The following is a 230,686-nucleotide window of genomic DNA, read 5'->3' as shown; positions in this document are numbered from 1 at the left end:
TATTCCGCCATCTGCGTCCGCAGGTTCGTGGAGCTCACCGCCGTGTACCTTGTCACAAAATCGGAAAAGCTGCTGGAAAACCTATGCTTCTGCAAAATCTCCAATACCGGCACATTTCCATACTGGCGAAATTCCAGCTTCCCCTCCCGGTTGATGCAGAAGAACCCGCCAAGCACCTGCGCCGTAAAGTAAAGCACATCCCGGTAAGTTTCTATATCATTTTCCGGATAGATGGAGAGTAGCTCCGCACCATTTGGCAGAGCCTCGATCTCCGCCTGGGACTGCGCCAGCTCCACCCCGCAGGCCGTACTGCACAGCGCCATCATGCCATAGGCGGTGCCAATGGTTTCAAAACCGTTGAAATCCTTGTCAAACCGGAGCATGGCATCATAGGCTTTCAGTTCCAGCACATGGACCGTCCGGTTTGCTTCACTGACTTCAAAAATTCCCATAGGCACCGCTTCATAAGTGCTATCCGCCAGCCGGAGATGGTAGACCAATTCCACCTTTGCCCCCTCCAAGGTGTACCGGTCAATATCCAGGAACAGGCTAATCCCCATTTCCGCCGCATACACCGCCCCAAGCTCGATCTCCGAATTGCCGCAGCACTGTGCCGTCACATAGCCGCTGCCTTTTACAATGTTCTCCTGGTCGAACAGATACTCCACACCCGCCGCCGTGGTGCTCTTCCCCGTCCAGTAATACCGCCGGGTGTTCCCCTGTACCGCCTGCAGGAACGCCTCACTTACCGGATACATCGAACACCCCTCCTTCCACTTTCAGGCATCAAAAAAGCACCAATCATTTCTGACTGATGCTCTGATTCGGTAAATTGCCTTGCTTTCTATTTTATAAAACACACTGATAAACAGGGATTTGTTTGTAGATTATCTTATGCAGCATTTCAAGTTAAGCAAATACATATTTCTATTGCAATGTTCATCCAAATCTCTGGTTTTCATCAATTTTGCTCCCGTAGCTGTAATTGCTGAATTTGGAAGCAATATTTTCAAAATGGGATACAGCAACTATGTAAACATAATCACAATTTCTTGCTTCCTCAATCAAAATCGCTGAAAGGTGTTTCATAATATCCATGATTTCTACATTCTATCAAAACCATAACACCGTCGAACTCCGCTGCTTTTGCATTTTCCATTCCTAATACTACTCAACCACAGACTTATAATAAATGCCAAAGTCTGCAAGCGCATCTACGATTGGGAGCATTTTTTGTCCGAGCTCCGTCAAACCATATTCAACCTTCAGCGGCTGCTGCTGATAATCGTGGCGGTATACAAGCCCGTCATCCATCATTTGACGCAGGCTATCTGTCAAAACCTTTTGTGAAATACCGTCAATACTCCGCTGCAGTTCATTGAATCTCCACGGGCGTACTTTCAAATTACGTAAGATCAGCAGCTTCCATTTCCCTCCAATAAGGGATACAGCAGTTGCAACCGGGCACTCCGGAAGTTCTTCTTTTCTTCTCATCTTTCCTACCTCCCGTTTCATTGTAACACACTCAAATTTGAATGTACAGTTACAAAAAGGTGCGTACTTGTTTTTGTATGTGTACCCTACTATACTGTTATCAAGCAATCAAAAATTGCAAATCAACAACGGAGGTATTCTATTATGGCAAATTACACAAAAACAACAGTTGATAAAGAAAACAGAATCGAGTTACACGAAAAGCTGTCCTTGACGGGTGCAGAAATCAGTCTGAACGAACTTCCTGCAGGCGCAGGTGTTCCGTTTGTTCACGCCCATAAAGAGAACGAGGAAATCTACGGAATTCTCGCGGGTAATGGCAAGGTTGTAATTGACGGAGAAGAGATCAACCTTACCGCTGGTGACTGGCTGAAAATCGCACCTGTGGCAAAACGGCAATTCTTTGCAGCCAGTGACTCTGGAATCACCTATATCTGTATTCAGGTAAAGGAAAACTCTCTGGAGCATTTTACCGCCGAGGATGCCGTCATTGGCTAATGCGTCAATCTCATTATTTAAGCGCACAGTTCTTCAAAACAAAGGGCTGTGCGCTTTTTCCAAAAATTCAAATCTGTTTCTCTAAGTATAGAACCCTTATCCCAAAAGAAATATTTTTTTAAAACTCCCGCAACGTGAAACTCACCGTCCACAACCCTTTCCGGGAAGTATCCTTCACAAGAGCTGCCTTATACCCATCCACATACATTTCCGTCGTCTTTACCGCCAGCGTCTGGGTATCAAAGTACCCCACCGTGATCTTTTCTTTCTGTTTAAACCCCGTCAAAGTTTTCAGCCAGTTTGCCGATACGGAAAAGGAAACCGGGATGCTGACAACGCCCATACGCACCACGTCCCGCTGCACTGTCCCTGCCTCTGTCTCCCCGCCGGAATCCGCCTCCACATCCTCCATCTGCACCTCATAGGAATCCGGCATGGGGAGGGCGGTTCCATCAAAGGTCAGATACTGTATAAATGCCATAAGCTACCTCCCTCCCGACCGCAGGTTCTGTCTTGCCTGCGCCGTCACAACCAGTTCATCCAAAAGTGTACCGCCCACATACACCGGGATCACGATGTTTCCCTGCTGGCCGGAGAATCCCGCCAGGGCATCCGATACCGCAGAGGAAATCCCGGAGACCAGCTCCGACATATTTCCGCCGGATAACGGGCTTTCCATGACACCATACTCCATCCCGTTTACCTTCGGGGAAATTACCATATTTGAAGCCACATCTCGCACGGCCCGTTCCACAAGTCCCCGGTTCCTTTCAATCCCCTTTGCCAGCCCTTCCATAAAGTCGGGCATCCAGCTTTCATAATCCGCCAGCGGCCCCTCATCCGGCGCTGAAAAATGCAGGAAGGAGCGGATACGCTCCGCCAGGCCGGAGACCGTATTGATCACGCCTTGGATCATACTGGAAATCCCGTTGATCAGCCCCTGGATAAAATCCTGCCCCCATCGGAACGCCTGTCCCGGCAGGCTTTTTTCGCATTTTCCCACAGGGAAGTCACCGTATCCACCACCAGCCGGACAATGGGATTCTGCAAGATCGTATTCCAGGTATCCGAAAAGAAAGAGGATACTAGCGACCACAGGCCGCTCCACCAATACGGGATAGACGAGAAAAAGCCGATGAATTTCTGGAACGCCGCCGGGATCGTCTCCGTAAAAAAGACCACCACGCCGTCCCATAAGCCCATCAGCTTAGAGGCTACCGACTGCCACAAATTTCCGAACCACTCGGTAATGGCTCCCCAATTTTTCACAATGGCGATGATCCCGGCAATGGCGGCAGCCCCCCCCCGCGATAATGCCGATTACCGGAAGCAGGGAAATATTCAGCGCCCCAAAGGATACCGCCGTGATAATGGCCACCAGCGGCGGCAGCACCACATTCGCCAGCTCCACGATCTTTTCCCCCAGGGGAACCAGCGCCTGCTGCAGCTTCCAGGTATTCGCCTCCATCTCCTGCATGGGCGTCTGGGTCTGGTCAAACAGGTTCTGCGCCGAACCGCTGACGCTGTCATAAGCATCCCCCACAGAAGTCAGGGAAGTAATGAATTTCAGGTTCCCATCCTCCGCCATGGTGCCAAAGGCTTTCGCCGCCATGTTCAGCGCCTCCTGCTGGCTGGTACAGTTCCCAATATCCGCCACAATGGAATCAATGACCTGCTTCTGGGTTGCCTCCCCGCTCTGCCATGCCTGGAAAAGGGACTGCGTTTTTTCGGAATACAGGTCGAGGGAATCCCCGATGGTTCCATCTGCCAGCCGGGTGGTTACCTCGTTAATGGCATCGTTGACCTTATCCAGGTTGTAGGCCCCGCCTTCCAGACCATTCTGCAATAATTGGAAATACTCCGAGGCGGAATATCCCGCCTGTTCAAATTTGCCCGCATATTCGGAAAGGTTATCTCCCAGTTCATTGGTCTTATCCAGGCCGTTTTGCGTACCCCGGACAATGTAATCCATAGCCTCCTGCGCTGTCATCCCGTACTGCTTCATCAGGGAATTGACGCCCCGGAGGGCGTCCTGAACCGCGTCCCCCACATCGTTCAAATCATCGATCAGGTTCCGGACAGCCTGCCCGTCATCCACCGTATCCAGGGCATCGGTAAGCTGTTTAATGTCCGCTTTCCCGCCCGTGGCTGACTTCCCAATCTTCTCAATGGCGGTCTTTAACTGGTCAGAGGAAGCCGTCCCGTTCTTGATAGCCGTAACCAGCCTGCTCCCCAGCACATCCGCGTAATCATCCACGTTAGAACCGGTGGCGGCGAACAGCTTATTCAGCCGCCCCGTATTGGAAGAAAGCCGTTCCTGCTCCGACTGCAGGCCGGACAGGTCAGCCTTGTACCGGTTCAGCGTCCCACGGGTTTCCTCTACCTCCCTCTGAAACGCCATGTACTGGTCTTTCCCCAGATCCCCGCGCTCAAAGGCTTTCGCCACATCCTCCTGGGCCTGCTCCAGGGCTTCCAGCTTTTTCTCCGTATCCCCGATAGCCGCCTGCAGAAGCTCCTGCTTCTGCGCCAGAAGAACCGTATTGGACGGATCGAGCTTTAAAAGGTGATTCACCTCCCGTAAAAAGGCATAAAAATACCCGGATCACTCCGGGGAAAAGTTAAAATTATGTTTTAAAAATGGCCAAACAGCCAAAAATAAAGTAATGATAAAGAAATTCTAAATTGTAATACATATAATTGCTATCCGCATACAATAGTGCTATAATAAAAGCAAATAGAACACGAAAGGAGATATTACTATGGCACTTACCACATTAACCGCAAGGGTAGACCAGAAAGACAAAGCTGACTTTGATACCTTCTGCTCCAATGTCGGATTAAATACCTCCACCGCCATCAATCTTTTTGTGAAAGCAGTTTTACGCGAAAAGCGCATCCCCTTTGAGATCGCCCAGGCTCCCGACCCGTTTTTCTCCGAGGCCAACATGGCCTATGTAAAGAAATCCGTCCAGGAGCTCAGAGACGGGAAAGGCACCGCACACGAACTGATCGAGGTGGACGACGAGTGAAAAAATCTGGTCAGACGATGCCTGGGAAGACTACCTCTACTGGCAGACCCAGGATAAAAAAACCATCAAACGCATTAACCAGCTCATAAAGGATATTGAGCGCAACGGCTGCATGGAGGGCATCGGGAAACCCGAACCCTTAACCGGCGACCTGCAGGGGGAATACAGCCGCCGGATCAATGAGAAAGACCGCCTGGTCTATCACATGGAAAATGGCCGTATCTACATCGCCCACTGCCGTGGGCATTACGGAGACAAATAACAGGAGCTGCATCCCGCCCTTTTTCGGGCGGGATTTTTTCTCAGAATCTATCAAAATCCTCCTGCGTAGCCACCACCGCATACTTATGCTCGTCATTGCGGCTCTCCACATACATATCATTGACCATGCCAATGGTTAATAAATCCAGATCCCGGATGGACAGCCCAAGCTGAACACACCGCAGAAGGAACAGCGGCGTGGTCATTTCCCGGTCAGCCCTGCGAAGTTTTTTTTAGCCTCCGCATCCGTCTGGGTATTTAATCCCCAAAGCTCAATGATCTGCGGCAGCACCTGGTAAATGGAGAAGGTATTGAACCCATCCAGCCATTCCTCCGGCGTATCCGGAATAGACGGGTCCGCGTGCTTCGCCATCACATAGGCGATATTCTCAAACATTTCCAGCGAGAACAGATCCAGGTTGGAATTCTCCGGGTCATTCTTATTGATCCCCTTTTCCAGATCCCGCAGATCCTTGTAAATATCCCGATGGAACCGCATCCGGTAAATCCGAGGGATCGCGGCGGAGGCCCGAAAAGGAACCTCCTGCCCATCAATCATGATCTTCCGTTTCATACTCATAAGGTTTCCCCTCCTGTCACATCATCCACAATCTCCTGCTGTCCGTACGGCTGCGTCTGCGGGTCATCCTCCTCCACGGTCGGCATATACACCGAGGTATACCAGCCAGCGTAAACCGTATCCGTCGTGCTGTCCCCGGCACGGGCCTTCACATAACCATTCGCCAGCTGGGCCGCCGTAACCGCCAAACTCAAAGAGCAGGGCAAAGTTCGCCGTCTCCACGTTGGCGCTCTCCACCAGCACGCTGTTGTCGTCCAGGGACTCCTTTAACACATCTGTTCGGAATCCCTCCGGCACCATGGCAAGCTCCAGATCCCCTTCATAGCCCATGTTGTTGGAGATTGTATAATAGGCGTACCCGTCCGCGTAAAAATTGGACGGCTCCCCATTCGGCTCCAGGGACAGGGATACCGCTCCCGGCATAGCCACCGGCGTCCCGAAGGTGACCTCCCCGTCCTCGCTCACCGTAAGCAGCGCATAATGCACGTTGCAGATATTAAATTTTACTTTATTCTTCTTTGCAGACATTTACATTCCCTCCATCTCGAAAGAGGTAGTTTTGACACTACCCAAAAACGAAAGGTGGAAAACATTATGAAGACAGGAAAAATCACAGCGAAACTGAGGGATGCGGTTCCGGTTTGCCTTATGGTAAACGGCGAGGAAGTCAAACGGTATAAGAACATCGAGCTGCCGGATATGCTCAAAGAGGTAGAAATGACCGACTTCCATTTTAACGTACACATGGACGGGAAGATCACCTTTGAAATCCATTATGAAGAAGGTGTATTGCCGGAGGTATTCCCGGGGACTCGTCATATCAATCCTGTATACTCAACCCTCCGCCTATTTTTGCCCTCGATATGTTTCCACAGAATAAGCAGGCATAAAAAATCCGGGAGTCCGAACCGTTGTCCAAACAGTCCAAATTCCCGGAAATTCCTTATTCCCTTTTTCTATCTCAGTTTGGAAAATAACGCGATGCTTTCGCAATGAACCGTCTGACAAAATTGATCGACTGCTGCGGCCCTGATCAGGCGGTAGCCTCTGGCATAGAAGCTCTCCAAATCCCTCACCAGACTTGTCGCCTTACAGGAAACGTAGACGATCCGTTCCACTCCATAATCCAGAATTTTGGGAAGGGCTTTTGGATGAATCCCGTCACGGGGCGGATCCAGTACAATCACATCCGGTTTCTCCTCCAGCTCATCCAGGACCTTCAGCACATCCCCCGCAATAAAACGGCAGTTTTCCAGTCCGTTTAATCCGGCATTTTCTTTTGCAGCCTCCACAGCCTCCGGCACAATTTCCACACCAATGACTTCCCGGGCCACGGTTGCCAGTATCTGGGAAATGGTACCTGTTCCACTGTATAAATCAAAGACTCTCATCTGATTGGTGTCCCCAATATAACGCCTTACAATGGAATACAGAATTTCCGCGGCCTCCGTGTTTGGCTGGAAAAACGAGAAGGAACTGATTTTAAACTGAAGACCCAGAAGATGCTCGTAGAAATAACCACGTCCGTAAAGAATTCTGGTTTCATCACTTTTTACCACATCGGAAAAAGAATCGTTGAGAATATGCAGAATTCCGGCAATAGTTCCCTCTAAATCCAGCTTGAGAAGAAGTTCTTTAAAAGGCGTAAGATCCAGTTCCTCCTGGGTGGTAGTAACCAGATGTACCAGCAGTTCGCCTGTGGTTATGCTTCGTCTGATTAGCAGATGACGCAGATAGCCTGTATGCTGCATTTTTTTATAGTAGCTGGTTCCCCGTTCCTGAAAATAGGCCAGAGTGGCCTTCAGTATTTTTCTCATGTCTTCGTGGACTAATTTACAGTCTTTTGTTGTAAGCACATCATAGGTGCTTCCTTTCTTATGCAGTCCCAGAGACAGGGGGCCGTCCTTGTATTCGTCTCCGAAACTGAATTCCATTTTATTGCGGTATTCGAATTCCCGGGGACTTGCACAGATCCCTTCCCACTCATAATCTGGCTCTCCCGTTTCTGTCACCTGTCCCTGGCTTATAACTGCCCGATCCATGAGTTCATGTATCTGCTGCTCTTTCATTTTAAGCTGCGCATCATAAGGCATGGTCTGGTACATGCAGCCGCCGCAGGCCGGAAATTCTCTGCAGACCGGCTCTCTTGTTTCCAGAGGAGACTTTTCCAGAACCTCAAGCAGCCGTCCTTCCACACGTTCTCCCTTTTTCTTCTGAATCCGAAACTCCACCTTCTGGCCGGGACATCCGTTTTTTACAATTATTTTCTTCCCTTCTATATAGACAATTCCTTTGTTGGGAAATTCTACTTTTTCAATTATTCCCTGGTAAATTTCACCCTTTTTCACTGTATTCTCCTTTTCTATGGAACAAAGTGGCCCTCTCTCGAGGGGGCGCGCACTGCGCTGTTTATGTAACAGGAAATCCGACGGCATTTCCTATTACATAAAATAACTCCGGCAAGGCCCTTGCCGGAGCTATCATATTGGTTTCTATTTTTCTTCCTGGGAGTTATCTCCTTCATCTTCATCTTCGAAATAATCATCAAGATCATCGCCGAAATCTTCTTCAAAATCTTCCAGATAATCCGGTGCGAAGAAACGATATACCGCATAAGCGATACCAGCGACAGCAGCCACAGCCCCGATGATTGCTAAAACCCAAAGAACCGTTGTTTTCTGTTTGTCCTCTTCTTTCTTATTTAATGCTGCTATCAAATCTTCTACTTTGTTCATAACTACACCATCCTCTCAATCAATGATTATTGATATTATACCACTTTCTATGAAATTTTACCAGAGAATCTCAAATCTTTTTCAGTTTTGCAAAACTTGCAAACATCTTTTTTACTCCGACCCTGTCAAAATCCACAGTAACCTCATAATCTCTTCCGCCTTCGGTAATCTCTTTTACAATTCCGACGCCGAATTTCACATGCCGCACCGTATCCCCTGGCTGATAGCTCAGTTTTTCTGCTTTTTTTACCTGAAATGCCTTTGGTTCAAAAGCTTTGGCCCGAAATGCCTGCCGCATTTGCATATAGGCGTTATTAGCCTTCGGCACGGGAATTTCTTTTTTCTGAACCGTGTGGCCTAAATCCACAATATCCCTGGGGATTTCTTTTACAAACCGGGATACCTTATTGTACTGAATCTCGCCTCGTATCATTCTCTGCATTGCGCAGGTCATAGTCAGCCCCTTCATTGCACGGGTGATTCCCACATAGCACAAGCGACGCTCCTCCTCCAGTTCAGAGGGATCGTCTGCTGTAATTGTCATATAGCTGGGGAAAATCCCATCTTCCATTCCTGCCAGATAGACATAGGGAAATTCCAGTCCTTTGGCGCTGTGAAGAGTCATTAGGAGGACATAATCCTGACTGGAATCCACGGAATCAATATCGGCAATCAATGCAATCTCTTCCAGAAAGCCGCTGAGGGTGGGATTCAGGTTCTGCGCTTTTGCCGCTTCTTCATAAGATTCTGTCTTGGAAATCAGCTCGTCAATGTTTTCGATTCTGGCTCTGGCTTCGTCGGTATCTTCCGCCTCCAGCTCCGCCACATATCCCGTACTTTCAATGATTTCTTCCAGAAGCTCTCTTACTGAAAGCACTTCCGCTTTACTTTTCAGAGCTCTGATGAAATTCATAAATCCTGTAATTTTTCCTGTGCTCCGACCCAGTCCCGGAATCTCTTCCGCCTGCTTCATGGCTTCGTAAAAGCTCATCCCGTAATGGTCTGCGAAGGTCTGCACCTTTCCCAGAGTGGCCGCGCCGATCCCTCTCTTTGGCACATTGATAATCCGGCGCACCGCCAGATCATCTCTGGCATTGTCCACTGTTTTCATATAGGCAAGCAGATCTTTAATTTCCTTTCTGGAATAAAAGTTTACGCCGCCTACAATCTTATAGGGAACATTGGCCAGAAGGAATTTCTCCTCAAAAAGACGGGACTGGGCGTTGGTTCGGTATAAGACTGCGCAGTCTCTGAACCTGCATCTTCCTTCCTGATGGTTTTTGATCACTTCCCCTGCCACAAATTCCGCTTCTTCGTAGCCGTTCATAAATTGTCTGAACCGTATGGGATCCCCCTCTTCATTCTCTGTCCAGAGGGTCTTCTCTTTTCTTTCCGTATTATTTCTGATTACTTCATTGGCTGCATTTAAAATATTCTGTGTGGAACGGTAATTCTGCTCCAGACGGATAACGACTGCCTCAGGAAAAACTTTCTCGAATCCCAGGATATTGCCGATATTGGCTCCCCGGAATTTGTAAATGGACTGGTCGTCGTCACCCACCACACACAAGTTGTGATATTTGGCGGCCAGCAGACTGATAAACTTAAACTGAGCCGTATTGGTATCCTGATACTCATCTACCATAAGATACCGGAAACGTTCCTGGTAAGAATCCAGAACTTCCGGACAGCTCTGAAACAGTTCCACGGTTTTCGTCAGAAGATCGTCAAAATCCAGCGCATTATTCTTTTTCAGCTGTTCCTGATACGCCTGATAAACAGACGCAACTTTCTTCTTGCTGTAATCTCCCGCAGCGTTTAATTCAAATTCATCGGGGGTGATTAATTCATCTTTTGCATGGGAAATCTGTGCCATGATTGCCTTTTCTTTATAGATTTTGGTGTCTACATTCAGCCGTTTGCAAATCTCTTTGATTACCGTCTTCTGATCTTCCGTATCGTAAATAGTAAAATTGTTTTCATACCCAATCCGGTCAATATACCGTCTGAGTATCCGCACACAGCAGGAATGGAAAGTTGACACCCAGACACTGTCTGCGTGCATTCCCACAATTTTATCCACTCGCTCTCTCATTTCCCCGGCAGCTTTATTGGTAAAGGTAATGGCCATGATATTCCAGGGATTTACCCCTTTTTCTTCTATTAAATAAGCAATCCGGTGAGTCAGCACCCGGGTCTTTCCGGAACCGGCCCCTGCCAGTATCAGTACCGGACCTTCTGTCTGAAAGACAGCCTGCTGCTGTTGTATATTTAAAGTATCGTAAATACTCATAAGTTCCTCCGTTCATTCTTTCCTCCCCGTCCGGGGCTCTCTCCTATCCGTTACCGCCCATTATAACATGTCTCCTGTATTTGTGCCATACAGAACTGGTACTGTCATGCATCGTTTCTCAAAATATATTTTTGACAGCAGCATACAGATGTGTTATATAAGAATCAAATAATAAACGAAGAAAGTTGGTGCTGCATCATATGAATTACCGTGAACTGGACACTCCTGCCCTTCTGATTGACAGGGAAATTCTGATAAATAACCTGGATTCCATGCAAAAATATGCCGATGAGAACCATGTCCGGCTAAGACCTCATACTAAGACCCATAAATCCCCTTTTCTTGCAGATATGCAGGTCTCCCGCGGCGCTTTGGGGATTGCAGCGGCAAAAGTGGGGGAAGCAGAAGTGATGGCTGAAAACAGATTCAGCGATATATTTATTGCAAACGAAATCGTGGGAAAAAAGAAACTGGAAAGAGTTGCTTCTTTATCACAGAAGATACAGATTTCTTTTGGAGTGGACTGCGCGGAATATATTCCTCAGATTGAACAGGTCTTTGCAGAATCTAACTCCACAGCCAACATCCTTGTGGAGATTGAAGTGGGAGAAAACCGCTCCGGAGTGATTCATGAGGAGGATTTCGTTTCCATTCTCCAGGCTGTCTCCCGGCAGCCGCACGTAGAATTCCGGGGGATTTTTTCCCACGACGGCAACAGTTATGCTGCAGACAATCTGGAAGAGTGCAGGAAAATCGCATATGAAGCCCAGAAAAGAACCCTTCATTTTGCCGAAATCGCAAAGCAGAACCATATGCCCTGCCAGATTGTAAGCTACGGCGCAACGCCCACACTGATGAATCATGTACGAATCCTGGAGGGCATCACAGAACTTCGCCCCGGCACTTATGCCCTGATGGACGCCTCTCAGGCAAACGCTGTGGGGACACTGGACTTTTGCGCTGCCACGGTTCTTGCAACCGTCATCAGTAAACCTACCGATGAAAGAACCATCCTGGATGTGGGAGCCAAGGGCCTCACCATGCAAAAGAGAAGCAGCGGCATATGTTCTTCCCCGGGAATGGGCACTCTCATCGATTTTCCTAATACCTATATTGATTCTATGTTCGATGAACATGCTATCATCTATAACAGAAAATTTCATGACCAGGTTCGGATCGGCGACAAAGTCCGGATTATCCCCGTACATATCTGCCCCGTATGTAATCTTTTCGATACGGCCTACCTCATATCCGGGGATGAAGTGGTCGAAGAATTTCCCGTTTCCTGCAGAGGAAAACTTCAATAAACAGTTACGCAAAAGGAGGACAACGAGATGGAATACATTTGCAGTAAATGCGGTAAAAAAGAATCTGTTTTCACCCATAAACCCTGCTGTGACTGCGGCGGCTTATGGAACTTGGACTTTCGGCCCCCGAAATTTCGTCTGGAGGAGATAGACAGAAACCAATGGAGTCTCTTTCGCTACCGCAGCTATATGGGGCTGACAGATGACAGCTGGAAGGGAATCAGCATGGGGGAAGGGGTAACTCCCATTATTTCTTTGGACGATAAGGTCATGCTGAAAATGGATTATTTCATGCCTACTCTTTCTTATAAAGATCGGGGCGCGGCAGTACTGATTTCCCACTGCAGGGCCATAGGAGTAAAAAATGTGGTGCAGGACAGCAGCGGAAATGCCGGAAATAGTGTGGCCGCTTATGCCGCCCGGGCCGGAATCAAGTGTGAGATATTTGTTCCGGAAGGAACCTCTCCGAAAAAAATTGATATGATCCGCGCACATGGCGCCGTATGTACCGTTGTTCCGGGAAACCGCGATCACTGTGCAGATGTCTGCAGAGACAGGGTATTTTCTGAAGGGGCATATTATGCCAATCATGTATATAATCCGTTTTTCTATGAAGGAACCAAAACCTATATCTATGAAGTTTATGAACAATTACACCGCATCCCTTCTCATCTTGTCATCCCAGTAGGCAACGGCACTTTGTTTTTGGGGACTGTACTGGCCTTAGAGCATCTTCTGGACAGCGGCATCATTTCCCGGATGCCTGTAATTCTTGCGGTTCAGAGCGAGTACTGTGATCCCCTTTTTCAGGCTGCCGAAAGCGGGGCGCGCTCCCCGGTTCCGGTAACTTGTAAACCGACCCTTGCCGAGGGGATCGCTATCGGGAAACCTATGCGGGGAACACAGATTTTAGAGTATGTCCGAAAATATGATATACGATTTATTCATGCGCCGGAAAATGAAATTTTAAATGCACGTATCCAACTGGCAAAGAAAGGCATCTACTGTGAGCATACAACCGCAGCCAATTACGCAGCATATGAAAACTACTGCAGGCAAAATGGGGTTCCTGAGGACTGTCTGATTACCATGTGCGGAGCAGGTTTAAAGTCAGATCATTAAAACTTAAAGCCCTTTACAAATAGTTTTAAAAACTATATAATAAGGAGTGAGGTGAATAAACAGATGACGATTGATACGAAAGACATGATTAACAGCATATTAGAGAGTGTATCCCGCATTGACTATATTAAACCCGAGGATATTCCTGATATTGCTTTATATATGGATCAGGTCACCACTTTCATGGACGCCCAGCTGGAATCTACCAAACGGTATCCGGAAGATAAAATCCTGACCAAAACAATGATTAACAACTATGCCAAGAACAATCTTCTGCCTTCACCGGAAAAGAAGAAATACTCCAAAGAGCATTTACTGTTGTTAATTTTCATCTACTACTTTAAAAATATTCTGTCCATCAATGATATTCAGACACTGCTCTCTCCCATTACAGAACATTATTTTCACGGAGAGGAAGACCTGCATCTGGCAGATATTTACAACGAAGTATTCGGCATGGAGGCAGGACAGATCGAATATTTAAAGAAAGACCTCCTGAAACGCTACCATGTGGCCCAGGATACTTTTCAGGAAGCACCGGAGGAAAGCCGGGAATTCCTGAAACTCTTTTCTTTTATCTGTCTTCTCAGCTTTGACGTCTATGTCAAAAAAATGCTGATTGAACATCTGATTGATGATCTGAAGGCAAAGACTCCGGAAGATCCAAAAGGGAAAAAGAAACCGAAAAATGAACGACCGGCGTAGAATTTTCTGCGCCGGCCTTTTATTTATTCATTTTCCTCTTTTTTTCCCTCTTTCATCCTGGAAAATACCATTTCATAACCGTCATTTCCATAGTTCAAGGAACGGTTTACACGACTGATGGTTGCTGTAGAAGCCCCTGTTTTTTCTGATATATCCAAATACGTCTTCTTATCCATCAGCATCTTTGCCACTTCAAACCGCTGAGATAGGGAAAGCAGCTCATTAATTGTACAAACATCCTCGAAAAACGTGTAACACTCTTCTTTATTCTTCAGACATAAAATGGCTTCAAACAAATGATCGACCGCCTCTGTTCTGATATTCTTGCTCATTTTTGATTCCTCCAAATAATTCGTATTCTTCCAATGCCAATCCTCATAAACAGTTTAGCACAGTAAAATTTTAAATGCAAGAAGTTTCACTCCTGGGGAAAACGATTCAGATAAGGACGCAGCGCTTCTATACTGTAATTTAAAATCAGTTCTTCCGGAAAGTTCACTTCCTTCAAAAACGGATAAATATAAGTAAAATCTCCGATTTTCGTATCCATATGTGCGTCGCTGGATAAAACGACGGGAACTTCCAGTTCCTTACATAAAGAAAGAATTTCCCGGTCGTTTTCTTCTGCCCCTTTCCGAAAGCTCTGTGGGCTTAAAGAGTGGTTATTCATTTCGATCACTTTATGATATTTTTTTGCCCCCTGTATCACCTGCTCATAGTCGGAGGGATACCGGCTGTCATCCGGGTGTCCGATTATGTTCACATAGGGATTTTCCATGACTTTTAAATAAGCTCTGGTATAATCTTCTCTGGTTCCTTTGACAATACAGGGACCATGAATGCTGGCAATTACCACATCCAGATTTTCCAGCTCTCTCTGGCTTAAATCTACATTTCCGTCAAAATCCAGTATATTTAATTCTGCTCCCAGAAGTAACGTAATCCCATACATTTGTCTGGGAACCACTTTCAGATTATGAAAATAATAATTATGGCAAGTCCCCGGCATTTTCGGGGCATGTTCGGTAATCCCCAGTACTTTCAGGCCTTTCTCTGACGCTGCTTTTGCCATCTCCCGCAGAGTACAGTATGCATGTCCACTGGCTACAGTATGGGTATGTAAATCTAAAATCTCTCTTCTTTCCATAGGTCTGCCTCCTTTGCTTCTATAAGTATACGTCTGCCCGTGTTAAATAACAAGAATAGAATTTGCAATTCTTATCTGTTTTCGCTATACTGATAACAACGAAAACAAAGGAGCCGTCTATGAAACAGTGGAATGGGAAACCCTACTACTCTTTTGACTATATGCTGAGAAACCGATTCGGAGAAAAAGTTTATAAAGTAGCGCTCAACGGCAGAATGTCCTGCCCGAACCGGGACGGGACGCTGGGAACGGGCGGCTGCATTTTCTGCAGCGCAGGCGGTTCCGGTGATTTTGCCGCAGATCCCTCTTTTTCTGTCACACAGCAGATTGAGCAGCAGATAGAAGCCCTTTCTCAGAAAAGGCCTATCCGGAAGTACATTGCCTATTTCCAGGCTTTTACTAACACTTATGCTCCCGTTGACTATCTGGAACGTATTTTCTCAGAGGCTTTAAGGCATCCTAAAATATGTGCCCTTTCCATAGGCACACGGCCGGACTGCCTGCCTCCGGAGGTCCTGGATCTGCTGGAAAAACTAAATCAGATAAAACCCGTCTGGGTGGAGCTGGGACTTCAGACCATACACGAAAGAACTGCCCGTTATATCCGCCGGGGGTATCCCCTCTCCTGTTTTCAGGAAGCGGTCCGCCGGCTTCATAAACGGAATCTGGAAGTAATTGTGCATACGATTCTGGGCCTTCCCGGAGAATCTCCCGAAGACATTCTGGAAACCATGGAGTATTTAAACGGGCAGAACATTCAGGGGGTGAAACTGCAGCTTCTACACGTATTAAAAGGAACGGATCTGGCTTCGGATTATGAAAAAGGGCAGTTTCGGACATACACCAGAGAGGAGTATCTCGATATTCTGATTGCCTGCCTGGAACATCTCTCGCCCGACATCGTTATCCACAGAATCACCGGGGACGGCCCGAAAGATCTTCTGATCGCACCCCTCTGGGCCAGCCGAAAACGGGAAGTTCTCAATCTTCTTCACCATGAAATGAAGATACGGGATACCTGGCAGGGAAAATTTTATCATAAATAAGGAGGATTTCTGATATGGCGCAGCCTTTTACTTTATACAAATTAATTGTTTTATATATGCTGGATAACTCACAATCTCCTCTTACCAATTCCCAGATTTCCGATTTTATTCTGGAAAAGGAGTATACCAACTATTTTCATTTACAGCAGACTCTTTCCGAATTGATCGATTCTTCCTTAATCGAGTCGCATACCAGACAGAATGCTTCTTACTATACAATGACGGAAAAGGGAAGAACGACTCTTCACTTTTTCTGTGATGAAATCTCTTCGGAAATCAAGGATGAAATACAGAAATTCCTGAAAAAAATCGGCACGGAACTTCAGATAAAGCCTGTGATTTTAGCCGATTCTTATAAAACCGATCTCTCGGATTACTGTGTCCGCTTACAGCTTAAAGAACGGGGCGCCTCTCTTATCGACATGACTCTTTTAGTTCCCACACAAGAGGCCGCTTCGGAAGCCTGCAGCCACTGGAAAGGAAAAGCGCAGGATCTTTATGCGCAGATTTTAGAGGCCCTTATTTAGAGGGGCCTCTTTTTATTCTCTCCATATGTTCTTTTAATGTTTTTTCGTATCCCATATCGCTCAGTTCATAAAACCTGGCGTTTTGAATTTCCGTGGGAAGGTATTGCTGTTTCACATAGTGGTTGGGATAATTATGGGCATACTGATACCCAATCCCCTTCCCCAGACTGGTATGTCCGCTGTAATGGGCGTCCTGAAGATGAGGCGGAACCGTGGTCTCTGTCTCTTTTACGCTTTTCATTGCCAGATCAATGGCTGTCACTGCCGAATTGCTTTTAGGCGCACAGGCAATATAGGCGGCTGCCTGAGACAGGATAATCTGTGCCTCGGGCATTCCCACCCTTTCTACAGCCAGGGCCGCAGATACTGCTACCGTCAGCGCCTGAGGATCCGCGTTTCCCACGTCTTCTGAAGCACAGATCATCATTCTTCGGGCAATAAATTTAATGTCTTCCCCGGCATACAGCATTTTGGCCAGGTAATAGACAGCAGCGTCCGGGTCAGATCCACGCATGCTCTTGATAAAAGCAGAAATAATGTCATAATGATTATCCCCTTTTTTATCATACCGAATCACCCTCTTCTGAATACACTCTGAGGCCACTTCCAGGGTGATATGAATCCGTCCGTCTTCCCCTCTGGGGGTTGTCAGAACTCCGATTTCCACGGCATTTAAGGCTGACCGGGCGTCTCCGGATGCCATATCTGCCAGAAAATCGGCGGCGTCCTCCTCCATGGAAACCTGGTAGCTGCCCATCCCCTTCTTCTCATCGGTCACTGCCCGGTGAATTAATTCTTTGATATTTTCTTTGCTTAAGGCTTTCAGTTCAAAGATAATGGAACGGGAAAGAAGAGCTCCGTTGACCTCAAAATACGGGTTTTCCGTGGTGGCTCCGATTAAAATCAGGGTTCCGTCTTCCACAAAGGGCAGAAGATAATCCTGCTGCCCTTTATTAAAACGATGAATCTCGTCTATAAAAAGTATCGTCTTTTTTCCGTACATTCCAATGGAAGTCTGCGCCTGTTTCACCACTTCCTCCATATCTTTTTTCCCTGCGGAGGTAGCGTTAATCTGGGTAAATTCCGCGCTTGTGGTATTGGCGATTACTTTCGCCAGAGTGGTCTTTCCGGTTCCCGGTGGTCCGTAAAAAATAATGGAACTTAATTTGTCTGCCTTAATTGCCCGGTATAATAATTTATCTTTTCCCACAATATGTTCCTGTCCCACCACTTCCTCCAGACGGGAAGGACGCAGGCGGGAAGCCAGCGGCGATTCTTTTTCCAGAGACTTACTCTTTGCATACTCAAATAAATCCATAGTCTTTTTCTCCTGTTTAATCAACAATCAGTTTGTCTGCAGTTACCAGTTCATATCCCGCTTTCGTCAAATCGTCCGCAACCTGCAGGGCTGCCTTCACAGAGCTGTCGTAGCAGTCATGAAGCAGTATAATTGAACCGTCCTCGATTTTCCCTTCTATGCTGGATACGATCCCGGCTGTATCACCCCGTCCCCAGTCTAGCGGATCGATATCCCAGAAGATGGGAAGCATTTCCAGAGATTTTTCCATATCTTTTTTCCAGTCTCCGTAGGGTGGTCTTAAATAAACCGGATATTCCCCTGTAATTTCATAAATCTCCTCATTGGTCTTTTCCACTTCTTCTCTGGCCTTTTCCATGGGGAGTCTGGAAAGCTGCACATGGCTGTAAGTGTGGTTTCCTATCAGATGGCCTTCTTCGGCCATTCTTTTTACAATGTCTTCCTTTCCCTGTATATTTTTACCCATCAGAAAAAACGTGGCCTTAATTCCTCTTTCCTTCAGGCCGTCCAGAAGAATGGGCGTATATACGCTGTGGGGACCGTCGTCAAAGGTCAGCGCCACCTGAGGCGGCTCCTGGCTTTTATCTTTCTCTACCTTTTCCAGTACGGTTTCTTCTGCAGACAACCGTACCGTCAGCAGGATTCCCGCCAGCACAATTCCCGAAATAATTCCTTTTAATAATCCCTGGGGAAATTTCACTTCCTTTTCACCGCGCTTTAGACTTTCTTAAAAGTATATGAGCTGCAGAATGAAAAAAGACTGTCTCCGAATAAAGATTACCAAATTCTGAGACAGCCCTCCTGGCTTTTATGTTTGTTATAACTGCGTCAGCAGCTATGACTGTTATATAATTTCCTGCCGGTATTAAGCAATTGCTTTCTTAGCGATTTCAGCTAAAGCTTTGAAACCTTCTGCATCGTTTACTGCCATTTCTGCCAGCATCTTTCTGTTCATATCGATGTTTGCAACTTTCAGTCCGTGCATCAGTTTGCTGTAAGATAAGCCGTTCATTCTGGCTGCAGCGTTAATACGTGCAATCCATAACTGTCTGAACTGACGTTTTTTCTGTTTTCTGCCTGCATAGGAACTAGCCAGAGCTCTCATTACAGACTGTTTTGCAACACGATATTGTTTAGATCTGGCGCCTCTGTAGCCTTTTGCCAGTTTTAATACACGATTATGTTTTTTCTTAGCGTTTAATCCGCCTTTAATTCTTGCCATTTCCTGTTCCTCCTGTTCTCTATCTTATAAATATGGTAATGCTTTCTTCATAACCTTTGCATTTGTTGCGTCTGTAACAGTAGATTTTCTAAGATTTCTCTTTCTTTTCTGAGATTTCTTAGTTAAGATATGGCTTTTATAAGCTTTATTTCTCACTAATTTTCCCGTACCAGTCTTTTTAAAACGCTTTGCTGCTGCTCTACATGTTTTCATTTTCGGCATTGTATTTTCCTCCTTAATCTTTCAATAATTCTATTTTAACGTTTTTCAGTTAAAAACATGGTCATACTTCTCCCCTCAATCTTGGGAGCTTTCTCTACTGTTGCTATATCTTCCAGAAGTGCTGCAAAATCGTCCAGCACATGACGGCTGCTGGCCATATGAGCCATTTCACGTCCGCGGAACCGCAGGGTTACTTTTACTCTGTCTCCTTTGGAAAGGAATTTTCTGGCCGCATTCACCTTGGTTTTTAAATCGTTTGTATCAATATTCGGAGAAAGACGCACTTCTTTAACATCAATTGTCTTCTGTTTCTTTTTAGCTTCTTTTTCTTTCCGCGCCAGCTCGTATTTGTATTTGCCGTAGTCGATAATCTTACATACCGGCGGTTTTGCCTGGGGAGCGATTTTAACCAGATCCAATCCTGCTTCCTGAGCCTTTGCATAAGCTTCCCGGGATGACATAATTCCCAACTGAGCCCCGTCAGTTCCAATTAAACGTACTTCTTTGTCCCGGATTTGTTCATTAATCATTAAATTGCTAATTGTTGTGCACCTCCATACCTGATGATAAATCAATCACTTCTAAATACTGCCCTCAAAAGTATCCGCACATTTCTATGACATAAAAAAGAATCCTGCTCGCAGGATTCTCCGCCTGCGGCGGGGCGCAAAGCGCCTTCTTCCACTCCGGCGCAGTGCGATCCACGCGGAGCGTTTTTTATGTAATAGGAAATCCAACGGAATTTCCTATTATACAAAAAAAGTGCCGATAGTCAGACTATCCACACCACAATTTGACACCGCCTTATACTCTAAGCCGGATTCTCTGTCTCTGCGATATTAACCATTAGTCGCCTCTGCGCTAAGGTGAGAGTGGATACTCTGCTTTCTTTTTTGCTCTATGTAAAAATATCATACCCTTTTTTATATGTCAAGTTTTTTTTCATTATTCTTTGTTTTCTCTTTTTAAGAGGCCCGGCCTCAGCATTTTTATCTGCTGATAACAGCCGGTGTCTCTCATTTTCATTTTTTACTGGCATTTGCACTGGAAGGTGCCGCATTCTGTCTCCTGGCTGCTCTGTGCACTGTTTCCTCCAATATGAACAGAGGCCGCTGTACACTTACACTCATCATTATAGGTACAATGACAGGCACTGCAGTCAATGGCGATCTTTTCACTTCCGCATCCGCAGGCGGCGTTATTGGAAGCTGACTCCATGGCGCGCTCACGGAAACTGGAACAGCTTGTCTCATTTGCATACTGGGCATTTTCTCCGGATACCTGAATTTCTCCTTTGGAACAAAGCTCTTCCTTATTGTAAATACAGGTGAGTGCGGAACATTTTAAAATTGGCATAATTTTACCTCCTTTATCGTCTTTCTGACAACTATAGTATGGTCAGAAAAAGGCTGTTTTATGTATTGTTTTTTCCCACAAAAAATGTCATAATGACTAATAGATTCCCTCTGTAGGGTTTCAACAACTTGGAAGGGAGAGAACTACTATGGATAACAAACGAGGCAGTTTCACCAACAAACTGGGATTTGTTCTGGCAGCTGCCGGTTCTGCCGTAGGACTTGGTAATCTCTGGAGATTTCCATATCTGGCAGCAAAATATGGCGGAGGAATTTTCTTACTGGTCTATCTGATTCTGGCCATTTCTTTCGGCTTTACTTTAATGATTACGGAGATTGCCCTGGGCCGGAAAACACGGCTGAGCGCAGTAGGCGCCTATCAGTCCCTCAATAAAAAATTCAGTTTTCTGGGCTATCTTTCCTGTCTGGTACCTTTTATTATTACCCCCTATTATTGTGTCATCGGCGGATGGGTAATAAAATATTTTGTGGTATTTATCACCAATCAGGTTTCCCAGGCAGCCAACGATACTTTTTTCGCCGCTTATACGGCGCAGACATCGGCTCCCATTATTTATTTTATGATATATGCCCTTCTGACCGTTCTGGTTGTTTTAATGGGCGTAGAAGGAGGCATTGAAAAAGCAAGCCGCTTTATGATGCCTGTTCTGGTGATACTGGCTGTATTTATTTCTGTTTTCAGTATTCTTCAGCCGGGGGCCATAGAAGGTGTGATTTACTATCTGAAACCGGATTTCAGCCGTTTCAGCGCCACTACGGTTCTGGCCGCTATGGGACAGCTTTTCTATTCCATGTCTCTGGCCATGGGAATTATGATTACTTACGGTTCTTATATGAAAAAAGATGCACACCTTGAAAATTCTGTGCATCAGATTGAGATCTTTGACACCGGAATTGCCTTCCTTGCAGGACTGATGATTATCCCTGCTGTTTTCGCCTTTTCCGGCGGAAGTGAGGAGGCGTTGGGAAAGGGGCCCAGCCTGATGTTTGTTACCCTTCCCAAAGTGTTTGACAGTATGCGTTTCGGCACGGTTATCGGCGCTGTTTTCTTCCTGCTGGTACTCTTTGCCGCTTTGACCTCTTCCATCTCCCTGACAGAAACTCTGGTTTCCATTGTCCGGGATAAATTCGGATGGTCCCGCAGGAAATCCTGTGTTATTATCGGCGCTTACCTGGTTATCCTGGGCGTTCCTATTTCCCTGGGATTCGGTCTTTTAGACTTTATTGCTCCTCTGGGCATGAGCCTGCTGGATTTCTTTGACTTCATCAGCAACAGTGTATTAATGCCGATTGTTGCATTTTTAACCTGTATTTTTGTGGGATTTATCATCAAACCGCAGGCTGTCATCGAAGAGGCGGAAGTAAACGGGACATTCCGTTTAAAGAAATTTTACACGCTGATTATCAAATACATCGCTCCTGTCTGTCTGATCGCTATTTTACTGTTTTCTGTCTTTGAAGTATTCGGCATCATTACCGTGTAAAACTCAAACCAAATTTTTAGACAAGATACACAAAAAAATGGAAGGATTTTTTCTCCTTCCATTTTTTTCTTGAAAATTTTTCCTATATTTCAAAAAAACAACTTGCCAAATCTGCAACATCCTCTATAATTTTAAGTGTAAGTATAGAGTTCTATAATAAATCATAGGAGGAGCATTTATTATGACCGAAATGAATTATTCATCTAATGAGTATCTTGACAAAGTGGATGCTTATTGGAGAGCAGCCAACTACTTATCCGCTGCTCAGCTTTACATGTTGGACAATCCTCTTTTACGTGAGCCTTTAACAAGGGATCAGGTGAAAAAGAAAATTGTCGGACACTGGGGAACTGTTCCGGGACAGAACTTCGTGTATGTCCATATGAACCGTGCCATCAAAAAATATGATCTGGATATGATCCTCATCTCCGGACCAGGACACGGCGGAAACTTCTTCGTTGCCAATTCCTATCTGGAAGGTACTTACAGTGAAGTATATCCAAACGTAAGCCAGGATATTGACGGTATGAAGAAGCTCTGCAAGCAGTTCTCATTCCCCGGCGGAATTTCCAGCCACGTAGCTCCAGAAACTCCAGGTTCCATTAACGAAGGCGGTGAGCTTGGTTATTCCATCGCTCATGCTTTTGGTGCTGTATTTGATAACCCTGATTTAATTGCCACTGTAATTGTAGGTGATGGAGAAGCAGAGACAGGACCTCTGGCAACTGCCTGGCATTCCAATAAATTCCTGAACCCTGCAACTGACGGTGCTGTTCTTCCTGTTTTACACCTGAACGGATATAAGATCAGCAACCCGACTGTCTTCTCTCACATTTCCCATGACGAAGTGGAAAGCTTCTTCCACGGCTGCGGATGGAAACCTTACTTCGTAGAAGGCGACGATCCGAAGGAAATGCATAAGAAGATGTCTGAAGCTGTTGATATTTGTATCGAAGAAATCAAGAGAATTCAGAAAGAAGCAAGAGAAAACAACAATGACGAAAGACCATTCTGGCCTATGATCGTTCTTCGCACACCGAAGGGATGGACAGGTCCTAAGGTAGTTGACGGAGAAGTAGTAGAAGGCTCTTTCCGCGCTCACCAGGTTCCGGTTACTATGGAAAAAGAAGAGCATCTGGATTTACTGAAAGAATGGCTGTTAAGCTACCATCCGGAAGAACTGTTTGATGAAAATGCACAGCTGATTCCGGAATTAAAAGAGCTGGCTCCTGTAGGAAACCACAGAATCAGCGCAAACCCACATGCCAACGGCGGTCTGCTGATGCATGATCTCCGTCTGCCGGACTTCAAAGATTATGCTGTAGACGTTACTGCTCCGGGAGCTGTAAAGGCACAGGATATGATTGAACTGGGTGCATTCATCCGTGACATCTTCCGTCTGAACGAAGAACAGAAGAACTTCCGTATTTTCGGACCGGACGAAACCATGTCCAACCGTCTGTACCACGTATTTGAGGCACAGAACCGTGACTGGAATGCAGAAAACCATGAAAATGACGAACATATGGCAAAAGACGGCCGCATCATGGATGCTTACCTGTCCGAGCATATGTGTGAGGGATGGCTGGAAGGCTATCTGCTTACAGGACGTCATGGTTTCTTCGCAAGTTATGAAGCCTTCATCCGTGTAGTAGACTCCATGTGTGCACAGCACGCAAAATGGCTGAAAGTCTGCAACCAGCTTCCATGGAGACAGAAGATTTCTTCTCTGAACCTTCTGCTTACCTCCAACGTATGGCAGCAGGACCACAACGGATTTACTCATCAGGATCCAGGTTTCTTAGACCATATTTCCAATAAAAAAGCAGACGTAGTACGTATGTATTTACCACCAGATGCGAACTGTTTACTGTCCTGCTTTGATCACTGTATCAGAAGCAGAAACTATGTAAACGTTATTATCGCTTCCAAACATCCGAGCCATCAGTGGCTGACCATGGATCAGGCAGTAAAACACTGTACCCAGGGTATCGGTATCTGGGACTGGGCAAGCAACGATCAGGGCGAAGAACCGGATCTGATTATGGCATGCTGCGGCGATACTCCTACACTGGAAGCTCTGGCAGCTGTTACTATCCTTCGTAAGAACCTGCCGGAAATCAAAGTTCGTTTCATCAACGTTGTTGACTTAATGAAACTGGAGCCAAGCTACAAACATCCGCACGGCTTAAGCGATATTGATTACGATGCACTGTTTACAAAAGACAAACCGATCATCTTCGCTTTCCACGGATACCCGACACTGATCCACGAACTTACCTACTTCCGTCATAACCGTAACCTGCATGTTCACGGATACATGGAAGAAGGTACTATCACAACTCCGTTCGATATGCGTGTCCAGAACGAAATTGACAGATACCATCTGGTAGCTGATGCAATTCACCATCTGCCGCAGCTCGGCAACAGAGGAGCATATCTCCTTCAGCAGATGAGAGATACCCTGGTAGAACACAGACACTACATCGCCGAATACGGACAGGATCTTCCGGAAGTACGCGACTGGAAATGGGATCTGTAAAATACAGTCTGAAATAAAATAGCTACATAGCAAACACCGCATGATAATGTGAAGACAACTTCTTCATCATTTCATGCGGTGTTTTTCATATCATAGGAAATCCGACGCAGGCAGTCATAATTCCGTATGCATCTGGTCGCATCCATAGCGGAGCAATTTTTATGTAATAGGAAATCCGACGGAATTTCCTATTACATGAAAACAGGCACAGGATTACTCCTGTGCCTGCTGCATCTCTTGCTGTTTGCTCCTGCCTATCTGTTCTTTAAGAAATCAGGAATCTGAATGTCTTTCTTCGGTACGGTACTTGTGGGCGCCTTCGTCTGGAACGGGGATGTATGCATGTTCGGAAGACTGAAAGTCGGTACTCCTGTTCCTGCGGAAGCATTGTTTGTCTGTGCCTGCTGGGGCTTCTTAGCATGATTGTTAAAGGAAGAAGCAGAAGAAGCACGGTTGTTAAACGGAGAAGACTTGGCTGCCGCATCCGTAAGTCCTGTTGCAATAACTGTGATTCTTGCGTAATCTGCCACAGTATCATCATACATTGCACCAAAGATGATATTTGCATCGTCTCCGGTAAGTTCCTGAACGTAGCTTGCCGCATCGTTTGCATCCATAAGAGAAATATCACCGGATACATTAATAATAACGTGGGTTGCACCCTTGATGGTTGTTTCCAGAAGAGGACTGGATACTGCCTGCTGAACAGCTTCCAGAGCTTTGTCGTCGCCTCTGGCTTCACCGATACCGATATGAGCGATTCCCTTGTCTGTCATTACTGTCTGTACATCGGCAAAGTCAAGGTTGATCAGTGCCGGCAGATTAATCAGGTCTGTGATGCCCTGAACTGCCTGCTGAAGGACTTCATCTGCCTTCTTCAGAGCTTCCGGCATTGTGGTACGGCGATCTACAATTTCCAGCAGTTTATCATTTGGAATTACGATCAGTGTATCCACACTCTTTTTCAGATTTTCAATTCCAGACAGCGCATTGTTCATACGAGTCTTTGCTTCAAAACGGAAAGGCTTTGTTACAACGCCGACGGTAAGAATCCCCATTTCCTTTGCCGCTCCGGCGATCACAGGTGCTGCTCCTGTTCCGGTTCCGCCGCCCATACCGCAGGTAACGAAAACCATATCAGCGCCTTCCATTAACTGTTTTACTTCTTCTATACTTTCCTCGGCGGCTTTCTGGCCAACTTCCGGCTGTGCTCCGGCCCCGAGTCCCTTTGTTATTTTCTCGCCAATTTGAAGTACAGTTGGGGCTTTGCATAGAGTCAGTGCCTGCTTATCAGTATTTACACCTACGAACTCCACACCACCAATGGTCTCTTCCACCATTCTGTTTACTGCGTTATTGCCGGCACCGCCCACACCAATTACTATAATTTTAGCAGATGACTCGGCCTCATTTGTCATAATTTCTAACAACGTACTTCCTCCTTTTTATACCTTTATACCCGATATATAAATCCCCTCAGGTCTTATTATTCTAAGTTACATATAGGTATATCATATATTTTTTTATGAAATTAATCAACCACTATTTTCGATTTTTTATACTTTTTTCAATAATTTTCTACGTAATCTACACTTTCATCCTGGTAGGAACCGTCATATTCTGTCTGTTCTGTGTCTGTTTCGTCACTCCAGGTATCCCCCTCCTGATCACTGCTGTCATAGGTCTGATCCTGATACGTATCCTCGCTGCCGGAATCTTCCCAGCTTTCTTCACTGTTCCAGGTATCCTCCTGACTGTCATCTGTCATCTCTTCCTGGCTGTAGCTGTCCTCATAGTAAGTATCTGTCTCTTCCTGCTCTCCCTGGGAATCCCCTTCCTGCGGTTCTCCATCCTCAGAATTTTCCTGTTCTTCCTGCGCCTTCTTCTCTTCCTCTGTCAGTTCCTTTTCAAAGGTGATGGTCTTTGTATTTTCATCAATTCCCTCCAGATGAAGAATTCCTTTCTGTCCCTGTATCATAGGAAGAATGGCAATCAGACGGGACATTTTATCTTCCAGATATTCATCCTTGCCAAGCTGTACGGTAATCTCTCCATACTCCAGGGTAATGGCGCTTTGTTCATCGAAAATAATATGATCCGGAATGGAATCATTTTTTTCGAAAATCTGAGACAAGGTCACCGCCGTATTTAATAAGGTATCGCTTTCGATAGGCAGTTTCTCATTCATTGCCACATGATTCATCTGCAGACCGTCGAAAAAAGGTACCTTCAGCTCCCGCTCCACAGCCGTCTCAATTACCTTTCCTTCCCGGTCAAAATAAATATAACAGTCCAGAAAACGAATGCAGCCTACCGGCTCTTTTTCTTTCACACTGATACAGATCGTATTCCGGTCTACCTGGCTGACAGAAAATCCTTCCACAAACGGAACGTCTTCCACCTGGTCTTTGGAATACATCAGGGGCGCCAGCACAGAATTTCCCGCAAGAGGCCCTTTCAGAATCATCTCCTGAATTTCCTCCTGGGAATAGCGGCCGCTCCCCAGCACTTCCACTGTATCCACTTTAAAATAAAGAAAGAAGAAAATAATCCCGCCAAGTACAAGAGCCCCTATCACTGCTCCTGCCGCTTTTCTGATTTTTCCCTTCCCTTCTTCTCTCTCAAATGTTTCCCTCATAAATCTTCCTCGTATTCCCTTCAATCTTTCCGCCTAAACCGGCGAGATCCTCACAAATATGTTCATACCCCCGGGTAATATACGAACACCCGCTGATTATCGTTTCTCCAACGGCTCCCAGCCCGGCCAGAACCAACGCGGCTCCTCCCCGCAGTTCTTCCGCCCGTACCTGTGTCCCGGTCAGATAAGGCCGTCCCCTCACCCAGGCGTCCTGTCCCTGAACCTCTATATCGGCTCCCATCTTCCTTAGTTCCCTGGCTGCTTTAAACCGATCCTCGAAAATCGTTTCCCGAATGTGGCTCATCCCTTCTGCAGTAGTCAGAACAGCCAGAACCTGGGACTGAAGATCGGTGGGAAATCCGGGAAAAACATCTGTCTCCAGATAAGGAACCGGTAACCCGACCCGGGAACTATCCGTAGTTAGTTTACCACTGTTTACTTTATATTGTCCACCCATTTTCTGATATACCTTTAAGAATGCTTCTAATTCCTGTAAAGGCGGATTTTTCAGGATAACTTTCCCTCTGGTGGCAGCCCCTGCGCAGATATAAGTCCCGGCTACAATTCTGTCCGGAGGAATCCGGAAAGAAATCCCCTTCAGCTTTTTCCTTCCCTGAATATGAATCACATCCGTCCCTGCCCCGGATACACTGGCGCCCATCTGATTCAGAAATTCTCCCAGCCAGTAGATCTCCGGCTCTTTCGCGCAGTGGTAAAGCCAGGTATCTCCTAAGGCACAGACCCCTGCCAGAATTCCCTGCTCTGTGGCGCCTACACTGGATTTCTCAAAAACGATTTCCGCGCCGCGAAATCCCTTTTTCCCCGTATCTGCGCACAGAACACCGCCTTCTTCCAGAATTTCCGCTCCCAGCCGTTTTAGTACCTCCAGATGCATATCTATGGGCCGCTTTCCGATGACACAGCCGCCAGGATACCCGATACATCCTTTTTCCATTCTTCCGGTCACCGCTCCCAGAAGCATAATGGAGGATCGCATTCTTTTGGTGTACTCTGTGGTCACTGCAAAATTTCTGATATGCGAGCAGTCCAGATACAGATTGTTATCCTCCCAGTATGTCACCGCTCCCAGAGTCTTTAAGATCTCTTCCATACAAAAAACATCTGCAATCCGGGGGCATCCTTTCAGCACGCAGACGCCCTCCTGCAGCAGAGAAGCAGCCATCATTGGTAAAGCCGCATTTTTTGAGCCCTGTATGGTTACTGTACCAGAAAGAGGGCTCCCGCCGATAATCCGAATCTGATCCACAAACTACACTCCCGGTGCGCCTCTTACGTATATTCTATGAAGGATTTTACTTTTGGTGACAGCTGACGCTTAAGGCCAGCCCCATTTCTCCCAACAGAAAGACTACGGAAGTTCCCCCATAACTGACAAAGGGAAGAGTGATTCCTGTATTAGGGATGGTATTTGTCACCACCGCAATATTTAAGATAACCTGGATGGCCATATGGCCCATAATTCCCGCGCTGATAAGACTCCCCATCAAATCCCTGGATTTCATGGAAATCACCGCCAGACGCCAGATTAAGAGCCCGAAAACCAGAATAAGAAGGCTGGCTCCTACTAATCCCAGTTCTTCACAGATAATGGAAAAAATCATATCGTTCTGGGCTTCCGGCACAAACCCCAGCTTCTGAATACTGCTTCCCAGCCCTCTTCCGAAAATCCCGCCGCTTCCTATGGCGTACAGTCCCTGGATCGTCTGGAATCCTTTCTCGTATTTTTCCGGTTCCCTCCAGATGGCCAGCCGTTCCAGCCGGTAACTTTCGGCCGCCAGAAAAACTGCAATAAACCCGATTCCTGCCCCTCCGATGACAAGAAACTGCAGATATTTGGGATTGGATACAAAAATCAGAATCACACCGATTCCCAGAATAATGATGGCCGTACTTAAGTTGTTGGTTCCCACAAGCCCCACAATGGGAAGCAGGCTAAGCAGAATGCGTATCATAAAAAGAAATCCGTCTGTCTTCTTTTTCGTCTTCTCAATCTGCCAGGCCAGAAACAGAATCACTGCCACTTTGGCAAATTCCGAAGGCTGGAAAGAAAGAGGGCCGAAACTCAGCCACCGCTTTGAACCGTTGATTTCCTGCCCCACAAACAGTACTGCCGTGGACAGCCCTATGGCCAGAAGATAACAAAAAGGCGCAAAAAGCGCCATCCACCGATAATCCCATCTGGTAATAAAATACATCCCCGTTAGTCCCAGGGCTGTGGCAAGGAACTGTTTTTTAAAATAATAGGCGGAATCATCAAACTTGACCCGCCCATTGTATGCACTGGTACTATATAACATTACCATTCCGAATACAACCAGTATCAGAACCAGTACCAGTAACGTATGATCGATTTTCGAATCTTTTTCAGGCACCCTGTCACCTCTTCCGCACTTCCTCTACTTCTAGGGTATGAGTTCTTAATCTCCGGATATGCCTGATAATCAAAGTTCCGTGGTTTTACAACGCACGAACGTATTCTTTAAACTTTCTTCCTCTCTGCTCGTAATTATCAAACTGACCCCAGCTTGCACACGCAGGGGAAAGCAGCACCGCATCCCCTGGTTCTGCCTTTTGGGCGCAAATCTTCACAGCCTCTTCCAGACTGTCCGCCAGGATCGTTTTCGTAAATCCCATCTCATGGGCCGTCTTCTGAATTTTCTCCCGGGTCTGTCCGATAAGTACCAGATATTTTACCTTCCCGTTAAAGGCTCCTATCCACTCTTCATAACCGGATTCCTTATCGTATCCGCCGCCAATCAGCAAAGTACGGCGATTCATGGCCTGAATTCCCTTAATGGCCGCATCGGGATTGGTAGCCTTAGAATCGTTATAATAAGCCACTCCATCCTTTTCCAGGACAAATTCAATCCGGTGCTCCACAGCCGTAAATTCGCAGATACTTTTCCGGATGCTCTCCATGGGAATTCCCGCGTAGTAAGCCATTGCGACGGCAGCCATCACATTTTCAAAATTATGCTGTCCCAGAAGCTTTAAGTCTTTGGTCTTTACCACTTCGATTTCCGCCTCATTCTGCGGTTTCAGAAGAATCCGGTCTCCATCCAGATAAATCCCTGATTCCAGCTTTCTTTGGCTGGAAAAATAGACTACCCGGGGCACGGCAGATGCTCCGAACTCCCTTAAAACCTCATCTTCATAGTTAAGCACGCAGACATCTTCCGGCTGCTGATTTTTGGTAATCAGCTCTTTTACCCGGATGTATTCCTCCATGGTATGATGCCGGTTTAAGTGATCTTCTGTAATATTCAGAATAGCCGACACAGCCGGTCGGAACGTCTCCGTGGTCTCCAGCTGAAAGCTGCTGATTTCCGCCACCGTTACGGTATTTTCCTGCATTTTAAGAGCCAGGGAAGTATATGGAGTACCAATGTTTCCCACTACATAGACTGATTTTTCATAATCCCCTGTAATTTTTCCAAGCAAAGCTGTGGTTGTGGTCTTTCCATTGGTTCCGGTAATAGCCAGTACCTTTCCCTTTCCCATCTGATAAGCCAGTTCCACTTCTCCCCATACTTTGATCCCACGCTGATAAAATTCTTTTACCAGGGGAAGATCTGTGGGTACTCCGGGACTTAATACAGCCAAATCCAGGCTGTCCAGAACCTGGCCCGGAAGTTCTCCTGTATAAATCGATACGGGATAATCTCCCTTTGTCTTATGTAAGACCGCCTCTTTATCTACTTCCTGATTGCCGTCATACAGAATCGGGGAAGCTCCTACGGCTCCCAGCAGATCGGCAGCCGCAATTCCGCTGATTCCTGTTCCAAATACCAGTACGTTCTTGTTTTTTAAATCTACACTCATAATTTCTGTTTCATTCTCCTGTTTTTTACAGCGCCATCAGTCCGATCAGACACAGAATTGCTGTAATAATGGTAAATACAGCCACCACCCTTGTCTCAGACCAACCGCATAATTCAAAATGATGATGGATTGGAGCCATCTTAAAAATACGTTTTCCGTGGGTTGCTTTGAAATATCCTACCTGAAGGATAACGGAAATAACTTCAACCAGATAAATCAGACCCACAATCAGAATAAATAACGGCATCTGCAGCATATAGGCTGTCCCTGCCACAAATCCGCCCAGAGCCAGGGAACCTGTATCTCCCATGAAAACTTTCGCCGGATAAACGTTAAATAACAAAAATCCCATCAGACTTCCTACAACTGCGCCTGTAATAGGTTCTACCCCGCTTTGCATTCCTATGGATACCACTGTAAAGAAGACAGCTACCATAATTGTCACACTGGATGCCAGACCATCCAGACCATCTGTGAAATTCACACCGTTTACTGTCCCTATTACAGCAATAAACATTAACGGAATGGCAAGCCAGCCAATATCCAGATAATGTCCGCTCCAGAAGGGAATCTTCATGGTCAGGGAAACATCTGTATAGCGAATCAGATAAAACGCAAAGATTCCGGTAAAAATAAGCTGAAGCAGGAATTTCTGCCAGGCCAGAAGACCGTCTGAACGCTTCAGTACTACCTTCAGATAGTCATCCAGAAATCCGATAATTCCAAATCCCAGAGTCAGAAACAGAACCGGAATTATCTTCGGATAATCTTTCACATAAAACAAAGCGGTTACCACTGTAGAAAGCAGGAAAATAATTCCGCCCATTGTGGGAGTTCCCGCCTTCTTTAAATGAGACTGAACGCCGTCCACTCTTTCCGTCTGGCCTGCTTTTAGCCTCCTTAAAAAGGGAATCACGACAGGACCCAATAACACGCTGACTGCAAACGCAATCAGGACAGGGATTACAATTTGTACTTCCATCCTCACACCTCTTATCACTCTTTCGTTTTCTTCGTATCCTTAATAGTATAAAGCTTTTCTTATGAATTATCAACCGTTTCCTCTTTTTCTGAAGAAGGGGTTTTTTCAATCCCCAGATACGGCAGTACGTTTGCAAAAATGTCCCGGATAACCGGCGCCGCAATGGTCCCTCCATAATAAATCCCCTGGGGATTATGAATAATGCAAAGACCTAAAACCTGTGGAGCGTCTGCGGGAGCAAATCCCAGAAAGGATGATATATAGCGGTTTGCACTTCTTGGCAGTGTCTGGGAAGTTGCCGTCTTTCCGCCGATTCGGTAGCCTTCAATATATGCATTTTTTCCGGATCCTTCAGAAACCACTGTCTCCAGAATTTCCCGGACGGTTTTCGAGGTCTCCTCGGACAGAATCCGCTCCCCTTTTGGATAATTTAATTCTGTAATGTAGCTTCCGTCTTCCTGCTGTACGTTTACCCCCAGATGAGGCGTCACCCGCACCCCGCCGTTTATCAGAGAACTTACCGTTGCCGCCAGCTGAATCGGCGTAATCTGAAAAGACTGGCCAAAGGCAACGGTGGCCAGTTCCACCAGCCCCATATTTTCTTTTTTATGCATAATCGTTCCCGCTTCCCCCGGCAGGTCAATTCCGGTCAGATTCATTAGTCCGAACTGCCGGAAGTAATCATAATAACGGTCAATCCCCAGACGCAGGCCTACGCTGATAAATACAGGATTGCAGGAATTCTGGGCGCCCTGCACGAATGTCTCGGCTCCATGTCCCGTCCTTTTAGCACAGTGAATTCTCCGATCTTCCACCACGATAAAACCCGGACACTGAAACTGGTCGTTTTTATTCACAACTCCTTCTTCCAGTCCTGCCGACATGGTAATAATTTTAAAGGTCGATCCCGGCTCATAAGTATCATTAAGACAGGGATTTCTCCACATTTGATTCAGAAGATCCTGCTTTTCTTCCTCACTTAATCCATCCGTATCCTGCCCGTTATTAAGGGTAAAGGGATCATTTAAGTCAAATTCCGGTACGTTTACCATAGCCAGGATCTCTCCGTTTTGAGGATTCATCAGCAGGATGGATACACGCTCTGCCTCCTTTTCTTCCATCACTTTCCCGGCGGCCTGCTCCACATACTCCTGAATATTGGCGTCCAGACTGATTTGCAGATCGTATCCTTCCCTGGGATCTTTCCGGCTTTCCCCCATTTCATCTATCTCTACTCCTCTGGCGTCTGTGGTAGTCAGAATCTGTCCTGCCTCTCCTTTGAGAACTTCGTCGTATTCCACTTCCAGACCAATAATCCCCTGATTGTCTCCCCCTGTAAATCCCAGCACTTTCGAAGCCAAATCCCCCATGGGATAATACCGTTTGTAGTCTTCATCCACTTTTACTCCGTCCAGTTCATATTTCCGGATAGCTTCTCCTGTCTCTTTTTCCACATTTGTTTTAATCCGTTCGATGGAAGAAACCTTCTCCACCCGTTTTCTTACCGTCTCTTCCTCCATTTCCAGTTCCCTGGATAAAACCTGAATGACTTTTTCCGGCTCCTTTATCTGGCTGTGGATGACAGACACGGTGCAGACGGTTTTATTGGCTGCCAGAACATTTCCTCTGGCATCCAGAATCTCCCCTCTGGCTGCTTTAATGTCCCTCTCTCTTTCATGAAGATCTTCTGCCTTCTCATAATAATAATCAGAGCGAAATGCCATTAAATACACAAGCCTGCCGATAAGCCCGGCCAGAATCACAAAGCATCCCAGGAACACAACGAATACTTTTTTCTTATGAAATGTCTTATTTTTTTTCATAAAAAATCCCCGCAGAATCTGTCACTGTAATATATGAACAGTTTCTGCGGGGATATTCCCTCTTCTTTCTTATTCGATTCCTGCTTCCTCGTTGGTTATGCCCTGGCTTTCCATATCGTTGTTTTCCTGTTCGCCGGTATCTTCTTCCTCCAGAGGCGCCGGCACATTTTCATCGGAAGTTCCGTCCTGTACATAGTCTCCTTCCGGCTGATCCACATAGGTATCTTCCTGGGTGGAATCTTCAGAAGAATCACTGTCCGGCGTATCTTCGTCACCCTGTGCCTCTTCTTTTTCTTCCTGATTAATAAATCTGCTGAACCCTTCCCATAACTCCGTCTCCGGAACGGTTCCGTCAGAAGATTCATCCGGTTCCACGTTCAGATAAGGAAGAAGTTCGTAAAAAATTCCCTGGGCAATATACTGGGCATAGGTACTGCTGGCCTGGTCTTCTGCGTTTGGCTCATCTACAACCACATAAACTACCACTTCCGGATCGTCTACCGGAGCAAATCCAATAAAGGACACCAGATACTTTCCGTTTCCACGGGGGAATTTCTCCGCCGTTCCTGTCTTTCCTCCGGAGCTGTATCCCTGTACTTTACTGTGGCGGCTGGTTCCTCCTTCCACACTGGCCCGCATATATTCCCTTATATCTTTGGAAATATTAGCGGAAATCGTCTGCTTCAGAAGGGTGGGGGTTATATTCTTTATTACGCTTCCATTACTGTCTAAAATCTTATTTACTACATGAGGCTGGTAATAATATCCGCCGTTAATAACAGAACAAAGGGCATTGATTTCCTGAATCATGGTGCAGGTATACCCCTGTCCGAACGCAGAACATGCCAGTTCCACTTCACCCATGCTGTCCATGGTATGAATAATGCCTGTCCCCTCATTGGGAAGATCCAGACCGGTTCTGGTACCGAAGTTAAACAGGCTCTGCGCCTTTACAAACTGTTCTGCGCCCATTTTGGCGCCAATCTGCATCATACCGTCATTACAGGAATTGGCAATTACCTGCTCCAGAGTTTCTTCCCCGTGGCCCTCTGTGACCGCACATTTAATCTGGGTGGTGCCAAACCACTGGCTTCCGTCACAGAGATAGGTATCGGTTTCGCTGATTGCTCCCTTTTCCAGGGCTGAAGCCATTACAATCGGCTTCACAACAGAACCCGGCTCATATGCTTCGGTAACACAGTAATTACTCCACATACCGTTTAAAGCTTCCACCGTTTCCTCGTCGTTCATGGCCTTTATCTCTTCTTCGGAATGCACCATGGACATATCCCGGGGTTCATTTAAATCATAGCGGTCCCCGCCGTCCATGGCCAGAATTTCTCCTGTATTAGGATCTTCCACCACTACAGCCACATTTTTGGCTCCCATGGCTTTCTTAAAATAATTTACATACTTTTCCACAATCTGCTGAGCGCCCACATCAATGGTACTTACAATGCTCTTTCCGTCTGTGGATTCAATAATTGTCTGCTCCACATCGGAATTCTGATTAAAGTATCCGTACTGCCTGCCGTCTACTCCGGTCAGAATGGAATTATAATATCCTTCCAACCCATAATCTGCAGAATCTCTGCTGTAGGTAAAACCGATGGTATCGCAGGCAAGTGTCTCAAATGGATAAGAACGCAGATAGTCCTCTTCAAACCAGACGCCCTTTACATTTTCTTTCTGGGCAATCTCCGCCTCCGTCATCTCATTTTCCTCCGGCACTTCCACATAAGCTTCAAATGCCTTTTTATCATCCATAGATACTTCTTTTTTCAGAATCTGATACTGACTGTTTCTGGTGGATTCCTCTGTCAGGCATTCCCTTATTTTTGCTTCTTCGATTCCCAGAAGGCTGGTCAGCGCCTCCACCGTGGGTTCCACATACTTTTCATCTGAATTAACTGTTTTACAGTCTAAAATTACGTTATAAACTTTACTGCTGGTTGCCATCACATTCCCATTGCGGTCATAAATATTTCCCCTGCGGCTTTGCAGGGTCCTGCTCTCATACTGCTGCTGTGTCTGGCTTAATACCTGTTTTTTATATTTGTCGCCGCTGGTGGCATTAATATACGTAATACGCAGGGTTAAACCTACTAAAGCTAGAAGGATAACTGTAAACAATCCTACTAGCTTTTTTCTCATAGTTGTATTTATTTTTTTTACCGGTCTTTTTTTTCTTCTTTTCTTTACATTCGCCAATCTATCACCTACTTCGCTTCCGGTACATCCTGGTACTGCCTTACATAACTTCCTCTTTTGGTTTCATAGGTCATGATCTGCTCGTCAGATGGATACTTCATCCCCAGACGCTCGATTGCCGTCTTCTTAATTTTGTCCAGATCCGTGGAAGCCGCCACCTGGCTGTAATATGCGTCGTTATCTTCTTTTAACTCGCTTAAATCGGATTCCAGAGCTGCCACCTGATTTGCTTTGGTGGTAATCTGTGCCTTTAACTGAAGATAGTTGACACAGGAAAATAAAATTCCTGCACTGATCACCGCCAGAAAAAGTACAAATCCCCGACTCATGCTGGTAGCTTTCTCCCGGTTTCGCAAAGCTTCTTTGCTTACCTTTCTCGGTTTTGACACCTGCTGCCTCTGAGGGAGCTCCCTCTTTCTCTGCTGAGGCAGATTCTGCATTTTTCTTACTGTACTCCCATCTGTATAATAAGATGAGGTTCTTTTTCTCTCTTTGTACACTGTATTTCCTAATCTTCTGTTCGTCGCTGCCGACATACTCGCCATCTTGATACCTCTACACTATAACACACTTACCTGATTCTTTCAAATACTCTTAATTTTGCACTTTTGGCTCTTGGATTTTCTTCAATTTCTTTTTCACTTGGCAAAACAGGTTTTCTTGTAATCACTTTCCCCTTGGATTTACGGTTGCAGACACAGACCGGAAAATTACTGGGACAGATACAGGGATCCTGATTCGTCTTAAAACTGGTCTTTACTATTCTGTCTTCCAGCGAATGAAAAGTGATAATGGAAATTCTTCCTTTATCATCCAACAGATCGATCATATCGTCCAGAGAATCTCTTAATACTTCCAGCTCCCTGTTCAGTTCAATTCGGATTGCCTGGAAAGTCCTTTTTGCCGGGTGCCCTCCGGTTGCCTGAATCTTCATTGGTATAGCATGGCGAATAATTTCCGTCAATTCTCCTGTTGTTTCAATTGGTTTCTGTTCTCTTGCCTTTACAATGTGCTTTGCTATATTTTTTGCAAACCGGTCTTCTCCGTAATCGCGGATAATCCGGTATAATTCCTGTTCTTCGTATTGATTTACAATATCGCCGGCTGTCTTTTCCTGTCTCTGATCCATCCTCATATCCAGGGGTGCGTCCACCCGGTAGGTAAAACCGCGTTCTGCATGATCCAACTGATAGGAAGATACTCCCAGATCCAGCAAAATTCCATTTACCCGGCTGATGCCCAGTTCTTTCAGTTTCTTTGCCATGTAACAATAATTGCTGCGAATGATTGTTACGCGGTCCTGGTACTTTTCCAGTCGCTCACTCGCAGCAATTATTGCATCCTGGTCCTGATCTATTCCTATAAATCTCCCCTTGGCAGAAAGTTGACTGCATACCAGTTCGGCATGCCCTGCACCTCCTAAAGTACCATCCACATAAACACCATCCGGTTTTACTTTTAAGCTTTCTACGGCTTCTCTCAGCAGTACAGATTTGTGTTGAAATTCCATTTTTTTCTCCTGTTGGATTTGGAACCTGAGCGGACAGTTAAATTACGATTCCCATTTCCTGCATTCCTTCTGCAATGCTGTCCATGTCGTCGTAATTACAGTTCTCGCTCCACTTTTCTTTGCTCCAGACTTCAATCCGGTTCAGATTTCCTGTGAGAACAACATCTTTCTGAAGTCCTGCAAACTCCCGTAACGTTGCAGGCACTAAAATCCTGCCCTGCTTATCCAGCTCGCAGGAAGTCGCTCCCGCCACAAAGAAACGTGAGAAGGTTCTTGCATTTTTATTTGTAAGTGGTAAAGCTTTCAGCTTCTCTTCAAAGGCTTCCCATTCGTCCATAGGATAAATTGATAAACAGCCGTCCAGCCCTTTGGTCAGTACAAACTCTTCCCCTAAGAGTTCTCTGAACTTCGCCGGGATAATCAGCCGCCCCTTCGCATCAATTGTATGATTATACTCTCCCATGAACATGTGAATCACCTACTCTCCGGAAATATGATTCTCCCCTTCATATTTCCCTGGATAGGAATGGACTCTTCTGCCACCTGGTCTCCATTCACTACCACCTTTCTCCACTTTCTACCACTTATGTGTCCATTCTATACTATTTAATATTAAAAAACAAGGGGCAATTCAAGTTTTTCCTAAATTTTCCGGTCTGCTGCCGGCCTCCCCGCGGCCCGGGGAGACATAATTTCCTATTACATAAAAAAGCAGAAAACCGACTGTATTGTCAGATTTCTGCTTTTCTTCCTCTACTTTTTCTGTTCTTCCTGTAATGTATAATAACGTCCGATTAGCTCATCCAGTTCTTCACTGAGCCGGAGGTTCTTCGTCAGATCCTCTCTGCTTTTGATCTTCTGATCCAGAATCTCCCTCTTCTTCTCTATCTCCCTGCGTAACGTCGTTAACTCTTGGCTCCTCATTGGCATTCTCTCCCTCCTGTGGGGTTTCCTTCGTTTTTACACGGTGATCCAGATTCCAGAAATCCGGCATCTCCTCTTTCTCCTGATTCTCCTGATTTTCAATAGCTTCCAGTGTTTCTCTTCGTTTCTTAAGTACTTCCATTCTCTTTCTGGTCATAGTCCTTCTGGTTATAATTACTAAAATGCCAAGGACAACAATTCCCACAGAGAGAACCAGGGAAACCGGAATCTCTGTATTGGGCCAGTACAGCTTATCGGTTCTCAGATATTCAATCCAGGCTCTTCCCACTCCGTAACCGGTCAGGTATATCCAGAACAGTTCTCCTTCGAACCGCTTTCTTCTCCGGTACCAGGACAGAAATCCCAGAAGAAGCAAATTCCACAGGAATTCATAGAAAAAAGCCGGATGTACCAAAATGAATTCCTCCTGCTGAATGGTCACCAGATGGTTTTGCATTGCTTCCGTAATTTCTCCCGGATTTACCACAGAAACAGGAAGACGCATGGAGAGCAGATAATCGCAGAACCCGCCAAATCCGGTCCGGCTGAAGAAATCTCCCCACCTTCCTATTATCTGTCCTAACAGAAGTCCCATACAGGTAGTATCTGCCATCTTGTCAAAAGACATATCCTTTATCCGGCAGTACAGATATAAAACAATAATACCGGCTAACAAACCGCCGTATATGGCAGCTCCGCCGCCCCGCAGATTCCAAATCTGCTCCGTATTTTCCCGGTAGGAGTCCCAGTTGCAGAACACATACAAAAGCCGCGCTCCGATGACTCCAAATACAATTTCCAGAATCATTGCCGCCAGATAGCTGTTCTGGTTCTGATTGGTTCTTTTGGCCATTAAAACCGTAAACCAGACTCCTGCCAGCATTCCCGCTGCAATAAGCAGTCCGGAAAAAGTAATTTCAAATCCGGAAATGCTGATAATCTTTCCCACATTGGAAAGTTCCAGTCCCAGTCGGGGGAACCCAATTGACATCTCCATAGCATCCCTCTTTATACATTAAACCGAAACAATATAACGTCTCCATCCTGCACCACATACTCCTTGCCTTCCATACGCACAAGCCCTTTGTCCCTTGCGCCGGCATAGGAACCGCAGTCCAGAAGATCCCGGTAGTTTACTACTTCCGCCTTAATAAAACCTCTTTCAAAATCTGTGTGGATTTTTCCGGCCGCCTGAGGAGCCTTTGTGCCGATCTTAATGGTCCAGGCTCTGGTTTCATCTTCTCCGGAAGTCAGGAAACTCTGCAGTCCCAGAAGATGGTAACTGGCTTTAATCAGTTTTTCCAGACCGGATTCTTTTAATCCCAAATCTTCCAGGAACATCTTTTTCTCTTCTTCGTCCAGTTCTGCAATCTCCTGTTCAATCTGGGCGCAGATTACAAAGATTTCACTGTTCTGCTTTGCTGCATATTCTCTTACCTTCTGTACGCAGGCATTGGTCTGTCCGTCGTCAGCCAAATCTTCTTCCGCCACATTGGCCGCATAAATCACCGGTTTGGAAGTCAGAAGATTATAAGTTCCCATCAGACTCTCTTCCTCCTCATCCTCCAGTTCCATAGTAATGGCCAGATTTCCGTCTTCCAGATGCGCTTTCACTTTCTTTAAAAGTTCCAGCTCCTTAGCGGCATCTTTATCCATTCTGGCCGTTTTTGTCACCTTGGCAATTCTTCTTTCCAGAATTTCCAGATCGGAAAAAACCAGTTCCAGATTGATGGTTTCAATATCGCGCAGAGGATCGATGGTTCCGTCCACATGCACCACATTGGCGTCTTCAAAACAGCGTACCACATGAACAATCGCATCTACTTCCCGGATATTGGCCAGAAACTGGTTGCCCAGTCCCTCCCCTTTGGAGGCTCCTTTTACAAGTCCTGCAATATCTACAAATTCAATAACCGCCGGTGTCACTTTTTTCGACTGATAAAAATCTCCCAGCAGTTTCAGACGTTCGTCCGGAACAGAAACCACTCCCACATTGGGGTCAATGGTACAAAAAGGATAGTTGGCTGATTCTGCTCCTGCCTTTGTCAATGAATTAAATAACGTACTCTTACCCACATTTGGTAATCCCACAATTCCAAGTTTCATGGTAACTTCCTCTCTTCTGGCATTTTTCTTCAAATATTCATTCTATCATAACTGCTCTTTTGAGGCAACTTAATCTCTGGACATCACCATCAAAAGGCGTCCTTTCGTAAAACTCACCCGGGCAGTCTCTTCTACGATTTCGTTGCTGACAGTCAGCCCTGCATCCTGTATCTGCAGACAGTGGTTGGTGAGCGGGTACTTAAACCCTCTCAGGGTCAGTCCTTCCACCTTTCCCTCCAAAGCAAAAAAGGAGACGTAATCGCCAAACTGTTCTTCTTTCTGAATCACTGTGTTCTTTTTAATAAGAGTAATGTAATTATGACTGTCAATCATACAGATCTGCATCCCCAGATCATCTCCATAATACAAAAGCCCCAGATTTGCCGCCACATGATCCAGACGGTTGCCTGTAGCTCCCAGGATCCACACTTTCCCGGCGCCCTGGTCCGCTGCATATTTAAGAGCGCTTTGGGTATCCGAATCATCTTTCACCGGGTTCAGATAAGTAATCTTCACCTGGGGACAGGTTTCGTAGTAAGACAGAATCTCTTTGTTCCCGCTGTCAAAATCCCCGATGATTTCCCGGGGAATCAGATTGTTTCGATAGCAGAACTCCATTCCCCTGTCCGCGGCGATGATCCGGCTTTCTTTGTGTTTTTTCAAAAAAGAGAGGGCAAAATCAGAATTGATGTTGCCCCCGCTGATAATAATAACTTCTTTCATTTCTTATGCTGTTACTCCCGCCTCTTCATATCTCTGCATATGATACCGGACATTCTGAATATTTCCCGCAATGTCCCCGCTGAAAATATAGGAGCCTGCCACCAGCCAGTTAGCTCCTGCTTCCAGAGCCACCGGCAGCGTTTCCTCATTGATTCCGCCGTCTACTTCAATATCCACAGACAGACCTTCGCGGCTGATAATTTCCCGAAGCTCCCGGATTTTATCGGAACAGTCGTGCATATACTTCTGTCCGCCGAAACCGGGATTCACGGTCATAATCAGTACCATATCCACCTCATCCAGCAAATATGTAATATCACTTACAGCAGTTGCCGGCTTAATTGCCACACCTGCACGTATTCCTGCTTCTTTAATCCGTTGAATCGTACGAAGCACATCTTCACATGCCTCTGCATGAACCGTAATGGAATCCGCCCCGCAGTCTACAAAATCCTGGATATAGCGTTCCGGTTCCATTACCATTAAATGTAAATCAAAAAACATCTTTGATTCTTTCCGAATTGATCGGATCACCGGCATTCCAAAGGAAATGCTCGGCACAAAATCCCCATCCATTACATCAATATGAAGAACTTCAGCCCCGGTGTTTTCCAGGATCTGAATCTGTTCTCCCAGTCGGTTAAAATCCGCCGACAACATTGAAGGACATACCTGATACATATTTAGTACCGCCTCTTTTCTTTTAATTCTTCATATAAATCTATATAGTTTTTGTATCTTACCTCGCTGATCTTCTTCTCCTTCAGCGCTTCTTTCACGCCGCATTCCGGTTCATGGATATGGGCGCACCCCTGAAATTTGCATCGTTCCTCATACTGCCGGAACTCTGCAAAATATTTTTTTAATTCCTCCTTCTCCATATTTTCCAGATAAAGGGAAGTAAATCCCGGCGTATCCACCAAAAAGGTGTCTCTGCACACGGGTATGATTTGTGAATGACGGGTCGTATGCCTTCCCCTTCCCAGCTTTTTGCTGATGTCTCCCGTCTCCATAAATATTTTATCCTGCATCTGGTTGGTCAAAGATGATTTTCCCACTCCGGAAGGGCCTGCGATTACTGTTGTTTTTCCCTTCAAAATCCCCATAATTTCTTCTGCTCCTTCTCCATCCCGGATACTCGCAGGAATAACAGGGTAACCGCATTCTTTATATACCTCACAGAGAGTTTCCAGTTCTTTCTCCTTCGCCAAATCTTTTTTATTAAAGCAGATGACTGACGGAATACCTTCTCTTTCCATCATAACCAGAAAGCGATCTAAAAGCATAAAATTCGGTCTGGGATCTGCTACTGCAAACACTACCATAGCCTGGTCCACGTTTGCAACGGCAGGCCGCACCAGGGAATTCTTTCTCGGAAGAAGTCTTACGATATTCCCCTTTTTTTCTTCTTCAGGGAGAATCTGTATTTCCACATCATCTCCCACCAGCGGTTTCTTCTTGTCTTTTCTGAAAACGCCTTTTGCCTTGCATTCGTATACGCCTTCTCCCTCCACATATACGTAATAAAATCCGGCAATTCCTTTAATAATCTTTCCCTGCATAGACCCTATTCGACCTTTTCAAAAGTAATCGGATAATGTCCAAGCTCCACGTAACTGTCTCCTACCATTTCGGATAAATACAGAGTTCCTTCTGTCACTCCGGGAGAGCCCACAATGTCTAACTGATACGGGAATTCAATGGCTTTTCCGTCAACAACGGTGGTAGCCATAGAGGCTCCGTTTACTGTCTGTACCAGTTCCAGCCGTACGGCTCCTCCCTGGTATCCTGTAGGCGTATCCAGTTTCTGTGTACATTTCCAGGTTCCGGAAGTATCCGTCACCGGAGTCTGTACGGCAGTGTCGGTCGGTGCGGGTGTTGCACTGACTTCTGCTGTTTTATTCACTGTAATAGTAATGGTAGTATCCGGAGAGGTCCAGGAGTATGCTTCCAGACTCTGTGCATAAACTTCTCCTTCTGCCGCTTCCGCATTTGGCTGATACTCTGTCACCACATTGCTGAATTTCGCCAGTTCTCTTCTGGCCTCCTCTTCTGTCATTCCAATCACATCCGGTACTTCTACGCTGTCTCCCTGATCCTCTCCCCGGCTGATTACCAGATTCACGGTATCGCCTGATTTCGCCTGGGTTCCGGCCTCCGGACTTGTGGAAATAACAGATCCTGCCTCAACTTCATAACTGTATTCCTTGGAAGTGGTAACATTAAATCCCATGTCTACCAGAATCTGATGGGCATCGGATTCCGTTCTTCCTACCACATCAGGAATACTTAACTGCTGCGTTCCTTTACTCAGTTTATAATTAATGGTGGTATATAATTCCACCTGAGTACCCGGTTCAATCTCCTGAGAAGAAATAGTGCCCTGGGGCTGTTCCGATTCTTCTTCCCCGGAATATTTCAGACCGATTCCCAGTTCTCTTACGATTTCTGTTGCCTCGTCTTCCGTCTTTCCTACCAGATCCGGAACTTCTACCATATCCGAATCCGTATTGGTTTCCTCTTCCTGCTGTGTACTGCTTTCGCCGCCGCCGATATTAATGATACCTGCAGCCCGTCCGATTAAAACAATCAGGACAATTAAAATAACAGCTCCGATGATCAACGCGCCGATGGTCATGGCTTTTTCCAGGCTCCGGTTGATTCCTCTTTTGGAATCCTCCTCATCCTCGTCGTCATAGTCCTCATCGTAAAGCTCTTCGTCCTCTTCCTCCGCCTTCTGAACCCGGCTGTAGCTTTCCGCCGCCGGTCTTCCCTGGGCGATGGACTGTTTAATCTCTCCCAGATCCGCATCGGAAAGCACCTGGGTTTTCCCCTCATTGGTCAGAGGAGCCAGAGTTACAAAATCTCCGTCCGGATCAATCAGTGAATGCTTTAAGTCTGCAATCACTTCTTCCATATTGGCATATCTGCGGTCAATGCTTTTCTGTGTACATTTAAATATAATCTGTTCCAGACTAAACGGAAGTTCCGGCGCATACTCAGAGGGCGGCACCATTTCTTCCTGCAAATGTTTAATGGCAATAGATACCGTGGTATCCCCTTCAAAAGGAACTCTGCCTGTCACCATTTCATACAGGGTAATTCCCAGGGAATAAATATCACTCTTTTCATTGCTGTATCCGCCCCGGACCTGTTCCGGGGAGCTGTAATGCACCGAACCCATGGCGTTGGAACTGATGGTATTGGAGGATGTCGCCCTCGCGATTCCGAAATCAGCCACCTTTACTTTTCCATCTGTTGAAATAATAATATTCTGGGGTTTTACATCCCGGTGCACAATTCCGTGTTTATGGGCTTCTTCCAGTCCCATGGATACCTGAATGGCAATACTGGTAGCCTCTTTTACGGAAAGTTTTCCTTTTTTGGAGATATACTCTTTCAGAGTAATCCCTTCGATTAATTCCATAACGATGTAGTAAATTCCCTCATCGTCTCCAACGTCAAACACATTGACGATGTTGGGATGGGTCAGCCCTGCCGCAGACTGGGCTTCTGTTCTGAATTTGTTAATAAAGGTTGTGTCTTCCCGAAATTCGGCTTTTAAAACCTTTACTGCCACGAACCGGTTCAGTTTATGGTCTTTGGCCTTATAAACGTCGGCCATCCCGCCGGTTCCTATCCTTCCCACTACTTCATATCGTTCTCCAATTATCATACCCGTCTTTAACATACTTCCACCTCATTCGTAAATGGCTCAACCAAGACGACTGCAATATTGTCTTTTCCGCCATTTTTATTTGCCAGATTTACCAGAGCTTCTCCCTTTTGCGAGAGCCCTTCTTTCGTGCCCGACAGAATTTCTTCCATTTCTTTATCTGTCACCATATTACTCAGTCCGTCTGAGCACATCAGTATTATATTTCCGGGCTCTAGTTTCAAATCAAAAAAGTCGATGTTTACTGTCATTTTTGCTCCTAATGCCCTGGTAATGATGTTTTTATCCGGATGATTCCGGGCTTCCTCTCTTCTCAGCTCTCCCATCCGGACCATCTCTTCTACCAATGAGTGGTCCTTTGTTATCTGTCGAATTCCATCTTTATCTGCCACATATAACCGGCTGTCTCCCACATTGGCAACGTAGGCATAATGTCCCACAATGGTTGAGGCAACGATTGTAGTTCCCATTCCGCTGCGCCGTTCATCCATTGCTGCCTGCTCCAGCAGCTTTTCGTTGGCATCTTCTATGGCATGACGAATGACCTTAATAGGGTTATAATCTGCATCCTGGCAAATATCATCCACTAAGACCGATACTGCATATGAGGATGCAAAGTCTCCCGCATTATGGCCTCCCATTCCGTCTGCGACAACAAATAAATTCGGCAGATTTCCCACCGGCTGTTCGGACGCATAGATGTAGTCCTGATTGACTGTACGCCTCTGTCCGATGTCAGTAACCGAATATACCTTCATTCTCACTTCTCTCTTTCTCTATAAACCGTTTTCTAAGCTGTCCGCAGGCACCGTCTATATCACTGCCCATTTCCCTTCTAATAGTAACATTTATTCCGTATTTTTCAAGTTTTATTTTAAATTTCTCTACCGCTTCTTTTGCAGATTTCACAAAAGAACGCTCTTTTATGGGATTTACCGGGATCAAATTCACATGACAATTCATTCCCTTTATCTGCCCGGCCAGCTCTTTCGCATCCTCCGGGGAGTCGTTGACTCCTTTTACCAGGCTGTATTCAAAGGTAATTCTTCTGTGGGTAATCTGTAAATATTCTCTGCAGGCGTCCAGCAGTTCTTCCATCTGGTATTTTCTGGCAATGGGCATCAGTTCCCTTCGCTTTTCATCATTGGGCGCATGCAGGGAAATTGCCAGAGTGATCTGCAGCTTCTCCCGGGCCAGTTTTCTGATTTCGGGAACCAGGCCGCAGGTGGACACGGTTACGTTTCTCTGGCTGATATGTAAACCGCCCTCCCCCGTCAGGATTTGGATAAAACGCAGAAGATTTTCATAATTATCCAGAGGTTCTCCGGTTCCCATAACCACCACGTTGGAAACTCTCTCTTTACTTAGATTCTGTATACTGTAAACCTGGTCCAGCATTTCCGACGGAAGAAGGCTTCTGGTAAGCCCCCCGATCGTTGAAGCGCAGAAACGGCAGCCCATCCGGCAGCCTGCCTGAGAAGATATACAGACGGAATTGCCGTGTTCATATTTCATAAGAACGCTTTCAATCACATTTCCGTCAGGAAGACAGAACAGATATTTCTGGGTTCCGTCTATTTTAGAGGTCTGTATTTCCAGGGGCTTCAGGCTCACTATGGGATAGTTTTCTTTTAATTTCTGCCTGAGACTCTTAGATAAATTAGTCATCTCCTCATAATCTTCTGCCAGCCTTTTATGGAGCCATTCATAGATCTGGGCGGCCCGAAAGGGCTTCTCTCCCAGGTCTGCCATCAGCTCTTTCAGTTCTTCTATTTCCATGGACTTAATGTCTCTAGTATTCATCATTTCCTACTTTCTGCGAAATCTGGCCAGGAAAAATCCATCGGTTTTATGTACTCCGGGCAGAAGCTGCAGGTATCCTTCTTCTGCAATTTCTCCCTTTAATTCTTCCGGAAGATAGGGCGCCAGGCTTTCTAACTGAAACGGATAATTTTCCTGGAACCACTTAACATTTTCCTGGTTCTCCTCTTTCGCAATGGTGCAGGTGCTGTAAATAAGCACACCCTTACTTTTTACATACTGAGCGGCTCTGTCCAGAATCGTTCTCTGTAAAATCACCAGTTCTTTCTGTTTCTGAGGGGTCATATGATACTTGATGTCCGGTTTCTTTCCGATTACCCCATATCCGGAACAGGGCACATCGGCAAGGACAATATCAGCCGTACATTCCGACTCCGCATCCAGAATGGTAGCGTCTTTCACACTGGCTTTTACATTAATGGTTTTCAGCCGCTGCATATTCTCTAAAATCAAATCCGCCTTAAAAGGCGTCACATCTCTGGCGTCCACCATTCCATAGCCTTCCATTTTATCTGCTACATGAAAGCTCTTTCCTCCCGGAGACGCGCACAGATCAATAACGTAATCTCCTTTCTGAGGATTTGCAGCCTCCGCCACCAGCATGGAACTGACGTCCTGCACCTGAATTCTTCCTTCCCGGAAGGCGTCCAGGGTATAGATATGATCAAATCCCGAAATATAATACGCATAATCAAGATAAGGAGCCGGCATAATTTTTATCCCCTGATTTTTCAGGCTTTCCACCGTCTCTTCCCTTGAAATTTTCTTGGATGTCAGATAGTCCCGGCAGCGAATGGTCACCGGTTTTTCCTGCAGGAAATCCACCAGCATTTTCTCTGTGGTCAGTTCCCCGTATTCTTTTACCCAGCGTTCTGCCAGAACAGGAGGCATAGAATATTCCACAGACAGATATCCGATGGGATCTTCCTCCCTGGACGGATAGGTTACCGAGTCCAGTTCTCTGGCAATGGTTCTGAGTACCCCGTTTACAAATGGCTTCAGGTTGTAAAATCCTTTCTTTTGAGCCAGTTTTACTGCTTCGTTGCAGACTGCGCTGTCGGGCACACTGTCCATATATCCCAGCTGGTAAACACCGCTTCTTAAAATTTCCCGGATAACCGGTTTCATCTTCTCCACCTTTACTTTGGAGAAAAAGTCAATAATATAGTCAATCTGAATCCGGTATTCCAACGTCCCCTCACAGACTCTGGTAATAAAAGCCCTGTCCTGTTTGGGCAGAAACTGGTACTTGGTCAGAACATTTTTCAGCACCAGATGGCTGGGCTTTCCTTCCTCGTTGACCTCCAGCAAAACACCTAAAATCAGTTCTCTCGTATTAACACCTTTAATCACGATCCCGTCCTCCTGCAAGTATCAAAAGACGCAGCAGCTGTAAAATGGAAGCCGCCAGCGCCGCTACATAAGTCATGGCAGCCGCACTCAGAACTTTTCTGGCTCCTCCTGCTTCCGTACTTCCCATGATCCCTGTACTTTCCAGCATCTGCAAAGCCCGGGAAGATGCGTTAAACTCCACGGGAAGAGTTACAAGCTGAAATAAAACCGCCGCGGTAAATAAAAGGATTCCCAGAGTTAAAAGAGGACGAATAGAAAATATAAATCCTGCCAGAAAAATGGGCCAGGAAAGGGACGAACCCAGATTCGCCACCGGAACCAGCGCGCTCCTGATATTCAGAGGCGCATATTCTCTGGCATGCTGAATGGCGTGTCCGCATTCGTGGGCAGCCACACCAATGGCAGCCAGAGAACGGCTTGCATAAACCGGCTCCGACAGGGCAAGCTGCTTCTTTCCGGGATCGTAGTGATCCGTCAGCTGCCCCCGTATGGGAACAATGGTTACATCATAAATTCCCGCCGCATTTAAAATCCTCTGGGCTGTCTGGGCTCCCGTCATCTGACTGGCGCTGGGAATCCGGCTGTATTTCGCAAAGGTACTCTTCATCCGTGCAGATACTGCCAGTGACAGAATCATTCCGGCAAATAACAGTAAGACGGTCCAGTCCAGTCCATAATAACCTAATCCATATCCGTACATGGTATACTCCCTTCTTCTTACTTCACTGTTTTGGTTTTATATTACTCTCTGACAGATGAAAAGCTCTCCCCGTTTTCTATTGCATGTCCCCTTAAAAAAGCGCTTGTTTCCATTCGTTTCTTTCCCTCAAGCTGCAGGATCTGGATGCAGAGAATCCCTTTGCCGCAGGCGGTATAGATTCCCTCTTTATCGGTCCGGATAATGGTGCCCGGCTTTTCCTGCACTGTTTCTTCTGATTCTGTCCGGCTTTTCCAGATTTTCACCGTCTTGCCTTTATAATAAGTATATGCGCTGGGCCATGGGTTCATCCCCCTGACCAGACGCTCAATCTCTTTCGCATCCCGGCTCCAGTCAATGCGTCCCATTTCCTTGGAAATCATCTTCGCATAAGGAGTAGGGCTCTCCTTCGGCTGTTTTTCATAAACGGCTTCCCCTGCCTCCAGGGATTTCAGAGTTTCTGTTAAAAGTCCGGCTCCGGCTTCGCTTAATTTCTCAAACAGACTTCCTCCGGTCTCCTCTTTCTCAAGGGGAACCACTTTTTTCGTTATCATATCTCCTGTATCCAGACCCTCATTCATTTTCATAATTGTGACTCCGGATTCTTTTTCTCCGTCTATGACTGCCCATTGAATAGGAGCAGCTCCCCGGTATTTCGGCAAAAGGGAGGCGTGGATATTCAGACATCCATAAGGGGGAAGCTCCAGAATCTCTCTGGGTATGATCTGTCCGAAGGCCGCCACTACAATGGCCTGAGGCGCCAGTTCTCTTAACCTCTGTATCACTTGCGGATCTTTCACTTTCGGAGGCTGGTATACCTCTAATCCCAGTCTGAGCGCCTCTTCTTTTACCGGCGGATACTGCAGACTCTTGCCCCTGCCTTTGGGCTTGTCCGGCTGGGTGTAGACTGCCAGAATCTCATGTCCTGCGTCATACAGGGCTCTTAATGCCTTCACCGAAAAATCAGGGGTTCCCATAAAAACAAGTTTCATCTGGTTTCCTCCTATTCTTCTTCCTCTTCATATTCTACTCTGTGAAGCTCTCCCTCTACATGCTGGGTATACATAATTCCATCCAGATGATCGCATTCATGACAGATGGCTCTGGCCAGCAGTTCCGTTCCCTCTATTTCCGCTTCTTCCATCTCTTCTGTCAGATAGACTGCTTTCACATAATTGGGACGGGTAACCTGTCCTGCCATTCCCGGAATACTTAAACAGCCCTCGTCTCCGGTCTGCTCTCCTTCTGTTTTTACAATCTGCGGATTAATCATTACAAGGGGGCCTTCCCCTATATCAATGACTACAATTCTTTTTAATATGCCTACCTGGGGCGCTGCAAGTCCCACTCCCATTGCCTCATACATGGTATCCAGCATATCGCCGATCAGTTCCCGGATCCGCGGCGTCATCTCTTCTACCGGTCTGCACTTTTTCTCCAGTACCGGGTCTCCTGCTTCCCGAATCTTTCTTAATGCCATAGTAAATCCTCTTTTCTGCTTATTTTTTCTGCTTTTCTATTTGTTATACATCATTTATCAGCTGAAATCAAACTGAATCCAGATCTTCTGAAATCCTTTGTTCATTTCAATGTATTGTTCCAGTTTATCTTTGATCCAGATCAGCCGTTCTCTGTTTCCGTCTTTGATATAAATCACTTTGCGATACTGATCATTGATTTTTCCAATGGTCTGATCTGCCGGGCCGATAATCGATGTCTGTGCCTTTTTCAGAGGCAGACGGGACAAAAATATGCCGATATATTCCATTGCCTGTTCCAGCAGGCTTTCCTCTCTGCAGCTTCCCAGCACAGCCAGCATCCCGCCTGCCGGCGGATAGCCCATAAGCTGTCGGAAACTGTATTCTTCCTGAAAAAAAGCCTCATAATCCTGGGTAACGGCAGCCTGAATACTGTAATGTTCCGGCTGGTAGGTCTGAATGACCGCTTCTCCCGGCTTTCCTCTTCTTCCCGCCCGGCCCACTGCCTGGGTCAGAAGCTGAAAGGTTTTCTCAGCACACCGGTAATCTTCCGCATAAAGGGACAGATCCGCGGCCAGGACACCCACCAGAGTCACATTGGGAAAATCATGTCCTTTCACAATCATCTGTGTCCCGATTAAAATATCTGCTTCCCCACTGGAAAAAAGGGAAAGAATTCTTTCATAGCTGTCTTTTTTTCTGGTGGTATCCAAATCCATTCTCAGAATCCGGCTTTGGGGAAACTGTTTTTTCACCACTTCTTCTATCTGCTGGGTGCCGGCCTGAAACCGCCCGATATAGGGGGAGCCGCAGGACGGACACTGCCGGGGCTCCTCTGTCTCATAGCCGCAGTAATGACAGATCAGCCGCCCGTTCCTGTGAAGGGATAAAGAGACGTCGCAATGGGGACATTTTATCACCTGCCCGCACATGCGGCAGGAAAGGAAACCCGCGTAACCTCTCCGGTTCAGAAACAGCATGATTTGTTCTTTTCTTTCCAGACAGCCGCCCATGGCTTCCTTAAGCCTTCTGCTTAATATGGAACGGTTTCCCTCTTTCAGTTCCTGCCTCATATCCACAATTTTCACCTGGGGAAGAGTGCTCTCTCCGTAACGGGAAGAAAGCCTAAACAGTCTGTAAATCCCTTCTTTTGCCCTGGAATAGGATTCCAGGGACGGAGTGGCGGAGCCCAGGACCACATGGGCGCCTTCCAGCTCTGCCCTTTTTATGGCCGTCTCTCTTGCATGATACCGGGGGGTGTTTTCACTTTTATAGCTCTGTTCATGTTCTTCATCCATCAGGATTAGCCCCAGGTTCTGAAAAGGCGTAAATAAGGCGGAACGGGGGCCGATGATAATCTGAATTTCTCCCCTTTGAGCCCTCTGAAACTGATCATACCGCTCCGATAAAGATAAACGGGAATTTATCACAGAGATTTTCTCCCCGAACCTCCCGCAGAATCTCTGAACCGTCTGATAAGTTAAAGCAATCTCAGGTATCAGTACGATTACCTGCCTGCCTTCTTCCAGCACCTTTTCAATCAGCTCCATATATACCTGGGTTTTTCCGCTCCCGGTCACTCCGAAAAGCAGACAGGGGCGGTTCTGACCGTCCCATTCCTGCAAAATGCCCTCAGCCGCCTGTTTCTGTTCCCGGGTCAGCGTCAAAGGCTCTTCTCTCTTTCGCTTCTGTACCGGATTTCGATAAACCCGGCAGGAGGAGACTTCCAGAACATTTGCCTCCTGCAGCCCTTTTATCACAGAGGTAGAAATTTTTAACTGTTTAATGGTTTCTGTGTAATCCAGCTCTTCGTTTTTGATCAGGGCTTCCAGCAGACGGACTCTGGCCTTGTGGTTCTTTCGTTTACAGGTTTCCAGAACTTTTTCGGCTTCTTCTTTTGAAAGGCTAAGGAGCAGTTTCTTTTTTTCTTTTTCCCTTGCTTTTTCCTGGATGGGCAGAACGGTCTTCAGAGCCTGAATCATGGTAGAACCATAGGTACGGCTCATCCAGGAAGCCAGAGCGATTAAGTTTCCCTCTGCATTTTCCCTTTCGCGGATAATTTGGGAAATCTCTTTCAGTTTTTCCGAAGCAACTTCCCGGTTTTGGGTTATCTTTACCACATACGCCTTCCTGCTTCGGTTCCCCTGACCGAACGGAACCGATACCACCATTCCGGGAGCCAGTTTCCCCTGAAGTTCTTCCGGAATCTTATACTGAAACGTACGATCCAGACGTTCATGGGAAATATCAATAATCACGTCTGCATACATAAGTTATCTCCCGGCAAGAATGTCTGCAATCAGAACCCTTTCATCCATGGGATACTTCTTCCCTTCAATTTCCTGGTAATCCTCATGGCCTTTTCCGGCCAGTATAATAATATCTCCTGGTTCTCCATGATGAATGGCATAGGCAATGGCTTCTTTTCTGTCTACAATTTCCACATATTTTCCTTCTGTCTTTCCGATGCCGACTTTTATATCGTCTATGATTGCCTGGGGCTCTTCATATCTTGGATTGTCTGACGTAATAATGGTTAAATCCGCTAATTTTCCTGAAACCTCGCCCATCTCATACCGGCGGAGTTTGGAACGGTTGCCTCCGCATCCGAACAGACATACCAGACGATGGGGATGATATTCCCGCAAAGTCGTCAGAAGGCTCTCCAGAGCCATGGCGTTGTGGGCGTAATCGATCATCAGGGTAAAATCATCGGATACTTTTATCATTTCAATTCTGCCTTTTACTTTGGCTTTTTTAAGAGCTTTTACAATGTTTTCCTGAGACACCCGGAAATGGCGGCAGATGGCAATTGCCGTCAGGGAATTATAAATACTGAATTTTCCCGGAATATCAATCTCCACCGGAAAGTCCAGAAGTCCCCGCAAATGGTAGGAAATTCCAAGATACCCCGGACGCGATACCAGTTCGGCGTCTTCTGCCTGTAAGTCTGCCTCTTCGGAAAATCCGAAAGTTTCCAGTTGACAGGTATGCCCTTCTATCATTCTCTCAAAATGTTCATCATCCCGGTTTACAATTCCCACCTTACACTGTTTCAGCAACATAGCCTTGCACTGAAGATAATGTTCAAAATCCCTGTGTTCATTGGGACCGATGTGATCCGGTTCAATATTTGTAAAGATTCCATAATCAAAAATAAATCCTGCCGTACGGTGCAGCATCAGCCCCTGGGAAGAAACTTCCATGACCACACAGTCGCATCCTGCGTCTGCCATCTCGCGGAAATACTTCTGAATCACATAGGATTCCGGTGTGGTATTTGCCGCCGGGATAACCTTTTCTCCCACAATGGCTTCGATGGTTCCTATCAGTCCCACTTTATAACCGGCGTTTTCCAGAATGGATTTTACCATGTAGGTCGTGGTGGTCTTCCCCTTGGTTCCGGTCACTCCAATGGTCTTTAATTCCCGGGCCGGATGTCCGAACCAGGCTGCAGAAATACAGGCCATGGCGTATCTGGTATCTTCTACCTGAACGACGGTTATCCCTTCAGGAACCGTTACTTCCTCTTCCACCACAAGTACGGCAGCTCCTTTATTTACCACATCCGGCACAAACGTATGGCCGTCCGCAACCGCTCCCCGAATGCAGAGAAACAAAGAGCCTTCCTGTACTTTTCTGGAGTCATACTCCACCCCTTTTACTTCTGTATCTGTACTTCCCTGAACAATGGTATATTCTAAAGATTCCAACAAGGTTCCTAATTTCATTTCCTCGCCTCCAATTTTAAAATGTTCCTGCTTTCTTTAATAGATATTCCTTTATAGAATAGCATACCTGTATTTTCTTTTCAATACTGCAACTGCCCCGGAAGAACACAAGAAATCGCCGGTTTCTCATCTTCTTTCGGGGCAGTGTCTACAGCCGCAGTCTTAATTTTTTTTCTTTATCAGCAGGCCAAAGCCGGCTGTCAGACATCCCAGACCGGCTAATAGAAGAGCCGTCTTCCATTCCCGGGTTCTGGTATTGTCTCCTGTTTTTGGCTGGTCGCTGACTCCTTTTGCATAATTGCCCGGAGTCTGGGTCTGGCTTTTGGCCGAAGGTGTGGGCGTTTTAGCTGTTCCCTGCTGAATCTTTACTGTTTCTTCTGCCTCCTTTTTCAGACTTTGATCCTCCGTGGAAACAATGGCCATATTAATCAGCTCCGTGTTTTTAAAATTTTCCGGAATCACCACCGACGCCTCCAGTGTTACCGTTTCCCCTGAAAGAATCTGAGGGATTACCGCCTGATCTTTTTCCTGACTTAACTGTATCCCTTCCTGCTCTCGAAACGCAGCCTTTACTCCCTGGTTTAAAAACTGATCCACTGCAAGCACAGAATGCAGGGTTCTCTCGCCCGTATTCTGAATCCGGATGGTATACACGATTTCTTCTCCCGGCTTCGCCTCCTCTTTATCTGCAGTTTTTTCCACCTCAAAGTCTGTCTTAAGTTCTGTAATTTCTGTCCGGGCCTGAGCCTTTCGTTCCAGGATTTCTCCGGGATTCTGAGGATTTACGGCTTTCGCCTGAGCTGTATTGATTAAGACTTCGCTTTTTTGTTCTTCGGGGATCTGTATATAGGCTGTGAGTACCTTGCTTTCTCCCCTTTCCAGTTTCCCAATAACTGCTTTTGTATCCTCCTCTTCCAGACGTACTCCCTCACAGGCTCCGAATTCTGCTCTCCAGCCGGTACTCTCAAATATGTCTTCCACCTGTATTTCATTCAAAGTCTGCTGAGACAGATTAGTTGCCGTAATTTCATAAGCGGCTTTTTCACCTGCTTTTACCTGTTCCTGTAACGCCTTTTTCTCAATGGTAAAATCCGCTTTTTGGGGATATACATCCAACCTTGGAGTTTCTGCCTCTATTCTCAGTTCCTGCTCTGCAGGCTGGTATACCGCATAGGCCCCGCAGCCGTTCTCTCCTTTTTCAAAAGGTTCATCCTGATTCGTCTCATACCACACAGGAGTTTCCACATTCCGGTATGCTTCCCGCAGGGTTACCGGAATCCGGAAAGTTTCCTGGTCATCTTCTCCCATAGTTCTGGTAACCGGAATGGTCAGTTTCTGAATTATATCTTCTTCGTTTTTCTGATTAGTAATGGGGATCTCTTCCACTTTCCAGTCCAGGGGAAGAGCCTGCACATCGGTCAGCCAGTACTCAGAAATGTAATCTACCACCTTCATTGGTACCGATTTCAGAATCATATCGGAACACACCGCACGGAAGATTTCCATGATATTATCCAGGTTCTGTTCTTTTGTATCAATAAAATACTCTTCACCCGAGCTGATCTGTTCTACGGTATTCTGGCTGTAATGATCCATTTTCATGGAATAGCCGTAGCCCACTCCGTAAACAGGAACTTTTTCCTTCAGAATTGCAGCGTCTTCAATGGCCCATTGGGCAAATGCAGTCTGGTAAGATGCATCATACTCCTCCTGACCGTAACTGTGGGGATCCAGACATCCGGTATCCGGACTGCCTGTCTGATGGCTGTAGCCGCTGGTGGTGCTTCCGTCTGTAAACAGAAGGGCAAATACATTCTGCGTATCTTCCAGACGGTTAATGGCATCCAAAGCTCCTAAAACCGCAGCCTCATGGTTGGTTCCCGTAGGGTTTTGGGGCATTACCGCTTCTGCTTCCAGATATTTCTGTTCGGTCAGAAAAGCCTTTGCCTCTTCCAGAGATTCTGTCCATCCTCCGATGTAATATCCTCCATGAAAGGCCACAGGGCACACTTTTGCCCCCTGGTTCTCAAACAACGTTTCCAAAAAGCGGTTATATCCTTCCACAAGCTGATCCATCCGGCTCTCCTGGCATCCGAAGGCTTCTGTCTTTCTTTCGGTATCCTTCCAGACGGTACGATCGTTTAGAATTTCCATCTCCCCTACAGGAAAGATTCCCTCTTCCCGACGGATACAGTGATACCAGGAAAAGACCGGAGCATCTGCTCTCACCCCGGGAAGCAGGCTCTGATCCTCCGTGGTGTAGACAACTCTCCACCCTCTGGGATTATCCTGGGGATAGGAATTCCCTGTTTCCGTATAACGGCACACCAGCCTGCACCGCTGTTGGGGATCAATTTCTTCCGGAAGTTTCAGAAACAGATTCTCTGTCCCTGCCTCCCCCATCCGGGCATAGGTTTCCTGGTCGGGAAGGGTTTCTTTTATCTTTTCCCACACCTGGGAACTGTTTTCAAAGGCGTCTAAGGTATGAAAGGAAACTTTATGGACATGGCCCTCCGTCTCACATGCCTGCATGGAATCTGTCACATCCAGCATGGCGATAACTCCCACAGAGGGCTGAAGACTGGTAATTTCTTTTATCTTTTTTAAGTTTAACTGAATTTCTGCTTCATAAGAAGCAGCGTCTGTCCATCTGGCGCTTTTTTCCAAAGTCGGCTGCAGATTTTCCTGCGCCATGGCTGCTTTTGGAAGAAATGCGTTCTGGAGCATTAAAACAGCTCCTAAAAAAAGGGCTGCTATTTTCCATTTTTTATTTTTCTTCAATATTACATCTATCCCTTTCTGTTTATTTCTTGTCAGTCTGTGCCTTTTATCCGCAGACAATCATAGGCATCCCTCCTTATGCAGTTTTACTCTTTTTGGAAAAAATCTGCCGAACGGCAAGAATAATTAGAAGTGGCCAGATGTTCTGGCTCTTTCTTACCATATCATGGTTTTTTCTAAAAAACAAGGTGGTATTCTTTTCTTAGAATCTATTTAATCTTTCTTAATTAATTTTCGTTTTCTTTTAGATTCTGTACACACTTTGCACACATTTTACCTATATAATAGGTCTTGGATAGATGAATAACCACTCTCTATCTCCCCCCTCAAAAAGCAAAATGCAGCAGCCCTCGCGAGACAGCGGGGGCTGTTTCGTTGCGTAACAGGAAATTCCCCGGAACAGTCCGTGTTTTGTTCCCTGAAAAGAGACTCTGGTAAGGTATTGCTTTTTTTCCTTAATTTCTCTATAATGAATATATTATTTAGGAAACGGGGTATCTCTTATGAGTGAAAAGATCGTTGTTGTGGCATTGGGCCACAGAGCTTTAGGGACTACGCTCCCGGAACAGAAAGTTGCTGTAAAAGCCGCTGCAAAAGCTGCCGCGGATCTGGTTGCGGAGGGTGCCCGCCTTGTCATTTCCCACAGTAATGCTCCTCAGGTGGGAATGATTCATACCGCAATGAATGAGTTTGGAAAATCTCACCCGGATTATACATTTGCCCCTATGTCTGTCTGCTCTGCCATGAGCCAGGGATACATCGGATATGACCTGCAGAACGCCATTCGGGCGGAACTTCTCTCCCGGGGAATTTATAAAACAGTCAGTACCGTCTTAACACAGGTTGTCATCGATCCTTATGACGATGCTTTTGCAGAACCGGAGAAGATTATCGGACGTGTGCTTTCTGAAGAAGAAGCGGAAGAAGAAGAAAAGAAGGGCAATTTTGTTACGAAGGTTTCTGAAAACGGCTACCGCAGAATCGTAGCCGCTCCCAAACCTCAGTCCATTGTGGAAATCGACGCCATCCGCGCCCTGGTAGACGCCGGACAGATTGTCATCGCCGGAGGCGGCGGCGGAATTCCTGTTATGGAACAGGGCATTGAATTACGAGGAGCCAGCGCTGTAATTGAAAAAGACTTAACCAGCGGCCTGCTGGCTGAAGAATTAGGCGCAGAACAGCTGATTATCCTTACCAGTGTGGAGAAAGTCAGCCTGAACCTGGATACTCCTGAGGAGGTATACCTGGATACCCTTACTCTGGAAGAAGCCAGAAAACATATGGCAGACAACCAGTTTGCACCGGGTTCCATGCTTCCCAAGTTTGAAGCAGGCGTTTCTTTCGTGGAGAAAGGCGCAGGACGCAAAGCTGTCATCACCGATCTGGCCCACGCCAGAGACGGTTACCTGGGAAAAACAGGGACAATTATTCAGTAACAAAGAGGACCGTAGCGGAGCGTTTTTTATGTAATAGGAAATCCAACGGAATTTCCTATTACATAAAGAAACAGCCGTAACTGCAAAAGAGAATCCTCTTTCGCAGCTACGGCTTTCTAATTCATCTGCCTGTTACGGTTCTGCCCATCCCCGGGTACATTTCACCGCTTTTTTCCATCCATTTAAAAGTTTCTCTCTTGCGCCCTCTGAAATCGAAGGCGCGAAGATTCTCTCCCGTTCCCAGAGATTCTGCACTTCTTCTATATTATCCCAAAATCCTGTAGCAAGCCCGGCCAGATACGCCGCCCCCATGGCCGTCGTCTCAATACATTTCGGCCGTACCACCTGAGCGTCCAGCAGATTAGACTGAAACTGCATCAGGAAGTTATTGGCGCTGGCGCCGCCGTCTACCCGCAGAGAATTCAGCCGAATGCCGGAATCCTGCTCCATGGCCTGAATCACATCATTGGTCTGATAAGCCAGAGATTCCACGGTTGCCCGGATAATATGCGCTTTCTGGCTGCCTCTGGTCAGTCCCAGGATAGCCCCTCTGGCATAGGGATCCCAGTAAGGCGCCCCCAACCCTGTGAAAGCGGGAACCACATAAACACCCCCGCTGTCGCTGACAGAGAGACAATACTTCTCTGACTCCGGGGCTTTCTCCAGGATTCCCAGTTCATCTCTGAGCCACTGGAGAGCCGCTCCTGCCACAAATACACTGCCTTCCAGAGCATAACCTGCCGTTCCGTCCCCGTTAACTGCAAGGGTGGTAAGCAGCCCGTTTCTGGATTCTACTGCCTGATTTCCCGTATGCATCAGCAAAAAGCAGCCCGTTCCATATGTATTTTTCACATCCCCTGCAGAGGTGCAGCACTGGCCGAAAAGTGCAGCCTGCTGGTCTCCTGCGGCTCCTCCGATAGGAATTCTTCCCCCTATAATCTTCTCATTGGTATAACCGTAAACACAGCTGGAAGGCTTCACCTGGGGCATCATACAACGGGGAATCTGAAATTTCTCCAGAAGCTCTTCATCCCACTGTTTCTGATGAATATCAAACAGCATGGTACGGGAGGCATTGGTATAATCAGTAACATGTACTTCCCCTTTGGTCAGTTTCCAGATCAGCCAGGTATCAATGGTACCAAACAAAAGCTCTCCCCCCTTCGCCCGTTCCCTGGCTCCTTCCACATGCTCCAGAATCCACTGAATCTTCGTGGCGGAAAAATAGGCATCCGGAATCAGCCCGGTCTTTTCTTTCAGAGTCTCTGTAAACCCTTCCCGTTCCAGACGGTCAATCATGGGAGCTGTTCTCCGGCACTGCCATACAATGGCCGGATAGATGGGTTCTCCCGTCTCTTTCTCCCACACTACTGTCGTTTCCCTCTGGTTGGTAATTCCAATAGCTGCAATATCCTCGGCGTCCACGCCCAGCTTCCCCATAGCCTCGGTAGCCACACTTAACTGGGAAGACCAGATCTCTTTGGGATCGTGCTCCACCCAGCCCGGTCTCGGATAATACTGGTGGAATTCTTTCTGCGCCATACTGCAGATTTTCCCTTTCTTATCAAACAGAATGCAGCGGGAACTGGTGGTTCCCTGATCCAATGCCATCACGTACTTTGCTCCCATATAAAACCCTCTTTTCTCTTATAAGAAATTTCTTCCGATAAAGTAACCAAATACCAAAACGCCCAGGGCGATCCGATACCATCCAAATACTTTAAAATCGTGTTTTTTAATATAATCCATTAAAAATTTAATCGCCAGAATGGAAACTACGAAAGCCGTAACCATTCCCACAAGCAATATGGCAATTTCCATCCCGGTAAATACAAAGCCGAACTTCACCAGTTTCAGCAGGCTGGCCCCAAACATAACCGGGATCGCCAGAAAGAAGGTAAACTCAGCCGCTACCGTTCTGGAAGTTCCCACCAGAATCCCGCCGATAATGGTGGAACCGGAACGGGAAGTCCCCGGAATCACAGAGAGCACCTGGAAAATACCGATAAGAAATGCCGTCTTAAATGAGATTTCTTCCAGACTGTTATACTGTGCCTTCCGTTTTTTATTGTAGTTTTCAATAACAATAAACAAAACACCGTAAATGATCAGGGTGGAGGCAACCACTACATAGTTATTAAATTTCTCTTCAATCAGATCGTTAAAAGGAAGAGCAATAACAATGGTGGGGATGCAGGCCACCAGGATTTTAAACCATAAAATCCATTTCGGCACGTCAATAAATTTCTCAAAAGCTGTCTTTGCCTCTTTCTTATAACAGAAGGGCCACAGTTTGTTCCAGAACAGCACCACCACTGCCAGAATCGCCCCGAGCTGGATGACTACCATAAACATTTGCAAAAAACTGTCGCTGACATTTAATTTAATAAATTCATCTGCCAGTATTAAATGTCCTGTGCTGCTGATGGGAAGCCATTCTGTTATCCCTTCGATAATTCCCAGAACGACTGCCTTAATAATTTCTACAATATTCATACAATCCCCTTTTCTTATTAAATTTTCTGCCCTCTATCTTACCACATCCCCGATCCTTTGCCTACCCGTATACTTTTCCAAATCTTAAAATTTACATAAAAAGATTCTGCCGAACAAGTTTTCTCATTCAACAGAATCTTTTGTTTTTATACGTTATCTATTGTAGCTATATCAATCAGGGTCAGATTATGAAGATCTGTATTTTCCAGACTGGTTACCAGCGCGGCTGCCGTATCCAGAGAAGTTAATACATTCACACCTGTTTCAATGGCGTTTCTCCGGATCAGGAATCCGTCTTTGGAATGTTCCACACCCTGAGGCGGAGTGTCAATAATCAGGTCAATCTTATGGCCCAGGATTAAGTCCATCAGGTTCGGAGACGGCTGTTCCAGTTTATTGGTACGGATAACCTTTACTCCGTTTTCCTTTAAGACTTTCGCCGTGCTTCTTGTGGCATAAATCTTATACCCCAGAGCTTCGAAACGGTGTGCAATCTCTATGACATCCGGTTTATCTTCATCCCTGACGGTGATAATCATATTTTTATGTTTCGGAAGTTTTACTCCCGCTCCTAAGAATGCTTTATAAAGCGCTTCGTTAAAGGTCGTGGCAATACCCAGACACTCTCCGGTGGATTTCATTTCCGGTCCCAGGCTGATGTCTGCTCCGCGAATCTTCTCGAAGGAGAATACCGGCATCTTAATGGCAATGTGTTTTGCCTCCGGCTGAAGTCCCGGGGTATAACCCAGGTCTTTTAACTTATGTCCTAAAATCACCTTCGTTGCCAGCGGTACAATGGGGATTCCCGTCACTTTACTGATATAAGGAACTGTACGGCTGGAACGGGGATTTACTTCAATAACATAAACTTCTTCCCCGCAGACAATAAACTGTATGTTAATCATACCCACAACATGCAGGGCTTTTGCCAGACGGCGGGTATATTCTGCGATTGTTTCCTTGGCAGTGGCGCTGATCGTCTGTGCCGGGTAGACGGAAATACTGTCTCCGGAATGAATACCGGCCCGCTCAATATGCTCCATGATTCCCGGTATGAGAATGTCTTCCCCATCGCATACTGCATCTACTTCAATCTCTTTGCCAACTAGGTATTTATCCACCAGAATCGGGTGTTCCTGGGCAATCTGGTTGATAATTCCAATATATTCTTCCACGTCTTCGTCGTTTACGGCAATCTGCATTCCCTGTCCGCCCAGTACATAGGAGGGACGAACCAGAACCGGATAGCCCAGCTCTGCTGCCGCTTTCTTGGCTTCTTCTGCAGTAAATACCGTATGTCCCTTGGGACGCGGAATCCGGCACTGTTCCAGAATGCCGTCAAACAGCTCTCTGTCCTCTGCCGCATCCACATTTTCTGCGGAGGTTCCCAGAATCTTCACACCCATTTTAATCAGGGCTTCTGTCAGCTTAATGGCTGTCTGCCCGCCGAACTGAACCACTGCTCCGTCCGGTTTTTCTACGTTTACTACGTTTTCCACATCTTCCGGAGTCAGAGGCTCGAAATACAGCTTATCGGCAATGTCAAAGTCTGTACTTACAGTTTCCGGGTTATTGTTAATGATAATGGTTTCATATCCTTCTTTTGAGAAGGCCCAGGTACAGTGTACGGAACAGAAGTCGAACTCGATTCCCTGTCCGATACGGATAGGACCGGAACCCAATACCAGTACTTTTTTCTTGTCTTTCGTCTCTGCTGCCTCATTTTCTCCGCCGTATACAGAATAATAATACGGAGTTTCCGCCGCAAACTCTGCCGCACAGGTATCAACCATTTTGTAAGCGGCTGTAATGTTATATTCTTTCCGCAGGGCTTTTACTTCTTCTTCGGTTTTTCCATTTAAGTTACCGATGATATAATCCGGGAATTCCAGACGTTTCGCCTCGGTCAGCAGTTCTTCTGTCAGTTCCTCATTTCTGAGTTTCTCTTCCATCTCTACCAGAATGGCAATCTTATCAATAAACCAGAGGTCAATCTGTGTAATTTTATGAATCTCTTCCTGAGGGATTCCCTGACGGATAGCTTCTGCAATCTTCCAGATCCGGCGGTCATCCACAATCTTTAATTCTTCCAGCAGTTCTTCGGAAGAAAGGTGGGAGAAATCATAGGACATCAGACTGTCTACATGCTGCTCCAGAGAACGGATGGCCTTCATTAATGCTCCTTCAAAGTTATTGCAGATACTCATAACTTCTCCGGTCGCCTTCATCTGTGTGGTCAGAGTTCTCTTGGCGCTGATAAATTTATCAAAGGGAAGCCGCGGGATTTTTACTACACAGTAATCCAGCATCGGCTCAAAGCTGGCGTAAGTCTTTCCTGTAATGGCGTTTTTGATCTCATCCAGAGTATAACCGAGGGCAATCTTAGCCGCTACTTTCGCAATGGGGTAACCGGTTGCCTTTGACGCCAGGGCAGAAGAACGGCTTACACGGGGATTTACTTCAATAACACAGTATTCAAAGCTCTCCGGGTGCAGCGCATACTGCACGTTACATCCGCCGGTAATTCCAAGCTCTGTAATAATGTTCAGGGCGGAAGTACGCAGCATCTGGTATTCTTTGTCTCCCAGGGTCTGAGACGGAGCCACAACAATACTGTCTCCGGTGTGAACGCCTACCGGGTCGATGTTTTCCATATTACATACAGTGATGCAGTTTCCGGCGCTGTCGCGCATTACTTCGTATTCGATTTCTTTCCATCCTGCAATACACCGTTCTACCAGAACTTCCCCCACACGGGAAAGGCGCAGACCGTTCTCTAGGATTTCTCTTAATTCGTATTCGTTATTGGCAATACCGCCGCCGCTTCCTCCCAGGGTATAGGCGGGACGCAGTACAACCGGATAGCCGATGGTATTGGTAAATTCCACACCGTCCTGTACAGTGGTTACCACCTTGGAAGCTGCCACAGGCTCGCCGATTTTCTCCATGGTATCCTTGAATTCCTGGCGGTCTTCCGCTTTCTTAATGGTTTCTGCAGTGGTACCAATCAGACGTACATTGTTTTCCTTTAAAAAGCCTTTTTCTTCCAGCTCCATGGCCAGGTTTAAGCCTGCCTGTCCTCCCAGGGTGGGAAGTACGCTGTCCGGCTTCTCTTTCAGGATTAACTGCTCTACCACTTCTACTGTCAGGGGTTCAATGTAAACCCGGTCGGCAATATCTTTATCTGTCATGATGGTTGCAGGATTGGAGTTTAAAAGAACAACTTCCATCCCTTCTTCTTTCAGGGAACGGCACGCCTGGGTTCCTGCGTAGTCGAACTCTGCTGCCTGACCGATTACAATAGGACCTGAACCGATCACAAGTACTTTTTTAATCTCCGGATTCTTTGGCATTATTTCGTCCCTCCCATCATTTCCATAAATCTGTCAAATAAGTAACTGGAATCCTGCGGTCCCGGACATGCTTCCGGATGGAACTGCACAGTGAAAATATTCTTTCCCTCATAAGCCAGCCCTTCGTTGGTACCGTCATTTACATTAACGAAAGCCGGTTTCGCAATTTTTTTCGCTTCCAGGGAATCTGCATCCACTACGTATCCGTGGTTCTGAGAAGAAATATAAACTCTTCCTGTCTGCAGATCTTTTACCGGGTGGTTTCCGCCGCGGTGTCCGTACTTCATTTTGTGGGTGTCGCCGCCTGTAGCCAGCGCCATAAGCTGGTGGCCAAGGCAGATGGCGAAAATCGGGACCTGAGAATCATACAGTTTCTTTACTTCCTGTATAATACTTCCGCATTCCTTGGGATCTCCGGGTCCGTTGGAAAGCATAATTCCGTCAGGATTGGTTTTCAGAATTTCTTCCGCGCTTGTATGAGCCGGATAAACTGTTACCTGACAGCCTCTCTCATTGAGTGATTTGGCAATGTTTCTTTTCGCTCCCAGATCCAGCAGAGCCACTTTCGGACCGCTGCCCTTTAAAACTTCTTTTTCCCGGCAGGTGACTTTTTCTACTACCTTGCCTGTTGTATATGCTTTTAAACGGGGGATAATTTCGTCCAGGTCATAATTTTCATTGACTGTGATCATTCCATTCATTGTCCCCTTCTCACGAAGAATCTTAGTCAGGGCTCTGGTATCAATGCCTGCGATGCCCGGAATGTCATGTTTTTCCAGATAATGCCAGATACTGTCCACACTTCGGAAGTTGCTGGGGATTCTGGATAATTCACGCACAATATAACCGTCAATCCATGGTCTGGCAGATTCCTGATCTTCGTAGCAGATTCCATAGTTGCCAATCAGAGGATATGTCATGCAGACTGCCTGTCCCGCATAGGAAGGGTCTGTCATAACTTCCAGATAGCCAGTCATAGAAGTATTAAATACAATTTCACTAATCACTTCTCTCGTGGAACCGATACTGGTTCCCGTAAATACATGCCCGTCTTCTAATATAAGGAATGCTTTCATACAATCTCCCTTTCTTTTGTCCCTATTACTCCACACTAAATCTTCAAAATTTTATCACAAACCTTCTTCTTTTTCAACTATCTTCTATAAGAAACTTAATATTTCTTTTTCGGCTTTTTCGGTTCCCGGTAGACATGGGCTTTTTCTTCTCCCTGCAAAATCCGCAAAGCGCCATAGGCCAGAGACTCTAATTCGTTTTCCCCCGGCAGTATGATGACAGGAGCGATAAATTCCACCCGTTTCTGTATCATGGCCGTCAGACGTTTGGAATAGGCCACTCCTCCCGTAAGAATAACAGCGTCCGGCTTTGACTCAAATACAGGTGCCAGCTCTCCGATTCCCTTCGCAATCTGATAGGCCTGGGCTTCATAAATCAGTTTCGCATTTTCATCTCCGCCGTCGATCATTTTTTCAATCTCCCGGCAGTCGGGCGTTCCCAGTAAAGCCTTCAGACCTCCCATTCCTCTCAGTTTTTTCATAATCTCTCTTTTATTATAAAGACCGCTGTAGCACATATCTACAATATAGATAAGGGGAATACTTCCTGAACGCTCCGGTGAGAAAGGACCTCCGTCATCGGTAATTACATCTACAATTTTTCCTTTTTCATGAGCGCTTACGGAAATCCCGCCTCCTAAATGCGCCACTATGAAATTCATCTCTTCGTAACGTTTCCCCTGAGCTTCTGCTGCTTTCCGGCACATAGCCTTGCTGTTCAGTACATGGCAGAAACTCTGCCGCTTAATCTCCGGTATTCCGATCACTCTCGCCACAGGCTTTAATTCATCGGAAGAAACCGCATCATAGATATAGGCAGGAATCCCCAGGGGCACTGCTATTGCATCCGCCAAAAGAGCTCCCAGATTCGATGCATGAGAAACAATGGGCCCTTCGATAATCCTTCTTTTCATGGTCTGATTCACCAGATAGCCTCCCGATTTTACCGGGGGAAGCTGTCCTCCCCGGCCGACAACGGCTGCCAGCCGCTCTACAGAATAATGATTCTCTTTTAATACCTGTAAGATCGCTTCCTTCCGGAAAGGAAACTGATCGTTAATTCCTTCAAAAACATCCAGTTCTTTGGCCGGATGGTCAATATTCACGGAAAATTTCTCATTTTTATCTTCGTATACTGCAATTTTTGTGGATGTAGATCCTGGATTAATCGCCAGAATTTCATAACTCATATCCGATTTCCTCCTCTCTTCCATTTCCTTTTTGTAATTGGTTTCATTTCTTTGTCTTTCTCCATCTAGTATAACAAAAAAGAGACTGTCTGGGGAGATAAATTTCGGATTTGAAAAGCCCTTGTGGACTGCTGCCTTATTTCCAATACTATTTTTTGCCGTATCCCTATGGAAATGAGAAATCAGGGAGCCGTTTGATATGCTTCACGAACCAGGACAATAATATACTTACCCCGGGAGCCGTTGGGGTGCTATACAGCCGCCGGACATTATACGGAAGGAGGCTGGTGCTTATGGTTACATATAGTGATTTATTTGCTTTTGTAATTACGCTTTGTGCCGTCATAACTCTTGTTCTGACAGTATTAAACCACAAAAAATAGTGCCCTCGCTCTGGTAAAGTAAGGCACTACTTTTTTAACCTATTTTACCGGCGGTCAGGTGTGCGCTGACCAACGGCTCTCTTGTTAAGTATATTATATGTAAATGCAACTGTTTTTTCAACCCTAACCTTTCTCGCTGCAATAAAAAAGTGCAGGAGATGGGACTTGAACCCACACGATCTTGCGACCACAGGCACCTGAAGCCTGCGCGTCTGCCAATTCCGCCACTCCTGCATTTCTTATTTGTTTCAGCCACTTCGTGACTGCTTGATTATAATACCTTTTTTTCCCTCAGATGTCAATAGGTATTTTCAAATTTTTTCAAAAAATTTGTTTTTTTGCATCCTACCAATAAATTTCCCTTTCAAAAACCTCTCCTGTCTCCATATGAACCGCATATCCGCCCAGGATTTCCGCTTCCATCACAGAGGTTTCTTCTTCCGTTTCTTTATAATAATTTTTATACAGGACAAACCACTGGCTTGTACCGTCATCGGATTTTCTGTCATATACAGCCGTAATGTCATAGGGAACCTGCCGCCCTTCGTATTCTGCAGTCCCCTCTTCTAAGACACTGTAGAAGTTTCCTTTTGCATTATATCCGGGACGGGACATGCTGTAGGTTTCAGACAGCACCGTATCATACAGTACCTGATAACTCCCTTCCGGCGTCTCCAGAGGATTGCTTTCCTGCTCTGTTTTCGCCGACTCATTGGCTCCTTCCTCCTCAGATGGAACAGATGTGGGGTTCGGTGTCGGAGATACAGTGATTTCCGGAACATTTTCCGCTTCTTTGGAAGACACTTTTCGCCTGCCTGCCGTCCTGGCGAAAAGACCAGCCGATCTGCATTCATAAACTTCCGTTTCCCGAAATGTTGCATATCGTACTTCCAGCAGTCCGTTATCCAGTTTCTTCTCCTCGGGGAACATCAAAGCCCCAATAAATAAAAGAAGAAAAAATCCCGCCGCAAGGACCAGCACAGCAATCACCAGAACCACCAGAAGGACTTCCCGAAGTCCTGCTTTTAATTTTTCTATTCCCCATATGAGATACCCCAGTAACGTACCGGCGGGAATCAGATATCCCAGGAAAAGGGCCGTCCATTTCACCCAGGAACGAAATTCCAGTCCTTCTTTCTCCATAAAGACCCCTACCGCCAAATACAAAATAATTCCCGCTCCATAAACAGAGAGAATAAGGAGCAGACGCATCCATGGGGTTTTTTTTTCTTTTTTATAGGGCATCCCTCCCCGTTTTTTCGGCTGTCCGTTTACAGACATCCTGCCAGTTGAAGAAGTCTCTCTGCCACAAACACTGCTGCACAGGCACACAGCGCCACTGTAATCATGCTCTTTTCCAGGTAGGCCGTCACAAGAGCAGTAATCAGTCCGGCAACTGCAGAAATCACACTGGACGTGGCCGTCAGAATCGCCGGAAACGTCATGGCCGCCAGACACGCATAGGGTACGTAAAACAAAAAAGATTTCAGGAAGGGACTTGTGATTTCCTTCCTGGCCAGTACCAGCGGAAGCACGCGAATCAGATAGGTGACAACTGCCATCACCGCTATATAAACATAAATATCAGGACTCAACCTTTACTCCCTCCTCTTCCTGTACCGGACGCAGCCATGCAGCGGCTCCTGCCGTTACTAAAGTCACAATAATAATTACAAATCCGGAAGATACTTCCTTTAACACCGGCAGAACAGAGAACAGGCCGCTAAACGCCATAGCTCCTGTCACCACTGCCAGAATTGCCCGGTTTGTCTTTGAAGGCGGTATAATAATCGCCATAAACATTCCGTATATAGCAACGCTGAGGGCGCTCATCATAAAGTCCGGAAGTAAGTTGCCGGAAATGGCTCCCGCCAGAGTCCCCAGGGTCCATCCGGGAATGGCCACACACATCGCTCCATAATTATAATAGGGACTGATTCTTCCCTTCTGACTGGCGCTGATGCCGAAAATCTCATCTGTTACCCCAAAGGCCGTCACGAAGCGATGCCTGTTTTTCATATTCTTTTCAAATTTCTGAGACAGGGAAAAAGACATCAGGCAGTACCTCAGATTAATAATCAGCTGGGTCAGCACCATTTCCCAACAGGATCCTCCCGCCAGAATAATATCCAGACCGGCAAACTGCCCCGCCGATGTCAGATTCGTAAGGGAGATTAAAACTGCCTGGCCGATACTTAAGCCCCCTGCCACTGCCATCATCCCAAAGGTAAAGGAGACGGCAAAATATCCAAGGGCAATAGGAATCCCGTCTTTCGCCCCTCTTTTAAAATTCTCTTTTTTCACAATCTTCGACTCCTCTCGTGCAAAAGAGATTGTAACACCAACACTTCCTTCGTGCAACTATCTTTCAAGAACAGGCAAACAACAAAATTAAAGATATAGATAAAACGAGGGTACCGCTTCATCCGTTGATGTTTACGATACCCTCCGAACACTTTCAGTTTTTTACATAGGTTTTAGTTCTTAAATATATTGCTAAATGTGCATTAAATCTATCTGATTTATTTTAATGTTATGTATTTAGTTGATGATACTACACCGCTGGAAGGAGTTAGCCCTGCTGGTGCTTCAATTATTCCATAGTATGCTACATGATATGTTCCACCAGACTTTAAATTATATCTGATGTTAGCAACTGTAACTTGAGAACTTCCATATCTGGTATTTGCCATTTCACTTACAACGCTGCCGCCGCTATCATACGCAATAGCAGATAAATATAAAGACGGACAAGCTTCTGTCGCACTAATTGTCCCCGAATAAGATAATGTTCCTTTGGAAGGGGATGATTGATCTGTGCTTAACGATGCCCCAAATGTAGGATACCATGATCTTGCATCAGGATCTGATGCTTCAAAAGTACTCTGACCATTTTCTGTTAAATCAATAAAGTTTATAGCATCAAACTGTTCTCTTTGTTCTTCTGAATAATTATAATACGTTTCCGGATCCGTATTCTTCATTACGTCTCCCAATGACGTATTTTCCGTAATTCTAAAATCTTCCGTCCCATTAGATGCTAATACATTTACTGAGCTGCTTAGCATTAATACCGCCATCAAAATTACACCAATTATTTTTTTCATTTTATTCCTCCTTTCTATTGCCCCTCAGACTTAAACACACATTTAGCCCATATATTTTCTCTTTAATACACTTCGTATTATAAACAGAGCTATAATTAAAATAATTAAAACTATCAAACCGCTTATTTGAACTGGAAACATTAAAGGACTGGCAAAAAAGTAAGCCGATGCATCTTGATGTTCATATACAAAACGTAAAATTTTATATTGCTTAACAAACATAGAACCAAATGTTAATATTACAATAACAAACGCTAGAATATTTGCATATTTACATCCATTGTAAACATTTAAAATCATCCGATTTACCAGCAAATTCTTTTCAGACAAATACACATTTATTTCTTCCGCGACCTCTTCCGGTTCACCCATTTCACTGATTATGCTTTCTATATCCATCCCCTCTTCTTTTTTTTCGATAACCAGCTCCAAAAAACTTTTATATAGTTCTTTTTTTCTTTTCCCCCCACACATGACATGTTTAAATACATTCCTAACATACTTTTTTTCTGTCAATATTTTTCATCTCCCCAAAACAGAAGACATATCTTCTACAAACATATCCCATATTTTTAATAATTCTTCCAGTTGGATTTTTCCTTTTTTTGTAATATTATATATTTTTTTTACTTTTGATTTTTTTTCGTCAACCGCTAAATTAAACTCTATACATTCATTATCAAGCAATCGGTATAATCTTGGATACAAAGTCCCTTCTTTTAATGATTCAAAAATTTGTGAACTTCTCTTAATTTCTTGTAGTAATTCATATCCATGACATGGTTTCTGTGTCAGCATATTAAGAATAATAATATCCAGCATCCCCCGCTTAATCTGTTTTTCAAATTCATTAACCATTTCTTCTCCGCTTAGTATTTAGTCTAACTAAATACTAGCACATATGAATCTGCTAGTCAATGTAAAATACATACCAATTTTCATTATTTCTAATTATTTTCTTTTTAAAACAGCCTTGCATTTTGCGATTATATATCAGGCATATAATTTTTGATTCTGATATTTCCAACCATTGCTATAGATGCTGCAAAAAGAAAAATGGCTACCCTCATAAATTAAGGGAATAGCCACTTTTTCTTTTTTTACTATCAAAGATAGAATTTTAGAAAGTTAACATTTATAAATCAACTTCAATTCACAATCCGGTAATAGGTTCTGGCCGTAATCCAGTAAATAATCCCGTACACCAGGGCAAACACCAGTATGGTTCCCAATGTGCAGACAATATACAGGGAGGTCTGGTACAGGTTCATAAGAGCCAACAGCCTCTTTACCAGCGGAAACGCAGCCGCCATATGAAGCACGGCCATTCCCAATGGAAGGAAAAACACCATCCAGACCTGTCTGCGAATGGACTGGTGAACCTCTTTTTTATCCATCCCCACCTTCTGCATAATCTGGAAACGTTCCCGATCCTCATATCCCTCCGAAACCTGTTTATAATAAATAATCAAAGCAGTGGCAAGAAGGAATAAAAGCCCCAGAAAACTTCCTAAAAAGAAAAGCCCTCCATAGATAATGCGAAACAGTTTCTCGCTGTCCTGCCGACATTCTACATAATAATGCCCGTTTCCCTCTGCACTTATCACAGGAGAAATCCTCTCTTTCATCCCTGCAGTTAAAATACGGAAGTCCTGGATTTTCTCCTCATCGGTTCCTTCCAGATCAACTCCCATCTGCAGAGTAATTCCTTCCGCGTACGCCGGATCCTGGCCGTTTACAATCCTGTTAAAATCCGGTTCGGTTACAATCAGAAAATACATATCCATCGTCCCAATCAACACGCCCCGATAGGGAGCCTCTTTCAGCGTTCCCACAATCCGGAAAGTCTGATCTTCTATCGTAACCGATTCTCTCTCCTGTCCCTTGCCATCTGTAAAAAACAGAACCTCACCCTCTTTCAGAGATACCTTTTTCCCGCTGAGATTTTCATACTGTTCTGCAGTCAGCAGATTTAACATCCTGGACCCTGTCAGAGCTTCTTTTCCGTTTTTCTTGTCCGCCCATTCCAGTTTTCCCTCGGTTTCAATCACCACGTTGGTAAAAGTCTGATACTCCTGAACATTTTTATAGGAAATATGGTTTTCCTTCAGCAGGCGGTATACCTCGTTTCGGACAGTTTCCCGTTCCTGAGCAGTCCCGCCATTAAAGGTCATCTGCAGCTCCCTGGCAAATCTGGCGTCTGTTATCTGATTAAGCCCCACATACAGACATACTGTGGCAGACACCATCAGAAGGACCGCTGTGCTTAAAATACAGATGCTTGCCAGCCCCGCCGCATTCTGCTTCATCCGGTAGATGAGTCCGGAAACGCTGGCGAAGTTTCTGGTCTTATAATAGAAGGACTTTCTTTTCTTCAAAAAAGTCAGCAGGGCAATACTTCCGGCCATAAACAGAAAATACGTTCCGACTGTCACCAGCAGAACTGCCAGAAAGAAGACCGCCATGGCCGCCAGAGGGGATTTTGTGGTTATGGCCAGATAATAGCCGCTGCCTGTGCACAGTATCCCCACAACTGCCAAAGCCCAACGGGCTTTCGGCATTTTTTCTCCGGCTCTCTGGCTGTTTAACAGTTCCATGGGACTGGTCATCTGAATTCTTCTGCAGTTGTCCAGCAAAATAAGAAGAAAGACAGCTCCAAACAGACAGAGACAGGAAGTAATCCCCTTTCCGGATATATAAAAACCGAATACCACCGGCAGTCGTAAGATTTTCAGAAATATAAGCAGCATCAGCTTGCTTCCTGCAATTCCCGCCGCACATCCTCCTGCCAGACTGAGCGCTGCTGCAATCAGACTCTCTGAAAACAGTATCCTCCGGATGTGTTTTTTCTCCAGTCCCAGGATATTGTATAAGGCCAGTTCTTTTTTTCTCTGCTTCATCACAAATTGGTTGCTGTATATTAAAAAGATAAAAGAGAAAATCCCGATGACCACACTTCCCAGCGCCAGCAGGCTGCGAATGTCATCGCCCCCTTCCATCTTATCAATCTCTTTGTTCCAGGTAAGAAAATGCATCATGTAAAACATGGCGGCGGCGCAGATACAGGTAAGCAGATAGGGGAGATACACCCTCTTGTTCTTCCAGATATTCCTTATAGCCATCCGGCTGTAAAATCCTCTTCTATTCATGATACTCACCGCCTGTCGCAAGGATGGTCAGGGTATTGGAAATCTGCTGGTACATCTGCTGTCCGCTGCGGTCTCCCCGGTAAATCTGATGGAAGACCTCCCCGTCTTTAATAAACAGAACCCGGCTGGCATGACTGGCCGCCTGGGTACTGTGGGTAACCATTAAGATGGTCTGTCCCTGCCGGTTAATCTCCCCGAACATATCCAGCAGCTGTCCTGCCGAGCGGGAATCCAGGGAACCTGTGGGTTCATCTGCAAGCACCAGCCTGGGACTTGTGATCAGCGCCCTGGCAACCGCCGTTCTCTGCTGCTGTCCTCCGGAAATCTCATAAGGATATTTCTCCAGAATCTCCTGCAGACCAAGCTGTCTGGCAAGAGGACGGATCTTCTGCTCCATTTCCCGGTAATCCTCTCCGGCCAGAACCAGAGGAAGATAAATATTATCCCGGACGCTGAAATTATCCAGCAGATTAAAATCCTGAAAAACGAAACCCAGATTTTTACGGCGGAAGGCGGAAATCTCTTTCTCCTTTAGTCCCATAAGACTTTTTCCCTCCAGCAGGACATTCCCTCCGGTGGGTTTATCCAGGGCTGCCAGAATATTTAAAAGGGTGGTCTTTCCAGAGCCGGATTCCCCCATAATCGCCACATACTCTCCCTCTTCCACAGAAAAGTTCACCTTGGTCAGCGCCTGCACTTTATTTCCGCCGAAACGGGTACTGTAAATCTTTTTTACATTCTGTACTTCCAGTAATGCCATTTTTCAACCTCTTTTCTTCTTTTCTGGTTTCAGTATAAAAAAGAAAAGGCGCCGCTGCCATAATTTCAGCTTACAATTTGCGGGGCATCCTTACATTTTCGTAAGACTCTTCTTTTACCCGGTTCTCAAAATAGATAAACCGCTCAATCCCTTCCAGAATATCCTGAAATTCTTCCCTGGGAGCCAAATCCAGATAGCGGCTTAAAAGCTCCTCCTCTTCCTCCCGGTATCTTCCATAGAAAATATCGAACAGATTATGACCCCGCAGATACTGTTTAATTTCCTCCATATGAGCCTTTACATCTTCTGTGGTTTCCAAATCCCGGCCCAGGACTTCCTGTAAATGCCTCCCACTTCTCAGCTTATGGAGATACTCTTTCCACTTTTCCAGGAAAATTTCATAGAAGGCTTCCTCCTTAGGCAGAATCCCCAGCCTGGCCATAATCTCTGGATTTAGGAAATAATTTTCAAAGGAATAATATTTCAGAATCAGCACGTTTTTCTCCGTTACCCGCACCAGGCCGTCTGCGTCTTCCGCTCTGCGGTCCTCATAATATTTACAGAGCTGTTTTTTCAGTTCCCGGGGATCCTTTCCGTCCCCGTCCCGAATCATCAGGAAACGGTCTTTTAAGTAAATCTGATTCATATACTTCAGATTTGCATAGGTTTTAATATTGGTACAGCTGTTGGTGGAGAGAATCGCCACCCGGAACAGTTTCCCGTCTTCTTTATAAACTTCGGAATAATACTTTCTTAAAAGCAGGGGCAGACGGTTCTTATCCTGTTTCCCTTCCACAATAAATACAAAGTCCACATTCATTAAGTCCCCTGCCGTATATCCCAGATCTCTTAAAATCAGGCTGATGTCCGTTTTTTTGCGAACCTGGGAGTATCCCTCCTCATCCACGTAAATCTGCCGTATCTGCCGGGAATTAAAATCCGGAAGCAGGTTGGGCGAGTGGGTGGAAAATATAACCTGATTCCTTCTGGAAATCCGATAGAGAATTTCTTCAGATACTTTCTGCATCTGAGGATGGAGAAAAATCTCCGGCTCTTCTACCAGCACAATCCCCGGATTGCCGTTTTCCCCCTGGGCATGGGCTTCCAGAAGGGACAGCATATAAATGCTCCGCATTCCCTTCCCCATATGTTCCACCGGTCTTTTCTCTTTTCTTCCCGGTTCCACAAGCTCTGCCCGTACGGAAAGCATCCTTTCCACATCGTGATTCATGGAATAACAGATTTCTCCCGTCCCGCCGTTTCGCCGGAAAATCTCATTGACCTTTTCAGAAAAACCGTCCAGATTCCGCTGATAGAGTTTGTAATCCAGAAGTTTGGCCGCTTCCAGCACATTTAAGTCCTCCGGCTGTTTCCGGTTAATCAGACCGATACAGGAAAAACAATAGCTGCAGTTTCTGGAACGATCAAACATGCAGCAGCCGGAACGCATCTGCTTTAAAAGATCATCTTCCTGTAAAAGCAGCAGATCCTTCTGAAAAGAGGCCAGGTTTCTCTGAATATCAATGTAATATAAAGAAGGAAGTACTTTGGAAATATAAGGATTTTGTTTCTTATAGCCGTCCGACAGGCGGATTCTGCCTTCCCGGTTTGCCACAAATTCATAACAGAGTCTCCCGTTCTGAAAAGAAGGAAGCTTCTTTTTAAAGTCTTTCAGCCAGACTTCATACCTGCGGTAGGAACTGACCTGTCCCATCAGATGAAAACGCCGCAGTTCTTCCTCCGTAATCTCCAGCCACACCTGAATTTCAATATTGGCATAATTTTCATGGAAATCTTCCGCTCTGACTTCCCGGTTTCCCAGGGCAACCCGTATGGCGTCCAGCACTGCCGTCTTCCCTGTATTATTCTTTCCCACCAGGATTAAGGCGTTTTCAATCTGTTCCAGATGCATTTCCTTAATGGATTTGAAATTTCGAATCCACAGCTCTTTTATCTGCATACCTGTTCCCCCTATATCATTTCCAGTTTCTTTTGCCGTAAGTCCAGATAAACTTTTGTTCCCTTGGAGACTTCTGAATCAATCCAGATCCCGTGTCCCAGTTTATCCATAATCTTCTTTACCAGGTACAAGCCGATTCCGGTAGCCTTTTTATCCGTTCTCCCGTTTCTTCCCGTATATCCCTTCTCGAAAATGCGGGGCAGATCTTCTTTCTCAATTCCGATCCCGGTATCCTCTATAACCAGAATTTCATCCTCCAGATAAATGGAGATCTGCCCTTTTCCTGTATACTTTAATCCGTTGGATAAAATCTGCTCCAGAACAAATACCAGCCATTTTTCATCGGTCAGAACCTGAGCGGACACCGGTTCATAGTTCAGAGAAATCTTCTTGCTGATGAACATCTTGGCGTACTTTTTTACTGCCTGGCGGATCATGGAATCCAGATCCTGCTCCTTTAACAGCCAGTCCCCTCCCAGACTTTCTGTTCTTAAATAACCGGTCACCATTTCCACATAAGATTCAATTTTAAACAGTTCCAGAGACAGATCCTGCCTTTGTTTCGGATCTGCGTCCTCCAGCAAAAGCCCCATGGCCGCAATGGGCGTCTTAATCTGATGTACCCACATAGAATAGTAATCATTCAGATCATCGTAACGGTTTCCCTGCTCTTCCTGCAGTTTTTTCCGAATCTGCTCCATCTTTATCAGAATCTCCTGATAACGCTCTTCAATCTTATTTTCCGCTTCCGGAAATTCAGCCAGATACTCATCCAGGGCAGATTTCAGGTATTTTAACTGTTCCGTCTTTCGGCAGAAAGAGGGAAAGCCTGCCAGCAGGATCCCTCCTGTAAACAGAATCCACAGAAAAGTCTGATACAGTACCGTTTCTGCCGCTTCTCCATACAGCCACCCCACGAATGCATAAATAACAACCCCCAAAAAGACAAAAAGGAATATCTGTCTTTTCATCCACAGATATTCCCCCAGCATTTTCCTTTTCATACCAGATAACCGACTCCCTTTTTCGTCTGAATAAATTCCTTCATTCCTATAGTTTCCAGTTTTCTGCGCAGTCTCGTCACATTTACTGTCAGGGTATTGTCATCAATAAAGCTGTCGCTTTCCCATAGTTTTTCCATAATGGTCTCCCTGGAAACCACATTTCCGTGATTTTCCATTAAAAGTTTTAAAATCCGGAATTCGTTTTTTGTCAGTTCCAGATTTTCCCCCTGGTAAAACAACGAACCGTCGCTCAGATTCAGAATCGCGCCTTTATGTTCCACAAGGGACGCCGGATTTCCGAAGGAATATGCCCTTCTCAGCATCGCCTGCACCTTGGCAACCAAAACCTGCATATCAAAGGGCTTAGCCACAAAATCATCCGCTCCCCTGGTCATGGCCATTACCATATTCATCTGGTCAGAGGCCGAAGAAATGAAAATCACTGGTATCTGAGAAATCTTCCGTATCTCTTCGCACCAGTGAAATCCATTATAAAAGGGCAGAGATAAATCCAAAAGGACCAGGTGGGGCTGAAACCGGGCGAAGCAGGTCATAACCTGACGAAAATCGTCGGCACATTCCACCTCTAAGCCCCACGCTGATAATTGTTTCTGAATACTCCGGGCGATGACTGAATCATCTTCCACAATCAATATTTTATACATTGGATTCTCCGCTTATTTACTCTGCTTTTATCCGTTTAATTCTTCTATATCCGTCAGAATATGAAAACCTTTTCTCTTTAAGATACTTTCCGATTCAAAAATATCTTCCGTATACAGGATAACTACCGGTATCTGGTGTTTTCTTCTGAAAGAAGTATAGGTGTAGTTAATGCTGATATTGCTGTCTGCCAGAGTATCTAAAAGTCCGTCCAGGCCTCCCAGTTCATCTTCCAGCTCCACAGCGATTACATCGCAGATTTTCGTCACACAGCCTTTGGCGGTCAGAACGCTTTTTACTTCTTTCGGCTTATCGGCAATCATACGGAAGATGCAGAATTCCGGTGTGTCAAAACATGCAAAGGCATGAATATTCACTTTCTTTTCATGAAGCGCCGCTGTAACGTCACGCAGGCTTCCCGGTTTGTTTTCCACAAATACTGCTACCTGTTTAATCATTGTCTATTTCCTCCATTCTACAGACCGTCTCCTCTTAAATCTGTTACTCGTTTTGCTTTTCCTTCAAATCTCTGCAGACTCATAGGTCCTACAATCTTCAATACCGCATCCAGTCCCAGAAGAGCCTTCAGATTCTTGCGCACCCTGCTTTCCAGCTCCCTTAATTTGGAATAGGAATCCAACAGTCGGTCGTCAACCAGTTCCACCGTAATGGTCATAACATCCAGACGATTCTTTCTTTCTACTACAATTTCATAATGAGGTCCGATTTCCGGAATCTTCAGAAGCACTTCCTCCACCTGTGTCGGGAAGACATTTACTCCTCTGATTACCAGCATATCGTCGGAACGTCCTGAAAGATTTTCCATTCTGCAGGTGGTTCTGCCGCAGGCGCAGGGCTCGTACATCAGGCGGGACAAATCCTTGGTTCTGTACCGGATTAACGGCAGAGCCTCTTTTCCAAGGCAGGTCACTACCAGTTCCCCTTTGCTTCCCGGGGGAAGAACTTCTCCCGTTTCCGGATCAATAATCTCCGGAATAAACCAGTCCTCATTAATATGCATTCCATTTAACTGTTCACATTCTCCGGCTACACCCGGTCCGCACAGTTCGCTCATTCCGTAATTCTGGGTACATAAGAACTGATCGCCCCAGATACGGTGCATTTCATCCCGCATGGGTTCTGTCATGCCTTCGCCGCCGAACAGGCCGATGTGTATCTTCAGATCTTCTTTGGGATCCAGTCCCATAGAACGAATCACTTCCCCCACATGGAGCGCATAGGAAGGAGTCGCTACTAAAAGAGTCGTTCCCAGATCCTGCATGAACATAATCTGCTTCTTGGTATTTCCGGAGGAAGTGGGAATTACCGACGCCCCGATATTTTCCAGCCCCGCATGAAGACCCTGGGCTCCTGTAAAGGTGCCGTATCCGAATGCAATCTGGGCAATGTCCTCGCTGGAGGCCCCTCCCATACAGGCAATACGGGAAACGTTATTGGTCCATACCCGCATATCATTTCTGGTATATCCCACGACTGTAGGCTTTCCGGTGGTTCCGGAAGAAGCGTGGAAACGTACCAGTTCTTTCTTGGGAACTGCGAAAAGTCCCATAGGATAATTATCCCGGAAATCGGATTTATTGGTAAAGGGAAGCTTCTGCAAATCGGACAGCTTCTGAATATCTGCAGGTTTTATTCCAACCGCGTCCATCTTCCTGCGGTAAGGCTCTACTTTTTCATAAATATAGGAAACCGTCTCCTTCAGCTTACGAAGCTGGATACACTCGATTTCCTCTCTGGAATAGGTTTCTTCTTTTGCCCAAATCATCTTTTTACCTCCTTAGGCATCATTTTTTATTATAGCACTAATGTTCCTATATTGAAAGTCAAAATCAAACACGTTATAATGATACGAGCACGAATACATGGAATCCAAATAAAAAACGTGAGGTGTTTCTTATGATCATTGATTTTCATACCCATATATTTCCCGATAAAATTGCACAGGCTGCCATTCATAAACTGGCTTCTCTGATTCAGCTTGAACCGTCCATGAACGGAACGGCCGACGGCCTTCACCGCTCCATGGAAGATGCCGGCGTAGATGTCAGCGTAGTGCTTCCTCCGGTAACGGATCCGCACCAGTATGCTTCCATTACCCGGTTTGCCTGCTTTTTAAACGAACAGGCCCAAAAGGCTTCTCCCGATTCCCCCCGGGTAATCTCCTTTGCAGGAATGCACCCGGACTGTTCGGATTATTCCGAAAAGCTGAAAGAAATCAAATCCCTTGGATTTGCAGGAATTAAAATTCATCCGGACTATCAGGATGCCCTTTTTAACGACATTCGTTATAAAAGAATTCTCTATAAGGCCACAGAGCTGGATCTGGCCTGCGTCACCCATACCGGCTTCGACGTCTACTCCCCTAATCTGATTCACTGTACCGTGGATATGATTCTGGAAGTACTGGAAGACGTCCATCCGTCCAGACTGGTTCTGGCCCATATGGGAAATAATCAACATCTGGATGAAGTGGAAGAAAAGCTCATTGGAAAAGACGTCTATTTTGATACGGCCTTTACCATCACCGATGCAGATCCTGCCCAGCTTACCCGGATGATCCAAAACCATGGGGCCGATAAAATTCTCTTCGGCACAGACGCTCCCTGGACCAGTCAGAAGGAAGCAGTAAAACGGCTTTCCTCTCTTCCCCTTACCGAAGAAGAGAAAGAGAAAATCCTCTGGAAAAACGCCGCTTCCCTGCTTCATCTTTAAACTTATTCTTCGTCCAGTTCCTTTTCCGGAAGAGCGATCTTCAGCTTAACGGATACCGGTTCATCATAGCAGGCAAAGATGGAGTCCATATGCTGCTTTTCCGGCTTCGGAGTCAGAACGCTTACCACAGGTACAATTACCAGTCCCGCCACCATTGCTATGGCTCCCGCATTAATAGGAGAAGCAATAAAATGCAGGAACATATTGGAAACGGTGATGCCTACGCCTGCTGCAAAGCTTGCCCATACAGCTGCTTTCGTCACCCGTTTCCAGAACAGGCCGTATAAGAAAGGCGCCAGGAAGGCTCCCGCTAACGCACCCCAGGAAATTCCCATTAACTGGGCGATAAAAGTTGGCGGATCCAGGGCAAGAATTACGGAAATAATAATGAAAAATACAATCAAAATTCTGGTAATCAGAAGCTGCTTCTTATCACTTAAATCCTTCATCAGATTTCCCTTAATGAAATCCAGAGTTAACGTAGAGCTGGATGTAAGAACCAGGGAAGACAGGGTGGACATGGAAGCGGAAAGTACCAGAATCACCACAATTCCGATTAATACATCGGGAAGGGTAGACAGCATGGAAGGAATAATTCCGTCGTAAATAATGGAGCCGTCTTCTGCATAAATTCCCGGATTATCAAACAGTCTTCCGAATCCGCCCAGGAAATAACAGCCTCCGGAAATAATAACCGCAAAAATGGTGGAAATCACTGTTCCGGTATTGACTGCTTTTTCGTTGCGGATGGTATAAAACTTATGTACCATCTGGGGCAGTCCCCAGGTACCCAGAGAAGTTAAGATAACCACACCCATCAGGTTTACCGGATCGGGACCGAAAAAGGAAGTAAAGGCTCCCTGCTGTCCCAGAGTTACCGGCACGTCGCTGGGAATCTCAGAGAGGCTTCTGACCGCCTGCATAAATCCTCCCTGGCCGTTTAAGACAGCCAGAATCACTGCCACAATTCCTGCCAGCATAATAATTCCCTGAATAAAGTCGTTGATTGCCGTAGCCATATAACCGCCCAGGATCACATATACACCTGTTAAAGTAGCCATTAAAATTACGCAGACTGCGTAAGGCACATCAAAGGCCATCCCGAAAAGCCGGGACAGTCCGTTATACAAAGAAGCCGTATACGGAATCAGAAATATAAATACAATGGCCGAAGCAGCAATTCTGAGAGCATTGCTGTCATATCTTTTACCGAAAAAGTCCGGCATGGTAGCCGCTTTTAAATGATGAGTCATAATTCTTGTCCGCCGTCCCAGAACTACCCAGGCCAGCAAACTGCCCAAAACAGCATTTCCCAGGCCGACCCAGGTGGAAGCTAATCCGTATTTCCATCCAAACTGCCCGGCATATCCTACAAATACCACTGCGGAAAAATAAGACGTACCATAGGCAAAAGCCGTAAGCCAGGGGCCTACCGACCTGCCTCCCAAAACAAAATCATTCATGCTTGTCGCATGCTTTCTGGAATAAATCCCTACTCCCACCATCACACTGAAAAACAGGAGGAGCATTATCAGTTTCACTGCCATTTTCTAATCTCCTTCTTACAATACTTTCGCAGTTTAAAGTGTAACGCTTTTAACTGCTAAAATACAGTATAACAGGAAACCTTAAATTGTCAATTCTTTTATTACAATTTCTTTTGCTCATAAAACAGCAGACAGCCGATTTTCATCAACTGTCTGCAAAATCATGCCCTCGCATCTGTATATTCTTCAAATTTATCAATGATCCCCTTCATAAAATAGTCAAAAAATGTCAGGGCTGCTTCTTCCAGCTTTTGGGGCACCCCATAATACGATCCTGCGATGCTTCCGCAGATGGCGGCAATTGTGTCGCTGTCCCCGCCAATAGAGATTGCATTTCGGACTGCATCCTCAAAATCCAAAGACTCAAAGAAAGCCTCCAGCGCCTGAGGAACAGACCCCTGACACGAAACATCAAATCTGTAATTTTTACGGATACTGTCCAGGGTAAAGTCTATACGGTAATACTCCCTCTCAATCACTTCCCTGATTTCCTCCCGGCTTTTTCCTGCTTTGGCCAGGTAAACCGCTGTTGCTGTAGCTTCTGCCCCTTTGAGGGCCTCGGGATGATTATGGGTAATTTCCGTAACGGTTCTGGAAAAGCTTTTGGCTTCACTGAGGCTTTTTGCTGCCTGTCCGCAGGGCCCCACCCTCATAGCCGCTCCATTCCCATAGCTTCCATAGGGTTGGGGATTATCTGAAAAAATCCAATTGTAAAATCGTCCTCCGTATCCGGCCTCAGGGTACCGGCGGCCCAGCTGCTGCATACTGTTTGCGGCATTTTCAGCAAGACCGGCAAAAGAAGGCGCACTTTCCATAAGCCCTTTGGCCACGGCAACGGACATAACAGAATCATCCGTAAAGAAACACTTTTCTGTTATTAAATGATAGTCTTTCTTCTTTTTATAATTGCGAAACTCAAATCTGGATCCTGCAATATCTCCTATCACTGCCCCAAGAAGAGCTGACTTCTTTCTGTCTTTTTTATCCATTTCCTGTAACTGTTTCCTAATCATATGTTACCCTTTCCATACAACACAAAGAGACAGACCTGCTTTCGCTTTCCCTGCAGCGCAGAATGTTTTTTACAGCATTTTGTTCTCTGAATAACAGGCATATATATAAGACGGATTTTCGTAATACACACTGCTGTTGTAATCGTCAATTTTTTCACTGATGAAAGAGCTGTAAACACTTTGCAGCGCATCTATAACCGGTATTTTTTCCACTTCCGAAACTTTTTTAATTAGCCGTTTATACACTTTTCCAATATCCCAGTGAGTAGGGATTGCATACCTGCATTCTCCCACATTATCAAAATTTCCTGTTGTAATATGCGCTTCGTCAATAAAGTCCTGACTGACCCTGTCGATATTATCGCTATGGTAGACATCTGCTAAGTCGTAAATTTTCTCAATCCGCTGTCTGCCCAGCATTTTTACCACATCTGCTCTTGTATTTTTACTTTTTCGCGCTATATAGTCTATGAGACTGCATGTAAAAAACAAATCATTATCTTTTAAACTTTCCCTTCCTTTTCTTTTCATCTTTTATCTGACCTCCTCATACCCTCTGTATCTAAGACATTTTAGCGCTTCTTCTGTGCAGAAATGCTCTTTAATGATAGTACAATAAAATCCCGTGCCAAAATCTTTCGTATAATGCCCTTTGCGAATCTCCGGGATCTGCACAGGCAGATAACTTCCATGATATACTGTCAACATTCTTACATCCTCCCTTACAAAATATTTCCTCCGGATGAAAGCCGTATCTGTTTCAGCAAATTCTAAGGCCATTATATCAATAGAAAGGATCTCTTACAAGCGTCATCCGTCCTGTTCTCTGTTTTTCTCTCCATTAAGAATTTAATTTCCGAAAATACTCAAAATATTCCTATTGTATTGACACTTTCTTTCATTTTAACTATAATAGTTTTTAAATAAAAGAGAATCTTCAGGGCAGGGTGCAATTCCCTACCGGTGGTACAGCCCACGAGCCGCAAGGCATGATTCGGTGAAACTCCGAAGCCGACAGTAAAGTCTGGATGAAAGAAGATTGGAAAATACGGAATTCGATTTTTGTTTTCTGCCCTGAAATGATTTTCATTTCAGGGTGTTTTTTTATATCTAGGATTAAGGTGTCAAAAGCCTCTTCTGTTTTGCCAAGTATAGAAAAAAAGAGCGGCTTTTGACACCATGTCTAGGAAAATTTGAAAACCCAGGAAAGGATGTGATTATTTGAACGATTCTGATTATATGCAGGAAGCTCTGCACCTGGCCAGAAAGGGCGAAGGATGGGTCAATCCCAATCCCATGGTAGGCGCTGTCCTGGTAAAAAACAAAAAGATCATCGGGAAAGGCTGTCATGAAAAATTCGGCGGACTCCATGCGGAACGAAACGCTCTGGCAAACGCTTCTGAATCCCCCGAAGGCAGCACCCTCTATGTGACTTTAGAACCCTGCTGTCATTACGGAAAAACCCCGCCCTGCACTGAGGCAATTTTGCAAAGCGGTATCCAGAGAGTCGTCATCGGTACTCTGGATCCCAATCCTCTGGTAGCCGGCAAAGGGGCGCAGATTCTCCGTTCTGCAGGCATTCAGGTGGATGTGGGAATTCTGGAGGAAGAATGCCGGGATCTTATCCGCATTTTTTCCCATTTTATAACCACCCAGAAGCCTTACGTAATTATGAAATATGCCATGACCATGGACGGGAAAACAGCCGCATATACCGGACGTTCCCGATGGATTACCGGGGAGGCGGCCCGGGCCCATGTCCATCAGCTCCGTCATAACTGCATGGGCATTATGGTGGGCGTCAACACCGTACTGCAGGATGATCCCCTGCTGACCTGTCGTCTGGAACAGGGGAAAAATCCCATTCGGATTGTTGCCGATACCCATCTGCGCACGCCTCTGTCCTCCCGGATTGTTCAGACGGCCTCACAGGTTCCTGTGATCCTGGCTACCTGCCAGAAGGATCCTTCCCGGCTCTCCCCCTATCGGGACGCCGGATGCACCGTCTTAACCATAAAAGAAGAACAGGGACATCTGAGTATCCCCGATCTTATGGAAGCCCTTGGAAAACAGAAAATTGACAGCATTCTCCTGGAGGGCGGAGGTACTTTAAACTGGGGGATGCTGAAGAACCATGCGGTTCATCGCATCTGCACCTACATTGCCCCCATGCTGCTGGGCGGAAACACCGGCAAAACCCCGGTAGGAGGTCTTGGATTTGAAGCCCCGGATCAGGCAGTCCGCCTGACTTCGCCGAAAATTACTCCGTACGGGGAAGATTTCTTATTTGAAAGTGAGGTAATCTATCCATGTTCACAGGAATCATAGAAGAACTGGGAAGCCTGAAGACCATCCGGCCTCAGAAAAATGCCCTGCGCTTAACCATCGCTGCCAAGAAGATTCTGGAAGATATTCACCTGGGCGACAGCATCGCGGTAAACGGCATCTGCCTGACGGTGGTTGATTTTCACTCTGATAGTTTTTCCGCAGATGTCATGCAGGAGACCCTCTTACGGACTTCCCTCTCCCAACTGAAACCGGGAAGCCCTGTGAATCTGGAGCGGGCCATGGCTCTGGGCGGAAGATTCGGAGGACATATTGTCTCCGGCCATATTGACGGCACAGGCACCATAACCCGGATACACAAAGACGGAATCGCCGTCTGGTATACCATCCAGGCCGCTCCTTCCATTTTAAAATACATTGTGGAGAAAGGATCCGTGGCTCTGGACGGAATCAGCCTGACGGTGGCCTCCGTCTCCCAGGATTCTTTCCAGGTATCGGTTATCCCCCATACTCTGGAAAATACCATACTGCCCCGGAAAAACGTCCGGGATCTCATAAATATCGAAAACGACTGTATAGGAAAATACGTGGAAAAACTGCTGAAGAACGAAGAACAGACCCCAAAGGGCATCACCCGGGAATTCCTGCTTCGTTCCGGCTTTTAACAGGAGGTACTCTAAATGAATTTCGATGCTTTAAAACAGGCCTTTGAAGATCTAAAACAGGGAAAACTGGTTTTAGTCACAGACGATGAGGACCGGGAAAACGAGGGGGATTTAATCTGCGCCTCTCAGTTTGCCACAACCGAAAATGTTAATTTTATGGCAACCCATGCCAAAGGACTGATCTGTATGCCTATGACGGAACAGATTGCCCAAAGGCTTCAGTTCCCCCAGATGGTCTCTCACAATACAGACAATCACGAAACAGCTTTTACGGTCTCCGTGGACCATCAGTCCACTACCACCGGTATTTCTGCCGAGGAACGGGGAGTCACAGCCCGTATGTGTGCCGATGAGACATCCTCCCCTCAGGACTTTCGGCGTCCCGGACATATGTTCCCGCTGATCGCAAAGGAAAACGGCGTCCTGGAGCGAAACGGCCATACCGAGGCCACCGTAGATCTCCTTCGTTTATGCGGTCTGGCTCCCTGCGGTCTTTGCTGTGAAATCATGAAAGAAGACGGAACCATGATGCGAAGGGAAGAGCTGAATACCTTTGCGAAACACTGGAACTTAACCATGATTACTATCCGCCAGATCCAGGAGTACCGTAAGATTCACGATTCTCTGGTGGAATGCGCCGCCACAACAAAAATGCCTACCAGATACGGCGACTTCCGCTCCTACTGCTATGTAAATAAATTAAACGGCGAACACCACATTGCTCTGGTAAAAGGAGAAATTGGAGACGGGGAAAACGTCCTCTGCCGGGTGCACTCCGAATGTCTGACCGGAGACGTTTTCGGTTCCCTTCGCTGCGACTGCGGACAGCAGTTGGAATCCGCCCTGAAACAGATTTCCAGAGAAGGCCGGGGCATCTTGCTGTATATGCGTCAGGAAGGCCGGGGCATCGGTCTGGTCAACAAGTTAAAAGCCTATGAACTTCAGGAACAGGGAATGGATACCCTGCAGGCCAATCTGGCTCTGGGCTTTAAGGGAGATCTCCGGGAATATTATATCGGCGCCCAGATTTTAAGAGATCTGGGAGTGAAAACCCTGCGTCTTCTGACCAACAATCCGGACAAAGTTTACCAGCTGGAAGATTACGGCATTCAGATTCTGCAGAGGGTGCCCATCCAGATGGAAGCAAACTCCCATGACATTTTTTACTTAAGAACAAAACAGAAAAAAATGGGACATATCTTAAATTATAAGGAGGAAACTAAACATGAAACTGTATGAAGGAGCACTTGTATCAGAAAATATTAAAATCGGAATTGTAGCCGCCCGATTTAATGAATTTATTACGTCCAAGCTTCTGGACGGCGCCCTGGACGCTTTAAAGAGAATGGGTGTGGAAGATTCTCAGATTGAGGTAGCCTGGGTTCCGGGAGCCTTTGAAATCCCCCTCATTGCATCAAAAATGGCTGCCAGTAAACGTTATGACGCCGTAATCTGCCTGGGCGCTGTTATCCGCGGCAGCACCAGCCACTACGATTATGTCTGCAATGAGGTTTCCAAGGGAATCGCTCAGACCTCTCTTTCCACCGGCGTTCCCGTTCTGTTCGGCATTCTCACCACAGAAAATATCGAACAGGCCATTGAACGGGCCGGAACAAAAGCAGGAAACAAAGGCTTTGACTGTGCACAAAGCGCGGTAGAGATGGTAAATCTCATCCGCGCTCTGGAACAGTAAACTTATTTAAAAATGTTATTCGGAATACTGGCGGACCCGGAAGGGAACTCCCAGAGAGTCTGCCAGTTTCCGGCATTTCTCAATGGCTTCTTCCCCAATAACGCTGACTACGGTAAAGCGCACGTCATCCAGGTATTTCCGGCAGTCCTGTGCAAACTTCAGCATGGCGTCAAAAGATTTTTCTCCGTAGGCAGGTCTTACCACTTCGTTATAAGATTTGGCGTCCGGCGTATTCATGCTGATAGAGATGCTGTCCACCGCCTCGCAAAGTTCTTTTGCAATGGAACGCTTATGAATCAAGTCTCCCAGTCCGTTGGTGTTTACTCTGACATGAAATCCATATTTTTCTTTTATATAATGGCTAACTGCAATCAAATTATCCAGCGCCATAACCGGCTCTCCGTAGCCGCAGAATACAACCCCTGTACATCCGGTAAAATCATAGGCGTCAATGGCCTGATAAATCTCTTCCAGAGAAGGTTCTTTTGACAGCCAGAGATTCTCTGCATCTCCTATGGCGTCTTCCGTATTCCGGATACAGAAGGTACACCGACACGGACATTTATTGGTAATATTTAAATAGACATTGTCTTTATAACGGTAAATAATATCTGACATCATTTCTCTCCCTTTCCGTCTTATTATCAGTCTCTCAGACTGAATTTGTTTTTAAAAGATAACCGATCCAAAGCCAGACCGAAAATCAGAAATACTACGGCGCTTCCTCCCGACTGTACCACGCTTCCGGCAATAGAAACAAGAAAAGCCGTCTTGAAACCAAACATCAGCCCTTCTGCCAGGAAGTACCCGGTACCGGAAATCAGAAAAGCCAGAAACAGCGCGATCACATTTCTCCTGGTTACAATCCGGTTTCCCTTACTGGAAAACGGCAGTACAATCAACATTTTAATAATCACTGTGGCCGGAGCCCATACCGGAGAGGTGAGAAGATCCGCCAGACCGCCGCCAATGGCTCCTGCCGCCATGGCATAAGGCATGGGTAAAATAGCCGCTGCAATATAAATCATGGCGTCGCCCATGTGGACATATCCGCCGTTTCCCCCCACGGGGATATGGAAAATATAAGCGGTCATTAAGGTAGTCAAAGCCGCCATCAGTCCGGTGACTGCCAGACGCCGGATGGTCAGCGCTTCTCTCTCTGATGCTCTTACTCTTGTGGAAATTTCGCTGGTTTTCATTTTAAGTCCTCCTTTTCCTTCCATAATTTATATAAATAAGGTTCAAAACAGATTCCCTCATTGGGATCCGTCCCTTCCTCCACTGCCTGTTGGATTCCTTCCCTCAGAAACGCCACCGCTTTCTTGGCACAGGTCTCCAGGCTCTCGCCTTTGACCGTTCCTGCGCTGATAACGGAGGCAAACAGATCTCCGGTTCCTGAATATCCGCCGCCGTACATAGGCGAAGACACCAGGGAAAATGTCTCTCCTTCCAGAATCAGATTATGGACTTCTCTTTTTCCCTCTTTTTCTGTGACGATTCCGGTAATCACCAGTCCTTTCAGAGAGAACTTACGGGCCAGACGAACTGCCGCCTGCCGGACTTCCCGGAAATAATCGTCTCTCTCCATAATCTGCATATCTTCATAAAGGCTTCGCATTCCTTCGGATCCTTCCAGAAGGATAAGCGCCTCCGTAAGATTGGGGGTAATCACATCGGCCTTCTCTGCCAGACGCCGCATCTGTTCTGCCAGAGATTCCGTATAGGTCTTATAGGTTTTTCCGTGATCCCCCATCACCGGATCCACAATCAGTTTTGTCTGAGGGCCTGCAAACTTTTCATAAAACTTCAATATAATTTCCACCTGCCTGGTGCTGCCCAGAAATCCTGTATAAATCCCATCAGGACGAAAACCCGCCTTTTTCCACTGCTTTGTATAGGCTTCCATCCGCTCCGTATAGTCGTCCCAGTAGTAGCTGTCAAATCCTGTCTGATTGCTCAAAATAGCCGTAGGCAGGGGGCAGGCCTGCACGCCCATGGCCGAGATAACGGGAATGGCCGCCGTGAGGGAACATTTTCCCAATCCGGATAAATCATTAATTACTGCAATTTTCTTCATTTTTCTCTTCCTGTCATTTCTGCTTGTTATTTTCTTTCTTTTCGGATAGAATAGCATTAAAGTGGATTTGTGAAAATATCCAAAATTAATAAATTTTAAGGGGACAGTTTAAATGCCAAAACTTACATCCGACTCGGAACATCTTTATATGCAGGTTTACCACTATTATCAGAAGCGGATTCTGGACGGTTCCTTTCCGCCTGAAATGAAGATGCCCTCTCTGCGCCGCTGCGCCCAGGAACTGGAATTAAGCCGTACTACGGTGGAATCCGCCTACCTTCAGCTTGCCGCTGACGGCTATATCATCTCCCGCCCTCAGAGCGGCTATTACGTTACGGAGATTGCCCAGAGGCCCGTATCTGCACCCTCCCGTGCCAGCGCGCCTCAGATTCCCGTCCGCTTTGATTTCGCCTCCTCCGGGGTAGACCGGGAGAGCTTTCGTTTCGATCTCTGGCGCCGCTATTTAAAAAGCGCCCTGCGCCAGGACGAGCGGCTTTTAACTTACGGGGAACCTCAGGGGGAACGGGATTTCAGGGAAACTCTGGCCGATTATGTAAAGAAACAGCGGAACATTCTTTGTGAACCGGAAGATATTGTGGTGGGAGCCGGCGTCCAGAGCCTTTTGCATATTCTCTGTCCCCTTCTGCGCACCAAAAAAACCGTTTCCTTTCCTACCAGATCCTTCCTTCAGGGAATATCTGTATTTCAGGATTACGGTTTTGAAGTCTTTTACCGGAATAAAAACTGTGATCTTATTTATGTAACCCCCGCCCATATGACCAAATGGGGGGAAATTATGCCCGTCTCCCGCCGGTTGGAATTGATTCATCATGCCCAGAGACAGGGCAGTCTGATTCTGGAAGACGATTTTGAAAATGAATTTGTCTATCTGCAGAAACCTACTCCCTCCCTGCACAGCCTGGACGGGGGCCGGCATGTGGTTTACATCGGCTCTTTCTCACGGCTTTTGCTGCCTTCCATCCGTATCAGCTTTATGATCCTGCCCCGTCCCCTCTCCCGGGCCTATCAGAAAGTGGCCTTCCACTATAACCAGACGGCGTCCAAGGCAGAGCAGATTGCCCTGACTCAGTTTATCCGGGACGGCCATCTGGCCTCCCAGACCCGCAGACTGCGCCGCCTCTACAGCGCGAAGTTAAAGGGACTTCTGGAGGCGGTAACCGATACCTTCGGCACAGAAGTTCCTCTGCAGATCGGTTCCGCAGGCACCAGCATTGCCCTGAGTCTTCCTAAAAAAGAGGACCCCCAGGGGTCCCCTTCTGACTTCCCGGCCTTTGCCGGGGAACATGGAATCCGGATAGAAACGCTCTCTCAGGATTCGGATTTTATTACCCTGCTTCTTTCCTGCTCCGCCATGCCTCTGGAAGACTTTCCTTCTGCATGCCGGGCTTTAAAAGAAGTATGGGAACTGTATGTTTAATCCTCTTTTTCTTCCACGTATCGCTGGATATTAGATGCATTTACATACTTCTTCGGTTTTCCGTCTTCCATAACAATTAAGGTAGGCGCCTGCATCACCCCGAATTTTTTCACCAGCTCGGGGTTTTCCTCTGCATCAATCAGCTCATACTCTTCTCCCTGCAGCATCTGCTTTGCCATCCGGCAGTTGGGGCAGGTACTGGTGGTAAACAGATATTTCATGGACGGAACCGGTTCGATTTTCACCTCTTCCCGGGAAATGGTCACCCGGCTGGCCGCCACCTTCTTTATCTGGGAATGCTCCACATCATAGAGAGTACGGTTTTTGTACTCCTGTATTTTACCGTCGTTCCAGTTCTGAACCGGACGGTAATAACCGGTAATCCGGCTGTAAACCTCTGCAGGCTTTCCGCAGTGGGGACAGGTAAAATGCTCTCCGCTTAAATATCCGTGGGTTTTGCATACGGAGTAAGTGGGAGAAATGGTATAGTACGGCAGGCGGTAATTCTCTGCAATCTTACGAACCAGGGAGGCAGCCGCCCTCCAGTCCGGAAGTTTCTCACCGATAAAACCGTGGAATACGGTTCCCGAGGTATACAGGGTCTGCAGATCGTCCTGAATATCCAGCGCGTCAAATATATCTGCCGTATAATCCACCGGAAGATGGGAGCTGTTGGTATAATAAGGCGTATCGCCCTCTTTACCGGCGGTAATGATTTCCGGCCAGCGTTTCTTATCATGTTTGGCCAGACGGTAAGTGGTAGACTCTGCCGGCGTAGCTTCCAGGTTAAACAGCTCTCCTTCATACATCTCCTGATAATCGGAAAGTCTCTCCCGCATGTGGTTTAATACATCTTTGGTAAATTCCTGGCACTTCTTATGGGTCATATCACATCTCAGCCATCTGGCGTTTAAGCCCACTTCATTCATGCCAATCAGACCGATGGTGGAAAAATGATTGTCAAAGCTTCCCAGGTACCGCTTCGTATACGGATACAGACCTTCATTGAGAAGTTTCGTAATTACTTCTCTCTTGATATGAAGGGAACGGGCGGATATATCCATCATGTGATCCAAACGCCTGTAGAACTCTTCCGGTGTGTTGGAAAGATAGGCGATTCTGGGCATATTAATGGTTACAACGCCTACAGAACCGGTACTTTCTCCGGATCCGAAGAATCCTCCTGATTTCTTTCTCAATTCTCTCAGATCCAGGCGGAGACGGCAGCACATACTGCGGATGTCGCTGGGCTCCATATCGCTGTTAATATAATTGGAGAAATACGGCGTTCCGTATTTGGCTGTCATCTCAAATAACAGTTTGTTGTTTTCACTGTCGGACCAGTCAAAATCCCTGGTAATGGAATAGGTTGGAATGGGATACTGGAATCCCCGTCCGTTGGCGTCTCCCTCAATCATTGTCTCAATAAACGCCCGGTTGACCATATCCATCTCTTTTTTACAGTCTTTGTATTTAAAATCCATTTCTTTGCCGCCCACAATGGCAGGAAGTTCCGCCAGATCATTGGGAACGGTCCAGTCCAGAGTAATATTGGAAAACGGCGCCTGGGTTCCCCAGCGGCTGGGGGTATTCACTCCGTAAATAAAGGACTCAATACATTTCTTCACTTCCTGGTAAGACAGATTGTCTGCCTTGACGAAAGGAGCCAGATACGTATCGAAGGAGGAGAATGCCTGGGCTCCGGCCCACTCATTCTGCATAATTCCCAAAAAGTTTACCATCTGGTTGCATAACACGCTCAGATGTCTGGCCGGAGAGGAAGTGATTTTTCCTTCGATTCCCCCCAGTCCTTCCTGGATAAGCTGTTTTAAAGACCAGCCTGCACAGTATCCTGTAAGCATGGACAAATCGTGGATATGCAGATCGGCGTTGCGGTGAGCCTCTGCAATCTCACTGTCATAAATTTCCGAAAGCCAGTAATTGGCCGTAATGGCTCCGGAGTTGCTTAAGATCAGACCTCCCACCGAATAGGTAACGGTGGAATTTTCCTTTACTCTCCAGTCTTCCACCTTCACATAGCTGTTTACAATTTCCTTATAATCCACAATGGTGGATTTCATATTACGGACTTTCTCTCTCTGTTTCCGGTATAAAATATAGGCTTTTGCCACATCTGCATAGCCGCACTGGATCAGCACATTTTCCACACTGTCCTGAATGTCCTCTACTGTAATCCGGTTATCCGTAATTTTATCCTGAAAGTCAGCGGTCACCCGCAGTCCCAGCATTTCCATCATATCGCTGCTGTAATTTTTCTCTTTTGCACGAAATGCCTTCTCAATTGCCGCTGTAATCTTTTTCATTTCGAATTGGGCTACTTCCCCGTCTCTCTTTTCCACCTGGAACATTTTGCTGCCTCCCTTTTCTTTTCTTTATACGTGCAGACTTATTGTATCAAATCCCTGCAGATACGTCAACGCAAAAATACCACATATTGTGTTTGATTTTTACTTTTCACAATATGTGGTATTCTTTTCCATTTATTTCCAGTCATTGTCCGGAATCATCAGGATTCGGTTACGGCCGCATAATACTCTCCCGGAATATAGGCTTTAATGCGGATGCCGTCTTCCTGATATTCTTCTTCCAGAAGTTCCCCGTATTTACGGATAATCTGGATTTTCCCGGCGCTTTCGTAGGGATACAGATGTTCCAGATAAATCCGGCCTTTCCGCAGGATTTCTCCCAGAACTTCCTTCAGCTCTTCCATCCCTTCCCCTGTCTTCGCGGAAACCTCCAGGGAATAATCGGCGCGAAAATCCCGGAAATGTTTCTTTTCCTCCAGCTTATCCTGTTTATTAAAGATGGTCACCACCGGTTTGTTGACCACCTGCAGTTGTTTCAGCGTTTCATAGACAACCTCCATCTGGGTTTCCATCTGGGGATTGGAGGCGTCTGCCACATGAATGATGATATCCGCATAACGGGCTTCTTCCAGAGTACTCTGAAATGCCTCCACCAGATGATGGGGCAGTTTCCGGATAAATCCCACCGTATCGGTTAATAAAATCTCCTGATTCTGATCCAGTTTTAAAATCCGGGTGGTGGTATCCAGGGTAGAAAACAGCATCTCATCGGCCAGTACCTCTGCCCCGGTCAGATAATTCAGGGTAGTGGATTTCCCACTGGAACTGTAGCCTACCAAAGCGGCAATCTTCTGATTATTTCTGCTCCGCCTGGATCGTATCACTTCCCGGTGACGCTTCACTTCTTCCAGTTCTCTTCTTAACTGTCCGATTCGTGCCCGGATCAGACGTCTGTCCATTTCCAGCTTCTTCTCACCGGGACCCCTGGTTCCGATTCCTCCGCCCAGACGGGACAGAGAGGTTCCGAGACCTGCCAGACGGGCGGAACGGTACTTTAACTGAGCCAGTTCTACCTGAATCTTTCCTTCCCTGGTTCTGGCTCTTCCTGCAAAAATATCCAGAATCAGAAGTGTCCTGTCCATGACTTTACATTCCAGCTCCTCCTGGAGATTTTTCATCTGGGCCGGGGAGAGTTCATCATCACAGATCACGCCGTTGGCATCCAGAATCTGCAGTAATTCCCGGACTTCTTCTATCTTGCCTTTTCCGATATACGTGCCCGGATGGACACTTTCCCGTTTCTGGATGACGCCGGCACACACTTTTGCTCCTGCTGTCCGTGCCAGCTCACCCAGTTCCTCCAGAGATTCCTCGGTTCTCAGGGAGTCCTCCTGCTGCACTCCGATTAATATTACTGTCTCTTCGATTTTGTTCTCCGCATCATACGCCATAAAATCTCTGGTCACTCCTTCGTTTTCTTATTTCTTTGCGCCGGATGCCCCTGCTGTATCGTAGGTACCCCACAGGTTCGTTCCGCTGCTCTGTTTTACATAAGCTCTTACTGTGTAATAGTAAGTGGTTCCCCTGGTTCCTGTGGTATCCGTATAACTTCTGGTTCCGGCTCCCACAGTTGCTATGGTCTTCCAGCTTCCTCCTGCCGTCTTTCTGAATACCCGGTAGCCGTCGGCAAAGGTATTGGCTCCTGCTTTGGATCCGGTCCAGGTAACGGTAACTCCCTGGCCGGAGGAAGAGGCTTTTACAGATGGCGCAGACGGTACCGCCATTCCCATAACGGTTCTCTGGTAGTCGCTGGCAACCGTTCCTGCATAAGCTTTTACCGTATAGTAATATGCCACTCCCATTTTCGCATTTCCGTCCCGGAATTTCAAGGTTTTTCCGTCAACCGTTCCAATGGAGGCAAAAGCAGTGCTGCCATTTGCTTCTTTCCGGTAAATCACATATTTTTCTGCACCTGTTACGGAACTCCAGGATACTTCCACGGTACAGTAATTGACAGAACGTGTTTCCACCAGAGGAAGTCCCAGGGCTTTCACCGGAACCTTCGCCGTTACATCTGTGGGATATAAGGTAGCGGTTCCCGCCGCATTTTCTTCCCAGAAGCCTTTCACTGTATAATAGTAGGTAACTCCCGGTTTCACAGCAGAATCCACATAGGCGGTCTGTTGTGCATCCACCGTTTTCAGACCTGTAAAGCTGCCTCCTGCCTCTTTCCGGTAGATTCGGTAGCTTTTCGCTCCCGCAATCTTCTCCCAGGTTACTTCTATGGTTTCATCTTCTTTATCCTCTGCAGATACCACCGGCATCACACCGGCAAATTCGGATTCTGTATACGGAATCGTTACCTGTACGTCTGTAGGATATTGGGTGCAGCTTCCTTTCGCGTCTTCTTCCCAGAAGCCCTTCACCGTATAATAGTAAGTTGCCCCCGGTTCGGCTGTTTTATCCACATAGGAACTCTGAGCCCCGCTTACGGTTTCCAGTCCTTTAAAGCTGCCTCCTGCTTCTTTCCTGTATACCCGGTAACTGGCGGCTTTCTCCACCGGCTCCCAACTGACGTTTACGCTTCGATCTTCTAAAACAGTGGCTGTCACCACCGGCATCTCCTGAGAGAACTTCTCTTCTGTCATAATCTCTTTGACAAAATAGTCTCCATTCTCCCGGTATCCCAGTTCATAAACAGAGTCACCTTCCCACGTGAAGGAATCTGCTTTTCCTTTTTCCGCATGGACCACCACTTCTCCTGGGACTGGTTTCTCCAGAGAGAGAGGAATGGTTCCCCATACGTTTTCACTTACTGTCAGTTTCGCCCCTTCTTTCAGGCTTACGTTCAGATTTTTGGCTCCCTGCATACTGAATCCGTCAATCAGAGTCTCTCCTGACACATAAATCTCAATGATTCCCTCCGGACTTTCATTTCTCAGGTATCCCAGACTGCTGCAGTCCCCTGTTAAAAGCAGATAACTGTTGTCAATCTCACAACCTGCCAGATCGGTAATACCTTCTGCGGTCATATTCACCGGTTCGTCCTTGCTGCCCCAGTTATACAGGAACAGATCGGTCACTTTATTATTCAGATAATTTCTGACTCCTGTGATACTTCCGATTTCCAGGTTCTGTCCGTAAATTACGAAATCCACATAGAAAGAACGCTGAGGATTCGTCTCATCCCTTAAGCCTTTTAAAGTTCCTGTCACGCTGTCTTCGATGGTAATTTTCTTCTTGCTGGCTTCTGCCCGGATGACCAGATCCGTGCCTCCCATCTCCAGTTTCACATTTTTCAGGGTAAGGCTTTCCGCTGCGGCAATGGTCTGAAGTCCTTCTCCCGCTTTCAGGCTCCTGCCGCCGCCATCCAGAACCAGTCCCTTTGCAGGGAGAGCTGCTTCTCCCTGGACGTTCCATTCCTGATCGGCCAGAAGGGTAAGGATGTAGGTTCCTTTTTCCTCCTGTTCTTCAATGGCTTTCAGAGCTTTTTCCAGAGACTTAAATACCTGGCTGTCCATTCCCGGGCCGGTCACTTCCGCCAGATCCGGCAGTTCCACCAGAGCGTCCAGGGCATTCTGAATTGCCGCTGCCATGGCGTCTACCTCCGACTGACGGCTTTCATCCAGATCCCACTGTACGGATTCTATGGCTTTCGTTACCTCTGAGAAATCCTCATAATTCTCAGGATTCAGCTTCCCGGCTTCCTCTATCACTTTTTCCACGCCGGTATAATCTGCCTTCACCAGTTTCGCTATGGGTTCTGTATAGGTATGACTGTTGTCATACTGACAGGTAAAGGTTTTCACCCCGTCTTCATAAATGGTAGGCGGCTTGGTTACCTCTCCCTGATTCCAATCATGCTGGACCTCAATTTCATTTCCGATAACTGCAAATAACTTTGTACAGATACTGGAAACCCGATTATTGTTTGTCAAAGGATTCTGATCTGCAGCTATCATGTCTCCCTGATTGTCAATCCAGATATTATTTTCTGTGCTGGCTCCGTTATAACGTACGGTTCCCTGGTTTGTAAGAATTCCATTATTCACAAAAGTTCCGCCGGCAGAAGTATCCAGAGTTTTTCCACCTGAAATAACGACGTCCGCTCCGCCTACCACTTCCAGATTCTGTCCGGCGTTTAGTACATAGTCATATTGCGTCTGGAAATTTCCGTGCATATAGAGCGTCTTCTCTGTAAAAACAACTCCTCTGATAAAAGAACTGGAGTCCCAGTTGAAACTGCCGGAGGCCTGACATATGTACTTAACCGTATCGCTCATCACCCACGCCCTATCGCTGATATAAATATCTCCGGTATACTGTCCGGCATCTGCCGTATAGGCCCAGATTCCAATGAGATTGCCTTTAAATTCCAGCTCACCTCCGCTCACCTTTACATCTCCATAGGATAGCACTCCATAGGGAGCCGTAATGGTTAATTCACAGCCGGTCATCTGGGTGATATATTTTTTATCCAGATTCTGGGTACTGACTGCCACCTGGTCAGCGGTTAATGTTCCGGTACAGTTGGTCAGATATACCCCTCCGAACCGGCTCTGAAGGGCTGCGGAAGCTTTTGCGCTGACTTCCAGGTAAGTATCTGAAATCGTCAGATTCCTGTTATTGGCATGAATCCCCACCACATCGGCGTCAATAACAACATTACTGTTTGTAACAGTCAGGGCGTCAAAGCAGGTCAGAGCGGCTCCATTGGATGTTAAATCCAGAGAACAGTTTTCTACTGTCAGATTATACTCGGAAAAAATGGTTCCGCAGCTTCCATCCATGCCGTCTTCCGCTTCGTTTGAGGCGATAATATTTAAGTTTTTCAGGCTCATGCTTCCCACCGCCTGAATGGCATGGGAAGTTCCGTTAACTTCTAATGTGGGCTTTTCTCCCCCTTCTGCTCCGCGGATGTCCAGTGTATAATTCTCTCCGAAACTGATTCCGTTTCCAAGGCCGGTGCCGGAATCCACGGTTATCTTATTGTAACTGCCTGCCGCCAGTTCCACAATCAAATCACATCTGGTTACAATCCGGCCGCCGTCATAGCCGTCCAGATACAGAATGCCTGCGTCTGCGTCATAAGACCAGCCCTCGCCGGAGTTTACGGTAAATGCATCCACTCCGTCTACCTGAAGCACATTCTCCTCGGGCAGATCCTCATCGGATAAGGGCTGTATTCCCCCATTGGTTTCTCCGGAATCTGCCGAAGGATCTTCCAGCAGTTCTCCTTCCGGCTCATCTTCCTCCTGCAGAAGCATCTCTTCCTGATTCAGCAGCTCCTCTTCCAGAGGCGGACTTTCTTCCAGTACAGTTCCCCAGGCAGAAACAGGGAAACTGGCTGCCGTCATAACCGCCGCCAGAAAACAGGCCAGAACTCTTGTATATTTTTTCTTTTTTCTCATTTTTACCTCCTTTATTTGTAATCTTATTTCACTGTTGTCATTATTATACGATAAATCCTCTGTCTTCTCCATCTCTTTTTTATTTTTCCGAATAATTTTACAAATCCGGCCCTGTTTTCCTGATATTTTTCTTCTATAACTAAAAGGAGCCCAAAAGTCTTTTTTATGACTTTTGGACTCCTTTTTCTCTATTGCTTATTTCTTTACGCCTTTTACTCCTGCTGCATTATAAGTACCCCAGAGGTTTGTTCCATTGCTCTGTTTTACATATGCCCGTACAGTATAGTAGTAGGTGGTTCCCTTCGTTCCTGTAGTATCGGTAAAGCTTCTGGTGTTTGCTCCTACAGTTCCTATGGTTTTCCAGCTTCCGCCTGCTGTCTTTCTGAATACCCGGTAACCGTCTGCAAAGGTGTTGGCTCCTGCTTTGGATCCGGTCCAGGTAATGGTTACGCCCCTGCTGTTTCCGGATGCGCTTAAGGACGGAGAAGACGGCACAGCCATTCCTGTGGCGTTCTTCTGGTAATCACTGTACTGACTTCCTGCATAAGCTTTTACTGTATAATAGTAGCTCACGCCCATTTTCGCATTTCCGTCACGGAAGCTCAGAACGGATGCACTGACAGTTCCGATAGACTTAAAGGACGTTCCGGCCTTTGCTTCTTTCCGGTAAATCACATATTTATCTGCTCCGGCAACCTTATCCCAGCTTACTTCCACGGTGCAGTAGTTCAGGGAACGGGTGCTTACCACCGGGGTTTCCAGACTGTCTGCTGGAATCTTAACCTGTACGTCAGAAGGATATTTGGTGGCGGTTCCCTTTGCATCTGCTTCCCAGAACCCTTTCACGGTATAGAAATAGGTAGTTCCCGGTTTGGCTGTTTTGTCCACATAGGAGGTGGTTCCTGCTTCTGCGTTTGCCAGTCCCGTGAAGCTTCCGCCTGCTTCTTTCCGGTAAATCCGGTAGCTCTTTGCCCCTGTGATTTCTTTCCAGTTTACTGTTACGCTCTGATCTTCGTTTACAGCAGCAGTCACTGATGGCATTAAGGTAGCAAATTCTTCTTCGGTCAGCGGCAGGGAAACTTTTACGTCCGTGGGATATTTGGTGCAGACTCCCTGGGCTTCTGCCTCCCAGTAACCTTTCACGGTATAATAGTAAGTCACTCCGGCCTGAGCCGTACGATCCACGTAAGAAGTGGTATCGGCATCTGTGGTGGCAATTCCTTTAAAGCTTCCGCCTTCTGTCTTCCGGTAAATCCGGTAGCTCTTTGCATTATCAATGGATTCCCAGTCAACGGAGACCGTTCCGTCTTCCTGAACCGCAGCCGTTACTTCCGGCATTACTTCCTGGAAGTCTTTCTGAAGCTGTTCCGCATCTGCCGGAAGGGTTACCTGTACGTCCGTGGGATATTTGGTGCTGATTCCCTGTCCGTCTGCTTCCCAGAATCCTTTGACTGTGTAGGAATACGTCTTCTCCGGTTCCGTCTCTTTATCCACATAGGAGAGCACATCTTTTCCGAGAACTGCAATCTGCTGATATTCCTCTTCCCCTTCTGCTTTCCGGTATACGCCGTAACTCTGTGCGTTCTTGACCGGTTCCCATTCTACCAGTACCTGGCTTTCATTATAGACAGAAGCCGTTACTTGGGTAGTGGTATTCTGGAATTCTTCCTGTTCCGTATCGACTTCTTCTTCCTCTCCTTTTACAATATGGATGGTGTAAGAAGCTGCCGTCTCATGATCCTGCGCCTTTGTATTTAAGACCACATCAGTTGATTCTTCCCCAAGGACAATCGTTCTTAACTGTGTATCGTCAATCAGAATGTCTCCTACATAAACCAGTCCGCTGTCTTTAACCGGTGTTGCTTTCATTTTCACAGACTCGGTATCCTTTGGAACCGTTATGGTATATTCTTTCACTTCCGGATCGAAAGGCTGATCCCATTCGCCTGCGGAGAAAGTCAGATCTTTCAGGTTCGGATTGGTATCGTAGTCTGTATTAATGCTGATTCCGTAGAGACCGCCTACAAGACCGCCGGTGGACTGGAATTTGATGGTAATTCTGCCATCCTCAGTCAGTTGATCTTCCGTCAGATACTTCGCCGGAATTTCTCTGCGGATCGTATAGAAACCATCACTGGTGACCTCCTGCCCGGAAGAATTCAGACGCTCTGTCACAAATTTTTCTCCGTTTAAGTAAATGTCGAAGCTTCTTCCGTTATCTGCCTTTGTATAAGTAACAGACAGATAATTTTTCTCTGCTTCCGGATCCACCTTCATCTGATAGCTGAACCAGCCGCCTGCTTCGGCATGGCGGTACTGACGGCCGCCGTAGGTTCCCACACCGGAATTGTCAGACGCCTGAAGGTTCTGAGCCATTTCATAATTGTTATTGTCGAAGTTATCCAGGTAAGCAGAACTGGATTCCTGCTCTCTTAAAGCCACCTTATTCTCCAGGATCTGCGCCTGCAGTTCTGCAGAATCCGGTTCTGCAAAATTCATATACAGACCGTATCTCTCATTATAACGCAGATAATGAGGGGTATAAATCAGATTGTCATCCTGATCCGTTCCCTGCAGTTTAAACTGTACCTGTCCGTCTTCGCTGTCTTCAATCCGAACCAGATTCTCTTTCAGATTGGCTTTCCATTCTTCTACAGTCTCATCCTTCAGATTAATCGTAGTAACAGCCGTACGGTCAAGAACCGGTGCGTAAACAATGATTCCGGCGCCTTCCTGTTTGTCCATGTCCTTTGTGCCGAGGCCTGTGCTAAGCACCATAGGACCATACTTAAAGGCGATCATATTGGGCTTATCCGGCATTGCCACATAGGTAACTTCCATGGGCATGGTAATTTCGATTTCATCTCCTGCTGAAGCTTCGATGGGGAAATATCCGTTTTCCGCTGAAATCTCTTTTACTGCTCCGTTGACTTTGATGGTGGCGTCTGCTGCCAGCCAGTCTGGCTGACGCACATAAATCACGCTGCCGTCTGTCTGGTTTACGGTAAATTTCACCACGTCTTCATTTGGCATATTGGCTTCCTGAGAAAGACTGATGCTTCCGTCATCATAATTGCTGCTGAAGAACATGTTGACATAAAGTCTTCCTTCTTCTCTCAGATAAATGGTATCGCCCAGCTTCGTAAAGTTCTCTACGCCGGTACCAGTGCAGCACCAGAAGCTGTCATATGGGGTGCTGTAAAGTTTGTAGTATCCCGGCGCCATAGGCTGGAAGTACATGCTCATACCTGTTTCCGGATTCTGAGAAGATAAGATTGCATTGATATATGTATTTTCATAATAATCCATGTATTTCTTATCTCCGGTTACCTGGAACAGGGCGCGGGATAGTTTCAGCATGTTATAAGTATTACAGGTTTCACAGTTTCTGTTATTGGCATGTTCACCCAGGGTATCCTCTGCACGGAAGTGTTCGCTCTCACTGTTTCCTCCGGTGATGTATGTATGGTGTTCAATTACAATATCCCAGAAGTTAACTGCGGCCTGAAGATAGTGTTCTTCTTTCTCTGTCACTTCTCCTCTGGCGTCCATCACCTGATACCGTTTTAAAGCTCCGATAAATTTCGGGATGGTGGTATTGGCATGTTTATTGGGCAGTACGTCGTTTCCTGCGGCAAGCTGATCGAATAAGGCAGTTTCATCAAAACATTCTGCTACCGCTTCAAAATGCTCGTTCCCGGTCATATAGAACAGATTGTACAATGCTTCGTTCATTCCGCCGTACTCAATATTCAGAACCGTATTCTTGGTAGAATCGCTCCAGGTCTGGCTGCGGTTATACAGATATTCTCCGAAATTGCAGGCTACTGACAGAGCCTCTTCTCCCACATCTCCCTGTACGTTTCTGGCAATGTCAATCAGTCCTGCCAGTACCTTATGCAGGTTGTAATAAGGAACCAATACATTTCCCTGATCGGTGGATCCGGTTCCTTCTACCGCGTCTAAACGATTCTCTTTAAATGCGGAAATATAACCTCGGCTGGAAGGATGAGCCTCTCCATAGGCATCCTGACATTTCTTCAGACCTTCTACCGCTGCCACGATCTGCTCCAGCAGGGCTTCTTTTGTGGCTTCGTCTCTTGTGGTCACATAAGACTGAGAGAGCGCAGACATATAGTGTCCGAAGAAATGGCCTCTGAAGTTGCTGCCGGTGGAAGCTTCCCATCCGCCGTAACCGCTGTCTGTGGCCGGATCCAGACCTGCAACAATGTAAAATTCATACAGGAATTTTTCGGAACTCATGGAAAGGAGGTATTCGTTCTCTTTTTCCAGAGCGTTTACCTGATAGTCGTCGGATACAGTTACAAACTGGGTATCCACTTCCTCTAAAATCGGTTTCTGTACCGTAACAATAAATTCTTTTTCTTTTGTCTCTTCATTTAATGAAAGGGTTGCCTTTAAAGTCACTTCCACGCTGCCCTCTTCCGGAACGGTAACCTTTCCCTCAGAGGTGATAACTTCTTCGTTGGAAGATTCCCAGGCAATGGCGCTGCCGTTTTCCCCTTTTTCCGGAAGCATCATATCCGCTGCAACCGTAGACGGGAGACTTAAAGCTTCGTAGTCTGCGATTAAGTCATCCTCTGTGGTAAATTCCCGGCATTCCTCATATACCCCAATGATTTCTTCCTGGGTCATAGGAGCATCTGTAATTAAGAATTCGTCCATCGCCACGGAAGCATAACCACCGTTATATTTTGGTCCGTTATATCCCAATGCTTTCTGCATGGTGTTGTCCGGATCAATCACGCCGTCTGCCCCGTTATTTCCGATGGCATAGTCTATATTGGTTTCCTGCTCTTTTCCGTTTCTGTAGATTTTTACTTCTTTTGTCTCTTCATCAAAGGTGACAGCCACGTGGGTCCATTCCCCTGCCGGGAAGAATTTGCTTCTGTCAGATTTCACGGACACTTTATAGGGCTGTTTTCCTGAATCTGATGAGCCGATGGAAATTGCTACCGGAGTATTGTTATTTTCCGAACTGATATACCAGCCGTCTGTATACCACTCCTCTTTATTCCAGACGAAGATCTGTTCTCCTGACATGGTTGTCTCCGGTTTCACCCAGAAAGCTGTGGTCAGGCTGGAGGGATTCAGTTCCGGAGAAGTTCCCAGATCCAGATACGTCTTTCCATCAAACTGGAAGGCCTGGGTTCCTTCTTTGGCCCCCTCGGTATAGTTCTCTGTTCCATTGGCAGTTACTGTATGTCCTCCACTGGAGCTGTCTTCCAAATTTCCCTCGAAAGAGAGATGGATCTGCTGCTGCTCATAGGCCGCCGGTTTCTGTGCGTCGTAATCAGCCTGAATCGTTTCTGCATCTTTGGCATAATTGCTGATGGATACTTCATCCATAGCTATATTTTTCATGAAAGAACCATTGTATTTTGGTCCGTTGTATCCGATGGCTTTCTGCATGGTATTATCGGAATCAATCACACCGTCGGCGCCGCCCTGTCCGATGGCATAATCAATATGGGTTTCCTGCTCTTCTCCGTTACGGTAAATCTTCACATCCTTGCTTTCAGCGTCAAAGGTAACCGTCACCTGCGTCCATTCTCCGGCCGGGAAAAACGTATCCCTGTCTGTACGGACACTGACTTTATAGGGCTGTCCGTCTGCAGATCCCACAGATAAGGCTAACGGAGCCGTATCGCTTTCAGAAGCCAGATACCATCCGTCTGTATTGTATTCCTCTTTGTTCCAGAAGAAGATCTGTTCTCCGCTCATGGTCTCTTCCGGATTCACCCAGAAAGATACGGTCAGACTGGAGGGATTCAGTTCCGGGGAAGTTCCCAGATTCAGATAGGTCGTTCCGTCAAATAAAAATGCCTGTTCCCCTTTTTTAAGACCGTCTGTATAGGTTTCCGTTCCTGCTGCGCTTACCTGATTGCCTGTCGGCGAACTGTCCTCCATGGTTCCCTCAAAAGAAAGATGCAGCACTTCCTGCTCTTCTTCCAGGGAATTGGGGGCAATTCCGTCTTCTTCATCCTGAATCTCATCGTCGGATCCGTCCTCTTCTTCCATCAGTTCTTCTGACTCTTCTTCCAGGAATTCGTCCATTTCTTCCAGTTCCTGGCTGAGAATCATACTGTCTCCTGAATCTTCTTCCAGAACAGAAGCCCCAACCGAAGCGGCCGGTCCGGAGACTGCCATGGTAGCTGTTAAAAGCCATACCAATGACTTGGAAATTAAATTTTTCCTTTTCAACTCAGTTCCTCCTTCCAACTTGCTATTTTTCGTTATGAATAGTTTATCAGATTTTTACAAGCATTTATTTAAATTTCTTTTGAACTTTGTTTGTTTTTTTATTTGATTTTGAATCCCTTCTGAAAAAAGTTGTTTTTTTACCATACAAGTTTGTTTTTTTTAGGTATATCTGTTCAAAAATCACAATCAATTACATTCCCCCAAATTTTAAGGCTCCCATCCCGGTCATAAAACCGGTACGGGAGCCTTGGCAATTCAGGCGGGTTTTCCGCGTTTTCTTTTTACTTTTTCACTCCGGTTACCCCTGTGGTGTTGTAGGTTCCCCACAGATTGGTTCCATTGCTCTGTTTTACATAAGCACGAACGGTATACACATAAGTGGTGCCCTTGGCTCCGGTGGTGTCGGTAAAGCTTCTGGTGTTCGCTCCTACGGTTCCCACCGTCTTCCAGCTTCCGTTTACTGTCTTTCGGAAGATCCGGTAGCCGTCTGCAAATTTATTTGCCCCTGCCTTGGATCCCGTCCAGGTAATGGTCACGCCCTTACTGCTGCTGGATGCGCTTAAGGCCGGTGAGGACGGTACCGCCATTCCTGTCACTGTCTTCTGGTAGTCGCTGTAGATGCTTCCTGCATAAGCTTTTACTGTGTAGTAGTAGTTCACGCCCATCTCTGCATTTCCGTCCCGGTACTGCAGAGTGCCTCCGTTTACAGTTCCGATGGATCTAAAGGCGGTTCCTGCTTTTGCTTCTTTGCGGTAAATCACGTATTTGTCAGCGCCCGCGATCTTATTCCAGGTCACTTCCACCGTACAGTAGTTGACGGATCGGGTTTTCACGGACGGAGTTGCCAGAGAGCTTACCGGAACCTGGATTTTTACATCGGAGGGGTACCGGGTAGCAACGCCTTTGGCATCTTCCTCCCAGAAACCTTTTACGGTATAGTAATAGGTTTTTCCTTCCTGGGCAGTGGTATCCGTATAAGTGGTAACTCCTGCTTTTACATTGGCCAGTCCGCTGAAGCTTCCTCCTGCTTCTTTCCGGTAAATCCGGTAGCTGGCTGCATGTTCAATCTCTTCCCATTCTACCACAACACTGCCGTCATCTGTTTTTGCAGTTACACTGGGCATTACCTGTTTAAATGCTTCCTGCTGTTCTTTGGTGGTATTTGGAATTGTTACATGGACATTGACCGGATAGCGGCTCGTAATTCCCTGAGCCTCTTCTTCCCAGAAGGCTTTTACCGTATAGTAATAGGTCTCCCCTTCCACTACCTCTTTGTCCACATAAGTAAGTTCTTTCTGAGAGGCCACGGCGATTCCCTCAAAAGAGCTGCCGTCTGCCGCTCTTCGGTAAATACCGTAGCTCTTCGCATTTTCCACCGGCTGCCACTGAATCACTACCTGATTGTTTTCATCTACGGAGGCGGTAACTTCTGTCATGGTCTCCTGGAAAATCGCTTCTTCATCCACAGGAGCTTCCTCAATGGTCAGTTTCGCACTTACCTGTCCGTCTTCAAATACGAAATTGATAAGATGAAGTCCGATTTCCAGAGAATTCAGATACTCAGGACTTACTTCAATGGTCATCGCCTCTTTGTCTGCTGTATAATTGGAAGGATCCACATCGATTTCATCAACTGTTATATTCTGGAATTTATCCAGATTGGGGCTTAACTCATAAACCAGCCCTGTCTCTGTCTCTGTCTCTTTCTGCCAGGTACTGTCTGCCCCTTTCAGAATTTCATATTCCGTCTCCTGGGGTTTTAACTCCAGGCCATCTATGGCTTTTTCCAGCTCTTTTTCTGCATCGTTTACCTGTTTCTGGGTGGCAGTGTCATCTCCGAAAACAGTCAGGGCCGCTTCCAGTTTTTCCTGCATTTTGGCCACGCTGTCTTCCGTATATTTGTCCACGTCTACAGCTGTGGCACGTTCAATGGCATCTTTCAGGCCGTCTTTATTCACTTCGGCGGTTCCTTCTGTAAACTGCCAGTAATCAATATCCATGAGACTCTCTGATTCTCCGGTTCCGCTGAACGTAAAGAAGATGCTGTGGGTATCTGTAATCGGGGTATCCAGATTACAGGTATACTCCTGATAGGTTCCGTCTCCTTTTGGCACTTCTAAAGTTCCTGCCACAGGGCCGTCCGGAGAATCCAGATGCAGGGTGATACTTCCTCCGTCATAAGAAGCAATTCCCGCAGTAAAGCTGATCGCACCGCCGGTTCTGAAGTCCATGCCTGCCGCCGCAACCCAGTCGCCGTCCTGCAGACTGGTCAGCGCCCGGTTCCTGGGTTCTGTATAGCCGTCTCCCGGTTCGCTGCAGTCTTTCATATCAATTCCCGACTGCCATGCCACCGTTTCTCCCTCAACTCTTTCGTACGGATTTAATTCTGTCAGCTGGCTGACGCCTGTACGATCTGCCGGGATCTGTTTGATGTCGCCGTTGCTGTAATAGGATACCTCATTAATGTGTGTGGAACGGTATCCTTTCTCTATTCCCATCGCCTGTCCCAGAGTCTGGGCATGATAGGTAATATAGGACTTTCCGTTAAAGGTAAAAATTGCATGATGATTGTTTCCGCCCACGCCGAAATAGGTGCTTGGGTTCAGCAGAATTTCCCCTTTGTATTCATAGGGACCCATGGGATCATCGCTGACCATGTAGCAGATATTTCCATATCCCGGATACCCTTCCACAGAGGAATGATCTCCTGAGAAATTGGAGCAGTAGGTATAGTAATACTTTCCGTTTGCCTTATGAAGACCGCCGTCTTCAAACATACACGGGGCGTCAATCATCTGGGCCTCGCCCTCTACACTGGTCATATCGTCGCCCAGTTTAATAATTCTGGCCGTCTTTGGGTTCAGATCCTGCCCTGCCGGAATACCTCCTCCAAATACCAGGTAACCGCTTCCGTCATCGTCCACCATGACTGCCGGGTCGAACATCCATACAACCCCCTGGGCTCCCGGTACGGAACCGTCCACTAAGACTTTTCCGTTTGGATCCCGGAAAGGACCGATGGGAGAATCTCCTTCCAGAACGCCGATTCCGCTGCCGCCGTTGCAGAAGTACAGGAAGAATTTATCTTCGCCGTTAATCTTCTTATAAGCAGCCGCAGGCGCCCAGGACAGGGATGCCCATTTGGCAATTCCCTCTTCTCCTGCCACATGAATGGTTCCGTGATCGGTCCAGTTAACCATATCAGCAGAAGAGACTACCCGTATTTCCTGAATGGTTCCATAGGTATTGTCAATCACTTCTCCCTGATCGTTATACTCGAATTCGTCTGCCGTCATGTAAAGATAAACTCTTCCGTCATAAACCATGGCAAAGGGATCGGCGCCGAAATCATAGTCAATCACCGGATTGGAGTATCCCACTTTCTTAGCCACGGCCTCTGTATCCAGGGCTTTCATGGAAATATTGGATACAGCCTGTCCTACCTGATAGTGGGCTTCGTCTCCTGTTACTTTTACGTAATCCACTCTTGCAGAAGTCTGTACATCTTCTGTGAGATATTTGCTGACTTTAAGAATTACCGTGGCAAAAAGTTCACCGTCGTTATGCTTAAAGTCTGTATCTTCTCCTGTTACGGAAAGGAGCAGCTGGCCGTTGGTATAAGAATAGGCGGCCGTTCCTGAAACATTTTCTTTCTTAAACTTCACATCGGATACCTGGAATTCTTCCGGTATATTTACGGACATTTCCAGTTTTTCATAGCTGCCTTCCGGAAGGGCATCCATGGTAATGGGAAGCTCAATCTCTGTGTTGGCAATGCCGGGGACGTCGTTTAAATTTTCAAGGGAAACGCTCAGGGTTTCTGTTTCACTTCCTGTATTATGACTTCCGTCATCTTCCACATGGAAGTAATCAAAGTCTACGTATCCGCCCTTGGTTTCTGTGGCGTAATTAAAAAGTCCGAACCGGTATCCCATAAAGTGCGGAATTGTATAAGCCATCTGCAGAGTATCGCCAATCTGAATCCATTCTTCGCCGTCTAAACTATAATAGAAAGCAGCTTTGTCTGTTCTCTGACGGTAATCAAAATCCACTCTCAGATAAACACGATCCTGATTGAGTTCCACTCTCTCGATTTCATCTCCGTCAGGATTGTCATCTGTCTCTGTTTTTACCATTACCAGATACTTCTGGTTGTTCTCCATCTTCACACCTACGAATCCGTAATGAAGCTGGAAGGCGGCCAGACCTGCCACATCTCCGTTTTTCATATCATGTACTTCTAAAGCTACATTTCCGGAACAGGTAGGACCATAGGTTCTCTGGGTCAGTGTGTTGCGGGCTTCCTGGATATTATCCACTGTATTTCCTGTGGTCAGCCGCAGATAGCCGCTTCGTGCTGTTAAAGACCAGTTATTATTGTTGGGATTATGATTCCACTGCCATGCCAGATTCAGGTTGGAGCCATTATAATCATTTTCTCCCTGTTCTGTCTCTTCCGGCACCTCCTGGTCTGCTACTTCTTTCACAGATACTTCGTCCAGATAGTAATCCATTAAGTCATTGAAAGGATCCTGCTGGGAAGTCCAGGTGGTTTCCACAAATACCGTGACTTTGGAAAGGTCGGCGTCTTCCGGTACGGTATAGGTACCTTCAATGGTTCCCCATTCCCCTTTGGTTATGGAAGCGCCTTTTCCAATATCTGTTCCGCTCCATTTATTGGTTCCATACTGGAAGGTAATATTGAAATCCCGTTTCTCCGGGCCGTCCAGATATTTCACTTTCGCGCTGAGGTAATAGGTCTTTCCTGCCTCCAGCTTCCCGGTCAGATCCTGCATGGGTCCGCAGGTGGTGTCTTCCTTTCCGGAGACAAACAGACTGCTGGTTCCGGCTGCCGCATCTTCCTGGGTAACTTCCAGATTCACAGCTCCGTTATAATTACGAACCTCCCACGGATCCATCCCGGACTCAAATCCTCCGTTTAAAATCAGGCCATAGTCCTCCTCACAGGATACAGAAATATCATCCACGTAAAAATCCATCAAATCATTGACCGGATCCTGTTCTGCTGTCCAGGTGGTTTCTACAAATACATAGGATTCTGTTAAATCTGCATCTTCCGGTACGGTATAGGTGCCTTCAATGGTTCCCCATTCTCCTTTGGTAATGGTGGCTCCTTTCCCGATTTCCATACCGCTCCACTGATCCGTTCCATAGTGGAAGGTAATATTAAAGTCTCTCGTATCCGGCCCCTCCAGATATTTTACTTTCGCGCTGAGGTGATAGGTTTTGCCTGCTTCCAGTTTTCCGGTCAGATCCTGTTTGGGCCCGGAACCGGTTCCCACTCTCTCTGTTACCAGAAGGCTGCTTTCACCGCCGGCTGCCTCGTCCTGTGTTACTTCCAGAACAGCGCCCTCTTTGGACTCCCAGCCGGTATCTCCCTCTTCAAAACCTCCGTTTTCCAGAAGTTCCACATAAGAGACTTCTCCGCCCAGGGTTTCTGCCGCAGATAAGAGAGCCGGCGCTTCTTTTACAAGCGTCGCTTCTTCCACAGGTTCTGTGCTTTCTGTATCGGAATAAATTTTCCTGGTTTCTCCGTTATAAAACTCATCGGAAACTACAATTCCTTTTTCCCCTGTGCTGACTCCGGGGATGTCCATCGTCACTTCCGCTTCTCCGTTTTCATTGCCGAACACTGGCCAGTTGTCTTCCCAGGTTACAGGAACCAGAACCGGGATTCTTCCCACAGAACCGTGATCCTGGAACAGCAGGGAATACCAGTCTCCCTCAGGAGTCTGGAAGACGCCGCCCTGGGCCACTCCCGCGCCGTCCATAATTCCGTCGAATTCCAGACCGGAATCAAATACTTTCTTACTTTCCCAGCCGTTGCCGTCCAGAGTTTTTGAACGCCAGCAGACTTCCTGTCTGCGTCCCCCGGTGGGCCACTGAATCATGAAAAGATAATAGTACTCGCCGATTTTATACGCATGAATTCCTTCTGAAATATAACTTACCGGAGCATTTACCTGATTTCCGTCGTTATCAAGAGCTGTGTACTCAACCAGAGTAAATTCTTCTCCGAAAGTAATATCCCCGTTTTCATCTTCCGTCAGTTTTCTGCATCTGGCTGTCCCGCTTCCATAGACCACGTACATCTCATCTTCTGTGGTCAGCAGAGAAATATCATGGAGATAGCCGGTAAACTCAGATTTATGCCAGGGACCGTTCTCGATATCTGAAGTAGAATATACATAAGTTTTCCCTGTGGTCATACATCCGAAGGTGACATAGAATTTCTCCTTAAAATACCGGATGCTGGCAGCCCAGGAACCGTTTCCGTAGCTTTCCTGTCCGTTTCTTAAGGCTAACTCATCGCTGTCTCCCAGCGTGTCATAAACATAATTTACAATCTCCCAGTTGACCAGGTCTGTGGATTTCATGACCGGGCAGCCCGGAGATAAATGCATGGTGGTGCTTATCATATAATAGGCGTCTCCCACGCGGATCGCGTCCAGATCCGGTACGTCTGAATAAATCACCGGATTGGAAAACGTCCCGTCGCCGTTGTCAGAAGAAACTGCTGCGTTTACTTCCGATACCGGCATCAGTGAGAAAATCATCACCAGCGATAAAACCATCGCTGCGATTTTCTCAAACCAGTTTCTTTTCCTTTTCATCTTGTTTCCTCCTGTTTTTTAAAAGCCCGGCCGGACAGCTTTGCCGCCTGGCCGGGCTCTTACGTAAATGAAGATCAGAACATCCTCTTGTAACCCTATTTTTTCGCTCCGCTTACACCTGCAGTATTATAAGTTCCCCACAGGTTCGTTCCATTGCTCTGTTTTACATAAGCACGAACGGTGTACACATAAGTGGTACCCTTGGCTCCGGTAGTGTCTGTAAAGCTTCTGGTATTTGCTCCTACGGTTCCCACCGTCTTCCAGCTTCCGCCAACCGTCTTTCTGAATACCCGGTAGCCGTCTGCAAACTTGTCAGCTCCTGCCTTGGATCCCGTCCAGGTAATCGTCACGCCCTTACTGCTGCTGGATGCGCTTAAGGCCGGTGAGGACGGTACGGCCATTCCTGTAATTGTTTTCTGATAGTCGCTGTAAATACTTCCGGAAAATGCCTTAACGGTGTAATAGTAGTTGACACCCATCTCAGCGTTGCCATCCCGGTATTTCAGTGTGTTTCCTGATACGGTTGTGATGGATTTAAAGGCAGTTCCCGGTTTGGCTTCTTTTCTGTAAACCACATATTTATCAGCGCCTGCAATCTTATTCCAGGTCACTTCTACCGTACAGTAATTTACAGAACGGGTTTTTACTGCCGGAGTTGCCAGTTCATCCACCGGTATGGTCACACTCACATTCGTCGGATACTGGGTGCAGACTCCCTGGGCGTCCGTATCCCAGAAGCCTTTTACGGTATAGTAATACGTCTTTCCTGCCTCTGCCGTGGTATCCACATAGGAAGCAGCGTCTGCCTCTGCATTTGCCAGGCCTTTAAATGCTCCGCCTGCTTCTTTTCTGTAAATCCGGTAGCTTCCGGCATTTTCAATGGCATTCCAGGTTACCGTTACTTCTCCTGCCTCATTGACTTCTGCAGTTACTTCCGGCATTACCTGCTGGAAAATACCCTGAAGATCTTCTTCGTTATCCGGAATAGTGACTTTTACATCTTCCGGTCCCTGGGTGGAAATGCCCTGGCCGTCTTCCTCCCAGAAGCCTTTTACGGTGTAATAATATGTCTGTCCTGCTTCTGCCGTCCGGTCTACGAAGGATACCACATCCCTTGTGGTAACGGCAATCTGTTCAAACTCCTGTGCGCCTTCGGCTTTACGGTAAACTCCATAGCTCTGGGCTCTGTTTACAGGTTCCCAGGTAAGTAAAACGCTGTTATCGTCTCTGACTGCAGCCGTTACTTCGGTAACCGTATTTTTAAATTCCTCTTCTTCCTGGTTCGGTTTTACTGTTACAAGAAAGCTTTCGGAAAGCTCTGGATTCTCTGTGCTGGTAATCCGGATTTCATACTCTCCCGGTTCTTCTTTATTAAAGGAAGAGCTGTCGATTTCATATTTGTCGCTTCCAAGTGTAATTTCATTTCCGTTGCTGTACTGTCCGGTTACCACCAGTCCGGAAGGATCAAATTCTTCTCCCACCTGATATTCTGTCTTGGCCGGCGGGGTAACTGTAATTGCGTCTAAGGTTACTTCCGGAGCGCTGTTTAGTTTCTGCAGGATCACATGGCGGATTTCCATGTTGCTTCCTGCCTGACCGATTTCAATGGTGTTCTCTCCGGCATTTAATTCGATTTCCAAATCACTGGCCCGGATACCTCCGCCCCACTGACTTACCTCGATTCCATCTAACTGAATCGTTTCATTTTCATAAGTACAGATTACGAAGTCGCCGCCGTTAATGGAATATTTCTGACGAACATCGCCGCCGTAGGCTACCACATCTGCATAAACACGGTATGTACCTTCTTCTTCCACATTCACGGTGAATTTCACAGTACCGTTTTCCAGGTATCCCACTACATTACTGCCTTCCCAGGCCGGACGCGGCACCACATCGGGCCGGCTGGGATCTCCCGGCAGATATTCCGGATTACAGCTTACGATTTCATATAACAGAGGTTCCCCAAGGCTGCTGACTTCCACATTCAGATCCACCGTGGCTTCCTCACCCATTTCTCCCTGGTAAGCTACCGTTACCACTGCTGAGCCGCCGCCAACTGCAGTAATCACGCCTGCGTCGGCTGTCACCACATTTTCATCGGAACTGGTGTAAGAAGCTTTCGCTGTTACATCTTCTGTATGTCCGTCGTAATATTCGGCCGTTACGGTAATCTCTTTTACAGCTCCTGTATAAAGGCTGATAGTATTCTCATCCACATGGAGCTCTTTTACTTTCAGCTTGCTGCTGGCATCTTCCACCTTCAGATATAAATCCTGGGTAAAGTCTTCATATGCAATATGAATAACAGCATCTCCGTATTCTACGCCGGTCACTTTCGTTCCCTCTATCTGAATGCTGCTGCTTTCTGTAGTGATTTCAGCTTCTGTGGAAACGTCTTCCATAGTACCGTCAGAATATACGGCAGAAACCTTCACTTCTGCCTGGTTGTTTCCGTCTACGGTATCGATCACTGTTTTATTCAGAGAAGCGTCCAGAGCCACTAATTGTTTATCCTGGGTTTTTTCACTGAAATACCAGGAATCAAAGTTAAATAAGTTCTCGTCTGCTTCCCCTTTAAATACGAAATATACGTCATGAACGCCGGTCACATTGGATACGCCGGTAGAACGCTGTATCCAGGTCTGAGCGCCTCCTGTATTGGATACATTTAAGGTGCCGGCTACGGTTCCGTTTTCCGGATCATCCAGACGGATCTCGATGGATCCTCCCAGGGAATCACTGGCCACATTAGCGGTAAAGGTTCCGGCCCCTGTATCGCCAAAATCCACGCCCTTCACATAAATCCAGTCGCCGTTCTGAATGTCGCACACATCCAGGTTCGGTCCCACGATTCCTGTTTCTCCCACTTCTGTACCGGGAGCCTGGGAATCTTCTGTTGAGATACCTCCGTTATTGGCCATGGATTCTGCTTCATTGCGTACATAGGGATCCAGATATTCAACCTGCTCCACACCTTTTCGGTTCATATCCACCAGCTGCATGGTGCCGTCTTCATTATAATGAACCTCATTGATGCCTGTGGCCCGGTATCCTTTCACACTGGTGGTGTTATATTTATCGGATTCCAGAATCAGGCTGTGATAGGTAATGTAGGATTTTCCTTTGAAGTCAAACAGGGACTGATGGTTATTTCCATAAAGTCCGAATACGGTTCCCGGCTGAACAAGTACCCGGTCGATGTATGTATAGGGACCCATGGGATCATCGCTCATCATATATCCGATTTCACAGACCCCCGGGCTGACTCCCGGAATATTTGCTCCCTGCTCCCAGTTAGAACTGTAGGTATAGTAATATTTGCCGTTGTGTTTATGAATACCGGAACTTTCAAAGAAATCCGGAGCGTCAATCTGTTTTGCCTCGCCCACAGTACTGATCATATCGTCGCCAAGCTGGATAACGAAAGCCGTCGCCTTATCGCTTCCCTCCATATTTCCGCCGAAGCAGAGATAGCCGGTTCCGTCATCGTCTACCATAACTGCCGGGTCGAAACGGATTCCCGCATTTTCTGTTCCCGGAGTGCTGGCGTCAATCAACGGTTTTCCTAAAGGATCGCTCCAGGGTCCAACGGGACTGTCGCTGGTCATAACGCCTACGTTCATACCGTCAACCACACAGTACAGGAAAAATTTTTCTTTCCCGTTGATGGTCTTGTGGGCCGGGGTGGGTGCCCAGGAAATTCCTTCCCAGCTGAGAACACCGTCTGCTCCTCCTACAGTAATTTTACCGTGGTCGGTCCAGTTGACCATATCTGCGGAAGACATGACGCTGATTTTGTTGATTTGCCCGTATTCATTTGTAATCAGCTCCCCCGCATTATTGTACAGTTCATGATCGTCTGTGTTGTAGATATACACCCTCCCATCGTATACCATAGCACAGGGGTCTGCACTGTAGCGGTGGGTAATCAGGGGATTTCCGTTCTCGATGTCCTTATAAGGTCTTGTCAGTTCCACATCCTGAACGGCGTTCGCCTCTTCCCCATTTACTGTTTCAGCCAGGTTTTCTGCTGTCGTATCTGCGCTGACCGGTGCTGCAGGAACGGATGTGGCCATCATTCCGGCAACCAGAGCGCTGATTAGTAATCGGTGTTTCTTTTTGCTCATATACCTTCTCCTCCTTTTGCTGAACATTCTCATACTACTATTTTAACATAAAAAAGATGCCATCATCTAGAAACGAATGATTGGCATCTTTAAACTTTTCTGTTCTACCTAATTAAAATATTTCATTATTTGTTTATCAAATTTCTCAATGGGTTCGCTTCCCTGCTTCTCTTTTCTGCATATGCTTACCACATCCCACCGCAAATCTTCTTTCAGGGGAATTTCCCGGACTCCTTCTGTCTTATAAATATCCGTGGTGAAATCCATTACCGGCGCTACTCCCTGCTTCTCTTCGCAGAGCCGGTATAAAACAGCGCCGTTATCTGTTTTATCCTCTATTTTTGGATAGAACCCCCGCTTCCGACAGGCTTCTTCAAATACGTGATAAATGTGAAAGTCCTCATCCATGGTTAAAATCTTTTCTTCTTTTAACATGTCCAGTTCCACCTGTTCCAGAGGATAAAAAGGATGATCTTTGTACACGAGAAGCATTACCTTACGGCTCATGACCTTTCTCTGAATCAGCTCTCTGGAAGCACACTCTCCTACAATAAGTCCGTAATCCAGATCCGAAGATAAGACCATATCCTTTACCTCATCATTATGATATTCCTTCCATTCAATCTGAAACTGAGGATTCTCCCGGATAAATTCCAGAATTACCCTCATAGGAAGAATCTTCAGGATTCCATAGGCAAGTCCAATCCGTAATTTTCCACCCCCTCTTTTCAGTTTGGAGAATTCCGCCGAAAGCTCCTCCAACTGCTGCATCAACGCCCCTGTCTTTTTGTAGAGCAGGTTGGCATAAGGAGTTGGTTCCACGCCTTTTTTGGTCCTCTCAAATAATTTTACCTGGAATTCCGTCTCCAACGCCCGGATGTTTCTCCCCAGTCCCTGGGAGGTAATATATAATTTCTTCGCCGCCTGGTTAATACTTTTTTCCTCGTAAACTGTTTTAAAATATACTAATTCTTTCGTATTCAAGTCTTTCCTTCCCTTCCGGATGTGCCGTATTTTCCGTCGGCGGTCCCTGCCATTTTCAGGCAGAAACCGCATTTTAATTATACCCCCCCCCCTAAAAAAATCAGGGCTGCCTATTTCTTTGCTCCGGTCACACCCGTGGTATCGTAGGTTCCCCACAGATTGGTTCCGTCACTTTGCCTTACATAGGCCCTAACTGTGTAGTAATAAGTAGTTCCTTTTGTCCCCGTTGTATCAGTAAAGGTTCTGGTATTGGCTCCTACAGTTCCCACCGTCTTCCAGCTCCCGTTTCCTGTCTTTCGGAAAATCCGGTAACCGTCTGCAAATTTATCTGCTCCTGCCTTAGATCCCGTCCAGGTAACCGTTACTCCTTTGCTGCTGCCTGCTGCCTTCAGTGTGGGAGACGATGGCACTGCCATTCCCGTTACCGTCTTCTGGTAGTCGCTGTAGATGCTTCCTGCATACGCTTTGACCGTATAGTAATAGTTTACGCCCATCTTCACGCTTCCATCCCGGTATTTCAGGGTGTCTCCGCTGACGGTTGTGATGGATTTAAAGGCTGTACCTGCTTTTGCTTCTTTCCGGTAAATCACATATTTATCCGCGCCTGTTACCTTGTTCCAGCTTACTTCTACGGTACAATAGTTGACCGAACGTGTCTTCACCTTTGGCATTGCCAGGGTATCCACGGCAATCTTCGCCGTTACGTCGGTGGGGTATCTGGTGCAGGTTCCCTGAGCCTTATCTTCCCAGAAGCCTTTGACTGTGTAGTAGTAAGTCACACCTGCTTCTGCGGTTTCATCCACATAAGAGGTTACGTCTTTTGACACAGTTGCCAGACCTTTAAAACTTCCTCCGGCCTCTTTCCGGTAGATCCGATAGCTCTTGGCTTCTTTCACTGTTTCCCAGTTTACGGTTACAGAATCCCTGCCGGCTTTTGCGCTTACCCGCGGCATCACATTGGCAAAGTCGTCTTCTGTCATCGGCAGATAAACTACTCCCTCAGCCAAATCCTGTGTGGAGATTCCTTTAGCCCCTTCTTCCCAATAGCCTTTGACCATATAGCAATAGGTCCTGCCTGTTTCTGCTGTTTTATCCACGTAAGAAACAATGTCTTTTCCAACTGCCTTTAAAAGGTGATATTCGGAATCTCCATCCTCTTTGCGGTAGATACCGTAACTTCCTGCATTTTTCACCGGGGTCCACTGGATCTCCACCTGGCTTCCCTTGGATACTGACAGAGTAACTTCCACTGTCTGATTCCGGAAGTCTTCCTTCGCTTCTTCATCGGCTGTCTTTAACTGTTCTAAGGCTGTCTGCAGAAGTTCTGCCTGTCCGTCAATTTTTTCCTGGGTCAGGTCTTCTTCTGTAAGAAGGGATTCTGCCTGGGAAAGAGCTTCTTTTACTTCTTTATAAAGCTGCGGAATATGAGTATATTCCTCAGCAGACAGTCCCTGTGCCTCTGCCATCAGACTTTCCAGCAGGCCGGTATCCAGAATCTCTTCCAAAACCTCGATGTACATTCTGACTTTCTCATTGTATCCGTCAGCCCTTCCTTCCAGAACATACCTTCCCGGAGCCTGATAGAAGGACTCTGGTTTCTCTTCCCACCGAACAGCCGCTGTTCCTGTGCTTCCGTCTGCATAAGTCACGGTCACTTCCTGAGGCAGTTCAGGAACCACGCCTGCCTCCGTCTGAATCTCTGCCTCTTCTGCAGAAGCAATAACCTGAGAATCATCCAGAGTATGCAGCCGGAGAATGGTGAAGGAATAAGAAGGCAGCTCCATGGAGAATTCATCCCCTGCTCCGGTAAACTCATAGTTTGCCGGTACAATCTTGTCCGGTTCTTCGATGCTGTTTTCCTCATCCGGGCTTCCTTCGTAGGCCAGTTGAATCATAGATGCATTGGGATTGATTTCATAAGGATTGTTTTCCAGAGAAATATCCACGCTCTGTTCTTCATCGGAACCGTTGACCAGTTTTAAAATCACATCGCCGGTTTCTTCATCGAAGCCGGAAGTGGTATAGACTGGTCCGTAAGATTTGGGCAGTACGCCTTCGCAGTCCAGTTCTCCGTCCAGATAACAGCGGAAAGCATCTCCCTCCACCTGAATTTCAATGTCGTACCAGCGATTGGTCTCAATGATGGTATCGGAAGTGGCCACGGTCGTCTTTGCCCCGTTCACTGCATGTTCCACAGCGGTATAGGTATTTGCAAATCCTCCCAGATTGTAATGAAGGTAATTATTTTTGTCTTTTACAGCAAAGGGAATAATAAATCCTTCTAATCCGGATAACTTTTTCGCACGGAGACGGTAGGTATAATTACTCCAGGAAGTATCCCCCACATGAATGGAATTGTTATAGGAACCTGCGTCCCATTGCTTTAAGACCTGATTTCCCTCTTCTTCTGTGACGCTCCAGTTCCCGCTTCCGTCTGTCCAGTCGTCAATCCCTTCTGCTTCAAAGTTATTTTCATAAAGAATTTCCCCGGTTTCATTATCAATGACCTGCAAATCATCATAGACGGCCGTTGTATTCCAGGTTCCCACGCCTACTTTCCCGATCAGGCCGGAAGTTTCCTCCTCTCCCGGGGCACTCACCGATTCGGCAAAGGTATAATCTCCTGTGTTTGTGGCGTACATCTTGTTGGCATGATAACTGGGACTTCCATAGACCTCTTCATTGTCAAACCAGATTAAATCCGGCTCCCAGTTCTGATGTCCCAGTTTACAGAACAAAGGAGCATAACAGGTCAGTTTTACAATGTCCGCATTTCTTTCAAACCCGGTCATAAAGGCGGCCTCGGAAATGGCCGACAGCAGATCCTCTCTTTTCTGTCCGTTTACTTCGTGATGGCTTGCATATTCTCCGGCAAAGATATAGGCGTCGTCTCCCCGCTCCATCACATCATATCTTCCGGCATTTGCGAAGAACCATTCCGGGGACATATAGAAGTGTTCGTCATTGGCATAGCTGAAAGTTCTGCCCTTTCCTTTCAGCCATTCTGTAGCAGACAGTCCAGGGCCGTTGGACAGACCTTCTACGGATGACAGCAGTTTGATTTCCGGATATTTTTCGTTCACCTGTTCCGCAAACATTTCATACCGTTCATAGTAACGCTCATCTGCCGCCTGTTCATTTCCCACTTCCAGATACTGGAGATTGAAGGGCTCCGGATGTCCCATTTCCGCCCGAAGCTGTGCCCACTCCTGTTCCGGATCGCTGGGATCTCCGTTGGCAAACTCAATTAAATCCAGCGCATTGTCAATATAGGGCTGCATCTGATCCAGAGGCGCAAGCTCCGGTCCCCAGAAATGGGTACAGCCGGCATTGATACAGGGCAGCGGCTCGCATCCCATATCTTCGCAGAGCAGAAAATACTCATAAAATCCCAGTCCGTATTCCTGATAATAATAGGCGGTCTGGGGCGCCTGCGCCCAGTAGCTCTGCATAATCGGCCGCTCTTCCACCGGCCCCACCGAATCCTTCCAGTCGTATGCTGTTTCCAGGTTTATACCTTCAATAACACAGCCGCCGGGGAATCGGAGAAAGGCAGGATTTAAATCCTTTAAATATTGCACCAGGTCTGCCCGCAGCCCGTTTTCCCGGTTGTTGTAGGTATGTTCCGGGAACAGGGAAATCATATCAAGGCCCGTGGTTCCCTCCTCTTTTAACCGGACACACAGACTGGCGTCCTCTGCCGTTTCCGTGCTTTGCACAACTGCGCTGACTTTTGTCCATTCCTGTGCAGGTCCTGCTTCGATTTCTGCAGCGCCTACTTCCTCTCCCCCGCTTTCCAGAGTAATCCGAAAGCCGCCGCTGTAATCCCCTTTCACATACATGGAAAACTTATAGTTTTCTCCTTCCTTTACGGAAATCCCATCATAACCGTCGTTTCGGACGCCTGTGTTATTCCCCTTGGCCGTTACCTGAATCCAGAAGGTATTATTCTCATTCATTCCATCGGTATTCATCAGTTCCATATCTGCATAACCGGCTGTGAACCAGGAATAGGTATGGGCATTCGGGTCGTTATTTACCGGAGTCTGAAAAAACTCAAAGGAACGGTTCTCCACCAGTTCTCCGTACAAACCTCCGTACGCAGCTCCGTTAATATCCTCAAAAAAGGCGCCGTACAAATCCTCGCCGATGTCAACGCCTTTCTGACTCAAATCAACCCGATAGGTATAGGAATCTGTATCCTCTCCTTCTGCAGTTTCTTCCCCCACATTCTTGGAAGCCTCCTGCGGCTCTCCTTGCGTTTCTTCTGTCAGGTATTCCTCCGGTTCCTCTGACAGCAGCGCCGGAGCCGGGTTTTCCTCTTCCAGCGCCTCTGCCGGCATGCCCCATACGGAAGTTCCCGGGATTCCTGTGGCAGCCAGAATCCCTGCCAGGAAACCTGCCGCCGTTTTTTTCATCCATTGCTTTTTCACTTCACATCCCCCTTTTTAAGGAAATCCCCTGACCGGCAAGATCTTGCCGGCCAGAGGATTTTCCTTTATCTCTTATTTCTTCGCTCCGGTTACCCCTGAGGTGTTGTAGGTTCCCCACAGATTGGTTCCGTCACTCTGTTTTACATAAGCACGTACAGTGTAGTAGTAGGTGGTTCCCTTTGCTCCGGTGGTATCTGTGAAGCTTCGGGTGTTAGCTCCTACAGTTCCTACCGTCTTCCAGCTTCCGCCTGCTGTCTTTCTGAAGATTCTGTAGCCGTCTGCAAATTCGTTCGCCCCTGCCCTGGAGCCGGTCCAGGTAATGGTTACGCCTTTGCTGCTGCTTGCTGCCTTCAGAGTCGGGGAGGATGGCACGGCCATTCCCGTTACCGTCTTCTGGTAGTCACTGTAGATGCTTCCTGCATACGCTTTTACAGTATAGTAATAGTTTACGCCCATCTTCGCGCTTCCATCCCGGTATTTCAGAGTACCCGCGCTGACGGTTCCGATGGATTTAAAGGAAGTTCCAGCTTTCGCTTCTTTCCGGTAAATCACATATTTGTCTGCACCGGTTACGGTCTTCCAGCTTACTTCTACGGTGCAGTAGTTCACGGAACGGGTAGAAACTGCCGGGGTTGCAAGAGCGTCCGCCGGAATCTTCGCCGTTACGTCTGTGGGATACTGGGTGCAGGTTCCCTGGGCGTCTTCTTCCCAGAAACCTTTCACTGTGTAATAGTAGGTCACTCCGGGTTTCGCTGTGGTATCAGTCAAAGATGTGGTTCCTGCTGCCGCATTGGTCAGTCCTTTGAAAGAGCCGCCTGCTTCTTTCCGGTAGATCCGGTAGCTCTTGGCTTCTTTGATTTCTTCCCAGCTTACGGTTACGCTCTTGTCCGCATTGACTTTTGCGCTTACCTGGGGCACTACTTTTGCAAAGTCTGCTTCTGCAATCGGTACATAAACCTGTACGTCCGTCGGATACTGTGTGTTTACACCCTGAGCGTCCGCTTCCCAGAAACCTTTCACAGTGTAGTAGTAGGTTACTCCTGCCTGTGCGGTTTCATCCACATAGGAAGTTTCATCTGCACTTACAGTTGCCAGGCCTTTGAAGCTTCCTCCTGCCTCTTTGCGGTAGATCCGGTAGCTTCCTGCATTCTCAATGGATTTCCATTCTACCACAACGCTGCTTCCGTCCGCCTTTGCCGTTACTTCCGGCATTACCTCCTGGAAGGCTGCCATCTGCTCTTCTTCGCTGGCCGGAGCCTTCACCGGCTCTGTGATTCCGGTCAGGGTTGGTGTTACCGGATTCATCAGTCCTGTCTCTTCGTCAAAGGTCAGTTTGTCAATGCATACTTCCCTGTGGTATCCGAATCCGCCGGTTACCTGTCCAAGCGGTGTCATGAACTTCGCATATACAATGTACGCTTCATCTGTTTCCGGCATATACAGGATGGAATGATGTCCGGTACCCAGAATATCGTTTTCCGGATCTTTCTGAAGGATGGTATACTGATAGTTTACCGGTCCGTAAGGGCTGTCAGAAGTTCCGTAATTTACATGGTAGTTTTCACTTCCTGTGTCGTCGCAGGACCAGGTGAAGTGGTAAACTCCGTCTCTCTTTGTAATAGTTACAGCTTCACGGAAATCTCTTAATCCGCTGATGTTCTTCATGGTTCCCGGTACGAAGTCCATCATATCTTCTGTCAGTTCTACGATTGCTCCTTTTCCGTTGCCAAACAGCATGTAGGATTTGCCTGTATCCGGATCTGTAAAGATGGATGGGTCGATGGTCTGTCCCATGCTGATTCCTTCTGCCGCACAATCAGCCATGTTTACGATCGGTTCGTCTTTTACAACGAATGGTCCTGTGGGGCTGTCAGAAACAGCAACGCCCATTGCCTGTTTGTCTGTATCTTTTTCTCTTGCACAGAAGTAATAGTAGTATTTTCCGTTCTTTTCTTCAATGGTAGGAGCCCATGCATTTCCCTTTGACCACGGAACGGTTCCGATCTGCACGCCGTTTTCATTGAGTCCTGCATTGTCGTCTGCCACGTCTACGATTACGCCTTCGTCTACCCAGTCAATCATATCGTCGGAAGAGAATACATGGAACTGGGTTCCTCCCCATCCTTCCACACCGTCGGTGGTTGGGTAGATGTAGAATTTGCCGTCAAATACGTCCACATCCGGGTCTGCGAACTGTCCGCCCAATACCGGATTGTAGCAAAGAGTCGCGTCAATGGTCCAGGTTTCCTCTTCGCCGTTATTGTCCACTTTCATTTCCACCGGTTCAGACAGGTCTCTTGCTGCACCGTTTTCTTCATCCAGAATTACGTTTTCTCCTAATTCAAAGGTCAGCGGAACGGCTTTGAGATCTTTTACTTCGCTGTTGTTTCTGCTGATGTTTAAGGTAATAACTTTTTCATCGTTATCAATGTCGCTGTTAATGAAGGTATATCCTTCTGCGTCAACGCCGTAGAAGGCTCTTCCGGCAACGCCTGCCTCTTCCCGTACTTCGTACAGATCCAGAGGACGTTCAAATACTTTTACATTGTCAAAGCTTCCGTTGAAATATGCGTCTGCGCTGTACATGGATTTACCAAGGTATGCCAGAAGATCGCCTCCCATCATAGAGGTAGTGATTCCGGTATTTGCATTGGTGGATACCAGTTCTCCATCAATATACAGCTTCATGGAAGTATTTTCGTAAACCAGAGCGATATGCTGCCAGGTTCCTGTGGCTGCTCCTGTTCCTGCTACTTCTTTTTCTGCGCCCCAGCTGGAAGTGGTGATTGCATTTCTTACGCTGGTTCCGCGAATTCTCAGGAAGTCGTAGACGTTAGAATCTTTACCATAAGTGAAAGTAAAGAAGTTTCCACTGGACATATTGGATTTTACATCCATGGTAATTGTCATAGTATTTCTGTTATCGAAGAAGCCTTTCGGGAATTCCAGATAGGTATTGCTGCTTCCATTTAAGTTCAGTACCTGGCTTCCTCTCTCTGCATCCTGTGCAATGGCTGCATTTCCGTATAAGGTACCGTTGTCTGCGGTATCATCCCCTGCACCTGTATCAGAGGCGGTCTTGCTTCCTGCTGCATCAGAATCAAAGTTATACTCCAGAACCGGATCCTGAGCCAGTGTTTCTTCTTTTACAAAGGTAAAGGTATAGGTGGATTCCACGCCGCCTTCCGGATTCTTCAGAGTAATCACTGCTGTTGGATCCTCTTCGTTCGGCTGCTGAATCTCGATTTCATATCCTGTTTCTGCTTCTGCTGCCAGCTCCGGATAGTCCTCTCCCTCTTTCAGAACGATTTCATATTCTTTCATAGAAGGAACGAAGGAAGCATATTCTTCTCCGTCAAAGGTAACCTGAATCAGTTCTTCCGGAGATGCGTTGTAAGCTTCTGCTACTTTTGCATATTCTTCTGCGGTAATACGCATTGGTGTTCCATGACGGGGTGAGCGGCTTCCGCCCGGAAGCTGGAATCCGGAAGTCAGTCTTTCGAAGTCGCCGTTCAGGTCATTGGAAACCATGGGATAGTAACCGATTCCACCGTAGTTGTCCACAAGCAGGCAGTACTGCCATCCGTTCTTTTCCACATCGTCCTGATTGAATTTGTAGATAGACGGTCCTTCTACTCCGCCCTGAGAGCCCAGTACCGGAGTATCCAGCATCGTGGGTTCACTGTGAAGGAGGGTATCTGTTACTTCTGCAATAATGTTTTTATTTGTTTCATTTTTGGAATAGCGGTAGTATTTTCCATTCTCATAAAGAATCGTGGTATCAATGGTATCCGCATCTTTTTCAATAAATACCTGCGGTTCTGTAAAGCTGTAGAAATCCCGGGTCTTTGCATAATAAACAACCTGTTTTGCATAGTTATCTCCTGCAATACGGGATGCCCAGTATACCACATATTCTCCTGTAACTTCGTCATAGGTTGCCTCCGGCGCCCAGGTACAGCCTGCATCAATCTCGGCAGATACTTCTACCATTCTCTGATCGGACCAGTTGACAAGGTCTGTGGATTCCCATACCATCAGGGACTGGCTTCCTGCTGTCTGTGCAGCTCCCCATCCGGATCCGCCGTTAATCTTCAAGTCCGTGGCAATTAAATAGAATTTATCGCCTTCTGCGGAACGTAAGATAAATGGATCACGTACGCCTTTTTCTCCAAGAGTGGAGGTCAGAGCCGGTTTGTTATCGTTTAATTCTTTCCAGTTCAGACCGTCATGGCTGGCAGAGAAATAAATCTGCTCTCCATCGGAATATCCTTCACCGGTAAAGTATGCGAAGAAATAATCCGTTAAATCTTCATCGGTAACTTCTTCGGGCGCTGCTTTTACTGTAAAAGTAAATTCCTTTTCTGTACTGTAATCACCCAGGGTGATAACGGCGGTCATCGTCACATCTGTATCTTTGTCCGGCCTTGTAACCACACCTGCAGGAGTGGGATCTTCTGCATATGCGCCGTCGTTTGCCTGTTCATTTACATCCACGATTTCCGGATAATCCGTTGTCCAGGTCACAGTTCCCTTGCCGTTTACCGTTTCCGGAAGGGTAATGTTTCCGTAAACTTCTTTTCCTGCTTCTGTGGAATAGGGCAGAGTCAGATCTTTCGCCAGGGCTTCCAGTTCTTCCTGACTGGCGCCTTTTACCGTAAGCTGGAAAGCTTCTGTAATCTGCTGTCCGTCCACTTCAAAAGAAGCCGTAACTTCTGCTTCTGTGTCTGCAGCGGGTTTCGTCAGTTTTCCGTTTTCCCCGATCATATCCTCGCCCTTTGTTACCTGCCAGCTAACGGAAGAACCGTCTACACTGGACGGGAAGGATAAGTCCTCTGTAATCTGATCTGCAGAAACGTTGTTTCCCAGCATAGCAGCGTAAACATCTGCTTTTACATATTGGGAATTGTCTACATTCCCGGCAATTTCCGCTACCTGCTCTTCGTCCAGAGCTTCGCTGTAAATGCTCAGATCTGCTACTTTTCCTCTGAACAGAGGATCTTCATTATAGAGAGATTTTCCAATGTATGCGTGACCGCCATCTGCAGGCACCACGTTCATCAGTCCATAGGGATTTTCTCCATCCCCGATTTTCACTCCGTCCACATATAAAGAAGTTGTTCCTTCATTATATACAACAGTGTACGTCTGATAAGAACCATCCAGAGCAGCAGCATCTGTATAGATGCTCTTTTCGTTCGCCCACGCACCGGTTCCGTTGTATGGATCCTGCCGGGAGATAGCAAACTTGGTATCTTTGGAACTGTTAGACGGCGTTACAAAGGTGTAACTCCAGTTGTCTTCTCCCATGGTGTACAGCCACTGGTTATTGGCCTGTGTGGTGGCCGCTGTGATGTTCACCGTCAGGGTTTCATCGTCCACAATTCCTTCCGGAAGTTCTACGTATCCGCTTCCGTCCATATCCAGTACGGAAACTCCGTCATAGGTGTTCACGTCGCTTTCATCCAGATCCACTAATGCAGCGTTTCTTCCCTGACCGCTTGCATCTACAAGCTGGCCGTCTGCTGCATTCATGTCGTAATGCAGGATTTCTCCGGAATCATTCACCTGTAACGGTTCAATAGAACTCTCCTCTTCTTCGGGTTCTGTCATCTCTCCGCCTGATTCTGGTTCTTCCAGATCTGCAGAGGGCTGATCCTCTTCCCCTTCCTCCAATAGAACTTCTGTGTCTTCTTCCACAAGTTCATTGGACAAGCTGGCTGCCTGGATAAAAGAGCTGTTGGAAACTGTCATCGCTCCCACCAGAAGCCACGCCAAAATTCGGCTTCGCTTTTTCATATTTTCCCTCCTTGCTTTTAGCCGTTTTGACTTTCCCCATAAAAAAGCCAAAATACGTTCTCTTTTTTTATGACTATTTTCACTAAAACAGTCTTCCACTTTGTATTTTAACTAAAAATTGCCTGAATTTCATCGGATTATTTTTAAATCATTGTTTGTTTTTTTTAGAACTTCCGAAGGAAATTTTAAAAAAGTTGTTTTTTTACCATACAAGTTTGTTTTTTTACGATCTTTATAGGAACTGCCCGGAATCTGAACCGAACTCGTCAAACATAAAAGCTCCCCGGAAGATTTCTCTTCCGGGGAGACTGTCTTTATCGCTTATTTATTTTTTTGCTCCGGCTACGCCTGTGGTGTTATAAGTTCCCCACAGATTGGTTCCGTCACTCTGTTTTACATAAGCACGTACGGTGTAGTAGTAGGTGGTTCCCTTCGCTCCGGTGGTGTCTGTGAAGCTTCGGGTGTTGGCTCCTACGGTTCCTACGGTCTTCCAGCTTCCGCCTGCTGTCTTTCTGAATACACGGTAGCCGTCTGCAAATGCGAGATCCCCTGCCTTGGATCCGGTCCAGGTAATGGTTACGCCTTTGCTGCTGCTGGCTGCCTTCAGAGTCGGGGCGGATGGTACGGCCATTCCCGTTACCGTCTTCTGGTAATCGCTGGAGATGCTTCCTGCATATGCTTTTACAGTGTAGTAATAGTTTACTCCCATCTGTGCGCTTCCGTCGCGGTAGCTTAAGGTTCCCTCGCCTACAGTTCCGATAGATTTAAAGGAGGTTCCTGCTTTTGCTTCCTTCCGGTAAATCACGTACTTGTCTGCACCAGTTACCTTATTCCAGCTTACTTCTACGGTACAGTAGTTTACAGAACGGGTCTTCACTGCCGGGGTTGCCAGAGCGTCCACAGCAATCTTCGCCGTTACGTCGGTGGGATACTGGGTGCAGGTTCCCTGGGCGTCTTCTTCCCAGAAACCTTTCACGGTGTAATAGTAGGTCACTCCAGGTTTCGCTGTGGTATCAGTCATAGATGTGGTTCCTGCTGCCGCATTGGTCAGTCCTTTGAAAGAGCCGCCTGCTTCTTTCCGGTAGATCCGGTAGCTCTTGGCTTCTTTAATTTCTTCCCAGCTTACGGTGATAGAATCTTTGCCCGCTTTCGCACTTACCTGTGGCATTACTCTTGCAAAGTCTGCCTCAGCGATTGGCAGGTATACTTCCACGTCGGTGGGGTACTGGGTTGCCACGCCTGCAGCGTCTTCTTCCCAGAAGCCTTTTACGGTATAGTAGTAGGTCACGCCTGTCTGTGCCGTTTCATCCTTATAGGAAGTTTTATCTGCACTTACAGTTGCCAGGCCTTTGAAGCTTCCTCCTGCCTCTTTCCGGTAGATCCGATAGCTCTTGGCATTGTCTACAGCTTTCCATTCTACCACAACGCTGCTTCCGTCTGCTTTTGCCGTTACTTCCGGCATTACTTTCTGGAAGGCTGCCTGCAGATCTTCCTCGTTATCCGGAATAGTCACTTTCACATTGACCGGATACTTGGTGCTTACGCCCTGGGCGTCTTCTTCCCAGAAGCCTTTTACGGTGTAGTAGTAAGTTTCTCCTGCCTGTGCCGTTTCATCCACATAGGAGGTGACGTCGCTTCCTACTACAGCAATACCCTTAAAGCTGTCTTCCTCTGCCGCACGGCGGTAGATTCCATAGCTCTTGGCATTTTCTACAGCTTTCCATTCTACCACTGCCTGATTGTCTTCATTTACAGAAGCAGTTACCTCAGTGGTGATATTCTGGAAGTCATCCTGCGCTTTATTTCCTAAAGTTACAGTTACATCGGTCGGATACTTGGTGCTTGCGCCTGTTCCGTCAGCTCCCCAGAAGCCTTTTACGGTATAGTAATAGGTACCTGCTTCTAAGTCTGCTGCTTTTTCATCTGTATAAGAAGTTACATCACTTCCTACTACGGCAATCTGTTCGAATTCGCCGTTTTCTGCCTTACGGTAGATTCCGTAGCTCTTAGCATTGTCTACGGCTTTCCAGGAAACTGTTACGGTGTTATCTTCTGCTGCCTCAGCAGTTACTTCTGTTGTCTGATTCTGGAAGTTCAGACCTTCAGAGCTCATAGCTCCTTCTACTTTTTCGTACTCTTCTGCCGTAATACGGATTGGAGTACCATGTCTCGGTCTGGACGGAAGCTGGTATTTATCACTGGATAATCTGGTCCATTCTCCGCTTTCCAGATCGTTGGTTACCATTGGATAGTAAGCAATTCCGCCATTGTTGTCAATTAACAGACAATACTGGTAGCCGTTTGCTTCCACATCGTCTTCATTGAATTTGAAAATAGTCGGTCCTTCAACGCCTTTCTGCGCTTTCAGACTCGGAGAATCAATTACCGTGGCCTCGCTGTGAAGCAGGGTATCGGTCTTGTCGGAAACAATATATTTTGCTCCGCCGTCTTCGTTCTTTGAGTAACGATAGTAGGTATCATTCTCATAGTAAATGGTGGTATCAATGGTAGAGAAACTATTTTCAATAAAGAGCTGCGGCTCTGTAAAGGTATAGAAATCTCTGGTCTTTGCATAGTAGATTCTCTGTTTGCCGTAATTGTCATCCGGCACTTTGGAAGCCCAGTATACTACATACTCGCCTGTCTGCGGATCGTAGGTAGCTTCCGGCGCCCAGGTACATCCTGCTTCAATCTCAGCAGATACTTCTACCATTCTCTGTTCGCCCCAGTTTACTAAGTCTGTAGACTCCCAAACCATCAGGCTCTGGCTTCCTGCTGTCTGAGCAGCTGTCCATCCGGATCCGCCGTTAATCTTCAGGTCTGTGGCAATTAAGTAGAACTTATCGCCTTCTGCGGAACGCATGATAAATGGATCACGTACGCCTTTTTCTCCCAGTGTGGAAGTCAGGTACGGATCTCCGTTATTTAATTCTTCCCAGTGAAGTCCGTCGCGGCTAGAACCAAAGTAGATCTGCTCGCCGGTAGGATAACCTTCCCCGATAAAGTATGCGAAGAAATAGTCGGTGTAATCGCTTTCCTGAATTTCTTCCGGAGCGGCTTTTACTGTAAAGGTAAATTCCTTGGTCCGTGTAATTTCATCGTTTACTTTGATTTCTGCTGTCATGGTTACAACCGTGTCTTTTTCCGGTCTTGTAACCAGACCTGCCGGTGTGGGATCGTCGGCATAAGCGCCCTCATTTTCATGAGCTTCCACGTCCACGATTTCCGGATGGTCCGTTGTCCAGGTTACTGCTGCTTCTGCATAACCATTGGTTACTGTTTCCGGAAGGGTGATATTTCCGTAAACTTCTTTTCCTTCTTCTGTGGAGTAAGGAAGTGTCAGGGCTTCTTCCAGCTGATCTGCAATTTCTTCTGCCGGTACGCCTTTGACTGTCAGTTCATAAGTTTCTTCTACCGGTTCTCCATTCCAGGTGTAAGATACAGTTACGTCAACCGTTGTATCTTCTTCTGCCGGTTTGATTTTACCGTCTTCTCCGATGACATCCTGTCCTTCTTCTACAGACCAGGTCAGGTCAACCCCGTCTACAGCAGCCGGGAAGTTAAGAGAAGCTTCTACAGCAGCCGGATCATTTCCGTTTAACATCGCTGCATAGACGTCAGCGGCAATGTATCCTGCATAGTCTACGCTTTCTGCCTGTGCTTTTACCTGGGCTGCAGTCATGGCTCCGTCATATACGGTAACCTGTGCAACACTTCCCACATAAAGCGGGTCGCTGGAATACAGAGATTTTCCGATATAACCCTGGATGTCTCCGTCTCCTACGATGTCGGTCAGGTTGAAGGATTTCGCACTTTCTCCTGCCAGTACTCCGTTGACATACAGATACATCTTGTCTCCATTATAAACGGCGGTATATGTCTGGTAGTTTCCGGCAGTTGCCTTAGAGGTAGTCTGAACGGTCTGCTCCTTCGCCCAGGCTCCCGTTGTGTCGGTTGGTTCCTGCTGAGCGATTGCCAGTTTGGTGTTCTTTGAGCCGTTGGTCGGTGTAAAGAAGGAGTAATTCCAGCTGTCCTGACCAAGGGTAAAGAGCCACTGGTTATTGGCTTTTGTGGTTGCTGCAGTAACAGAAACTGTCATTGTCTCATCGGTTACCAGTCCCTTGGGCAGCTCTACATAGCCGTTTCCGTCCAGGTTCAGAGTGCTGACACCGTTATAGGTGTTCAGGTTGTCTTCTGTTAAAGATTTTAAGTTTCCGTCTAAGCCGGAATCGCTGGAATCAACCAGTTTTCCGTCTTCTATGGTCATATCATAATGAAGAATTTCGTTTACTTTCTTGCTGATTACAAATTCTGCTGTCTGGCTTCCCTTATAGTTGGATCCGTCAACTGCAGTAATAGTAACAGTTCCTGTTCCAGGCTCTGTGTTCTCTCCATAGGAAACTTCGTAATCTTTTCCTTCTGTTAATTCAGCGCCATGGTAGGTTACTTTAATTTCCGGTTTAATCTGAGAACCGGTTTCTGTGTATTCCGGAATTTCCGCAATTACAGCATCCGCCAGATCTCTGACTGCAGATTCTTCAACAGTAACCTGAATGGTTACTTCTCTTGCATCTTCCGGAAGTTCTTCTTCCGCGCTCATTTTCAGAATCGGAAGTCCCTCTTCATTCCAGTGTACGTTCTTTACTCTGGCATGACGGCAGGGATCATACAGGGAGTTAGAGTTCGCCCAGTCACACTGATCGTTGTAGCATTCTTCGGAACGTGCATGGTATACGAATACCGGATTGCCTTCCGAGTCTACAGTAAAGCTGTTATGTCCCGGTCCGTATTCTCCCGGTACATCAGAAGAAGTTAATAACGGATAGTTCATCTTGGTCCAGGATGCCGGATCCATTAAATCTGCATCTTCATCCGCGTAAAGCATACCGATACAGTATTCCGGACCGGTTCCTGATGCGGAGAATGCGCAGAAGATCTTTCCGTCATGTTTAATAATCGTTGCACCTTCGTTTACACGTTCGGTGTCTCTTTCCCATCCGAATTCCGGAGTGGTAAGAAGGATAACTTTGCCCTGTCCGACCCATGGCTGATCCGGATCGATTTCCTGCATATATAATGCAGACTGTCCGATAATATCCGCCCAGATTACATAATGATGTCCATTATGTTCAAAGTAGGTCATATCCAGAGACATGTTCTTAAAGTATGCAGACTCCTGGCTGGTAGCTGCATGGATTTCAGCTTCCCCGCTTCCATTTACCCAGCTGTCCGGGTTAAACGGATCTTCGGAATTCTGGCATACCAGTACGTAAGGACGGATTGCCCATACGTTGTCAGAGTTTCCTGCTGCGAAGAACATATACCAGGTTCCGTTAATCTTATGAAGTTCCGGAGCCCATACGTGTCTTGCCATCTTTCCGCTGCTCGGCGCTTTCCAGATGGTAATCTCTTCTGCATCAGACAGACCCTGAATGGTTTCTGCCCTTCTTAAAACCAGACGGTCATAACCATTCGTAACTGTGTTATATGCCGGATAAGAAGCGGTAAAGTAATAATAGCCGCTGTCTTCATCCCATACAATATAGGGATCGGCACGCTGTTCAATTAACGGATTGCTGTAGGTGCTTAAAGTACCTTTCAGGGTATAAGTTCCTGCTTCGCTGGTATCCGCGGAGCTTAAATCCCATTCCACGTTCATGGAGGATTCGGAGCCGTCGCTGTACTGGGTTACCACATGATCCGGAAGAGCTTCTTCCAGTTCGCTTTCATTGGCTACGGTAACGGCTGCAGGAGCAACTGTTCCTGTATATTCCACAACGGCAAAGCGGTTTACGATTTTTTCGTATTCTGCTTTTGTAACGCCGATGTAGTTACCTTTTTTCGCATTTTCCGGAATAGAATCCGCTTCATTTTCAAAAGCGGTGTATTCATATTCGGAAGCCGCCTGAAGGGTCTCCAGATCGCTGGAGATGTTGGAATACTGTTTCTCTCCGCTTGTCCAGTTTACACGGTAAGCGCCGATTAAAGTATCGTATGTACACTCTGCTTCTGTCAAATCGCCCACTGCTGTATTGGTTTTCAGCAAACGGGAATTTGTATAGGTAAGCAGATCCTCGGAATCATAAAGATATACGGATTTCTTATCTTTTCCCTGAGGAGCTACCACGCCGAAGCTTCCATCTGCCTGACGGAATAAGTAAACGCTGTTAAAGCGGATTCCGGTGCTTAAGTTCTTGGTTCCGTCGCCGGTGGGAATCTGTGCATACAGAACGCCGGCATTTCCGTTTAATGCCTCGAACTCTTTGCCGTCCAGGCTGGTTGCCAGATGAAGGCTTCCTTCTCTGTCATTATCGCCTGTAATGTAACCGTAAATGTAGCCGTAGAATTCTTCCATAACTTCTACAGGGAAGTCTTTGGTTACGGACTGGCTGCCGATGGTAATCGTAGCGGTTAAGGTCACTTTTGCGTTTCCTTCGCCTACTGCCGGACGGTTTACGATCTTACCGTCATCGGTCATTACGTCTGTATCGGAAGACTTCCATGTGATTTTGGAATTCAGAATTCCTTCTGCCGGAAGTTTCAGATCTTCAGACGTTACACTTAACATATTCAGTGCCTCTTTGGCATCATTCAGGTCTGCAGTCACATCTTTTGCGGAAACGGTAACTGTAAATTCCTTTGTTACCTGCTGGCCGTTCAGATCTAAAGTAGCAGTTAATTTTACCTGAGTGTCTGTATCCTGACGGGTAACTTTACCGTCTGCCGTAATTACATCTTCTCTGTCAGAAGCCCAGCTTACGGTTACTCCGTTATTCAGAGCTGTCGGCAGCGTTAAATCTGTCTTCACTGCACTGGTATCACCCAGATCCAGCTCAGCTAACGCCATGTTCAGGATTTCAGACTGGTAGTTTTCTGTTACCTGTGCCTGATCGATGGCTCCGTCATAGACTTTTACTTCTTTTACTCCGCCTTTGTAGAACGGATCGTTGTAGGAAGATTTACCGATATAAGATACCAGGTTGCTTCCCCAGTCGCTGATTTTCGCATCAATGTCCACGCTTCCCAGATATTCATCGTCGTAGTATGCTTCGATGCTGGTTCCGGATTTGATAACCGTGGTATACATATGCCAGCCATTATCTGTCTTCGGTCCTACAATACCGTTGGCAGAATTTGTCGCGGAGAATCCATACTCTGTGTTGTACGGAGCTCCTGTGTTTCTTGAGTTGGTTACAACGGATTTATAATATCCGTCGGGGTTTGCCGGATTTAACAGCCAGTATCCCACCGGCAGACTCTCCGTTGTTCCAAAGAACATTCCGGCATAGTTGCCGCTTCCTGTTTCATTTTTCAGCCAGACAGAAACAGATACGGCTTCTTTGTTGTCAAACATTCCTGTAGGAAGCTGTACATAGGCCGCACTGCTTCCTGCGCTGCCTCCCGGAAGCTGAAGGTAGCCGTTGTCAAAGTTTGCTCCTGAGCCCTTCAACTGGGCATTCTGTCCGTTTTCAGAAGCATCGTTTGCATCTTCTTTCAGAGGATAGTAAGCCAGGTAAGAAGCTTCATCAGCATTTAATACCTGTACTCCTGCTTCCTCGGAAGAATTGTCTGTTTCCCCTTCTTCATAATAACCGGCTGAAGGCTCTTCACCGCCCGGCTGTTCTTCCAGGGTCTCATCCAGATCTTCCTCTGTGTCCTCTTCAGAATCGACCTCTGTGTCTTCATCCAGAAGCTCTTCGTCATCGCTCAGAAGATTGGCGTCATCTTCAAGAAGCTCTGTCTCTTCCAGAGAGTCTTCCACTACTGCAGCCGCTGTGGTGTACGGGGACATTCCCGGTAAAATTAAAGCACCTGTCAGCAGCCATGCAATGGATCTGGAAACAAATTTCTTGTTCTTCAATTCTTTCCCTCCTTTTTCATATTGACCTTCCTTAACGTGTCTCTTCTATTTTATAAAAAATCTGCCAAATATTCTTTAGAATTATTTTTTAATTTCGTGGGTTTTCTTTCTATCTCTGAAGAGTTTCGTTCGGTTCGTGGGTTTTTTTATGATTTTAGTTTGTTTTTATTGGAATTTAGAATCGAGAGGGATTTTTTTCGTTTATTTCTGATGCTTCTGCTAAATATATTCACATCGAATATCGTATTCTTTACAATACTGCTCCGTTTTGGTTCCTTTTTTACAGCGAATTGTGCAGCTTTTATTGGTAATCCACGGCCCGATCTGCTTTAAATCCTGATGGATTTCCAGCATCTTTAACCGTGGGCATCCGTGGAAAGCCCATTTTTCAATTACTTCCACCGTATCCGGAATTCTTACGTATTCTAATTGTTTGCATTTTAAAAAAGCGCTGTCCCCAATTTTCTTCAGGCCTTCCGGCAGCTCCAGTTCTTTTAAACCGGTCTGATAAAAGGCTTCCCTTTTAATTTCTTTTAGAGATACCGGAAGGAGCACTTCTTCCAGCTCCATACAGCGGTAAAAGGCTCGCTCTCCGATCACCTCTATTTTCCTGGGGATTTTTATTCTTTTCAGAGAGCTGCATCCCAGGAAACTCTCTTTTTCCAGTTTGTCCACTGCGTAGACAGTACCGCAGAATGTGACTTCTGAAAGTCTTTTGCAGTTTAAAAATACCATAGGCTCCATGACGATAAGGCTTTCCGGTATCTGAATGCTTTTCAGATTTACACAATTAGAAAAAGCGCCTTTTCCAAGGCGGATGCAGTTTCTTAAGTTTACCTGCCGCAAGGTCGTACAGCCTGCAAATGCAAAAGGCTCGATGTGTCTTATGCGATTCAGATCCACACTGCGTATACGGATGTTATTCTTCAGAGCGTTTCTTCCGATGCTGCTGTAAACTTCCGGAAACTGAAATATTTTATCTGCAATTTTCCCTTCTGAGCGGTCATATTCTTTTTTCATATGTATCATTAAACTCCTGTCTTCTTTTTTATCCCGTTCTCAGGGCTGTAAGATTCCGTATTTTTGTTTTACTCTGTCCAGTTTTTTCAGAAATGGCTCTGCCATAAAGTATAAAAACACAAACGTAGAGATCCCGTGAACTACATTTAAAGGAAATCCTGTTATATAGGTCAGTGCAAACCGTCCCCGGCTTAGTTCCGAAGATGTCATCAGCACAGAAGCGCTGTCCAGGAGGGCGCCGTAAATAAAGACAGCGCAAAAAGCTCCAAAAGCAGATACCATAATTTTCTTTCTTTTGGTATTCAGACTTGTCCTGCGGAATATCAGACCGGATAAGAAGCCGATAATTCCGTATGAAAACATCTGCCAGGGACTCCAGGGACCCTGACCGAAGAAGAAATTCGATGCAAAACCGGACATGGCTCCTGCCAGGAAACCGGCTTCCGCCCCCAGTCCCATTCCTGTAATAATTACGATAGCTGTTACCGGCTTAAAATGAGGGAGCATAAAAAACGCCACCCGGCCCGCCGAAGCAATCGCCGACATCACTGCAATCAGCAAAATCTCCCTGGCCTGAGGATTCCGTCCCTCAAAAATCATAAAAAACGGGATCATCGAAACGAAAATAATACACAGAGAAATAAAATAATAACTTCTGTCATTCAAAAAGAAAATTCCAAACCAGATAATCGCCGGAATCACCGCCACAATCAGCAGGAGAGAGACCATCGTCCTTTTCGGGATTCCCCGGTCTTTTTTCATACTGCGAGACCCCGGATTCTCCGGTCTTCTCTCATATTCCGTATTCAGCATTCTGGGTAAAAACGCCCACAGAAACAGAGAAATCAGAAACTGTGCATAGGCATAGGGCGTAAGCTGAAGGCAGCTGTCCACAGTCATCGTGCGAAAAGAAATTTCTCTTTCGGCAGCTGCATTTAACAGAACATTGGCATACTGGCCGCAGCAGAAGATCCCTGCAGAAAATAAGGCGGTACCTGCCAGAAGAATTCTTCCGGGCACTGCTGCTTTCTTCTTATACTTCCAGGCATATACCAGAAACGCCAGCAAAAGCGCGCTTAAAATCCCTGCTCCTGTCCGGCCAATCCCTATAACGAAAGAAATCCGCCCTTCCAACTGACCATCCCAGGGAAGTCTCTGAAGCTCGAATCCCTGTTCCACCAGAAATTCCACACCTTTTGTCCACTGCTCCAGATTCCAGACTGTAAATTTATCGGGAAATCCGGAATATTTTAAGGAAGGCATTGAATACCAGGGCAAAACTGCTATACATATCAGAAGCAAGAGAGCTGCTCCAAGGGCCAGCATAACCAGGGTATCCGCCCCCTGCCCCTGTTTCTCTATATTCCGTTTGCTCTGCATAACTCAATCACATCCTTTACCGTCACTGCGTCAGGGAATACCTGCCGCGCCATCTTATTGGCCGCAGTTGTATAGAAACTGTTTCCGGAAAAAAAGGTTCTGGCATCCTGCTCCATTACGATTCCTCCGTCAAAGAACATTGCACAGACGTCTCCATAGGAAGCGCAGAATTCAATATCATGGGAAACCATCAGAATGGTAATCCCTTTCTTTTTCAGATTCAGGAAAATATCCGCCAGTTTCTTTTTATAATATCCGTCCATTCCTTTGGTAGGTTCATCCAGCAGAATCACTTCCGGATTCAGAAGCAGCACTTTCGCCAGAGCCGCTCTCTGCTGTTCTCCTCCGCTCAAATCATAGGGATGCATTTTCAGCAAATGGCCAATCTGGGTTTCCTCTACCACGGTTTCAATCCGTTTTTCCTTATCCTTTTTCTGTTCCGGAGTCAGGATCTCATACAAATCTTCCTCCACCGTATCTTTTACAAAGAGACACTGGGGATTCTGAGGCAGGGCGGCTAAAATCCCCTGAAACAGTTCATTCCTCTTATATTTCTTTGTCTCTTTTCCTTTGATCCAGATTTTCCCCCGGTAGGGTTTACAGATTCCGCTGATCAGAGACAGGGTGGTGGTCTTTCCCGTTCCGTTTCCTCCCAGGATACAGTATAATTCTCCCTTCTTAACTTCCATGGTAAGACCCCGGATCACATCCGGGAGCTGTTTTTCATACCGAAACCAAATATCTTTTAAGCGAATCACCGGTTCTGCCGTAAAATCCGACTCTTCTTTTTCTATTCTTCTGACTTCTGTTACAGATGGGTTTTTACAGATTTCTCCCAGCCAGTTTCTTCCCTCCCGGACCGTCAGGGGACATTCTCCTTCCTGTTTCACCCCTTCATAGATTTGAAGAGGCGCCGGCATGGCCAGGAATAAATCTTTTCCTTTTAATTGTTTTCCTACCTGCCGGGGCGTATCAAAGAACAGCTTCTTTCCGTCCTCCAGTACCAGAACCCGATCGGCCTGATAAAAAACTTCTTCCAGCCGATGTTCTATCATAATTACGGTAGTTCCCAGATCCCGGTTGATTTTCTTGATCGTTGACAGAAAATCACCGGCAGCTATGGGATCCAGCTGGGAAGTGGGCTCGTCCAGAATCAGGGCCACCGGCTGCATAGCCATGACAGAGGCCAGGTTCAGAAGCTGTTTCTGACCGCCGGAGAGCTCTTCCACTCCTTTGTAAAACCAGTTCTGAATTCCGAAATAACTGGCCATTTCAGCCACCCGCAGACGAATGACTTCCTGTTCATATCCCAGATTTTCCAGTCCGAATGCCAACTCATGCCAGACTTTATCCGTAACAATCTGATGATCCGGATTCTGCAGGACATATCCAATTTCTGACGCCTGTTTTCTTATGGAAACCTGTTCCAGATCCTCGCCCTGAAACAGGACTTTCCCTTCTCTTGATCCGTATGGCATCATTGCCGTCTTAAAGTGCCGCAGAAGCGTCGTTTTTCCGCATCCTGATTTTCCGCAGATTATGATAAATTCACCCGGCTCCACCTGAAAACTGATGTTGGACAGAGCCGGTTTTTCCTGACCCGGATAGGTAAAATTTAAATTCTGGATTGTAAATAATCCCATTTTTTGTCCTCCCAAAGGTTAATAAATATCGGCATCAGACACAGGAATAAGAACGCCCCATAGATCACCAGCGTCCCTGCAGTCAGAGGATTTACAGAAAATACCGGATAATAGAGACTTGATACCTGTCCCGTCAGAACTCCTGTGGCTGCGGCCATGCCTGAGATGCTTATAACTGCCAGCATAATTTTATCTCTGGCATCAAAACGGTAAATGGAAAAACTGGTTCTTCCCCGCAGTCCATATCCTCTGGAGCGCATGGAATCTGCTGTCTCCACAGAATTTTCCAGCGCCCAGGTAACCATGATGGATAATATCTTCATTCCATGCATAGCCTTTTCCCTGATATTTCCGTCGCTTACATCTCTTCCAATGCATTTCTGCGCATTGGATACTTTTTTAATCTGTATCTCGTATTTGGGAATGAACCGTAAAATCATGGACAATACAAGGGAAATCCCCGGTATCAGCCTGCCGAATAAGTAAATAAATTTATCAGAGGTCATAACCTCATGAAAACAGGCAAACCAGTTCATAACCGTCAGCATCATAATCCCTGCTGCGATTCCAAACAAAATGGATTCTTTCGTCAGGGGATTGCCGTCCGGAAAATACGCTAATATGGTCGCCCCTTCATGATTAAACAGCAGATTAAAAATTGCAGAAAGCAGGAAAACAGGAACGGTAACCATTCCCGTAAAGCGAAGGGCCTTTCTTCCTTTCAGATATATATGATAAAGAATTGCTGTAATCAGGGAGATCCCCAGATAAACCGGATGCCGCACAAACATGGAAATTCCGATTACAAAAACAAAATAAACAAAATTAATGACCGGATGGTACCCTGAAAACCCATCTTTCATTCTCCATTCCCCTCTTCTCGTCCATTCATGGTGTCATCTCCCACATCTCTTCCCAAATCACAGGTATAATGCCATTCAATGGCATCCCCCTGCTGTACTGCATACTGACTGCATCCGTAGCTGGGAAACCATCCGTTGACACTGTAAGTCCAGCCGGAAAGCTTTCCGCAGTCCAGTTCATAAATGTTGTTGATTCCCTCAATATAATTGCTGTGGTATATAGGTGTAAAGTTATATTCCATATGGATTTTCTTCTTCTGAAGTTCTCTCATCAGCACATCAAAGACAGATTCACCCTCATAAAAAGTAACCTCTGTCTCCGGAAAAATAATTCCATCCTCCGGTATCAGTTCTTCTTTTCCCTTTGTCAGATCCTCTTTATTCTTCAGAATCGTACTGCACTCCACAAGCAGGGTACAGGTTCCTTCTTTCTCTTTGTCGATGCTGTCTTCATCCAGCTCCTGCGGCTTTGGTTTCCCCTGGGGGACGACTGCTTTTTCATAAGTTTCCTCTTCACCGGATCCGGAGTATCCCTGACATCCGCTTAAAATAAAAATGCAAACCAACGCCAGAGCCAGAATACGAAATCTTTTTCTCTTTTTCATAATTTACCCGCCCTTTTTCTCGCATTTTTGGGAACGACAAAAAGACCATTCCCTCATTCCAGGAATCGTCTTTCTACGGTAGGTATTCTGACTTCGCTTCCCCCTCCAAAGCACCTTCTCAGATTATTTTATCCAATGGTATCACGCTTCTTCGTCCACGTTACAGCAGAGATGACTGTTCCGGATTTTCACCGGATTCCCTATTATCGCTCCTTAAAGCGGCCGTCCCACATTCATATCTTTTCAATTATTTTACTCTTTTTCCTGCCAAGATGCAAGAATAATGTCGTATCCCCAAAAAGGAGCCGCAGCTTTGCGGACGGAAATCATCTGCAAAGCTGCGGCTTTAAGTCTTATAAATCTAATTTTTATTTCTTTGCTCCGGAAACGCCTGCTGCGTCATAGGTTCCCCACAGGTTCGTTCCATTGCTCTGTTTTACATAGGCACGTACTGTATAGTAATAAGTAGTTCCTTTTGTTCCCGTAGTATCCTTAAAGCTTCTGGTGTTCGCTCCCACGGTTCCTACCGTCTTCCAGCTTCCTCCAGCTGTCTTACGGAAGATTCGATAGCCGTCTGCGTAGCTGCCGGCGGATTTTTTGGATCCGGACCAGCTTACGGTTACTCCCGTACTGCTGCTGACTGCTCCCTTTAAGTTCGGGGAAGATGGTACCGCCATTCCCGTTACCGTTTTCTGGTAATCGCTGTAAATGCTTCCTGCATAGGCTTTTACGGTGTAGTAGTAGTTTACGCCCATCTTCGCGCTTCCGTCACGGTATTTCAGAGTGCCTGCGCTGACGGTTCCGATGGATTTAAAGGAAGTTCCCGCTTTCGCTTCTTTCCGGTAAATCACATATTTCTCTGCTCCTGTCACCTTGTTCCAGGTTACCTCTACTGTGCAATAGTTGACGGAACGGGTCTTTACCTGAGGAGTTACCAGGACGTCCACAGGAATCTTTACAGTTACATTGGTGGGGTACTGGGTATACGCCCCCTGTACGTCTTCTTCCCAGAATCCTTTTACGGTGTAATAGTAGGTTACTCCTGCTTCTGCGGTTTCATCCACATAAGAGGTCACATCTCCTGCCACATTTGCCAGGCCTTTAAAGCTTCCTCTCGCTTCTTTCCGGTAGATTCGGTAACTTCCGGCATTTGCAATCGGATTCCATTCTACCACAACGCTGCTGCCTTCTGCTGTCGCCGTTACTTCCGGCATGGTCTGCTGGAAGACTGCCAGAGCTTCTTCTGTCTCCTCTAACTGTGTGATCTGCGCTTCTGCTGCTTCCAGTACTTCCAGGTTACTTACCAGTTCTTTCTGGCTTTCCGTCAGACTTTCATATGCGTTTCTGGCGGCTTCTACTGCCTCTTTGTCTTCCAGGGTCAGTTCTTCTACAGACGGCAGGGCTGCGATCTGTTCTTCCACTGCCTGGGCTGCTTCCAGATCCATCTGTTCCAGAGCTGCAATCTGTTCTTCTGCTGCCTCCAGTACTTCCAGATTGATTACCAGGTCTTTCTGGCTGTCTGTCAGACTTTCATATGCGTTTCTGGCGGCTTCTACGTCTGTCTTCTGTTCCAGACTTTCAATTTCACCCAGTCCGTCAATCATGTCGATGACTGTCTGAGCTACTTCTGCGTCTTCTGCTTCCTGAGCCAGCTCTTCCATTCTGGCTTCCGCTGCCTCCAGAGTTTCCACATTGGATACCAGGTCTTTCTGGGTCTCTGTCAGATCTTCATAGGCCGCTCTGGCTCTTTCTACGTCTCCTTTGTTATCCAGTGTCAGTTCTTCTACAGACGGCAGGGCTGTGATCTGCTCTTCTACTGCCTGGGCTGCTTTCTTATCTGCTTCCGCCTGCGCTGCTTCTTTTTCCAGTTCTGCGATTCTGGTTTCTGCTGCTGTCAGATCCTCTTCATTGCTTACCAGCGCTTTCTGGGTATCGGTCAGTTCTTCATAAGCCGCTCTCGCCGCTTCCACTGCTCCTTTATCTTCCAGGGTCAGGTTATCCACAGACGGCAGGGCTGTGATCTGCTCTTCTACTGCCTGAGCTGCTTTCTTATCTGCTTCCGCCTGCGCTGCTTCTTCTTCCAGGGCTGCAATCTTCGCTTCTGCTGCCTGCAGTACGCCTTCATTGCTTACCAGCGCTTTCTGGGTATCGGTCAGTTCTTCATAAGCCGCTCTTGCCGCTTCCACTGCTCCTTTATCTTCCAGGGTCAGGTTATCCACAGACGGCAGGGCTGCGATCTGCTCTTCTACTGCTTTTGCCGCCACCTCATCTGCATCCGGATTTGCTTCCACATCTGTCAGATCATACAGGCGGTTCTCTCCTCCTGCGTATCTCAGATAGGATTCCAGCGCGTAAGTTACCTGGTAAGTGGACATTCCGGTATCTCCGCTGCTGTCTGCCTGATAGGTCTTATATCCGCTTTCCATTTTGAAGCTGTCCAGATTGGTAATCAGGTTTTTCCGTCCAAAGGTGAATCCCTCTGTCTCTGTAGGATCCAGTTCAGCCGCTGTTAAAGCTGTTAATACCTGAGCTGCGGAACAACTGTTTTCGGATCCTCCGACAACATAGCCTCCGTTGACAGTAATAGCCTCTTTCAGGAATTCCAGGCCCTCTTTAAAGGCTGTGCATACTTCCGGATAGTTGTCATTATTATAAGGAGCCAGTGCCTGAAGCGCCATACCCGTCATATCTATGCCGCCTGCCAGCGGTAAGGAATCATTCGTTAAAGCAAATCCTCCGTCATCTGCCTGATACTCTAAGATCAGATCCAGGAGTTTCTCTCTGCTCCATTTTGCATCTTTTGGAACTTCATAATTTCTGGAATCCAGGGCGATTAAGGTAAAGACAGGACCGTTAGCTCCCTGCGCATCAGGCTTATCACTGTTATACAGTTTCTCAATCAGATCATAGCCTCCTATATCTGAAGCGTCTTTGCCCATAGCTCCAAGAGCCAGTACAATTCGTGCCTGATCCGTTGTCTCCAGAGGTGTTTCTGAATTTAATACCTGTACTACATCGTTATAGTAACTCTTCTGGTTCTCTTCACTGACCGTACCTCCGGCTCTCAGGATAGTGAAGATATTCCATTCATCCCCATACTGACTCTGGCTCTGCTTCTGGAGATAATCAAGTCCGTGCTGAATATCTTCTTTTGTCATTGCCAGATAATCAATCTCTTCTGCGCTTCCCGGTTCTTTTACAGTGACTGTAAAGGTTACAGGTTTACATCCTTTGGTGGTATCCAGCGGAGTGCCTGTTACGGTCACAGTTCCCGGTTTTAAAGCCGAAAGCTTATGGGATACAATCAGTTTACTTGATACGCTGCTGGCGCTTTCTCTGTAAATGCTGTCAGTTATGTTTACAATTCCATCTTCGCTGTAAGACCAGTCAAATCTCTGTTCTGTTGCATTCTCCGGCGTAGGAGTCAGGTTCAGTTCCATGGATTCATACTGTTCAATCTCCAGTTCGTCCTTATCTATTTCCATAGATTCCAGAGGATATTTATAAGTAAATTCAATCTGAACTTCCTGCTTTGCTTCCGGATTATCTTTGCTGCTTACAACAAATTTGGCAACGCCGTTTTTCTTTGGCACGATTCCCATGGAATGTGTATCCTGGAATTCTGCAATTTCCGGGGTCAGGGACTCCCATACCAGGGTTTGGTCGCTGGCATTTTCAGGAAGAACCTCTACAGAATATCCGTTCAGCCACTCGGTAATTCCGGGGAACTGGCCGGCATGGGCATTCCAGCCGTCAATTTCCCAGGTTTCGGGAACAGTTACCTTGATGCTCTCCACCCCTACCTTCTGAGTTGTAGCTAAAAACTGGGAGGAAGCTGTATCATCTTTCATTTTCACTGTATAAATTGAGGACTCTCCGGTTACCCCGAACGCGCCGCTCTGACTAATATACCCGGAATCGTCAGAGCTGAAGCTTAATGCCTGTGTTGGAATTGTATCGAATCCTGCGCTTCCTTTTTCTCTTCCTTTTACGGTAACCGTTTTGCTCTGGGAACCGGAAAGATAAGCCGGATTCTCTTTATCCACCTGACTGCCGTCTACATATAACTGAAGTTCTTCGATGTCAGAGGCTACGGTGCAGATGGTAAATTCTTTAATAAGCTCTGCCGCTCCCCAGGATGGATTGGTATCGTATACCTGTGCCTTTACTTCCTGTACCCCATAAGGATTAAAAACACCAGTCTCGCCGGCAATCCAGATTTGAGTATAATCCCAGCCCTGATCGTCTTTTGCATCCACAGACGCTTTCCAGTACGGCGCTTTAACATCGCTTCCTTCTAATACAAATTTACCTTCATCCAGAACCGTCAGAGTGAACTTATCTCCCTCCTCTATGTTCTGAATCTCTCCGTTATTGCTCCGGAAATATACGGTCGGCTCTTCTGCCGGCTGACGTTCTTTTACTTCTACTTCACAGGCAGCCTGTACATCTCCTGCCTGTACGGTAATTACTGCGCTTCCTGCGGCCTGGCCGATTACATGTCCCTTTGTATCCACAGAAGCAATGTCTTCCTGACTGCTGGACCACTCCGGAACATCCGTGCTGTCTTCCGGTTCCACAACAGCCGTTAAATCTGCCCCTTCTCCAACCTCAAGGCTAAGAGAGGTCGGCTCCAGAGTAATACTGACTGCCGGGACTTCTTTTACTTCCACTATAGCCTCTGCCCTGGCATCTCCTGCCACTGCGGCTATTTTCGTAGTTCCTTCTGCCAGTCCCGTTACGAGACCTTTGGAACTAACAGATGCAACTGAACCATCTTCCACAGACCATTCTACTTTATCTGTGGTGTTTTCAGGTTCCACCGTGGCCGTAAACTGAACAGATTCTCCGGCCATAATCTCCGCGGATTCCGGATCCAGAGAAATACTTTCTGCCGGAATAATCGGATTCATTGCCGCTTTTAAGGCTTCCAGCTGTTTATCAACGGTGTCCTGTGTGGAGTTATTTCGTATAACCGTATTCAGACTGTTCATCCATTCCCACCAGGCATCGCTGTGATCCACTTCCAGAGCCTCATCTTTTACCTCTGCCATATAACCCAGCAGTTCATCCTTATTGACCTCCAGTGTTCCGTCGGACTGTATTCCAATATCTTTTCCCCCGTCGGTGCTGAAAATCAGCCGGACTACGTCTCCCGGTCTTACTGCTTTCACTGTGCTGTCATTATTTACAAAGGTCAGCCACTGAGAATCCGTTCCGCTGTCACCGTTGTTGATAAACTTCTCCCCATCGTAGATGCCTTTGATAATATAGTTATACCCTGAATCAAATCCCAGGGTAATATTGGAATACCCATATGCTTCCCTGAGGGCGCTATAATACGTGGACATACTGGTATATATAGGAAATTCCTGAGGTTCCATAATATAGGTTCCGATCTCTCCGGCAACCTCAATGGAAAGGGTCCAGGCTGATTTCGCCGCTACGGTAAATGTCTTTTCCGCTTTCGCCTGGCTGGTCTGGGCGGTAACCGTAACCGTTCCCAGCTCCACGCCCTTTAATTTGCCGTTTTCATCAATGGTTGCAATGCTGGGATCGTTGGTTGACCAGGTAACGGTTTCTGTTGAATTTGCGGGAGTCAGGTTTGCCGTAAGCTGAATGGACATTCCCTTCATAACGCTGCCCATACCGGAGGAATCCTGAATCGTTATGGATTCTGCCAAAATTGCGGTGCTTTCCTCCAACCCTTCTAAAGCAGCATCCACGTCTTCCTGGCTGATTTCCAGATCTTTTGCTGCCGCGAGAGCTTTTTCATAGGCCTCTCCCTGTCTCTGCTCTTCTGTCAGCCCTGCCAGCTTGGTCAAAAGAGCATCTTTGTTTACTTTTAATTTATTACTTGACCACCCGATGTCCGTGCCGCCGTCTGTGGTGTACATCAGCCGAACCACGTCTCCTGCTTCTATCTTGGTATTGGACGGGGTGGACAGGTTTACATCCTGAACCGAATTAATCGCATAGTACCAGCCGGAACTGGTTCCATAGTCGCTTTTGTCCAGACTTCCGTCATCCATGGACGCGTCTGCCACAGAGGTAATAAAGGGCTGTTTCCATGCAGTTGCGCTGAAAGTAACATTTCCGCTTCCATAGACCTGCTCCAGTAAAAGTCCAAGCCTCTCCACCGAGCTGCTGTACTCTATCTGAGTCGGCTCCAGCAAATATGTCCCGTCTACGGACAGTTTTTCAATTGTGACTGTTACTGTCTCCGTGTCGTCCTCAGCCGCCCTTACGTCTGAGGTCAGAGACAGTACTCCGAAAAACATCAACATCGTCAGCAAAATCCATTTCCACATAGAAAGAAATCCGGATCTTGTTCTGTTTCTGTTCTCCATTCTTTTTCCTCCTTCTTGTTTCGACCTTGGGGGCTGTGCGGTGTATGATTACACATCCCCGACAGCCCCTGTCCGGGACGCTTTTATCTCTTCGTCCCTTTGACGCCTGCGGCGTCATAAGTTCCCCACAGGTTGGTTCCGTCGCTTTGTTTTACATACGCGCGTACCGTGTAGTAATAGGTGGTTCCTCTGGTTCCCGTGGTGTCTTTGAAGCTTCTGGTATTAGCTCCTACGGTTCCCACTGTTTTCCAGCTTCCTCCGGCTGTCTTTCTGAATACCCGGTAGCCGTCTGCGAACTTATTGGCTCCTGCTTTGGAACCTGTCCAGGTCACTGTCACTCCTGTGCTGCTTCCTGCTGCTTTCAGGGTCGGAGAAGACGGAACGGCTTTTCCGGTTACGTTCTTCTGGTAATCGCTGTAAATGCTTCCCGCATAAGCTTTTACGGTGTAGTAGTAGTTTACGCCCATCTTCGCGCTTCCATCGCGGTATTTCAGTGTGTCTGCGCTCACTGTGGCGATGGACTTAAAGGTGGTTCCCACTTTTGCCTCTTTCCGGTAAATCACGTACTTCTCTGCTCCCGTTACCTTTTTCCAGGTTACGTCAATGGTGCAGTAGTTTACAGATTTTGTGCTTACCACCGGAGTATCCAAAGCATTCTGCGGAACTTCCACCTTAACATCGGAAGGATATTTGGTGCTGATTCCCTGGGCGTCTTCTTCCCAGAATGCTTTTACCGTATAGTAATAGGTGGTTCCTGCTTCTGCAGTTTCATCCACATAGGAAGCGGTTCCTGCTTCTGCATTGGCCAGGCCCTGGAAGCTGCCTCCTGCCTCTTTCCGGTAAATCCGATAGCTCTTAGCATAATCTACTTCTTCCCAGGATACGATTACTTCGTAAGAATCTTTTACTGTAGAGGCATCCTGTACTTCTGCCTGCACTTTCGTGGTGATTTCCGGGAAGGCTTCGTAAGCTTCCTGCTCATCCACCAGTTTCTGATAAGCGGCCTCGGCATCAAATAAAGTTTCTGCATTGGCTACTTCTTTTCTGTCTGCTCCGCTTAAATCATCATAAGCTGCTCTTGCCGCTTCGATGGCTTCTTTGCTCTCCAGGGTTACTTCTCCGATGGCGTCGATCAGTTCTTCCACCTGACGGATCGGCTCTTCCCCTACCAGTTTGTCATATGCATTTTCCGCATCGATTAACGTCTGCAGGTTGGTAACGAAGGACTGGGCGCGCTTACTTAATTCTTCGTAAGCTGCTCTTGCTGCTTCAATGGCTTCTTTACTGTCAAGGGTGACTGCTCCGATGGCGTCAATTTTGTCCATTACCTCTACCGCTTTCATTTCTTCCTCTGACTGGGTAACGGTAACGGTGCAGGCCGCGGCGGCGCTTCCGGAAACTGCGAGAATCTCTGTGGTTCCTTCCCCTACCGCGTAAATTCTTCCGCCTCTGATTTCTGCCACGCTCTCATCGCCGGATGTCCATGCAATGTCCTCTCTGTCTGCTCCTGCCGGTTCTACGGTCAGAGTTTCCAGAGATACGGAATCTCCCTTGTATAATCCCAGACGGCTTGCGCTCAGGATAATTTCTGTGCAGGTTACCGGTACGACTACCTTCAGCGGCACAACGGTTCCGTTATTCAGGATAGCCTGGACTTCTGTCTCCCCGTAATTTACACCTTTAATAGTTCCCGTGCTGGATACGGTAGCGATACTTGTGTCCAGAGACTTCCAGGAAATGGTTGTGGATTTCGCTGCAGAAGGCTGATAGCGGTAATTCGTATTGGCATACATATAAAGAGATTTTCCTTTTTGCACTTTGACTTCCTGCTTTGTAAAGGCCAGGCTTTCCACATAAAGGGGAGCGTATGTATACTCTACGGTATCTTCAAATTTTTCTTCTCCCACTTTCAGCGTCACTGTAATAGTAGCTGTTCCCGGATTGACCGGCTGTACCTGCACATAACTGTTGGATGAGCTGGCATAGGCACGGTAAATCGTGGCCACATCTTCATTATCGGAAACGACGCTGACTTCAACGGTATCGGTATAATTATCCGGCTGGACTGTAAAATTCAGTGTGGAGCGTGAGCCTACACTGGTTTCTGTATAGGAATCTTCAGCAAACGCCACTCCCTTAACCGGATATTCATTTACTGTAACATGACAGGTAGCCTTATAAGTTCCGTCATAAACGGCAGTAATATCAGCCGTTCCTTTCTTTAAATACTGGACGCTTGCATAAGTTCCTTTTCCGGATACTGAAACCACTTCCGGATCGCTGGACGTCCAGACGATTTTATTCTTATCATAACTTGCATCTGACGGATTCAAAGTCAGGGAAATATTGGTGGATTTTCCTTTATTTCCATACACTTCTTCGTTCTCCATGGAAATTCCCGTAACCGGAATCACTCTATTTTCCACGACTAATTCCACTGTCTTTTCCACATCTGCATCGGCTGCAGAAATTGTCAGGGTGGTTTTTCCTTCCTTCAAGCCGGTAACATATGCCGTTGGCGAATAGGACGAGGCTGAACTTACCTTTGCAATGGTCGGGTCGGCAATCTCATAATTATATTTACCGGAATATGTGGTATTTTCCGGAACTTCTGTGAATTTTACTGAAGTAGAGCTATTTAGTTTCGTAATATACACCGGTTCAGACGGAGGGGTAAATCCTTCCAGGGGCCGCTCCTCAATTGTCAGACCGAAGCTTCGGCTGATTTCTCCCAGCGTTGCAGTTATGGTTACTGTTCCGGCCTTCTTTCCTGTAATTTTGCAGGAATTTCCGGTAGTGGAACCAAGGGATGCAATGTCTGAATCACTGACTGTCCATACCACATCATTTCGGTCAGCAGGACTGGCAACCGGTTCAAAGTCCAGATAAATTGTCTTTGATTTTCCCAGATCCAGCGTTTCCGGCGTATCTCTGAACTCAAAGGATTCGGCATAGATATTTTTTACTGTTACCTGAAGCAGAATTGCCTTGGTTCCCATTTTTAAAACAACTCCTGAGGTTCCTTCTGCCACGCCTTTTAAAGTGGCGGTACTGCTTACTGTTACCACGTCTTCATTCAGAGGGATCAGGGTAAGCGTAGTATCTTCTGTGGTATTTTCCGGATACGCTTTCGCCGTAATCTTCTTCGTGCTGTCTACCTGAAGGGAAATCTCTGTCTCGTCTGTCTCTATGCTTTCCACAGGAATCTCTTCTGTCTTAACGGTTACTTTACAGGTAGCTGTCTTATCTTCTGCCTGTGCAGTAATAACTGCCTCTCCCTCGCTTAATGCCAGAATGGTTCCATCCTCTACACTGACAATAGAAGGATCGGAAGAACTCCAGGTAAGACTTCTGTCTCCGGTGGTTGTTTCAGGGAAATAGGAAACGCTTAAGGTTTCTGAAGCTCCTGTATTCATTTCCATTTCTTCTTTATTTAAGGAAATGGATTCCAGCTTCACCTCCGGTACCGTTACCGTACAGGATGCTTTCAGGCCTTCGGAGGAAACCGTTATCACTGCTTCTCCTGCTTTCTTCGCTGTTACAACTCCTTTTTTGTTTACAGAAACTGTTTCCGGATCGCTGCTGGTCCAGGTAAGGTGTACCGGCACTTCTACGCTTTCCGGCTCATATACAACCTGTAACTGTCTGCTCTGTGTATTTGGCACTTCAACTGACTCTTCAGTGAAACGAATGGAAACCGGCTGTTCCCCTGTCAGGACATTCTGCAGATTTGTTGTTGCCAGCTCCACTTCTTCCTGGGCTGCGTCCAGTTTCAGAATTGTATCATTGGCTGCATCATAAGCAGATCTGACAGACGCATTTTCCAGCAGTGTCTCTTTATTTTCCGAGCTGTTTACAGTTGCCACCAGATAAACCAGATCGTCTTTGTCGGCTCTTTCCTCCGCTGCTCCGGCTCCGCCGTTGTAGGAATCTCCGATGTCTTTTCCCAGAGCAAGGGTAAACTGAGTTCTTACCACATCCTCATCTGCCAGATAGGAATCGGAAAATCCCACGTTAGGGAATATATTATTCAGACAGTACATCCATCCGGATCCGCTGGTATAGTTAAACTCTCCCAGAGAGCCTTCCGTTCCTCCGTCCGGGTTAAAACCGGTAACAAGAGATTCCAGGGCCGGATTCAGCTTCGCATCCAGAATCAATGGTTCTGTGGCTTCGTTGGTTCCTGCCGCATTGGCTCCCACAATACGGGACAGATAAAAGCCGGATTCAATGCTTCCGGTAATCTGATAGTCATATCCGTTTTCCCGGATTAAATCTGTCAGCGCCTTTGCCGCATTTTCCCCATCATAAATGGGAACCAGAACCGGCTCTACAATATAACCACAGCTGATTGTGGTTGCTTCAATATCAAAGGCCGCATATCCTGTCAGTTCCCCTTTTTCTGCCGGTTCGTAGATGATGGTATAGGTCAGGGTCACTGTCTGGTCATTTGCAGAAGCAGATACTACAACTGTATGTTCCCCAGCTTCCATACCTTCAAAGTTTAAGGTATAGCTGGTCTTTGCATCGTCATCCCAGTTATAGGAAACCTTTTTTCCGTCCAGTGTTACTGAAGAAGAAATCTTATTCCCTTCTGCATCCTTCGCCCAGACGTCAAACGTCTTTTTTGCTCCTTTCTGTACGTACTGATCCACCAGAGTGGTTTCCAGGGTCGGGCCGTCTTCTTCACTATATGCCTGAGGTTCCTGTTCAAGGTCATTGACTGCCATTTTATTCTGCTGGAGCTGGGAAGTTTCTTCCTCCGCCGGTTCTGTCTCTTCCTCCAGGTCTTCCGAAGACTCCTCTTCCAGTAATTCTTCCGATTCTTCTGTGTCTTCTTCCTCCAGAAGAATTTCCTCTTCCGAATCAAGCTCAGATTCCTGCAGCTCTTCTTCGCCTGTTTCCAGAATTTCTGAGTTCAGCTCCTGCTCTCCCTGGGCAAACACAGCGGTTGGCACAGCCGTCGCCGCCATCACAGCTGTCAGCAGGATACTCATATAACGCTTCCATCTGTTTTTCATCCTTTTTCTCCTCCTTGTCTTTTCCGCGTTATAGTATAGGTTCTTGTTTACCGGTTTTCCTACCACCTCCTTTAATGGTCAATATTCTTTCTGTAAAATCGGAAAAAGGCGCCAAAAGGCGCCCTTTTTCCAGAATTATCCCATTCTGCAACTGTCCGCCTTGCTTACAAACAGTCAACTCTGTTATTTGTGTTCTGACTTAGGCTTTCTATCCTACTTGGGACGCCTTCCCGGAGAACTTCCTCCAGTGGCCTGTTGTCCTGTTCGTTGCCATCACAGCAGAGAGAGTCTGTGCCGGATTCTCACCGGACTTCCTTTCCGGCATAACGCCGGAATGCAGAGTTCTTATTCCATTGTAGCTGCAGTTCTGAAACTGCATTTTTCGCATCCTGCGGTCTGGATTTCTTTTCCAGCAGGTACATGACCAACCAGAAGATCAGAAATCCTGCTCCGATTCCTGCCAGGAGCACCGCTGCCTTCTGCCAAAGAGACAGTTCCTTCCAGGAGAACAAAGGAGCGCTTTGACCATTCTTCCCTGCGTCCTGCTGTTCTGTGGGTTCTTCCTGTTCTTCCTGTCCTCTGGCCCGCTCCATAAGTTCTTCGGCAACCGCGCTTAATCCCTGTTTCTCTTCTTCCGGGGCGGCAGATGCCGACAGGGAGTTGGTCTTTTTCTTCTTCGCCGTGCTGCCTGTCAGGCTGTTTTTATGGGTGACAGTTCCGCCGGAAGCTCCTGTGGATGAACCTCCGGAAGAAGAAGTCCCCGATGTGTTTCCGGAAGAAGAATTGTTGTCTGTTCCTTCTTCAGGATCGCCGGCTCCCTCCCCGGGCTCTTTTGGAATGGCCACCTTCAGGATATTACTCTTGTTACCGGCCATATCCATACCCAGAAGAAAGACTTCCTTCCCTCCGCTCTTTAAATTATCCAGAGTAAGGGCGTTATCTCCTGTTACCATCTTTCCGTCTTTCTCACTTACCTGCAGGGACGGCGTTTTCGCCCCTGTCTCCGTCACCTGATAGCTGTAATAGCCTTTCTCCGTGCTGGAGAAGTGAATGACCGCTTCTTTCTGTGAGATTCTGGAGACCACAATCTCTTTTAAAACCGGAGCCCTTGTATCTGTGATGGAAAGTTCCAGGAAATAGTCTTTTCCGGTTCCGTCCTCTGCCGTTACGCGGATACGGACAGATGCTTCATAAACTCCGTTTTCAAAATATACTTTCCAGAATTTATGCTCTTTGCCGATCTCAGGATCCTGATAAACCGACTCAGTTAAAGACTCATCTTTATTGGTTACTGTGGAGGCTTTCACTCCGCTGACTGCATATACTTTCACGGAAGCCTTCCCGCTGCTGACAACCGGCCAGACATTCAGATAACTTCTGTCCTCAGGATAAGAGGCTTTATAATTTATGGTATCTTTCTGAAACTCCGGCGTAAGCACCAGGTTTCCTTTTCCATAGTTGTCTGAGCTGCTTACATAAAGCTGCGCCAGGTCGGCGTCTGAACTTTTCAGTTTTTCCATCGTATAGGTATAAGAAGTTGTTTCCCTTGAAGCGGTAATCGTCTCTTCGATGGTTTTGTATTCGCTCATCTGAATCTGTATCCGGTATTGATTTCCTTCCAGCAATTCATAAGTTCCGTTTACCGGCCGGAGGATCTCCCCAAGGGCGTTGGCAATCTGCACCTGGGCTCCGGCAGGCTCTGTCTGAATGGTTATCTTATAAGGATAGTAAGCGTGAATCTCACCTTTTTGAACTTCTGTTCCCACATTTTCCTGGTTATCCGAGGCTGTCAGCCAGACGTCCCAGCCTTCCTCTGAAAGATTCTCCACAGTGAACTGGTTGGTTCCTTTCTTCAGTTCCTGTCCCTGGCCTTTCAGCAGTTCTTCCACGGAAGGTTCCGGGCTTCCCTTCGGCAGAATCTGATAGTAGAAAGTACCTTCTTCGTTGGATTCAAATACCACGGCTCCCGCTTCCCCATTTTGCCTTACTCCTTCTATCTGACTGAGAGAAGGAGGATAGATGTCTTTTCTCAGCAGCACAAGCTGGTAAACTTTCTGTGTTTCTTTATCCGGCGCCGTTACTTCTATCTGTATACTGGCCTGGGAATAACCTTCCTTAAAATAGACGGCGTATCTGGTATCTCCATAGCTTCCTACAGCAGAATCCATTTTATCTATTCGCTCGACTCCTTCCAGCGCCGTTACCTTTGCCTTGGCTTTCTCTTCTGTAGGAGTGGCCCAGACATTCAGGAATTTTTTGTCGCCCATGTAAACTTCCGTCCGGTATCGTTCCGTCTGGGGATCAAATTCCGGCGACAGGGTCAGGCGGCTGTCTTCCTCCAGAATACTGTTGTTATCACTCACATAAAGCGCCTGCAGACTTGCGTCTGTACTGAGCCGCTCCACATGGAAGGTATAGATCCGGCTCTTGTCTTCTTTTGTGACTTTTACTTCCAGGGTTCCTTCCCCGTTTTCGTCCAGATTCAGACGGTACGTTCCCGTATTCTTTCCGTTTACGGAAATGGAAATTCCCTCGGTAACGCCGAAACTGAAATCCACATACGAAGCATCTGTATCTACCTGAATCAGGTAATCGGATTTGGTATTTACAAATTTGACGTCCCAGTCAACCTCTCCGATATCCGCCTTTGCCTTTACTGAATCCAGGAAGGCTCCGTTTACGCCTACGGCCATTAAGTAGCCGGAGTCGTTCTTATAATAGAGCGTACCCGATTTATCCACACAGATGGGGCTGACACAGTACTCTTCCTGTTCGTCCTGGGGATCGTAGAGAATTTTGGCTTCTCCTTCTGTCTGGCCCGGTTCATCGGTCAGGAAGTAAATTCCTCCCGGTTTAGAGTTGTAGGTAAAGTACAGATAAACTCTTCCGTCCGTCTTTCCGTCCTGATTGTAATCTACCTGTTCATAGGCTGTGGACAACAGGGCGGCCGCCTGGGGATAACCGCTGACTTTTACTTTATAAGCCAGATTCAGGCCTCTTTCATCGGAATTCAAAACTGCGGAAATTGCCTCTCCGAAAGTTCCGTCCTCATTGAGCTGTACCCGGTACAGATACCCTCCTTTTGTTACAAAGTAAACGTATCCGTCGTCATAGACAATGGAGCTGCGGATGTCTCCGCTGACTCCTTCCAGCAGGTCTTTCTCTTCTCCTGTCTGTGCACAGACAGAATACAAAATGGCGTTATCCACATAGTCGCCTTCCAGAGATCCGTCATCGGATCCGAAGATAACATAATCCTTTCCGTCGTTTCCTTTCTGTACGTAACTTCCCGCCCAGTAGAAACCGCCGGTATGCTTATATACCCAGGAACAGTATTTTGTTTCTTCTGTATTATCCGGATCCTCGTCGGTCACAGACAGGCAGAAGTAAGTTCCTTTTTCTGTCTCGGAATTCCAGGTTCCGGAATAGATATAACCGTCTTGATAAGTAATCGGGGAGAGCATCTGTCCCGCTATTTTTTCACTTACCCAGACAGACTCCAGCGTAGTGGCGTCCAAAGCCTGAATCCGATCCTGCATCTGGATGAAAATCATTCCCTCTGCGTAAGTTATGGGGTTTAATGCAAATCCTACGCTTCCGGCCAGCTCTTTGCTGACAGCCAGCTTCTCTCCTGTATCTCTGTCCAGTTTGTACAGATATTTACCTGCCGCTGTATACAGACAGCCGCCCAGGATAACCGGAGGCGTACAGGAGCTGCTCCAGCTTCCTCCGATATTGACCGCCCATTTTAATTCTGCTTCTTTTTCCGTAACGGCCGTACTTACATCTGTAATTCCGTTATTTTCATCACTGTTGCGGTAATTGACCCACTCGTTATTGTCAATCTCCGGATGCACAGTTGTGGCTTCTTTCAGATGGATTTCCAGAAGTTCCTTATTCCCGGGCAAAAATGTTTCTCTCTGGGTCTCATAGCCATAGCAGCTTACCACATAGGTATATTCCTTTTCTGACAACAGCTCCCCATAGACGAGATTTTCCTCATCTTCGGCATGGACCCGGTTTCCGGCTGAATCATAGACCAGAATCCTGGCGTCAGAAGGGGTTACCTGGAAGGTAACATCCGATGTTTCAATCCGGTTCAGGGAAATGGTGTAAATTCCTTCCGCCCGGCAGGAAATCCCCTCATATTCCTCTCCGTGATAATAGGAATCTCTGGAGAGAACTACCTGTATTTCATTCTCCGGCTCATTTTTATCCAGAGGAATGGGATAGGTTTCTGTGGTATCCTCCGTCTGAAGGACAGGCGTCCCGTTTACGTTTACTGTCAGAAGGGAATCCGCCTGATCCGTCACAGCCAGATAGACCTCTTCTTTGGAAGCAGAGATGTCTGCCGTATATTCTTTCTGATCGTAACGGAATTTTTCATTTAAAATGGTGGCGGCTTTGGGATCTGTGGATTCGTACAGCTTCATATTGCTTAGTTCCACAGTCCGGTTTACCACAAATTTATAGGCTTCCGTTGTCTCTCCATAGTTTGCCGTCAGAGTGTAGACCCATCCCTCGCCCCCGGTTGCAGGAAGATTCAGAAAACCGATTTTGCTGGAGGCATTCTCTTCCAGACTCAGAGTCTGGGGAGTAAACTGTGTGGTTTTCTGCTTTTCATTCTGATCGTAAGTGCTGAGTGTCATTTTCTGTGCTCTGGGCCAGTAATGAGAAGCCTGGAAAGAGAAATACAGATTCCTGCTTCTGCTGGACTGATTTATTACATATACAGGGGCCCCGAATGTCTCGTCCAGTTCTTCGGCACGGGTCATCTCCACTTCCGGAGATGTAATGGTAGAGCCGCTGTAAGCTTTCAGATCTTCCAGATACAGACCCGGAGATTTCTCCCGGAAGGAAATAACAATCTTCTCTTCCTCCCCTGCCACGAAACTTCCCTTTACGGTTTTCCATCCTTTGCCATAACCGCGGTAGGTATATTCTCTGCCTCTCAGAAGATGGGAATACTGCCGGGGAGAATCCTCATCGGCTTCAATCAGATTTCCGTCGGCGTCCTCCAGCTCCACGGCAAATCCCTCTTTCGCCTCCTTGGTATCTGTTTCAAAGGTTACCGTTTCCATTTCTGTGGGAATCAGGGAAATCCGATACGTTCTTCCGATTGCCCCTTCATAGGAAATTTCCACCGTAATCTCTTCTTCCTTTCCGGTCAGCGTATGTTTCCAGGCCGTTCCCAGGTTCATGGTTTCCCCGTTTACCGTTACCTGATAATTACAGGGATAACTTTTTCCCATTTCATAACGGGACATTCCCGTTCCAGTCAGCTGCAGCGTCTGATCCTCCTGGTCTTTGCTGTAATAAATCCGGAAACTCTCTGCCGGCTGACGAAGCCCGTCCTCTGTTTCCGGAAGGCAGCTCAGGGTATAGGTAAAATCCCCGATTCTGGCCCGGAAATTCATCAGGTTCAGCTCCCGTACAAGATGTACGGTATACTCCTTCGTCCCGCTCTGGGAAGTCAGAACCAGATCATTGCTCTTTCCGGATCCGTACTGTACACTCTCCGACAGCGGATAAACCTTTCCGTTTTTAAATCCCTGGGAGAGATTGGCTTTCTCCTCATTTCCATAGTTGCCTCCTGTATACGAGGCGTATACGGCTTCTTCTTTTTCTATGGTGTCTTCCGTTGCCAGGGCGGAAACAGCATATCCGTAAACGCTGCTTTCATAATCCGGCACGTACATGGTATACTCATGGATTTCCGGGGAGAATTCCGGTATCAATTCGTAGGGATGCCCCTCCTCTCCCCGTACTCCGGTTTTCCAGAAGGACAGCTCCTCCATCCAGTTGTCTGTATCCTCTGCATTGTCCAGAAGAGCCAAAGCAGCGTTCTGGCTGTTCTCATTTTCCTTTTCTTCTGATTTTAACAGATTGTCCTTTTCTTCTTCCGATTCTTCCAGGAGACTGTTCTCTTCTTCCAGAATTTCTCCATCCGAAACCGATTCTTCCTCTGTTTCCTCTGGTGTTTCCTCTGGTGTTTCCTCTGGTGTTTCCTCTGGTTCATCCTCTTCTGTCTCTTCGGTTATTTCCGAAGTTTCCTCCGTCTCTTCTGCTTCTTCCTTCTGAACAGTCTCCCCGGTTGTTTCTTCAGAATAATCGGAAAGTGTAGACGGCGCAACGTCTGCTGCCAGAACAGACTGACTCAGTGATGAGATAAGTAAAACCGCTGTTAAGCAGAACAGAAAAAACCGCTTCATTGTTTACACCTTCCTTTCTTTCTTTTTTTATTTCTCATTTTGCAGGCGTCTGTACGGAAATTCCTTTTGTGTTATATCCGCTCAGGTATGACCCCTGCATAGCTCTTACCGTATAATAATAAGTAGTTCCGGCTGCTGCCGTACTGTCAGTATAACTGGATTCGGAAGCATCTGCATTTCCCAGGCCTTTCCAGCTTCCTCCTGCTGTTTTGCGGTATACCCGGTATCCGTCGGCTCCCCCTACCTGCTCCCAGTTAATGGTTACCGAGTTGGCAGATACAGCCTGTGCGGAAACCAGAGCCGGCGTCTGCAGCGTCACCGCCGCTTTTAATCCTGTGGTATTATATCCGCTGTAGGTACTTCCCACAAAGGCGCGAACGGTATAGTAATAAGTGGTTCCGGCTGCCGCCGTGGTATCCGTATAGCTGGATTCGGAGGCATCCGTATTTCCCAGGCCTTTCCAGCTTCCTCCCGGTGTTTTCCGGAATACCCGGTATCCTTCCACGCCCCCTGTCTGGCTCCAGGTTATGGTTACGGTTCCGTCTGTATTCACTGTCGCTTTCTTTAAGGCAGGAGTTCCCATGGAAATGGAAACTTTCACTCCGGCAGTGACGAAATCGCTGTAATAACTTCCCACATAAGCGCGAACCGTGTAGTAATAAGTTTTTCCTGCCAACGCTGTGGTATCTGTATAGCTGGATGCAGAGGCGGCTGCATTTCCGATTCCCTTCCAGCTCTCTCCCGCCTGTTTCCGGTATATACGATACCCTTCTGCCCCGCTGATTTTCGTCCAGCTTACTGTCACAGAGGCATTGGATTTCGCAGAGGCCTTCAGGCCGCCTACCGTTGCCAGGGTTGCCCCTGAAATTCCCGTCAGGTCACAGTCACTCATATAACTGTCATATAAAGCTCTTACGGTGTAATAATAGGTGGTGCCTTTCTTTACCGTATCGGTATAAGTGGTTGTTCCCGCTTTTACATTGGTAATTCCGGTCCAGCTTCCGCCTTTGGTCTTCCGGTAAATCCGGTATTCTTTGGCTCCTTTTGTCTCTTCCCACTGTACCTGCAGCTTTGTATTGGAAAGAGGCGTCGTCTTCAGAAGTTTTGGAGCCGCCAGTTTTTCTGTTACCGCCTTAATTCCTGTCTTGTTATAACTGCTCCAGTACTGGGTGTCATCCTGAGTGGTATAGGCTTTCACTGTATAATAATAGGTGGTTCCCGGAATCGCGGAAGTATCTGTATAAGTCAGGGTGTCTCCCCCTTCTGCAGTTGCCAGTCCCACGTAGGAACCGCCGGAAGTTTTCCGGTAAATCCGGTATCCCTGTGCATGTTCCACCTGTTTCCAGGTAACGGTTGCTCCGCAATAGGTAATCTGAGAAACTGCTGCGGACGGAACTGTATTCTCGAAGGTCTGAATCTGTTCTTCTGTCAGTCCGTCTTTTACTGTCACCTTACAGGAGGCTGATTTCTCACCGGAATATACGGTGATGACTGCGCTTCCTTCTTTCTTCCCTTCCAGAGTTCCGTCTGTGACAGATACGATCTGCGGATCCGAGCTTTCCCATACCAGGGGATCCGTTGCATTTGCCGGCGTTATTTCAGCCGTAAGTTCTGTGGCTGCTTCCGGCTGCATGGTCAGACTCTCCGGCAGTTCTGCCTTTGTGGTCCCTATCGGATTTTCTGTAATCCGTACCAGCATATCAGAAGTAAGTCCTTCGTCCACAGCCGTTACTCTTACCGTTGCCAGTCCTTCCGTCTCCCTTGCTGTAATATGTCCCTTGGGAAGCACGGCCAGCAGCGCTTCATCTTCCGGTGTGGCAGCAGACCAGAGAATTCCTCTGCTGCTGTAATCTGAAGGCGAAATTTCTGCCTGCAGATCCGCAGACTGTCCGAATCCCAGGGAAAGACTTCGCGGTACTGCCTGTATGGATTCTATATTTTTAACGTCTACCGAAACCTGGCAGGTATCCGACAGATTTCCTGTCTTTGCCGTAATGACGGCGGTTCCTCCTCCTACTGCAATCACTTTTCCGTTTTCTACGGTTGCAACTTCTTCATTGGAAGAAGACCACTGAATCTTTCCGGCATCTGTGGTGTTTGCCGGTGTTAAATTCACTTCCAGATCCGCCTGTTCCTTCAGTTTCAGTTTCAGGCTGTGGGGCAGGATCTCCAGAGATTCTGCGGGAACTTCTTCCACATATATCTGACACTCCTCCACATAAGCTCCGTCGTTGACGGATACGGTAATGGTTGCCGTTCCCGCCCCTGTGGCCGTAATGGTTCCATTGGCAGATACGGTTGCCGTCTCCCGGTTATCACTGTTAAACTGTGCGTTTACCGGTATCCGGATATTGGAAGGAGACACAGAAACCGTCAGCGGGAAAACATCGTTCATCCCCATGGTAAGTTCGTCCGCATTCAGGGAAATCCCTGTAAGTTCATCCAGAGAACCGCTCATCACATTCTGAAATTCAATGGAAGCTTCATCAATGGCGATCTGACTGGCCGGAATCTCATAAAGGACATCCATTCCTTCCTGATACGCCTGCGCGATACTGTTTACTGCCTGGAGATCGTCTTTATTCACTGCGGAATTAAACCGGGCAATCTGCAGAATCAGTTCATCTTTATTTCCTACGGAATAGCCGGGAGCCATATCCGGGCCGTAGCTTCCTCCCAGTCCTCCTTCTCCTCCGATTTCTGTTCCGTATCCTACGGTGAACTGAACCCGGACCACATCTCCGTCCTGGGGATAGCTATCCGCAAATCCCACATTGGGAAATACATTATTCAGGCTGTACATCCATCCGCTCATACTGCTGAAATCGAATTCGCCCAGACCGCCTTTTACATAGTCGTAATTATCCGGATTAAAGGAATTGGCCACCTGTTTAATCTCTGCTACCTCTGCCGGAAGCTGGGGCTCCTGGGTTAAATCCATACCTGTGATTCTGGCCAGATAGAAATCAGAAGTCAGAGAGCCTGTCATCTGATAACCATACCCGTGTTCTTCCAGAAGACGTACCAGCGCAATGGCTGCGTTTTCCCCTTCGTAAATGGGTACCAGTTCCGGTTCAATTAAAAATCCGTTGGAAATGGTAAACATTTCCACATCATAGGCTGCATATCCAATCAGTTCTCCCTCTTCTGCCGGGATATATTCAATGGACCGAACCATGGAATCCAGTACTGCGCCATCTGAAAGAACCTGAATGAGAATCTCATAGGCTCCTCCCTCTTTTCCTTTCAGATCCAGGGTGTAGCTGGTCTTTTCTGTATCTTCCCAGTTTACTTCCACCGGTTCCTGACTCTCCAGATCTCCGGCCGGGTAAAGATATACGGCCGTATCCATGGCATTGCCTTCCTGATCCTGGGCCCATACGTCGAAGGTATACTTGCTTCCTTTAATCGCCTTCCCCTCTTCCAGGCTGGTTTCAAATCTCTTTATCTGACTGTCGGCTGCTCTGGATGTCCGGGCCAGAGACTGTTCCTTTTCTGTCCCGGTATCCGTACCTTCTGCATCTTCTGCCAGAGGTTCCTCTTCCGGCTCTTCTGCCGGCTTTGCTTCTTCGGTTTCTTCCGTCAGTCCCTCTTCTTCCTCCAAAGAGAGCCCGCTCTCCTGGACGTCTTGCAGAAGTTCCTCTCCTGAAACTTCTTCTGTCAGCGCTTCTGCCGCCCAGACCCCTGTGGGGCCGGGCAGTGTCAGCACTGCAATCAGAAAAACTGCCAGAAATCTCTTTACCTGTTTCTTCATTTCCTGTTTCTCCTCCTTCTTATCACTCATTTATCAAACCAGGAATTTTCCCCTTTTGCTCCCACGTCGTAGCCCTCCGCCAGTGTATAGCGGACCCTTACCTCGCTTCCGTCATATCCGGATCCCTTCATCAGAAGCTGGGTGTCCATTCCCGTATTCATATATACTCCATTTACCTGATAGAGCCATCCGGATGAGCCGGTAAAGTCAAACTCACTTAAAGAATCCGGCTGGTAACTGTCTTCATACGGGTCGTCGGTAATTATGGAAAAACCTTCCTCCACCAGCTTGTCTCTTAAATCCTGGGGAATCTGATACCCATCTGTAATTCCCACACCGGCAATGCCGGTAACATACCCCGGAGAATCTCCTGTCAGAATCCGATACCCGTTCTCCTCCATCACTCTGCTAAGAAGAGTAAAGAGGGTTTCATTCTGATAAAATTCCACTTCCTGAGGGCCGAACAGATTGCCGATACCGATGGTGTTGGCTTCCACACTCAACAGAAGGCTTCCGGCTATTTCAGGTTCCCCGTCTCCGTCTTTTGTTACTCCATAGGTATACTCACTTGAGCGGTTTTCATCATCTGTTACCGTTATCTTTATCTCGTTATATCCATCCTGAAGCTCTGCCCGGTAACTGACCCTGCTTCCGTCATCATCAAGAGAATGCAGTACTTCTCCATTACAGAATACATTCAGATGCCTTGAATCAAGATACCGTCCCTGCCAGTCGTATCCGCTGACATAGAAGGGCAGAACCGATGTCTGTACGTTATCTTCCAGACCAGTGACCTCAATATACGGATATTTTCCTTCATTGGGATCGTCTGCCGGAGGAGTAATGGCCCCTTCCTGATTTTCCTCATCGTTGCCCTGATCCGCATGTTCCGGAGGATTCTGCTCCTCCGGGGGGATTGCCGTGGGCGCCGGCGTCGGTACCGGAGTGGGAACCGGCGTAGGCGTCAGTTTCAGGGGGGAGCCCACATCCTCTCCTTCTTCTTTGTCAGGATTTTCATGGGGAACGCTCTCCCCCTCTCCCGGACTTGGGTCGCCGCCGGGATTCTCTGTTATCTGTTCTTCTTCTGTCTCTTCCCTTTCTGTCTCTTCCTCCGGAATCTGTTCCTCAATGGAAGGCCTGCTGTCCTTATCCCTTGTATCCCCGGAAATATCCGCCGAGTAGCCTTTTCCTGTGTAGAGTACCTGGGAAAAGGTTCCGCAGGGTTTTTCCAGAGGATTTTCCGGAACTGCTTCTTTTTGCCTTCCCATTCCCCACACGAAGGTTCCTGCAATAAACACCAGGCACAGGCCTATGATTGCCGCCAGTATATATTTCCTTCTCTTTGCTTTCATAGACGTTCCTCCCGGTTAATAGAGACGGCAGATGTAACGCATTCTCCAACGTTCCTGCCAGCTCTTTCTTTTTAAGATTTCTTTCAGCATCTGCCTCTGACAGTCCAGCACCTCTGCTCTGTCTGCCTGTGTCATTTCATGGGTGCTAAACGCCGCCCTCTGGGCGATGGTTCTGGCCTGTGTATATTCCCGGGCCAGGTCATCGGTAAAATGTTCTTTCACCCACTGACTGCTCTCTTTCACTTTGCTGTTTCCCAGACCGGGAGACAGATATTCCAGAAGCGTAATCATATAGGAAGATACACAGCAGATTCCCTTTCTCACATCCGGCTGATAGAAAAGTTTCTTCCTTCTTCGGATTGTTATCAGACGTCTGCAGATCACATACAGGAAAAATACCAGACAGAAGCAGTCGAAGATCAGCAGGATAGCCAGAAGTATTTTCCCCAGATACAGAAACGCTTCTTTTATAGAATTTTCTGTATTTCCGGTCTGCTGTACCTGGTTTTGTGACTGCTGCTGCTGAGGTGATACCACCTTGGTAGAATCTGCCTGAAGGCCTCTGGTCAGATCCGGCTGTTCCATACGTCTGTGTTCCTCGGGAACCATTTCCAGAGGAACCCAGCCCAGGGTATCCACATAAATCTCCACCCAGGCTTCTCCGTTGGTTCCCGGTATGGAGATTTCTTCTCCCGCCTGTTTTCCTTCTATATCTTCCGGTGTAATCAGATACCCTTCCACATAGCGGGAAGGAATCCCGTAATAACGGAACATCAGCGCCGCCGCAGTGGCATACTGTACGCTGTAGCCTCCTTTTGCCTCTTTCAGAAAGTAAGACAGAAAGTCACCGGAGTCCGGCACGCTGCCCGTTGTCTCTGTATAATTCACAGCGCTTTCCAGATAAGTCTGAATCCTGGAAATCGCCCAGTAATAATTTACATGTCCCATGGAAGAAGAACCATTATTTCCCAGCTCCTCTTTCAGCAGCTTTCTGGTACTGTCAGGCAGTTCCAGATAATTCTCGTAAACAAATGCGTTATAATAAGGTTCTTCCTCCAGATAGCTGCCCTGCCCGTCCTGCGCCAGATACAGTTTTGCCGCCAGATCCGGAAACTCCCCGGTCAGATTCTGAGCAGTTTCAAATTCATATTCCCTCTCTCCCCGGAATTTCCGGGAAGACTGTCCCGCGTCTTCTTTAGACAGGGTTTCTTCCGTGAAACTGCTTAGCTCATAGGGAAGATAATAATACTCTCTGTCCGCATTTTCATTTTTCACGGTTATTTTATTCTGTTCTGTCTGCTCTCCTGCTTCCTGGGCCGCCAGATTTAACTGTCGGTTTCCGTAGAATCCGGACTGGTGGAGCCAGTAGAAAAGCGGCCGCTGTTCCCAGGTGATTTCCCCGTCCAGCGTCTCCCAACCGCTGCCGTTGTAGCTGCTTCCCACATATCCTCTCAGATATAAAGATTCCGGCGTATCCATGGTTACCGTTAAAGCCGTATCCTCAGAAGCTTCCCAACTGCCCAGACCGGAAAGCTCGCCTTTCGGCAGACGGTTGATTTCTTTTCCTCCATAGCGGAATTCTTCCGCTGCTTCTGCGATTTTCTCCGAAGCGGTATTTCCCAGTTTACTCAGCGGCAGGGTATCGGGAAGAAGGTACTTCATTCCCAGAGTCAGCAGAATCACTCCGATTCCCGTAACAAGGCCGGAAATCAGAACCATCCCGCTGCTGTTGCCTGCTATTCCCCGTTTTTTCCCCTGGTAAACAGCCAGCAGCCATATCAGCGACAGACCGGCCAGAAGGCTGACCATAGAAAGGGTATCCCAGTTTTTTTTCAGGTACAGGGAAATCCCTTCCGCCAGTATCCAGAAGAAAGCCAGCCCGGCTTCCCAGTGAATCTTTATCAGAAGGAAGCAGACCACTCCCAGAAAGGCCGCCAGAAAGAATAAAAACAGCAGTTGGTTTCGCCCTGTATCCTGAGGATATATCCGATCCAGTTCCTGTAAATCCAGTTTGGTCTCACAGCTTAACCGATATGCAATCTGGTTATAAAGGGAAATTGCTCCGTCCAGAAATACCTTTCCTGCAGGGCTGACTCCCACACCGGCCCAGAGAACCAATGCTCCGATTCCCCCGTAGGAACCATATTTTCCCATTGACAGCAGTTTCGCAGCCATCGCAGCCACAAAGCTGAATCCCAAAAGCCATCCCCTGTTACAGGATACTTCCAGCAGATTTAACACAGCGGTCAGGAATCCGTTTACCGCCAGAGAGACGGCGGCTGCTTCCACAAGCACAGAAAGACAAAGCTCTTTCTTTCCTTCTTTCTTTTTTATCAGACTTACATCCATTCCTCTTTCCCCATTCCTGCTATAATGAAATTCCTGCCAGTTCTTCCTGCCAGTGTTCCGGTGTAAACATATAGACCGATTCGCCGGCAAGAGCCTGTCCGCCGCAGCACAGGATGGTCACCGGCCCGCGCTCTGCAAGAAGTTCTGCATCGGAGCTTACTTCCCCTGCCGTCAGATAGAGGCAGCGGGCAAAAACGCCGGTTTCCTGTTCCAGATAATGGCGGATAACCGTCTCCTCTGTCTGTTTTCTCTGGGCCTTGACGAAGACAGCCGTCATCTCCCAGATGTCTTCGCTGTTTTCTATCCGTTTTCTGTGCAGTTTCTGTTCCTTATGATCGTAAACTCCCACTTCAAAGGAAAGACCCTGTCCATAGAAACGGTGAAGGATTCCGGTTCCCACTTCTGCAAGGGCGTCCATGACAGCCGGCTCTCTTTTCTCTTTTCCCGGAAAACCGGTCTCCAGAAGCACCAGAATCGTGTTCTGAATCGGATAACTTTTCTCCCGCACCATGAACTCTCCCAGTTTCTGGGTCAGTTTCCAGTGGATCTGACGCATACTGTCTGAGGTCTGATACTCCCGAATCTCAAAAGTTTCACTGCTGTCATCTCCCTTTTTCGCAGAAGAATAGGAAAAGCTTTCCATATCATACGCTTCCCTGGAAGACAACTGAATCGCCGGTTCAATGACTCCCGGAAGAATCAGAAGGTCTTTCACCGCTTTCCCTTTCCGTTTTCTGGTGAACAGATAAAAGGGATCTGCCACTGAAACTTCTTCAATCCGAAACCGCAGATTTCCGCAGTACTGGCTCTCAATCTGAAAATCCGTGCTGCTTTTTCCTCTGGAAAATACGGCGAATTCCACAGGAACTTTTTTTCTCTCTCCTGTCAGATAATTTTCGATATAAAAACAGGTTCTTCCATGAAAAACAGGAAGCAGTGATGAATTTTCTACGATCAGTTTTCCTTCCGTCTTCTGCTTCTTCTCCGCCCCTTCCGGAAGCTGTATCCGAAACTTAAGTCCCTTTCCTGTAAAGAGTACAAGAATACCGAAAATACAGCCAACTGCAGCCATTCCCATACAAATTTCCAGCCACAGATAAGAGGCAGTAACCAGATAGCCCAGAATACTGAGAAGGAACCATATGCCGCCAAAGATTCTCGTACTTTTCATTTCTTCCTCCTGTCAGATTTTCGGAACAGTCACTGTCTGAGAAATCTGTTCCAGCAAATCTCTCTGTGTCATCCCGGCGATCCGCGCTTTCGGACTGATTAAAGTCCGGTGTCCGCATACACTGGCAAAAACTTCCCTTACATCATCGGGAACCACATAATCTCTTTCCTGCAGATAGGCGCAGGCTTTGCTCATGCGGCATAAAGCCAGGGCCCCTCTGGGACTGACTCCCAGAAGAATGGCTTCCTGATTTCTGGTTGCCTCTGTCAAATCCGTGATATATCCCAGGATTTCGTCAGAAACGTAAATATCACTGACTTCCTCCTGAAGGTTTATTAAGTCTTCCGTATTTAAAATTTTCTGTATCTGATCCAACGGATCTTCTCCCTGTCGATCCCGCAGCAGGTTAATCTGGCTCTTTCGATCCGGATAGCCCATATTCAGACAGATCATAAACCGGTCTAACTGGGATTCCGGCAGCATCTGTGTTCCGGCAGTTCCCACCGGGTTCTGGGTGGCAATCACCACAAAGGGAGCCGGTACCTGGTAGGTCTGTCCGTCCACAGTTACATTTCCCTCTGCCATAACCTCCAGAAGAGCGGACTGGGTTTTACTGGAAGTACGGTTAATCTCGTCCGCAAGCAGCATATTGCACATAACAGCGCCCGGATAGTAGCGGAATTCTCCCAACGCCTTATCATAGGCGGAAAATCCGGTTACATCGGAGGGTACCACATCCGGAGTAAACTGAATTCGTTTGAAATCCAGTCCCAGCGCTTTACTGAAAGTAAGGGCTGTGGTGGTTTTTCCCACTCCCGGTATATCATCCAAAAGGATATGTCCCCGGGCCAGTATTGCCATCAGGATTTTATCTGTAATTTCTTCTTTTCCGATAATTACTTTTTTCAGTTCCTCACGAACTGCTGTAATTTTCTCTAACATATCTGCTCCTTCGATTCTTTTTTATATTTTTCTGCCTCAAAACGCAGTCCTAAAACATTCTTACACAGAATCTTTTAGGATTGCCCTTTGTATATCAATGTTAGGCTGTCTCAGAGTATGGTCCTGAGACAGCCTTAATTCATGAAACTTTTGTTTCTATGGACTTTTTATTTTTTGGCTCCGGAAACGCCTGTGGCGTCATAAGTTCCCCACAGATTCGTTCCATTGCTCTGTTTTACATAAGCTCTTACGGTATAAACATAAGTGGTTCCCTTCGCTCCTGTGGTGTCGGTGAAGCTTCTGGTGTTCGCTCCCACGGTTCCCACCGTCTTCCAGTTTCCGCCAACTGTCTTTCTGAATACACGATAGCCATCGGCATAGCTGCCGGCAGATTTTCTGGAACCAGACCAGCTTACGGTTACGCCCTTACTGCTGCTGACTGCTCCCTTTAAAGCCGGAGAGGACGGTACGGCCATTCCCGTTACGGTCTTCTGATAATCACTGTAAATGCTTCCTGCATAGGCTTTTACGGTGTAGTAGAAGTTTACGCCCATCTTCGCGCTTCCGTCACGGTATTTCAGAGTGCCTGCGCTGACGGTTCCGATGGATTTAAAGGAGGTTCCCGCTTTCGCTTCTTTCCGGTAAATCACATATTTCTCTGCTCCTGTCACCTTGTTCCAGGTTACCTCTACTGTACAATAGTTGACGGAACGGGTCTTTACCTGAGGAGTTGCCAGGGCGTCCACAGGAATCTTTGCAGTTACATTGGTGGGGTACCGGGTGCAGGTTCCCTGGGCGTTTTCTTCCCAGAAGCCTTTTACGGTGTAGTAGTAGGTTACTCCTGCCTCTGCCGTTTCATCCACATAAGAGGTTACGTCTCCTGCCACAGTTTCCAGACCTTTAAAGCTTCCTCCTGCTTCTTTCCGGTAGATTCGGTAGCTTTCTGCGCCGTCAATGGCCTTCCATCCAACAACTACCCTGCTTCCGTCTGCAGCTGCGGTTACTTCCGGCATAATATTCCGGAATTCTTCTTCTCCCTGCTGTCCTTCAAGAGAAACCTTCTCCACCTGAGACATTTTCGTTCCCAGACTGTCTTCTGCAGTCACATAAATGTCTGTTGCCTTTCCTCCAAGGCCGGAAACCGTAAACTTATTGTCTCCCACTTCCAGAACTTTTGATTTCTCCTGTCTTACCTCTTCTGCACTGGGGGCCGCCTCTCCTGCTTTTACTGCCTTGTAGTAGTAGGTTCCCGTTTCGTTGGAGCGGAAGGTTACTTCTGCAGTATCTGCATCCGTCCACTGTGCTGCCAGTTCTGTCAGCTGAGGCGGATAAATGTCTTTTCTGAGAAGGTTGACCTGATATTCTCTGGTTCTCCTTCCATTTGCCGAGGTTACCTTTATTTTTACAATGGCAGAGGAACTGTTCTCATCGAACGTCACTTTGCAGCCGTCTGCTGTCTCTTCTGCAATTTCTGCTCCCTCTGTTACCGTAAATTCCGTGCTGCCTTCTTCTGCCGCCTCTGCCTGAATCAGCATCTGGCTGCTGTTTCCCTGATAAATTCCGGTTGTATAAGAAAGTACGTTTTCCTCAAATCCCGGTGACAGAGCCACGGAAGTACCGGCAGTATCTTCTACAGCCAGAGCCTGCAGCGCTGCTTTTCCGCCTTCCTTGTATACCTGAATCTCATAAGTACGGGTCTGGCCTGCCAGAGTAACTTCGATCTGAAGAGTTCCCTCTCCGTTCTCATCCAGAGAAAGGCTGTAACCGTCTTCATACGCTTCCCCATTTACAGACACCGTTACTCCTGCCGGCAGATCCAGGGAGAAATCAACGGTCTCATCGCTGCTTCCCACCTGTATTTCATAATTTTGAACGCTGCTTTCAAATTCCTGATTCCAGTTTATCCTGCCGGAATCCGTCTTAGCTTCTATTCCTTTCACATAAGCCCCGTTGGATTCCACTGCCATCAGATAGCAGGAATCGTTTTTGTAATAAAGGGTTCCGTCTTTATCAGTACATAAGGTGCTGATACAGTATTCCTGCATCTCTGCAGGAGGGGTGAACAGAGTTTCCTGTTTGGATTCTGTCTGTCCCGGCTCGTCAGTAATATAGAAAATTCCGCCCGGCTTTGTATTATAAGTGAAATAAATATAAACTCTTTCATCCGGCCTGCCGTCACCATTGTAGTCTACGTTTGTATAAGCCGTTGACAACAGAGCTGCCGCCTGGGGGTATCCCCGTATCTCTGCGTCGTAAGCCAGTTCCAGTCCTTCCTCTGTATCTTCCACAATTGCGAATTTATGTCCGCTGTTTTCCGCAAACTGGGAAGTTCCGCATACGCCTACGTAAACTCTTCCGTTATAAACCAGAGGTGTTGCCGTTGCCATTCCTCCCAGATTATACTCTGCAAGGTCATCCAGCTGTCCGTTATCCAGAGAAGCTCTGTATAAATATCCGCCTTTTGTTGCAAAGTAAACTTTTCCGTCATCGTAGGCAATGGAGGAACGAATATCTCCGGACAGTCCGGTAATTTTATCCACTACCTGCCCCGTCTCAGCAGACAGAGAGTATAAAACCGCATTATTTACATAACTTCCTTCTGAACTTCCGTCATCAGAACCAAACACTACATAATCGTTTCCGTCTGATCCTTCTTCCACATACGCTCCGGCCCAGTAGAATCCGCCCTGATGTTCAAAGGTCCAGGAAGGATATTTGGTTTCTGTTCCGGAATTGGGATCTTCATCCGTTACGGACAGACAGAAATAGGTTCCTATGGCACTTTCGCTGTTCCAGGTGCCTGTATAGATATATCCATTCCGGTAAGTGATGGGACACAGGGTCTGTCCTCCCACCGGAGCGCTTACCCATACTGATTTCAGTGTAGCCGCATCAACTGCCTGGATACTGCCGTTTCCTATCTGAGCGTATATCAGTCCATCTCCGTAAGTCAGCGGATTTAAAGCAAATCCCGCGCTTCCATTTAACTCTTCACTTCTGTCAACACACTCTCCGGTTTCTTTATCCAGTTTCAGGATCTGATTTCCCTGAAGAGTGTAGAGATAGCCGCCCAGAATCAGCGGAGGCGTACAGGCTGCTCCCCAGCCGCTTCCATATTTCGCACCCCATTTCAGGTTTGCACCTTCCTGTGAGGTCGGGGTTGTTCTGTCAGTGATTCCGTTATTTTCATCATTGTTCCGGTAATTGACCCACTCGTTATCTGTCAGTCCTTCATGAACCGCTGTAGATTCCTTCAGAGTTACCGGAATCTCTTTTTCTCCATTTTCTGCCACAAAGGTTTTATGTTCTGACTGGTATCCATAGCAGGATACGGTATAGCTGTATTCATTTCCTGCCAGCAGTTCCGGATACTCCCGGTTCCTGTCGTCCTGAGAAGCAATACGCTTGCCTGCACTGTCATACAGCACCACTCTTGCCTCTTCCGGATTCGTCCAAAAGGAGATACTGGCTGTTTCTTTCTTTGTAACGGTAATTGTATATTCCCCGTGAGATGCAATGGTCTTTCCTGCATATTCTGCTCCGTAGGGAGAAGCTTCTTTCGCAAGGCAGATGGAAATCACGTCCTGGCTGTTTTCCGTAAGGGGAACTTCTATCTCTTCCCCTGCATTTTCCGCTTTAACCACCGTGGTTCCATTTACTTTTATCTCCACGGGAACTTCAAATCTGGCTGTGGGAAGGAGGAATACGGATTCCTGCTGTGCCGGAATCTCCATGGTATATTCATAGGAAGATGCGTTGAATTTTTCTTTTATCAGTTCCTCTCCTCCACTCTGGGCGGAAACTGTCAGAGACTGAAGCTGAAGATTTCTGTACACCAGAATTTTATAAACTTCCTGATCTCCTTTTGTTCCTACTGTCAGGGTATACATTCCCGGTATGTAGCCGTCTGCACTTCCTTGAATTACATTGCTTAGATAAACTCTGGAAGAGGCATAGATATAGGAACTGTCTCTCATGGTTTTACTTACGGCAGCGCCGCTTTTATTATAGGCAGACAGTTCCATCTCAGAACCAGCCGGTGCCCATGGCGACATCTTCGCCCCGAAATAAAGACTGCTAGAAGTAAGGATGCTGTCCAGAGTCACGCTGTATACCGCAGCGCCGTATTCCTCATCCAGTTCCTCTTCTCTTTTCAGCTCATAGGCGGGCGAAGTACTCTGGCTTCCCTTCCAGACTATCAGGTCTTCCAGATATTCCCCCATATTCTTTTCCGTAAAGGCAATGGTCACTTCTTCGGATTCTCCCGCTGTAAAAGTACCGGAAACCGTATGATAGCCTTTCACAGACGCTTCATAGGAATAGGCAGCTCCCGTGATAAGACCTGTATACAGCAGCGGATTGGCCCCGTCTGGTTCTACAGCGTTTTCGTAAGCATCTTTCACGCTCACTTTCAGACTGTCCTGGGTTCCTTCCGTTCCTGAAAGGAAAAGGGCCTGGGTTTCTTCTTCCGGAATAAGCTGCAGAACGTAGGTTGTGCTCACTGCCCCTTCTTCCTCACAGGATACCTCTATGGCCACTTCCTGGTATTCCCCGTTTAAAGTAACGGTATACTGTCCTCCGTCTTCCACATCCTGGCCGTTGGCTTTCAGCTGATAACCCCAGGCGGATTTATTCATGACTTTATCGTAGCTGCTTAAAGTCAGAACCATCTCCTGTCCTTTCCAGGAAGCCGGATAGGCAAACACATATTCTTTCTGGAAAAAAGCCTCCGTTTTGTCCGGATAAGAGCCCTGACTCATAATCCTGTAATTATAATCTCCCACGGAAGCGGTCAGATTAAACAGGTTCGCGCTTCTTTTAATATCTATCTGGTACTCCCCGAAACCCTTTTCTGACTTCAGAGTCAGAGAGTTTCCCTTTAGAGATTTATAGGTAACTAAGGATGACAGTGCGGTTCCCTTGCCATTTGCCGCATAATTTGTGGAAATATCCACGCTTTTCGCCTTATTGCTGCTATCCTTATATTCTGCCGTCACTACATCGCCATCCATCAGGGAACTGGCTTTTGCATACAGGCTTGAGTCCTTTTCAGCCATCACCAGGGTATACTGATGCACAGCCGGATCAAATGCTTCTTCCAGAGGATAAGTCTGTACGGTCGCATCTGCCCCTCCCACATCATCCTGGAAGCCAACTTCATGCAGCCAGTCCTGCTCTGTGCTGTCTGCAGTATCTGCCGCATTCTGTGTTCCTTCCTGAATGGAAAAAAGAGACACCTCCGGTTCTGCCGGTTCCTCTTCCTCTGTCAGGTCTGCATCTTCTTCCGGCACTTCCGATTCCTCCAACATCTCGTCTTCTGTCAGATACGAATCTTCTTCCGGTATTTCTTCTCCTGTTTCTTCTTCCAGACCTGCGGGTTCCGTTTCTTCGGATTCCAGTTCAATTTCTCCACTGGACGCATAAGCATAATTCGCCGGCAGAGAAGACAGAGAAACTGCTGTCGCTAATAGAACTGCCAAAAACTTCTTCCTTTTCATGTCTTCCTTCTCTCCTTCCTTTCTCTTTCCCAATGTGTCTTTTTCATTCTTTTTTGTACGACAAAAAGACCATTCCTTCAATCTAGGAATCGTCTTTCTACGGTAGGTATTCTGACTTCGCTTCATCCTTGGAAACGCCTTCTCAGATAAATCTATCCAATGGCATCTTGTTTCCGCGTCCACGTTACAGCAGAGATGACTGTTCCGGACTCACACCGGATTCCCTATTATCACCCATACAGGCGGCCGTTCCACACTCTTAATTTTTCTGACAAAATTATTGTACTATGCTTTTTGTCAATCCGCAAGTCGAAATATGCGGGAAACTTTTATTCTTCTTCAATCCATTCTTCGGTTTTATTTCCTTTTCTCTTTTTTATTACAACAACTGCAGCAGCAACAATTATGACAACTCCTGCGGCGATAGCTGCCACTGCCGGAATTCCCTGCGTCTCTTCCCTTCCATATATTTCTGCAAGTGTTTCTTCTGTCCCCCCGTCTGTAAAGGAGAAAACAGAACCCATGCCGGACTGCGCCCTGCAGTAGGCAGTGATGGCCAGTAAGGCCTGCTGACTTGCCATCTCATCTGATTCTTTCTTTTCCAGATCGTGACAGAAGCCTCCGTCTTTCATCTGATAAGACAACAGGATTTCAATTAGATCTTTTCCATCTTTATAAAAAGCTTCTTCCTGTGCCGCGTCTTCCCCCAGAACAGAAAGAGCAATAATCACCTGAGCGGTACTTTCCAGAGATTCCACTCCTGAGCTAGTAAATGTTCCGCTTTCATTCTGACAGGAGGCTAACCAGTTCTTCAGTTCTTCTACTGTTTCTGAAAGAACCTCTGTGGTGGTTTCTCCTGTATTGACATTGGTAACGGTAAATTCCTGTTTTGAATCCTGATAAGGAGCCAGTGCGCACAGAGCCATAGCAGTCAGATCCACATCTCCTTCCCTGCCTGTCACAGAGAAGCCTCCGTCCTCTGTCCGCTGTTCCAGAATCCTTTCGATTAATTGTTCCCTGTGGGCTGAAGCATCATCCGGCGTCTCATACTGTCCGCTGTCCAGGGCAATCAGCCCCCAGATCAGGCCGTTTACTCCCTGCTGATCCAGGGCAGTTGTTTTATCCCGGTTATAGACGCCGTCTGCAATTAAATTGATATGAGACTGGCCTACATCCTGGGGATCCGTCCCCAGAGCCTCCAGGGTCAGGGAAATCCGGTGCCATTCTGTGGCCTTATTGGGACTTAATTTCGTTTCTGTCTTATATTTCTCTTCCACATAATCTGTCAGGCGGTTTCTGTAATTTTCCATTCCTTCATCCAACCCCATCCGGGCAACAGAAAAGGCTATCCAGTCTGCGGTACTGGTTCCCGCAGCCTCCAGATAATCTCCCTGGAATAAAGGATCCGTCTCCTTAATGCCCATCCCTTCTTTTTCCCATTTCAGGATTTCCTGCCCGGCCTGATAAGCCTCTCTGGCTTTTTCCAGACCGTCCTCTCCCTGGACGCCGGCTGTCAGATTCCATGCCAGAATTGTGCCGGCCAGAAGAATTCCTATCCCTTTTTTCTTCTTGTTTTTCTTCATGTTCTCCTCCTTTTTTATTTTCTTATTCCATTAAAACAGGGAACTGCGTGCCTTTGCACGCAGTTCCCTGCTATTTACTCTACGCCGGTTTCCCCGCCCGGAAAGGTTTCTGATTCTTCCTGTTCTTCAGTTTTAACTTCAGGCGCTGCCTCCGAAACAGCTGGTTCCACAGCCTTTTCCTGTAATCTTTCTGTTCTGCTGCGGACAGCCTCCGGCTTTCCGTCGCCGTCTGCATCGTACAGCTCCAGTCGGCTTAAATCCTCCGGAATCTCCATACCTGCCTGTACTGCCCGGAAAATCTTCATGAATTCTTTTCCGGTAATGGTTTCTTTCTTAATCAGGTACTCTGCAATTTTATCCAGGGATTCCCGGTTGTCGGAAATCAGTTTCTTCGCCTGTTCATAGGACTCATGAAGAAGCATCATCACCTCGTGATCCACTTCCGTCGCTGTATCGTCGCCGCAGTTTAATACCACCCGGCCGCTTAAGTACTGATTCTCCTGGGTTGCCAGTCCCATCAGTCCGAATTTCTCAGACATTCCGTACTGGGTCACCATGGCTCTGGCAATCTTGGTCGCCTGTTCGATGTCGTTGGCCGCCCCGGTGGTCACCGTATCAAATACGATTTCCTCGGCAGCCCTTCCTCCCAGATAGCCCACCAGCATTGCCTCCAGCTCTTTCTTGGTGTTCAGATATTTCTCTTCCTCCGGCACCTGCATAACATAGCCCAGGGCTCCCATAGTTCTGGGAATAATGGTAATCTTCTGTACCGGTTCCGCATCCTTTTGCAGGGCGCTGACCAGAGCGTGTCCCACTTCATGATAGGAAACAATTCTCCGCTCCTGGGGACTTAAAATCCGATCTTTCTTCTCCTTGCCCACAAGAACCACTTCCACGGCTTCCAGCAGATCCGTCTGGGCCACAGCCTTTCTTCCGTGCTTTACTGCCAGGATTGCCGCTTCGTTAATCATATTGGCCAGATCCGATCCAACAGCGCCGGAGGTAGCCAGGGCAATCTCCTCGAAGTCTACCGTATCATCCAGCAATACATCTTTGGCATGAACTTTCAGAATGCTGATGCGCCCCTTTAAATCCGGACGGTCTACAATCACTCTCCGATCAAAACGGCCCGGACGCAGCAGCGCCGGATCCAGAACCTCCGGACGATTGGTAGCCGCCAGAATCAGGATTCCCTTGGACGTATCGAAGCCGTCCATCTCAGCCAGAAGCTGGTTCAGGGTCTGTTCCCGTTCATCGTTTCCGCCGCCGTACCGGGAATCCCGGCTCTTGCCGATGGCGTCAATTTCATCAATAAATACAATACAGGGGGCGTTTTTCTTGGCTTCTTCAAACAAATCCCTTACACGGGACGCACCGACGCCCACGAACATTTCCACAAAGTCAGAACCGGACAGCGAGAAAAAGGGAACGTGAGCCTCTCCTGCCACAGCCTTTGCCAGCAGAGTTTTCCCGGTACCGGGAGGTCCCACCAGCAGGGCGCCTTTGGGAAGCTTCGCCCCGATTCCGGCATACTTTCCGGGATTGTGGAGGAAATCCACCACTTCCTGGAGAGATTCCTTGGCTTCGTCTTCTCCTGCTACGTCTTTAAAGGTGACCCCTGTTTCCTTCTGCACATAGGCTTTGGCTCTGCTCTTTCCCACTCCCATGCCCATGATGCCTCCGCCTTTGTTAGCCCTTCCCATCAGGAAGGCAAAGACAGCGCACATTAAAATCACCGGGACTAAAATACTTACCAGCACGGAAATCACGCTGTCCAGCACATCCGGCGGTTCCTCGGTAAAAGTCACCTCCGCCTTTTCCAGCCGTTCTGCCAGTGCATTTCCGTCTTCCATGGCATTTGTATAATAGGTAACTTCTTCTCCGTCTTTCTGTTTGGATGTAATCTTCAGGGTATCGGACTGGAGAACCACCTCATCCACACGGTCGTCCTCTACCATCTGGATGAATTTATCGTAAGTTATTTTACTGGACGTGTCTTTTAATATATTTGTAAAAAAGCTGATACACATCAGCGTAACCAGTAAACACACCAAAAAGGCTAAAATCGACTGCCTGTTCTTCCTGGGTCCCTGGGGGTCCTGGGGACCCTGTCCGACATTTTGCTTGTTATTAGGCAAATTATTATTCACTTTTGTACCTCCTCTTGTCACTTCTCTATTATACGGATTGATTTTCAAGAAATCAACCGGAAGATACTTTTTCCAGGACATATTTTGTAACTATTCAGCCATGCGGCTGCTGAAGGCAAAAATACAACGCAAGCTTGCTTGCAGAGGAATTTTGCCTTCAGCAGACATATGGCGTTTAGCCGTAATCGAGGATTCAGCCGCGTAAGCGGCGGTAGAGCAGCGGCTGCTGCGAGAATCCGAGATGCATGGCTGAATAGTTACCATATTTCCTTAAAAAATGATAAAAACAGGTTTCCCTCAGGAAAAATTTATAGTATACTGATTATTTGTAAAAATATAAAGAGGAATACGGAGGCACAACAAATGAAAATCGGTTTTGATAATGAAAAGTACCTTTCCATGCAGTCACAGCACATCCGGGAAAGGATCAGTAAGTTCAATAATAAACTCTATCTGGAATTCGGAGGCAAGCTGTTTGACGATTACCACGCGTCCCGGGTTCTGCCTGGTTTTGAACCGGACAGCAAGCTGCGGATGCTGATGCAGCTTTCCGATCAGGCAGAAATCATTATCGTAATCAGTGCCAATGATATAGACAAGAATAAGGTCCGCGGGGATCTGGGCATCACTTATGACGAGGATGTGATCCGTCTCTATGAAGCCTTTACCCAGTGCGGACTTTATGTGGGAAGCGTATGCATCACCCAGTACGCCGGCCAGGAAAGCGCGGACTTATTCAGAAAACACCTGGAAAAACTGGGGCTGAAGGTTTACCTGCACTATCCCATCTCCGGTTATCCAGGCAACACCTCCTTCATTGTCAGCGATGAAGGTTATGGAAAAAATGATTTTATTGAAACATCCCGCCCTCTGGTAGTTATTACTGCTCCGGGTCCGGGAAGCGGAAAGATGGCCACCTGTCTCTCCCAGCTCTACCATGAACATAAAAGAGGAATTGCCGCCGGATATGCCAAATTCGAGACATTCCCTATCTGGAATATTCCTTTGAAGCATCCGGTCAACCTGGCTTACGAGGCAGCCACAGCAGACTTAAACGACGTCAACATGATCGATCCCTTCCATATGGAAGCATACGGCGTTACCACCGTCAACTATAACCGGGATGTGGAAATCTTCCCCGTCCTTCAGACTATGTTTGAGAAAATCTGCGGGGAATGCCCTTATAAATCTCCTACCGATATGGGCGTGAATATGGCAGGAAACTGTATCATCGACGATGAGGTATGTCAGGAGGCCTCCCGTCAGGAGATTATCCGCAGATACTATAAAACCCTTACAGAAATCGCTCTGGGCAATGCTCCGGAAGAACAGGCATTTAAAATCGAACTGCTGCTGAAACAGGCTCATACCAATGTCACCGACCGGAAAGTCATTCCTGCCTGCCTGGAGATGGAGGAACGCACCGGGGCTCCTGCAGCCGCCATGGAACTGGAAGACGGCAGAATGGTATTCGGAAAGACTTCCAGACTGCTGGGCGCCTCTTCCGCTCTTTTGTTAAATGCCTTAAAAGAACTGGCAGGAGTAGATCATGAGGAACATGTGATTTCTCCCGAGGCTCTTGCTCCTATTCAGACCTTAAAAACCCAGTACCTGGGCAGCAAGAATCCCCGTCTCCACTCTGATGAGACCTTAATCGCCCTGTCCATCAGTGCAGCGACCAACCCAAGCGCCAGACGGGCCCTGGAACAGCTTCCCAGATTGAACGGCTGCCAGGCTCACGCTTCCGTTCTTCTTTCTTCTGTGGACATCAATGAGTTTAAAAAACTGGGCGTACAGCTCACCTGCGAACCTAAATACGAAAAAGAAAAGAGTTATCACTAACTCTTTTCCTGATTTACGCCTGCCGGACAGACTTACCGGCAGGTATTTTTATATTTTCTTTTACTCCCACAGATTCTGAGGATAGAGCCCCTCATCCTTCATCTTCTGAATGGCTGCCGTCACCATGGGTTTATCTTCCTTATAAGTAACCCCGTACCATTTATCCATGGATTTTAATACTTTCACGTCTGCTTTCTTCTCTTCAATCAGCTCGTCTACTGCAAAAGGAAGGAAGAATTCGCATTTCTCAGGATTGTTCTCCAGCTCTGTTCCTAAAAATTCCCGGAATTTCTTCTCCAGTTCTTTCAGAATACTGTTGGAAAATCCCCACAGATTCATGGATACAAAGCTGTCTTTGGGAAGTGTCACCCAGGTATTTCCTCCGTCCTCTGTATAAGCTGCTCCCCCTTCCCGGTTTTCGATATGGGTTCTCTCACAGATCCCGGCCAGACATCCCTCCCCATCCAGGGTACAGATTCCTCTGGAAACATAGCCGTTCTCTGTCAGGGTGTTCTCCAGCTTGTATCCCACCATCATATAATGGTAAATTTCCTCATCCTGAACACTGCTTAAAAATTCATATGCCATCTGAAAAGCATGACTTCCGTAGTAATCATCTGCATTAATTACCACAAAGGGGCCGTCGATCACTTTCCGGCAGCTTAAGACAGCGTGTCCGGTTCCCCATGGCTTCACCCTGCCTTTTGGAACCTGAAAGCCTTCCGGCAGATCTGTCAGCTCCTGGAAAACATATTCCACTTCCACATGGCCGGCAAGACGGTCGCCGATGGCCCTGCGGAAATCCTCCTCGTTTTCCTTCTTTATTATAAATATCACTTTTTTAAATCCGGCCTTAACGGCATCGTAAATGGAAAAGTCCATAATAATATGGCCTTCTTTATCCACGGGATCGATCTGCTTTAATCCTCCGTACCGGCTGCCCATGCCCGCCGCCATAATTACTAAAACAGGTGCATTCATTTTCATTCCTCCTAATCGTTATATGGTTACTATACCACATTTTCACCTGTTTGCGTATTTTTCCTGCTAAATATGCATGTTTACAGGATAAAAGAAATAATCATTGAATTAATGGGGAAACCGTTATAAAATTTAAAGTATAAAAATGAAAAGGAGAACTCGTTATGAAAGTTTACAAGGCAAAAGACTATGATGCCATGAGCCGGAAAGCTGCTAACATCATTGCAGCCCAGGTGATTTTAAAGCCAAATAGTGTATTGGGACTGGCTACCGGATCTTCTCCAATTGGTACTTATGAATATCTGGCAGCCAAATATCAGAATGGAGATGTGGATTTCTCAGGGGTAACTTCTGTAAACCTGGACGAATATAAGGGACTGGATGCTTCCAATGATCAGAGTTACCGTTACTTCATGAATCAGAATCTGTTTTCCAAGGTTAATATCCCTCTGGAAAATACTTACGTTCCTGATGGAACTGAGCCGGACAGCGACAAAGCCTGCGCCGCTTACAATGAAATCCTGCGTAAAGTGGGAACGGTAGATTTACAGCTTCTGGGTCTGGGGCACAACGGACATATCGGCTTTAACGAACCGGGCGACTTCTTCCCTGATGAAACCCACTGCGTGGATCTGGCAGAAAAGACAATCCAGGCCAACAAACGCTTCTTCGCCAGCGCAGAGGATGTTCCCCGTCAGGCTTATACCATGGGTATCGGAACCATCATGCGCGCCAGAACCGTACTGGTTGTAGTAAGCGGAGCCGATAAAGCGCCTATCTTAAAGCAGGTACTGGAAGGTCCGATTACTCCTCAGGTTCCGGCTTCTATTTTACGTTTACATCCCAATGCGATCCTGGTGGCAGACGAGGCCGCTTTATCCGAAACGGATATTTAATATCTGTATATCAAAAGTACCGCTGCAAAAACTTTTCCGTTTTTGCAGCGGTACTTTTATTCTCCGGCATAGATTTCTTCCAGAATCTCTCTTTCCAGCCCTACTACGTATCCGCTTCCTCCCCGTTCTTTCACGTCTTCTACCATACTGACCAGAAGGAGGGAATTTTCCGGGGATTCTTCCGGCGTATAGACCGCAAGCCACCCCAGTTCTGTTCCGTTTACGTCGTCTACCGTATCTTTAATCTCCGCTGTACCTGTTTTCCCTGCCAGCCGCACAGCGTCCATCCGGCATCCGGCGCCTGTTCCATTGGGATCTTCAATGACCTGGAGAAGCCCTTCACTGACTGCCTGTACCGCTTCCGGGGAAAAGGCCTGGCTGATCCAGGTTTCCGCCTGCGGATCTTCCGTATATAACAGGCTCGGCTTGATTACGTCTCCGTTATTTAGAAACGCCGTATACAGGCAGGCCAGATGAAGGGGATTTGCCAGCATCTGCCCCTGTCCGTAACCACTGTCTGCCAGCTGAACCTCTGTATCAAACTCTCCGGAATTGGAATACTGGGATTCTGTCATCCAGATGTCAAAGGGAACCCGGGCGCCGAAGCCCAGACCTTCCAGACTGGTTTTTAAAGTATCCGCCCCAATCTGAAGAGCTGCCTTGGCAAAATAGATATTGTCTGAATAAATCAGGGCATTGACCAGGTTGGCGGTGCTGTATTCGTGAAGGGTGGTTACGTAATAGCCGCCCCAGGTCTGATCTTTCTGCCACTGAAGCCCTTCCATTCCCAAATCGGCATTGGGATCCAGCTTCCCGGCGCTCACTCCGATCGCTCCGATAATGGGCTTAAAGGAGGACCCGGGGCACCAGGTGTTGCGGAAACGGTTCAGCATAGGCTGCTGCTCATCTTCGTTTAAAGCGTCCCACTGCTGCTGGGATAAGCCGAAGATAAAATCATTGGCATCATAGGAAGGTGTGCTGACCAGAGCCAGGACCTCTCCTGTTTTCGGATTCATGGCCACATGGCAGCTTTCATCTTCCTTAAATTTCTCATAGAGTTTCCGCTGGAGACCGGCGTCAATGGTCAGTGTAATGTCCTGTCCGTCTTCCTTTACCTGATAGGCCAGAACCTCTTTCTCTGTTCCCTGGGAATTTGTGATGGTGATTTTACAGCCGTCTTTTCCCTTTAACTCTTTCTCATACAGGCTTTCCAAACCGCTTTTTCCTATCTTACTGCCTGCATGATAGCCCTCTCCTTCTCTTTCTTCCAAATCCTCTGCCGTAACGTCCTGAATATATCCGGTCAGGTGGGAAGCCGCCTCTTTGAGAGGATAAACCCGGGTTTCGGTATCACTTAACATTACCCCGGGCAGTTCCAGAAGCTCCTGTCTGAGATTTCGTTTCTCAATGGCCTCTTCCTGAGAATAAAACAGTAAATCAATCTCGTCAATTTTCTCCAGCATCTTCAGTGGAACGAACGAGTCATCCTTCACCCAGGCGGCGCCCAGTTTCGTTTCTATTTCTTCCACCGACATTTCCAGAAGCTCTCCCAGCTTCTCAAATTCCAGATCTCTTTGTCCGTCCAGCTCTCCGGGAACCACTCCCACCTGGGATACTGTTCCGGCGCCGGCCAGTACCTGTCCGTTTCTGTCTAAAATCTGTCCCCTTTGGGCAGGTATGGTGGTCACCTGTACCTTGTCTTCTCTCCCCAGATTGGGAAAGATCAGACTGTGTTCCCATTCCAGTCCGCAGCCTTCTCCTATCTCTCTGGTAAATACGGCCTGATTTTCAAACTGAAGGAGACCGGCGGCTGTGTCCATGGAAGTTTCATAGACCAGCACCGTCTGAAGTCCTTCGTCTTTCTTCTCTTTGATTTTAATCTCTATATTCCGGGCCTCAATCCCCTGGTAAATGTTCTGATTTCTTTCTGTGAATTCCTCTTTGCTGATGGTCTCCCGGCTTGCTTTAGTAAGCATCCCGTACATTTTCTCATAATCTTCCGACTCAATGCACTCCATATAGGAGAGCAGCATGTTTTCCGTATCTGCAAATAATCCCAGACCTTTCCATAAGAAGAGAAACAGAAGCAGGACCAGTAGCAGAAGCCCCGCCGGAAGGAGCCACAGTACCTTTCTTTTTTTCATAGAAGCCTCCTTTCGCTTCTATTATTACACTTGTAAGATATAAAGTCAACAGCCAAACTTACATTCTGGACTTTGGAAAACGGATGGAGATTTCGGTTCCTTTTCCCAGCTCACTCTCAATGTTTACTTTCGCTCTGTGAAGCATCGCCCCGTGCTTTACAATGGAAAGCCCCAGACCTGTACCGCCTGTACTTCTGGAGTGACTTTTATCTACCCGGTAAAACCGCTCAAAAATCCGATCCTGTTCTTCTTTCGCCACGCCGATTCCCGTATCGCAGATGGTCCAGGAGATATTTCTTTTTTCTTCTTTCAGCCAGATGCTTACTTTTCCACCTTCCTGGTTGTATTTAATCGCATTATCCACAAGATTGTAAAAGATTTCATACAGAACCTGTCTGACGCCTTCCATGGAAACCGCATCTCCGGTAAATTCAAGAGAAACATTTTTCCGGGCGGCTGGCACCTGGACGCTGCTTACAATTTCTTTTGTCATTTCATATAAATCCACCTGTTCAAAAGGCATCTGATTTTTACTCTCATCCATCTTGGATAACTGAATGATATCTTCCACCAGGGTCTTCAGGCGGCTGGCTTCTTTATAGATTCTGCCGGCGAACTCCGGAACGTCCTCGCTGCGGACCATACCGTTTTTAAGCAGTTCTGCATATCCGGAAATGGACATCAGAGGCGTTTTCAGTTCATGGGATACGTTAGCGGAGAATTCTTTCCGCACCATTTCCGCCTTTTCTTTTTCAAACTGTTTCTGCTTCAGTTCTTCCACCTGTTCTGCAATCTGTTTATTCTGCTGATCCACCCGTACCAGTAGGGGGCGCAGCTCCTCATACCGTACATTTTTCAGAGGATGTTCCAAATCCAGATGGTTGATAGGGGCGATAATCTGCTTCACCTGTCTCTGGCTGGCCAGGATAGCCACAATCAGCACAACCCCCAGTAAGATTCCAAGCAAAGTCAGGCTGGTGCTCATGGTATAAAAAATACTGTCTTCCGTCTTGGATACCCGAAGGACTTCCCCGGAATCCAGCAAGAGGGCATAATAATAAGTCTGCTGAGACAGGGTTTCAGAAAAACGGGTCATTTCACAGCTTCCCTCTTTCCTGGCTTTCACAAATTCCGGACGGTTCCCGTGATTTTCCAGCTCCTTGGCATCTTTTACGGAATCAAAGAGCACGGTTCCGTCTTCATCCAGCAAAGTGATCCGGCTGTTGGTCACATCCCCCACCTTTTTTGTGAGATAACTGTCACCCACCTGCTCCAGGGCATATTTGATATACTCCGCTTCTTCCCGTACTGTCTCCTTTCTGCTGCCGTCAATGTTGTAATAGAGAACGCCCACCACAGCTACAAAGGTGAGAACAACCGATAACGTTACAAGTAAACATACGTGATTAAGAATTCTTTGTCTCATAGGCTGCCTCTTCTATGTACGGATCCGGTATCCCACACCGCGAACCGTTTCTATCATACTTCCGGCCTCCTGCAGCTTCTGTCTCAAAGTACGGATGTGGACGTCCACGGTTCTGGTTTCTCCGATAAAGTCATACCCCCAGACATGCTCCAGCATCTGATCTCTGGTCAGAACAATCCCCTGATTTTCTACCAGATATTTTAAGACTTCGTATTCCTTTCTGGTAAGCTCCACCGGTGTTCCGTTTTCCCGGACTTCGTACCGTTTCAGATCCATCTCCAGCGCTCCGCAGCGCAGCAGTTCATTCTTCTCTTTCCTGCTCCTGCGCATAACCGCCTTCACTCTGGCGATAAACTCCATCATTCCAAAAGGCTTTGTAATATAGTCGTCGGCTCCGCCGTCCAGCCCTTTTACTTTGTCCAGCTCTTCTTCTTTTGCCGTTACCATGATGACCGGAATATCGCAGTATAAATCCGATTTCTTCAGTTCTTTCAATATGGCATATCCATCCCTTCCCGGAAGCATAATATCCAGTAAAATTAATTCCGGCACAGGATCGCAGGAAAGGGCCTGGAACAGCTCTTCGCCGTCAGCCATGCCCTTTGCTTCAAATCCTGTAGTTTCTAAGGTATATACCAAAAGTTCTCTAATGTTTCTCTCGTCTTCCACACAATAAATCATACACTCATCCTCGAACTTTTTTATACTTTTTATGGAAGCAGATATTTCTGCTCCAGTTCATAAACTACTTTATCAAATTCCTCATTATCCGTATTCTTGATATAATCCAGATAGCTGTGGTTATCATAGGCATCTTCCAGTACCTGAACCACACAGACAGCTATGTTAGAGCAGTGATCCGCTATCCGTTCCATATCGGTAATAATATCTGAAAGGATGAATCCCATTTCTATGGTACATTCTCCTTTTTTCAGACGTTTGATATGACGGTTTTTCATCTCCGTACTGATTCCATCAATCACTTCTTCCATAGGTTCAATGGTTTTCGCCTGTTCCTGATCTTCTGTCTCAAAGACTTTATAAGCAGAATCCACAATGTCATTCACCGCTTTACAGAAGACCTTCAGTTCTGCCCTGGCATCTTTGGAGAAGGAAAGGCCTTTGTCATACAGCTCCTGAGCCGATTCCATCAGATTGACCGCATGATCGCTGATTCTCTCGAAATCCCCGATACAGTGCAGCATCACGGAAAGGCTGTGGTTGTCTTTGGCATTTAAATCTTTATGGCTTAATTTTACCAGATAAGTACCCAGCTCATCCTCATAGCGATCTACCTTCGCCTCCAGACGTTCTACTTCTCCGGCTCCCACAGAATCGTATCTGGCCATCAGAAGTTCCAGAGCAGTACTTAAGGCATTCTGAGATTCCCTGGCCATACGTACGGCTGCATGACGGCTCTGCTCCATAGCAAAAGCCGGTTTCTCCAGAAATCGGGGATCCAGAGCCTGGAATTCTTCCTCTTCCCGGCTGGCCTTTGCGTCCCCTTCTTTATCCCGGATAATCAGGCAGGCCAGTTTTACCAGATATTGACCGAAAGGAAGTAAAATAATTGTTGCAAAAATATTAAAGGTACTGTGTAAAACTGCAATCCCTGCCGGTGAAGCAGCGTCTCCCACAAAGGAGAAATGCACGAAAGCATTAATCGTATAGAACAGCACCATGAAAATCGTCGTTCCGATTACGTTAAAGGACAGATGCACAACAGCCGCTCTCTTGGCGTTTTTGGATGTTCCTATGGATGATAAAATCGCTGTAATACAGGTACCGATGTTCTGACCCATGATAATGGGAAGTGCCACTCCATAGGAAACGGTTCCTGTCAGACACAGAGCCTGTAAAATACCCACAGATGCTGAGGAGCTCTGTATAATTGCCGTTAAGATTGCTCCGGCCAGCAGTCCCAGCAACGGATTTGAGAACATGGTCAGAATACTGGTAAATTCCGGTACGTCTGCCAGAGGCTCTACTGCACCGCTCATGGTTTCCATACCGAACATAAGTACTGCAAATCCAACCATAATTAAGCCAATGTCTTTTCTCTTCTCATTTTTCTGGAACATAATGAAAACAATTCCAATAGCTGCCAGAATCGGTGAAAATGATGAAGGCTTAAGAAGCTGAATGAAAAAGTTGCTGCTTTCAATTCCTGCCAGACTTAAAATCCAGGATGTTACTGTGGTACCGATATTGGCCCCCATAATAACACCCACTGCCTGTGACAGTTTCATGATTCCTGAGTTTACAAAACCCACCACCATAACGGTTGTGGCCGATGACGACTGAATCACCGCCGTCACACCGGCGCCCAGCAAGACTGCCTTAATAGGGCTGGAAGTCAGATTCTCCAGAATTCTTTCCAGTTTTCCTCCTGAAACTTTTGCAAGTCCGTCCCCCATAACCTGCATTCCGTAAAGGAACAGGGCAAGACCGCCGATTAATGTTAGTACACTAAATAGATCCATTTCTCCTCCTCAAGCGGCATGGTATTCCATACCTTTCTCCTTAGTTTTGCCCACATTCTAAAGGGTTTATGTAAAATTTTCCGTATCCAATTGTAAAATCTGTGTAAAATTCTCTGTTTCCTCTTGCATCCCCTTCTTTCCCAAAGTGAAATCTTCTTTAAATCCAGGTAAATTCTTTGTTAATTTCCTGGATTTTTCCCTGTTTTTATAAAATCTTCAAACTTTTCTGTTTCCTATTGTAAAATAAACGAAAAATCTTTTCTGTTTTTTAGTAAAATCAGAAACTGCGGATTTGGTCTGTCTCCTCTCCCACATTTTTCTTTATGGAGCGGATAACCAGATAATATCCTGCATTTTCGCTGATTTTCACATAGACCCGGTCCTGCACTTTGTGCCCCAGAATCGCTTTTCCAATGGGGGACTCAATGCTGATTTTATTACTTAAGGAGTTGCTTCGGATAGAAGTTACCAGTTTGTAAGTCTCACATTCTTCATCGTCTTCCATATACAATACCACCTCGTCGTTCAGTCCTACCTCGTCCTCCTTAGACTCGTCCTTTACCACCTTTGCCGTTTTCAGCATTCTCTCCAGGTAGCGAATCCGGCTTTCATTTTTATTTTTATCCTTTTTGGCCGCATAGTATTCAAAGTTTTCGCTTAAGTCTCCCTGGGCCCTGGCCTCCTTAACTGCCTCAATGGCTTCTTTTCTCACTACCAGTTTCCGGTAGTCAATTTCTTCCTGAATTTTCTTTATATCATTTTCTGTGAGCTGCTCTCTCATACTTTCCTTCCTTTCTACTGGAAATATCTTAAAATTCCTGTTCCTATAAGAATCTGACATACAAACAGCACAGGAATTCCTATCACAAATGTTTTATGTTTTGTCTTATGTCGGAAAATCTGCATTCCCAGCCACGCTCCCAGGCTTCCTCCCAGGATGGAGACCGTCCACAGGGTAGTTTCCGAAATGCGCCATTTCTTCTTTCTGGCTTTGTATTTATCCACTCCAAACAGAAAAAAAGCCAGCAGATTTACGGCTGTCAGGCAGACTGCCAAATCGAAATTGTTCATAATGGGTACCTTATCCTTTCATGCAGGTGTTTCTCCTCTTGTAGGTTTTTCTTTTTCAATGGTATAATAAAGTATTCTTATTTGCGAGGTATTTTTTCATGCAGACAGCTTTGAGACAACGTTTTTATCTGATAGACGCCCTGCGGGGTTTTGCTGTTTTTCATATGATTGCTTATCATCTCTGTTATGACATTTTTGTTATTTTCGGCCGTTCTCCCCAGTGGTTTCAGCATCCCCCGGTGATCCTCTGGGAGCGTTTTATTTGCTGTACTTTTATCTTAATTGCCGGTATCTCCTGGCATTGGGGAAGAAGGCATAACCTTCGCCGCGGACTGCTCCTAAACGGTTTCGGCCTGCTTCTTACCCTGATTACCTGGCTGATTCTGCCGGACAGCCTGATACTGTTTGGAATTTTAAATTTTCTGGGATGCGCCGTTTTACTTCTGATCCTTTTGGATCCCGTATTATCTAAAATTTCTCCCCGGGTCGGAGTGTGCGTAAGTTTTTTGCTTTTTCTCTTTTTTTATCCGGTTACCCGCCATTTCCTGGGATTCGGCAATCTGTCCCTTATCCAGGTTCCGGAATTTCTGTATGAAGCAAAATTCCTGGCGCCTCTGGGATTTCCTTCGGCGCATTTTTATTCCAGTGATTATTTCCCTCTGCTGCCCTGGTTCTTTCTCTTTTGTGCAGGTTACTTTCTCAATCCTATCCTCACAAACGCTCCCAGGCTGCGCCCCCTTCTCTGCCGTCGGCTGCCCATACTGACGAAAGCAGGCCAGCACAGTCTGCTTCTTTATCTGGTACACCAGCCTCTGTGTATGCTTCTTTGCATCCTGTTTTTCTCATAAGATTTTTTTCTTTCTGAAAAAGAGAATACAGGCTATGAGAACCGCCAGACTTAAAAGGATGACTCCGGGATAGCCGTTTTCCAGTTCCGGCATATTCCGGAAGTTCATGCCGTACCATCCGGTAATTAGCGTCAGGGGAAAGAAGATGGTGGTAATCATGGTCAGATACTGCATGTTTCTGTTCTGTCTGGCGTCGATCTGAGCCTGGCAGGCTTCTTTTATCTGTTGGGCATACTCCAGAAGATAGACGGTGCGTCCTAAGAGGCGATTGGCCCGACCGGCAATGATTCCGAAATATTTCTGCTGAGATTCTTCCAGAAAATCGTTTTCATCGCTTTCCAGCTCGTCTCCCATATCAGACAGTTCGTCATAATATCCCCTCAGATTCAGCAGTTCCTTGCGGATTGGCATGAGCCTTTTCTGAAATTCCCTGGTTCTCCCTGCAATGATATCTTCCTCCATTTCGATGATCCGCTTTTCATATCCTGACAGAAATTCCATATCCTTACTCATAAACTCTGCCATAAAATTATAGAGAAACTTTTCTTTTGTATCTCCCTGGTGGATTTTCTTCTCCTGAATCCGCTCTATAAGCGCCCGGGCAAACTCTCCGTCGTCTGCGATCACAATATTCTCTTTACTGACAAAGAATAAAAGCCTGGAGCGGATTCCCTGTATGTCTGAAAGCCTGGGAATTGCCAGAGAGCCGCAGATACACTCCTGCTGGGTTTCTACCCGGCAGAAGCTCACCAGGGAGAGTTTCGCTTCCCCTTCATAGCAAATCCCTGCTTCCTCCAGAAGTTCCCGGTAATTTTCTGAATCTGTGAGAAAAACCGAAGGAATCTGTTCTCTTATGGCCTGTTCTTTCGGTATTTCTTCCAGTTGTTCTCCTAACGCATAGACCCATTCCATTGTTTTCCCTCCTGTTTCCCGGCAATAAAAAAAGTATACCCCGGATCCCCGGATATGACAAGGCAGCCGGACGATCTTTCGCCTGACTGCCTTCTTTCTTCTTTATTTTAGAAACGTTTTATTTTTTTAGACGGAGTTTTTTCAAATTCCGTATCTCTCAGTTTCAGTTTATGTACCTGTTTATACATGGGTACCTGTTTGTTGTAGTTGTCTACAATCTCCTGAATCTTCTCTTCTATCTTCCGGATCCGTTTCCTGCCTGCGTATTCCTCATCCGGGAATATTTCCGCTTCAATGGATCCTTCCGCTTCCCGAACCAGAACCTCTTTTACCAGTCGTTCTTTGGAGAGCTGGTTTTCGATTTCTTCCGGAGAAACGTTTTCTCCGTTCTTCAGGATAATCAGATTTTTCTTTCTTCCGGTGAGAAAGACGAACTGATCTTCGTCCACATATCCCAAATCTCCTGTTTTCAGCCATCCGTCTTCCAGAACCTCTGCTGTCTCTTCGGGCATTTTATAATAACCCATCATTACGCTGGGGCTTTTTACCCAGATTTCGTTGTCCACGATTTTCGCCTGACAGCCGGGCATCAGTTTGCCCACGGAGGCCTCTTTGCTGTCCCAGTAGAGATTGGTACTGATAACGGGCGAACACTCTGTCATTCCGTAACCCTGGAGAATGGTAATCCCATATTCTGCAAATTTTGTCACCATGTCCGGATCCAGGTAAGCGCCTCCGCTGCATATGGTTTTCAGCTTGCCTCCGAAAACCTCTTTCGCCAGCAGCTTTTTGGGAATCAGAGGGGTATCCTGGAGTTTATTATAAATCGTTTCAATCATCATAGGTACCATCAGCATCATTTCCGGCTGGAAAATCTTCATATTCTTAACCACTCTCATAATGGAGTCATTGATACAGATGATCGATCCCAGATCCAGCGCCTTCAAAATATCCATACTGAGACAGTATGCATGATGAATGGGGAGCACTGACATGGTTACTGTTCTGGGCGGAATTTTCATATCCAGACAGGTAGCGTTATCTGCCAGATTTCTGTGGGTCAGCATCACGCCCTTACTTTCTCCGGTGGTTCCGGAAGTAAACATGATGGTGCACAGGCTGTCCGGAGTCACTTCCTTTTCATATTCTCCCTGGTTTTCTTCCAGAATCCGGGGCAGTTCTTCCATCGCAATAAATTCTTTTATGGAAGGACATTTCTCTTTTGCCAGCTCTGCAGTCTCTTTCTTTCCTGCGTCATATACGAAGACGCTGACCTCCGCTCTCTCTAAAAGACGGCAGAGCGCTTCTTTGGGAAGGGATGCGTCTAAGGGTACCGCCACATTCCCCCCATTTACGGCTCCGAAATAACTGACTACCCAAAGGTAAGAAGTGCTTCCCACAATTGCCACATGTGTTCCTTCCATCCCTTTCTTTGCCAGCATTCTGGAAAATGCCTCGCTGTCTCTTTTCAAATCCAGATAACTTCTGGTAACAATATTCTTTTTTTCTTTATAGCGGAAGGCATCTCCCTCTCCATATGTATCTGCCGCACGTACAAGAAGCTCCCGTAAAGTTTGTACTGCCATAAGCTCTCCCTTTCCTATTCGGCCTGAAGTTTTTTCACATATTCTATGGCCTCTCCCACTGTTTTCACATGTACTACATCTTCTTCTCTTACTTCAATATCAAAGGTATCTTCAAATTCTCCTACCATACTCATGAAGTCAAAAGAGGTAAAGCCCAGATCTTCGATAAATCTGGATTCTTCATGAATCTCTGACGGATCCACTTCCACATATTCACAAATAATTTCTTTTACCTGTTCCAGCATCTTTGTATCCTCCTGACATTTTATCGTTTAAACCAGATTCAGAATATCTCCTACTTTTAAATCTTTGTTTTCAATTCCCTTAAACAGAATCTTGCAGAGATAATAGTAGAAATATTCCAGTTTCTCATAGGAGTAGGCCCCTGTCTGATGTTCAAAATTAAAGTCCAGTCCATTGTCTGTGGAGCGGTGCATTACGGTCAGATAAAGTCTGTGGGCTGCTGCCCCGTTAGGATACCACTGGGTTTTGTATTTGATGTCTCCCAACTGCGTAAGGCCTTTCTCCTGAAGAGTCATCGGCTGATAGGTAAGACTCATGGGCTCAAAAGTCTCCCCTTCTTTAAATCCATAATATTTGCTCCGGTATCCATAGTATTCTACCGGATCGAAATTGGCGTGACGGAACAGACGGTTCTGTCCGTCTCTGATTTTATAAATTCCCTCGATGAAGGTATCGTCTTTGGAAACAGAGGTACAGAAGGGGAAGCAGTGAATTCTGGTTCCTCCTGATTTCTTTTCCTTTACCGTTGCCCGGCGGGCCACTGTGGTAACGATGGAGACCTCATCATATCCGTTTAGCTTCTGGAAATAGGTGCGCAGTCCCATCATCAGCAGGCACACCATTGACACCTGGTTCTCATGACAGAATTCCAGAAGTCTCCGGCTCGGCTCCGCTTCCAGATGGAAAGCTGCAATATTGGAGTCCACGCTCTCGGATACATCCTTTACCGCTCTTAAGGTATCGTCTTTTTTCTCTCTGCGGACTTCCATCAGACGTTTCACCCCGTCAATATCGTTATAGATGGGGTTTGCCGTCTCAATCAGGTTATGGAAGAATTCCCGGTCTCTTTCCTGAGCTTTGCATCCCTGTTCATAGGCCAGATCTTTTTTCAGCTGTTCCAGATACGAATAGGTAGCTGTGGGCGGATTTACCCCTTCATACATACTGCTGCAGTAAAGTTCAATGATGTCTTTAAGAAAACCAATCAGAGACTGAGCGTCCATGGTCATATGATCCACCAGCAGATACAAGCCGTTGTATCCGTCCGGAGTAGTAATCATTACAATCCGGTTCTGTGGAGAATCGTATTTCTCAAAGGGTACGGACGTCCACTTTTTCATCTCATTCTGGGCATCTTCTTCCTTCCAGCCTGTGAAGTTTACGTATTCGATGTCCCGCTCTTCTTTCTTTACCACATACTGATAACAGGTGCCGTCTTTGTCTTTTGCAAATCTCAGACGCATGGATTCGCAGCGGTCATAGGCCTGATAAATGGCCTTCTTCAGTTCTTCAAAATTAACCTCTGTTTCGATGGTTACACTGGTTCCAATATTCAGAACCTGTTTCTTAGGACAGTACTGCTGATAAAAAAAATGTAATCTCTGTGCAGCAGTTAAGGGATACACCTTATTTCCATATCTTGTTTTCATTCTATGATACCTCCTAAAAACGCATCCATTGCCTTTTCATAAGCTTCTGTATCTTTGTAATAAGACTCCGCATGGGCGGCCCCTTTTACAATCAGTTTTTTCTTTTCTGATGCACAGTTTTCATATATCCTGTCGCACATCCAGCAGGGAACAAAGGTATCCCCCTCTCCGTGAATCAGCAGGATAGGTACCTGCGCCTTCTTCACTTCTCTTGCAGCATTACATTCATCCAGTCCGTAGCCCGCCCGCTTTTGGTTCATTCTGTCCGCAAGGGGCAGAACCAGAAACGGAGGCAGGTGATACATATTTTTCAGGACAGAAGCAAATACTTCTTTCGCCGATGTAAATCCGCAGTCTGAGATAATTCCCCTGACACTGGAAGGAAGCTGCAGACCGGAAGTCATCAGAACTGTGGCCCCGCCCATGGAAATTCCATGAAGAATAATCTGCACGTCTTCTCCCATACGGTCTGTCACATATTCAATCCATCTTAAAGCGTCCATTCTGTCCAGACAGCCGAATCCGATGTAGGTTCCTTCACTTTCTCCGTGGGCCCGTTCATCCACCAGCAACATGGAATAATGATTTCTCAGATAATAATCGGAAAGTCCGATAAAATCATTCATGCCTTTACTGGTGTAGCCGTGGAAACAGATCACCACTTTCTTTGTATCCTTTTTTACAAAGGTTCCGTGTAGTTTCAGCCCGTCAAAAGCACGAACATATACATCTTCCATCTGCTGCATCAGAAAGGCTTCTTTTCGCTTTTCCAGTAAGGGCTTGTACTGTGCCCAGTCAGTTCCCGCCATCTTTGTCGTCCGTTCTACTTTCGCTCTCTGGCGGACCATGGTTCTTCTGTAAAAATATTCGGCCAGGGCTCCCTGGGCGGCTCCTGCCGCCGCAATCCCAACGGCGATTTTCGTGATTCCTTTCATCTAATCCCTTCTTTTATTTTTTTATAAACTCTTTTAAAACCAGCGCTTTATCAATATCCCCGTCCACTTTCAGTTTTCCAAGGGTAAACGCCAGAACCGGATCGGTCTTTCCCTTTGCAATCTTCAGCAGAGTTTCTGCCGAACAGGTAAATATTACATCTCTGTCAAAATATTCATAAGGCTCCACGCTTAATTTCCCGTCTTTTACCTCTGCGTAGAAGATCCCCTCTCCTTCGCCTGTAATATTAAATTGAAATGCCAGATGTTCTTTCACATTGCTTACATCTGCCTCTGAAAAAAGTGCCCGCACTTCAGCAAACAGTTCGGAATATGTCATCTTTTTTCCCCCTTTTTTTCTCTTTTTCGACCAGTAGTCGAACTCATATATTACTACAGTATCATGTTTTCAAACCTGAGTCAATAGTAGTAAAATCCCGTCGTTTATGGTATACTGATGTATATATCAGCGCCGGTGTACGAAGTCTCGTACACCGGTCAGACTCTTTATAGAAAGGAAGTTATCCATGCCTTCTTCGGAAAAATACCATCAGATTTTAGATGCTATGGAAAAATTACTGAAAAGCAGTGATGTGCGCACCATATCGGTTACCGATATTGCAAAAGAAGCGGGAATCGGGAAAGGCAGCATCTATTACTACTTTTCCTCTAAGAACGATATTTTAGAACAATTGATTCAGAGAAACTATAAAAAAACCATTGAAAATGCCTATAAGCTTGCCTCTCAGCAGGAGCTCTCTCCCTTTGAGAGAATGACCTCCCTGTTTCTTCTCTGTCAGGAGGCCTCCATGGAGCTCAGCCGCACAGAGAGCAGCGATTTCTGGGAGTCCCAGGAAAACGCTCTGATTCACCAGAAATATATTCAGTATATGATAGCCAGCCTGTCTCCTGTACTTACAGAGATTATCCGTCAGGGAATAGAACAGGGAGTTATCGGCTGTAAGGATCCCTCTTCTCTGGCAGAGATTGTGATCCTTGTCTTTACCACGGAACTGGACAACATTCTGGCCCCTAAATCCACAGAAGAAATCCGGGACACCCTGTCTGCCTTTATGGAGCTACTGGAAAACGGCGCTCACATCCAGAAAGGCAGGCTGCGACCCATCGGCGACTATTTTTCCTGACGAAATATCAGCCCCGAATCTTCTTTTAGAAACATTAAAAGAAATCCCAGTACCAGGAACACGGCGGAGATCCAGATTGCCCTTTCTCCCAGGGTATTACTGGCCAGGGCTCCCCAGGCAGCTCCAACGGCAAAGATGAGAATTATTGTATAATAATGAATACTTTTCTTCTTCATCTGGGGATCTTTTGTAAGATGATACCGGCACAGATATTCCGTTCCGCTTCTCATATTTCCGATGCACATGGTAGTAGCGCAGGGAATGCCGCGGAATTTGCGGAAACTGTTGACCTGCATGGCGCAGGCAAAAGACAGGATTCCATTGGCAAACATATTCCAGGACTGAGGAAAGAATCCAACTGCAATTAAAATAACCGTTTCTGCCAGCAGTACCATCTGCCTCCAGTGAATTTTTTCATATTCTTTATAGTGATAATGTACCCATTCTGTCACATAAACTCCCAGCAAAAACGCTCCCAGAGGAACCAGATAACGAACAGCGGCCTCCCAATTGCCCTGAGCCAGATTCTGCCCCAGCAAAACAATGTTCCCCGTCTGGGCATTGGCAAAGACTTTGTCCCGGCAATTATAGGAATACGCGTCCTGAAAGCCTCCCGCCAGAGTCAGAAAAACTGCCAGCAGCATAGATTCTGACATCTGCGTTCTCTCTTTCTGTCTCATGTTCTCTCTCCTTTCTGCCTTATCCTGCTTTTTATCATATCAGAAAAAAGACGGACTGTCTGCAGCTTTTGTCAGACAGTCCTTCTTTATTCAGTGCTTACGCAACTACCTTATCGGTTTTCTTAGTTTTTTCCGGTTCCATTAATTTCTTAATCCCCTGGATGGCTACAATAACGCCCAGAATCAGAAGCAGTACGGCGAAAATAAGCTGAAGGGTATTGCCCAGGCTTAAGCCGGTGGTGACGAACGCACTGCTTAACTTATAAATGGTAATTCCCAGGGCAGAAAAGGTAACCGCCATCATGAAGACCATCGGAATCCAGAGCATGGCTCCCTGGCGTTTCGTCTTCTTTAAAAATACGGCACAGGCAACTAAGGCAAGTACAGATAATAACTGGTTGGCAGATCCGAACAGCGGCCAGATCTCTGCATATCCTACTTTTGCCAGCAGATAAGCCAGTACCAGAGTTATAATGGTGGCAAAATATTTATTTACCATCAGTTTTTTCACCGGTCCCATATTTTCCTCATCGGTATCTGCATCCAGGAAGAATTCCTGGAAGGACAGACGGCCCACACGGGCTACAGAGTCCAGGGAAGTCAGTGCAAAAGCAGAGACAGCCAGGTTAATCAACGTAAACGTCAGATTGTAGGGAAGTCCCACAGCAGTTAAAAAGTTGGCAATCGCTCCGGAAAAAATCTGAGGCTGCGTTGTCAGTCCTGCCGCTTCCGCCTCTCCCGTTGCAAAAGAAGCCACTGCAACTAAAGCAATGATAGCCAGCATACTTTCCATCAGCATCGCTCCGAAAGAAACCGGGAGCATATTTTTCTCACTTTTAATCTGTTTGGATGCTGTTCCGGAAGAAACCAGGGAATGGAATCCGGAAACAGCTCCGCAGGCAATGGTTACAAATAATATTGGAAACAGCATCTGTCCGTCTACGTTAAAAGAAGTAAAGGCTTCCAGGTGACACTGCGGATTGGAAACGAAAATACCAATTATTGCTGCAACAATCATAAAGATCAGCAGATAGCTGTTCAGATAATCTCTGGGCTGCAGCAGACTCCATACGGGGGCTACAGAAGCCACTAACACATACAGGAAAATAATAATGTGCCAGGTACTCTGATTGATGTAGATAGGGAATTTCAGTCCGACAGCCACAGCAGCCACCAGCATCACAATGGCAATTCCTGTATTTACCCATTTATGTAATTTTCCGTAACGTAAAATCATTCCCAGAGCTACTGCTTCAACAATAAACAGCATGGAGGTCATTGCTACTGCTCCATTGGCTGTTATCTTTGCTGCTGTTCCGTCTGCTGCCTGGGAAAAACCGTTAAAGGTTCCTGCTACCACATCTGCAAATGCAGCTACTACCAGGATACAAAACAGCCAGCAGAACAGTAAAAACAGCTTCTTTCCAAGCTTTCCAATATATTCTTCAATAATATAGCCTATGGTTCTTCCCTTATTTTTTACTGAAGCGTACATAGATGCAAAGTCCTGTACCGCGCCGAAGAATACACCGCCGATTAAAATCCAGAGCATAACCGGAAGCCAGCCGAAAATCGCCGCCTGAATCGGTCCGTTAATGGGTCCTGCCCCTGCAATGGAGGCAAACTGATGACCGAATACCACGTTGGTATCCGCCGGTACATAGTCAACTCCGTCTTCCAGTTCATAGGCCGGGGTTTTGGCTTTTGGATCAATTCCCCATTTCTTTTCCAGATAGCGTCCATACAGCAGATAGGCGCCTCCTAAAACTACGATGGCAATTACCATCATCATAACTCCACTCATTTTCTCATCCCTCTTTCCTGTTTTTTGTGGAATCAGAGAATGTTTTCATTCTACCCTACAGTAATCTGACAGCTTTCTTTTTCCTGCGCCGCTGCAATATAAAAAGTCCCTGCAGCAAAACTGCTGCAGGGACGAATCACTCCGCGGTACCACTCTGCTTATTGCATAAATATACAATCAACTCTTATCGCTGTCAGTCAACAACGTCTCCTGTAACGGTGAGAATCCGTCTGTCCCTACTCAGGAAAACCCTTTCGTCCAGATGCTCCAGGGTGATGTTATCCCGCTCTTTCTCTCTGTCTTGCACCAACCGACAGCTCTCTGTGCTGAATCTGAACGGATAATGTGTCCCCATCTTTGCATTCCCTTATATTTATGCATTCTATCTTACCTTTATTTATTCCTAATGTCAAGAATTATTCCTGATTTTCTTTTTTCTCTGTTCCTAAATCTCTTTTTTCCCGATACGCACCTCTTCCATATATTCTGCCAGATCTTCAGGCAAATCATGAAACAGCCGGAGGTTTCCCTTCTTTTGTCTGTTCAGATAAGAGCTTCTTAATTCCTGGTTTACCAGGGCGATTTCTTCATACAGCCCTCTGGCAGACATCCGTTCTGCTCCCTGTCCCATAATAATCAGCTGTTCCAGCGCATCTGAGGTGGCGACGGTGACTTTGCACCGCTTTCCGATTTCATGAACCGTCTTTTCAATATACTGATCCGCTGTTTCAGCTTCTTTCGTATATACCACATAAATGTTGTGGTATTTCATCACTTCCCCTTTATTTCCGGCCACTTTATACGCGTCAAAGACCAGAATCACCGTATTTTTCCGGAATCCCTGGTAATTGCTTAAAATATCCATCAGCTTGTCTCTGGCGCTTTCCACATTGATCTTCGCCAGTTCTTTTAACTCTTCCCAGGCAAAAATGATATTATAACCGTCTACCAGAAGATATTCCTGATCGTATTCCTGCTTTTTAAAGCGCTTTTCCACCTTTCCCGTTTCCTGTCTGGAGGAAAACAGATACTGGTTTCTGTCCTTCTGTCCATAAGTACGGTTAAAAATCTCTTCCAGTTCTTTCTCATCCTGCCATCCGCCAAAAGAAGCCGAAGCCGCTGTAGTTCCGGAGGTTTTTATCTCTTTGTGCTCCTCTTTTGGTTTCCATCCGCTCTCCACGTGCATATATTCGGAAACCTGATCCCAGCGGATATTGATTCCCGCTCCATGGGAACAGAAAACGGAACCGGTGGGGTTTTCCAGATCCCTTTCTGAATCGTATCCAATGGCCTCGATGACTTCTTCGGAATTATGACAGACCTCATATCCTTTCAGGCTGCAGAAAATTCTTCCGTGTCCTTTGGTATAAGAAATCACTTCTGTCTGATACCCCTGCATGGAAGCCACCGGCGCGGTTCCCGTTAATACTGCCGTTTCCCCTTCTGTTTCCGGCGGCTGAAATTCCCCGTGCATTTTCTGAATATCCGCCATGGCCCTCCCCACCATCTGAGAGGGAACCTCCAGACGAAACTCGTAGACCGGCTCTAAAAGTACGCTCTTTGCTTTCTTTAATCCCTGGCGTACCGCCCGGTAAGTGGCCTGACGGAAGTCGCCTCCTTCTGTATGCTTCAGATGGGCTTTTCCCGCAATCAGGGTGATTTTCATGTCGGTAATCTCAGAACCGGTTAAAACCCCCGGATGTTTCTTTTCTTCCAGGTGGGTCAGAATCAGACGCTGCCAGTTCCGATCCAGCATATCCTCGCTGCAGGCGCTGGAAAAAACCAGCCCGCTGCCTCTCTCTCCCGGTTCCAGAAGCAGATGTGCCTCCGCATAATGGCGCAGGGGTTCGAAGTGCCCCACTCCCTCCACCGGCTCGGCAATGGTTTCTTTATAGACGATGGTTCCGGAACCGAATTTCACTGCCACTCCATACCGTTTTTGAATCATGCTTTTTAAAATTTCTATCTGCACCTCTCCCATCACCTGGGCATGGATTTCGTTGGAGGCTTTATCCCACACAATATGAAGCTGCGGTTCTTCCTCCTCCAGCTGACGCAGTTTCAAAAACATCTGAGAGGTGTCGCATCCCTGGGGAAGCTGTACTTTATAAGTCAGAACCGGCTCCAGAACGGGAAGATGAAAGTCTGTTTCGATTCCCAGGCCCTCGCCGCAACAAGTCTTCTCCAGGCCGGTAACGGCACAGATGGTTCCTGCCTCTGCTTCCTGCTCTGTCTCAAACTGAGCTCCGGAATAGATCCGGATCTGATCCACCTTCTCTTCCCAGATCCCGGAACCCTTTTCTTTCCCTTCTCCCCGGTTAGTCAGAAGGGTTTTCACTTTCAGGCTGCCTCCGGTAATCTTCATGTAGGTGAGACGGGCTCCCTTATCGTCCCGGGCAATCTTATAAACTCTGGCTCCAAATTCCGTCGGGTATACCGGTGGTTTTGTATAAGTCTCCAGTCCCTGCAGGAATTCTTCCACCCCCTGCAGTTTCAGGGCTGAGCCGAAGTAGCAGGGGAAGACTTTTCTCTGCCCAATCATCCGGGTAATTTCTTCTCTTTCTATGGTTCCCTTCTCCAGGTACTCCTCCAGGATCCTTTCCTCGCAGACCGCCAGATTTTCCAGAAATTCTTCTTCCTGTCCACTGCTGAAATCTATACATCTTTCATCCAGTCTCGTCTGCAGCTCCTTCAGCAGAGCCTCCCTGTCGGTTCCTTCCTGGTCCATTTTGTTAATAAATAAAAAGACAGGGACTTTGTAGACCTTCAGCAGTTTCCACAGGGTCATCACATGGCCCTGCACCCCGTCTGCCCCGCTGATCACTAAAATTGCATAGTCCAGAACCTGCAGAGTCCGTTCCATTTCTGCGGAAAAATCCACGTGCCCCGGCGTATCCAAGAGGGTCACCGTCCTGTCTCCCATGAGGAACTGTGCCTGTTTGGAAAAGATGGTGATTCCCCTGGAACGCTCCAGCTCATAGGTATCTAAAAAGGCGTCCCTGTGGTCAACCCGCCCCAGTTTCCTTACGCTTCCCCGCAGATACAGAAGACTTTCCGCCAGGGTGGTTTTTCCTGCGTCCACATGGGCCAGCAGACCCGCACAAATATGTTTCATGGGTTTATCCGGATTGGTCTGTTCGCCCATAAAAATTCCTCCTCTCGTAACGACATACTATTGTTTAGTATATCACAAGAGGAGGAAAGCGTCGAGATATGGATTTTAAATTCAGGTTCTGTTATTTCCCCGGACCCTGAAACTTTCCTCTTCTCAAGTGGACATGAAATTGATATTCTTAAAAAAAAACCGTATAATATAAATGTGAATTTGAAACTGAAAGGGGGACAGTTGCCTCTATGACAGAAGCAGAACTCCGGAAACTCGTACATGACGGCGAAAATATCTGTGTGGAGTTTAAGAAATCTACCAATGAAATTACCAAAAATGTATACGATACCGTTTGTTCCTTTTCCAACCGCGACGGCGGAATCATCCTCCTAGGTGTGAAAGACAACGGGGAGATTCTTGGCATCACCCCGGATGCGGTTGATCGCATGAAAAAGGATTTTGTTACCTCCATTAACAACGGCCAAAAAATCAATCCTCCGCTTTACTTACAGCCGGAAACATCCCTTGTAGATGGACGCACAATCCTGGTCATTCAGGTTCCGAGCAGCAGCCAGGTATGCCGTCACCGAGGACGCATTTTTGACCGGAATCATGAATCTGACATTGACATTACAGACAACTCCGATATGGTGTACCAACTGTATGCACGAAAAAGCGGCAGCTATTTTGTCAATAAAGTAACCCGATTTCAGTTGGATGATTTACGGTCTGATTTGATGGAACGGGCCAGATCCATGACTTCTATCCGTAGTTCCAACCATCCCTGGAAATCCATGTCTGACGAAGAAATGCTTCGCAGTGCCGGCCTGATTTTGAAAGATGAGACACAGCAGCTGGAAGGCATCACCCTTTCGGCTATCCTTCTCTTTGGAAAGGATTCCACCATCATGTCAGTCCTCCCCCAACATAAGACTGATGCCATTTTTCGGGTAGAGAATCTGGACCGCTATGATGACCGTGATGTAATTATCACAAATCTCCTGGAAAGTTATGACCGGCTGATCGCATTTGGGCAAAAACATCTCAGCGACCCTTTCGTGCAAGAAGGTATTCAAAGCGTCAGCGCCAGGGACAGAATCCTGCGGGAGATTTTTTCCAACAGTCTGGCACACCGGGACTATTCCGGCGGCACACCGGAATTTATCGAGGGTGACGTGTTCCGCACGGTGGTTCTGCTGACTTCTGTTGCAGTAGAAAAAGTGGGGCCGCGGGAAAAGACCCAAGTGACGACCCAAGTGACGACCCAAGTGACGACCCAAGTGACAATAGCAGATACGATTTTGTCTTTTTGCAAAGAACCTCACTCCAAAGCAGAAATCGCAGAACATTGCGGATATAAAAACTCAAAGAATTTCACACGAAAATATCTACGACCGCTGTTGGATAGCGGATTGCTGGCAATGACGATTCCCGATAAGCCAAGAAGCCAAAACCAAAAATATATTACAGTTCACACGCAATAAAAGACAGAAGCAGGACGACGGAAATTACCAATCCACATCCTGCTTCTTTCGTTTTGTTCCAACGTCGTGTCTAATACTTCTCCTCTCCCGCCACTCCTATGAGTAAAGTTCCGTCTTCTGCTAACAGCGCCCTGACTGTTTCATTTTCCAGAATCTGCTCCACTGCCCGGGAATACCTGGCATATTTCAGATCGAGATTCTGAGAACGGCATAACCATTCATTTTTTTCTGTTTAATTTTTTCCAGTAAAGGAATCCTGTCAGATCCGCCAGCATCCACCCGATGGGTACAGACCACCAGATTCCCAACGTCCCGATACTCTCCACGGAGGAAAGCAGATAAGCCAGTGCCACACGGGTTCCCAGGGAAATCACAGTCAGCACCACCGACATCCCCGGCTTCTTTATGGCCCGGTACAGACCGTACAACAGGAACAGACATCCGATTCCCCAGTAAAAGGCTCCTTCAATACGCAGGTACTCCATTCCCACCCGCAGAATCTCCGTCTCCTGTGGCTGGATGAAAATCAGCATCAGGGGCCGGGCAAATATCCAGACACCGGCTGAAATAACCAGACAGAATACCACCGAAGCAATCACGGCATTCTTAATCCCCTTCCGGATCCGTTCCTTCTCTCCCGCCCCGTAATTCTGGGCAATAAAGGTAGAAAATGCATTTCCGAAATCCTGCACCGGCATATAAGCGAAAGAGTCAATTTTCACAGCCGCTGCAAAAGCCGCCATAACCACAGTTCCGAAACTGTTGACCAGCCCCTGAACCATCAGGATTCCCAGATTCATTACGGACTGCTGCAAAGAAGTCAGAAACGATAAACTCAGAATTTCCCGTACCACCCCTTTCCTCATCCGGCAGTGTTTCCGCCCGGGACGAAACTGAGGGACCTTCCATAAAGTATAGACTGCGCTTCCGATTCCTGAAACGAACTGGGCAAATACCGTTGCAAAAGCAGCGCCTTCTACGCCCCAGCCCGCGATCAGGACAAAGTACAGATCCAGTACAATATTCAGCAGAGCGCTGACTACCAGAAAAAGAAGGGGCACCAGAGAGTTTCCCACCGCCCGCAGAAGGGAGGCAAAATAATTATAAAGAAAGGTTGCAGTGATTCCCCAGAAAATCATCCACAGATACTCCCGCATCAGAGAATAAATTTCCCCGGGAACCTGAAGTAAATGCAGGATGGGATCCAACAGGCAGAATACAGCAATATTTAATACCACCGCTGCAGCTCCAATCAGTATAAAGGAGACAAAGATACTGTTTTTCAGTTTTTCCTGATTTCTCTCTCCGAAACGGATGGAAAAGACGGCTCCGCTTCCCATACAAAGTCCCAGTAAAATAGAAGTAAGAAACGTCATAAGGGTATAAGATGAGCCCACCGCCGCAAGGGCATCGGCTCCCAGAAACTTTCCCACAATCAGGGTATCTGTCACATTATAAAGCTGTTGAAACAGGTTCCCTAAAATCATGGGAAACGCAAACAACAGCATGGTTTTCGTAATCGGTCCTTTTGTCAAATCTCTCTGCATGGTTCTCTCCTGTCAGCTTTTTTATCTGTTTTATTGTAGCAGATCCCATGACACAAATCTATGCTTTTTGACAGGTCCGGGATTTTCCCCAAAAGAACGTTTACGTAATAGAAAATCCGGCGAAACTTCCTGTTACATGAGGAGAGCGTATCTGAAATCTCCATTTGGAAACTTCAGATACGCTCTGTATCAAACAGGTGATTCTTAAAATCTGATTACAAATGTTTCAAAGGGGCGAAGGGCCACTTCATCTTTTTTCAGATCCTCCGAAGCTCTGTCCGGATAATTCTGAATGATCATCTCTCCCTCTCTTCGGAATTCCTCCGGTACGGCAAAGGAAACCCCGCCCTTTTTAAAGTTACATACCACCAGAAGCTGTTCTTCTTTATAGCTCCTTGTATATACGTATAAATTCTCATCTTCCGGCAAAAGAAGCTGATAGGCTCCATAAGGAATAATTTCCAGTTCCTTTCTCAGACGAATCAGTTTCTGATAGTAGTGGAATACGGAATCTTCCCGGCTCATCTGCTCTTTGGCATTGACCTGTTTATAGTCGGGATTCACCATAATCCAGGGAGTTCCTGTGGTAAACCCTGCGTTTTCACTGTCATCCCACTGTACCGGCGTACGGGCGTTGTCCCGGCTCTTATACTGCAGATAGCGCATCATGTCCTCATGGGAAATCTGACCGCTTTCCACCAGTTCATGATAAGCATTGATACTTTCAATGTCCCTGTAATCTTCCAGGGTCTCAAAAGGCGCGTTAGCCATACCCAGTTCTTCTCCCTGATAAATATAAGGAGTTCCCTGCATCATATGAAGGCAGGTGGCGAGCATCTTGGCAGAGGTCTCCCGGTATTCCTTCGTGTCTCCCAGCCTGGAGAGCATCCTGGGCTGATCGTGGTTGTTCCAGTACAGGCTGTTCCAGGCTTTTCCATATAATTCGGTCTGCCATTTACTCAGTACCTGCTTCAGTTCCGTCAGCTTAATTTTTCTGTCATTCCACTTGAATGTCTCGCCTCCGTCTAAATCCATATGTTCAAACTGAAATACCATATTCAGCTCTTTTCCATCCAGGGAAGCATATTTCTTCGCCTCTTCTATGGTTACACCGGAGCACTCTCCCACGGTAAGCAAATCGTATCTGGAAAGTACTTTCTGGTTCATCTCCTGCAGATATTCGTGAACGTGAGGGCCGTTTTGAACATACGGGCCGAAATCCCCGTATCCGGTGGCTTTTATCGTTCCATCCGGCAGATCCGGCTCTTTGGAGATCATGCTGATAACGTCCATCCGGAAACCGTCAATTCCCTTCTGGCACCACCAGTCCATCATGGAGAAAACTTCCCGGCGCACTTTTGGGTTATCCCAGTTTAAATCCGGCTGCTTGGGAGAAAACAGATGCAGGTAGTACATATCTGTCTGTTCGTCATAATTCCAGGCAGGGCCGCTGAAGCAGGAACCCCAGTTGTTGGGCGCCTTTCCCTCTTTTCCCTCTCTCCAGATATAGTAATCCCGGTAAGGGTTATCAACGGATTTGCGGCTCTCCACGAACCAGGGATGTTCATCGGAGGTATGATTTACCACCAAATCCATCACAATCTTAATTCCATGTTCATGGGCCGATTTCAGCATCCGGTCATAATCTTCCATGGTACCGAAATCTTTCATAATTCCTTTATAGTTACTGATGTCATATCCGTTGTCATCGTTGGGAGATTCATAAACCGGGGACAGCCAGATAACATCAATCCCCAGCTCCTGCAGATAATCCATCTTCTCTGTAATTCCATTCAGATCGCCGATTCCGTCTCCGTTGCTGTCATTGAAACTTCTCGGATAAATCTGATAAACAACACTTTCTTTCCACCAGGCTTTTTCCATTTTTCACCAATCCTTTCTGTCCTCTTTAAACTTCCAGAACCACTGCTTCAAAGGGTTTCATTTCATACTCTCTGCTCCTTATTTCTTCCAAAGGGTAATTGGAAATCAGAGCTCTTTTAGGTTCTTTTTCCAGATGTATCTTCTGGGGACGGTTTACGAAATTCAGTAAAACAAGCAGTTCCTTTCCGTCCAGGCTTCGCTTATAGGCAATCACGTTTTCTTCCTTTTCCAGAACAGGTTCCAAGGAACCGTATACCAGAACGTCTTTCCATTCTTCCGATTTCCGAAATGCAGTCAGCTCTCTGTAAAAATTCAGGATGCTCTTTCCATTTTCCTGGGCCTTTGCATTGATTTTTTTATAATTGGGATTTACCGGAAACCAGGGGGTTCCTGTGGTAAAGCCTGCATTTTCGCTGTCATCCCACTGCATAGGCGTCCGGGCGTGATCCCGACTTCGCCGATTGGCCATATCCAGGCATTCCTCTTCTGTACATCCTTCCTGTTTTGCTCTTTGGTACTGTCCCCACATCATCACATCTTCGTACTGATGAATATGGTCGAAATGAATGTTTTCCATTCCGATTTCCTCGCCCTGATAAATAAAGGGGATACCACGAAGGGTGAGATTCATAACTGCCAGCAGGGCGGCCGTCTCATAACCGATCTCTTCTTTGGCAAACCATTTGCTTAAGGAACGGGGCTGATCGTGGTTTTCCATGACCACAGACAGGTAACTTTCCGCCTCCTGAGCCATCTTCTGGTTTTCAAACAGAGGTTCTTTAATTTTCGCTGCGGTTACTTTCACCGGCCGGTACCACTGGAACAATTCCACATCCAGCTCCATATAACTGAAATCAAAAATACTGCAGAACAGTCCGTCCGGCCCGATATATTCCCGAAGCTTTTCTGCATTTACCCCGGACATTTCCGCCACAGAAAAAGCGTCGTATACGTCAAAGGTCTTCCGGCGCATTTCCTTTAAGAAGACTTCGATCCCCGGATAATTAGAAGACACTTCCGATAATCCCACAAGTCCGTCGGCTCCGTCTGCCGGCAGGCTTTTATAAGAGGGATCTTTCTTAATATAGGTGATCGCGTCTACCCTGAACCCTGCCAGTCCTTTTTCCAGCCACCAGTTCATCATCTTGTAGATTTCCTGTCTGAGCCGGGGATTTTCCCAGTTTAAATCCGGCTGTTCTTTGTCAAAGGTATGGTAATAATAATAGGGGGTTCCTTCTATGGGTTCCCAGACGCTTCCGCCGAAGATGGAACGCCAGTTATTGGGCGCTTTTCCCTCTTTTCCTTCTTTCACGATGAAATAGTCTCCGTATTCTCCTTTCGGATCCTGTAAGGCTTTCTGAAACCATTCATGCTGGCTGGAACAATGATTCACAACCAGATCCATGATTATTTTCAGCCCTTTTTCTTTTGCTTTTTCCAGAAGTAAATCCATATCTTCCATTGTTCCAAAAATCGGATCAATGGCATAGTAATCGGATATGTCATACCCGTTGTCTTTCATAGGAGACTGATAAACAGGACTGATCCATACCATATCCGCTCCGAGGCCTTTCAGATAATCCAGTTTTTCTGTAATTCCTTTTAAGTCGCCTATCCCGTCTCCATTGCTGTCTTTAAAACTTCTGGGATATATCTGATATACAATTTTATCATTCCACCATTTTTTTTTCATTCTTTTTCTCCAATCTTTTATTTTACCGCTCCATTTGTCACGCCGTTGATAATGGCTTTCTGTGCAAACAAATAGAAAATTAAAATCGGAAGCAATGCCAGTAAATACGAGGCAAAGGCTACATTGTAGTTAGTTCCGAAAGAAGACTGGAACAACAGCTGTGCCAGAGGCAGCGTGGTAGACTGACTGTCTCCTCCGCTTAAAATAACCAGAGGCATCATCACGTCATTCCAGGTGGACAGGGCTGTCATAATGGCCACTGTGGCGTGCATGGGCGCCATCATTGGGAAGATAACTTTCCAGTATACAGTCCAGTGGCTGGCTCCGTCCACATAGGCCGCTTCCTCCAGAGCAATGGGAATATTTTTTAAATATCCCGTATATAAAAGGGTATTAATCGGCATATTAAATACAATGTATAAAAGAATTAATCCAAAGCGGTTATCCAGGCCCAAAATGCTGACTTCCTTTACCAGAGGAAGCATCAGCATAGAGAAAGGTACGAACATTCCACAGATAAAATACGCATACACGCCTTTAAAATATCTGCTCTTTCCCATATTCCGTCCGATTGCATAGGCGGCAATGGAGTTTAACAGGATAACGCCGATAACGGCTCCTGCCGTGATAATAAAGCTGTTAAACAGGGTATGGAAGAAATCCGTTGTCTGGATGGCTTCTATAAAGTTGCTAAACTGCCAGGTCTGTGGGAGGGAAAGTAAGTCCCCGATATTGTTGGTCATCTCTGAAGGGTCTTTAAATGCAATGACAAGGGTCATATACAATGGAAACAACACAGTTGCAAGGCCGATGGCCAAAAGCACGGTAAGTCCGTTATTTTTCTTTTCCGCTTTTGCTTTTCTCATAACTGAACCTCCCTCTTATTTAATACTTTCATCTGGAATAAGGAAATCAATACAATTACCACAAAGTAGATGACAGAGTTGGCTGACTGATAACCGAACTGATCTGCCGTCATACCTGCTTTGTAAATCAGCATGGAAATCGATTCTGTAGACTGTGCAGGACCTCCGTTTGTCAGAGACATAATCTGATCAAATACCATCAGGAAGTTTCTCATACACAGAACCATGTTGATGGTAAAAAACGGCGCGATCAGCGGGAACGTCAGTTTCCAGAATTTTTTCCATTTGGTTGCTCCGTCAATGGCGCCTGCTTCATAGACATCCTGGGGTACGGTCTGCAGTCCGGAGATATAAATAATGGTATTAAAGGCGATGGACTGCCATGCCACCACAATGACTACGCCAATCCAGGCCAAATTTGTATTTCCCAGAATACTTACACTCAGGGTTTCGCTTCCAATCATCTTTCCCAATTCCGGTACAAGGAAGGTAAAGATGTAATTGAAAATATAACCTACGATCAGACCGCCCAGAATATTGGGCAGGAAATACATGCCCCGGAAAAATCCTTTGGCACGGATTTTGGAATTTAACAGCAGCGCCATACACATACTGATAATGTTTACAATAATGGTACATACAATGGCAAATTTAAAGGTAAACAGGTACGAATTTAAAACACGTTCATCCTGAAACAGTTCTATGTAGTTCGCAATGCCTACGAAGTCGTAGCTTCCGAATCCCTTAAAGTCGGTCACACTGTACATCAGTCCCCGAACCAGGGGGAATGTGTGAAACACCAGGAACATAAGTACCATAGGAAGGGTAAACAGGATATGCATCTTCTTCTGTTTCGACATCTCAATTCTCCTCCTTCATTTTCCGGATTATATTTTTATTGGCTTTCACCCACTCCTTGTCCATGCGGGCCAGGAAATCTTCTTTATCCCCGTCAATTAAATAGGTCTGCACCATCTCCGCATAGGGAATTGCCGCATTATAGACAGACTGGGCGCTCATAACCAGATCTTCCTCATCAAAGTAATGCTTCACTTCTTCCAGCTCTCTGGCGTAGGTAAAGTTTCCTTCAATTGCAGGGACAGCCGTCTGCTCATCCATATACTGCTGCATATTTTCTTCTTCCAGAAGGAACTCCATGAACTGCATACATTCTTCTTTGTGATCGGTTGTTTCAAATAAGGAGAACATTAAGTCAATCTGAGTCGTCATATGGTTATCCTCTTCCTTATCGGTAACAGGAAGTACAAACATTCCGATATTGGCGTCCGGATTGGTCTGCAGGATAACCGGAAGGGCCCAGTTGCCCTGATGGAACATGGCTGCTTCCCCATTTGCGAAGCTGACACAGGCGTCGTTATAACCGTATCCGAACAGATCTTCCTGTCCGTAGGAAGCAAGTTCGGCCATCTGATCTGCACATCCGTCGTAGGCCTCACTTAAAGCTGCTTCCCCTTTATTTACTTTAGAGTATAAATCTGAGTCCACTGTATTTGCCACAATTGCACCCCAGGGCGCCGATACGTTCCAGGCATCCTTAAATCCGAAGACGCAGGGGAGAACCCCTTTTTCCTGAAGCACTTCACAAAGATCGATGTATTCACTCCAGGTCTTCGGCGTCTGCAGATTATTTTCCTCAAAGATGTCTTTATTATAAAGAACTACATTGGCATTTCCTGCAAAGGGAACTGTGTAAACCCCTTCTTTGGGAATGGATTCCAATTGGTCTGCCATTTCCATGTATACCGGTTTTACTTTGTCTAAAATCTCTTCTCCCGTAAGATCCAGAAACATATCCGAATCCACGAAACTGGTGTAGCTGGAGTCTCCCAGTACCGCTACCATGTCCGGCTCATCATTCTTAATCAGCCGCGTCTTTAAAATAGAAATCGGATCCGACGGAGCCGACATCTCCACATGAATGTCCGGATTCTCTTTCTCAAATTTTTCAATAAGGGATTCAAATGTGTTAATACACTCCCGCTTTCCCAGAAAGAATTCAATCGTTGTTCTGGAGTCGTCTTCCTGCTGTCCGCCGCATCCTGCCAGAGTTCCGATTATGACAGCTCCCAGAAGCACTCCCGCTATCTTTTTCACCTTCACGCTCTCTTCCTCCCTTTCCCAATGAATTCTTTTTCTCGTAGGTTTTACGTTAAACTTTAATTGTATTATACACCTCTTCATAGTTTTTTCAATAGTTTTACGTTAAACCATCGTTTTGTACAGATTTAAGATTATTTTTTTATCTATTTATGACAAAAAAGCAGGAACAGATCGCTTCTGTTTGCCTCTGTTCCTGCTTTTTCCTACTCTTATATTGGTTTTTTTACTGTTTCCCTCTCAATCAGGCTCACCGGGAGACGAATCGTTTTCTCTTTTATTTCTTCGCCCCGTATTTTCCTGAGAAGCTGCTGCACGGCGGTTTTTCCTTTCTCCGACATTCCCTGGTGTATTGTGGTCAGCCGCGGTGATGTTAATCTGGCCATATCTATATCGTCAAATCCAATAATGGAAAAATCCTCGGGAATCCGGATTCCCTTATGATGAAACACGTCCATCATCTCTATGGCATAATAATCATAGCAGAAAGCCAGGGCCGTAAATTCTCCCTGCTTTCTGTAGATCCGTTCAAAAAGTTCCTGTTTCTTCCTTACCTGTTTATCTCCGGTAAAAATCAAATCTTCCCGAACCGGCAGCCCTGCTTCTGTCATGGCTTTCACGAACCCTTTCAGCCGGAAATCGCCCACTCCTTCCGGCCTTCTGTTTCTGTCATATATGGTATCTGTCACATAGCCGATTTCCCGGTGTCCTTTCTTGATCAAGTAGCACACTGCTTCGTACGCCCCCTTCTCATCTTCGGTACCCACATTCAGATAGGGCTCTTCCTCTGTAAAATAACAATCCGTATATACGGCCGGAATCTCTGTCATGCCTCCCAGGATCCGGCAGGAAGCCGTATCCATGCCAATGGTAATAATCCCGTCTACGTTCCATCGGGTTATCAGCGTTTCGATTTCTGACATGGTATCCGCCGTATACAGCATCATATAATACCCCTGATTTTGAATTTCTTTTTCTATGGCTCCCAAGATCTCCGCTGTAAAGGGACTGTAAATCCTGCCCTTCTTATTGTCCGCCAGAACATTGGAAATCACCCCTATAATTCTGGACTGATTCCGCACCAGCATCCGGGCCCCCATGTTGGGAACGTAATTCATCTCTTTCATAATTTTATTAATTTTATCAATGGTTGCCTGGGATACCTTCTTCGTATTTCCATGGATAACATTGGATACGGTGGTAAAGCTGACCCCGGCTTCTCTTGCAATATCTTTAATTGTAACCATTTTCCCCGCTCCGGTTCTTGCTTTTTTCCTAACTTTATCACACCCTCTGATCTTTTACAAGAGCTGCGGTTTTGCTGAATTTCAGGAAAGTACAGTTTACAAGGGACTACACAGGGTAGGTATCTGACGGGAGGGGTGCCGCCAGTCAGATTTTCCATGTGATGTTCAAGCTGTCGCTTGTGGCGGCTATGGTGGTGATCATCAAATCCACCACACGCCGCTTGTCATCAAAAGATACATTCTCCCAGGTATCGAGGTAGCCGGAAATCTGGCTGACCTGTTCCGGGCTGATGGCCTCCACAGTCAACTCCGCTATCCTTGCCAGAAGTTCCTGCTTGCGCCCGTCCAGTTCCGCTATCTTCACATTCACATAGGAGAACAGGACATTGTTTGCCCCCGTCAGACTGTCCACCAGCTTTTCAATCTCGCTGTCTACATGGGCAAGTTCCACTTGCAGGGCGGTGATTTTCGGGTTTGCCTTTGCCGCTTTCTTTTTTCCTGTCAGCGTCTTGTAGCTTGCCAGCTTCTTTACCATCTGCTGATAAACAACCGCTTCCAGTTCCGAAGTGATGATTTTCCCACAGCCAGGACAGCTTTTATTGTCCAGCCGTTTCGTGCAGCGGAGATACTGTTTGCCGGAGGGATTGTAGATACTCATAAGAGCATACCCGCAATTCCCGCACTTGATTTTTCCTGCCAGCCATGTGTGGGTGGCTTTCCGGGCAGACTGGATTTTCATGTTGTTCATCAGCTTCTTGCGGCAGGTCAGCCAGGTGTCGGAGGGGACGATACCCTCATGGGGAGCCAGTACCAGCATTTGGTCTTTTAAGTCGTTTTTCTTGCTGGCCTTTACATCTCGCCCTTGATACAGATAGCAGCCGTTCATGCCCGTAAAATCGGCAACGTCATTGACAATGACTGTACCTTGACTTTTGAAAAATTCGTACACATCAAGGTCTGCCTGCACATAGACAGGATTGCGTAACATCTGCGCCAGCGTGGGGCGTATCAGCTCTTTGCCATGGAACAAAATCCCCTGTTCGGCAAAGTACCGGGTAATGTCCCCGTAGGAAGTTGTGGGCTGGGCGTACATCTCAAACATCAGCCGGATATTGGCCGCTTCCTCCGGGTTTACCACCAGCTTCTTTGTGTTGATACCGTCCATCTTGATAGGCTCCGTATGGAAGCCGTAAGGGGCTTTCCCGCCCATCTTAAAGCCCCGCTGACTGCGGGAGTAGTAAGCGTCCGTTACCCGCTTCTGTATCGTTTCCCGTTCAAGCTGGGCGAACACGATACAGATATTCAGCATGGCCCGTCCCATCGGCGTGGAGGTATCAAACTTTTCCGTAGAGGACACAAACTCCACATTGTACTGCTGGAACAGCTCCATCATGTTGGCAAAGTCCAGAATGGAACGGCTGATACGGTCGAGCTTGTAAACCACGACCTTTGCAATCAAGCCCCGCTTGATGTCCCGCACCAGTTCTTGAAACTTCGGACGGTCTGTGTTCTTGCCGCTGTACCCTTTGTCTGTGTATTCCTTGCAGTTACCGCCTTTCAACTCGTATTTGCAAAATTCAATCTGGCTTTCAATGGAAATGCTGTCCTTTTTGTCTACCGATTGTCTTGCATAGATTGCGTCTATCCGATTGTTCATATTGTCGCTCCTTTTCTTAAAAAAGAAACGGAGCTGCTGACAGTTCTATTATACCGCCAGCAGCCCCGCAAATCAATGATGGGTTTGGAAAACCTTATGTCCCGGCTTCCTCACTCTCCCGCTTGTCGGCGTACTTGCGGAACACCTCATAAAGCTGCTGTTCCAGTTCCCGGCGTTTGGCTGCTTCCTGTTCCGGCGTGAACACCGGGGAGAGATTTTCCAGTGTGATTTCCTTTCCCTGAAAAGTCACGATTTCGATTTCCTTTTTGTATCTGATATTACTTATAAGATCACCTTTCCTTTCCATGCTGCCGCTGTTGCCGTTTCAGTTCCGCTAAAATCTCCGGCGGGATACGGTCAACCAGCCGCCGCATATCGTCCAGTTCGCTTTTTAACTTCGCCCGTTCCATCGTGTCATTCATCTTGCCTTTTTCGCTGGCCTTTGCCCTGACTTCCAGCTTTTCATTTTCCGCTAACAAGTCATTGATTGTGACCTTGTATTTTTTCAGTTGCCCGGAGAAGTTCTCCATCTGCGGAAACCACTTTTTCAGCATGGAGAGGGCTTCCTCTTTCTTCTTTCCGGCGTTCAGCGGGGTAATGCCGGAGAGAACCGCTTCAATGGCCCTCGCCTGTTTGGAGAGGTTGACCGCCTGTTTGAACAGCCGGGTGGGGATATGCTTCCGGCCCGTCTTGCTGGCGCTTTCCCCACGCTCCAGGTCGGGGTACTGCTCCACCATACAGGCGTGAAAATCGTCCTGCCACTTCGTCAGATTGGCCCGGTTGCCGATAATTTCTTTGGCGCACAGGCGGTTGTCCTTTGTCAGCGGCACAAAGACCAAGTGCAGATGGGGCGTTTTTTCATCCATGTGTACCATAGCCGAAACGATGTTCTCCCGGCCCACCCGGTCAATGAGGAAGTCCGCCGCCCTCTGGAAGTAGGCCGCTATCTCCTTTGGGGACTTGCCCTTGAAAAACTCCGGGCTGGCGGTAATCAGCGTGTCCACAAACCGAGTGCTGTCCTTGCGGGTGCGGCATCTGGCCTGCTCGATGCGGCTCTGAATGAAATGGTAGTAGCGGCCATCCGGCTTGACGATGTGGAAATTGTACTTGCTCCGGCTGGTGTCAATGTCCGGGTTGCTGGCGTACTGCTCCTTTTTCCGTTCATGGTGGGCTTCCAGCGGCCCCGCCGGGTGGCCCTTGTGCTTCTCAAATCGCAAAATTGCGTGTTGTGCCATTGAACTCCTTTCCCCATTCCATTCCTTTCCGGCGGGTTTTCCCGCCGAAAATATCTCTGATAGGATTGGAATGGAATGAATGTAAATAGATGGTTTTAATCTCTGTATTTCTATATACCGTCAGATTTCCGTACTTCAAGAGGATTGATTTTCGTACTCGCCAAGTACGGTTTTCAGCCCTCCGGCGTACCATAACCGGATTTCTTGAAGTCGGTGTTTGGAACCGCTTCATAGGATTTCGGGTAAATGCGGTTGGGTTTTCCACAGCCCTGTTTCTGGATTTCCACCAGCCCCGCATACTGCAACTCCCGCAGGGTGTTGACCGCTTTCTGCCGCCCGCAGCGGAGCAAAGCGACCACCTCGCAGATGGGGTAGTACAGGTAGACCCGCCCGTACTCGTCCGCCCAGCCGTTCTTCCGGGACAACTCCGCCCGGCGCAGGACAAAGGCATACAGCACCTTCGCTTCGTTGCTCAAGGGCTGGAATGTGGGTGCTTCAAAAAGGAAATTGGGGAGCCGGGTGAAACTGAACGCCTTTTCCGGCTGGTGAATATAAATCGTGTTTGTCATAGCGTGTTTTGTGGACGGTTAGAGGCCCGTTTTCCGGGGCGAATGATAAATGATACCAGCCGCCCCGGTTGAGGGCTTGCGGAGCCTTGCAAATCAAGGCTTTTCCCGCTCTTAACTGTCCACAGCAGACCTCCTTTTCCGTTCACTTTCTGTTTTCTGCCGCCTGTGAACTCTGGCGGCGCAGTCCGGGCAGTATTTGCCCCGGTTGGACTTCGGGACGAACACACCGCCGCACTCCGCACAGCGTTTCAAGTCCCTGTCCCGGTAAATCTCCGCTTCCAGCGTCCTGTCCAGCGGCAAGACCGCCCAGCGGAACCACTTGCAGCAGACGGAGAACGAAATCATCTGCGGACAGGCGCAGGTGTCGCCATCGTCCAGCGCAAGGCAGTTTCCGTCCTCGCAGTTGCAGCACTCCCGGCGTATCAGGCCGCTGGCTCGTCTCTTCTGGGGCGGGGTTATGCGGTAGGGGGAGCCGTCCGGCCTGTGTTCCAGCGGCGGCAGGTGTTGATAGGGTCTTTTGCTCATGCGTCCCTCCGTTTTCTTTGGCGTGTTCTGTTTCCAAGGTGCTTGTCCATCGATGAACTATCCCAAGTCTACACCTTTTTGACCGCCTGTGCCGTATATCCAAGAGGTAGGAAATCAGCCTGAAAAACTCCCTATTTCCACGCTCTCGGATTTGTGATATAATCAAAAAAAGATAAAAGACAAATTCAGGTTTCTGGTCTTCTTGCACAAAATAAAGGAGGAGCTATTATGCAAATTGTTTATATTCCAAGCGAATCAATGTCTGTTCAAGGTAAAAAAGATGAAATCTATAAAAGATATGGGAAAGACTGGAATATTAGAGAACAGGGAGGAGGTAACGGAAATTGGTTGTTGACCAGAAAAAGTGATGTGCTTGTAGATGGAAAAAGTTATCGTACTTTTGTACTTGAACACTACGGTAAATCCAAGCTGACAGCGAAGCTTGTTGATAAATTTCGTGAAGATGTAGCAAATGGTAAAATAAAACTGTAAATGCCTATGCCGTTATGCTATGAGCATAGTACATAGCATAACGGCTTCTCTTTCGTTGAGCTAGCAAGGAGGGTGAATATGTCTTTATCCATACAAGAGCGATTAAAAGACCTACGTGTGGAGCGTGGCTTGACGCTGGGGCAGCTTGCGGAGCAGACCGGGCTTTCCAAGTCTGCGCTGGGCAGTTACGAAACGGAAGACTTCAAGGACATCAGCCACTATGCCCTTATCCGGCTGGCGAAGTTTTACGGTGTGACCGCTGATTATCTGCTGGGGCTGTCTGAAATGAAAAATCACCCAAACGCCGATCTTGCAGACCTGCGTTTGAGTGATGAAATGATTGACCTGCTGAAAAGCGGGAGGATAGACAATACCCTGCTGTGTGAGCTGGCGGCGCACCCGGATTTCCCCCGGCTGATGGCTGACCTTGAAATCTATGTGAACGGAACGGCACTGAAACAGGCGCAGGGTGCAAACGCCATAGTGGACACGATGAGCGCAACTGTTATAAAAAAGCATAATCCTGGCATGAGTGATACGCAGTTAAGACAGCTTATCACCGCCCATATTGATGAGGACGAGTTTTGCCGCTATGTGATACAACGGGACATAAACGGGATTGCCCTTGCTCTGCGGGAAACACACAAGGACGATTTTTTCAGCGTCCCAGAGGATAACCCGCTAAAAGAAATGCTGGAAACTGCTGGTGAAATCGTCAGCCAGGACAGCGACACGGAACAAGCGTACTTGGCGTTTATCTGCAAACGGCTCAAGCTGAATTTTAGGAAGCTGTCAGTAGAAGAACGGAAGTGGCTGAAAAAGATTGCGGAAAAATCCGACTTGCTGAAGAATCCAAAACCGCAGAGAGGACGAAGATAAAAAATGCCTGAACGGCGGTTCTGGTTTTTCAGAACCACCATCCAGGCATTTTGTTTAGTAATAGAAAAAGGTGCAGTTGATTATTGCGTATTGTCAATCTCTCTCAAACCGGGTAGTAAAAATACGGCAAGCGCAACGATGATAATGCCAATTCCGCAAATGACAAACCATTTCTCAACTCCCAGCCGCTCCGCCAGAGGCCCGGAAATGACAAGGCCAAACGGCATGGCGAGGGAAGCGGCGCTTGTCAGTAGAGAAAAAACTCTCCCCAGATATTCTGGTTTGACCGTTTCTTGAAAAATCGCATTTTGCACACCGTAAAATGGAGCGGAAATTCCCATAACAGTACAGCACACAACAAAGACAAGAAATGCGTCTGGCGGCAAAAGCCCGGAGAGCATATTGCTAACGCCCATCAGGAGAACGGAAAGACCGATGGTGTACCGCCGTTTCTTAAAACCGCCCCAAATGCTCAGAATGACTCCGCCAAGCAGCATACCAACCGCAAAAGCAATTTCAGCGGCAGAGGCATGGGCCGGTGTTCCTTTGAAGTATGACATACAGATGAGAGGAAAAAGCGTACTGATTGGCATATAAAAGAACATATAAATTACACCAATCCAGAGCAGAGCAAAGAGGCCCCTGTTTTGCTTTAATACCACATACCCCTCTTTCATATCCTGTAAAAACTGTTGTCTTTTCGTTTCTGGACATAGTTCAGGCGTTGGTATGGACGAAATCGCAACAGTCACACAGGCAAGGATTGCACCCACAATATCTAACAATATAATTGCATTAAGAGGCCAAACAGCATATAAAAACGCTGCGGCAGCTGGACTGATAATCGCACTTACTGCTTGCATGGTCTGCGTGTAACCAGCGCATTTTGTAAGTTCCTCTTTTGGCACAATCATAGGTGTTGCTGCGCTGAATGCTGGAGAATGAAAAGCAGTTCCCGCACTTCGGATTAACAGGACAACCATAATAGACCATACGGGCAATTCCATGTAAAACGCCACCAGCGCCAGAATACCGCCAGCGGCGGCAATTATCAAATCCGCACCAATCATTACGCTTTTACGGCTGTGCCGGTCAACAAAAGCACCTGCAAACGGGCCTAAACAGGCTTGCGGCAAAAATCCAATCAGTGTTGCCGCCGTCAATATGATTGCAGAATTAGTTTTCGCAACCAAATAAAAGATAATGGCCATTTGCAAAATACCGCTGCTAATAAAGGATATTGCTTGTCCGGCAAGAAGTGTAAAATAAGTTTTTCTCCATGAATTGTTGTTTTGGGTCATAATGCGAACCTCCTTTTTTATTGCATTGTTCCTTTGTTTCTGCAATAAAAAGCAGGCGTTGTCCCACAGAGAGGGCAGACGCCTGCATAACAACAAAGCACGAAAAAACACCACGATACAGTTCAAAGACTGCTCGTGTCAAACCTACGTGTTCCTTTGCATACGCACGCAAAAAAAGCCCACCATCATGTGGAAAGGTACTTCTACTTTTTATTGCTTATTAGCGTACACAAATTAACACACGTAAGCCTCCTTCCAATCTCAAACTGTCGCACAGTATAACACACATCCGATAGACTTGTCAACCATTTTTAACCTTGTTTTCCATCTTGTTTTTCCATCTCTTACGGGCAGTAGCAAAGCCAGGCGAGCCAGTCAACGGTCAAGATGAACGGCGCTTTCAGCGCCGCCGTTGACAGTCTCGCCCGTCTTTGCTAATGGGTAATCAAGGCGGGAAAGCCATTTTAGGGCTTTCCCGCCCATTTCAATTTTGGGAGAAGAAAGGCCCCAAAATGAACGAGTGCGGCCAAACACTTTTAGGGATTGGCCACCTTGTCCACCCATCCAGCGGGGCGGCGGGGAACGGTCAAGGCCGGGCGTCAGCCCATTCATTTCAGCCTTGACGGTTTCCTGCCGTCCTGCTACTTTTCCCGGAGTGTGGCCACACATCTGGTCACGGTGTCCAGAGCTTTGGGACTTTTTGTCCCATAGGCCGGGGGCGGAGGACGAGGGACGGGGGCTTTCATAATACGCCCTGTCTGCTGCTGAAATCAGCCCTTTGTTTCCGGCTTACCAGCCCCAAACAAAGCCCTGCTTTCCTGCCGCGTCAAATGCCCTTGCCCTCCCCGGCGGCAACGGTATTTTCAGGGCAACGCCGACAGAGCGTATAACACACTACACTTTGCTCCGCAAAGTCGTGTGCCAAATGGGGCGCTGCCCCCTTTGGAAACCCCCGCAACAAACAGGTGCTATGCACCCAGCCGGGAGCATAGCGCCGTTTGTTGTCAGCAGCCCGTTTCACGGTCTGCGTGTAGTTCCTTGTAAACTGACCTAAAGTTCTTTATAGAAAACATCCAGAACCCCGCGGTAGTTTTTGTTCCAGGGCTTTTGTTTTCCGTAATAATGGATGACAACCGTATGTTCTCTGACCCAGTCTATATCTCTTTTTTTATGTCCCATATCCCCATTATAGATTGCGAGCATCCGGTCGCTCAGGTTATAAACCATCGTATCCAGCAGTCCGATTTTATCCCCGTATAATGCAGTAATAATGTCCTGATCCGGCAGGGTCAGGACTTTCCTGTATTTCTTCACATATTCTTTCATTTCAGAATAACTCTGACGTTTCCTCAATTCTGTTAAATTCATCAGCATAACACCGCTGTTAATATAGGGGCGCTCCTCTTTTATGCCCAGCCGGATCCGGTTAATTTTATTTAAGACTTTTCGGATATGGGTACAGGCCAGAAAATAATTCCCGTTAAACTCCATCTTCCAAAGTTCATTTAAGGGATTTATCACAATGGTATCTGCGTCCAGGTATATGATTTTTTCCAGATTCTGAGGAAGAAAAAAAGAGGCAAATATCCGGTAATAAATCTGTAACGGATATCTGTCGCTTTCAGGAAAATCTGTTTCTTCTATGTTTATACCCACGAAGTGGATTCTCACATCTGTGTTTTCTGTCTCACGGCGCAAGTAGGTTTCATCGCCGGATTCCAAATCAGAGTGCATAATATAAATATCATATCCGTCTTCGGATGGGAATCGGATAATAGACTGTATACATTTCGCCAAACGTTTCACATATCCCCTGTCAATGGTAAATAAAATATTCATCTGTTTTCCCTTCTTTTTTAGCTCTTGCATTCTGCCTCCATATGGATTACTCTGATAACAGAAAAGGAGAGAATGCATAAATGAAAAATAACCGAAAAGTATCTGCTAAAACCGTTTTAATGGAAACTCTGGAACAGCTTCTTCATAAAAAACCATTCCAGAAAATTTCCGTCAATGAATTGTGTGAAGCTGCCCTGGTCAGCCGTTCGGCCTTTTACGCGAATTTTGAAGATAAATACCACCTTCTTGCCTGCTGCCTGGAGGCCAAAAAAGAGGAGATAGATGCCCTGACTGAAACACATTCCCCGGAAGAATTCTTAACTGTAATTCTTGAGTTCATTCAGCAGGAAAATCGTTTTTTCTTTAATACATTCGCTTCTGAGCCGGAACGGGAAACCTTGGATATTTTGTATACGTCTTTTGAAAAACACTTTGTTTCACTTTTAAAAGAGCGAGAGACAGACGGACTGGTTCTTCCCGGCCCTCCCGAAGTCGTAATTTCTTTCTTTATCGGAGGACTGGCCACCTCAACCCTGCGCTGGATTAAGAGTAATTATAAAATACCCAAGGAAGAACTTGCCGCCTGCCAGCACCGCTTATTAGAAAGCATCCTGTAGGAGACGGTTCTTTCTCAGGAATTCAGAATTTTCATAAATTCCTCTCCGGTAATCGTCTCTCTCTGATACAGATACTGGGAAATTTCATCCAGCTTCTCCCGGTTCTCCAGAAGAATCTGGGCTGCTTTCTCATGCTGCCTGCGTACCAGTTCCACCACTTTTTCGTCGATTATCTTCTGGGTTTCCGCCGAACATGCTAAAGAAGCGTCACCTCCCAGATACTGGTTTGTCTGCACTTCCAAAGCTACCATGTCAAAATCACTGCACATTCCATAACGGGTAATCATTGCCCGGGCAAGTTTAGTGGCCTGTTCAATATCGTTGGAAGCTCCTGTGGTAACGGAGCCGAATACAATCTCTTCGGCAGCCCGTCCTCCTGTATAGGTTGCGATTTTATTCTCCATTTCCTCCTTACTCATCAGATAGTGGTTTCCTTCGTCTACCTGCATGGTATAGCCAAGAGCTCCTGAGGTTCTGGGGACAATGGTAATCTTCTGTACCGGAGCGGAATTGGTCTGCCGGGCCGCTACCAGCGCATGCCCCACTTCATGGTAGGATACAATCAGTTTCTCTTTATCGGTAAGAATTGCATTTTTCTTCTGGTATCCGGCGATGACCACTTCTATGCTCTCCTCCAGATCGCTCTGGGTCACAAAAGCACGGTGTTCACGGACTGCCCGCAGAGCCCCTTCGTTTACAATATTTGCAAGCTCCGCTCCGGAAGCTCCCGATGCCATTCGGGCTATTTTATTGTAATCTACGTTATCCGCCACTTTAATCTTTTTTGCATGTACTTTTAAAATTGCCTCCCGGCCTTTCAAATCCGGCAGTTCCACCGGAACTCTTCTGTCGAAGCGGCCCGGCCGCAAAAGAGCCGGATCCAGAGATTCCGGACGGTTCGTAGCCGCAAGGATGATAACTCCGTTATTTTCCTCAAATCCGTCCATTTCTGTAAGAAGCTGATTCAGAGTCTGCTCCCGTTCATCATTTCCTCCGATCTGTCCGTCTCTCTTCTTTCCGATTGCATCAATCTCATCAATGAATACGATACACGGCGCTTTTTCTTTTGCCTGTTTAAACAAGTCCCTCACTTTAGAAGCACCCATTCCCACAAACATTTCCACGAATTCGGAACCGGACATGGAGAAAAACGGAACCTCTGCTTCTCCTGCCACAGCCTTTGCCAGCATCGTTTTTCCGGTCCCAGGAGGTCCCACAAGCAGAATTCCTTTGGGCATAGATGCGCCGATCTCTTTATATCTTTTCGGATCATGGAGATATTCCACAATTTCAGCCAGATTCTCTTTTGCCTCGTCCTCTCCTGCCACATCGTCGAATTTAATTCCTTTTGAGGACTTCACATAGACCTTTGCATTACTCTTTCCCATGCCGAACATCATGGAATTCTTACCGCCTGCCTTCTCCATCATCTTCTTCGACATATACTGACCGATTCCCACAAAAATAAGCACCGGCAGAACCCATGTCAGCAGAAAGCTCAGAAGGGGCGAAGTCTGACGGATTTCTTTCCCCGAAAAAGAGGCTCCCGCCTTATAAAGTCTCTGGGTCAGTTCCTGATCTTCCACCATGGCGGTTTTATAAATGTTTCCCTCTTTATCCGTAAAGGTAATTGTGTTGTCCTGACTGCTGATACTTACCTGATCGATATTCTTCTCATCTGTCATAGATATAAATGTATTGTAATCTACTGTCCTGGTTCGGTACTCTAAAAGCCAGGGCATGGCCAGGGCGTTAAAAAACAACAGGCAGACGGCCACAATACAGTAATAATAAATTAGCGGTTTTTTGGGTTTCTTAACCTCATTCATGTTTCTTCCTCCATTCTCTTGCAATACTATCTTAGAATTTCTTATTCTGATTTTCAATTTACAGATTTTCCGATCTGTACACTTCACAAAAAAAGCAGAGACAGCATTGACTCACAGAATCAAAACTGTCTCTGAATTGGCTGCCTGACCGCTAAGTACAAGGCAGGTTTATTTATTTTTTATTGCTCCTGTCAATATTATTTCAGACCTGCTTCCAGAAATCTTTTACTGACACGGGTTTGAACATCCGCATAATAGATGGTTTCTGCTGTATTCAATTCTCCGTTATCCCAGGCTTCAAAATCTCTCACAACATCTGCATATCTGCTCATATAATCCGCATAATCAGCCAGTAAACCCGGATCCGTCCCGTCAGATTCTGCATACTTTTTCATAAAATCACAATATTCATTCATAAATGCTTCATAACTATCCATTGCTTTCTTAAACTCGGGACGCATACCTTCTGTTAATTCCGTATCTTCGCCCGGGGTTTCTGTGGGTTTTGCCGGCTGTGCTTCTGAAGAAGCAGAATCTTCTGTATCTGCTGCTTCAGCTTCATCCGATTTTCCAAGCTGGATAACCATTACATGATTTCCCTGATAAGTTAACGAAAGTTGATTTCCATTTTCGTCTTTTGCATTATAAAACTTATCTCCCCTTTCATAGTCAACGGAAAAACCGTAATCAGAACATTCATCTGCATAGGCATTAAAATCATCCACAGAGGTTTCTCCAACATAAATATAGCAACCGTCGGCCGTATCCGTCGAAACCTTTCCGACTGTAGATTCCGGCATCGGCAGTAATTCTGCAATTTCGCTCTTTGGCCAGTTTAAAGTCCCCATTTCTATCGGTGCATCCAGTTCAATCTGCATAGTTTCGGCGATATAAATCAAAGACAACGCGTATCCTTCTTTGTCAAAAGCCTCATACCGGTCTCCGTCTTTTCCGCTCTCAACCGTGTATCCCATGGATTCGCATTCTTCTATGTATGCTTTATAATCACTCTTAGAGGTTTTTTCTACCTGCATACTCAATCTGTCAACGTCGTTACTGAAAATTGTTCCCGCATTTGATTTGGGCTTCGGTAACCGCTCACAAAGTTCCACTTCGTTCCAGTCAAATTTTTCCTTTTTATTTCTTCCGATTGAATAAATTGTTCCAATTACCAGAATAACAATTAACAGAATAAACCATACTCTCTTATAAAACGGCTTATTGTTCTTTGCTCCGCATGATGGGCAGACTTTTGCATTTTTCGCTATTTGAGCGCCGCAGTTTTTGCATACTGTCATATTTGGTTTCTCTGACATCTTTTTATCCTCCCTGTCTTCCATAAAATTTTCATTTTAGTTGTCTGAAGAATTGCTGTTTTTCTCCCCGGCAGTTTCTATTCAAATTTGAAACTTTCTTTATTCCCGGATACTTCCTGCAATGTCGCCGGCATATTCATTTCTTAGTTTGGCAATTTCCGATTTGTAAGTGACATCGGAGCCCTCCTCTGGTACCGGCGGCAATCCTTTTATCATAATCAGCAATATAAATCTTTTCTTCTCCTCTAATACCTGAATCTGATTTTCAATTTTTTCAACGTACTTTTTGTAAAATTCTTTCTTCTCCCCCTCCGACATGGATAATACTTTTTTAATTTCTTTCAGTTCCATTCCCGTTTCCTTATATAGCATAATCTTCCACAGAGTTTCTAATGCCCTTTCGTCATATAAACGGTAGTTATTTTCTGAACGTTTTACCTGAATCATTCCCTCATCGTCATAATACTGTAATGTCCGTTTACTCACCCCGGCAATTTTACTTATTTCACTCGTTTTCTTCACTACGGCCTTTCCTTTCTCCGTATAAAGAGCATACTCTATCACGCTTACGTGATAGCAATAGTCTTTTTCGGAAACCTTCTTGATCTGTTTCATAAAAGGCCATGTAAATTTCGCGAATTCTATTTTATTCCAAAATAAAAGAGCCAATAACCGCATTTTAATTTTGCGTATTATCGGCTCTGCGCCTTAGCGTCTGGCTCTGTGATAACTGATAGATTCATTTGTTTTACTTTGGTATATGGGGCATATTATCCATTCAGTATTCATGCTAAATGCCCCAATCCCTGCTAATCATTTGCAGCTTTACCATATGCGGGTAAATCCCGCCTGCATTCATCAATTTTTCCGGCGTTCCCTGTTCGGCAACAGAACCGTCTGAAAGCACAACTACTTTATCCGCGCCGCTTACGGTACGCATACGGTGGGCGATCACAAGTACGGTCTTATCCTTTATCAGTCTTGATAAAGCAGTCTGTATCAATGTTTCGTTTTCCACATCAAGGCTTGCTGTTGCTTCATCAAGTAAGATGATAGGGGAATTTTTAAGGAAAGCGCGGGCGATTGAAATTCGCTGCCTTTCCCCGCCGGACAGTTCGCAGCCATTTTCACCAATCATACTGTTATAACCGTCCGGGAGTTTTTCCGCAAACTCTTCACAATTTGCAAGTTTTGCCGCCGCAATCACTTCTTCGTCGGTCGCGTCCTTTCTGCCGATTCTGATATTCTCCATGATTGTGTTGTTAAACAGCGTCACATCCTGAAACACAATAGAATACAGGGATAGTAAGGTTTCCGGCTCTATTTGTGATATATCCATACCGCCGACAGTGATTTTTCCTTTGTTTATATCCCAGAACCGGGCAGCAAGACGTGATACCGTAGTCTTTCCGCCGCCGGACGGTCCGACTAATGCAGTAACTTCTCCTTGTTTAGCCGTAAAGGAAACATCTTTCAATATAGTTTCCCCCGTATTATAGGCAAATCCTACATGGTCAAATACAATGTCATACCCTTGATTTGTCATTGCATTACTTCCTGTCTGAATCGGTTGGTCAAGAATTTCATTCATGCGGTTTATATTCGTTTTGGTAGAGATTACCGCTGCAAGATTTTGCAATGCCCCTTCAAGCGGAGCATACAGCCTTGAAGCTACAAGCAAAAACATAAAAAACAGCGGAATATCAATCTCCCCGCGAATCAGCAGCGCAGAACCTACAAGCGCAACTGTAGCAATCCCAAATTTTAATATCAGCGTAGAGGAAACAACAAAGAGGGCAGTCCCAAGCTCTGTTATAATGTGCCGTTTTTCTACATAGTCAATTTTTTTATTAAGCCCTTTCAGATAACTTTCTTCCGCATTGTTCGCCTTTAAGTCCTGCAGATTTTCAATACACTCCTGTACGCCGCTTTCAAGCGCAACATTTGCCGCTACGGATTTACGATTAAAATATTCCTGTATGCGGGCTGAAAAGAATGTGATTGTAAATGCAATCGGCAAAACCCAAACCGCCGCAAGTGCCATTCGCCAGTCGTAAGCAAAAAGGCAAACTGCAATCAATGTGGTAGAAATAAGGGAGCCTGCCAATGCGGGCACATAATGGGAAAATGCAGTTTCCAGTGTCGCGCAATCCCCCATAATAGAATTTGTTAAATCCGCAAGGTCTTTCTTGCCAAAAAAAGACAACGGAATTTTGCGCAGCTGTTCTGCTAAGGATATTCGCCTTACCCCGCTTTCCACATAAGTCGCTAAGTAAGTGGCATTATATTGAAACCAAGTCGCAATAAATATAAGTGCAAGGCAAGCGAAAGTACCAACCGCGTAAAAAACAATGCGGCTTCCATTCACGTTCCCATTCATGGTATCAATAACAAAGTAATAGAGCAGCCCAACAGGGAGCATAAAGGATATATCCTGTACAACGCAGGCAATACATCCTTTTATCAAATCGACAGCCCCTTGTCTTGACAACGCAAAACGTCTTTGCAGTATCTTAATCATGCGTTTACCTCCTTTGCAATCTTCCATTCTGCTGCTTCGGAATAGTCCTGCCACATTTTTGTAAATATACCGTTTTTCTCAATCAACTGACTATGTGTGCCGCTTTCAGCAATCTGACCGTCCTGCAGCACATAAATGCAATCTGCGTCTGTGATTGACGACAGCCTGTGTGCAACCATAATAACTGTTTTTCCCTTTGAAAGCGCAGACAAAGCCTGTTGTACGCGCACTTCATTGTCGGGGTCGGCAAACGCGGTCGCTTCATCAAGAATCAGAATAGGCGCATTTTTTAAAATTGCGCGGGCAATGGCGATTCTTTGCTGTTCACCGCCGGACAGGTACACGCCTTTTGTCCCGACAACTGTATCTATGCCGTGTGGCAATTTTTCGATAATATCCAGGCACTGTGCAGCTTCCAGTGCATGGGTGATTTCTTCGCGTGCAGCATTAGGCTTTGCCATACGGACATTTTCCAGTATGGACGCTTTGATAAGGCGGCTATTTTGAAATACAAAGGACACCTTATCCATCAATGTTTCTTTCGGAATATCACGTATGTCAATATTCCCTATCCGTATGCGCCCTTTTTGCGGGTCAAAAAATCTTGTGACAATATTTGCAAGCGTTGTCTTGCCGCTGCCGGACGCGCCTACCAATGCAACTGTCTGTCCCGGCTTTATGGAAAGAGATACATCATTGAGTGCGTTTTTCTCACCGTCGTAACTGTAACTAACGTGTTCCAATGTAATCCCATTGTCTTTGGGAATATTATTTTCGCTGCTTTCAGACAAAGGCTTTTCGTTCAGCACTTCATCAATCCTGCCTATTGCGTCGCCTACAATCATTGCGTCCTCGCTCATAAACATAATTTTTGTGAGTGTCGTACCAATGACGGGCGTAATCACAATATAGAAAATAAGGTTTAACAGAAGTTCATTTGTTGCGCCGCCCCTTGTAAAGAGAATCCCTCCGGCAATCAGAAATGCGAATACGCCGTTAATTGCCGTTGTATAGAACATCATAGGCAGACGCAGCCCCTTTGTATATGCAATTACCCATGTTTCATAATTATCAATCGCGCTTTTGAAACGTTTGAAAGAAAAAATTGTCTGTCCGAAAGTCTTTACTACGGGTACGCCCCGCACATATTCAACTGCTTCATTTGACATATCAGCAAGCGCATTTTGATATTGTTCCATACGCTTTTCCATGTCTTTTCCTGTCATTTTCATCATAATCAGAAAACCAAGCACAACGGGAACAAGGCTTAAAAGCCCTAATCGCCAGTCAAAGGCAAGCAGCAGGAAAAGCAGCCCTATGGGTGTGGCAATCGCCCCCGCTTTATCGGGCAGCCTGTGTGCAAGATAGGTTTCCGTAGCAGCACTGGAACTGTTCACAATTCTCCGCAGTTTTCCGCTTCCATATTTTTCTGTCACACCAAGCGGCAGCGCTGTAATATGGCGCATAAGCTCTTTTCGGATATTTGCGGCAACCCGGAACGCACTCATGTGCGAACACATCAAAGCGGCTATATAAACAACAATGGAGATAACCGCAAACAAAACCGCAGACCAGCCGTAGCCTGTAACATTCCCCGCTTCCACGAAATCCGGGGAAACTTCCAGTATGTCGTGAATGATACGCCATATATACCAAAAAGGCACAAGAGCTAACAGCGCACTCATTACGGACAATACCCAAGAAAGATAGGTCAATATCCTATGCCCTCCGGCATAGCCCATCAGTCTTGATAGATTAGACTGTTTTTTCATTGAAAAAACCTCCTTGAAAATTTTTTATGATATGAGGACTAAATATCTGCCCTCGAATATCCGTATTTCGGTTGATTGTATACCCGATAAGTTAGCCAAAACTAACCCATGCATCAAATATAATGGAAAGCATACACTTTCCATTATCATGAATGATGGGGCAGATTGCCCTAACGAATTTATTTGTTTTTATTGCCCCATAATTTTCATCCATCCTGCGGTATAGAAAGCTCTCATTTCTTTCAAATAGTGCTTTGCTTCTTCAAGCGGCATTTCATGGATAATCAGCTCAAAAAATGTATTAAACATTCCTGTAATCAAGATATGCTCTAACCGCTCATCAATGGGTGGGGCAGGTCTGCCTAACTTTTCAAGAACTGCTAAATAATCATGTGTTCCTTTTGTTTCTATTTCCACCATTTCATCAATCAGTTTTGAAAAACGTGTTCCCTCTGAACAGCAAAGTATGAGCTTAAATTCATTCAAGTGTTCATAGGCATATAAGAGCATGTCATACATGCACCCGCCGGAAGTAGAGGAAAGATTGTCGGGTTGTTCCTCTGGAGGAATTTCCGCAAATTCTTTTTGTGCCTTACAAAATCGTTCCAGTAAAAAATTGTAATGTTCTCCTACCAGTGCTTCAAACAAGTCCTCTTTGCTGTTGTAGTAGCCGTAGAACGCCCCTGTTGTCACACCCGCTGTTTTGACAATATTTCGCAATGAAGCAGATTTATAACCCTTCTCAAGAAATTCCTGCATTGCCGCCGAAAGAATTAGGTGTAATGTTGTTTGTTCCGTTTCGCTCATGTTTTCACTACCTTTTTTATAACATTGTTATATATCACTGTTATATAATATAGCAAATCAAGAAATTTGTCAATAGTTCAAAATGACGCAGACGGGACGGACGGAAGCCGATAAAATCGAGTAGGAGGGAGTGATTAGCTCCCGTCCTCTCACACCACCGTGCGTACCGTTCGGTACACGGCGGTTTCAATAGTTGACATGCAGGGACTGGTAGGCTGTGGTTAAATCATAGAATCCCCATCCTATCAGTCTTTGTTTTGTTAAGGCTCTTTGCAGCACACCGTTTCTCGACATCCGCCAGTAGGATTTTCGGCTGTATGCTCCCTCGCAGGCCACCCATTCCGGCAGCCCTAAGCCCATCAGCTTTCGCTTCCGGGTTCGTGGCAGCTTCCATTGCTTCCAGATACACATCCGTATCCGGCGGTACAGCCATCCGTTCAATCTTTCCATGTTGTTCTTCATATCTGCTATTCCGTAGTAGTTCAGCCATCCTCTCATGTAGACTTTTATCCTCTCCATGGTTTTGATGATGCTTCCACACTTGCTCCGGGAAGTGAGCCTGCGTAGTTTCTCCTTAGCTTTCTTCCATGCTTTTCCATGGACACGGATATAGATTCCTTTCCCGTTCTTCCCAAAACAAAAGCCAAGGTACTTAAAATTTCGGATTGCAAACACGCCGACCGTCCGGCTCTTTTCGCGGTTCACTTTCAGTTTCAGTGTTCCTTCCAGATATTTCGTGCTGCTCTCCAACAATCTCTTGGCTGCCCGTTCACTTTTCGCTAACAGCACGATGTCGTCTGCATAGCGGATGCACGGCACACCTCTGTGTTGAAACTCCCAGTCAAACTCATTCAGATACACATTCGCTAAAAGCGGGGAGAGATTTCCTCCCTGGGGAGAGCCTTCTTCCGTTTCCGTTACTACACCGTTTTCCATAACGCCGCTTTTCAGATACCGCTTTACCATCTGTATTACCCGCTCATCTTTGATTTCTTTCCTTAGTAGATTGAGCAGTATGGTGTGGTTCAGCGTGTCAAAATACTTCGACAGGTCTAATACCACTGCTTGGGTATATCCCTGCTCTATGTACTCCTTAATTCTCCGAATTGCGTCTTTTGCTCCCCGGCCCGGTCGATAGCCAAAACTATTGTCCGAGAACAGTGGCTCATAGATTGGTGTGAGCTGCTGCGTCATTGCCTGTTGAATGGTTCGGTCTATGACGGTAGGTATTCCTAACTTTCTTACACCTCCGTCCGGCTTTGGAATCTCCATCCTTCTGACGGGAGAGGGGGTATATTTCCCTTTCCTGATTCTCCCCACCAGTTCGTGGTTATGTTCCTTTAGCCATGGTAACGCCGCTTCTATGGTCATTCCGTCCACCCCCGGCGCTCCTTTGTTTGCCTTTACTCTTTTGTAAGCCCTGTTCAGGTTATCCTTATCCAGTATCTTACCTAAGATGTCAGGCTCTGCACTGTCCCTTTCCTTCCATATCCGGTTGAATGAACGGTGCGCTCTCACATACCCTTTGCGTTCCGCGCTATCTCTTTGCGAGCAGCTTTCCTTGTTTTCTGCACCCATCCTGCCCATTCCTCCTTTCCCAGTCGTACTAAAGACTCCTATTGATTCAGTCCTTCACTGAAAAAAAACTTTCAGCTAATATGACTTCTGCTGACTTCTGCACGTTCATCGTTATCTTTCGATAACGGTTACTCTTTTCAGAGCGTACCGTACAGACATCCCTGGGTACCACACATTTCTTTCCCTCCATCTATCTGCCGCATTTACTGCACATGATTCCGTGTAGTTATCGGGCTTCATCTTGTCTAGCAGATTTACCCTCGTGTACAGCCTTATATGCGATTTCTGTCCGTCAGACCAGAGGTTTGCCCGTGGGTTAGTAGGTTCCCCACATCCGGCTTCCTTCAGATTCCACCTCGCGATGGACACCCTTGCCTTCGGCTATGTCCTTCCCACTACCGGGCGGATTTGGGACTTGCACCCTTAAGAAACGTGCGCCGCCAGGCGCACTA

155 protein-coding genes, 1 tRNA gene, 3 pseudogenes, 4 riboswitches and 1 other annotated feature (1 of these 164 cut by a window edge) are annotated in these 230,686 nt (G+C 46.6%); of the genes and pseudogenes, 25 read left to right on the top strand and 134 right to left on the bottom strand.

The features are described 5' to 3' along the window. From B5F53_RS02980 to B5F53_RS02975, 3 genes are all read right to left on the bottom strand, one after another. Positions 1-758, bottom strand: the beginning of a protein-coding gene (locus B5F53_RS02980) for a hypothetical protein (protein WP_087219530.1). It extends 1,108 nt beyond the left edge of the window; only the first 758 of its 1,866 coding nucleotides appear in the window; the start codon lies at positions 756-758; its stop codon lies off the left edge, out of view. A gap of 181 nt (positions 759-939) precedes the next feature. Continuing rightward, positions 940-1,098 (bottom strand): hypothetical protein, encoded by a 159-nt coding sequence (locus B5F53_RS19795; RefSeq protein WP_162610517.1) that lies wholly within the window; start codon positions 1,096-1,098, stop codon positions 940-942. Positions 1,099-1,167: 69 nt separating this feature from the next. Further along, positions 1,168-1,494, bottom strand: a complete 327-nt coding sequence (locus B5F53_RS02975; RefSeq protein WP_087219527.1) for a winged helix-turn-helix transcriptional regulator — start codon at positions 1,492-1,494, stop codon at positions 1,168-1,170. Positions 1,495-1,638: 144 nt separating this feature from the next. Here B5F53_RS02975 and B5F53_RS02970 point away from each other — a divergent pair, with 144 nt between their 5' ends. Continuing rightward, complete coding sequence (locus B5F53_RS02970) at positions 1,639-1,992, top strand: cupin domain-containing protein (RefSeq protein WP_087219524.1); 354 nt, start codon at positions 1,639-1,641, stop codon at positions 1,990-1,992. 118 nt (positions 1,993-2,110) lie between these two features. On the opposite strand, the gene B5F53_RS02965 is transcribed toward B5F53_RS02970, so the two are convergent. Beyond that, positions 2,111-2,473: a hypothetical protein gene (locus tag B5F53_RS02965; RefSeq protein WP_087219521.1), complete on the bottom strand. Its 363-nt coding sequence runs from the start codon at positions 2,471-2,473 to the stop codon at positions 2,111-2,113. A 3-nt stretch (positions 2,474-2,476) separates the two neighbouring features. Continuing rightward, positions 2,477-4,516 (bottom strand): annotated as a pseudogene (locus B5F53_RS20930) (phage tail tape measure protein); the annotation flags it as partial. A 235-nt stretch (positions 4,517-4,751) separates the two neighbouring features. Here B5F53_RS20930 and B5F53_RS02950 point away from each other — a divergent pair. Together B5F53_RS02950 and B5F53_RS02945 are read left to right on the top strand one after the other, a co-directional pair. Continuing rightward, the gene (locus B5F53_RS02950) at positions 4,752-5,021 is read left to right on the top strand and encodes a type II toxin-antitoxin system RelB/DinJ family antitoxin (RefSeq protein ID WP_087219515.1); all 270 of its coding nucleotides are present in this window, start codon (positions 4,752-4,754) and stop codon (positions 5,019-5,021) included. Positions 5,022-5,025: 4 nt separating this feature from the next. Continuing rightward, on the top strand, positions 5,026-5,283 hold the full coding sequence (locus tag B5F53_RS02945; protein WP_087219512.1) for a Txe/YoeB family addiction module toxin: 258 nt from the start codon (positions 5,026-5,028) through the stop codon (positions 5,281-5,283). Between the two features lie 40 nt (positions 5,284-5,323). Here B5F53_RS02945 and B5F53_RS20060 read toward each other — a convergent pair whose 3' ends face one another. The 6 genes and pseudogenes from B5F53_RS20060 to pcrA all read right to left on the bottom strand — a co-directional run bounded on the left by B5F53_RS20060 (position 5,324) and on the right by pcrA (position 10,890). Beyond that, on the bottom strand, positions 5,324-5,488 hold the full coding sequence (locus B5F53_RS20060; protein ID WP_166430228.1) for a hypothetical protein: 165 nt from the start codon (positions 5,486-5,488) through the stop codon (positions 5,324-5,326). After that, the gene (locus B5F53_RS02940; RefSeq protein ID WP_087219509.1) at positions 5,485-5,862 is read right to left on the bottom strand and encodes a hypothetical protein; all 378 of its coding nucleotides are present in this window, start codon (positions 5,860-5,862) and stop codon (positions 5,485-5,487) included. The genes B5F53_RS20060 and B5F53_RS02940 overlap by 4 nt, the downstream gene beginning before the upstream one ends. After that, a pseudogene (locus tag B5F53_RS02935) lies at positions 5,859-6,390 on the bottom strand (major tail protein). Before B5F53_RS02935 ends, B5F53_RS02940 begins: the two are co-directional and overlap by 4 nt. Before the next feature lie 428 nt (positions 6,391-6,818). Beyond that, positions 6,819-8,210, bottom strand: a complete 1,392-nt coding sequence (gene rlmD, locus B5F53_RS02925; RefSeq protein WP_087219503.1) for a 23S rRNA (uracil(1939)-C(5))-methyltransferase RlmD — start codon at positions 8,208-8,210, stop codon at positions 6,819-6,821. 144 nt (positions 8,211-8,354) lie between these two features. After that, complete coding sequence (locus tag B5F53_RS02920; RefSeq protein ID WP_087219500.1) at positions 8,355-8,597, bottom strand: hypothetical protein; 243 nt, start codon at positions 8,595-8,597, stop codon at positions 8,355-8,357. Between the two features lie 70 nt (positions 8,598-8,667). Continuing rightward, positions 8,668-10,890, bottom strand: coding sequence for a DNA helicase PcrA (gene pcrA, locus B5F53_RS02915; RefSeq protein ID WP_087219497.1), 2,223 nt, complete (start codon positions 10,888-10,890; stop codon positions 8,668-8,670). A gap of 200 nt (positions 10,891-11,090) precedes the next feature. Here pcrA and B5F53_RS02910 point away from each other — a divergent pair, with 200 nt between their 5' ends. The 3 genes from B5F53_RS02910 (at position 11,091) to B5F53_RS02900 (ending at position 14,024) form a co-directional block, all read left to right on the top strand. Continuing rightward, a complete protein-coding gene (locus tag B5F53_RS02910) occupies positions 11,091-12,197 on the top strand; it encodes an alanine racemase (protein WP_087220041.1) in 1,107 nt (368 codons plus the stop codon). A gap of 27 nt (positions 12,198-12,224) precedes the next feature. Beyond that, positions 12,225-13,319: a threonine synthase gene (locus B5F53_RS02905; protein WP_087219494.1), complete on the top strand. Its 1,095-nt coding sequence runs from the start codon at positions 12,225-12,227 to the stop codon at positions 13,317-13,319. A 63-nt stretch (positions 13,320-13,382) separates the two neighbouring features. Continuing rightward, positions 13,383-14,024 carry a DUF1836 domain-containing protein gene (locus B5F53_RS02900; protein ID WP_087219491.1) on the top strand — a complete coding sequence of 214 codons (642 nt, stop codon included), beginning with the start codon at positions 13,383-13,385 and terminating at the stop codon, positions 14,022-14,024. A 23-nt stretch (positions 14,025-14,047) separates the two neighbouring features. Here B5F53_RS02900 and B5F53_RS02895 read toward each other — a convergent pair whose 3' ends face one another. Both B5F53_RS02895 and B5F53_RS02890 read right to left on the bottom strand, forming a co-directional pair. After that, positions 14,048-14,356: a YerC/YecD family TrpR-related protein gene (locus B5F53_RS02895; RefSeq protein ID WP_087219488.1), complete on the bottom strand. Its 309-nt coding sequence runs from the start codon at positions 14,354-14,356 to the stop codon at positions 14,048-14,050. An 86-nt stretch (positions 14,357-14,442) separates the two neighbouring features. After that, on the bottom strand, positions 14,443-15,171 hold the full coding sequence (locus B5F53_RS02890; RefSeq protein WP_087219485.1) for a phosphatase: 729 nt from the start codon (positions 15,169-15,171) through the stop codon (positions 14,443-14,445). Positions 15,172-15,290: 119 nt separating this feature from the next. On the opposite strand from B5F53_RS02890, the gene B5F53_RS02885 reads away from it, so the two are divergent. Continuing rightward, a complete protein-coding gene (locus B5F53_RS02885; RefSeq protein ID WP_087219481.1) occupies positions 15,291-16,217 on the top strand; it encodes a TIGR01212 family radical SAM protein in 927 nt (308 codons plus the stop codon). Positions 16,218-16,231: 14 nt separating this feature from the next. Continuing rightward, positions 16,232-16,744 carry a DUF4364 family protein gene (locus tag B5F53_RS02880; protein ID WP_087219478.1) on the top strand — a complete coding sequence of 171 codons (513 nt, stop codon included), beginning with the start codon at positions 16,232-16,234 and terminating at the stop codon, positions 16,742-16,744. Here the strand turns inward: B5F53_RS02880 and B5F53_RS02875 are convergent. From B5F53_RS02875 to B5F53_RS02850, 6 genes are all read right to left on the bottom strand, one after another. Further along, positions 16,737-18,062, bottom strand: coding sequence for a replication-associated recombination protein A (locus B5F53_RS02875; RefSeq protein ID WP_087219475.1), 1,326 nt, complete (start codon positions 18,060-18,062; stop codon positions 16,737-16,739). The genes B5F53_RS02880 and B5F53_RS02875 overlap by 8 nt on opposite strands. A 16-nt stretch (positions 18,063-18,078) precedes the next feature. Beyond that, on the bottom strand, positions 18,079-18,762 hold the full coding sequence (locus tag B5F53_RS02870) for a polysaccharide deacetylase family protein (protein ID WP_087219472.1): 684 nt from the start codon (positions 18,760-18,762) through the stop codon (positions 18,079-18,081). 165 nt (positions 18,763-18,927) lie between these two features. Further along, positions 18,928-19,284, bottom strand: coding sequence for a 50S ribosomal protein L20 (rplT, locus tag B5F53_RS02865; RefSeq protein WP_087219469.1), 357 nt, complete (start codon positions 19,282-19,284; stop codon positions 18,928-18,930). Positions 19,285-19,308: 24 nt separating this feature from the next. After that, positions 19,309-19,506: a 50S ribosomal protein L35 gene (rpmI, locus tag B5F53_RS02860; protein WP_087219467.1), complete on the bottom strand. Its 198-nt coding sequence runs from the start codon at positions 19,504-19,506 to the stop codon at positions 19,309-19,311. Positions 19,507-19,541: 35 nt separating this feature from the next. Further along, the gene (infC, locus tag B5F53_RS02855; protein ID WP_087219463.1) at positions 19,542-20,036 is read right to left on the bottom strand and encodes a translation initiation factor IF-3; all 495 of its coding nucleotides are present in this window, start codon (positions 20,034-20,036) and stop codon (positions 19,542-19,544) included. A gap of 499 nt (positions 20,037-20,535) precedes the next feature. Next, positions 20,536-20,862 (bottom strand): DUF1540 domain-containing protein, encoded by a 327-nt coding sequence (locus B5F53_RS02850; RefSeq protein ID WP_087219460.1) that lies wholly within the window; start codon positions 20,860-20,862, stop codon positions 20,536-20,538. Positions 20,863-21,010: 148 nt separating this feature from the next. Here B5F53_RS02850 and B5F53_RS02845 point away from each other — a divergent pair, with 148 nt between their 5' ends. Together B5F53_RS02845 and B5F53_RS02840 are read left to right on the top strand one after the other, a co-directional pair. Further along, positions 21,011-22,366: a sodium-dependent transporter gene (locus tag B5F53_RS02845; RefSeq protein WP_087219457.1), complete on the top strand. Its 1,356-nt coding sequence runs from the start codon at positions 21,011-21,013 to the stop codon at positions 22,364-22,366. A 181-nt stretch (positions 22,367-22,547) separates the two neighbouring features. Further along, positions 22,548-24,908, top strand: coding sequence for a phosphoketolase family protein (locus B5F53_RS02840; protein WP_087219454.1), 2,361 nt, complete (start codon positions 22,548-22,550; stop codon positions 24,906-24,908). A gap of 254 nt (positions 24,909-25,162) precedes the next feature. On the opposite strand, the gene ftsZ is transcribed toward B5F53_RS02840, so the two are convergent. The 26 genes from ftsZ to B5F53_RS02705 form a co-directional block, all read right to left on the bottom strand. Next, positions 25,163-26,326: a cell division protein FtsZ gene (gene ftsZ, locus B5F53_RS02835; protein WP_087220038.1), complete on the bottom strand. Its 1,164-nt coding sequence runs from the start codon at positions 26,324-26,326 to the stop codon at positions 25,163-25,165. Positions 26,327-26,475: 149 nt separating this feature from the next. Continuing rightward, positions 26,476-27,546, bottom strand: a complete 1,071-nt coding sequence (locus tag B5F53_RS02830) for a cell division protein FtsQ/DivIB (RefSeq protein WP_162610516.1) — start codon at positions 27,544-27,546, stop codon at positions 26,476-26,478. Continuing rightward, a complete protein-coding gene (gene murA, locus B5F53_RS02825; protein WP_087219450.1) occupies positions 27,530-28,813 on the bottom strand; it encodes a UDP-N-acetylglucosamine 1-carboxyvinyltransferase in 1,284 nt (427 codons plus the stop codon). The genes B5F53_RS02830 and murA overlap by 17 nt, the downstream gene beginning before the upstream one ends. 46 nt (positions 28,814-28,859) lie before the next feature. Then, on the bottom strand, positions 28,860-29,939 hold the full coding sequence (locus B5F53_RS02820; protein WP_087219447.1) for an FtsW/RodA/SpoVE family cell cycle protein: 1,080 nt from the start codon (positions 29,937-29,939) through the stop codon (positions 28,860-28,862). An 85-nt stretch (positions 29,940-30,024) separates the two neighbouring features. Next, on the bottom strand, positions 30,025-31,389 hold the full coding sequence (gene murD / locus B5F53_RS02815) for a UDP-N-acetylmuramoyl-L-alanine--D-glutamate ligase (protein WP_204246895.1): 1,365 nt from the start codon (positions 31,387-31,389) through the stop codon (positions 30,025-30,027). A gap of 25 nt (positions 31,390-31,414) precedes the next feature. Beyond that, the gene (mraY, locus tag B5F53_RS02810) at positions 31,415-32,371 is read right to left on the bottom strand and encodes a phospho-N-acetylmuramoyl-pentapeptide-transferase (protein WP_087219441.1); all 957 of its coding nucleotides are present in this window, start codon (positions 32,369-32,371) and stop codon (positions 31,415-31,417) included. 59 nt (positions 32,372-32,430) lie between these two features. After that, positions 32,431-34,194, bottom strand: a complete 1,764-nt coding sequence (locus tag B5F53_RS02805) for a peptidoglycan D,D-transpeptidase FtsI family protein (RefSeq protein ID WP_087219438.1) — start codon at positions 34,192-34,194, stop codon at positions 32,431-32,433. Between the two features lie 69 nt (positions 34,195-34,263). Then, a complete protein-coding gene (locus tag B5F53_RS02800) occupies positions 34,264-36,348 on the bottom strand; it encodes a peptidoglycan D,D-transpeptidase FtsI family protein (protein ID WP_087220032.1) in 2,085 nt (694 codons plus the stop codon). Between the two features lie 65 nt (positions 36,349-36,413). Further along, positions 36,414-36,950, bottom strand: a complete 537-nt coding sequence (locus B5F53_RS02795; RefSeq protein ID WP_242970214.1) for a hypothetical protein — start codon at positions 36,948-36,950, stop codon at positions 36,414-36,416. Positions 36,951-36,976: 26 nt separating this feature from the next. After that, positions 36,977-37,915, bottom strand: a complete 939-nt coding sequence (gene rsmH, locus B5F53_RS02790; RefSeq protein ID WP_087219435.1) for a 16S rRNA (cytosine(1402)-N(4))-methyltransferase RsmH — start codon at positions 37,913-37,915, stop codon at positions 36,977-36,979. 37 nt (positions 37,916-37,952) lie between these two features. Then, positions 37,953-38,384 (bottom strand): division/cell wall cluster transcriptional repressor MraZ, encoded by a 432-nt coding sequence (mraZ, locus tag B5F53_RS02785; protein ID WP_087219432.1) that lies wholly within the window; start codon positions 38,382-38,384, stop codon positions 37,953-37,955. 342 nt (positions 38,385-38,726) lie between these two features. Beyond that, the gene (gene lgt / locus B5F53_RS02775) at positions 38,727-39,836 is read right to left on the bottom strand and encodes a prolipoprotein diacylglyceryl transferase (RefSeq protein WP_087219425.1); all 1,110 of its coding nucleotides are present in this window, start codon (positions 39,834-39,836) and stop codon (positions 38,727-38,729) included. A gap of 11 nt (positions 39,837-39,847) precedes the next feature. After that, a complete protein-coding gene (gene ychF / locus B5F53_RS02770) occupies positions 39,848-40,945 on the bottom strand; it encodes a redox-regulated ATPase YchF (protein ID WP_087219421.1) in 1,098 nt (365 codons plus the stop codon). Positions 40,946-41,014: 69 nt separating this feature from the next. After that, the gene (locus tag B5F53_RS02765) at positions 41,015-41,668 is read right to left on the bottom strand and encodes a thiamine diphosphokinase (protein WP_087219418.1); all 654 of its coding nucleotides are present in this window, start codon (positions 41,666-41,668) and stop codon (positions 41,015-41,017) included. Between the two features lie 3 nt (positions 41,669-41,671). Continuing rightward, on the bottom strand, positions 41,672-42,349 hold the full coding sequence (gene rpe / locus B5F53_RS02760) for a ribulose-phosphate 3-epimerase (RefSeq protein WP_087219415.1): 678 nt from the start codon (positions 42,347-42,349) through the stop codon (positions 41,672-41,674). Between the two features lie 2 nt (positions 42,350-42,351). Continuing rightward, positions 42,352-43,230, bottom strand: coding sequence for a ribosome small subunit-dependent GTPase A (gene rsgA, locus B5F53_RS02755; RefSeq protein WP_087219413.1), 879 nt, complete (start codon positions 43,228-43,230; stop codon positions 42,352-42,354). A 5-nt stretch (positions 43,231-43,235) separates the two neighbouring features. After that, on the bottom strand, positions 43,236-45,359 hold the full coding sequence (gene pknB, locus B5F53_RS02750; protein ID WP_087219410.1) for a Stk1 family PASTA domain-containing Ser/Thr kinase: 2,124 nt from the start codon (positions 45,357-45,359) through the stop codon (positions 43,236-43,238). Continuing rightward, the gene (locus B5F53_RS02745; protein WP_087219407.1) at positions 45,353-46,102 is read right to left on the bottom strand and encodes a Stp1/IreP family PP2C-type Ser/Thr phosphatase; all 750 of its coding nucleotides are present in this window, start codon (positions 46,100-46,102) and stop codon (positions 45,353-45,355) included. Before B5F53_RS02745 ends, pknB begins: the two co-directional genes overlap by 7 nt. After that, positions 46,080-47,147 carry a 23S rRNA (adenine(2503)-C(2))-methyltransferase RlmN gene (gene rlmN, locus B5F53_RS02740; RefSeq protein ID WP_087220025.1) on the bottom strand — a complete coding sequence of 356 codons (1,068 nt, stop codon included), beginning with the start codon at positions 47,145-47,147 and terminating at the stop codon, positions 46,080-46,082. Before rlmN ends, B5F53_RS02745 begins: the two co-directional genes overlap by 23 nt. Before the next feature lie 6 nt (positions 47,148-47,153). Beyond that, positions 47,154-48,518, bottom strand: coding sequence for a 16S rRNA (cytosine(967)-C(5))-methyltransferase RsmB (gene rsmB, locus B5F53_RS02735; protein ID WP_087219404.1), 1,365 nt, complete (start codon positions 48,516-48,518; stop codon positions 47,154-47,156). Continuing rightward, positions 48,511-49,218 (bottom strand): zinc metallopeptidase, encoded by a 708-nt coding sequence (locus B5F53_RS02730; protein ID WP_087219401.1) that lies wholly within the window; start codon positions 49,216-49,218, stop codon positions 48,511-48,513. Before B5F53_RS02730 ends, rsmB begins: the two co-directional genes overlap by 8 nt. Positions 49,219-49,259: 41 nt before the next feature. Next, positions 49,260-50,207: a methionyl-tRNA formyltransferase gene (fmt, locus tag B5F53_RS02725; protein WP_087219399.1), complete on the bottom strand. Its 948-nt coding sequence runs from the start codon at positions 50,205-50,207 to the stop codon at positions 49,260-49,262. Positions 50,208-50,218: 11 nt separating this feature from the next. Further along, entirely contained in the window at positions 50,219-50,695 is a 477-nt protein-coding gene (gene def, locus B5F53_RS02720; protein WP_087219396.1) for a peptide deformylase, read from the bottom strand. Between the two features lie 57 nt (positions 50,696-50,752). Further along, positions 50,753-52,963, bottom strand: coding sequence for a replication restart helicase PriA (gene priA, locus B5F53_RS02715; protein WP_087219393.1), 2,211 nt, complete (start codon positions 52,961-52,963; stop codon positions 50,753-50,755). A gap of 3 nt (positions 52,964-52,966) precedes the next feature. Further along, on the bottom strand, positions 52,967-54,424 hold the full coding sequence (locus B5F53_RS02710) for a UDP-N-acetylmuramoyl-L-alanyl-D-glutamate--2,6-diaminopimelate ligase (protein ID WP_087219390.1): 1,458 nt from the start codon (positions 54,422-54,424) through the stop codon (positions 52,967-52,969). 162 nt (positions 54,425-54,586) lie between these two features. Then, entirely contained in the window at positions 54,587-57,151 is a 2,565-nt protein-coding gene (locus B5F53_RS02705; RefSeq protein WP_140398195.1) for a DUF11 domain-containing protein, read from the bottom strand. Between the two features lie 557 nt (positions 57,152-57,708). On the opposite strand from B5F53_RS02705, the gene arcC reads away from it, so the two are divergent. Continuing rightward, complete coding sequence (arcC, locus tag B5F53_RS02700) at positions 57,709-58,641, top strand: carbamate kinase (protein ID WP_087219384.1); 933 nt, start codon at positions 57,709-57,711, stop codon at positions 58,639-58,641. Between the two features lie 132 nt (positions 58,642-58,773). On the opposite strand, the gene glpK is transcribed toward arcC, so the two are convergent. The 19 genes from glpK to B5F53_RS02605 form a co-directional block, all read right to left on the bottom strand. After that, positions 58,774-60,270, bottom strand: coding sequence for a glycerol kinase GlpK (glpK, locus tag B5F53_RS02695; protein WP_087219381.1), 1,497 nt, complete (start codon positions 60,268-60,270; stop codon positions 58,774-58,776). Positions 60,271-60,288: 18 nt separating this feature from the next. Next, positions 60,289-61,137 (bottom strand): undecaprenyl-diphosphate phosphatase, encoded by an 849-nt coding sequence (locus B5F53_RS02690; protein ID WP_087219378.1) that lies wholly within the window; start codon positions 61,135-61,137, stop codon positions 60,289-60,291. Between the two features lie 146 nt (positions 61,138-61,283). Next, positions 61,284-64,490 carry a carbamoyl-phosphate synthase large subunit gene (gene carB / locus B5F53_RS02685; RefSeq protein ID WP_087219375.1) on the bottom strand — a complete coding sequence of 1,069 codons (3,207 nt, stop codon included), beginning with the start codon at positions 64,488-64,490 and terminating at the stop codon, positions 61,284-61,286. Then, the gene (locus tag B5F53_RS02680) at positions 64,490-65,566 is read right to left on the bottom strand and encodes a carbamoyl phosphate synthase small subunit (protein WP_087219372.1); all 1,077 of its coding nucleotides are present in this window, start codon (positions 65,564-65,566) and stop codon (positions 64,490-64,492) included. The genes carB and B5F53_RS02680 overlap by 1 nt, the downstream gene beginning before the upstream one ends. Before the next feature lie 95 nt (positions 65,567-65,661). Further along, positions 65,662-66,753 (bottom strand): butyrate kinase, encoded by a 1,092-nt coding sequence (gene buk, locus B5F53_RS02675; RefSeq protein WP_087219369.1) that lies wholly within the window; start codon positions 66,751-66,753, stop codon positions 65,662-65,664. A 533-nt stretch (positions 66,754-67,286) separates the two neighbouring features. Further along, a tRNA-Leu gene (locus B5F53_RS02670) sits at positions 67,287-67,370 on the bottom strand. 111 nt (positions 67,371-67,481) lie between these two features. After that, complete coding sequence (locus tag B5F53_RS02665; protein ID WP_140398193.1) at positions 67,482-68,381, bottom strand: hypothetical protein; 900 nt, start codon at positions 68,379-68,381, stop codon at positions 67,482-67,484. A gap of 26 nt (positions 68,382-68,407) precedes the next feature. Further along, on the bottom strand, positions 68,408-68,731 hold the full coding sequence (locus tag B5F53_RS02660; protein WP_087219362.1) for an AzlD domain-containing protein: 324 nt from the start codon (positions 68,729-68,731) through the stop codon (positions 68,408-68,410). Then, positions 68,721-69,440, bottom strand: coding sequence for an AzlC family ABC transporter permease (locus tag B5F53_RS02655; protein WP_087219359.1), 720 nt, complete (start codon positions 69,438-69,440; stop codon positions 68,721-68,723). The genes B5F53_RS02660 and B5F53_RS02655 overlap by 11 nt, the downstream gene beginning before the upstream one ends. A gap of 218 nt (positions 69,441-69,658) precedes the next feature. Further along, positions 69,659-70,243: a hypothetical protein gene (locus tag B5F53_RS02650; protein WP_087219354.1), complete on the bottom strand. Its 585-nt coding sequence runs from the start codon at positions 70,241-70,243 to the stop codon at positions 69,659-69,661. 42 nt (positions 70,244-70,285) lie between these two features. Next, complete coding sequence (locus B5F53_RS02645; protein WP_087219351.1) at positions 70,286-70,759, bottom strand: hypothetical protein; 474 nt, start codon at positions 70,757-70,759, stop codon at positions 70,286-70,288. Positions 70,760-70,765: 6 nt separating this feature from the next. Then, on the bottom strand, positions 70,766-71,101 hold the full coding sequence (locus B5F53_RS02640; protein WP_087219348.1) for a PadR family transcriptional regulator: 336 nt from the start codon (positions 71,099-71,101) through the stop codon (positions 70,766-70,768). Between the two features lie 290 nt (positions 71,102-71,391). Next, entirely contained in the window at positions 71,392-73,392 is a 2,001-nt protein-coding gene (locus B5F53_RS02635) for an FtsX-like permease family protein (protein WP_087219345.1), read from the bottom strand. Next, positions 73,385-74,152 (bottom strand): ABC transporter ATP-binding protein, encoded by a 768-nt coding sequence (locus B5F53_RS02630; RefSeq protein WP_087219342.1) that lies wholly within the window; start codon positions 74,150-74,152, stop codon positions 73,385-73,387. The genes B5F53_RS02635 and B5F53_RS02630 overlap by 8 nt, the downstream gene beginning before the upstream one ends. 70 nt (positions 74,153-74,222) lie before the next feature. Next, positions 74,223-76,112 carry an ATP-dependent nuclease gene (locus B5F53_RS02625; RefSeq protein WP_087219339.1) on the bottom strand — a complete coding sequence of 630 codons (1,890 nt, stop codon included), beginning with the start codon at positions 76,110-76,112 and terminating at the stop codon, positions 74,223-74,225. A gap of 11 nt (positions 76,113-76,123) precedes the next feature. Beyond that, positions 76,124-77,116 (bottom strand): sensor histidine kinase, encoded by a 993-nt coding sequence (locus B5F53_RS02620; RefSeq protein WP_087219336.1) that lies wholly within the window; start codon positions 77,114-77,116, stop codon positions 76,124-76,126. Next, positions 77,113-77,781: a response regulator transcription factor gene (locus B5F53_RS02615; protein WP_087219333.1), complete on the bottom strand. Its 669-nt coding sequence runs from the start codon at positions 77,779-77,781 to the stop codon at positions 77,113-77,115. The genes B5F53_RS02620 and B5F53_RS02615 overlap by 4 nt, the downstream gene beginning before the upstream one ends. A gap of 27 nt (positions 77,782-77,808) precedes the next feature. Further along, positions 77,809-78,237: an ACT domain-containing protein gene (locus B5F53_RS02610; protein ID WP_087219330.1), complete on the bottom strand. Its 429-nt coding sequence runs from the start codon at positions 78,235-78,237 to the stop codon at positions 77,809-77,811. A gap of 17 nt (positions 78,238-78,254) precedes the next feature. Beyond that, on the bottom strand, positions 78,255-79,565 hold the full coding sequence (locus B5F53_RS02605; RefSeq protein ID WP_087219327.1) for a phenylacetate--CoA ligase family protein: 1,311 nt from the start codon (positions 79,563-79,565) through the stop codon (positions 78,255-78,257). 131 nt (positions 79,566-79,696) lie between these two features. Here B5F53_RS02605 and B5F53_RS02600 point away from each other — a divergent pair, with 131 nt between their 5' ends. After that, entirely contained in the window at positions 79,697-80,512 is an 816-nt protein-coding gene (locus B5F53_RS02600; protein WP_087219323.1) for an amidohydrolase family protein, read from the top strand. A gap of 2 nt (positions 80,513-80,514) precedes the next feature. Here B5F53_RS02600 and B5F53_RS02595 read toward each other — a convergent pair whose 3' ends face one another. From B5F53_RS02595 to B5F53_RS02580, 4 genes are all read right to left on the bottom strand, one after another. Further along, complete coding sequence (locus B5F53_RS02595) at positions 80,515-82,059, bottom strand: sodium:solute symporter family protein (RefSeq protein ID WP_087219320.1); 1,545 nt, start codon at positions 82,057-82,059, stop codon at positions 80,515-80,517. A 161-nt stretch (positions 82,060-82,220) separates the two neighbouring features. Next, positions 82,221-83,072, bottom strand: coding sequence for an ADP-ribosylglycohydrolase family protein (locus tag B5F53_RS02590; RefSeq protein WP_204246894.1), 852 nt, complete (start codon positions 83,070-83,072; stop codon positions 82,221-82,223). 69 nt (positions 83,073-83,141) lie between these two features. Then, positions 83,142-83,603 (bottom strand): hypothetical protein, encoded by a 462-nt coding sequence (locus tag B5F53_RS02585; RefSeq protein WP_087219317.1) that lies wholly within the window; start codon positions 83,601-83,603, stop codon positions 83,142-83,144. A gap of 3 nt (positions 83,604-83,606) precedes the next feature. Then, positions 83,607-83,780 carry a DUF3990 domain-containing protein gene (locus B5F53_RS02580; protein WP_242970213.1) on the bottom strand — a complete coding sequence of 58 codons (174 nt, stop codon included), beginning with the start codon at positions 83,778-83,780 and terminating at the stop codon, positions 83,607-83,609. A gap of 221 nt (positions 83,781-84,001) precedes the next feature. Then, a riboswitch (FMN riboswitch) is annotated at positions 84,002-84,116 on the top strand. 177 nt (positions 84,117-84,293) lie between these two features. On the opposite strand from B5F53_RS02580, the gene ribD reads away from it, so the two are divergent. The 4 genes from ribD to ribH are packed head-to-tail and all read left to right on the top strand — an operon-like array spanning position 84,294 to position 87,716. Continuing rightward, positions 84,294-85,400: a bifunctional diaminohydroxyphosphoribosylaminopyrimidine deaminase/5-amino-6-(5-phosphoribosylamino)uracil reductase RibD gene (gene ribD, locus B5F53_RS02575; RefSeq protein ID WP_087219311.1), complete on the top strand. Its 1,107-nt coding sequence runs from the start codon at positions 84,294-84,296 to the stop codon at positions 85,398-85,400. Further along, a complete protein-coding gene (gene ribE, locus B5F53_RS02570) occupies positions 85,382-86,023 on the top strand; it encodes a riboflavin synthase (RefSeq protein ID WP_087219310.1) in 642 nt (213 codons plus the stop codon). Before ribD ends, ribE begins: the two co-directional genes overlap by 19 nt. A gap of 15 nt (positions 86,024-86,038) precedes the next feature. Beyond that, entirely contained in the window at positions 86,039-87,262 is a 1,224-nt protein-coding gene (locus tag B5F53_RS02565) for a bifunctional 3,4-dihydroxy-2-butanone-4-phosphate synthase/GTP cyclohydrolase II (protein WP_087219307.1), read from the top strand. Further along, a complete protein-coding gene (ribH, locus tag B5F53_RS02560; protein ID WP_087219304.1) occupies positions 87,249-87,716 on the top strand; it encodes a 6,7-dimethyl-8-ribityllumazine synthase in 468 nt (155 codons plus the stop codon). The genes B5F53_RS02565 and ribH overlap by 14 nt, the downstream gene beginning before the upstream one ends. Positions 87,717-87,731: 15 nt before the next feature. Here the strand turns inward: ribH and B5F53_RS02555 are convergent, their stop codons facing one another. The 3 genes from B5F53_RS02555 to B5F53_RS02545 are packed head-to-tail and all read right to left on the bottom strand — an operon-like array spanning position 87,732 to position 89,793. Further along, positions 87,732-88,337 carry a TIGR04100 family radical SAM protein gene (locus tag B5F53_RS02555; protein ID WP_087219301.1) on the bottom strand — a complete coding sequence of 202 codons (606 nt, stop codon included), beginning with the start codon at positions 88,335-88,337 and terminating at the stop codon, positions 87,732-87,734. Between the two features lie 23 nt (positions 88,338-88,360). Next, complete coding sequence (locus B5F53_RS02550; RefSeq protein WP_087219298.1) at positions 88,361-88,915, bottom strand: TIGR04002 family protein; 555 nt, start codon at positions 88,913-88,915, stop codon at positions 88,361-88,363. After that, the gene (locus B5F53_RS02545; RefSeq protein ID WP_087219295.1) at positions 88,912-89,793 is read right to left on the bottom strand and encodes a pyridoxamine kinase; all 882 of its coding nucleotides are present in this window, start codon (positions 89,791-89,793) and stop codon (positions 88,912-88,914) included. The genes B5F53_RS02550 and B5F53_RS02545 overlap by 4 nt, the downstream gene beginning before the upstream one ends. 112 nt (positions 89,794-89,905) lie before the next feature. Here B5F53_RS02545 and pdxR point away from each other — a divergent pair, with 112 nt between their 5' ends. Further along, on the top strand, positions 89,906-91,231 hold the full coding sequence (gene pdxR / locus B5F53_RS02540; protein ID WP_087219292.1) for a MocR-like pyridoxine biosynthesis transcription factor PdxR: 1,326 nt from the start codon (positions 89,906-89,908) through the stop codon (positions 91,229-91,231). On the opposite strand, the gene B5F53_RS02535 is transcribed toward pdxR, so the two are convergent. From B5F53_RS02535 to ftsH (B5F53_RS02410), 26 genes and pseudogenes are all read right to left on the bottom strand, one after another. Next, positions 91,228-93,600 (bottom strand): ribonucleoside triphosphate reductase, encoded by a 2,373-nt coding sequence (locus tag B5F53_RS02535; protein WP_087219289.1) that lies wholly within the window; start codon positions 93,598-93,600, stop codon positions 91,228-91,230. The two genes, pdxR and B5F53_RS02535, sit on opposite strands and share 4 nt — an antisense overlap. Positions 93,601-93,758: 158 nt before the next feature. Continuing rightward, on the bottom strand, positions 93,759-95,009 hold the full coding sequence (hflX, locus tag B5F53_RS02530; RefSeq protein WP_087219287.1) for a GTPase HflX: 1,251 nt from the start codon (positions 95,007-95,009) through the stop codon (positions 93,759-93,761). Positions 95,010-95,036: 27 nt separating this feature from the next. Continuing rightward, complete coding sequence (locus B5F53_RS02525; RefSeq protein WP_087219284.1) at positions 95,037-98,969, bottom strand: hypothetical protein; 3,933 nt, start codon at positions 98,967-98,969, stop codon at positions 95,037-95,039. Positions 98,970-99,164: 195 nt separating this feature from the next. Beyond that, a complete protein-coding gene (locus B5F53_RS02520; protein ID WP_087219280.1) occupies positions 99,165-105,194 on the bottom strand; it encodes a beta-L-arabinofuranosidase domain-containing protein in 6,030 nt (2,009 codons plus the stop codon). Positions 105,195-105,475: 281 nt separating this feature from the next. Beyond that, complete coding sequence (locus B5F53_RS02515; protein WP_087219277.1) at positions 105,476-111,829, bottom strand: family 43 glycosylhydrolase; 6,354 nt, start codon at positions 111,827-111,829, stop codon at positions 105,476-105,478. A 95-nt stretch (positions 111,830-111,924) separates the two neighbouring features. Continuing rightward, on the bottom strand, positions 111,925-115,959 hold the full coding sequence (locus B5F53_RS02510) for a carbohydrate-binding protein (protein WP_087219274.1): 4,035 nt from the start codon (positions 115,957-115,959) through the stop codon (positions 111,925-111,927). Positions 115,960-116,067: 108 nt separating this feature from the next. Continuing rightward, the gene (locus B5F53_RS02505) at positions 116,068-116,943 is read right to left on the bottom strand and encodes a LysR family transcriptional regulator (RefSeq protein ID WP_162610514.1); all 876 of its coding nucleotides are present in this window, start codon (positions 116,941-116,943) and stop codon (positions 116,068-116,070) included. A 110-nt stretch (positions 116,944-117,053) separates the two neighbouring features. Then, entirely contained in the window at positions 117,054-121,376 is a 4,323-nt protein-coding gene (locus B5F53_RS02500) for an alpha-L-arabinofuranosidase C-terminal domain-containing protein (RefSeq protein ID WP_087219268.1), read from the bottom strand. A 72-nt stretch (positions 121,377-121,448) separates the two neighbouring features. After that, positions 121,449-127,175 carry a family 43 glycosylhydrolase gene (locus B5F53_RS02495; protein ID WP_087219265.1) on the bottom strand — a complete coding sequence of 1,909 codons (5,727 nt, stop codon included), beginning with the start codon at positions 127,173-127,175 and terminating at the stop codon, positions 121,449-121,451. Positions 127,176-127,500: 325 nt separating this feature from the next. After that, positions 127,501-135,036, bottom strand: coding sequence for a family 43 glycosylhydrolase (locus tag B5F53_RS02490; protein ID WP_087219262.1), 7,536 nt, complete (start codon positions 135,034-135,036; stop codon positions 127,501-127,503). Positions 135,037-135,255: 219 nt separating this feature from the next. Beyond that, positions 135,256-136,056 (bottom strand): leucine-rich repeat domain-containing protein, encoded by an 801-nt coding sequence (locus B5F53_RS02485; RefSeq protein ID WP_162610513.1) that lies wholly within the window; start codon positions 136,054-136,056, stop codon positions 135,256-135,258. Positions 136,057-136,095: 39 nt separating this feature from the next. After that, positions 136,096-137,436, bottom strand: coding sequence for an ECF transporter S component (locus B5F53_RS02480; RefSeq protein WP_087219256.1), 1,341 nt, complete (start codon positions 137,434-137,436; stop codon positions 136,096-136,098). Then, positions 137,415-139,079, bottom strand: coding sequence for an ABC transporter ATP-binding protein (locus tag B5F53_RS02475; protein ID WP_087219253.1), 1,665 nt, complete (start codon positions 139,077-139,079; stop codon positions 137,415-137,417). Before B5F53_RS02475 ends, B5F53_RS02480 begins: the two co-directional genes overlap by 22 nt. After that, positions 139,052-139,942 carry an energy-coupling factor transporter transmembrane component T gene (locus B5F53_RS02470; protein WP_087219250.1) on the bottom strand — a complete coding sequence of 297 codons (891 nt, stop codon included), beginning with the start codon at positions 139,940-139,942 and terminating at the stop codon, positions 139,052-139,054. The genes B5F53_RS02475 and B5F53_RS02470 overlap by 28 nt, the downstream gene beginning before the upstream one ends. Continuing rightward, a complete protein-coding gene (locus tag B5F53_RS02465) occupies positions 139,939-140,547 on the bottom strand; it encodes a DUF4430 domain-containing protein (RefSeq protein ID WP_087219246.1) in 609 nt (202 codons plus the stop codon). Before B5F53_RS02465 ends, B5F53_RS02470 begins: the two co-directional genes overlap by 4 nt. A 60-nt stretch (positions 140,548-140,607) precedes the next feature. Next, positions 140,608-140,789, bottom strand: a riboswitch (cobalamin riboswitch). A 126-nt stretch (positions 140,790-140,915) separates the two neighbouring features. Beyond that, entirely contained in the window at positions 140,916-146,897 is a 5,982-nt protein-coding gene (locus tag B5F53_RS02460; RefSeq protein WP_087219243.1) for an Ig-like domain-containing protein, read from the bottom strand. Positions 146,898-146,980: 83 nt separating this feature from the next. Beyond that, on the bottom strand, positions 146,981-151,918 hold the full coding sequence (locus B5F53_RS02455; RefSeq protein WP_087219240.1) for an Ig-like domain-containing protein: 4,938 nt from the start codon (positions 151,916-151,918) through the stop codon (positions 146,981-146,983). 169 nt (positions 151,919-152,087) lie between these two features. Continuing rightward, positions 152,088-152,270, bottom strand: a riboswitch (cobalamin riboswitch). Positions 152,271-153,441: 1,171 nt separating this feature from the next. Then, positions 153,442-154,611 (bottom strand): annotated as a pseudogene (locus B5F53_RS20925) (cadherin-like beta sandwich domain-containing protein); the annotation flags it as partial. Between the two features lie 3,553 nt (positions 154,612-158,164). Further along, positions 158,165-161,884, bottom strand: a complete 3,720-nt coding sequence (locus B5F53_RS02445; protein ID WP_162610512.1) for an Ig-like domain-containing protein — start codon at positions 161,882-161,884, stop codon at positions 158,165-158,167. Between the two features lie 26 nt (positions 161,885-161,910). Further along, a complete protein-coding gene (locus B5F53_RS02440) occupies positions 161,911-163,236 on the bottom strand; it encodes a hypothetical protein (RefSeq protein ID WP_087219232.1) in 1,326 nt (441 codons plus the stop codon). Between the two features lie 15 nt (positions 163,237-163,251). Further along, a complete protein-coding gene (locus B5F53_RS02435) occupies positions 163,252-165,585 on the bottom strand; it encodes a transglutaminase-like domain-containing protein (protein WP_087219229.1) in 2,334 nt (777 codons plus the stop codon). A gap of 19 nt (positions 165,586-165,604) precedes the next feature. Beyond that, positions 165,605-166,756 carry a DUF58 domain-containing protein gene (locus B5F53_RS02430; protein WP_087219226.1) on the bottom strand — a complete coding sequence of 384 codons (1,152 nt, stop codon included), beginning with the start codon at positions 166,754-166,756 and terminating at the stop codon, positions 165,605-165,607. A 12-nt stretch (positions 166,757-166,768) separates the two neighbouring features. Beyond that, positions 166,769-167,698 (bottom strand): AAA family ATPase, encoded by a 930-nt coding sequence (locus B5F53_RS02425; RefSeq protein ID WP_087219223.1) that lies wholly within the window; start codon positions 167,696-167,698, stop codon positions 166,769-166,771. Positions 167,699-167,865: 167 nt separating this feature from the next. Further along, positions 167,866-173,196 (bottom strand): cadherin-like beta sandwich domain-containing protein, encoded by a 5,331-nt coding sequence (locus tag B5F53_RS02420; protein ID WP_140398192.1) that lies wholly within the window; start codon positions 173,194-173,196, stop codon positions 167,866-167,868. Between the two features lie 84 nt (positions 173,197-173,280). After that, positions 173,281-173,461, bottom strand: a riboswitch (cobalamin riboswitch). Between the two features lie 64 nt (positions 173,462-173,525). After that, positions 173,526-174,779, bottom strand: a complete 1,254-nt coding sequence (locus B5F53_RS02415; protein WP_087219216.1) for a prenyltransferase/squalene oxidase repeat-containing protein — start codon at positions 174,777-174,779, stop codon at positions 173,526-173,528. A gap of 74 nt (positions 174,780-174,853) precedes the next feature. After that, a complete protein-coding gene (gene ftsH / locus B5F53_RS02410; RefSeq protein ID WP_330396128.1) occupies positions 174,854-176,929 on the bottom strand; it encodes an ATP-dependent zinc metalloprotease FtsH in 2,076 nt (691 codons plus the stop codon). A gap of 363 nt (positions 176,930-177,292) precedes the next feature. Here ftsH (B5F53_RS02410) and B5F53_RS02405 point away from each other — a divergent pair, with 363 nt between their 5' ends. Further along, positions 177,293-178,771 carry a DUF1846 domain-containing protein gene (locus tag B5F53_RS02405; RefSeq protein ID WP_087219210.1) on the top strand — a complete coding sequence of 493 codons (1,479 nt, stop codon included), beginning with the start codon at positions 177,293-177,295 and terminating at the stop codon, positions 178,769-178,771. A gap of 60 nt (positions 178,772-178,831) precedes the next feature. Here the strand turns inward: B5F53_RS02405 and B5F53_RS02400 are convergent, their stop codons facing one another. Next, positions 178,832-179,752 (bottom strand): sugar phosphate nucleotidyltransferase, encoded by a 921-nt coding sequence (locus B5F53_RS02400; RefSeq protein ID WP_087219207.1) that lies wholly within the window; start codon positions 179,750-179,752, stop codon positions 178,832-178,834. A 164-nt stretch (positions 179,753-179,916) separates the two neighbouring features. On the opposite strand from B5F53_RS02400, the gene nagB reads away from it, so the two are divergent. Beyond that, positions 179,917-180,648, top strand: coding sequence for a glucosamine-6-phosphate deaminase (gene nagB / locus B5F53_RS02395; RefSeq protein WP_087219204.1), 732 nt, complete (start codon positions 179,917-179,919; stop codon positions 180,646-180,648). A gap of 56 nt (positions 180,649-180,704) precedes the next feature. Here nagB and B5F53_RS02390 read toward each other — a convergent pair whose 3' ends face one another. From B5F53_RS02390 to B5F53_RS02365, 6 genes are all read right to left on the bottom strand, one after another. Then, positions 180,705-182,792: a penicillin-binding transpeptidase domain-containing protein gene (locus B5F53_RS02390; RefSeq protein ID WP_087219201.1), complete on the bottom strand. Its 2,088-nt coding sequence runs from the start codon at positions 182,790-182,792 to the stop codon at positions 180,705-180,707. Positions 182,793-182,850: 58 nt separating this feature from the next. Beyond that, complete coding sequence (locus tag B5F53_RS02385) at positions 182,851-184,218, bottom strand: sensor histidine kinase (RefSeq protein WP_087219197.1); 1,368 nt, start codon at positions 184,216-184,218, stop codon at positions 182,851-182,853. Between the two features lie 12 nt (positions 184,219-184,230). Then, a complete protein-coding gene (locus B5F53_RS02380) occupies positions 184,231-184,899 on the bottom strand; it encodes a response regulator transcription factor (RefSeq protein WP_087219194.1) in 669 nt (222 codons plus the stop codon). 29 nt (positions 184,900-184,928) lie between these two features. Then, positions 184,929-186,701: a Na/Pi cotransporter family protein gene (locus B5F53_RS02375; protein ID WP_087219191.1), complete on the bottom strand. Its 1,773-nt coding sequence runs from the start codon at positions 186,699-186,701 to the stop codon at positions 184,929-184,931. Positions 186,702-186,978: 277 nt separating this feature from the next. Further along, positions 186,979-187,482, bottom strand: a complete 504-nt coding sequence (locus tag B5F53_RS02370; RefSeq protein ID WP_087219187.1) for a GreA/GreB family elongation factor — start codon at positions 187,480-187,482, stop codon at positions 186,979-186,981. 14 nt (positions 187,483-187,496) lie between these two features. Continuing rightward, positions 187,497-187,772: a DUF1294 domain-containing protein gene (locus B5F53_RS02365; RefSeq protein WP_087219184.1), complete on the bottom strand. Its 276-nt coding sequence runs from the start codon at positions 187,770-187,772 to the stop codon at positions 187,497-187,499. A 98-nt stretch (positions 187,773-187,870) separates the two neighbouring features. On the opposite strand from B5F53_RS02365, the gene B5F53_RS02360 reads away from it, so the two are divergent. After that, complete coding sequence (locus tag B5F53_RS02360; protein WP_087219180.1) at positions 187,871-188,620, top strand: heparan-alpha-glucosaminide N-acetyltransferase domain-containing protein; 750 nt, start codon at positions 187,871-187,873, stop codon at positions 188,618-188,620. On the opposite strand, the gene B5F53_RS02355 is transcribed toward B5F53_RS02360, so the two are convergent. The 6 genes from B5F53_RS02355 to B5F53_RS02330 all read right to left on the bottom strand — a co-directional run bounded on the left by B5F53_RS02355 (position 188,615) and on the right by B5F53_RS02330 (position 194,063). Beyond that, the gene (locus tag B5F53_RS02355; RefSeq protein ID WP_087219177.1) at positions 188,615-189,532 is read right to left on the bottom strand and encodes a magnesium transporter CorA family protein; all 918 of its coding nucleotides are present in this window, start codon (positions 189,530-189,532) and stop codon (positions 188,615-188,617) included. The two genes, B5F53_RS02360 and B5F53_RS02355, sit on opposite strands and share 6 nt — an antisense overlap. Positions 189,533-189,639: 107 nt before the next feature. After that, a complete protein-coding gene (locus B5F53_RS02350; protein WP_087219174.1) occupies positions 189,640-191,118 on the bottom strand; it encodes an AMP-dependent synthetase/ligase in 1,479 nt (492 codons plus the stop codon). Between the two features lie 14 nt (positions 191,119-191,132). Beyond that, positions 191,133-191,363, bottom strand: a complete 231-nt coding sequence (locus B5F53_RS02345; protein ID WP_087219170.1) for an acyl carrier protein — start codon at positions 191,361-191,363, stop codon at positions 191,133-191,135. A 27-nt stretch (positions 191,364-191,390) separates the two neighbouring features. Continuing rightward, positions 191,391-192,791 carry a condensation domain-containing protein gene (locus B5F53_RS02340; protein ID WP_087219167.1) on the bottom strand — a complete coding sequence of 467 codons (1,401 nt, stop codon included), beginning with the start codon at positions 192,789-192,791 and terminating at the stop codon, positions 191,391-191,393. Beyond that, positions 192,788-193,726, bottom strand: coding sequence for an alpha/beta hydrolase (locus B5F53_RS02335; RefSeq protein WP_087219164.1), 939 nt, complete (start codon positions 193,724-193,726; stop codon positions 192,788-192,790). The genes B5F53_RS02340 and B5F53_RS02335 overlap by 4 nt, the downstream gene beginning before the upstream one ends. Positions 193,727-193,739: 13 nt before the next feature. Beyond that, positions 193,740-194,063, bottom strand: coding sequence for an SCP2 sterol-binding domain-containing protein (locus B5F53_RS02330; RefSeq protein WP_087219161.1), 324 nt, complete (start codon positions 194,061-194,063; stop codon positions 193,740-193,742). Positions 194,064-194,250: 187 nt separating this feature from the next. On the opposite strand from B5F53_RS02330, the gene B5F53_RS02325 reads away from it, so the two are divergent. Then, complete coding sequence (locus B5F53_RS02325) at positions 194,251-194,868, top strand: TetR/AcrR family transcriptional regulator (protein WP_087219158.1); 618 nt, start codon at positions 194,251-194,253, stop codon at positions 194,866-194,868. On the opposite strand, the gene B5F53_RS02320 is transcribed toward B5F53_RS02325, so the two are convergent. From B5F53_RS02320 to B5F53_RS02310, 3 genes are all read right to left on the bottom strand, one after another. Then, the gene (locus B5F53_RS02320) at positions 194,856-195,548 is read right to left on the bottom strand and encodes a YoaK family protein (RefSeq protein ID WP_087219155.1); all 693 of its coding nucleotides are present in this window, start codon (positions 195,546-195,548) and stop codon (positions 194,856-194,858) included. The two genes, B5F53_RS02325 and B5F53_RS02320, sit on opposite strands and share 13 nt — an antisense overlap. A 97-nt stretch (positions 195,549-195,645) precedes the next feature. Beyond that, complete coding sequence (locus B5F53_RS02315; RefSeq protein WP_087219152.1) at positions 195,646-197,352, bottom strand: carbon starvation CstA family protein; 1,707 nt, start codon at positions 197,350-197,352, stop codon at positions 195,646-195,648. 124 nt (positions 197,353-197,476) lie between these two features. After that, positions 197,477-197,719, bottom strand: a binding site (T-box leader). A gap of 78 nt (positions 197,720-197,797) precedes the next feature. Next, complete coding sequence (locus B5F53_RS02310; protein WP_242970212.1) at positions 197,798-200,497, bottom strand: translation factor GTPase family protein; 2,700 nt, start codon at positions 200,495-200,497, stop codon at positions 197,798-197,800. A gap of 209 nt (positions 200,498-200,706) precedes the next feature. Between B5F53_RS02310 and B5F53_RS02305 the strand changes: the two genes are divergently transcribed. After that, entirely contained in the window at positions 200,707-201,942 is a 1,236-nt protein-coding gene (locus B5F53_RS02305) for an AlbA family DNA-binding domain-containing protein (RefSeq protein WP_087219148.1), read from the top strand. Between the two features lie 218 nt (positions 201,943-202,160). Here B5F53_RS02305 and B5F53_RS02300 read toward each other — a convergent pair whose 3' ends face one another. The 12 genes from B5F53_RS02300 to B5F53_RS02240 all read right to left on the bottom strand — a co-directional run bounded on the left by B5F53_RS02300 (position 202,161) and on the right by B5F53_RS02240 (position 215,283). Beyond that, positions 202,161-203,489, bottom strand: coding sequence for an MATE family efflux transporter (locus B5F53_RS02300; RefSeq protein ID WP_087219145.1), 1,329 nt, complete (start codon positions 203,487-203,489; stop codon positions 202,161-202,163). Positions 203,490-203,693: 204 nt separating this feature from the next. After that, on the bottom strand, positions 203,694-205,373 hold the full coding sequence (locus B5F53_RS02295) for a glycoside hydrolase family 13 protein (RefSeq protein ID WP_087219142.1): 1,680 nt from the start codon (positions 205,371-205,373) through the stop codon (positions 203,694-203,696). 25 nt (positions 205,374-205,398) lie between these two features. After that, positions 205,399-207,066 (bottom strand): glycoside hydrolase family 13 protein, encoded by a 1,668-nt coding sequence (locus B5F53_RS02290; RefSeq protein WP_087219139.1) that lies wholly within the window; start codon positions 207,064-207,066, stop codon positions 205,399-205,401. 17 nt (positions 207,067-207,083) lie between these two features. Next, a complete protein-coding gene (locus B5F53_RS02285; protein ID WP_087219136.1) occupies positions 207,084-207,932 on the bottom strand; it encodes a carbohydrate ABC transporter permease in 849 nt (282 codons plus the stop codon). Further along, a complete protein-coding gene (locus B5F53_RS02280; protein WP_087219133.1) occupies positions 207,929-208,792 on the bottom strand; it encodes a carbohydrate ABC transporter permease in 864 nt (287 codons plus the stop codon). The genes B5F53_RS02285 and B5F53_RS02280 overlap by 4 nt, the downstream gene beginning before the upstream one ends. Position 208,793: 1 nt before the next feature. Further along, entirely contained in the window at positions 208,794-210,053 is a 1,260-nt protein-coding gene (locus B5F53_RS02275; protein WP_162610511.1) for an ABC transporter substrate-binding protein, read from the bottom strand. Positions 210,054-210,262: 209 nt separating this feature from the next. Further along, the gene (locus B5F53_RS02270) at positions 210,263-211,297 is read right to left on the bottom strand and encodes a LacI family DNA-binding transcriptional regulator (RefSeq protein ID WP_087219127.1); all 1,035 of its coding nucleotides are present in this window, start codon (positions 211,295-211,297) and stop codon (positions 210,263-210,265) included. A gap of 145 nt (positions 211,298-211,442) precedes the next feature. Beyond that, positions 211,443-212,954, bottom strand: a complete 1,512-nt coding sequence (locus B5F53_RS02265; protein WP_002575864.1) for a recombinase family protein — start codon at positions 212,952-212,954, stop codon at positions 211,443-211,445. Positions 212,955-213,048: 94 nt separating this feature from the next. Beyond that, positions 213,049-213,204 (bottom strand): hypothetical protein, encoded by a 156-nt coding sequence (locus B5F53_RS02260; protein WP_002575863.1) that lies wholly within the window; start codon positions 213,202-213,204, stop codon positions 213,049-213,051. A 40-nt stretch (positions 213,205-213,244) separates the two neighbouring features. Beyond that, positions 213,245-214,189 carry a MobV family relaxase gene (mobV, locus tag B5F53_RS02255; protein ID WP_002575862.1) on the bottom strand — a complete coding sequence of 315 codons (945 nt, stop codon included), beginning with the start codon at positions 214,187-214,189 and terminating at the stop codon, positions 213,245-213,247. A 173-nt stretch (positions 214,190-214,362) separates the two neighbouring features. Next, the gene (locus B5F53_RS02245) at positions 214,363-214,758 is read right to left on the bottom strand and encodes a replication initiator protein A (RefSeq protein WP_002575861.1); all 396 of its coding nucleotides are present in this window, start codon (positions 214,756-214,758) and stop codon (positions 214,363-214,365) included. A gap of 111 nt (positions 214,759-214,869) precedes the next feature. Beyond that, a complete protein-coding gene (locus B5F53_RS02240) occupies positions 214,870-215,283 on the bottom strand; it encodes a cysteine-rich VLP domain-containing protein (RefSeq protein WP_002575860.1) in 414 nt (137 codons plus the stop codon). A gap of 228 nt (positions 215,284-215,511) precedes the next feature. Between B5F53_RS02240 and B5F53_RS02235 the strand changes: the two genes are divergently transcribed. Next, complete coding sequence (locus B5F53_RS02235; RefSeq protein WP_002575859.1) at positions 215,512-215,775, top strand: hypothetical protein; 264 nt, start codon at positions 215,512-215,514, stop codon at positions 215,773-215,775. 78 nt (positions 215,776-215,853) lie between these two features. Further along, positions 215,854-216,654 carry a helix-turn-helix domain-containing protein gene (locus tag B5F53_RS02230; protein ID WP_002575858.1) on the top strand — a complete coding sequence of 267 codons (801 nt, stop codon included), beginning with the start codon at positions 215,854-215,856 and terminating at the stop codon, positions 216,652-216,654. An 80-nt stretch (positions 216,655-216,734) separates the two neighbouring features. Here the strand turns inward: B5F53_RS02230 and B5F53_RS02225 are convergent, their stop codons facing one another. Beyond that, the gene (locus B5F53_RS02225) at positions 216,735-217,955 is read right to left on the bottom strand and encodes an MFS transporter (protein ID WP_002584949.1); all 1,221 of its coding nucleotides are present in this window, start codon (positions 217,953-217,955) and stop codon (positions 216,735-216,737) included. Positions 217,956-219,005: 1,050 nt separating this feature from the next. Further along, complete coding sequence (locus B5F53_RS02205) at positions 219,006-219,824, bottom strand: glycosyltransferase family 8 protein (protein WP_242970211.1); 819 nt, start codon at positions 219,822-219,824, stop codon at positions 219,006-219,008. A 50-nt stretch (positions 219,825-219,874) separates the two neighbouring features. Here B5F53_RS02205 and B5F53_RS02200 point away from each other — a divergent pair, with 50 nt between their 5' ends. Further along, the gene (locus tag B5F53_RS02200) at positions 219,875-220,411 is read left to right on the top strand and encodes a TetR/AcrR family transcriptional regulator (RefSeq protein ID WP_087219124.1); all 537 of its coding nucleotides are present in this window, start codon (positions 219,875-219,877) and stop codon (positions 220,409-220,411) included. 14 nt (positions 220,412-220,425) lie between these two features. Here B5F53_RS02200 and ftsH (B5F53_RS02195) read toward each other — a convergent pair whose 3' ends face one another. From ftsH (B5F53_RS02195) to ltrA, 7 genes are all read right to left on the bottom strand, one after another. Continuing rightward, positions 220,426-222,240 (bottom strand): ATP-dependent zinc metalloprotease FtsH, encoded by a 1,815-nt coding sequence (gene ftsH / locus B5F53_RS02195; protein ID WP_087219121.1) that lies wholly within the window; start codon positions 222,238-222,240, stop codon positions 220,426-220,428. A gap of 197 nt (positions 222,241-222,437) precedes the next feature. Continuing rightward, on the bottom strand, positions 222,438-223,556 hold the full coding sequence (locus B5F53_RS02190) for a zinc ribbon domain-containing protein (RefSeq protein WP_087219118.1): 1,119 nt from the start codon (positions 223,554-223,556) through the stop codon (positions 222,438-222,440). Between the two features lie 99 nt (positions 223,557-223,655). Then, complete coding sequence (locus tag B5F53_RS02185) at positions 223,656-224,171, bottom strand: MerR family transcriptional regulator (protein ID WP_162610510.1); 516 nt, start codon at positions 224,169-224,171, stop codon at positions 223,656-223,658. A gap of 175 nt (positions 224,172-224,346) precedes the next feature. Beyond that, positions 224,347-226,077, bottom strand: coding sequence for an ABC transporter ATP-binding protein (locus B5F53_RS02180; protein WP_087219112.1), 1,731 nt, complete (start codon positions 226,075-226,077; stop codon positions 224,347-224,349). Further along, positions 226,074-227,849, bottom strand: a complete 1,776-nt coding sequence (locus tag B5F53_RS02175; RefSeq protein ID WP_087219109.1) for an ABC transporter ATP-binding protein — start codon at positions 227,847-227,849, stop codon at positions 226,074-226,076. Before B5F53_RS02175 ends, B5F53_RS02180 begins: the two co-directional genes overlap by 4 nt. 189 nt (positions 227,850-228,038) lie before the next feature. After that, positions 228,039-228,656, bottom strand: a complete 618-nt coding sequence (locus B5F53_RS02170; RefSeq protein WP_087219106.1) for a TetR/AcrR family transcriptional regulator — start codon at positions 228,654-228,656, stop codon at positions 228,039-228,041. 186 nt (positions 228,657-228,842) lie between these two features. After that, a complete protein-coding gene (gene ltrA / locus B5F53_RS02165; protein ID WP_087219103.1) occupies positions 228,843-230,234 on the bottom strand; it encodes a group II intron reverse transcriptase/maturase in 1,392 nt (463 codons plus the stop codon). Between the last annotated feature and the right edge of the window lie 452 nt (positions 230,235-230,686).

Origin of the sequence: Blautia sp. An249 (assembly GCF_002159835.1) — a bacterium.
Taxonomy (GTDB): Bacteria; Bacillota; Clostridia; order Lachnospirales; family Lachnospiraceae; genus Blautia_A; species Blautia_A avistercoris.
The sequence above is the reverse complement of the archived record's forward strand: the minus strand, read 5'-3'. Positions and strand labels throughout refer to the sequence as shown.

Coding starts and splice junctions, on each gene's coding strand:
- B5F53_RS19795 (WP_162610517.1), bottom strand. CDS start 1,098: ATGGATATTATGAAACACCTTTCAGCGATTTTGATTGAGGAAGCAAGA.
- B5F53_RS02975 (WP_087219527.1), bottom strand. CDS start 1,494: ATGAGAAGAAAAGAAGAACTTCCGGAGTGCCCGGTTGCAACTGCTGTA.
- B5F53_RS02970 (WP_087219524.1), top strand. CDS start 1,639: ATGGCAAATTACACAAAAACAACAGTTGATAAAGAAAACAGAATCGAG.
- B5F53_RS02965 (WP_087219521.1), bottom strand. CDS start 2,473: ATGGCATTTATACAGTATCTGACCTTTGATGGAACCGCCCTCCCCATG.
- B5F53_RS02950 (WP_087219515.1), top strand. CDS start 4,752: ATGGCACTTACCACATTAACCGCAAGGGTAGACCAGAAAGACAAAGCT.
- B5F53_RS20060 (WP_166430228.1), bottom strand. CDS start 5,488: ATGACCACGCCGCTGTTCCTTCTGCGGTGTGTTCAGCTTGGGCTGTCC.
- B5F53_RS02940 (WP_087219509.1), bottom strand. CDS start 5,862: ATGAGTATGAAACGGAAGATCATGATTGATGGGCAGGAGGTTCCTTTT.
- B5F53_RS02920 (WP_087219500.1), bottom strand. CDS start 8,597: ATGAACAAAGTAGAAGATTTGATAGCAGCATTAAATAAGAAAGAAGAG.
- pcrA (WP_087219497.1), bottom strand. CDS start 10,890: ATGAGTATTTACGATACTTTAAATATACAACAGCAGCAGGCTGTCTTT.
- B5F53_RS02910 (WP_087220041.1), top strand. CDS start 11,091: ATGAATTACCGTGAACTGGACACTCCTGCCCTTCTGATTGACAGGGAA.
- B5F53_RS02905 (WP_087219494.1), top strand. CDS start 12,225: ATGGAATACATTTGCAGTAAATGCGGTAAAAAAGAATCTGTTTTCACC.
- B5F53_RS02900 (WP_087219491.1), top strand. CDS start 13,383: ATGACGATTGATACGAAAGACATGATTAACAGCATATTAGAGAGTGTA.
- B5F53_RS02895 (WP_087219488.1), bottom strand. CDS start 14,356: ATGAGCAAGAATATCAGAACAGAGGCGGTCGATCATTTGTTTGAAGCC.
- B5F53_RS02890 (WP_087219485.1), bottom strand. CDS start 15,171: ATGGAAAGAAGAGAGATTTTAGATTTACATACCCATACTGTAGCCAGT.
- B5F53_RS02885 (WP_087219481.1), top strand. CDS start 15,291: ATGAAACAGTGGAATGGGAAACCCTACTACTCTTTTGACTATATGCTG.
- B5F53_RS02880 (WP_087219478.1), top strand. CDS start 16,232: ATGGCGCAGCCTTTTACTTTATACAAATTAATTGTTTTATATATGCTG.
- B5F53_RS02875 (WP_087219475.1), bottom strand. CDS start 18,062: ATGGATTTATTTGAGTATGCAAAGAGTAAGTCTCTGGAAAAAGAATCG.
- rplT (WP_087219469.1), bottom strand. CDS start 19,284: ATGGCAAGAATTAAAGGCGGATTAAACGCTAAGAAAAAACATAATCGT.
- rpmI (WP_087219467.1), bottom strand. CDS start 19,506: ATGCCGAAAATGAAAACATGTAGAGCAGCAGCAAAGCGTTTTAAAAAG.
- infC (WP_087219463.1), bottom strand. CDS start 20,036: ATGATTAATGAACAAATCCGGGACAAAGAAGTACGTTTAATTGGAACT.
- B5F53_RS02850 (WP_087219460.1), bottom strand. CDS start 20,862: ATGCCAATTTTAAAATGTTCCGCACTCACCTGTATTTACAATAAGGAA.
- B5F53_RS02845 (WP_087219457.1), top strand. CDS start 21,011: ATGGATAACAAACGAGGCAGTTTCACCAACAAACTGGGATTTGTTCTG.
- B5F53_RS02840 (WP_087219454.1), top strand. CDS start 22,548: ATGACCGAAATGAATTATTCATCTAATGAGTATCTTGACAAAGTGGAT.
- ftsZ (WP_087220038.1), bottom strand. CDS start 26,326: ATGACAAATGAGGCCGAGTCATCTGCTAAAATTATAGTAATTGGTGTG.
- B5F53_RS02830 (WP_162610516.1), bottom strand. CDS start 27,546: ATGAGGGAAACATTTGAGAGAGAAGAAGGGAAGGGAAAAATCAGAAAA.
- murD (WP_204246895.1), bottom strand. CDS start 31,389: ATGAGTGTAGATTTAAAAAACAAGAACGTACTGGTATTTGGAACAGGA.
- mraY (WP_087219441.1), bottom strand. CDS start 32,371: ATGGAAGTACAAATTGTAATCCCTGTCCTGATTGCGTTTGCAGTCAGC.
- B5F53_RS02805 (WP_087219438.1), bottom strand. CDS start 34,194: ATGAAAAAAAATAAGACATTTCATAAGAAAAAAGTATTCGTTGTGTTC.
- B5F53_RS02800 (WP_087220032.1), bottom strand. CDS start 36,348: ATGAGAAAAAAGCTAGTAGGATTGTTTACAGTTATCCTTCTAGCTTTA.
- B5F53_RS02795 (WP_242970214.1), bottom strand. CDS start 36,950: ATGGCGAGTATGTCGGCAGCGACGAACAGAAGATTAGGAAATACAGTG.
- rsmH (WP_087219435.1), bottom strand. CDS start 37,915: ATGGAATTTCAACACAAATCTGTACTGCTGAGAGAAGCCGTAGAAAGC.
- mraZ (WP_087219432.1), bottom strand. CDS start 38,384: ATGTTCATGGGAGAGTATAATCATACAATTGATGCGAAGGGGCGGCTG.
- lgt (WP_087219425.1), bottom strand. CDS start 39,836: ATGGAGATGTCAATTGGGTTCCCCCGACTGGGACTGGAACTTTCCAAT.
- ychF (WP_087219421.1), bottom strand. CDS start 40,945: ATGAAACTTGGAATTGTGGGATTACCAAATGTGGGTAAGAGTACGTTA.
- B5F53_RS02765 (WP_087219418.1), bottom strand. CDS start 41,668: ATGAAAGAAGTTATTATTATCAGCGGGGGCAACATCAATTCTGATTTT.
- rpe (WP_087219415.1), bottom strand. CDS start 42,349: ATGTATCAGGTATGTCCTTCAATGTTGTCGGCGGATTTTAACCGACTG.
- rsgA (WP_087219413.1), bottom strand. CDS start 43,230: ATGCAGGGAAAGATTATTAAAGGAATTGCCGGATTTTATTACGTATAT.
- pknB (WP_087219410.1), bottom strand. CDS start 45,359: ATGTTAAAGACGGGTATGATAATTGGAGAACGATATGAAGTAGTGGGA.
- B5F53_RS02745 (WP_087219407.1), bottom strand. CDS start 46,102: ATGAAGGTATATTCGGTTACTGACATCGGACAGAGGCGTACAGTCAAT.
- rlmN (WP_087220025.1), bottom strand. CDS start 47,147: ATGAATACTAGAGACATTAAGTCCATGGAAATAGAAGAACTGAAAGAG.
- B5F53_RS02730 (WP_087219401.1), bottom strand. CDS start 49,218: ATGTACGGATATGGATTAGGTTATTATGGACTGGACTGGACCGTCTTA.
- fmt (WP_087219399.1), bottom strand. CDS start 50,207: ATGAAACTTGTTTTTATGGGAACCCCTGATTTTTCGGTGAAGGCATTA.
- def (WP_087219396.1), bottom strand. CDS start 50,695: ATGGCATTAAGAAAGATTCGGGAAGCAGGAGACCCGGTACTGGAGAAA.
- priA (WP_087219393.1), bottom strand. CDS start 52,963: ATGTATGCAGACGTGATTATTGATATTTCCCATGAACGTCTGGATCGT.
- B5F53_RS02710 (WP_087219390.1), bottom strand. CDS start 54,424: ATGAAATTAGGAACCTTGTTGGAATCTTTAGAATATACCATTGTTCAG.
- B5F53_RS02705 (WP_140398195.1), bottom strand. CDS start 57,151: ATGCTCCAGAACGCATTTCTTCCAAAAGCAGCCATGGCGCAGGAAAAT.
- arcC (WP_087219384.1), top strand. CDS start 57,709: ATGAGTGAAAAGATCGTTGTTGTGGCATTGGGCCACAGAGCTTTAGGG.
- glpK (WP_087219381.1), bottom strand. CDS start 60,270: ATGGGAGCAAAGTACGTGATGGCATTGGATCAGGGAACCACCAGTTCC.
- B5F53_RS02690 (WP_087219378.1), bottom strand. CDS start 61,137: ATGAATATTGTAGAAATTATTAAGGCAGTCGTTCTGGGAATTATCGAA.
- carB (WP_087219375.1), bottom strand. CDS start 64,490: ATGCCAAAGAATCCGGAGATTAAAAAAGTACTTGTGATCGGTTCAGGT.
- B5F53_RS02680 (WP_087219372.1), bottom strand. CDS start 65,566: ATGAAAGCATTCCTTATATTAGAAGACGGGCATGTATTTACGGGAACC.
- buk (WP_087219369.1), bottom strand. CDS start 66,753: ATGAGTTATGAAATTCTGGCGATTAATCCAGGATCTACATCCACAAAA.
- B5F53_RS02665 (WP_140398193.1), bottom strand. CDS start 68,381: ATGCCCTATAAAAAAGAAAAAAAAACCCCATGGATGCGTCTGCTCCTT.
- B5F53_RS02650 (WP_087219354.1), bottom strand. CDS start 70,243: ATGAAAAAAATAATTGGTGTAATTTTGATGGCGGTATTAATGCTAAGC.
- B5F53_RS02640 (WP_087219348.1), bottom strand. CDS start 71,101: ATGGTTAATGAATTTGAAAAACAGATTAAGCGGGGGATGCTGGATATT.
- B5F53_RS02635 (WP_087219345.1), bottom strand. CDS start 73,392: ATGAATAGAAGAGGATTTTACAGCCGGATGGCTATAAGGAATATCTGG.
- B5F53_RS02630 (WP_087219342.1), bottom strand. CDS start 74,152: ATGGCATTACTGGAAGTACAGAATGTAAAAAAGATTTACAGTACCCGT.
- B5F53_RS02625 (WP_087219339.1), bottom strand. CDS start 76,112: ATGCAGATAAAAGAGCTGTGGATTCGAAATTTCAAATCCATTAAGGAA.
- B5F53_RS02620 (WP_087219336.1), bottom strand. CDS start 77,116: ATGAAAAGGAAAATGCTGGGGGAATATCTGTGGATGAAAAGACAGATA.
- B5F53_RS02615 (WP_087219333.1), bottom strand. CDS start 77,781: ATGTATAAAATATTGATTGTGGAAGATGATTCAGTCATCGCCCGGAGT.
- B5F53_RS02610 (WP_087219330.1), bottom strand. CDS start 78,237: ATGATTAAACAGGTAGCAGTATTTGTGGAAAACAAACCGGGAAGCCTG.
- B5F53_RS02605 (WP_087219327.1), bottom strand. CDS start 79,565: ATGATTTGGGCAAAAGAAGAAACCTATTCCAGAGAGGAAATCGAGTGT.
- B5F53_RS02600 (WP_087219323.1), top strand. CDS start 79,697: ATGATCATTGATTTTCATACCCATATATTTCCCGATAAAATTGCACAG.
- B5F53_RS02595 (WP_087219320.1), bottom strand. CDS start 82,059: ATGGCAGTGAAACTGATAATGCTCCTCCTGTTTTTCAGTGTGATGGTG.
- B5F53_RS02590 (WP_204246894.1), bottom strand. CDS start 83,072: ATGATTAGGAAACAGTTACAGGAAATGGATAAAAAAGACAGAAAGAAG.
- B5F53_RS02585 (WP_087219317.1), bottom strand. CDS start 83,603: ATGAAAAGAAAAGGAAGGGAAAGTTTAAAAGATAATGATTTGTTTTTT.
- B5F53_RS02580 (WP_242970213.1), bottom strand. CDS start 83,780: ATGTTGACAGTATATCATGGAAGTTATCTGCCTGTGCAGATCCCGGAG.
- ribE (WP_087219310.1), top strand. CDS start 85,382: ATGTTCACAGGAATCATAGAAGAACTGGGAAGCCTGAAGACCATCCGG.
- B5F53_RS02565 (WP_087219307.1), top strand. CDS start 86,039: ATGAATTTCGATGCTTTAAAACAGGCCTTTGAAGATCTAAAACAGGGA.
- ribH (WP_087219304.1), top strand. CDS start 87,249: ATGAAACTGTATGAAGGAGCACTTGTATCAGAAAATATTAAAATCGGA.
- B5F53_RS02555 (WP_087219301.1), bottom strand. CDS start 88,337: ATGATGTCAGATATTATTTACCGTTATAAAGACAATGTCTATTTAAAT.
- B5F53_RS02550 (WP_087219298.1), bottom strand. CDS start 88,915: ATGAAAACCAGCGAAATTTCCACAAGAGTAAGAGCATCAGAGAGAGAA.
- B5F53_RS02545 (WP_087219295.1), bottom strand. CDS start 89,793: ATGAAGAAAATTGCAGTAATTAATGATTTATCCGGATTGGGAAAATGT.
- pdxR (WP_087219292.1), top strand. CDS start 89,906: ATGCCAAAACTTACATCCGACTCGGAACATCTTTATATGCAGGTTTAC.
- B5F53_RS02535 (WP_087219289.1), bottom strand. CDS start 93,600: ATGTTCCAGGTGGAAAAGAGAGACGGGGAAGTAGCCCAATTCGAAATG.
- hflX (WP_087219287.1), bottom strand. CDS start 95,009: ATGGCGTATGATGCGGAGAACAAAATCGAAGAGACAGTAATATTAATC.
- B5F53_RS02525 (WP_087219284.1), bottom strand. CDS start 98,969: ATGAGAAAAAAGAAAAAATATACAAGAGTTCTGGCCTGTTTTCTGGCG.
- B5F53_RS02515 (WP_087219277.1), bottom strand. CDS start 111,829: ATGAAAAGGAAAAGAAACTGGTTTGAGAAAATCGCAGCGATGGTTTTA.
- B5F53_RS02510 (WP_087219274.1), bottom strand. CDS start 115,959: ATGAGCAAAAAGAAACACCGATTACTAATCAGCGCTCTGGTTGCCGGA.
- B5F53_RS02495 (WP_087219265.1), bottom strand. CDS start 127,175: ATGAAAAAGCGAAGCCGAATTTTGGCGTGGCTTCTGGTGGGAGCGATG.
- B5F53_RS02485 (WP_162610513.1), bottom strand. CDS start 136,056: ATGAAAAAAGAATATGACCGCTCAGAAGGGAAAATTGCAGATAAAATA.
- B5F53_RS02480 (WP_087219256.1), bottom strand. CDS start 137,436: ATGCAGAGCAAACGGAATATAGAGAAACAGGGGCAGGGGGCGGATACC.
- B5F53_RS02475 (WP_087219253.1), bottom strand. CDS start 139,079: ATGGGATTATTTACAATCCAGAATTTAAATTTTACCTATCCGGGTCAG.
- B5F53_RS02470 (WP_087219250.1), bottom strand. CDS start 139,942: ATGAAAGATGGGTTTTCAGGGTACCATCCGGTCATTAATTTTGTTTAT.
- B5F53_RS02465 (WP_087219246.1), bottom strand. CDS start 140,547: ATGAAAAAGAGAAAAAGATTTCGTATTCTGGCTCTGGCGTTGGTTTGC.
- B5F53_RS02460 (WP_087219243.1), bottom strand. CDS start 146,897: ATGGAGAACAGAAACAGAACAAGATCCGGATTTCTTTCTATGTGGAAA.
- B5F53_RS02455 (WP_087219240.1), bottom strand. CDS start 151,918: ATGAAAAACAGATGGAAGCGTTATATGAGTATCCTGCTGACAGCTGTG.
- B5F53_RS02445 (WP_162610512.1), bottom strand. CDS start 161,884: ATGAAGAAACAGGTAAAGAGATTTCTGGCAGTTTTTCTGATTGCAGTG.
- B5F53_RS02440 (WP_087219232.1), bottom strand. CDS start 163,236: ATGAAAGCAAAGAGAAGGAAATATATACTGGCGGCAATCATAGGCCTG.
- B5F53_RS02435 (WP_087219229.1), bottom strand. CDS start 165,585: ATGGATGTAAGTCTGATAAAAAAGAAAGAAGGAAAGAAAGAGCTTTGT.
- B5F53_RS02430 (WP_087219226.1), bottom strand. CDS start 166,756: ATGAAAAGTACGAGAATCTTTGGCGGCATATGGTTCCTTCTCAGTATT.
- B5F53_RS02425 (WP_087219223.1), bottom strand. CDS start 167,698: ATGTTAGAGAAAATTACAGCAGTTCGTGAGGAACTGAAAAAAGTAATT.
- B5F53_RS02420 (WP_140398192.1), bottom strand. CDS start 173,196: ATGAAAAGGAAGAAGTTTTTGGCAGTTCTATTAGCGACAGCAGTTTCT.
- B5F53_RS02415 (WP_087219216.1), bottom strand. CDS start 174,779: ATGAAGAAAAACAAGAAGAAAAAAGGGATAGGAATTCTTCTGGCCGGC.
- B5F53_RS02405 (WP_087219210.1), top strand. CDS start 177,293: ATGAAAATCGGTTTTGATAATGAAAAGTACCTTTCCATGCAGTCACAG.
- B5F53_RS02400 (WP_087219207.1), bottom strand. CDS start 179,752: ATGAATGCACCTGTTTTAGTAATTATGGCGGCGGGCATGGGCAGCCGG.
- nagB (WP_087219204.1), top strand. CDS start 179,917: ATGAAAGTTTACAAGGCAAAAGACTATGATGCCATGAGCCGGAAAGCT.
- B5F53_RS02390 (WP_087219201.1), bottom strand. CDS start 182,792: ATGAAAAAAAGAAAGGTACTGTGGCTCCTTCCGGCGGGGCTTCTGCTA.
- B5F53_RS02385 (WP_087219197.1), bottom strand. CDS start 184,218: ATGAGACAAAGAATTCTTAATCACGTATGTTTACTTGTAACGTTATCG.
- B5F53_RS02380 (WP_087219194.1), bottom strand. CDS start 184,899: ATGATTTATTGTGTGGAAGACGAGAGAAACATTAGAGAACTTTTGGTA.
- B5F53_RS02375 (WP_087219191.1), bottom strand. CDS start 186,701: ATGGATCTATTTAGTGTACTAACATTAATCGGCGGTCTTGCCCTGTTC.
- B5F53_RS02370 (WP_087219187.1), bottom strand. CDS start 187,482: ATGAGAGAGCAGCTCACAGAAAATGATATAAAGAAAATTCAGGAAGAA.
- B5F53_RS02365 (WP_087219184.1), bottom strand. CDS start 187,772: ATGAACAATTTCGATTTGGCAGTCTGCCTGACAGCCGTAAATCTGCTG.
- B5F53_RS02360 (WP_087219180.1), top strand. CDS start 187,871: ATGCAGACAGCTTTGAGACAACGTTTTTATCTGATAGACGCCCTGCGG.
- B5F53_RS02355 (WP_087219177.1), bottom strand. CDS start 189,532: ATGGAATGGGTCTATGCGTTAGGAGAACAACTGGAAGAAATACCGAAA.
- B5F53_RS02350 (WP_087219174.1), bottom strand. CDS start 191,118: ATGGCAGTACAAACTTTACGGGAGCTTCTTGTACGTGCGGCAGATACA.
- B5F53_RS02345 (WP_087219170.1), bottom strand. CDS start 191,363: ATGCTGGAACAGGTAAAAGAAATTATTTGTGAATATGTGGAAGTGGAT.
- B5F53_RS02340 (WP_087219167.1), bottom strand. CDS start 192,791: ATGAAAACAAGATATGGAAATAAGGTGTATCCCTTAACTGCTGCACAG.
- B5F53_RS02335 (WP_087219164.1), bottom strand. CDS start 193,726: ATGAAAGGAATCACGAAAATCGCCGTTGGGATTGCGGCGGCAGGAGCC.
- B5F53_RS02330 (WP_087219161.1), bottom strand. CDS start 194,063: ATGACATATTCCGAACTGTTTGCTGAAGTGCGGGCACTTTTTTCAGAG.
- B5F53_RS02325 (WP_087219158.1), top strand. CDS start 194,251: ATGCCTTCTTCGGAAAAATACCATCAGATTTTAGATGCTATGGAAAAA.
- B5F53_RS02320 (WP_087219155.1), bottom strand. CDS start 195,548: ATGAGACAGAAAGAGAGAACGCAGATGTCAGAATCTATGCTGCTGGCA.
- B5F53_RS02315 (WP_087219152.1), bottom strand. CDS start 197,352: ATGAGTGGAGTTATGATGATGGTAATTGCCATCGTAGTTTTAGGAGGC.
- B5F53_RS02310 (WP_242970212.1), bottom strand. CDS start 200,497: ATGGGCGAACAGACCAATCCGGATAAACCCATGAAACATATTTGTGCG.
- B5F53_RS02305 (WP_087219148.1), top strand. CDS start 200,707: ATGACAGAAGCAGAACTCCGGAAACTCGTACATGACGGCGAAAATATC.
- B5F53_RS02300 (WP_087219145.1), bottom strand. CDS start 203,489: ATGCAGAGAGATTTGACAAAAGGACCGATTACGAAAACCATGCTGTTG.
- B5F53_RS02295 (WP_087219142.1), bottom strand. CDS start 205,373: ATGGAAAAAGCCTGGTGGAAAGAAAGTGTTGTTTATCAGATTTATCCG.
- B5F53_RS02290 (WP_087219139.1), bottom strand. CDS start 207,066: ATGAAAAAAAAATGGTGGAATGATAAAATTGTATATCAGATATATCCC.
- B5F53_RS02285 (WP_087219136.1), bottom strand. CDS start 207,932: ATGAGAAAAGCAAAAGCGGAAAAGAAAAATAACGGACTTACCGTGCTT.
- B5F53_RS02280 (WP_087219133.1), bottom strand. CDS start 208,792: ATGTCGAAACAGAAGAAGATGCATATCCTGTTTACCCTTCCTATGGTA.
- B5F53_RS02270 (WP_087219127.1), bottom strand. CDS start 211,297: ATGGTTACAATTAAAGATATTGCAAGAGAAGCCGGGGTCAGCTTTACC.
- B5F53_RS02265 (WP_002575864.1), bottom strand. CDS start 212,954: ATGAACAATCGGATAGACGCAATCTATGCAAGACAATCGGTAGACAAA.
- mobV (WP_002575862.1), bottom strand. CDS start 214,189: ATGGCACAACACGCAATTTTGCGATTTGAGAAGCACAAGGGCCACCCG.
- B5F53_RS02245 (WP_002575861.1), bottom strand. CDS start 214,758: ATGACAAACACGATTTATATTCACCAGCCGGAAAAGGCGTTCAGTTTC.
- B5F53_RS02240 (WP_002575860.1), bottom strand. CDS start 215,283: ATGAGCAAAAGACCCTATCAACACCTGCCGCCGCTGGAACACAGGCCG.
- B5F53_RS02235 (WP_002575859.1), top strand. CDS start 215,512: ATGCAAATTGTTTATATTCCAAGCGAATCAATGTCTGTTCAAGGTAAA.
- B5F53_RS02230 (WP_002575858.1), top strand. CDS start 215,854: ATGTCTTTATCCATACAAGAGCGATTAAAAGACCTACGTGTGGAGCGT.
- B5F53_RS02225 (WP_002584949.1), bottom strand. CDS start 217,955: ATGACCCAAAACAACAATTCATGGAGAAAAACTTATTTTACACTTCTT.
- B5F53_RS02205 (WP_242970211.1), bottom strand. CDS start 219,824: ATGCAAGAGCTAAAAAAGAAGGGAAAACAGATGAATATTTTATTTACC.
- B5F53_RS02200 (WP_087219124.1), top strand. CDS start 219,875: ATGAAAAATAACCGAAAAGTATCTGCTAAAACCGTTTTAATGGAAACT.
- ftsH (WP_087219121.1), bottom strand. CDS start 222,240: ATGAATGAGGTTAAGAAACCCAAAAAACCGCTAATTTATTATTACTGT.
- B5F53_RS02190 (WP_087219118.1), bottom strand. CDS start 223,556: ATGTCAGAGAAACCAAATATGACAGTATGCAAAAACTGCGGCGCTCAA.
- B5F53_RS02185 (WP_162610510.1), bottom strand. CDS start 224,171: ATGAAACAGATCAAGAAGGTTTCCGAAAAAGACTATTGCTATCACGTA.
- B5F53_RS02180 (WP_087219112.1), bottom strand. CDS start 226,077: ATGATTAAGATACTGCAAAGACGTTTTGCGTTGTCAAGACAAGGGGCT.
- B5F53_RS02175 (WP_087219109.1), bottom strand. CDS start 227,849: ATGAAAAAACAGTCTAATCTATCAAGACTGATGGGCTATGCCGGAGGG.
- B5F53_RS02170 (WP_087219106.1), bottom strand. CDS start 228,656: ATGAGCGAAACGGAACAAACAACATTACACCTAATTCTTTCGGCGGCA.
- ltrA (WP_087219103.1), bottom strand. CDS start 230,234: ATGGGTGCAGAAAACAAGGAAAGCTGCTCGCAAAGAGATAGCGCGGAA.